At 50.0% G+C, this 230686-nt stretch carries 213 protein-coding genes and 4 tRNA genes (1 of these 217 only partly in view); 145 read left to right on the top strand and 72 right to left on the bottom strand.

Going from position 1 to position 230686, the window contains the following annotated elements; translation table 11 throughout:
- Positions 1-17 precede the first annotated feature (17 nt).
- Positions 18-143: a hypothetical protein gene (locus tag CRO03_RS18625; RefSeq protein WP_281256388.1), complete on the top strand. Its 126-nt coding sequence runs from the start codon at positions 18-20 to the stop codon at positions 141-143.
- Between the two features lie 178 nt (positions 144-321).
- Here CRO03_RS18625 and CRO03_RS09670 read toward each other — a convergent pair whose 3' ends face one another.
- The 10 genes from CRO03_RS09670 to CRO03_RS09715 form a co-directional block, all read right to left on the bottom strand.
- On the bottom strand, positions 322-906 hold the full coding sequence (locus CRO03_RS09670; RefSeq protein WP_097111430.1) for an Lcl C-terminal domain-containing protein: 585 nt from the start codon (positions 904-906) through the stop codon (positions 322-324).
- 32 nt (positions 907-938) lie between these two features.
- Positions 939-2375 carry an Lcl C-terminal domain-containing protein gene (locus CRO03_RS09675; RefSeq protein WP_097111431.1) on the bottom strand — a complete coding sequence of 479 codons (1437 nt, stop codon included), beginning with the start codon at positions 2373-2375 and terminating at the stop codon, positions 939-941.
- Positions 2376-2667: 292 nt separating this feature from the next.
- The gene (gene purH, locus CRO03_RS09680) at positions 2668-4254 is read right to left on the bottom strand and encodes a bifunctional phosphoribosylaminoimidazolecarboxamide formyltransferase/IMP cyclohydrolase (RefSeq protein WP_097111432.1); all 1587 of its coding nucleotides are present in this window, start codon (positions 4252-4254) and stop codon (positions 2668-2670) included.
- Positions 4255-4354: 100 nt separating this feature from the next.
- Positions 4355-4645, bottom strand: coding sequence for a DNA-binding transcriptional regulator Fis (fis, locus tag CRO03_RS09685; RefSeq protein WP_019676480.1), 291 nt, complete (start codon positions 4643-4645; stop codon positions 4355-4357).
- Between the two features lie 17 nt (positions 4646-4662).
- Positions 4663-5646: a tRNA dihydrouridine synthase DusB gene (gene dusB, locus CRO03_RS09690; protein ID WP_342745189.1), complete on the bottom strand. Its 984-nt coding sequence runs from the start codon at positions 5644-5646 to the stop codon at positions 4663-4665.
- A gap of 216 nt (positions 5647-5862) precedes the next feature.
- Entirely contained in the window at positions 5863-6747 is an 885-nt protein-coding gene (gene prmA, locus CRO03_RS09695; RefSeq protein WP_097111433.1) for a 50S ribosomal protein L11 methyltransferase, read from the bottom strand.
- A 101-nt stretch (positions 6748-6848) separates the two neighbouring features.
- A complete protein-coding gene (accC, locus tag CRO03_RS09700; RefSeq protein ID WP_097111434.1) occupies positions 6849-8192 on the bottom strand; it encodes an acetyl-CoA carboxylase biotin carboxylase subunit in 1344 nt (447 codons plus the stop codon).
- A gap of 16 nt (positions 8193-8208) precedes the next feature.
- Complete coding sequence (gene accB, locus CRO03_RS09705; RefSeq protein ID WP_097111435.1) at positions 8209-8670, bottom strand: acetyl-CoA carboxylase biotin carboxyl carrier protein; 462 nt, start codon at positions 8668-8670, stop codon at positions 8209-8211.
- A 36-nt stretch (positions 8671-8706) separates the two neighbouring features.
- Complete coding sequence (gene aroQ / locus CRO03_RS09710; protein ID WP_097111436.1) at positions 8707-9159, bottom strand: type II 3-dehydroquinate dehydratase; 453 nt, start codon at positions 9157-9159, stop codon at positions 8707-8709.
- Positions 9160-9432: 273 nt separating this feature from the next.
- On the bottom strand, positions 9433-11226 hold the full coding sequence (locus CRO03_RS09715) for a protein-disulfide reductase DsbD (RefSeq protein WP_097111437.1): 1794 nt from the start codon (positions 11224-11226) through the stop codon (positions 9433-9435).
- Between the two features lie 338 nt (positions 11227-11564).
- Between CRO03_RS09715 and CRO03_RS09720 the strand changes: the two genes are divergently transcribed.
- The 3 genes from CRO03_RS09720 to CRO03_RS09730 all read left to right on the top strand — a co-directional run bounded on the left by CRO03_RS09720 (position 11565) and on the right by CRO03_RS09730 (position 14361).
- Positions 11565-11855, top strand: a complete 291-nt coding sequence (locus tag CRO03_RS09720) for a co-chaperone GroES (RefSeq protein WP_046554672.1) — start codon at positions 11565-11567, stop codon at positions 11853-11855.
- A gap of 61 nt (positions 11856-11916) precedes the next feature.
- Positions 11917-13554 (top strand): chaperonin GroEL, encoded by a 1638-nt coding sequence (gene groL / locus CRO03_RS09725; RefSeq protein WP_097111438.1) that lies wholly within the window; start codon positions 11917-11919, stop codon positions 13552-13554.
- Between the two features lie 249 nt (positions 13555-13803).
- On the top strand, positions 13804-14361 hold the full coding sequence (locus tag CRO03_RS09730; protein ID WP_097111439.1) for a DUF3016 domain-containing protein: 558 nt from the start codon (positions 13804-13806) through the stop codon (positions 14359-14361).
- Positions 14362-14368: 7 nt separating this feature from the next.
- Here CRO03_RS09730 and CRO03_RS09735 read toward each other — a convergent pair whose 3' ends face one another.
- Together CRO03_RS09735 and CRO03_RS09740 are read right to left on the bottom strand one after the other, a co-directional pair.
- Positions 14369-14704, bottom strand: a complete 336-nt coding sequence (locus CRO03_RS09735) for a hypothetical protein (RefSeq protein ID WP_097111440.1) — start codon at positions 14702-14704, stop codon at positions 14369-14371.
- 96 nt (positions 14705-14800) lie between these two features.
- The gene (locus CRO03_RS09740; protein ID WP_097111441.1) at positions 14801-15106 is read right to left on the bottom strand and encodes a prephenate dehydrogenase; all 306 of its coding nucleotides are present in this window, start codon (positions 15104-15106) and stop codon (positions 14801-14803) included.
- Positions 15107-15300: 194 nt separating this feature from the next.
- On the opposite strand from CRO03_RS09740, the gene CRO03_RS09745 reads away from it, so the two are divergent.
- Positions 15301-15693 carry a MerC domain-containing protein gene (locus tag CRO03_RS09745; RefSeq protein WP_245861575.1) on the top strand — a complete coding sequence of 131 codons (393 nt, stop codon included), beginning with the start codon at positions 15301-15303 and terminating at the stop codon, positions 15691-15693.
- On the opposite strand, the gene CRO03_RS09750 is transcribed toward CRO03_RS09745, so the two are convergent.
- From CRO03_RS09750 to rsgA, 3 genes are all read right to left on the bottom strand, one after another.
- On the bottom strand, positions 15690-16394 hold the full coding sequence (locus tag CRO03_RS09750) for a glycerophosphodiester phosphodiesterase (protein ID WP_097111443.1): 705 nt from the start codon (positions 16392-16394) through the stop codon (positions 15690-15692). The genes CRO03_RS09745 and CRO03_RS09750 overlap by 4 nt on opposite strands.
- Positions 16395-16601: 207 nt before the next feature.
- Positions 16602-17459, bottom strand: a complete 858-nt coding sequence (gene asd / locus CRO03_RS09755; protein WP_097111444.1) for an archaetidylserine decarboxylase — start codon at positions 17457-17459, stop codon at positions 16602-16604.
- Between the two features lie 19 nt (positions 17460-17478).
- Complete coding sequence (rsgA, locus tag CRO03_RS09760) at positions 17479-18513, bottom strand: small ribosomal subunit biogenesis GTPase RsgA (RefSeq protein ID WP_097111445.1); 1035 nt, start codon at positions 18511-18513, stop codon at positions 17479-17481.
- A 111-nt stretch (positions 18514-18624) separates the two neighbouring features.
- Between rsgA and orn the strand changes: the two genes are divergently transcribed.
- The 3 genes from orn to CRO03_RS09775 all read left to right on the top strand — a co-directional run bounded on the left by orn (position 18625) and on the right by CRO03_RS09775 (position 19603).
- The gene (gene orn / locus CRO03_RS09765; protein ID WP_097111446.1) at positions 18625-19176 is read left to right on the top strand and encodes an oligoribonuclease; all 552 of its coding nucleotides are present in this window, start codon (positions 18625-18627) and stop codon (positions 19174-19176) included.
- Positions 19177-19242: 66 nt separating this feature from the next.
- Positions 19243-19318: transfer RNA gene (locus tag CRO03_RS09770), tRNA-Gly, on the top strand.
- An 84-nt stretch (positions 19319-19402) separates the two neighbouring features.
- Positions 19403-19603, top strand: a complete 201-nt coding sequence (locus tag CRO03_RS09775) for a DUF1289 domain-containing protein (protein ID WP_097111447.1) — start codon at positions 19403-19405, stop codon at positions 19601-19603.
- Here the strand turns inward: CRO03_RS09775 and queG are convergent.
- Entirely contained in the window at positions 19572-20705 is a 1134-nt protein-coding gene (gene queG / locus CRO03_RS09780; RefSeq protein ID WP_212682401.1) for a tRNA epoxyqueuosine(34) reductase QueG, read from the bottom strand. The two genes, CRO03_RS09775 and queG, sit on opposite strands and share 32 nt — an antisense overlap.
- A gap of 213 nt (positions 20706-20918) precedes the next feature.
- Between queG and tsaE the strand changes: the two genes are divergently transcribed.
- The 20 genes from tsaE (at position 20919) to alr (ending at position 41291) form a co-directional block, all read left to right on the top strand.
- Positions 20919-21428 (top strand): tRNA (adenosine(37)-N6)-threonylcarbamoyltransferase complex ATPase subunit type 1 TsaE, encoded by a 510-nt coding sequence (gene tsaE / locus CRO03_RS09785; RefSeq protein ID WP_245861577.1) that lies wholly within the window; start codon positions 20919-20921, stop codon positions 21426-21428.
- Positions 21415-22722 (top strand): N-acetylmuramoyl-L-alanine amidase, encoded by a 1308-nt coding sequence (locus CRO03_RS09790; RefSeq protein ID WP_245861579.1) that lies wholly within the window; start codon positions 21415-21417, stop codon positions 22720-22722. Before tsaE ends, CRO03_RS09790 begins: the two co-directional genes overlap by 14 nt.
- A gap of 2 nt (positions 22723-22724) precedes the next feature.
- On the top strand, positions 22725-24458 hold the full coding sequence (gene mutL / locus CRO03_RS09795; RefSeq protein WP_097111448.1) for a DNA mismatch repair endonuclease MutL: 1734 nt from the start codon (positions 22725-22727) through the stop codon (positions 24456-24458).
- A complete protein-coding gene (gene miaA, locus CRO03_RS09800) occupies positions 24455-25381 on the top strand; it encodes a tRNA (adenosine(37)-N6)-dimethylallyltransferase MiaA (protein WP_097111449.1) in 927 nt (308 codons plus the stop codon). The genes mutL and miaA overlap by 4 nt, the downstream gene beginning before the upstream one ends.
- Before the next feature lie 91 nt (positions 25382-25472).
- Positions 25473-25736: an RNA chaperone Hfq gene (gene hfq, locus CRO03_RS09805; protein WP_097111450.1), complete on the top strand. Its 264-nt coding sequence runs from the start codon at positions 25473-25475 to the stop codon at positions 25734-25736.
- Between the two features lie 18 nt (positions 25737-25754).
- A complete protein-coding gene (gene hflX, locus CRO03_RS09810) occupies positions 25755-27050 on the top strand; it encodes a ribosome rescue GTPase HflX (protein ID WP_097111451.1) in 1296 nt (431 codons plus the stop codon).
- Positions 27051-27090: 40 nt separating this feature from the next.
- Positions 27091-28233, top strand: coding sequence for an FtsH protease activity modulator HflK (gene hflK / locus CRO03_RS09815; RefSeq protein ID WP_097111452.1), 1143 nt, complete (start codon positions 27091-27093; stop codon positions 28231-28233).
- Between the two features lie 3 nt (positions 28234-28236).
- A complete protein-coding gene (gene hflC, locus CRO03_RS09820; protein WP_097111453.1) occupies positions 28237-29118 on the top strand; it encodes a protease modulator HflC in 882 nt (293 codons plus the stop codon).
- 85 nt (positions 29119-29203) lie between these two features.
- A complete protein-coding gene (locus CRO03_RS09825; protein WP_097111454.1) occupies positions 29204-30367 on the top strand; it encodes an aminotransferase class V-fold PLP-dependent enzyme in 1164 nt (387 codons plus the stop codon).
- A 116-nt stretch (positions 30368-30483) separates the two neighbouring features.
- Complete coding sequence (locus tag CRO03_RS09830) at positions 30484-31779, top strand: adenylosuccinate synthase (protein WP_097111455.1); 1296 nt, start codon at positions 30484-30486, stop codon at positions 31777-31779.
- Positions 31780-31855: 76 nt separating this feature from the next.
- Positions 31856-33175 (top strand): S41 family peptidase, encoded by a 1320-nt coding sequence (locus CRO03_RS09835; protein ID WP_097111456.1) that lies wholly within the window; start codon positions 31856-31858, stop codon positions 33173-33175.
- 80 nt (positions 33176-33255) lie between these two features.
- Positions 33256-33873: a tetratricopeptide repeat protein gene (locus tag CRO03_RS09840; protein ID WP_245861581.1), complete on the top strand. Its 618-nt coding sequence runs from the start codon at positions 33256-33258 to the stop codon at positions 33871-33873.
- A gap of 68 nt (positions 33874-33941) precedes the next feature.
- On the top strand, positions 33942-36317 hold the full coding sequence (rnr, locus tag CRO03_RS09845) for a ribonuclease R (RefSeq protein ID WP_097111458.1): 2376 nt from the start codon (positions 33942-33944) through the stop codon (positions 36315-36317).
- A gap of 43 nt (positions 36318-36360) precedes the next feature.
- Positions 36361-37092, top strand: coding sequence for a 23S rRNA (guanosine(2251)-2'-O)-methyltransferase RlmB (gene rlmB / locus CRO03_RS09850; RefSeq protein ID WP_097111459.1), 732 nt, complete (start codon positions 36361-36363; stop codon positions 37090-37092).
- A 131-nt stretch (positions 37093-37223) separates the two neighbouring features.
- The gene (gene rpsF, locus CRO03_RS09855; RefSeq protein ID WP_097111460.1) at positions 37224-37619 is read left to right on the top strand and encodes a 30S ribosomal protein S6; all 396 of its coding nucleotides are present in this window, start codon (positions 37224-37226) and stop codon (positions 37617-37619) included.
- 5 nt (positions 37620-37624) lie between these two features.
- The gene (gene priB / locus CRO03_RS09860) at positions 37625-37930 is read left to right on the top strand and encodes a primosomal replication protein N (RefSeq protein WP_097111461.1); all 306 of its coding nucleotides are present in this window, start codon (positions 37625-37627) and stop codon (positions 37928-37930) included.
- An 11-nt stretch (positions 37931-37941) separates the two neighbouring features.
- Positions 37942-38169 carry a 30S ribosomal protein S18 gene (gene rpsR / locus CRO03_RS09865; RefSeq protein WP_008218940.1) on the top strand — a complete coding sequence of 76 codons (228 nt, stop codon included), beginning with the start codon at positions 37942-37944 and terminating at the stop codon, positions 38167-38169.
- 18 nt (positions 38170-38187) lie between these two features.
- Positions 38188-38640 (top strand): 50S ribosomal protein L9, encoded by a 453-nt coding sequence (rplI, locus tag CRO03_RS09870; RefSeq protein ID WP_097111462.1) that lies wholly within the window; start codon positions 38188-38190, stop codon positions 38638-38640.
- A gap of 183 nt (positions 38641-38823) precedes the next feature.
- Positions 38824-40209, top strand: coding sequence for a replicative DNA helicase (gene dnaB, locus CRO03_RS09875; protein ID WP_019675939.1), 1386 nt, complete (start codon positions 38824-38826; stop codon positions 40207-40209).
- Complete coding sequence (gene alr, locus CRO03_RS09880; protein WP_097111463.1) at positions 40209-41291, top strand: alanine racemase; 1083 nt, start codon at positions 40209-40211, stop codon at positions 41289-41291. The genes dnaB and alr overlap by 1 nt, the downstream gene beginning before the upstream one ends.
- Before the next feature lie 15 nt (positions 41292-41306).
- Here the strand turns inward: alr and CRO03_RS09885 are convergent, their stop codons facing one another.
- Together CRO03_RS09885 and zur are read right to left on the bottom strand one after the other, a co-directional pair.
- Complete coding sequence (locus CRO03_RS09885) at positions 41307-41771, bottom strand: chemotaxis protein CheX (protein WP_097111464.1); 465 nt, start codon at positions 41769-41771, stop codon at positions 41307-41309.
- 102 nt (positions 41772-41873) lie between these two features.
- Positions 41874-42314 (bottom strand): zinc uptake transcriptional repressor Zur, encoded by a 441-nt coding sequence (gene zur, locus CRO03_RS09890; protein WP_097111465.1) that lies wholly within the window; start codon positions 42312-42314, stop codon positions 41874-41876.
- 179 nt (positions 42315-42493) lie between these two features.
- Between zur and dusA the strand changes: the two genes are divergently transcribed.
- The 6 genes from dusA to CRO03_RS09920 all read left to right on the top strand — a co-directional run bounded on the left by dusA (position 42494) and on the right by CRO03_RS09920 (position 48682).
- A complete protein-coding gene (gene dusA / locus CRO03_RS09895; RefSeq protein ID WP_097111466.1) occupies positions 42494-43465 on the top strand; it encodes a tRNA dihydrouridine(20/20a) synthase DusA in 972 nt (323 codons plus the stop codon).
- 226 nt (positions 43466-43691) lie between these two features.
- Entirely contained in the window at positions 43692-43952 is a 261-nt protein-coding gene (locus CRO03_RS09900; RefSeq protein WP_097111467.1) for a hypothetical protein, read from the top strand.
- Positions 43953-44182: 230 nt separating this feature from the next.
- Positions 44183-44620 carry a copper chaperone PCu(A)C gene (locus CRO03_RS09905; RefSeq protein WP_097111468.1) on the top strand — a complete coding sequence of 146 codons (438 nt, stop codon included), beginning with the start codon at positions 44183-44185 and terminating at the stop codon, positions 44618-44620.
- Positions 44621-44629: 9 nt separating this feature from the next.
- A complete protein-coding gene (locus CRO03_RS09910) occupies positions 44630-45607 on the top strand; it encodes a DUF2333 family protein (RefSeq protein ID WP_097111469.1) in 978 nt (325 codons plus the stop codon).
- Between the two features lie 5 nt (positions 45608-45612).
- Positions 45613-46386: a TIGR04219 family outer membrane beta-barrel protein gene (locus tag CRO03_RS09915; RefSeq protein WP_097111470.1), complete on the top strand. Its 774-nt coding sequence runs from the start codon at positions 45613-45615 to the stop codon at positions 46384-46386.
- A 127-nt stretch (positions 46387-46513) separates the two neighbouring features.
- Positions 46514-48682, top strand: coding sequence for a response regulator (locus CRO03_RS09920; protein ID WP_097111471.1), 2169 nt, complete (start codon positions 46514-46516; stop codon positions 48680-48682).
- Between the two features lie 25 nt (positions 48683-48707).
- On the opposite strand, the gene CRO03_RS09925 is transcribed toward CRO03_RS09920, so the two are convergent.
- Positions 48708-49610, bottom strand: a complete 903-nt coding sequence (locus CRO03_RS09925) for a TIGR03899 family protein (protein ID WP_097111472.1) — start codon at positions 49608-49610, stop codon at positions 48708-48710.
- A 186-nt stretch (positions 49611-49796) separates the two neighbouring features.
- Between CRO03_RS09925 and CRO03_RS09930 the strand changes: the two genes are divergently transcribed.
- A complete protein-coding gene (locus CRO03_RS09930; protein ID WP_097111473.1) occupies positions 49797-52031 on the top strand; it encodes an EAL domain-containing protein in 2235 nt (744 codons plus the stop codon).
- An 89-nt stretch (positions 52032-52120) separates the two neighbouring features.
- On the opposite strand, the gene ppa is transcribed toward CRO03_RS09930, so the two are convergent.
- Positions 52121-52648 (bottom strand): inorganic diphosphatase, encoded by a 528-nt coding sequence (gene ppa, locus CRO03_RS09935; protein WP_097111474.1) that lies wholly within the window; start codon positions 52646-52648, stop codon positions 52121-52123.
- A 72-nt stretch (positions 52649-52720) separates the two neighbouring features.
- Entirely contained in the window at positions 52721-53692 is a 972-nt protein-coding gene (locus CRO03_RS09940; RefSeq protein ID WP_097111475.1) for a class 1 fructose-bisphosphatase, read from the bottom strand.
- A 136-nt stretch (positions 53693-53828) separates the two neighbouring features.
- On the opposite strand from CRO03_RS09940, the gene mpl reads away from it, so the two are divergent.
- The 6 genes from mpl (at position 53829) to CRO03_RS09970 (ending at position 60327) form a co-directional block, all read left to right on the top strand.
- Positions 53829-55184 (top strand): UDP-N-acetylmuramate:L-alanyl-gamma-D-glutamyl-meso-diaminopimelate ligase, encoded by a 1356-nt coding sequence (mpl, locus tag CRO03_RS09945; protein WP_097111476.1) that lies wholly within the window; start codon positions 53829-53831, stop codon positions 55182-55184.
- Positions 55175-55843, top strand: coding sequence for a flavin prenyltransferase UbiX (locus CRO03_RS09950; RefSeq protein ID WP_245861583.1), 669 nt, complete (start codon positions 55175-55177; stop codon positions 55841-55843). Before mpl ends, CRO03_RS09950 begins: the two co-directional genes overlap by 10 nt.
- On the top strand, positions 55840-56766 hold the full coding sequence (locus CRO03_RS09955) for an ABC transporter ATP-binding protein (RefSeq protein WP_097111478.1): 927 nt from the start codon (positions 55840-55842) through the stop codon (positions 56764-56766). The genes CRO03_RS09950 and CRO03_RS09955 overlap by 4 nt, the downstream gene beginning before the upstream one ends.
- Positions 56766-57536: an ABC transporter permease gene (locus tag CRO03_RS09960; protein ID WP_097111479.1), complete on the top strand. Its 771-nt coding sequence runs from the start codon at positions 56766-56768 to the stop codon at positions 57534-57536. The genes CRO03_RS09955 and CRO03_RS09960 overlap by 1 nt, the downstream gene beginning before the upstream one ends.
- Positions 57537-57673: 137 nt before the next feature.
- Entirely contained in the window at positions 57674-59320 is a 1647-nt protein-coding gene (gene panP, locus CRO03_RS09965) for a pyridoxal-dependent aspartate 1-decarboxylase PanP (RefSeq protein ID WP_097111480.1), read from the top strand.
- A gap of 5 nt (positions 59321-59325) precedes the next feature.
- Positions 59326-60327, top strand: coding sequence for a hypothetical protein (locus CRO03_RS09970; RefSeq protein WP_097111481.1), 1002 nt, complete (start codon positions 59326-59328; stop codon positions 60325-60327).
- Here the strand turns inward: CRO03_RS09970 and frdD are convergent.
- From frdD to CRO03_RS09995, 5 genes are read right to left on the bottom strand one after another with little or no spacing between them, the layout of a single operon-like run.
- A complete protein-coding gene (gene frdD / locus CRO03_RS09975) occupies positions 60316-60687 on the bottom strand; it encodes a fumarate reductase subunit FrdD (protein WP_097111482.1) in 372 nt (123 codons plus the stop codon). The two genes, CRO03_RS09970 and frdD, sit on opposite strands and share 12 nt — an antisense overlap.
- Complete coding sequence (locus tag CRO03_RS09980; RefSeq protein WP_097111483.1) at positions 60687-61091, bottom strand: fumarate reductase subunit C; 405 nt, start codon at positions 61089-61091, stop codon at positions 60687-60689. Before CRO03_RS09980 ends, frdD begins: the two co-directional genes overlap by 1 nt.
- Positions 61092-61101: 10 nt before the next feature.
- Positions 61102-61812, bottom strand: a complete 711-nt coding sequence (locus CRO03_RS09985) for a succinate dehydrogenase/fumarate reductase iron-sulfur subunit (RefSeq protein WP_097111484.1) — start codon at positions 61810-61812, stop codon at positions 61102-61104.
- Entirely contained in the window at positions 61809-63590 is a 1782-nt protein-coding gene (gene frdA / locus CRO03_RS09990; protein ID WP_097111485.1) for a fumarate reductase (quinol) flavoprotein subunit, read from the bottom strand. Before frdA ends, CRO03_RS09985 begins: the two co-directional genes overlap by 4 nt.
- 14 nt (positions 63591-63604) lie before the next feature.
- Positions 63605-64501, bottom strand: a complete 897-nt coding sequence (locus CRO03_RS09995) for a prenyltransferase (protein WP_097111486.1) — start codon at positions 64499-64501, stop codon at positions 63605-63607.
- 163 nt (positions 64502-64664) lie between these two features.
- Here CRO03_RS09995 and CRO03_RS10000 point away from each other — a divergent pair, with 163 nt between their 5' ends.
- The 4 genes from CRO03_RS10000 (at position 64665) to CRO03_RS10015 (ending at position 70015) form a co-directional block, all read left to right on the top strand.
- Positions 64665-65300, top strand: a complete 636-nt coding sequence (locus CRO03_RS10000) for a DUF2959 domain-containing protein (protein ID WP_097111487.1) — start codon at positions 64665-64667, stop codon at positions 65298-65300.
- A 60-nt stretch (positions 65301-65360) separates the two neighbouring features.
- Entirely contained in the window at positions 65361-65585 is a 225-nt protein-coding gene (locus CRO03_RS10005) for a hypothetical protein (protein WP_097111488.1), read from the top strand.
- Positions 65586-65657: 72 nt separating this feature from the next.
- A complete protein-coding gene (locus tag CRO03_RS10010; protein WP_097111489.1) occupies positions 65658-67661 on the top strand; it encodes an SLC13 family permease in 2004 nt (667 codons plus the stop codon).
- Positions 67658-70015 (top strand): SLC13 family permease, encoded by a 2358-nt coding sequence (locus tag CRO03_RS10015; RefSeq protein ID WP_097111490.1) that lies wholly within the window; start codon positions 67658-67660, stop codon positions 70013-70015. Before CRO03_RS10010 ends, CRO03_RS10015 begins: the two co-directional genes overlap by 4 nt.
- A gap of 10 nt (positions 70016-70025) precedes the next feature.
- Here CRO03_RS10015 and CRO03_RS10020 read toward each other — a convergent pair whose 3' ends face one another.
- The 9 genes from CRO03_RS10020 to dksA all read right to left on the bottom strand — a co-directional run bounded on the left by CRO03_RS10020 (position 70026) and on the right by dksA (position 77758).
- Positions 70026-70550, bottom strand: coding sequence for a cytochrome b (locus CRO03_RS10020; RefSeq protein WP_097111491.1), 525 nt, complete (start codon positions 70548-70550; stop codon positions 70026-70028).
- Entirely contained in the window at positions 70543-71523 is a 981-nt protein-coding gene (locus tag CRO03_RS10025) for a catalase family peroxidase (RefSeq protein WP_097111492.1), read from the bottom strand. The genes CRO03_RS10020 and CRO03_RS10025 overlap by 8 nt, the downstream gene beginning before the upstream one ends.
- A 193-nt stretch (positions 71524-71716) precedes the next feature.
- Positions 71717-72538, bottom strand: coding sequence for a DUF72 domain-containing protein (locus tag CRO03_RS10030; protein ID WP_212682402.1), 822 nt, complete (start codon positions 72536-72538; stop codon positions 71717-71719).
- Positions 72539-72563: 25 nt separating this feature from the next.
- Entirely contained in the window at positions 72564-73406 is an 843-nt protein-coding gene (panC, locus tag CRO03_RS10035) for a pantoate--beta-alanine ligase (protein ID WP_097111494.1), read from the bottom strand.
- Positions 73407-74201 (bottom strand): 3-methyl-2-oxobutanoate hydroxymethyltransferase, encoded by a 795-nt coding sequence (gene panB, locus CRO03_RS10040; RefSeq protein ID WP_097111495.1) that lies wholly within the window; start codon positions 74199-74201, stop codon positions 73407-73409.
- 63 nt (positions 74202-74264) lie between these two features.
- Complete coding sequence (folK, locus tag CRO03_RS10045) at positions 74265-74792, bottom strand: 2-amino-4-hydroxy-6-hydroxymethyldihydropteridine diphosphokinase (RefSeq protein WP_097111496.1); 528 nt, start codon at positions 74790-74792, stop codon at positions 74265-74267.
- Positions 74785-76248 carry a polynucleotide adenylyltransferase PcnB gene (gene pcnB / locus CRO03_RS10050; RefSeq protein ID WP_245861585.1) on the bottom strand — a complete coding sequence of 488 codons (1464 nt, stop codon included), beginning with the start codon at positions 76246-76248 and terminating at the stop codon, positions 74785-74787. Before pcnB ends, folK begins: the two co-directional genes overlap by 8 nt.
- A 122-nt stretch (positions 76249-76370) precedes the next feature.
- On the bottom strand, positions 76371-77291 hold the full coding sequence (gene gluQRS, locus CRO03_RS10055) for a tRNA glutamyl-Q(34) synthetase GluQRS (RefSeq protein WP_097111497.1): 921 nt from the start codon (positions 77289-77291) through the stop codon (positions 76371-76373).
- 17 nt (positions 77292-77308) lie between these two features.
- Positions 77309-77758, bottom strand: a complete 450-nt coding sequence (dksA, locus tag CRO03_RS10060) for an RNA polymerase-binding protein DksA (protein WP_019675979.1) — start codon at positions 77756-77758, stop codon at positions 77309-77311.
- A 313-nt stretch (positions 77759-78071) separates the two neighbouring features.
- On the opposite strand from dksA, the gene pepB reads away from it, so the two are divergent.
- The 6 genes from pepB (at position 78072) to CRO03_RS10090 (ending at position 88861) form a co-directional block, all read left to right on the top strand.
- Entirely contained in the window at positions 78072-79412 is a 1341-nt protein-coding gene (pepB, locus tag CRO03_RS10065) for an aminopeptidase PepB (RefSeq protein WP_097111498.1), read from the top strand.
- The gene (hrpB, locus tag CRO03_RS10070; protein ID WP_097111499.1) at positions 79360-81903 is read left to right on the top strand and encodes an ATP-dependent helicase HrpB; all 2544 of its coding nucleotides are present in this window, start codon (positions 79360-79362) and stop codon (positions 81901-81903) included. Before pepB ends, hrpB begins: the two co-directional genes overlap by 53 nt.
- On the top strand, positions 81887-84136 hold the full coding sequence (gene mrcB / locus CRO03_RS10075; protein ID WP_097111500.1) for a penicillin-binding protein 1B: 2250 nt from the start codon (positions 81887-81889) through the stop codon (positions 84134-84136). Before hrpB ends, mrcB begins: the two co-directional genes overlap by 17 nt.
- Positions 84137-84178: 42 nt before the next feature.
- Positions 84179-86335, top strand: coding sequence for a winged helix-turn-helix domain-containing protein (locus CRO03_RS10080; protein ID WP_097111501.1), 2157 nt, complete (start codon positions 84179-84181; stop codon positions 86333-86335).
- Positions 86336-86447: 112 nt separating this feature from the next.
- Positions 86448-86696 (top strand): hypothetical protein, encoded by a 249-nt coding sequence (locus CRO03_RS10085; protein WP_097111502.1) that lies wholly within the window; start codon positions 86448-86450, stop codon positions 86694-86696.
- Positions 86697-86788: 92 nt separating this feature from the next.
- Positions 86789-88861, top strand: coding sequence for a winged helix-turn-helix domain-containing protein (locus tag CRO03_RS10090; protein WP_097111503.1), 2073 nt, complete (start codon positions 86789-86791; stop codon positions 88859-88861).
- Here CRO03_RS10090 and hemL read toward each other — a convergent pair.
- From hemL to CRO03_RS10110, 4 genes are all read right to left on the bottom strand, one after another.
- The gene (gene hemL, locus CRO03_RS10095; protein ID WP_097111504.1) at positions 88858-90138 is read right to left on the bottom strand and encodes a glutamate-1-semialdehyde 2,1-aminomutase; all 1281 of its coding nucleotides are present in this window, start codon (positions 90136-90138) and stop codon (positions 88858-88860) included. The two genes, CRO03_RS10090 and hemL, sit on opposite strands and share 4 nt — an antisense overlap.
- Before the next feature lie 76 nt (positions 90139-90214).
- The gene (locus CRO03_RS10100) at positions 90215-91219 is read right to left on the bottom strand and encodes an aspartate carbamoyltransferase (protein WP_097111505.1); all 1005 of its coding nucleotides are present in this window, start codon (positions 91217-91219) and stop codon (positions 90215-90217) included.
- A 90-nt stretch (positions 91220-91309) separates the two neighbouring features.
- Positions 91310-91747 carry a CopD family protein gene (locus tag CRO03_RS10105; RefSeq protein WP_097111506.1) on the bottom strand — a complete coding sequence of 146 codons (438 nt, stop codon included), beginning with the start codon at positions 91745-91747 and terminating at the stop codon, positions 91310-91312.
- The gene (locus tag CRO03_RS10110) at positions 91744-93447 is read right to left on the bottom strand and encodes a chloride channel protein (RefSeq protein ID WP_097111507.1); all 1704 of its coding nucleotides are present in this window, start codon (positions 93445-93447) and stop codon (positions 91744-91746) included. The genes CRO03_RS10105 and CRO03_RS10110 overlap by 4 nt, the downstream gene beginning before the upstream one ends.
- 177 nt (positions 93448-93624) lie before the next feature.
- On the opposite strand from CRO03_RS10110, the gene erpA reads away from it, so the two are divergent.
- On the top strand, positions 93625-93966 hold the full coding sequence (gene erpA / locus CRO03_RS10115) for an iron-sulfur cluster insertion protein ErpA (RefSeq protein WP_097111508.1): 342 nt from the start codon (positions 93625-93627) through the stop codon (positions 93964-93966).
- Between the two features lie 506 nt (positions 93967-94472).
- A complete protein-coding gene (locus CRO03_RS18630; protein ID WP_019675992.1) occupies positions 94473-94715 on the top strand; it encodes a helix-turn-helix domain-containing protein in 243 nt (80 codons plus the stop codon).
- Positions 94716-94770: 55 nt separating this feature from the next.
- Here CRO03_RS18630 and CRO03_RS10125 read toward each other — a convergent pair whose 3' ends face one another.
- From CRO03_RS10125 to CRO03_RS10145, 5 genes are all read right to left on the bottom strand, one after another.
- Positions 94771-96120: an AmpG family muropeptide MFS transporter gene (locus CRO03_RS10125; protein WP_097111509.1), complete on the bottom strand. Its 1350-nt coding sequence runs from the start codon at positions 96118-96120 to the stop codon at positions 94771-94773.
- Positions 96121-96219: 99 nt separating this feature from the next.
- Entirely contained in the window at positions 96220-96540 is a 321-nt protein-coding gene (locus tag CRO03_RS10130; protein WP_097111510.1) for a hypothetical protein, read from the bottom strand.
- A 54-nt stretch (positions 96541-96594) separates the two neighbouring features.
- Positions 96595-97176, bottom strand: coding sequence for a peptidylprolyl isomerase (locus tag CRO03_RS10135; protein ID WP_097111511.1), 582 nt, complete (start codon positions 97174-97176; stop codon positions 96595-96597).
- A gap of 4 nt (positions 97177-97180) precedes the next feature.
- Positions 97181-97732 (bottom strand): YajG family lipoprotein, encoded by a 552-nt coding sequence (locus CRO03_RS10140; protein ID WP_097111512.1) that lies wholly within the window; start codon positions 97730-97732, stop codon positions 97181-97183.
- A gap of 4 nt (positions 97733-97736) precedes the next feature.
- Positions 97737-98891: a methyltransferase gene (locus tag CRO03_RS10145; RefSeq protein ID WP_097111513.1), complete on the bottom strand. Its 1155-nt coding sequence runs from the start codon at positions 98889-98891 to the stop codon at positions 97737-97739.
- A gap of 32 nt (positions 98892-98923) precedes the next feature.
- Here CRO03_RS10145 and CRO03_RS10150 point away from each other — a divergent pair, with 32 nt between their 5' ends.
- From CRO03_RS10150 to CRO03_RS10205, 12 genes are all read left to right on the top strand, one after another.
- The gene (locus CRO03_RS10150; protein ID WP_097111514.1) at positions 98924-99547 is read left to right on the top strand and encodes an alpha-ketoglutarate-dependent dioxygenase AlkB family protein; all 624 of its coding nucleotides are present in this window, start codon (positions 98924-98926) and stop codon (positions 99545-99547) included.
- Positions 99548-99674: 127 nt separating this feature from the next.
- Positions 99675-100007 (top strand): BolA family protein, encoded by a 333-nt coding sequence (locus tag CRO03_RS10155; protein ID WP_097111515.1) that lies wholly within the window; start codon positions 99675-99677, stop codon positions 100005-100007.
- A 137-nt stretch (positions 100008-100144) separates the two neighbouring features.
- Positions 100145-101338 carry an enoyl-ACP reductase FabV gene (fabV, locus tag CRO03_RS10160; protein ID WP_097111516.1) on the top strand — a complete coding sequence of 398 codons (1194 nt, stop codon included), beginning with the start codon at positions 100145-100147 and terminating at the stop codon, positions 101336-101338.
- Positions 101339-101671: 333 nt separating this feature from the next.
- Positions 101672-103009, top strand: coding sequence for a Na(+)-translocating NADH-quinone reductase subunit A (locus CRO03_RS10165; protein WP_097111517.1), 1338 nt, complete (start codon positions 101672-101674; stop codon positions 103007-103009).
- A gap of 2 nt (positions 103010-103011) precedes the next feature.
- Positions 103012-104217: an NADH:ubiquinone reductase (Na(+)-transporting) subunit B gene (locus CRO03_RS10170; protein WP_097111518.1), complete on the top strand. Its 1206-nt coding sequence runs from the start codon at positions 103012-103014 to the stop codon at positions 104215-104217.
- Positions 104210-105013, top strand: coding sequence for a Na(+)-translocating NADH-quinone reductase subunit C (locus CRO03_RS10175; RefSeq protein ID WP_097111519.1), 804 nt, complete (start codon positions 104210-104212; stop codon positions 105011-105013). Before CRO03_RS10170 ends, CRO03_RS10175 begins: the two co-directional genes overlap by 8 nt.
- On the top strand, positions 105006-105635 hold the full coding sequence (locus CRO03_RS10180) for an NADH:ubiquinone reductase (Na(+)-transporting) subunit D (RefSeq protein ID WP_097111520.1): 630 nt from the start codon (positions 105006-105008) through the stop codon (positions 105633-105635). The genes CRO03_RS10175 and CRO03_RS10180 overlap by 8 nt, the downstream gene beginning before the upstream one ends.
- A gap of 10 nt (positions 105636-105645) precedes the next feature.
- A complete protein-coding gene (gene nqrE, locus CRO03_RS10185) occupies positions 105646-106254 on the top strand; it encodes an NADH:ubiquinone reductase (Na(+)-transporting) subunit E (RefSeq protein ID WP_097111521.1) in 609 nt (202 codons plus the stop codon).
- A gap of 20 nt (positions 106255-106274) precedes the next feature.
- A complete protein-coding gene (gene nqrF / locus CRO03_RS10190) occupies positions 106275-107501 on the top strand; it encodes an NADH:ubiquinone reductase (Na(+)-transporting) subunit F (protein WP_097111522.1) in 1227 nt (408 codons plus the stop codon).
- Positions 107502-107617: 116 nt separating this feature from the next.
- A complete protein-coding gene (locus CRO03_RS10195) occupies positions 107618-108652 on the top strand; it encodes an FAD:protein FMN transferase (protein ID WP_245861589.1) in 1035 nt (344 codons plus the stop codon).
- A gap of 3 nt (positions 108653-108655) precedes the next feature.
- On the top strand, positions 108656-108868 hold the full coding sequence (gene nqrM / locus CRO03_RS10200; protein ID WP_097111524.1) for a (Na+)-NQR maturation NqrM: 213 nt from the start codon (positions 108656-108658) through the stop codon (positions 108866-108868).
- A 103-nt stretch (positions 108869-108971) separates the two neighbouring features.
- Positions 108972-109835, top strand: a complete 864-nt coding sequence (locus CRO03_RS10205; protein ID WP_097111525.1) for an MBL fold metallo-hydrolase — start codon at positions 108972-108974, stop codon at positions 109833-109835.
- Between the two features lie 61 nt (positions 109836-109896).
- On the opposite strand, the gene dbpA is transcribed toward CRO03_RS10205, so the two are convergent.
- The 5 genes from dbpA to ygfZ all read right to left on the bottom strand — a co-directional run bounded on the left by dbpA (position 109897) and on the right by ygfZ (position 114271).
- Complete coding sequence (gene dbpA / locus CRO03_RS10210) at positions 109897-111276, bottom strand: ATP-dependent RNA helicase DbpA (RefSeq protein ID WP_097111526.1); 1380 nt, start codon at positions 111274-111276, stop codon at positions 109897-109899.
- An 88-nt stretch (positions 111277-111364) separates the two neighbouring features.
- Positions 111365-111691 (bottom strand): bactofilin family protein, encoded by a 327-nt coding sequence (locus CRO03_RS10215; protein WP_245861591.1) that lies wholly within the window; start codon positions 111689-111691, stop codon positions 111365-111367.
- An 8-nt stretch (positions 111692-111699) separates the two neighbouring features.
- On the bottom strand, positions 111700-112650 hold the full coding sequence (locus tag CRO03_RS10220) for a M23 family metallopeptidase (protein ID WP_097111528.1): 951 nt from the start codon (positions 112648-112650) through the stop codon (positions 111700-111702).
- Between the two features lie 153 nt (positions 112651-112803).
- Complete coding sequence (locus tag CRO03_RS10225) at positions 112804-113289, bottom strand: FKBP-type peptidyl-prolyl cis-trans isomerase (protein WP_097111529.1); 486 nt, start codon at positions 113287-113289, stop codon at positions 112804-112806.
- A 10-nt stretch (positions 113290-113299) separates the two neighbouring features.
- Positions 113300-114271 carry a tRNA-modifying protein YgfZ gene (gene ygfZ / locus CRO03_RS10230; protein WP_097111530.1) on the bottom strand — a complete coding sequence of 324 codons (972 nt, stop codon included), beginning with the start codon at positions 114269-114271 and terminating at the stop codon, positions 113300-113302.
- A gap of 137 nt (positions 114272-114408) precedes the next feature.
- Here ygfZ and CRO03_RS10235 point away from each other — a divergent pair, with 137 nt between their 5' ends.
- Entirely contained in the window at positions 114409-114660 is a 252-nt protein-coding gene (locus CRO03_RS10235) for an FAD assembly factor SdhE (RefSeq protein ID WP_097111531.1), read from the top strand.
- A complete protein-coding gene (locus CRO03_RS10240; RefSeq protein WP_097111532.1) occupies positions 114647-115084 on the top strand; it encodes a protein YgfX in 438 nt (145 codons plus the stop codon). Before CRO03_RS10235 ends, CRO03_RS10240 begins: the two co-directional genes overlap by 14 nt.
- Positions 115085-115100: 16 nt before the next feature.
- On the opposite strand, the gene nadB is transcribed toward CRO03_RS10240, so the two are convergent.
- Positions 115101-116699, bottom strand: coding sequence for an L-aspartate oxidase (gene nadB / locus CRO03_RS10245; RefSeq protein ID WP_097111533.1), 1599 nt, complete (start codon positions 116697-116699; stop codon positions 115101-115103).
- A 215-nt stretch (positions 116700-116914) separates the two neighbouring features.
- On the opposite strand from nadB, the gene rpoE reads away from it, so the two are divergent.
- The 11 genes from rpoE (at position 116915) to acpS (ending at position 126000) form a co-directional block, all read left to right on the top strand.
- The gene (rpoE, locus tag CRO03_RS10250; RefSeq protein ID WP_097111534.1) at positions 116915-117490 is read left to right on the top strand and encodes an RNA polymerase sigma factor RpoE; all 576 of its coding nucleotides are present in this window, start codon (positions 116915-116917) and stop codon (positions 117488-117490) included.
- A 36-nt stretch (positions 117491-117526) separates the two neighbouring features.
- On the top strand, positions 117527-118129 hold the full coding sequence (locus CRO03_RS10255) for a sigma-E factor negative regulatory protein (RefSeq protein WP_097111535.1): 603 nt from the start codon (positions 117527-117529) through the stop codon (positions 118127-118129).
- Between the two features lies 1 nt (position 118130).
- On the top strand, positions 118131-119060 hold the full coding sequence (locus tag CRO03_RS10260) for a MucB/RseB C-terminal domain-containing protein (RefSeq protein ID WP_097111536.1): 930 nt from the start codon (positions 118131-118133) through the stop codon (positions 119058-119060).
- An 82-nt stretch (positions 119061-119142) separates the two neighbouring features.
- Entirely contained in the window at positions 119143-119628 is a 486-nt protein-coding gene (locus tag CRO03_RS10265; RefSeq protein ID WP_097111537.1) for a SoxR reducing system RseC family protein, read from the top strand.
- A 134-nt stretch (positions 119629-119762) separates the two neighbouring features.
- Positions 119763-121562: a translation elongation factor 4 gene (gene lepA / locus CRO03_RS10270; protein WP_097111538.1), complete on the top strand. Its 1800-nt coding sequence runs from the start codon at positions 119763-119765 to the stop codon at positions 121560-121562.
- A 24-nt stretch (positions 121563-121586) separates the two neighbouring features.
- A complete protein-coding gene (gene lepB / locus CRO03_RS10275; RefSeq protein WP_097111539.1) occupies positions 121587-122510 on the top strand; it encodes a signal peptidase I in 924 nt (307 codons plus the stop codon).
- Between the two features lie 9 nt (positions 122511-122519).
- Positions 122520-123194 carry a ribonuclease III gene (gene rnc, locus CRO03_RS10280; protein ID WP_097111540.1) on the top strand — a complete coding sequence of 225 codons (675 nt, stop codon included), beginning with the start codon at positions 122520-122522 and terminating at the stop codon, positions 123192-123194.
- Positions 123184-124110, top strand: a complete 927-nt coding sequence (gene era, locus CRO03_RS10285) for a GTPase Era (protein WP_097111674.1) — start codon at positions 123184-123186, stop codon at positions 124108-124110. Before rnc ends, era begins: the two co-directional genes overlap by 11 nt.
- Positions 124111-124137: 27 nt before the next feature.
- On the top strand, positions 124138-124821 hold the full coding sequence (recO, locus tag CRO03_RS10290; RefSeq protein ID WP_097111541.1) for a DNA repair protein RecO: 684 nt from the start codon (positions 124138-124140) through the stop codon (positions 124819-124821).
- 64 nt (positions 124822-124885) lie between these two features.
- Positions 124886-125617, top strand: coding sequence for a pyridoxine 5'-phosphate synthase (gene pdxJ, locus CRO03_RS10295; protein WP_097111542.1), 732 nt, complete (start codon positions 124886-124888; stop codon positions 125615-125617).
- Positions 125617-126000, top strand: coding sequence for a holo-ACP synthase (gene acpS, locus CRO03_RS10300; RefSeq protein WP_097111543.1), 384 nt, complete (start codon positions 125617-125619; stop codon positions 125998-126000). The genes pdxJ and acpS overlap by 1 nt, the downstream gene beginning before the upstream one ends.
- On the opposite strand, the gene CRO03_RS10305 is transcribed toward acpS, so the two are convergent.
- Positions 125978-128728 (bottom strand): response regulator, encoded by a 2751-nt coding sequence (locus CRO03_RS10305; protein ID WP_097111544.1) that lies wholly within the window; start codon positions 128726-128728, stop codon positions 125978-125980. The two genes, acpS and CRO03_RS10305, sit on opposite strands and share 23 nt — an antisense overlap.
- 82 nt (positions 128729-128810) lie before the next feature.
- On the opposite strand from CRO03_RS10305, the gene rlmD reads away from it, so the two are divergent.
- Genes rlmD through mazG form a run of 3 tightly spaced genes read left to right on the top strand, consistent with a single transcriptional unit; the run spans position 128811 to position 133188 of the window.
- The gene (gene rlmD, locus CRO03_RS10310; RefSeq protein ID WP_097111545.1) at positions 128811-130148 is read left to right on the top strand and encodes a 23S rRNA (uracil(1939)-C(5))-methyltransferase RlmD; all 1338 of its coding nucleotides are present in this window, start codon (positions 128811-128813) and stop codon (positions 130146-130148) included.
- A 9-nt stretch (positions 130149-130157) separates the two neighbouring features.
- Positions 130158-132356, top strand: coding sequence for a GTP diphosphokinase (gene relA / locus CRO03_RS10315; RefSeq protein WP_097111546.1), 2199 nt, complete (start codon positions 130158-130160; stop codon positions 132354-132356).
- A 25-nt stretch (positions 132357-132381) separates the two neighbouring features.
- Positions 132382-133188 (top strand): nucleoside triphosphate pyrophosphohydrolase, encoded by an 807-nt coding sequence (gene mazG / locus CRO03_RS10320; protein ID WP_097111547.1) that lies wholly within the window; start codon positions 132382-132384, stop codon positions 133186-133188.
- A gap of 37 nt (positions 133189-133225) precedes the next feature.
- Here the strand turns inward: mazG and CRO03_RS10325 are convergent, their stop codons facing one another.
- From CRO03_RS10325 to CRO03_RS10335, 3 genes are read right to left on the bottom strand one after another with little or no spacing between them, the layout of a single operon-like run.
- Positions 133226-133480 (bottom strand): Txe/YoeB family addiction module toxin, encoded by a 255-nt coding sequence (locus CRO03_RS10325; RefSeq protein WP_097111548.1) that lies wholly within the window; start codon positions 133478-133480, stop codon positions 133226-133228.
- Positions 133477-133767 (bottom strand): type II toxin-antitoxin system Phd/YefM family antitoxin, encoded by a 291-nt coding sequence (locus CRO03_RS10330; RefSeq protein ID WP_245861593.1) that lies wholly within the window; start codon positions 133765-133767, stop codon positions 133477-133479. The genes CRO03_RS10325 and CRO03_RS10330 overlap by 4 nt, the downstream gene beginning before the upstream one ends.
- Before the next feature lie 55 nt (positions 133768-133822).
- A complete protein-coding gene (locus tag CRO03_RS10335; protein ID WP_097111550.1) occupies positions 133823-134794 on the bottom strand; it encodes an integron integrase in 972 nt (323 codons plus the stop codon).
- A 983-nt stretch (positions 134795-135777) separates the two neighbouring features.
- On the opposite strand from CRO03_RS10335, the gene CRO03_RS10350 reads away from it, so the two are divergent.
- From CRO03_RS10350 to eno, 11 genes are all read left to right on the top strand, one after another.
- Positions 135778-137340 (top strand): IS1182 family transposase, encoded by a 1563-nt coding sequence (locus tag CRO03_RS10350; protein ID WP_097111552.1) that lies wholly within the window; start codon positions 135778-135780, stop codon positions 137338-137340.
- A 264-nt stretch (positions 137341-137604) separates the two neighbouring features.
- Positions 137605-137859, top strand: a complete 255-nt coding sequence (locus CRO03_RS10355) for a type II toxin-antitoxin system Phd/YefM family antitoxin (protein ID WP_097111553.1) — start codon at positions 137605-137607, stop codon at positions 137857-137859.
- Complete coding sequence (locus CRO03_RS10360) at positions 137852-138115, top strand: Txe/YoeB family addiction module toxin (protein WP_097111554.1); 264 nt, start codon at positions 137852-137854, stop codon at positions 138113-138115. Before CRO03_RS10355 ends, CRO03_RS10360 begins: the two co-directional genes overlap by 8 nt.
- Before the next feature lie 116 nt (positions 138116-138231).
- The gene (locus CRO03_RS10365) at positions 138232-138954 is read left to right on the top strand and encodes a hypothetical protein (RefSeq protein WP_097111555.1); all 723 of its coding nucleotides are present in this window, start codon (positions 138232-138234) and stop codon (positions 138952-138954) included.
- 133 nt (positions 138955-139087) lie between these two features.
- Positions 139088-139351: a hypothetical protein gene (locus CRO03_RS10370; protein WP_097111556.1), complete on the top strand. Its 264-nt coding sequence runs from the start codon at positions 139088-139090 to the stop codon at positions 139349-139351.
- A gap of 121 nt (positions 139352-139472) precedes the next feature.
- Complete coding sequence (locus CRO03_RS10375) at positions 139473-139751, top strand: hypothetical protein (protein WP_097111557.1); 279 nt, start codon at positions 139473-139475, stop codon at positions 139749-139751.
- Between the two features lie 120 nt (positions 139752-139871).
- Positions 139872-140234, top strand: a complete 363-nt coding sequence (locus tag CRO03_RS10380; RefSeq protein ID WP_097111558.1) for a hypothetical protein — start codon at positions 139872-139874, stop codon at positions 140232-140234.
- Positions 140235-140711: 477 nt separating this feature from the next.
- Positions 140712-140864 carry a hypothetical protein gene (locus CRO03_RS18425; protein ID WP_170948991.1) on the top strand — a complete coding sequence of 51 codons (153 nt, stop codon included), beginning with the start codon at positions 140712-140714 and terminating at the stop codon, positions 140862-140864.
- Between the two features lie 178 nt (positions 140865-141042).
- Positions 141043-141981 carry a YihY/virulence factor BrkB family protein gene (locus tag CRO03_RS10395; protein WP_097111559.1) on the top strand — a complete coding sequence of 313 codons (939 nt, stop codon included), beginning with the start codon at positions 141043-141045 and terminating at the stop codon, positions 141979-141981.
- A gap of 221 nt (positions 141982-142202) precedes the next feature.
- On the top strand, positions 142203-143840 hold the full coding sequence (locus tag CRO03_RS10400) for a CTP synthase (RefSeq protein WP_097111560.1): 1638 nt from the start codon (positions 142203-142205) through the stop codon (positions 143838-143840).
- Between the two features lie 59 nt (positions 143841-143899).
- A complete protein-coding gene (eno, locus tag CRO03_RS10405) occupies positions 143900-145192 on the top strand; it encodes a phosphopyruvate hydratase (protein ID WP_097111561.1) in 1293 nt (430 codons plus the stop codon).
- Between the two features lie 72 nt (positions 145193-145264).
- On the opposite strand, the gene CRO03_RS10410 is transcribed toward eno, so the two are convergent.
- Positions 145265-145783, bottom strand: a complete 519-nt coding sequence (locus CRO03_RS10410) for a DUF1569 domain-containing protein (RefSeq protein WP_097111562.1) — start codon at positions 145781-145783, stop codon at positions 145265-145267.
- A 105-nt stretch (positions 145784-145888) separates the two neighbouring features.
- On the opposite strand from CRO03_RS10410, the gene CRO03_RS10415 reads away from it, so the two are divergent.
- From CRO03_RS10415 to CRO03_RS10465, 11 genes are all read left to right on the top strand, one after another.
- The gene (locus CRO03_RS10415; RefSeq protein ID WP_097111563.1) at positions 145889-146548 is read left to right on the top strand and encodes a hypothetical protein; all 660 of its coding nucleotides are present in this window, start codon (positions 145889-145891) and stop codon (positions 146546-146548) included.
- 101 nt (positions 146549-146649) lie between these two features.
- Positions 146650-146955, top strand: a complete 306-nt coding sequence (gene ftsB, locus CRO03_RS10420; protein WP_097111564.1) for a cell division protein FtsB — start codon at positions 146650-146652, stop codon at positions 146953-146955.
- Positions 146952-147737, top strand: coding sequence for a 2-C-methyl-D-erythritol 4-phosphate cytidylyltransferase (gene ispD, locus CRO03_RS10425; RefSeq protein ID WP_097111565.1), 786 nt, complete (start codon positions 146952-146954; stop codon positions 147735-147737). Before ftsB ends, ispD begins: the two co-directional genes overlap by 4 nt.
- Positions 147734-148213 (top strand): 2-C-methyl-D-erythritol 2,4-cyclodiphosphate synthase, encoded by a 480-nt coding sequence (gene ispF, locus CRO03_RS10430; protein WP_097111566.1) that lies wholly within the window; start codon positions 147734-147736, stop codon positions 148211-148213. The genes ispD and ispF overlap by 4 nt, the downstream gene beginning before the upstream one ends.
- Positions 148213-149271, top strand: coding sequence for a tRNA pseudouridine(13) synthase TruD (gene truD / locus CRO03_RS10435; RefSeq protein ID WP_097111567.1), 1059 nt, complete (start codon positions 148213-148215; stop codon positions 149269-149271). The genes ispF and truD overlap by 1 nt, the downstream gene beginning before the upstream one ends.
- Before the next feature lie 28 nt (positions 149272-149299).
- A complete protein-coding gene (gene surE / locus CRO03_RS10440; protein ID WP_097111568.1) occupies positions 149300-150052 on the top strand; it encodes a 5'/3'-nucleotidase SurE in 753 nt (250 codons plus the stop codon).
- A gap of 2 nt (positions 150053-150054) precedes the next feature.
- Positions 150055-150693 (top strand): protein-L-isoaspartate(D-aspartate) O-methyltransferase, encoded by a 639-nt coding sequence (locus tag CRO03_RS10445; protein ID WP_097111569.1) that lies wholly within the window; start codon positions 150055-150057, stop codon positions 150691-150693.
- A 32-nt stretch (positions 150694-150725) separates the two neighbouring features.
- Entirely contained in the window at positions 150726-151616 is an 891-nt protein-coding gene (locus CRO03_RS10450; protein ID WP_097111570.1) for a DUF368 domain-containing protein, read from the top strand.
- A 19-nt stretch (positions 151617-151635) separates the two neighbouring features.
- Positions 151636-152538: a peptidoglycan DD-metalloendopeptidase family protein gene (locus tag CRO03_RS10455; RefSeq protein ID WP_097111571.1), complete on the top strand. Its 903-nt coding sequence runs from the start codon at positions 151636-151638 to the stop codon at positions 152536-152538.
- A gap of 131 nt (positions 152539-152669) precedes the next feature.
- Positions 152670-153671: an RNA polymerase sigma factor RpoS gene (gene rpoS / locus CRO03_RS10460; protein ID WP_097111572.1), complete on the top strand. Its 1002-nt coding sequence runs from the start codon at positions 152670-152672 to the stop codon at positions 153669-153671.
- A 207-nt stretch (positions 153672-153878) separates the two neighbouring features.
- Positions 153879-156560 (top strand): M14 family metallopeptidase, encoded by a 2682-nt coding sequence (locus CRO03_RS10465; RefSeq protein WP_097111573.1) that lies wholly within the window; start codon positions 153879-153881, stop codon positions 156558-156560.
- Positions 156561-156586: 26 nt separating this feature from the next.
- Here the strand turns inward: CRO03_RS10465 and CRO03_RS10470 are convergent, their stop codons facing one another.
- Positions 156587-157756 carry a benzoate/H(+) symporter BenE family transporter gene (locus tag CRO03_RS10470; RefSeq protein WP_097111574.1) on the bottom strand — a complete coding sequence of 390 codons (1170 nt, stop codon included), beginning with the start codon at positions 157754-157756 and terminating at the stop codon, positions 156587-156589.
- Positions 157756-160365 carry a DNA mismatch repair protein MutS gene (gene mutS, locus CRO03_RS10475; RefSeq protein WP_097111575.1) on the bottom strand — a complete coding sequence of 870 codons (2610 nt, stop codon included), beginning with the start codon at positions 160363-160365 and terminating at the stop codon, positions 157756-157758. The genes CRO03_RS10470 and mutS overlap by 1 nt, the downstream gene beginning before the upstream one ends.
- Positions 160366-160397: 32 nt before the next feature.
- Here mutS and CRO03_RS10480 point away from each other — a divergent pair, with 32 nt between their 5' ends.
- From CRO03_RS10480 to CRO03_RS10570, 20 genes are all read left to right on the top strand, one after another.
- Complete coding sequence (locus CRO03_RS10480) at positions 160398-160898, top strand: nicotinamide-nucleotide amidohydrolase family protein (protein WP_097111576.1); 501 nt, start codon at positions 160398-160400, stop codon at positions 160896-160898.
- Between the two features lie 53 nt (positions 160899-160951).
- On the top strand, positions 160952-161995 hold the full coding sequence (gene recA / locus CRO03_RS10485) for a recombinase RecA (RefSeq protein ID WP_097111577.1): 1044 nt from the start codon (positions 160952-160954) through the stop codon (positions 161993-161995).
- 328 nt (positions 161996-162323) lie between these two features.
- A complete protein-coding gene (locus CRO03_RS10490) occupies positions 162324-164930 on the top strand; it encodes an HzsA-related protein (RefSeq protein WP_097111578.1) in 2607 nt (868 codons plus the stop codon).
- Positions 164931-165665: an SH3 domain-containing protein gene (locus CRO03_RS10495; protein WP_097111579.1), complete on the top strand. Its 735-nt coding sequence runs from the start codon at positions 164931-164933 to the stop codon at positions 165663-165665.
- A complete protein-coding gene (locus CRO03_RS10500; RefSeq protein WP_097111580.1) occupies positions 165635-166276 on the top strand; it encodes an outer membrane beta-barrel domain-containing protein in 642 nt (213 codons plus the stop codon). The genes CRO03_RS10495 and CRO03_RS10500 overlap by 31 nt, the downstream gene beginning before the upstream one ends.
- A gap of 16 nt (positions 166277-166292) precedes the next feature.
- Positions 166293-166802 (top strand): TlpA family protein disulfide reductase, encoded by a 510-nt coding sequence (locus CRO03_RS10505; protein WP_097111581.1) that lies wholly within the window; start codon positions 166293-166295, stop codon positions 166800-166802.
- Complete coding sequence (locus CRO03_RS10510) at positions 166768-167016, top strand: DUF4266 domain-containing protein (RefSeq protein WP_097111582.1); 249 nt, start codon at positions 166768-166770, stop codon at positions 167014-167016. The genes CRO03_RS10505 and CRO03_RS10510 overlap by 35 nt, the downstream gene beginning before the upstream one ends.
- The gene (locus CRO03_RS10515) at positions 167003-168142 is read left to right on the top strand and encodes a DUF3570 domain-containing protein (RefSeq protein WP_245861595.1); all 1140 of its coding nucleotides are present in this window, start codon (positions 167003-167005) and stop codon (positions 168140-168142) included. The genes CRO03_RS10510 and CRO03_RS10515 overlap by 14 nt, the downstream gene beginning before the upstream one ends.
- A 12-nt stretch (positions 168143-168154) precedes the next feature.
- A complete protein-coding gene (locus CRO03_RS10520; RefSeq protein WP_097111584.1) occupies positions 168155-168691 on the top strand; it encodes an AraC family transcriptional regulator in 537 nt (178 codons plus the stop codon).
- A complete protein-coding gene (locus CRO03_RS10525; RefSeq protein WP_097111585.1) occupies positions 168691-170589 on the top strand; it encodes a hypothetical protein in 1899 nt (632 codons plus the stop codon). The genes CRO03_RS10520 and CRO03_RS10525 overlap by 1 nt, the downstream gene beginning before the upstream one ends.
- Positions 170589-173465: a tetratricopeptide repeat protein gene (locus tag CRO03_RS18395; RefSeq protein ID WP_141397745.1), complete on the top strand. Its 2877-nt coding sequence runs from the start codon at positions 170589-170591 to the stop codon at positions 173463-173465. The genes CRO03_RS10525 and CRO03_RS18395 overlap by 1 nt, the downstream gene beginning before the upstream one ends.
- Positions 173452-174192: a tetratricopeptide repeat protein gene (locus CRO03_RS10530; RefSeq protein WP_170948992.1), complete on the top strand. Its 741-nt coding sequence runs from the start codon at positions 173452-173454 to the stop codon at positions 174190-174192. Before CRO03_RS18395 ends, CRO03_RS10530 begins: the two co-directional genes overlap by 14 nt.
- Positions 174193-174195: 3 nt before the next feature.
- Positions 174196-174591: a hypothetical protein gene (locus CRO03_RS10535; RefSeq protein WP_097111587.1), complete on the top strand. Its 396-nt coding sequence runs from the start codon at positions 174196-174198 to the stop codon at positions 174589-174591.
- Between the two features lie 12 nt (positions 174592-174603).
- Positions 174604-175263 (top strand): MotA/TolQ/ExbB proton channel family protein, encoded by a 660-nt coding sequence (locus tag CRO03_RS10540; protein ID WP_097111588.1) that lies wholly within the window; start codon positions 174604-174606, stop codon positions 175261-175263.
- Positions 175247-175771, top strand: a complete 525-nt coding sequence (locus CRO03_RS10545) for a biopolymer transporter ExbD (protein WP_097111589.1) — start codon at positions 175247-175249, stop codon at positions 175769-175771. Before CRO03_RS10540 ends, CRO03_RS10545 begins: the two co-directional genes overlap by 17 nt.
- Positions 175768-176292: an ExbD/TolR family protein gene (locus CRO03_RS10550; protein WP_097111590.1), complete on the top strand. Its 525-nt coding sequence runs from the start codon at positions 175768-175770 to the stop codon at positions 176290-176292. Before CRO03_RS10545 ends, CRO03_RS10550 begins: the two co-directional genes overlap by 4 nt.
- Positions 176289-177218: an AgmX/PglI C-terminal domain-containing protein gene (locus tag CRO03_RS10555; protein ID WP_097111591.1), complete on the top strand. Its 930-nt coding sequence runs from the start codon at positions 176289-176291 to the stop codon at positions 177216-177218. The genes CRO03_RS10550 and CRO03_RS10555 overlap by 4 nt, the downstream gene beginning before the upstream one ends.
- Positions 177219-177235: 17 nt before the next feature.
- On the top strand, positions 177236-178444 hold the full coding sequence (locus CRO03_RS10560; RefSeq protein ID WP_097111592.1) for a hypothetical protein: 1209 nt from the start codon (positions 177236-177238) through the stop codon (positions 178442-178444).
- Positions 178445-178446: 2 nt separating this feature from the next.
- Positions 178447-180867 (top strand): LamG domain-containing protein, encoded by a 2421-nt coding sequence (locus CRO03_RS10565; protein ID WP_097111593.1) that lies wholly within the window; start codon positions 178447-178449, stop codon positions 180865-180867.
- A gap of 40 nt (positions 180868-180907) precedes the next feature.
- Positions 180908-182485, top strand: a complete 1578-nt coding sequence (locus CRO03_RS10570) for a general secretion pathway protein GspF (RefSeq protein ID WP_097111594.1) — start codon at positions 180908-180910, stop codon at positions 182483-182485.
- A gap of 11 nt (positions 182486-182496) precedes the next feature.
- On the opposite strand, the gene CRO03_RS10575 is transcribed toward CRO03_RS10570, so the two are convergent.
- Together CRO03_RS10575 and CRO03_RS10580 are read right to left on the bottom strand one after the other, a co-directional pair.
- Entirely contained in the window at positions 182497-183309 is an 813-nt protein-coding gene (locus CRO03_RS10575; protein ID WP_097111595.1) for a substrate-binding periplasmic protein, read from the bottom strand.
- Positions 183310-183444: 135 nt separating this feature from the next.
- A complete protein-coding gene (locus tag CRO03_RS10580) occupies positions 183445-184425 on the bottom strand; it encodes an FAD:protein FMN transferase (RefSeq protein ID WP_245861597.1) in 981 nt (326 codons plus the stop codon).
- Between the two features lie 104 nt (positions 184426-184529).
- Between CRO03_RS10580 and CRO03_RS10585 the strand changes: the two genes are divergently transcribed.
- Positions 184530-186080 carry a phage tail sheath family protein gene (locus CRO03_RS10585; RefSeq protein ID WP_097111596.1) on the top strand — a complete coding sequence of 517 codons (1551 nt, stop codon included), beginning with the start codon at positions 184530-184532 and terminating at the stop codon, positions 186078-186080.
- A 241-nt stretch (positions 186081-186321) separates the two neighbouring features.
- Complete coding sequence (locus CRO03_RS10590; RefSeq protein ID WP_097111597.1) at positions 186322-189405, top strand: hypothetical protein; 3084 nt, start codon at positions 186322-186324, stop codon at positions 189403-189405.
- A gap of 456 nt (positions 189406-189861) precedes the next feature.
- On the opposite strand, the gene CRO03_RS10595 is transcribed toward CRO03_RS10590, so the two are convergent.
- The 3 genes from CRO03_RS10595 to CRO03_RS10605 form a co-directional block, all read right to left on the bottom strand.
- Positions 189862-191643 (bottom strand): diguanylate cyclase domain-containing protein, encoded by a 1782-nt coding sequence (locus tag CRO03_RS10595; protein ID WP_097111598.1) that lies wholly within the window; start codon positions 191641-191643, stop codon positions 189862-189864.
- 106 nt (positions 191644-191749) lie between these two features.
- Complete coding sequence (locus CRO03_RS10600; protein WP_097111599.1) at positions 191750-194158, bottom strand: EAL domain-containing protein; 2409 nt, start codon at positions 194156-194158, stop codon at positions 191750-191752.
- A 6-nt stretch (positions 194159-194164) separates the two neighbouring features.
- Positions 194165-195718: a methyl-accepting chemotaxis protein gene (locus tag CRO03_RS10605; protein ID WP_097111600.1), complete on the bottom strand. Its 1554-nt coding sequence runs from the start codon at positions 195716-195718 to the stop codon at positions 194165-194167.
- Positions 195719-195859: 141 nt separating this feature from the next.
- Between CRO03_RS10605 and CRO03_RS10610 the strand changes: the two genes are divergently transcribed.
- The 4 genes from CRO03_RS10610 (at position 195860) to metH (ending at position 201030) form a co-directional block, all read left to right on the top strand.
- Positions 195860-196285, top strand: a complete 426-nt coding sequence (locus CRO03_RS10610) for a helix-turn-helix domain-containing protein (RefSeq protein WP_141397746.1) — start codon at positions 195860-195862, stop codon at positions 196283-196285.
- 99 nt (positions 196286-196384) lie between these two features.
- On the top strand, positions 196385-197311 hold the full coding sequence (locus CRO03_RS10615; protein WP_097111602.1) for a homoserine O-succinyltransferase: 927 nt from the start codon (positions 196385-196387) through the stop codon (positions 197309-197311).
- Positions 197312-197344: 33 nt separating this feature from the next.
- A complete protein-coding gene (locus tag CRO03_RS10620; RefSeq protein ID WP_097111603.1) occupies positions 197345-198409 on the top strand; it encodes a homocysteine S-methyltransferase family protein in 1065 nt (354 codons plus the stop codon).
- A complete protein-coding gene (metH, locus tag CRO03_RS10625; protein WP_097111604.1) occupies positions 198409-201030 on the top strand; it encodes a methionine synthase in 2622 nt (873 codons plus the stop codon). The genes CRO03_RS10620 and metH overlap by 1 nt, the downstream gene beginning before the upstream one ends.
- On the opposite strand, the gene CRO03_RS10630 is transcribed toward metH, so the two are convergent.
- The gene (locus CRO03_RS10630; RefSeq protein ID WP_245861600.1) at positions 201027-204596 is read right to left on the bottom strand and encodes a hybrid sensor histidine kinase/response regulator; all 3570 of its coding nucleotides are present in this window, start codon (positions 204594-204596) and stop codon (positions 201027-201029) included. The two genes, metH and CRO03_RS10630, sit on opposite strands and share 4 nt — an antisense overlap.
- Before the next feature lie 214 nt (positions 204597-204810).
- On the opposite strand from CRO03_RS10630, the gene CRO03_RS10635 reads away from it, so the two are divergent.
- Positions 204811-205572, top strand: a complete 762-nt coding sequence (locus tag CRO03_RS10635; RefSeq protein ID WP_097111606.1) for a substrate-binding periplasmic protein — start codon at positions 204811-204813, stop codon at positions 205570-205572.
- Here the strand turns inward: CRO03_RS10635 and CRO03_RS10640 are convergent.
- Positions 205569-206075 (bottom strand): TIGR00645 family protein, encoded by a 507-nt coding sequence (locus CRO03_RS10640; protein ID WP_097111607.1) that lies wholly within the window; start codon positions 206073-206075, stop codon positions 205569-205571. The two genes, CRO03_RS10635 and CRO03_RS10640, sit on opposite strands and share 4 nt — an antisense overlap.
- Before the next feature lie 193 nt (positions 206076-206268).
- On the opposite strand from CRO03_RS10640, the gene CRO03_RS10645 reads away from it, so the two are divergent.
- The 13 genes from CRO03_RS10645 to CRO03_RS10710 all read left to right on the top strand — a co-directional run bounded on the left by CRO03_RS10645 (position 206269) and on the right by CRO03_RS10710 (position 218375).
- Positions 206269-207015 carry a DUF2189 domain-containing protein gene (locus CRO03_RS10645; protein WP_245861602.1) on the top strand — a complete coding sequence of 249 codons (747 nt, stop codon included), beginning with the start codon at positions 206269-206271 and terminating at the stop codon, positions 207013-207015.
- 2 nt (positions 207016-207017) lie between these two features.
- Complete coding sequence (locus CRO03_RS10650) at positions 207018-207485, top strand: regulatory protein RecX (protein WP_097111608.1); 468 nt, start codon at positions 207018-207020, stop codon at positions 207483-207485.
- A gap of 10 nt (positions 207486-207495) precedes the next feature.
- Positions 207496-210117, top strand: coding sequence for an alanine--tRNA ligase (gene alaS / locus CRO03_RS10655; protein ID WP_425427003.1), 2622 nt, complete (start codon positions 207496-207498; stop codon positions 210115-210117).
- Positions 210118-210361: 244 nt separating this feature from the next.
- Positions 210362-210562, top strand: coding sequence for a carbon storage regulator CsrA (gene csrA / locus CRO03_RS10660; protein ID WP_097111610.1), 201 nt, complete (start codon positions 210362-210364; stop codon positions 210560-210562).
- Positions 210563-210724: 162 nt separating this feature from the next.
- Positions 210725-210814, top strand: a tRNA-Ser gene (locus CRO03_RS10665).
- Positions 210815-210828: 14 nt separating this feature from the next.
- Positions 210829-210905 (top strand) — tRNA-Arg (locus CRO03_RS10670).
- Positions 210906-210956: 51 nt separating this feature from the next.
- A tRNA-Arg gene (locus CRO03_RS10675) sits at positions 210957-211033 on the top strand.
- Between the two features lie 403 nt (positions 211034-211436).
- Positions 211437-212717 carry a PqiA/YebS family transporter subunit gene (locus CRO03_RS10685; protein ID WP_097111612.1) on the top strand — a complete coding sequence of 427 codons (1281 nt, stop codon included), beginning with the start codon at positions 211437-211439 and terminating at the stop codon, positions 212715-212717.
- Complete coding sequence (gene pqiB, locus CRO03_RS10690; protein WP_097111613.1) at positions 212714-214387, top strand: intermembrane transport protein PqiB; 1674 nt, start codon at positions 212714-212716, stop codon at positions 214385-214387. The genes CRO03_RS10685 and pqiB overlap by 4 nt, the downstream gene beginning before the upstream one ends.
- Complete coding sequence (locus tag CRO03_RS10695; RefSeq protein WP_097111614.1) at positions 214384-214950, top strand: PqiC family protein; 567 nt, start codon at positions 214384-214386, stop codon at positions 214948-214950. The genes pqiB and CRO03_RS10695 overlap by 4 nt, the downstream gene beginning before the upstream one ends.
- Positions 214951-215184: 234 nt before the next feature.
- A complete protein-coding gene (locus CRO03_RS10700; protein ID WP_097111615.1) occupies positions 215185-215427 on the top strand; it encodes an oxaloacetate decarboxylase subunit gamma in 243 nt (80 codons plus the stop codon).
- 12 nt (positions 215428-215439) lie between these two features.
- A complete protein-coding gene (gene oadA / locus CRO03_RS10705; protein WP_097111616.1) occupies positions 215440-217221 on the top strand; it encodes a sodium-extruding oxaloacetate decarboxylase subunit alpha in 1782 nt (593 codons plus the stop codon).
- Between the two features lie 23 nt (positions 217222-217244).
- Positions 217245-218375 (top strand): sodium ion-translocating decarboxylase subunit beta, encoded by a 1131-nt coding sequence (locus CRO03_RS10710; protein WP_097111617.1) that lies wholly within the window; start codon positions 217245-217247, stop codon positions 218373-218375.
- A 43-nt stretch (positions 218376-218418) separates the two neighbouring features.
- Here CRO03_RS10710 and CRO03_RS10715 read toward each other — a convergent pair whose 3' ends face one another.
- Both CRO03_RS10715 and CRO03_RS10720 read right to left on the bottom strand, forming a co-directional pair.
- The gene (locus CRO03_RS10715; RefSeq protein ID WP_097111618.1) at positions 218419-219501 is read right to left on the bottom strand and encodes an anhydro-N-acetylmuramic acid kinase; all 1083 of its coding nucleotides are present in this window, start codon (positions 219499-219501) and stop codon (positions 218419-218421) included.
- 12 nt (positions 219502-219513) lie between these two features.
- Entirely contained in the window at positions 219514-220851 is a 1338-nt protein-coding gene (locus CRO03_RS10720; protein ID WP_097111619.1) for a peptidoglycan DD-metalloendopeptidase family protein, read from the bottom strand.
- 147 nt (positions 220852-220998) lie between these two features.
- On the opposite strand from CRO03_RS10720, the gene tyrS reads away from it, so the two are divergent.
- Both tyrS and acnA read left to right on the top strand, forming a co-directional pair.
- Positions 220999-222201 (top strand): tyrosine--tRNA ligase, encoded by a 1203-nt coding sequence (gene tyrS / locus CRO03_RS10725; RefSeq protein WP_097111620.1) that lies wholly within the window; start codon positions 220999-221001, stop codon positions 222199-222201.
- Positions 222202-222368: 167 nt separating this feature from the next.
- Positions 222369-225086 (top strand): aconitate hydratase AcnA, encoded by a 2718-nt coding sequence (acnA, locus tag CRO03_RS10730; protein WP_097111621.1) that lies wholly within the window; start codon positions 222369-222371, stop codon positions 225084-225086.
- A 39-nt stretch (positions 225087-225125) separates the two neighbouring features.
- On the opposite strand, the gene CRO03_RS10735 is transcribed toward acnA, so the two are convergent.
- The 6 genes from CRO03_RS10735 to CRO03_RS10760 all read right to left on the bottom strand — a co-directional run.
- The gene (locus CRO03_RS10735) at positions 225126-225884 is read right to left on the bottom strand and encodes a type 2 periplasmic-binding domain-containing protein (protein ID WP_097111622.1); all 759 of its coding nucleotides are present in this window, start codon (positions 225882-225884) and stop codon (positions 225126-225128) included.
- Positions 225885-226022: 138 nt separating this feature from the next.
- A complete protein-coding gene (locus CRO03_RS10740; protein ID WP_097111623.1) occupies positions 226023-227366 on the bottom strand; it encodes a DUF4397 domain-containing protein in 1344 nt (447 codons plus the stop codon).
- A 119-nt stretch (positions 227367-227485) separates the two neighbouring features.
- Positions 227486-228304 (bottom strand): NAD-dependent epimerase/dehydratase family protein, encoded by an 819-nt coding sequence (locus tag CRO03_RS10745; RefSeq protein WP_097111624.1) that lies wholly within the window; start codon positions 228302-228304, stop codon positions 227486-227488.
- The gene (locus tag CRO03_RS10750) at positions 228305-229615 is read right to left on the bottom strand and encodes a mechanosensitive ion channel family protein (RefSeq protein ID WP_097111625.1); all 1311 of its coding nucleotides are present in this window, start codon (positions 229613-229615) and stop codon (positions 228305-228307) included. It lies immediately after the preceding gene.
- Positions 229616-229647: 32 nt separating this feature from the next.
- The gene (locus CRO03_RS10755; protein WP_097111626.1) at positions 229648-230550 is read right to left on the bottom strand and encodes an AEC family transporter; all 903 of its coding nucleotides are present in this window, start codon (positions 230548-230550) and stop codon (positions 229648-229650) included.
- Positions 230550-230686 carry the 3' portion of a GIY-YIG nuclease family protein gene (locus CRO03_RS10760; RefSeq protein ID WP_170948993.1) on the bottom strand. Its footprint extends 124 nt past the window's final position, so only the last 137 of its 261 coding nucleotides appear in the window; the start codon falls outside the window, past its right edge — the gene reads right to left on this strand; its stop codon occupies positions 230550-230552. Before CRO03_RS10760 ends, CRO03_RS10755 begins: the two co-directional genes overlap by 1 nt.

Raw genomic sequence — 230686 nt, forward strand, 5'->3', positions numbered from 1 at the left:
ATAAGTGGGCTTACGTTATGAGTATGCTAAAACAACTGTTTCGCTGGCAAAAAGGCCGCCAGCAAAGTGGCTTCGACAAAATGTTATTGGCAGGCGCATACTGGCCGCTAAAATTCGACTGTTATCTGCTGTGCTTTCAGTAAAGCGGTGAAGTGCCGCTGTATGAAGATACTGTAAGCAGCAGCCGGGATTACCTGCGGGATATCGTATTAAATAAGCTACGAAGGGCGGCGACTTTATTTGCGCTACACCAATTTATCAGAATTCCCGCATTAAATTTTTCCCGCCAGACTAGTGCGAGCTTGCAACGTCCCATCTTTTTCATGGCTGTACACCACCACGCACCAAGCGCAATCGGTTATCTTCCCCCATTAGACTGACGCCGTCAGTTCCGTTACTAAAGCCGACAAAGCGTGGCTTTGGAGCGTACATCGCATTAAGCGAAACAGATGACGACCAAAACCAACTTGGAGGGTTATTTGGCGCAATAGTGAGATTACTGGCGGGTGTGTTTGGAAACACCGTAAGGTTAATTGCTGGACTAAAACAAGCCAATTCCAGAATGGAATTCAATTCCTTATAGTCAGGAACTCGCCAGTCAGAGTATCCTGCAAAATCATGATCTTTAGCAGTTTGTAACGCCTGGGGCCAGTCCATACCCATCGCATCGCCAATGCAGGTTTCGCCGTTCCAATCTTGTCCCACAGCACAGCGCATCCATATCAAACCGGTTGGCAGATGCGTTGTCGTGCCGTTTTCATGCAAAACAAAATCACTATCTGGTGTGGTTGTAGGGATATCACTACTGCATAACTGGTCTGGGTATGGCCACTCCTGACAGATCCCAACATTTGAGATAGACAGGCCAGTCAGCATGCTCACTCGCAAAAGTATCTTCATTAACATTCGTCCTATTCCTACTTAAGCAAAAAATGCTTTCACCTTATTTCAGAACCGCTGCGCACCAAAATAAGTTGATAGTCCCAACCCTTGTTTGATGTTACTGGTGTTGCAAAGGCGAAATCTACGAACCAGGCTTGTTCGCTTTGATGTCGACCATACAACCAGTTTGCGCTTGATGAAGACGACCAGTATTGGGTGCGGCTCCAATCAAACACCATATTTGGGAGGTAGTCCGTATCCACTGCTGCTTCTGGCAATATGGAGCCTGGATTAGTTTGGTCAGCCAAAATAACGTTATGATCTATGATTGATAACAACTCTTGCCGGGTCGGCAGGCGCCAATTTTGGGCACCGCACAAACCGTTTTCATTGATGGCCTGCACATAGGCCTGCGTATCGCACTCTATTTGCGACCAGAGACAAACTCCGTCATTTTGCACCCCAGCATCGCCACTGTTGGTTGTGCTGTCCGGGTTGTACCAGCTGTAGCTATGCTCCCAGTGTTGCAGGTGGTTGGTGTTGTTGACTTTAACTTCCCAAATCAGCCCGGTAACATTGTCGCGCACACAGCTCCAACGGGTACCGTCCGCTTCATTGCCCTGTTCGTTCCAGTTCTGGTGTTGAATAGGTAATACTTCGCCATTCGCATCCAGCTTGGTAAAATCGAATCCGGCCCGGCCGCCGCCTATCTTCTGCAGCTGCCCAGCACGAGCCAGTGCATCGCGGCCATGTTCGCCATCCTGGCCGGGAAAGCCTACAGCCGGACATTCGCTTACCAGCTCATTATCCGCCACGCACGAGTCCAGGCCGGTGTCATTTAAACCGCCAACCGGCGAAAAGGGAGCCTGGGGGCGTGCCACCACCTGTTGGGTCCACGGGCTTTCATGCTCGCCCAGAGTGGCACTAATGGTAGCGTAATAGCTGGTGTAGTTCTCTAATCCGGTCAGCACATAGGGCGAGCTGACCTCTGCCACCCAGGTACCGTTGGCCAGCGTTGTGAAATTGTCCGGAGTAATGCCAGCCTCGGTGGCATAATATAAGTGGTAGGCTTCGGCACCATTTACGCTGTCCCAGGAAAAAGTGATTTGGCCATCGCCCGCTTCTGCCTGAATGTTTCCGGGCGCGGCAATATAAGGTTCAAACCCAACGTTTACCGTGCAGTTTGCTGTAATGGGACCGGTCCGGTAGTTCTGGCCGCTGAGCACGGCATTGCAGCCGCTGACAGACTGAATGCGGAATCCCTTATCAGGTGTTACCTGAAATTCAGCGCTTTGTCCGCGTGTTACCTGCACCTGTGCGGGGGTTACAGCGCCTCCGTTGTATGCAAAAATGCTAACAGTAAAGCTTTGCGTTTCATCACTGCCACCTCCACCACCGCAAGCGGCAAGCCCTGCGATTAATACAACACACAGTAATCGTTTCAGGCACTGAAACATAGGTTGCTCCCAATCTATAAGCCATTTTTCAATCATCAGCCATCCTTTTTGTTGAATGCCGCCATGCTATCCCTCGATAGCACGTATTGCACTGTGCCAGGACGCGTCTTGGACCATCAGATAAATATTTAAAGGTATACTGACATTTTTTTAATTATTTGACGACTAATATTGTAGAGATAAATGAAACAGATTCATGTGGTAGATACAATGTGAGGGGGCAAAACAGAATTACGCAAAAAAATCATTTTGAGCAAATAGAGGCATTTCTGGAAATAGAAAAAGGCCGCAGTGCGGCCTTTTTTACAATTAAAGCTGACGACAGCTCTTAGTGTCTAAAGTGGCGCACGCCGGTAAACACCATAGCCATGCCGTGCTCATCGGCGGCGGCAATCACTTCGGCGTCGCGCATTGAACCACCTGGCTGGATCACGGCAGTAATGCCGGCGGCGGCAGCCGCGTCGATACCGTCACGGAACGGGAAGAAGGCGTCTGAGGCCATTACTGAACCTTTTACTTCCAGGTTTTCATCAGCTGCCTTAATGCCGGCGATTTTCGCGCTGTACACCCGGCTCATCTGGCCGGCGCCAACACCGATGGTCATGCTGTCTTTGACATAAACAATGGCGTTCGACTTCACAAACTTGGCCACTTTCCAGCAGAACAGTAAGTCTTTTAATTCCTGCTCGGTCGGCTGGCGTTTGGTCACGACTTTTAAATCGTCTGCGCTTACTTTGGCTTGATCGCGGTCTTGCAGCAGCATGCCGCCGTTAACCTGTTTCATATCGAGCGCGTTAGCGGCCTGGCTGAACTCACCACATACCAGCAAACGAACATTTGGCTTACTGCCAACTACCGCAACGGCAGCGACAGACGCTGACGGGGCAATAATCACTTCGACAAACTGGCGGCTGACAATCTCTTTGGCCGTGGTTTCATCCAGTTCGCGGTTAAAAGCAATAATGCCGCCAAACGCCGAGGTAGGGTCGGTCTGATAAGCGCGGTTATACGCGGCCAGAATAGAGTCACCAATAGCTACTCCGCATGGGTTAGCGTGTTTAACGATAACGCAGGCTGGTTCAGCGAACTCTTTAACACATTCCAGCGCCGCATCGGTATCAGCGATATTGTTGTAGGATAATGCCTTACCTTGTAGCTGCCTGGCAGTAGAGACTGACGCTTCCGTGGCGCCATCCTGCACATAAAACGCCGCGCTCTGATGGCTGTTCTCGCCATAGCGTAAGTCTTGTTTTTTAACGAACTGGCTGTTGAAAGTGCGTGGGAATTTGCTGACCGGCTCGGCAGGGGTGTCGTAGGCTGGCAACATGGCGCCAAAGTAATTAGCTATCATGCCATCGTACTGCGCGGTGTGTTCAAAAGCACTAATCGCCAGGCTAAAACGGGTGGCATGGGTCGTGGCGCCATTATTGGCGTTCATTTCTGCCAGCACCGTGCTGTAATCTTTGGCATTAACCACTATAGTGACATCTTTATGGTTCTTCGCCGCGGCACGAACCATGGTGGGGCCGCCGATATCGATGTTTTCCACTGCATCTTCCAGGGTGCAGCCAGGTTTGGCTACTGTGCTGGCAAACGGATACAGGTTTACTACCACCAGATCAATCGGGCCAATGCTGTTGTCAGCCATAACGTTTTCATCAACACCACGCCGGGCCAGAATACCGCCATGAATTTTCGGGTGCAGGGTTTTTACCCGGCCGTCCATAATTTCCGGGTGGCCGGTATAGTCAGACACTTCAGTAACCTTAATACCTTGTTCCGCTAACAGCTTAGCAGTGCCGCCGGTAGATAAAATATCTACTTGCCGGGCAGCCAGGGCACGGGCAAATTCGACGATACCGGTTTTGTCAGACACACTTAACAGTGCGCGGCGAATAGGGCGTAGTGTTGTCATGCTTAAATTCTCTTGTCGCTTGCAGAAATCAGATTTTAACCTATCCAATAAAAAAGCACCCGAAGGTGCTTAGTGGCGAGGCGGGCGCCTCGCGGTGGCATTAACTCATGCCGTATTGTTTCAGCTTCTTACGCAGCGTACCGCGGTTAATGCCCATCAGGTTGGCCGCCCGGGTCTGGTTACCGCGGGTGTATTTCATCACCTCTTCCAGTAACGGCCGCTCTAACTCTGACAGTACCAGTTCGTACAGGTCGTTAACGTCCTGGCCGTTTAACTGTTGCAGATAGTTAGCAACGGCTTTTTGTACCGCGTTGCTTAACGCTTGTGGTTTTTCCTGGGTTTGTACATGGGCATTAGTAATAAATGGCGAAGTAACGTTCGAATTAAACATTGCTTATCTCTTTTGCGTTAGGTTGCTGCTAGTTTATGAAAATAGTCATTTAATGCTTCGAACTGGCGCTCGGCCTGCTCAATAGCATTGAATTCGCTGCGAAACACACCCTGGGCATCATGCTCAGCTAAATACCAGCCAACGTGCTTACGGGCAATTCTAGGCCCTAAATGCACACCGTATAACTGGTGCAAGCCCTGCACATGCTCCAGCATGATTTGCTGCACTTCAGCAATAGCTGGTGCAGCCAGTTTTTTACCTGTTGCCAGGTAATGGGCCACTTCCCGGAATATCCAGGGGCGACCCTGTGCCGCACGGCCAATCATAATGGCGTCGGCACCGGTATAGTCGAGCACATATTGTGCTTTTTCCGGCGTGGTAATATCACCATTGGCAATAACCGGCAGGCTTACTGCTTGTTTTATCGCTTTGATGGTGTCGTACTCGGCTTCACCTTTATACATGCAGGCTTTTGTTCTGCCATGCACTGCCAGCGCCTGGATGCCATTGTCCTGGGCAATCCGGGCAATCTGTACACCGTTACGATGATCGGTGTCCCAGCCGGTACGAATTTTCAGCGTTACCGGTACTGTTACTGCCTTTACCACGGCCTGAATAATTTGTTCGACCAGTTCCGGGTATTGTAATAGCGCCGAACCAGCCAGTTTTTTATTCACTTTTTTTGCCGGGCAGCCCATGTTGATATCGATAATATCGGCACCGATTTCCACATTATACTGAGCTGCCGCAGCCATCTGAGCCGGGTCGCTGCCGGCAATTTGCACTGAGCGGATCCCGGATTCCTGACGATGGCCCATTCTGTTTTGCGACTTTTCGCTTTGCCAGACCTGAGGATTGCTCGACAGCATTTCAGAGACAGCTAAAGCAGCGCCAAACCGCCGGCAAAGCTCACGAAAAGTGTGATCTGTCACTCCGGCCATCGGCGCACAAATTACCTTGTTCGCTAACTGATAAGGACCTATGCGCACCGTGTAATCCAAGGCTCTACCCTCAAGGGGCGCTAAGTTTACGGATTTTTGCCAACAAAGCAAAGGTTATTATTTAAACAAAACTGCAATTAATTTGGGCTTTCAGGGATTGACATTCGCTAAAAGGCTGAAAAGGCGTGTTTTCCTGCTACTGTCCGCCCGTAAACAATGGCCTGGGCAAAAAGATAATTGTAAGGCTGTTTATTTTGACACCAGTTAGCAAGTTGCTTAATCATCGTTTTTTCGCGCGCTTAACCGCACCCATTCATCTTGCTCGGCAGTGGGGTCAAAGCTGAAATTGTCGCTGTAAGCGTCGATGACATGCTGAGCCTGGCTTTGCAAGATACCAGATAACGCCAGCAAACCGCCTGGTTTGACATAGCCACTGATTATCTGGCTAAGTTCAGCCAAGGGCCCGGCCAGGATATTGGCCACCACCACATCCGCCTGCAACTGCGGCTGGTCTTTGGGCAGGTACAGCTCGATCTGGCCGCTGACATCATTACGGGCAGCATTGGCAGTACTGGCTTCTATTGCTTGCGGGTCAATATCGATGCCAACCACCCGTTTTGCCCCCAGTTTTAATGCGGCAATGCCTAAAATACCTGAACCACAGCCAAAATCGACTACCGTTTGTTCTGGTTGAATATGCTGATCCAGCCATTGCATACAGAGGGCCGTAGTAGGGTGGGTGCCGGTGCCAAATGCCAGCCCCGGATCCAGCATGACATTAACTGCAGCCGGGTCCGGGATATCGCGCCAGCTGGGGCAAACCCACAACCGTTCGCCAAATTTTATAGGATGAAAGTTATCCATCCACTCCCGTTCCCAGTCTTTGTCTTCCAATTGTTCCAGCTTGTATTCTAAATTGTCTTTAAAGAAGGCCACTTGCTGCAGCTTTCTGACCACCTGCTCCATTGGATGTTCAGCATCAAATAAGCCGACCACCACGGTATTGGTCCAGTAAATCACTTCACCGGGCATGGGCTCATAAATGGGGGTGTCGTGGGCATCGACAAAGCTGACTGCCTGAGCACCCCAGCCCTGCAGCATATCGCTGACTTGCTCGGCTTTATCTTCGGTAGTGCTAACGCGTAGTTGGATCCAGGGCATCGATTGTCTCTTGCAGCAAATTTTGGCGCATTATAGCAAAAAGGCCGCAATTGCGGCCTTTATTCTCAGTTAAAAGCTGCGGTAGCAGCAATCAGCTGTGTTTACTTCATTCCCAGTTTTTTCTCCAGGTAATGAATATTAGTGCCACCTTTGCAGAACTCAGTATCGCGCATAATATCCTTGTGCAGCGCAATATTGGTTTTAATACCTTCCACCAGCAACTCGTCCAGCGCGTTACGCATCCGGGCGATAGCAATCTCGCGGCTCTCACCGTAAGTTATCAGCTTACCGACCATAGAGTCGTAGTTTGGCGGCACGGTGTAGTCAGCGTAGATATGCGAATCCCAGCGCACGCCATTACCACCGGCCGGGTGAAAGCGGGTGATCTTACCCGGAGAGGGCATAAAGGTGACCGGATCTTCAGCATTGATCCGACATTCCACAGCATGGCCGCGGATCACAATGTCTTCCTGCTTCAGCGTTAACGGCATACCAGAGGCAACCCGCAACTGCTCTTTAATCAGATCAACGCCACTGATCATTTCAGTAACCGGGTGCTCTACCTGAATACGGGTATTCATCTCGATAAAGAAGAACTCACCATTTTCAAACAGGAATTCGAAGGTACCAGCGCCGCGGTAATTCATGACCTTACAGGCATCAACACATCGGCCGCCAATAAAAGCCCGTAGCTCAGGGGTAATACCCGGCGCAGGTGCTTCCTCTACCACTTTCTGGTGGCGGCGCTGCATTGAGCAGTCGCGTTCACCTAAGTGAATAGCGTTGCCTTGACCATCAGCTAATACCTGAATTTCGATATGGCGTGGGTTTTCCAGGAATTTCTCCATGTACACCATGTCGTTGCCAAAAGCGGCTTTCGCTTCAGCTTTGGTCATTTCAATTGACCTGACCAGTTCTTCTTCGCTGCGCACCACGCGCATACCGCGACCACCACCGCCACCGGCGGCCTTAACGATAATCGGGTAACCAATGCGCTTGGCAATGGTTTTATTGGTCGCCGGGTCGTCGCCCACGGCGCCGTCTGAACCTGGCACACAGGGTACGCCGGCTTTCTTCATGGCTTCAATGGCAGATACTTTATCGCCCATCAAGCGGATTGAATCCGGATGCGGGCCAATAAATACCAGACCACTTTCTTCTACCTGCTGGGCAAAGTCGGCACGCTCAGCTAAAAAGCCATAGCCCGGGTGAATGGCCTGGGCATTAGTAACTTCTGCTGCGGCAATCAGCGCCGGAATGTTCAGGTAACTTTGTGGTGAAGGTGCCGGGCCAATACAAATGGTCTCGTCGGCCAGCAGCACGTGTTTAAGATTACGGTCAACAGTGGAGTGCACCGCTACCGTTTTAATACCGAGTTCTTTACAGGCGCGTAAGATGCGCAGTGCAATTTCTCCCCGGTTGGCAATTAGGACTTTTTCTAGCATCGGTCAGCCTTTTCGGTTATTCGAGAATAAATAACGGCTGATCAAATTCGACTGGGTCGCCGTTTTCAACCAGAATTTCTTTTACCACGCCCGCTTTGTCAGACTGGATTTGGTTCATCATTTTCATGGCTTCAACAATGCACAGGGTATCACCGACTTTAACGCTTTGCCCTACTTCAACAAAGGCTTTAGAGGTAGGCGATGCTGCCCGGTAAAAGGAGCCCACCATCGGAGATTTAACAACCTGGCCACTGGCTACCGGCTTGGCTGGCTCTGCGGCGACTGCTGCAGGTGCTGCCGCAGGAGCCGGCGCATGCATTTGTGGCTGGGCATACTGCATTGGTTGCATTGGCGCGTAGTGCTGGACCGGGCTGTGGCGGCTGATCCGCACTGACTCTTCGCCTTCGGTAATCTCCAGCTCAGAAATGCCAGATTCTTCCAGCAATTCGATTAATTTTTTAATTTTTCTAATATCCATGTCTGTCGCCTGATGTTAGTTAATTTGCTAGTTAATTTATTTGGTTGTTTGTAATGCTGTTACTGCTGCGTCAAGCGCATAGTGATAACCTTTGGCGCCGAAGCCGCAGATAACCCCACGGGCAATATCAGCTAAATAAGAATGTCGCCGGAACGCTTCCCGGGCGTGCACGTTGGATAAATGAATTTCGATAAAGGGTATTGCTACTGCAAGCAGGGCATCACGCAGTGCGATACTGGTATGGGTAAACGCCCCCGGATTTATTAGTATAAAATCCTGCTGGCCCAGACTTTGCTGAACGGCTGTAATCAGCTCATGCTCTGCGTTTGACTGAACGTGGCTCAGACTTACATTCATGCTGGCTGCCTGGCATTCCAGTTCGCTGACAATGTTACTCAGGCTGGCGTTGCCGTACACGCCGGGCTCTCGTACACCCAGCATGTTAAGGTTTGGACCATTTACTAATAAAATTCGGTATTTTGCCGCCATTTGTGCTGTATTTCCGCTAAATGTATTGAATAAGCTTTATCTTACGAGAGCAGATGCCAAAATGCACCTGTTAACTTAATTCAGCACACTACTGCGCCCCTTTATCACCAGATAAGCGCCTTATTATAGTGAAATCGTGACAAATGGCAGCAAAATACTGGTCTTATCAGCCAGAGTGGTTAAAAAGTGGTGCAATGGCAAGGGCTTGATGGCGGGTAAAAACACCAGGCCAGTCGCGTATTTGGTCTGTGCAAACTGGCCTGTATTTGGCTATTACTCAGTAGTCAATGCGGCTAAATGCTCAGCAAAAGGGCTGGCCGCCATAAAACCGGTAACCCGGGCATTGGTCAGCTCTTCGCCGGCAGGGTTGAAAAACAGTAAGGTGGGTAAGCCCAGCACCTGATAGTGGTTAAGCAACTTTTCATCCGAGCGGGTCATCTTAGTCACATCTATTTTAATTAAGCGCATTTTACTGGTATGGGCCTGCACCTGCGCTGCCGGAAAGGTAAATTGCTCAAATTCCTTGCAGGCAACACACCATTCGGCATAGAGATCGACCAATGTATATTCATTGGCTGCTTTTGCCTCTGCCAGTTGCTGCTCCAGGCCTGCTAAATCGTCCACATTAATAAACTGGCCTTTATTACTTGCAACACTGGCCGTTGCCGCAGTGGCCTGGCCCGGACCAAAGTACTGCCAGTTGAACAATACGGTAACCAGCAACAACAAAAGGCCAGTTAGCAACATGCCAGCTTTAGCTGTACTACTTTTTAATTCAAACAGTAGTTTAAATAAATAGCCACAGATCAACAGACTGAGTAAGGATGCCAGTATTACCACCTGCCAAAATGGCAGAATGCGTTCCAGCAGGATTATTGGCACCAGCAACAACACAAAACCAAAGGCGGTTTTAACAATATTCATCCAGGCACCGGCTTTTGGTAGTAATTTGCCGCCAGAAGTACCAAGTAGAATTAATGGTATGCCCATGCCCAGGCTGAGAACATACAACGTGAGTGCGCCCAGCATTAAGTCACCACTTTGTGCCACATACAATAACGCAGCCGACAACGGCGCTGTGGTGCAGGGCGAGGCAATAAGGCCAGACAGCGCGCCCATAACGAAGGCACCTTTGATACTGCCACCTTGCTGTTTATTGCTAACTGAACTGACCTTTGCCTGCCAGCTGGCAGGTAGCTGAAAATTAAAGCCGCCGAACATAGCCAGTGCCAGTAAAACGAAAATAACAGCAGCGCTAATTAATACCGCCGGGTGCTGCATCCAGGCCTGGAACTTAACACCTAAACTGGCTACCACCAGCCCCAGGGCCGAGTACATAATAGCCATGCCCTGCACATAACTGAATGACAAACTAAAGGCGCGTCGGGTACTGAGTTGTTTACCCTGACCAACGATAATACTACTTAAAATGGGATACATCGGAAATACACAGGGGGTAAATGCCAGCCCAAGACCTAACAGAAAAAACACCCCCATATTCAACCAGACAGAACCGCTGCTAAGCCGCTCTGCTAATCCATACTGGCTGGAAGTTGGTGTGCCACCCTGTGGTGTTGCACTGTCGTCTGATGCTGCCGCATTACCCGGCATGGATATCGGAATTTCTTTGTTAACTGGCGGATAGCATAAGCCTGCTTCAGCACAGCCCATATATTGGATCCGTAAAAAGGCATCTTCACTGATATCAGACAGCGGAATTTTCAGCGTCAGCTGATGGAAATAGACTTCGGTAACCCCGAAAAACTCATCTTCAATCTGCATGCTGGCCGGGTAGGTCGGGTGGGAAAAACTAACCGCTACCCCGCCGTATTTAAACTTATCGCGGTACATGTAATAGCCGTCGGCGATAGTCCAGTTAACAATAAGCTCGTCGTCCTGCTGCCGGAAATCCATGACAAAAGCCTGATCTACCGGTAAAAAATCGTCATCTGACTGTAACAGGCTTCCCAGTACTGAGTTTTGCTGGGCCAGGGCTGGCACGGTGCTGAGCGTTAACCCCAGCAGAGAAAACCACAGCAGTAAGGGCAGCAAAAATACTTTATACATCAATTGAACCTTCTTATTAAATGCAAAACTCAGGCTGTAACCACGCCATTATATGTTCGTTGTTGCAGGTTTATGTCGTCATCATACGTTGCTAACCGCCGGTTAGTCTTCAAGTTGCGATCAACCTCTGCAGGCAATAGACCTGCTGCGGCTGGCTATTATTTCAATAGTTACTTAATTAAGCCTTAAAAAATACCATTTCGGCTGTACTTAGTCGCGCCGGGCCACAACAAATTTTTTAGTTTGCCCCTTGGATTTTTTTGGCTATTGCCCCATATACCGAACACACATTTTAACACCCATGTTAAAACTCAAAAAACGCTTTAGGAGATTAGAGCATGAATATTCGTCCATTACATGATCGTGTCATCATCAAACGCTTAGAAGCAGAAAGCAAGTCAGCGGGTGGCATCGTCTTAACTGGCGCTTCTGCCGAGAAATCCAGCCGTGGCGAAGTCGTTGCGGTTGGCAATGGTCGCATTCTGGATAGCGGTGACGTGAAGCCATTAGATGTAAAAGTTGGCGACAAAGTATTATTTGGTGCTTATGTAGAGCGCACTGAAAAAGTAGACGGGCAAGAGTTTGTGATCACCAAAGAAGACAACATTTTAGGTGTGATCCTCGATTAAGTGCTGTTTAGCTGCACGTTAACGCATCGTTTAACTTGAAACTGAATTAAGGAATTTGAAAATGGCTGCAAAAGACGTACGTTTTGGCGACGAAGCTCGCAATAAAATGCTTAAGGGCGTAAACATTCTGGCAAACGCGGTTCGGGTAACCCTGGGCCCGAAAGGCCGCAATGTTATTCTGGATAAATCTTTCGGCTCACCTCTGATCACCAAAGATGGTGTATCGGTAGCCAAAGAAATTGAACTGGAAGACAAGTTCGAAAATATGGGCGCGCAAATGGTGAAAGAAGTTGCTTCTAAAGCCAATGACGAAGCCGGTGATGGTACGACTACCGCTACCGTATTAGCCCAGAATATTATCAATGAGGGCGTGAAAGCGGTTGCTGCCGGCATGAACCCGATGGATTTAAAGCGCGGTATCGATAAAGCTGTTATTGCCGCGGTAGAAGAGTTGAAAAACTTATCTCAGCCTTGTGCCGACACTAAGGCGATTGCTCAGGTTGGTACTATTTCTGCGAACTCTGACGAGGAAATCGGTAAAATCATTGCTGATGCCATGGATAAAGTGGGCAAAGAAGGCGTAATCACGGTTGAAGAAGGCCAGGGTTTAGCCAACGAGCTGGACGTGGTTGAAGGTATGCAGTTTGACCGTGGGTACCTGTCGCCGTACTTCATCAACAACCAGGAGGCCGGCCAGGTTGAACTGGACAGCCCGTTTATTCTGACCGTTGATAAGAAAATTTCTAACATCCGCGAATTGCTGCCGGTATTAGAAGGTGTTGCTAAAGCAGGCAAGCCACTGCTGATCATCGCTGAAGATTTAGAAGGCGAAGCCCTGGCAACGCTGGTTGTGAACAATATGCGCGGCATCGTTAAAGTGTCTGCGGTTAAGGCGCCAGGTTTTGGTGACCGTCGTAAGGCAATGCTGCAGGATATCGCGACCTTAACCGGTGGTACCGTGATTTCTGAAGAAATCGGTATGGAGCTGGAAAAAGCTACGCTGGAAGATTTAGGTACCGCCAAGCGTGTTGTGATCACCAAAGACAACACCACCATCATTGATGGTGCAGGTGAGCAAAGTGGTATCGATGGCCGGGTGAAGCAAATTCGCCAGCAAATTGAAGAAGCAACCTCAGATTACGATAAAGAGAAGCTGCAGGAACGTCTGGCCAAACTGGCTGGCGGTGTCGCTGTCATCAAAGTGGGCGCGACCACTGAGATGGAAATGAAAGAGAAAAAAGCCCGGGTTGAAGATGCATTGCATGCCACCCGCGCTGCAGTAGAAGAAGGCGTGGTGCCTGGTGGCGGTGTTGCTCTGGTTCGTGTTGCAGCCAAGCTGACCAGCTTAACCGGTGCTAACGAAGACCAGACGCACGGCATTAAAATTGCGCTGCGCGCCATGGAAGCACCACTGCGTCAAATCGTGGCTAATGCCGGTGAAGAGCCGTCAGTGGTAGTAAACAAGGTGAAAGAAGGTTCAGGTAACTACGGTTATAATGCTGCGACCGACGTTTACGGCGATATGCTGGAGATGGGTATTCTGGATCCAACTAAAGTAACCCGTTCAGCACTGCAGTTTGCTGCGTCTGTTGGTTCACTGATGATCACCACTGAAGCGATGATCACTGAACTGCCGAAAGATGATGCCCCGGCGATGCCTGATATGGGCGGTATGGGTGGCATGGGCGGCATGATGTAAACCAGCACCGCTGCTCCAGAAAAAGCTCCCGGGTAATAGCGGGAGCTTTTTTTTTGCTACAACTTTACCCATATTGCTCTGCCTATCTATACAAATTTACACAGCATGTGATGGCCGTTGTGCATTATAGTGTGAAAGTGTGATGCTGAACTAAACTTAACATCATGATCGTGGTCTGATATAGCATTGTAGAACGAGACTGGCTGTCAACACTGACAGGTGTTCGGGCTACTACAGTGGGAGGTAATAATGAAAACTTTTATGACAGCGATATTTGCTCTGATACTAGCGGTGCCTGCATACAGTAACCCAGAGGCAGAAACTGGGGCAGAGCTGGATCTCAGCTGGCAAGAGCCGGAAAAATTCACTGATATCCGAGCTGCCAATGACTCCCGCAGCCGTTTTCAGGATCGGGTGCAGCGCAATTTCGAAAAGTTCTTTCAGGAAATGGCCAATGAATTACCTGAAGGTTATAGCTGGCAGGTAACGATTACTGATATTGATCTGGCAGGTGAAGTTGACTATTTCGTTACCAATACCGGCCAGGCTATCCGGGTAATAAAAGAAATTAACTCACCAGCCATTCGTTTTAACCATTTGTTGCGTGATCAATATGGCGAAGAAGTAACAGGTGGTGAGGAACGCTTTCGCGATATGGGCTTTATGAGCAGAATGTCGCCACGAGGCAATTCTCCCGAATTTGAGTTTGAGAGGGTGATGCTGCAAGACTGGTTTAAAAAAGAATTACAGCCGAAAATTACCGAACACGCAGCTTTGCCTGCCAAGGTTAGTCATCCAGAGCGTTAAGTGATTACTACAGAAAGCGGGCAATATTACGGTAAATTTCCAGTGCCTGCTCTCTGGTAAGTTGGCCGGCGGAAGCTGCCCGGCCTATACTGCTGCTTACCCTGACACTTTCTGAGCTACGTTCTGTTGGTTGTTGTGGTTGAGTTGCCGGGCTTTCAACCACGGCATTAGTTGCAGCGGCGGCAATATTGGTTTGGCGCGAAGCTGTATCTGCCAGCAAAGGCGCTGCGGCCTCTGCGCGGCTAGTGTTTAAACTGCCATTGGCGGCACTACTTAAACTGTTAGTAGTAACGGTATTAACGACCATAATCTGCTCACTACCCTGAACGGCGTTAGTTGCCAATATTAAGCATAGTAATCTTTACTGATTTTGCCAGCCGTCCTTGCAACCCAGTCCTTGTTTGCAGCGGCTTACTAGTCCTTATTTACTCATTACTACTTATTTAACAACCATTCGAAACTCAGCCAGTGTCTTATGAAGCAGTTGTAGCTGCTTTACCACCCGGGCCAGGGTAGCGGTATTAAATTGCTGGCTTTGCCTTATCGCGGCAACCTGCTCAGCCGCTTCGCTTAAATAAGGCATAAAACGATTACTGTTTACGCTGAAATCGCTGCTTGTCGGAAAAATACTCTGGTGTTTCGCCTGACCCTGCTGTTGCAGTTGCTCCAGGACTGCATCGGCGTCTAATGCTTTGCGATACAGCTCTTTCAGGTTTTCATCAAGTTGAGATAATAAGGAGTCCATAACAGGCCTGATTAAATTAAAGTGGCGCCATTATGCCACAAGCGGCAAGGCCGATCAGCTCTGGCAGGCAGCTGTTAACGCTGCCGACTAAAACTAAATGTGGCCCGGCCGTTTATTTGTGTTTTGATTTGTTATATTATATCGTTTTACAGTATTCAACACAGCGGGTTTAAATCGTGCTAGCCAGAGCCAGAGTGTTATTTGACAAAGTAGGTATTACCGTGACGTCGCTATGTGCGATTCACTGTATTCTGCTGCCGGTTTTATTACCGTTGTTACCACTACTTGGCTTAACGGTTAATCATAACCATGCCTTTGAGCGCGTGATGTTGTTGTTTACCATGGTGCTGGGTTTTGTGGCATTGTTTATCGGTTTTCATCGTTATCACCGCAAGCTATACCCTTTTTACTCATTGTTTTTAGGTGGCTTTATCTACTGGCAACGGGATGTATGGGGCCATGAATATGAGCATGCTGTATTAATTGTCGGTGCCTCACTGGTGGTGCTGGCGCATATAATGAACATGCGCTTATGCAGCCAGTGTGAAAGCTGCGACACCGAACATCACGCCGACGAACCCGCTTAAGCAGCGGGTTTTTTGTTTGACAGCTTCCGGCTTCTGGCTGGGAAATTACTAAAAATGCCATCCACGCCATATGCTTTTAAGCGCTGGATATCATCTGGCTGATCTACCGTGTAGACAAATACTTTTAAGTCACGGGCTTTGGCGTCGTCAACAAAAGCCTGGTTAATAAAACTGACATCGCAATGCACGCTATAAGCTTGCAGCGTGCTGGCGAACGCGGCGTAATCGAGCGGGAGTGAGGCAGTCAGTGCCCCTAATCTCAGCTGTGGCTGTTGTTGTTTAATGGCCGACAGCAGGTGATGGTTAAAAGAAGAGATAACCAGGCTTTCCAGATCAAACCCCAGTTGCTGTTCTGCTTTATTAAGCAGCGCTAATAGCGGCGCTACCGTGTCATCGCCTTTTAACTCGATATTCAGCCAGCATTTGTTATGGGTAAGCTCAAGTACCTGCCATAAGGTAGGAATACGCTGGCCCTGACCAGCATCCAGTTGCATCAGCTTGGCTAAACTATATTGATAAATACTGCCAGTACCATTGGTGGTGCGGGCTAAATGATGGTCGTGAATGACAATCAGCTCACCCTGCACGGCAAATACGTCTATCTCAACAGCGTCCGCACCCTGAACGGTGGCTTGCTCAATAGCCAGCAGGGTGTTCTCCGGGTATTCGCCACTGGCGCCCCGATGGGCGATGATTTGCATAGCTACTCCTCTAAACTGTTCTGGATTAGTCTACTGCAGAAAAAGCGAGAGCAGAGTATTTTTTTCTGAGACCGTTGAAGCCCTGGACGGGCGGAAACGAGCCCCCATGGATGGGTTTACGGCGTGTCGCAGAAAAAATATACGGCGCTATCGCGAGTGCAGAGAAAGGAGCAGGACATTACAATGTCCTGCTCAGGAGAGGATAAATTAGTTAATTTCAGCAAAAGGGGCACCCATCCGGGTGACGGTGCCGGGCTGCTGGTCAGCCAGAAAATCAACTTTGCCGGCCGGGAACGCCAGTACCACGGTAGAGCCCAGTTTAAAGCGGCCCATTTCAGCTCCTTTCTCCAGTTTAACCGCAGTATTGCCGGTTGCCGGATAGCTCCAGCGGAAAATGGTTTTGCCGGTTGGTGGGGTAATGGTGCCTGCCCAGACTGTTTCAATGCTGGCCACTATGGTGGCGCCCACTAATACCAGTGCCATCGGGCCAAACTCGGTATCAAAAATGGTCACTACCCGCTCATTCAACGCAAATAAGTCCTTTACGCATTCTGCTGTTAACGGATTTACCGAGAACAGCTCGCCCGGGATATAAATCATTTCGCGCAGGGTGCCGCTTACCGGCATATGAATACGATGGTAATCTTTTGGTGCCAGGTAAATAGTGGCAAAAGTCCCGCCGGCAAAGGGCGTTGAGGTTTGCTCCAGACCGCCCAGCAGGTTTTGTAACGAGTAGTTGTGGTCTTTCGCCTGCACCAGTTTGCCGTCAACAATAGGGCCTAACTGACTGATAGCGCCATCTACCGGGTGAGCAATAATATCAGGCTCGCTGGCCAGTGGCCGGATACCGTCTTTTAATGGCCGGGTAAAAAACGCATTAAAGCTGGCGTAATCTTCTGCGCGCTCCCATTGTGCTTCGCTCATATCAATCTTATAGGCTTTGATAAACCGCTTGATCAGAAAGTGGCTGAACCAGCCCAGTTCAGCGGCCGCCACTTTGCCTGCCAGACGCGATATCAGATGTTTCGGCATCAGGTATTGCAGGGTGATTTTTACTTTATCCATAGGGTTACTAGCCTTTCACTTAAAAATAATTTGGTTTGTCCTGCGCCATACTGGCCAGGATTTTTAAATAGCTGTCATAGCGTTCGCTGCTGATTTCGCCTTGCTGCACCGCATGCTGAATGGCACAGCCCGGGTCATTTACATGTTTACAATCGCGGAATTTACAGCGGCCAAGCCAGGGCTGAAACTCGATAAAACCTTCGGTCACTTCCTGCTCGCTTAAGTGCCACAAGGCAAACTCGCGAATACCGGGAGAGTCTATTAAATCGCCACCCTCTGGCAGATGATACAGCCTTGATACGGTAGTAGTGTGCTGGCCCAGCCCCGAATTTTCTGATACTTCGCGGGTAGCCGCAGTCAGACCCGGCATCAGATTATTCATTAACGATGATTTGCCCACGCCCGACTGACCAACAAAAATACTGGTACCACTGTGAATGTGCTGCAGCAGCTCTGGCATGCCCTGGCCGCTTTTGGCGCTAACCAAAAGATAATCATAGCCAATTTTCCGGTACAGGCTAAGTTGCTCATTTAATTGCAGGTGCTGGTCATCCGTCAGCAAATCTACTTTATTGATCACCAGCAGCGGTTTAATGTGAGTCATTTCGGCGGCGACTAAGTAGCGGTCGATGATATTCAGTGACAGTGCCGGTAAAATGGCTGAGACAATAATCATTAAATCAATATTGGCCGCCACGGGTTTTAAACCATCGTAGAAGTCGGGGCGCAGCAGTACTGAGCTGCGATCCTCAACTGCGTCTATAACCCCGTCGATACTGCCGGTGCTTTGCCTGGCGCGGCGCCAGACCACTTTATCCCCGGTCACCACCGAGCTGATGGTACGACGCATGCTGCAGCGCACGACGTCACCATTGCTATCTTCAACGTCGGCATGCTGGCCAAAGCGGCTAAGTACCAGCCCGGGTTCTGCTGCCAGTAAAACATCGTCATCCCATTGATCGGCTTTAACTTTTTTATTACCGCGCAGCCGTTTTTGCTCGTTCTGGGCAATCCGGTCGGTCTGGCGTTTGGTCAGGTGCTTTTTTTTGGTCACGTGCTGGTTATACCGTTGTGCGCAACGAGGCGCTATCAGTGTTAAGCTTAAGGCGTGTATCATACCTGCAATCTGAATTTGAACAAAGCAGCGCGCACTTAAGGAATGGATATGGCAACAAATGACAGCAACTTAATCTGGCTTGATTTAGAAATGACCGGGCTGGAACCAAAAACTGACGTTATTTTAGAAATGGCAACCATTGTCACCGACAGCCAGCTTAATATTCTGGCTGAAGGGCCGGTATTTGCTATCAGTACCTCGGCCCAGATCCTGGATAATATGGACCCCTGGTGTGTTGAGCAGCACGGCAAAAGTGGCTTAACTGCCCGTTGTCTGGCCAGCAATGTCAGCCTGGCCGATGCAGAAAAACAGACCATTGAATTTATAAGCCAGTATGTGACTAAGGGTAAGTCGCCAATGTGCGGTAACAGCATTGGTCAGGACCGGCGGTTTTTAGCTGAATATGCCCCCTCTTTGGAAAGCTACTTTCATTACCGTAATCTGGACGTCAGTACTGTAAAAGAACTGGCCCGGCGCTGGCATCCGGATGTCCTTAATAGAGTACAGAAAACCGGTGCACATCTGGCGCTGGACGATATTCGCGATTCAATTGCTGAATTAGTAACCTATCGCCAATATTTTTTCAAATTACCGGCATAAAGTGCTTGCATAAGCCTGCTGATTTTGTAAAATGCGCGCCATCACAACGCAACAGCGTTGACCGATGCGAGTATAGCTCAGCTGGTAGAGCGCGACCTTGCCAAGGTCGAGGTCACGAGTTCGAACCTCGTTACTCGCTCCAAATTTGAACAAAAAGCCGCTTTTAAGCGGCTTTTTGTTTTTTATTCTTTGCTACAATCAACCTAAATTAACGAAATAAGCAGCTATGGTTGAATCGCCTTGTGTCCGTAATTGTTGTCTGGATCAGCAGGACTGCTGCTTGGGTTGTGGCCGGCTGCTGGCGGAAATTCTGGAATGGCATCAGGCTTCAGAGCAGCGAAAACAGCAAATTATTCAGTTGGCGCAACAGCGTTTGCTGCTAGAACAGGCCGGCTTTAAGCATCCCGCGGCAGACCCTTCTGAATAATTCTGATCAAACGCTCGGTCGAACGGGGCAGTAAGTTAGCCGCCTGCCAGCTTTTACGTTTTTGTTGCGCCAGCGCCCAGTCGATATGTTCCGCGACCAATACCGAACAATGCGCTTTCGCTTGCTGCAAAGCGTCGGTAATTTCGCTCTGATAGGGTGCATTACCCAGGGCCACGGCAATATTACGTTGCCAGCGCTCAAAACCAATGCGCCGGATTGCGCTGCCTTCGGTTAAGCGTAAAAAAGTCTCCTCGTCCCAGGCAAACAGTTGCAGTAAATCCTGATCCTGCCACTGGGTCCGGCGCTGAAAATCACTTTCAATACTCAGGGGCGCCTCACGGTTCTCCGGACAGACCAGCTGGCAATCGTCACAGCCATAAATCCGGTTGCCAATTAGTGGTCGTAATTCTTCCGGAATCGCCGTTTTCAGTTCGATGGTCAGATAGGAGATGCAGCGACGACCGTCAACCACATAGGGCGCGACGATGGCACCGGTGGGGCAACTGGTGATACAGGCGACACAACTGCCGCAATCACCCTGATGCGGTTCGTCGACCGGCAGTGGAATATCGACCAGCAGTTCGCCCAGAAAAAACCAGGAGCCAACGCCCCGTTCCAACAACAAACTATGTTTACCGACCCAGCCTAAACCTGCGCGCTGGGCCAGGGGGCGTTCCAGGACTGGAGCTGAATCGACAAATGGCCGGAACCCCAGTTCTGGTATTTCGTTGCTTATTTTCTGAGCCAGTTTTTTCAGACGACTGCGAACTAATTTATGATAATCCCGGCCCAGTGCATAGCGACTGATGTAAGCTTTAGTCGGATCAGCCAGGTTGGTGGCAAAGCCAGCTGCTGCTGGCAGGTAATCCATTCTGACACTGAGTACCCTTAGCGTGCCGGGCAGCAATTCAGCAGGACGAGCCCGCAGCATGCCATGCTCGGCCATAAACTGCATATCGCCATGATAGCCTTGCTCCAGCCAGGCCTTAAGTTTCGGCTCTTCCGTGCTTAAGTCTGTAGCGGTAATCCCCAGTTCCTGGAAACCCAACTGCCGCGCCCATTGTTTTATTTGCGCGGCCAGTTGCTGATAATCGATTGCCATTGCTATTGGTTCCAGACGAGGTATTTATCAAAAAAAACAGCGTTACTTTAACATAGCGGTTAAGTAACCGGGAACCGGATATTCATTTCCGGGTCAGAGTATTCAAGTAATACTGCTAGTCAGGCAGCAGTTTTGCTGGCCGGCCTTTGCCATAGTTTGTTAACATGACAATAAAATTGCTGCAGTGCGCTAAATATAGTTATCAGAGGTTACGTGGCTACAGAGCATTTAACAGAGCAACCCACCGGGTTGGAGCAAGATTTAACCGCAGTATTGGCAGATGAAGCTGCCACCCTGAAATTGGCAGCCCGCCTGGCACGCCACTTACACGGCGGCTTGGTGCTGTTTTTACATGGTAGTCTGGGTGCGGGTAAAACCACATTCAGCCGCGGTATTTTGCAGGCGCTGGGTCATCAGGGCAATGTTAAAAGCCCTACTTACACCCTGGTTGAACCTTATCAGCTGGCGATGATGACGGTGAATCATTTTGATCTGTACCGGCTGGCCGACCCTGAAGAACTGGAGTTTATGGGGATCCGGGATTATTTTAATGCCCAGAGCTTGTGCTTACTGGAATGGCCTGAGCAGGGGCAAGGTTATTTACCTGAGCCCGATCTCGACATACACTTAAGTTATCTTGAGACTCAGCGACAGGTCGTTATTCGTGCTGGTACCGCTGCCGGCCGGGCCATAATAGATGCAATAAGAGATGATGAAGAATAATAATAAATTTCTTTACTGCGCCGGCTTAACCATTTTATGGTTTTTTTCAGCGTTTAGTTATGCAAGTAATCAGGTACAAAGTATCCGGATCTGGCCATCGCCCGATAATACCCGGGTGGTACTTGATCTCTCAGCAGCGCCACAATACAAAAGTTTTAGTCTGGATAGCCCCGACCGCCTGGTAATTGACCTGAGTAATATTGCCGGTGGCGGCGCATTGCCTAAAATTGATGGTGAGTCACAGCTGATTAAAGCCATTCGCAGCAGTGGTGACAACAACAGTATGCGCATCGTGCTGGACTTGACCAGTAAGGTAAAACCGACAGTGTTTTCTCTTACACCTACCGCCCCCTATGGCCACAGACTGGTGATAGATTTACCGGACAAACAGCGGACAGAGAGCCGCCCGCCACCGAGTATCCGTGCTGCGCGGGATATTATTATTGCTATCGATGCCGGTCATGGTGGCGAAGACCCGGGCTCGATTGGCCCCAGTGGTATTTTCGAAAAAAACCTGACCTTACCGATCGCCAATCGATTAGCTGAACTAATTAACAAAGAACCGGGCATGCGGGCGGTGATGGTGCGCACCGGCGATTATTTTATTCATGTTAACCGCCGCACTGAAGTAGCCCGCGGGCAACAGGCAGATTTGCTGGTATCGATTCACGCTGATGCCTTTACCTCACCGCAACCAAAAGGCGCTTCGGTATGGGTATTGTCATTGCGCCGGGCGACCACCGAAGTGGGCCGGATGCTGGAGCAAACTGAACGCCACTCAGAGTTGCTGGGTGGTGTGGCAGAAATAATACGCGACTCTGCTAATGAGCGTTATCTGGCGCAAACCGTGCTGGATTTATCGATGAATCATTCTATGGTAACTGCTTATCAGGCTGCTAATCAGGTGCTTGCCGAGCTCGGTAAGATAACCTCACTGCATCAGGCAAAGCCACAGGCCGCCAGTTTGGGGGTGTTAAAATCGCCCGATATTCCGTCAATTCTGGTTGAGGTGGGTTTTATTTCAAACCCGAAAGAGGAAAAGCAGTTAAAGTCAGCCAGTCATCAGGCCCGTTTAGCCCAATCGTTGCATCGGGCATTGAAGCGGCATTTTGAGCTGGCACCTCCGGCAGATTCATTGTTTGCTCAGCAACGGGCCCGGGAGCACAAGGTGCAGGCGGGTGAATCCTTGTCATTGCTAGCTCAGCGCTATGATGTGTCAGTCGATGCGCTGCGCAGCCACAATCAGTTAGCCAATGACAGTATCCGGATTGGTCAGGTGTTACGGATACCCTGACCATGACCATTAAAATCCTGCCGCCACAACTGGCGAATCAGATTGCCGCTGGTGAAGTGGTAGAAAGACCTGCCTCGGTGGTAAAAGAACTGGTAGAGAACAGCCTGGACGCGGGTGCCAGCCAGATTGATATCGATATTGAAAAGGGCGGCAGCAAGCTTATCCGGATCCGTGATAATGGCTCAGGCATCGCAGAACAGGAGCTGGTACTGGCGTTAAGCCGGCATGCCACCAGTAAAATCGGTAATCTGGATGACTTAGCGCAAATAACCAGCCTTGGCTTTCGTGGGGAAGCGTTAGCCAGTATCAGCTCTGTATCACGTCTGACCCTGACTTCAAAACCTGCCGGGCAAGCTGCGGCATGGCAAGCGCAGGCGGAAGGGCGCGATATGGCGGTAACGGTTAAACCCGCTGCGCACCCCGATGGCACCAGTATTGAGGTGGTCGACTTATTTTTTAACACCCCGGCCCGGCGTAAATTTCTGCGCACTGACAAAACTGAATTTAGTCATATCGATGAGTTAATAAAACGATTGGCGCTTAGCCGGTTCGATGTCAGCTGGCAGTTAAATCACAATGGCCAGAGTGTGCGTCGGTTGCCGTTGGCAAACTCGGACAATGCCCGCCAGAAAAGAGTGGCTTTGCTGTGTGGCAAAGCATTTGCTGAGCAGGCTGCCTATATTGAAAACAGTTATGGTGTAATGAAGCTAAGCGGCTGGATCCTGGCGCCGCAAGCTTGTCAGAGCCAGCCGGGTTGCCAGTATTGCTACGTAAATGGCCGGATGATGCGTGATAAGTTGTTGAACCACGCTATTCGTCAGGCATATGGTGAACGGCTGACTGCTGAACAGCAACCCGGGTTTGTTTTGTATCTGCAGATAACCCCGGCAGAGGTTGACGTTAATGTTCATCCGGCGAAGCATGAAGTGCGTTTTCATCAGGCACGACTGGTGCATGATTTTGTGGTTAGTGCACTTTCAGATGCCCTGGCACAGTTAGCTAATGAACAGGCCAGGCCTCAGCAAAAGGTAGCAGACAATATGGCCGCGTATCAGGTAGAAGATGGTGCCAATAATCCTGAAAGCCGGCATTGGGGAGTTCAGCGTACAGGTCGGCCAGCGTTTAACTCAGCTGCGAGACCAGAAAAAACTGCCCCTCGCCAGACTGACCAACAGATGCAGTATTTGCAGGGCCAGTATGCTGCGGCCAATACAGAGGGTAAGGTCGCTACCGAATCAACCGCGGTTATATTGCCAGCGGGAATGGGCTTCGCCATTACAGAGGGGCCTGATGGTCTGGTACTGTTGGACTTAGCCGCCAGTGTTGCGCCACTTTGGCTGGCAGATGGCAATAAAGTGCCGTTGCTACTGCCGTTACGGTTGCAGGTTACCAACACTGAAAAACAGCTGTTGCTGGCATCGGCCAGTTTGTTGCAGCAATTAGGCTTCGATATTTTACTGCAGGACAATACCGCTATTGTCAGAGCGGTTGCACCCTGGCTGCGTTCAACCTCATTAAGCCAGTGGTTACTGCATTCATTACCTTTGTTGCAACCTGACAAAGCGGTTGCCAGCGGCCAGGCCATATTGTCTATGCTACTTTCATCGAATTGGCTCAGCAGTGCGGCACTGATAAACTATTTTGCGCCAATGTTAACTAACAGCAAAAATTGGCTGGCAGTGCCATTGGATCTAAGCACCAGTATTCAGGCGTTAAGCCAGCAAGGGCTGCCATGAGTAGCGCTATGCCTGTTATTTTTATTATGGGGCCTACGGCGTCAGGCAAAACTGCGCTGGCGATCGATCTGTTCAAGCGGTTGCCGGCAGAACTTATCAGTGTCGACAGCGCGTTAATTTACCGCGGAATGGATATTGGCACTGCTAAACCAACCCGCGAAGAGTTATTGCAGGCGCCACATCACCTGCTGGATATTCTGGAACCTGAACAGTGTTATTCGGCCGCTGATTTCCGGGATGATGCGCTGAGCTTAATAGCTGACATTCAGCAACGTGGTAAAATACCCATATTGGTTGGTGGCACTATGTTGTATTTTAAAGCGTTGCTGGAAGGTATATCGCCGTTACCGGCAGCGGATAGCGGTATCCGCGCTGAGTTGGAGGCTGAAGCAAACACGATTGGCTGGCCGGCCATGCACCAGCAATTGCAACACATTGACCCGGTTGCGGCTGAACGCATTCATCCAAATGACCCGCAGCGGATAAACCGCGCGCTGGAGGTTTACCGGCTTACCGGCAACACCATGACAGAATTAACTGCACAAAAAGGGGAACCTTTTCCGTATAAAGTACACCAATTTGCGATTGCGCCAACTGATCGTGCATTACTGCATCAGCGTATAGCAGACAGGTTTCAGCAGATGTTAGCGAACGGTTTTGAACAGGAAGTTATCCGCTTAAAAAGCCAGCCGCAGTTGCACGCAGATTTGCCGGCAATGCGTTGTGTTGGCTACCGTCAGGTCTGGCAATATCTGGATGGCGAGTTTAGTTACAACGAGATGATAGATAAAGGCATCGCAGCCACCCGGCAACTGGCGAAACGGCAGCTGACCTGGTTGAGAGGCTGGCAAGATGTTAAATGGTTAAAAAGTGAAGCAGAACCGGCAGAAAACTTGCAAGCGGTACTTTCTTCGCTAAGCTAAGTAAGACGGAAAAAAAAGTTAGCTTTAACAACTTGAAATAAAAAAAATAATACCTATATACAGCTCACTAATAAAAAAAGGAAAGCGGCACATGGCAAAGGGCCAATCTTTACAGGATCCATTTTTAAACACCTTAAGACGAGAGCGTATTCCGGTCTCTATTTATCTGGTGAATGGAATTAAACTTCAGGGGCAGATTGAGTCTTTTGATCAATTCGTCATCTTACTGAAAAATACGGTAAGCCAGATGGTTTACAAGCATGCGATTTCCACGGTTGTGCCAGCTCGCGCCGTCAATACTATGGTTAGCCATGGCGCTGGCCAAAGCGACAGCGAAGGTGAGGATGTGGAATAACGCCAGGAGCAATAGCGCTTGTTTGATTTAGCCGAGCTTGCAGAACAAGCCATTCTGGTTCATGTAAACTTTCCGCAAGAGCACAGCAATGAAGATTTGCAGGAGCTAACCATGCTGGTAGCTTCTGCAAACGTGACAGCAATGCATACTGTTACTGCTAATCGCCGCGCGCCGGATACCCGGCTGTTTGTCGGCTCTGGTAAAGTGCAGGAAATCAAAGATGTCGTAGAGCAGTTTACGGCAACAGTAGTTATTTTTAATCACATTTTAAGCCCCAGCCAGACCCGCAACCTTGAACACTTGCTGCAAGCGCGGGTTATTGACCGTACTACCCTTATTCTTGATATTTTTGCCCAGCGCGCCCGGACTTATGAAGGCAAGTTGCAGGTTGAGCTGGCTCAACTCCAGCATCTTGCCTCACGATTGGTTCGCGGCTGGGACAATGCGGAGCGGCAAAAAGGGGGGATTGGTTTAAGAGGACCGGGTGAAACCCGGCTTGAAACAGATCGGCGTTTATTGCGGGAACGGGTGAAAGCTCTATTGCAGCGTCTGGATAAAATTGGCCTGCAGCGGGAACAGGGCCGTAAGTCACGGCAACGAAGTGCGACTCCTGTTGTTTCAATTGTTGGTTATACTAACGCCGGTAAATCGACGCTATTTAATCGTTTAACCTCGGCCAGCGTATATGCGGCTGATCAGCTTTTTGCTACGCTTGACCCGACGTTACGCCAGGTAAAACTGGATAATTTCGGGCCGATTGTATTGGCAGATACCGTGGGCTTTATTCGTCATTTACCGCACAACCTGGTCGCGGCATTTAAATCGACGTTGCAGGAAACCCGTGATGCTGATTTACAACTGCATGTTATTGATGGCGCCGACCCGCGTAAAGACGAAAACATGGCCTCGGTACAACAAGTGTTAAAAGATATTGACGCTGACGAGGTGCTGCAACTTCAGGTTTTTAATAAAGTAGATCAGATGGGGCAGTCAGCCCGTATAGAATATGGTGATGACGGTCTGCCCCGGGCAGTTTACTTGTCAGCACTGACTGGCGAGGGTATGGCGTTACTGCAGCAAGCTATCGCTAACCTGTTATCAACTGAACATGTGCAGTTAAGATTGGCCCTGCCACCACATTGCGCAGCCCTTAGGGCAAAGTTTCATGAGTTACAGGTGATAAGCGCTGAAGATTTTGATGAGCAGGGCGTGTGTTTGCTGGATATCAGGCTTTCACTGGCACAATGGGCCCGGATGTTAAAGCAAAGCGATGGCGAGCTGGAAAACTATATCGTCATGGCGCCTGTTATTTGATACATTAACCGTTAATTTATAACTTGAGATGGAGTTAAACATGGCTTGGAATGAGCCGGGTAACAATGGTAAGAACAACGATCCCTGGAAACAGGGCGGTCGTGACCAGGGTCCACCCGATTTAGATGAAGTATTCCGCAATTTTGGTAAGAAATTTGGCGGTATTTTCGGTGGTGGCAATAAATCATCAGGTAATGGTGCTTCAGCTGCGTTTATCCTGATCCTGGTTATTGCTGCTGTCGTGTGGGGTATCAGTGGTTTCTACACCATTAAAGATGCCGAGCGCGGGGTAATACTGCGCTTTGGTCAGTATCACACCGAAGTCGGTGCCGGTATTCACTGGAAGCCCACTTTTATTGACACGGTAACGCCGGTAAACGTACAGGAAGTTAAATCATTGCGATCAGACGGCTTTATGCTGACACAGGATCAAAACCTGGTACGGGTCACTTTTGAAGTACAGTATCGTATTTACAATGCACGTGATTATCTGTTTTCCGTGGTGGATGCTGATCGCAGTTTAGGTGAGGCTACTGATGCCGCACTGCGTTTTGTTATCGGACACTCAATTATGGATGACGTATTAACCCGCGGTCGGGAAGTGGTTCGACAGAACACCCGCCAGGAGCTGGAAACTGTCATTGAACCTTACAATATGGGTCTTACTCTGGTTGATGTGAACTTCCGTGATGCGCGCCCGCCAGAAGAAGTGCGTGACGCTTTCGATGACGCCATTAAGGCGCAGGAAGATCAGGAACGTTTCGTGCAGGAAGCCCAGGCTTATGCCCGGGAAATTGAACCTCGGGCTCGTGGTCAGGTTAACCGGGTAATGCAGGAAGCCGAAGCATATAAACAACAAATTGTGTTAAAAGCCCAGGGTGAGGTTGCCCGCTTTGAACAGCTGTTACCCGAGTATCTGGCAGCACCAAAAGTGACCCGTGACCGCCTGTATCTGGAAACGATGGAGTCGGTATATAGCAACACGTCGAAAGTGGTTGTTGATGTTAAGAATGGCAATAATATCATGTATTTACCGTTGGATAAGCTCATGAATCAATCGGGAAGCAACAGCGGTAGCAGTAGTGCAAATCCGATGCCACTGCCAGCTCGAAGCACTGACAATACTACGCCGCGGCAACAGGATACGTTGCGCAGCAGTACCACGCGTAGCGGGAGGGGCTAAGTTATGAAGAATTTTATTATCGCTATTGTTGTAGTGGTCGCTATTATCGTCGTCTCCGCATTATTTGTGGTGCCGGAAGGACAACGCGCTATCGTGACCCAGTTTGGTAAAATCCAGCGCGATGATGCTGGTCAGGTAGTCGTTTATGAGCCTGGCCTGCATATTAAACTCCCGATGATTGAAATGGTACGCAAAATGGACTCCAGAATTCAAACCCTGGATGACCAGCCCGATCGGTTTGTAACTGCCGAGAAAAAAGATTTATTGGTCGACAGTTATGTAAAATGGCGGATTAAAGATTTTGGCGCTTATTTTCTGTCAACCGGTGGTATTACTTCGCAAGCTGAAGTGCTGTTAAAACAGTATATCAATAATGGTCTGCGTACTGAGTTTGGTGCCCGTACCATTCAGGAAATTGTTTCTGGTGAACGTACTCAGTTAATGGAGAGCGCGCTGGCACAAGCTGGTGTGGCGGCCAATGAGCTGGGCATTGAAGTGATTGATGTGCGGGTTAAACAAATTAATCTGCCGACAGAAGTCAGTAGTTCTATCTTTGCCCGTATGAGAGCAGAACGTGATGCGGTAGCACGGGAGCATCGCTCAAAAGGTATGGAAGAGTCGGATATTATTCGGGCTGACGTCGATGCCCGCGTTACCGTTATGCTGGCCGATGCTGAACGGAACTCGCGGACTGTCCGTGGTCAGGGGGATGCCGAGGCAGCAAAAATTTATGCAGATGTGTATAACCGCAATGCAGAATTTTACTCTTTCGTCCGCAGCCTGGAAGCCTATAAAAACAGCTTTAAAGACAAAGACGATATTATGGTGGTGCAGCCTGACAATGACTTCTTTAAATATATGAAGTCAGATAAAGTGCAGAACTAACCAGATAATCTACACCATAAAAAGGCCCGGAAGGGCCTTTTTTGTCAGAGCGAATTTTGCAGAAGCAAACTGTAGCGGAGACCCTATGTACCAGCAGTTTTATCAGCGTTTTTTACAGGCAAATCAAGACAAGCAGCATTTTGCCAGTCATTCGCATCATTACTGGCCAGATGTTACCCGGGAGGCAACCCTGGCTTACTGGGATGACAGCGCCCGGCTGGTAGATGATAAGTGGCAGCGTATTTTTGGCGAGATGATCCCGCAAACCCAGCAGCTTATTGCTGATGTGCTCAACTTGCCAGCGCCAGAGCAAATAGTGTTTGCAGCGAATACCCACGAACTGGTCATGCGGCTGTTTAGTTGTTTTGACATCGCCAAACCCTTAAAAGTACTCAGTACCGACAGTGAGTTTTACAGTTTTCAGCGCCAGGCAAAAAGACTGGCTGAGTTCGAAAATATAGAGCTGATTACCGTGCCAACGGAACCCTTTGCCACTTTCACTGAACGTTTTATCGCTGCAGCCGAGACGCAACAGCCGGACATGGTGTTCTGCAGCCAGGTGTTTTTTAATTCTGGTTATGCAATAACTGACTTAGTTGGTTTTATCGGTGCGGTGGCAGACGTGACCGACGCTATGTTAGTGATAGATGGCTATCATGGCTTTATGGCGCTACCCACTGATCTGGCTGCAGTGGCCGAGCGGGCGTTTTACCTTGCCGGCAGCTATAAGTATGCGCAGGGTGGCGAAGGCTGTTGTTTTATGGCCGTGCCGCCAGGGAGTAATCAGCGCCCATGGTATACAGGCTGGTTTGCTGAGTTTGGTACCCTGGCGGCCGAAAAATCAGCGTTAGTATTGTACAGTAATGACGGCAATCATTTTGCAGGCGCGACGATGGATTATACTGCTTTGTACCGCTTGCATGCTGTAATGCTGTTATTTAAGCAGCAAGGCATTACTGTTGGCAGAATTCATCAGTACGTTAAGCAGCTTCAGCAAGCGTTTATTGCAGAGTTGGCTCGTCAACATCACCCCCAGCTTAACCAGAAAAATCTCCTGTTGGATAATCCTGAGCGGCATGGCCATTTTTTCACCTACAAACTGACCAGTACCAGCCAGGTAGCTGAATTAGCAGCGTTTCTGAAGAACAACGGCATTATTACTGACTACCGGGGCGACCGCTTACGCTTTGGTTTTGGCTTATATCAGAACAGTGATGCATTTGATTTATCCTGCCTGCAGCATCCTTAAATGTGAGCATTCAGAATAAGCCGGATAAAAAACCGGCTTTTTTTCGGTAACACAGCTGTAAGTTGGTCCACGATTTGATAGAATCCTCGCCTAATTTTTTCCATGATGTAGGAACCATGGCCAAAAACGTCGTTGTGCTCGGCACTCAATGGGGTGACGAAGGAAAAGGTAAAATCGTTGACTTATTAACCGATAAAGCCAGCTATGTGGTGCGCTATCAGGGCGGTCATAATGCGGGTCATACATTGGTTATCGACGGTGAGAAAACCGTATTACATTTAATTCCATCTGGTATTTTGCGCGCTAATGTAAAATGTGTGATTGGTAATGGTGTAGTACTTTCTCCGGAAGCTTTTTTAAAGGAAATGACCATGCTGGAACAGCGTGGTGTGCCGGTAAAAGAGCGGTTGTTGCTTAGCGAAGCCTGTCCATTGATCCTGCCATTCCATGTGGCACTGGATGTGGCGCGGGAGAAAGCCCGTGGTGACAAAGCCATTGGCACGACTGGCCGTGGTATAGGCCCGGCTTATGAAGATAAGGTAGCACGCCGTGGTTTACGGGTCGGCGACTTATTTAATCCTGAATTATTTGCCGAAAAACTTAAAGTGGTAATGGAGTTGCATAACTTCACTCTTACTCAGTATTACAAAGTTGACGCAGTGGATTATCAAACCACCCTGGACAATGCGTTGGCGATGGCCGATTTGCTGAAGTCGATGGTGGTTGATGTTACCGATTTGCTGGATAGAGCCCGCAAAAATGGTGACAACATCATGTTTGAAGGCGCTCAGGGCACCTTGCTGGATATTGACCACGGTACCTATCCCTATGTTACGTCGTCTAACACTACAGCAGGTGGCGTTGCCACTGGTTGTGGCTTTGGTCCACGTTATCTGGATTATGTACTGGGTATAGTGAAAGCGTATACTACCCGCGTCGGTTCCGGCCCATTCCCCACGGAGCTGGATTGTGCGGTAGGTGAGCACCTGGGTGTAAAAGGCCACGAATTTGGTGCGACTACCGGTCGCAAGCGTCGTACCGGCTGGTTTGATGCTGTTGCTGTGCGTCGTGCTGTCCAACTAAACAGTATTTCTGGTTTTTGTTTAACCAAGCTGGATGTACTGGATGGACTGGAGAGCATCAGTATTTGTGTTGGTTATCAGCAGCCTGACGGCACCGTACTGGATACCCCACCCCTGGCAGCAGAAGGTTACGAGCTGGTAACCCCGGTTTATGAAACTATGCCAGGTTGGTCTGACAATACCTTTGGTATTCAGCAGCTGGGGCAATTACCTCAGGCCGCACGGGACTATATCAGCCGGTTGGAACAGCTTACCGGAGTGCCGATTGACATTGTCTCTACCGGACCAGATCGGGTGCAGACAATAGTGTTAACGCATCCGTTTGGTTAACTCGCTCGTATAAAAAAACGCTGCCATTTGGTGGCGTTTTTTTATACGCTGTAGCCATGAAGGTTGGAGGTGTCTGATGAATAAGCTTCTGGTGATTTTTCTAAGCGTGCTGTTGGTGGGTTGTGGCGGCTCTGATAGCTCTGATGACAGTGCTGCCAATGATGTTGCCGAGTGCAGTCGTAATGATATCAATAGTCAGTTGTACTGTAAGTTATATGCGGATTATCTGTGGTATGACGAACTGAAAACCGGTGTTGACCCGCTTGCATACAGTACGCCTGGCGCTTATTTAGATCAGGTGGTGGCCGACCGGGATCGCTACAGTTTTGTGATGACAGAACAGCAGTATCAGGACCGTTATATTAATGCTGTGTTCTTTGGTTACGGCTTTGCCACTCAACGTACTGACAATAATACCGCGTTGCAGGTGTTATATGTTTATGATGCAGGCTCAGCCGCGCAGCGTGGTTTGCGCCGGGCCGATAAAATAATTGAAATTGATGGGATTAGCGTCGCCGAATGGTTAGCCAGGCTGGACGCCGGTACCGCAACCAATGACGATATCTATGGCCCGAATGAAGAAGGGGTGGTGCGGCAATTTGTCTGGCGTAAGCCTGACAATAGCGAGCGTCAGGCCGACTTCGTAAAAGGCACTGTCAGCACCAATACGGTAATGCACCGCTCAGTAGCCCAGGTGGGCGATAAAACCGTCGGTTATCTGGTGTTCAATACCTTTATCGAATTATCAGAGACAGAGCTGGAGCAGGCCTTCAGCTATTTTTCCCAGCAAAATATTGACGAGTTGGTGTTGGATGTCCGCTACAACGGTGGTGGCTTAATCCGGGTGGCAAACCAGCTAAGCTCACATATTGCTTTTCCAAAGTTACAGGGCAATATTTTCGTTAAATATCGCTACAATGATAAAAACACCGGGAAAAACAGCACGGTTGGTTTTGCGCTGGGTGCTGGCCGCACTAACCTTAATTTGCCGCGGGTGTTTGTATTAACCACAGGTGGTAGTTGCTCATCCAGTGAACTGGTGATTAACGCGCTTAGCCCTTTTATCGACGTGGTGCAGATTGGTGAAACGACTTGTGGAAAGCCAGTTGGTCAGATACCGGATCGAGTAGGGGATTTCAGATTATTCGCCATTAATTTTCAAACGGTTAATGCGTTAGATTTTGGTGACTACTTTGATGGTTTAAACCCAAATTGTCCGGTAGCGGCATCGGTAACGGGGGACTGGGGGGTAAGCAATGACCCGCTGTATGCCGAAGCCCTGGCTTATATTAGTAGTGGCAGTTGCACCGGGGTGGCGGTAAGTGGTCAGAGTTTACAACAACAACGGCTACAGGAGCAGGTACAGCCACAATGGCTGCGCTATAACGAACAGTAATCACTGCTGGCGTGTTTTTTGCACGAAAAAACATTCGTCGGAATTAGTTAACGGTTATTTGACGCCATATGAAAACAGCAATGATATCGCCAGCAGCTCTGCTACTGGCTGGGTGGCTGGTAGCACCGGCAGCCAGTGCCCAGCAAGTGGATGCGGTACAACTCTACACTCAGGATGAACTGTTAGATTTAATTAAAACTAATAGCCATTTACAAAAAGTACGGGCGGACGACTGTCAGCTGGTGCAGGATATTGAAGCCCGCGCTGACATTATGCAGCTTCCTGCCTATCAGTTTCTGTTTGGGGATATGCTGGCCTATGCCGTTTGCGTACCACGTAATGTTGAACGTGGCTGGGATTTAATGCTGCAGGCCGCAGCGCAAGGCTTACCCGAAGCACTGGAGCAGGTGGGGCGTTACTACCATATTGGTCGCTTTGTGCAAGTGGATATTGATAGAGCACTGGTTTATCTGCATGAAGCTGCAGCAATGGGTAATTTAAATGCCAAACTGCGCTATGCCCAATTACTGGTGGATGGTCATGGCTCACCAGTTGATTATGAACAAAGCTATCGTTGGTTGCATCATGCTATTAGTGCTGATGCCAGCACTCATGCTAGAATACAACAACTGCTGCAACAGCTTGCCAAGAAGATGCCTGAACGGGTAGTGGCCGATGCCAGACGACCTGTCAAATGAAATTCATCCCATGTTTCTGCTTAGCTGTTACACTCACTATATGAAAACAGGAAATAAAAGTTTAATTAATGACGGTAAATGATCCGCATCTTGCGCGTGAGCAAGAAAAATACGACAACCCTATCCCCAGCCGGGAATTTATCCTGGAACACATCGAAAAGCGGCAACAACCTGCCTATTTTGAAGAACTGGTTACTGAACTGGCCCTTACCGATGACGATGCTATTTTCGCCCTGAAAAAACGCTTGCGGGCGATGGAGCGCGATGGCCAGCTTATTTTTACCAAGAGTAAGCGCTATGGTCTGGTAGACCATATGGATTTGGTAAAAGGCGTGGTGATGGGCCATCGGGAAGGTTTTGGTTTCTTAAAGCTGGAGCAGGGTGGCCCGGACTGGTACCTGCCTTACCATGAAATGCAGCGGGTACTGCCAGGTGATAAAGTACTGGCCACTGCAGCGGCGATGAAGAGTAAAGACAAAGTAGAAGCCCGGGTAGTGCGGGTGCTGGAACCCCGCACTGAGCCGGTAGTCGGCCGCTACTATAAAGATTCTGCAGTGTGTGTAGTAGTGCCGGATGACCCGCGGATCACTCAGGATATTATGATCCCGGAAGGCGAGCAGGGCGCAGCGCGCCATGGCCAGATAGTGCTGGTGGAAATTACCCAGCGGCCGTCAAAACGGGTAAGCGCGGTTGGTAAGGTGATTGAAGTACTGGGCGAACACATGGCGCCGGGCATGGAAATTGAAGTCGCTATCCGTAACCATCAGATCCCGCATGAATTTCCAGAGTCGGTATTACAGCAAGTTGCAAAATACGGTGAGCAGGTGCCTGAAGAGGCAAAACTGGGCCGGGTCGACCTCACTAAATTACCCTTGGTCACTATTGATGGCGAAGATGCCCGTGATTTCGACGATGCCGTGTATGCCGAAGCCAAAGAAAACGGCGGTTGGAAGCTGTGGGTCGCCATTGCTGATGTCAGTGCTTATGTAAAGCCTGACACGCCACTGGATCGAAGTGCGCTGGAACGTGGTAATTCGGTATACTTTCCCGACCATGTTGTGCCAATGTTGCCAGAGGCGTTGTCCAATGGTCTCTGTTCACTAAATCCGCATACCGACCGCTTATGTTTTGTTGCTGAAATGCATATTAGCGCCAGCGGCAAACTGGAAAGCTACCAGTTTTATGAAGCGGTAATGCACTCGGCTGCCCGCTTCACCTACAATAAAGTGCATGCCATTTTGCAGGGTGATCCGGAACTGCGTAAGCAATATCAGGCTAACCTGACCAACCTGGAAACGCTGTACAGCCTTTATAAAAAGCTGGCTAAGGTGCGCGGTCAACGCGGCGCTATTGAATTTGAAACGGTGGAAACCCGCTTTATCTTTAACAGTCATCGCAAGATAGAACAGATAGTGCCGGTACATCGTAATGAGGCTCATAAAATCATTGAAGAATGTATGATTATGGCCAACGTTGCCTCGGCCCGTTTTGTCGAAAAACATGAAGCACATGCCTTGTTCCGGGTGCATGAACGGCCTGATGGCGATCGTTTTGCTAATTTCCGGCGTTTTTTAGCCGAGTTAGGGATTGAAGCAAACCTGTCCAGCGAACCTACCCCGTTGGAGCTGACGCAAGTACTGGCTAATCTGGCTGACCGACCGGATCGGGAACTGATAGAAACCACCATGCTGCGCTCGATGAAGCAGGCCGTATATCAGGGCGATAATCAGGGCCACTTTGGCCTGGCACTGGAAGCTTACGCCCACTTTACCTCACCTATTCGTCGTTATCCGGATCTGGTGTTACACCGGGCTATTAAAGCGATTCTGGTTAAGCAAAACCAGAAAGTAAATGGTGAGCGGGCCTACAGCGAGAAAGAGATCACCCATTTTGGCGAGCAGTGTTCGATGACAGAACGCCGGGCTGATGATGCCACCCGTGAAGTGTCTGACTGGCTGAAATGCGAATACATGCAGGACCATCTGGGTGCTGAGTTTGACGGTGTAGTGGCAACGGTGACCAACTTTGGCTTGTTTGTCCGGTTAAGTGATTTGTATATCGAAGGCCTGGTGCATGTTACCTCGTTGCAAAATGATTACTATCGCTTTGATGCCGAACGTCAGGTACTGAACGGTGAGCACAGTGGCGTCAGTTACCGGATGGGCGATCAGGTTAAAGTAAAAGTGCTGGCGGTCAGTTTGGAATCGCGCAAAATTGATTTAGCTGTAGTGGGCGAGCCAAAGCATAATGTGTCGGGGCGGGCAGTAAAAGCCAGCCGCAACGCAGCTTTTGCTGAAAAAGAAGCAAAAGCGGCTGGTGCCGGCCGGCGCAGTGGCAAAGGTGGTGGCAAAGTCGCTGCTAAACCCGCAGCCAAGGCAGCTGATAAACCGAAAACGGCGAAAGGCGGCTCGAAAAAGCCGCGGCGTCGGGCGAAAAAATCCTGATTAACCAGGCTGACTAGACAAAAAATTTGAGAATAAGTTAACCATGAGCGCAGATTTTGTATTTGGTATCCATGCGGTAAATGCCTTATTAGAGCGGGCGCCGCAGGACATTTTAGAATTGTTTATTATGAAGGACCGCGAAGATAAGCGGATGCAACCGCTTATTCAGCAAGCGCGCCAAAATGGTATTTCCATCCAGTTTTGTAACCGCAGAACTCTGGATGACATGGTCAATGGCCAGCATCAGGGTATTGTTGCTAAGGCGCGCTTAGCCAGCAGTGGCAATGAAAGTGACCTGGCCACCTTACTTGAGCAAAAAGAAAAGCCGTTTTTATTAGTGCTGGACGGCGTAACCGACCCACACAACCTCGGCGCTATTTTACGCAGTGCCGATGCGGCCGGTGTGCATGCAGTTATTTCGCCAAAAGACCGCTCGGCTAAACTTACTTCAGTGGTGCGCAAAGTAGCCTGTGGTGCAGCGGAAGCAGTCCCTTTTATTACTGTGACTAATTTAGCCCGTACCCTGCGCGAATTGCAGGATGCCGGCGTTTGGGTGGTAGGTACGGCCGGTGAAACCGATACCACTATTTATCAGGCCGATTTTAAAGGCCCGTTAGCCTTAGTATTAGGTGCTGAGGGTGAAGGTTTACGCCGTTTAACCCGCGAAACCTGTGACAGCCTGGTGAAAATACCAATGTTTGGCTCTGTGTCCAGCCTGAATGTGTCAGTAGCCGCTGGTATTTGTCTATTCGAAGCCGTTCGTCAGCGCAGTTAAAAGTATATTCTGCTTGTTATTTACCCGCTAACTCCGTAAAATACGCGACCTTCGGCCATACACTAACGTTCCTTGCCTCTATGCGAGTCCGGCCGAGCTCACCCGAGGCTTACTAACCGTAAGGAGCTACAATGCGTCATTACGAAATCGTTTTTATGGTTCACCCTGATCAGAGTGAACAAGTGCCTGGCATGATTGAGCGTTACACTGGCTCTATCAAAGAAGCGGGCGGTACTATCCACCGTTTAGAAGACTGGGGCCGCCGTCAACTGGCTTACCCAATCCAAAAACTGCACAAAGCACACTATGTGTTGCTTAACGTGGAAGCACCACAAACAGTGATTGATGAGCTGGAAACTAACTTCCGTTACAACGATGCGGTTTTACGCAACCTGATTATGCGCACTAACGGTGCCGTAGTTGAGCCATCTCCAATGGCTAAGGTACGTGAAGAGCGTTCACGTGACGAGCGTCCTCGTGACCGTGCTCCTCGTGAAACAGAAGAGCAGGTTGAAAACGAAGAGTAAGTTTGATGGACAATATCATCGTGCTTAGTGGCGCCGTATGCCGGCACCCTGAACGCAGTGAGAGTCCGGCGGGTATCCCGCACACTGTTATCACCATAGAGCATCGCAGCAATCAGCAGGAAGCCGGCCTTAACCGTCAGGCTTATGTCAGGATGCAAGTAGTGCTAAGTGGCACAGTGTTACATCAGCAAGCTCAAACTTTGACGTTGGGTAGCATGGTAAAGGTTAGCGGGTTTTTAAACCGGCACCAGAACCGCAGTGGTCAGGCAAAACTGGTACTGCACGCCCAGCAGATTGAACAAATAAGTTAGGAGACAGACAAATGTCACGTTTTTTCCGTCGCCGTAAATTCTGCCGTTTTTCTGCAGAAGGCACTGTAGAGATTGATTACAAAGATACCGCTGTTCTGAAAAACTATGTTACAGAAAGCGGCAAAATCGTACCTAGCCGTATTACTGGTACCAGCGCTAAGTATCAGCGTCAGCTGGCTCGTGCTATCAAGCGCGCTCGCTACCTGGCCTTGTTGCCGTACAGCGACTCACACAGCTAATACAGAAGGGGTATAAGTATGCAAGTAATTCTGTTAGACAAAGTCTCAAACCTTGGTGGTTTAGGTGACAATGTTACTGTTAAGTCTGGTTATGCTCGTAACTTCTTATTCCCACAGGGTAAAGCAGTTCCGGCTAACAAAGCTAACACCGAAAAGTTCGAACAGCGTCGCGCTGAGTTAGAAGCCAAACTGGCTGCTGATTTAGCTGCTGCTAACGACCGTGCTGCTAAGCTGGCAGAACTGGCTGAAGTGACTATCGCTTCTAAAGCCGGTGATGAAGGCAAGCTGTTTGGTTCAGTAGGTACCCGCGATATCGCTGATGCCATTACTGAAGCCGGCGTAAAAGTTACTAAAGCTGAAGTGAAGTTACCTAACGGTACTTTACGTGAAACTGGCGAGTTCGATATCGACCTGCAGTTACACGCTGAAGTAATAGCAACTGTTAAAGTTGTTATTATCGCAGAAGCCTAAGGCTATTGGCGCACTGCACCGCAGTGCGCCACTCTTTTCCTTCCCCTGATCTTGTTTACATCGTCTTTGCCACCCGTCTTTTCAGCTGCACCGCCTCTTAATTAAAAAAAACCACAACGTTGCTTTTTATTCTGCCGCTTGCAGGGTAGCATTGCACAGTTATTTCCAATTTTGTCAGGTGTTATGAGCAGTAATAAAGACAAGCAAGTCGCCGGCCTGAAAATGCCACCGCACTCTATCGAAGCTGAGCAATCTGTGCTGGGCGGTTTAATGCTGGATAATCAGGCTTGGGACCGGGTGTCAGAAAAGGTCGTTGAGCAGGATTTTTACCTGCGTTCGCACCGTTTTATCTTCAGCGCCATGGCGCGGATTGCCGAAGCGAATCAGCCCATCGATTTAATTACCGTATCCGAAGCACTGGAAGCGAACCAGCAACTGGACGATATCGGCGGCTTTGCTTATTTGGGTGAGATTGCCAAAAATACTCCCAGCGCCGCCAACATTATGGCCTACGCCGATATTGTGCGGGAGCGGGCTGTGGTGCGCGATATGATTGCGGTAGCGCATGATATCGCCGATGCCGGCTACGATACTCAGGGTCGCACCAGTGCCGAATTGCTGGACTTCGCGGAAAGTAAGGTGTTTAAAATTGCTGAACAGCGGGCTAATGCCAATGAGGGGCCGGAGCCGATTAACAATATTCTGGCCAAAACCATCGACAAAATTGATGCGCTGTTCCGCTCACCGCAAACCGGTATTACCGGTTTATCTTCAGGTTATATGGACCTGGATAAAATGACTAATGGCTTTCAGCCATCTGATTTAATTATCGTCGCAGCCCGGCCATCGATGGGTAAAACCACCTTTGCCATGAACCTGTGTGAGCATGCGGCGATTACCAGTGACAAGCCAGTACTGATATTCAGTCTGGAGATGCCCTCAGATCAGATTATGATGCGGATGCTGGCATCTTTAGGCCGGATAAACCAGACTAAAGTACGGACCGGCCAGCTGGAAGACGAGGACTGGGCGCGGTTATCGTCGGCTATTGAACTTCTGAACAGCAAAGGCAAGATGTATATTGATGACGCCTCTGGCCTGACGCCGACTGAGGTGCGCTCGCGTGCCCGGCGGGTGGCGCGGGAGCATGGTGGTCTGAGTATGATTATGGTCGATTATTTACAGCTGATGACAGTGCCGGGCTTAAGTGAAAACCGCACCCTGGAAATTGCTGAAATTTCCCGCTCGTTAAAATCGTTAGCCAAAGAGCTGAAAGTGCCGGTTATAGCGTTGTCGCAGCTAAACCGTGGCCTGGAGCAACGTGCCGACAAACGTCCGGTTAACTCTGACTTGCGGGAGTCGGGTTCAATCGAGCAGGATGCTGACTTAATTATGTTTATTTACCGGGACGAGGTGTACCACGAGGACAGCGCTGAAAAAGGCCTGGCTGAGATTATCATTGGTAAGCAGCGGAACGGCCCCATCGGTAAAGTGCGTTTAACCTTCCACGGTCACTTCTCGCGCTTTGACAATTATGCCGGCAGCGCCCGTTTTGAGGACGAGTATTAATGTCACGCCGGCCGGTAGCCCAAATTAATCTGGCTGCTCTGCGCCATAATTTACAACGGGTACAGCACCTGGCACCGGCCAGTAAGATATTGGCAGTATTAAAAGCCAATGCCTATGGCCATGGACTGGTACAGGTGGCTCAGGCATTAACCGGTGCTGATGCGTTTGCCGTGGCACGGATAGACGAAGCACTGGCGCTGCGCACTGCCGGTATTGTTAAGCCAATAGTGTTACTGGAAGGGTTTTACGAAGCAGCTGAATTGCCAATACTGTTGGCGAACAACCTGCAAACCATCGTACATAATGAGCTGCAACTGCAGGCGCTGGAACAAACCGAGCTGGAAGGCCAGCTTAAAGTCTGGTTGAAAATAGACACCGGCATGCACCGGTTGGGCATCGCCCCGCAACAGTTTAATGAATTTTATCGTCGGCTGTGGCAATGCCCGACGGTACAGCCGGGCATCCGGCTTATGAGTCATTTCTGCTGCGCCGATATGCCGGGCTCTGCTAAAACCGGCCAGCAACTGGCACAATTTCAGCAGCTTTGCGCCGATAAAGCCGAGCAACGCAGTCTGGCCAACAGTGCCGCTATCATTTGCCTGCCACAAAGCCATGGTGACTGGGTGCGTCCCGGCTTAATGCTGCATGGTATTTCACCGTTACCAGATCAACAAGGGCAGCATCATCAATTGCAGCCAGTGATGCGCTTAAGTAGCAGGCTGATAGCGATGCGAAAAATACAGCCGGGGGATACAGTAGGTTATGGCGCAAACTGGCAAACTGAAAAAGCAACCTGGGTTGGAGTCATCGCCATTGGTTATGGCGATGGTTATCCGCGGCATGCTGTGAATGGTACACCTGTCTGGCTGGCCGGGCGGGAAGTACAGCTGATAGGTCGGGTGTCGATGGATATGATTACTGTCAATTTAGGCCCTGAGCCAATGGAGTCCATCGGCGCAGAAGCGGTACTCTGGGGCCCGGAGTTAGCCATTGAGCGGGTGGCGCACTGCGCCGATACCATTCCATACGAGTTGTTATGTAATATTACCCCTCGGGTCGATTATCAGTATCTGACCGTTTAACTGCTACCCTGGCGATTACTTATCAAAACTGACTTCAATATGTACTTTGCCAAACTCTGAATCGAACGGCATTAAAATAGTCGGTCCTTCGCATTTATGGGTAATTGTATGCGCTTTACCCGAGACGACTATTGGTGTCGCCATTGAAAACTCGTAGCCTTTATCACCTAAAATGCGTTTGGCGCCACCAGTAACCATATTGGTAATTTCACCTACCATGTCGGTAACGTCAGCATTAATCGTTTTAGGTTTTTCACCGAGCATCCGGTACATGACTTCCAGCGCCAGTCCTTCTTCAAAACTTACTGAGAACGAACCTTTTATATCAGTACCGACCATGCCAATCAGGCCGGACACGTCACCCCGTGCTACTTCATCTTTTTTAATCCGGGGCTGGCCCGGGATAATAGTAGTGTTAGCCATGGTTGCTAAAACATTAACCAGAGAAGAGAGAAATGGATTTATATACTCAACATTCATGGAGCGCGCCTGTAAGTTATAAGATGGAATATACCAGCATGACTTTATAAGACTAGGAGCATTTTGCCCATCCTACAAGCCAGCTTATGGCTTTGCCGCTATTTATGCAACTTGCTGGCATTTATGGCAAAAACCATGAGCTTCGATGGTTTGGTGCTTAATTTTAAAACCTTGTCCGGATGCCAGCGCACTGAATTCCTGGTGCAGCAGGGCAGAGTGTAATTCACTTACGCTGCCACAACTGTCGCAGATCAGGAGTTGCGCCGGGTGATGGTGGCCAAAGTGATGGCACAACAGAAAGGCGTTACTCGACTCAATTTTATGGATAAAGCCCTGCTCGGTCAGAAACTCCAGTGCCCGGTATATGGTAGCGGGTTTGGCTGCTGGCTCAGTTTGTTTTAATTGCTCCAACAGGTCATATGCACCCATACCGCCATCGGTTTGTGCCATTAACCGAAATACTTTTTCCCGAATGGCTGTAAAGCGTGCGCCGTTTTTTTCACAAATGGCTTTGGCCCGGGTTACTAATGATTCTGTTGACATACTTAATCTTATCTCCTGACAGCAGTCGTTGGCAGTGTAGCATATTGCTATTTAAGTTCCACGCACAGAGACGGCTGATAATTAGCTGCAGGCAGTCAATTTTAGTGCTCTTTGCTGTACAATATCCGGCTTTACATTTATTACTCACAGCAGGTACGTGACTTTTGGCTACTAAACCTATGGACCACAAATTTTCTGTTGCTCCGATGCTGGACTGGACCGACAAACATTGTCGTTACTTCCACCGGTTAATGACTAAGCATGCGGTACTGTATACCGAAATGGTAACTACCGGCGCGCTAATCCATGGCAAAGGCGATTATCTGGCGTTTAACCAGCAGGAACATCCGCTGGTATTGCAGTTGGGTGGCTCTAATCCTGCTGAGATGGCGCAGTGCGCAAAAATGGCGGAGCAGCGTGGCTATGACGCGGTAAATATCAATGTCGGTTGCCCGTCAGACCGGGTCCAAAACGGCATGTTTGGCGCCTGCTTAATGGCGAAGCCTGAACTGGTAGCCAGTTGTGTTGGGGCAATGCTGGACACAGTGTCGATACCGGTTACGGTAAAAAGCCGGATCGGTATTGATGAGCTCGACAGCTATCAGTTTTTAACTGACTTCGTTGGCACTATTGCCGATGCTGGCTGCGAGCAGTTTATTGTCCATGCCCGCAAAGCGTGGTTAAAAGGCCTAAGCCCGAAAGAAAACCGGGAAATACCAGAGCTGGATTATCCGAGGGTGCACCAGTTGAAACAGGATTTCCCCCAACTTGATATCAGCATCAACGGCGGTATCAAGACCCTGGATGATGTGCGGTACCAGCTACAACTCGTCGATGGTGTGATGGTAGGGCGTGAAGCCTACACTAATCCTTATCTGCTGAGCAAGGTTGACCATTTTATTTATGGCGAGGAGCAGCCGGTACTTAGTCAGCACGAATTAGTGCGGGCGATGCTGCCTTATATTGAGCTGCAAATGGAGCAGGGGGCGCGTTTCTGGCATATTGCCCGCCATATGTTGGGTTTGTTTCAGGGGTTGCCAGGTGCCCGGCTATGGCGACGTCATCTTAGTGAAAACGGCCATCTGGCAGGCGCGAGCTCAGAGGTATTGACCCAGGCGCTGGCGTTAGTTCCGGAACATCTTGCAGAATAAAACGATTAAGTAGTCGCTAGCTGAACCTGACATGAAGATTTTGACTAACATGGTGGTTAATTTAACTAATTTTTAGTTTTGCGTGTTTGATTAAAAAGTCGCCATTAATTGGCTTGAAAATAAAGCTTTTTAAATCAGAATCTTAAGTTAATTAAAAAGTTGGCATAAGCTTTGTAATAGCTAAGTTGTAGTACCAACTAACTTAACTATTATGAAGGAATATAACATGAAAACTTTAGCTGCCCTTTCGTTAACTGCCGCTGTAATGCTGACTGCTACTCCAGTACAGGCTAACCCTGCTACTGAGGCGTTACAACAATTTGCTGCGAGTCAGTTAGCTGAACTTAAGGTTACCGTCGCCCAACAGGCACAACAGGCTCTGGAAAAAACTGCGGTAGAAGTCCGCCAGTTGTTTCAGGCAGAGACTCAGGTCGCCCAGCAAAAAGATGACGTTGCCAAAGCTGATTCCAAGCCTGCGGTAGAATAATCGATGCTGACCGCAAGCAGTTTATTGCTGCTGTATTTACTGCCCGTTGTCACTATCTTTTCGGCGTTTGTGTTGTGGAGTGTTCTTACGCCAGTTTTGATTTTATGGCAAAAAGCCCGGGGGTAGTTGTTCCGGGTTTTGCCAATTACCAGCGTATAACTTTGTGCTAAGTCGCTGTTCGCTGCCATGATTTGGTGTAAGATAAACCAAATTTGTTAAGGGAGCGTGACATGATTCGACGAGCTGCTTTATTATTGACTGCTGTTTTCTGTCTGATTAGCGTGCCAGCTATGGCGACAGAGTTAACGGTGACAGACGGTCAGGTCAGAGTGCCTATGCCAGGGCGAACCGTCACAGCAGGCTACTTCACCATCAATAACAATACTGCAAATGCAGTCAGCCTGATGTCAGCAGCAAGCACTGCGTTTGAACGTGCTGAGTTGCATCAGCATAGCCATCAGGATGGCGTAATGCGCATGGAGCAAGTTGCCGACATCGAAATTGCAGCTAATGCCAGTGTCAGCCTGCAGCCGGGTGGTTTACATCTGATGCTGTTTAACCCGGTACAGCCCTTACTTGCAGGTGAAAGCGTTACTGTTACTTTAAATTTCAGTAATGGTCAGCAAATTGAACTAAGTATGCCGCTCACCGAAATGCCACGTCGCTAAGGATTAACTATGAACAAGCGCAATATTACCTTCCTGATTACAGGCCTGGTGCTATTTATTTTTGTCGTGGTCAGCTGGTGGGTAAGCCGTGAACCTTCGGTTATTGCAGAGGAAATCAAGCAGGCACGGCAAGCTAATAATGTCGCGCCAACAGTGGGTTACACCACGACAACAGCATTAATAAAAGTAACTGAAACCTTGTTGGATAAACCTGGTGGTTATCTGGCTAATGATATTTTGCCACCTTACAGCATGCTTGATAATATGCCGGCGTGGGAGTTTGGCGTACTTGAGATGTCCCGTGATCTGGCGTTGGCGTTTCGTAAAGACTTCAGCCGCTCACAATCTCAGTCAGCTGAAAATGAATTTTTAAAAGTTGCCCAACCTCAATTTAATATTGACCATCGCAGCTGGGCTATTCCCAGCGCTGAATCTGAATATCGTAAAGCTGTCGAGCAGCTCTACTTATACCGCGATGCTTTGTCTGATAGCAGCACTGCCGGTAGCCAATTTTATGCCCGGGCCGATAACCTGCGAGATTGGCTGAAGAACGTTGAAAAACGATTAGGCAGTTACTCTCAGAGGCTAAGTGCCAGTGTCGGTCAGGATCGTCTGAATACTGATCTTGCCGGCGACGCCAGTGCCCGTCAGTCTACTATTGGCCCCCGTCATCAGGTGGTTAAAACCAGCTGGTGGAAAATTGATGATGAATTTTACGAAGCCCGGGGCGCAGCCTGGGCATTATTGCATTACCTGAAAGCGGTCGAGGTTGATTTTGCTGAAGTGCTGCACCGGCGCAATGCTATGGTCAGTTTGCAGCAAATTATCCGGGAGCTGGAAGCGACTCAGCAGCCAATCTGGAGTCCGATGGTTTTAAATGGCAGCGGCTTTGGTTTGCTGGCTAACCATAGCCTGGTAATGGCAAACTACATTTCCCGGGCAAACGCCGCATTAATAGATTTATCAGAACTATTGACCCAAGGATAAGCAGAATGAATAAAAATAGCATCATTAAAGCCACGTTATCGTTAGTGCTCGGTTCAGCCGTGATAATGGGCCAGGCGTCTGCTGACACCTTGCTGGGGGTTTACGTTGGTGGTGATGGCTGGCGCACAGATGTAACCGGAAGTTTTGGCAACAGCGAACCAGCGCCAGACTTTAATTTTAACAGTAAAACGCAGGGTTCATATTTCATAGCCCTTGAGCATCCAATACCGGTACTTCCCAATATCCGACTGGCTCACAATCAACTTGAAGCTGAAGGTATGTCACGAATCGACGGACAGTTTAGCTTTGCTGGTGAAGAATTTACAGTGAATACCAGCGTCGCCAATCGGGTCGACCTGACTAATACCGATATTGTGCTGTACTACGAAATACTCGATAACAGTATTGTTGCACTCGATATCGGGGTAAATGGTAAGCATATCAAAGGGTCGGCTTCAGTTGAGGAGCAGACCCAGAACGGTTTACAGGGCGAGGAGTCGGTGTCGCAATGGTTGCCCCTGTTGTATATCAACAGCAAAGTTGGTTTGCCGCTAACTGGTTTAGACGTGTTTGCTCAGGGCAGCTATATCGGTTGGAGTGACAGTCGTATGTACGATGTTCAAGCTGGCGTTGCGTATGAGATTATCGATTCTTTAGCCGTTGATGTCAGGCTGAAACTGGGATATCGGGCAGTTAATCTGCGTCTGGATGACCTCGACAATTTATACAGTAACCTTGATTTTAAAGGTCCATTTGCTGGTATTGAGCTGCACTTTTAATTGGGTAATTAATCCTGCACAACACTATTAAAATAATGCCGCCGGTCTGGCGTGCTGTGGTACAACCCTTGTTGCTACTGCAAAATCACTTTATAGTAACTTTATTCTGAGTGACGGCTGCATCATTTTGACCAATATATTCAAACAGGTAATCGTACCCTGGCTGCTAGCCCTGCTGTTGGCCTGGGTGCTTGTGATTGTCTGGCTTCATAATGAAACCCGTAACCAGCAAATGCAGCAAATTCAGCAGTTGGCTGTTACCGTAAACTATGCTGTCCAGGCGAACCTACCGGTAAATGATGACCAACAGTTGGCTAATCAGCTACGGCAAATTCATTACAGCTCCACATTAGCTGTGCAGCATATCGCCGCCTATAATTCGCAATTACAATTAATTGCCAGCAGTACTTCGCCTGCGCCCGTGGCTGTGCTGAATTCAGCGCCTACGGCTTATCAGGTCAGAACACTGCCCGATGGCAATCAGCTGGCTGTTTTGCCGGTTAGTGTCGGCATGACTGTTGAGCAATCAACTGTCGCCAGCCAGATACCGGATAATGGTTATGTCGCAGTTGTTTTCAGCACTGAACAGACATGGATGTTACGATTAATTCCACTGGCGTTGCTGACAGTTGCTATGGCTGTTGGTCTGATGTTAAGTCTTGGATTGATAAAGCGGGGACAGTCAAGGCTGGCAACCGATGCAGAACTATTAGTGCATAATTTAAGACGTTTACAAAATGCCAGGCAACAATGCCAGATAACGGAGCCGTTGGTGCCTGCACTAAAACCGGTGCAGCAGGCGTTCAACGATCTGGCAAGCAGCCTCGACCAGAATCAACAGGCAACCGAACAGTTGGTACAGCAGTTAAATCAGCGTTTGCAGCAGGTGAATGCACAGTTAACTGAGCTTGAGCAACAGCGGCAACGCCTGACAACTTTCCAGCAATTACAGCAACGCCAAATCCGGCATTGGTTTGAACAAAGCATGCTCCTTTGGCAACGACGGGAACAGTTGCAGCCGGCACAACTGCAACGGCTGATCCAAATGCATATGTTGACCGGGCATTATCAGTTCAGCGATAAAGACTTTAAGGGACCACCTGTAAGACTGGTTAGCTGGCTGGGTAAGCACCTGAATGAGTTTAATGAGTTGATACCCTCTGCTACCGTTGTTCTGGACTGGCAGGAACATCCTGACAATCTGGCGTACTCAGCGCATATTTGTGAAAAAACGTTAAAATCACTTATCCAAGCGTTGATCATGCTATGCCTGAGGGGGGATGATGTCAGCAAAGTCAACGTTGAGATTAAGCTGGAAAAGGGAGAACACCAGTCACTGCTACGCTTGACAGTAAGTTGTAATGGTAATGGCATCCCTGGTCATTGCCAGGAGCTGCTTAAAAACACCGATTTGCTGGATATGCAGTGGAGTGATGCAGATGTTGCCCTGCTCAATGCGATACAAGCTACCGACGCTGATTTTAGCTCGCAATCACTCGACGGTCTGGGCTGCATTTTACAGCTGACAATACCGGTACTGACCGAACAGCTAAGCGCAGTAAAAGCGATGCAGCACCTGTTAATATTTGATGCTGATGAAGAACGTATTCAACAACGTTGTTCGGCCCTGAGTGGTGTTGCATCTCAGATCAGCAAATGCAGTAAGCTGAGTGAGCTGGAGCAGTTAACTGATCGCAAGGTAGTTGACCTGGTTATATTGTTTTTGCCAGCAACAGCTGATAGCGCGGACTGGCAGAAAATAATAGACAACGCCCGACAACAATCTACGCTACTTTGTTATACATCGCCGGAACTGATGTCAGCCTGGCAGCAGAAACTACCTGAGGTGTTAGTTAGTCATCAGTTTTGTCTGGCTGCCGTTCAGGCCGCCACTGAACAGCTACCCAAGCCAGTTAATTTGCAGCATATCCTGGTGGTAGACGACAATGAAACAAATCTGGCATTTGTGCAGGTGCTGCTAAAAAATAAACCCCTGGTGTTGCATACTGCTACCTCAGCGATACAGGTTTTTTCGCTTTGTCAGCAACAGCGGTTTGATATGATTTTGCTGGATATTCAACTGCCGGATATGTCTGGTGTTGATATCGCTAAAAAGTTGCGCCAAATACCGCAATATCGTCAGGTTCCTATTGTTGCCTTCACTGCGCATGCAATGCCTGCTGAAATAGAGACTTATCGTGAGGCAGGTATGGATGATATCGTGTTTAAGCCGCTGGAACCGGCCCGGTTAGACAGCCTGCTGGCCCGATTTTCGCTAACGACAAACCAGAATTAGCCTGGATTTCGGTATTATTGTAACTTTACTTAAACGCTAATACCGAGCCAAGCTGCTGCTGCAAGGCCGTTAAATAGCCATTGTGGGTCGGACTGTTCAACAGTGGCAACAATTCGGTGCCAACCGCAGTATATTTATAATATTGCAGCACCACGCCGCGCTGCAGCGCAGTGCACTCCAGAGTCTGGCTTTGAAACTGCCAGCTAAACTGCTGTCCGGGTTGTAGTTCTCCGCTTTCGATTTCGACATTATGCAGAATACCAATATCAACCAGGTTAAGTATTTGCGGATAATTTAAGCCAAACTGGCTTAAGTTGAGCAATGCCATGCTGCGACCTGTAAGGAGTTGCCAAAGCGATGGCTTGCGAATATAGCCAAAATAAATCCGACCGCTTTGCTCTTGCCTGCTGCGACAGCTTAAGCTGGCAGCCAGTTGCAGGCTTTGGGCTTCTTTGTGGCTCATTTGCTTGAGCGTTTGCAGGGTTTTCAACGAAAATCGACCTGGTGTGGCAATTTCACCTGCCAGTATCTTCGCCCAAAGTTGTTGCATGCTGTTGTTAGAAATATCCAGCACCAATTCACAATACTGAGAAAACCAGTCAGGGTCTACTTCCTGAGCTGACACCCGTTCCGGGCAATATTCCAGCGCCAGTGCCATGATTTTTTCCAGGTTCTGCTGCTGGCGTTCGCGTTGCATTTGCAGGCGGCGGTTTACCCGTTGGCCCAGGCTTAGCTCGCCACCGGGATCCGGTGCACCAGAGCGGGCAGCCAGTTGCTGATGCTTTGCACTGCCCGGTGTATTGTCCGAAATGTCAGGATCAGCGTCACTACTGGTTTCAGCCGCCTTGCTTACAACGGGAGCTCCGAGGTGATAACGCGCCAATTTAATCAGCCGCTGCTGACCCGAGGCTGAAGTTATTTTGCTCAAAATAAATCCGGTAAATATTGATAAAGAAATGTTATCTTGGCACTAAGCAGGTTTAGCAGCAAGTAGCGGTAATAATTTTGTCAGGCAACTAAAAAATCAAATAACATAAAAATAAACGACAATTCGTTTTTTGTTTTTTAACGTATGCATGTATATTTAAGGCAAGAGACAAATAAAGGCGTAATCATGAAATCGAATGAAACAGATGAAGATTTTCTGTTTTTCGCAGAAGACGAGCAAGCCTCGTCGGAACCGGAGCTTGCTGTTGGTGTCTGGAATATTCTGATTGTTGACGATGACGAAGAAATCCATACCGTTACCAAACTGGCTCTGAACGACCTTATTGTCCTCGGCCGCAAACTTCAGTTTCATCATGCTTACTCTGGTGACGAAGCCATTCGCTTCTTACACAACAATACCAATATCGCCATGGTGTTACTTGATGTCGTGATGGAATCTGATGATGCGGGTCTGAAGGTTGTCCAGCGGATCCGCGATGAGTTGCATCTGGAAGAGTTACGCATTGTTCTCAGAACAGGTCAACCGGGTTACGCGCCGGAAGAAAGCGTCATTAAAGAATACGATATAAACGACTACAAAACTAAAACAGAATTAACCCGCGGTAAATTAGTTATCGCTATTATTGCTTCTATCCGATCTTATCAGCAAATCCGCACTATTAATCAAAACCGGATTGGCCTGCAAAAAATTATTAATGCCGGTGCCAATTTGCTTGAGCAACATTCGCTGCACGAGTTTTCGGAGGGTGTTGTAACCCAAATAGCATCGTTAATTGGCTTACATGCTGAGGGTGTACTTTGTGCGCAGATAGAAGACGACGGTAGCACCAGTGATAAAATTTATGTACTGGGTGCGGCAGGCCATTACGCGCCCTTTATCAAATGTCAGCTGGATAAGTTAGATAATCCGCGGATCGTGCAGCAAATTAACCTCTGTTTAAGCCAGCGCCAGAATATATTCGGCCAGCAGGATACGGTGTTGTATCTGGGCAGTGATAGCCATTGCGCCGCGGTTTATATAGAGACAAACCGGCCAATCGAAGCATTTGACCGGCAACTGATAGAAGTGTTTCTCAGCAATATTTCAATAGGCTATGAGAATGTAACGCTTTTTCAACAACTTAAACATGCTGCTTATATCGACCCGCTGACTAAAACACCTAACCGTAACGAGTTTATTCAGATTTTGCAGGATACCCGTCGGTTTGATGCCGAGGGTATGGTTGCGGTATTGATCGATATTGATCATTTTTCTGATGTGAATGATGGCCTGGGCCAGGATGTAGGTAACGAATTGCTGATTGCCCTGACATTACGGCTGATTGCTTTTTTTGGTACCAGCTGCCAGCTTGGCAGGATTGGCGCCGATGTTTTTGGTTTAGTCGGGCCTTCGCATGAGTTAACACCCGAGCGGTTAGAAGAGGTGTTCAATGAACCGTTTCAGGCCTCAGAGCATGCGTTACAGGTTAATGCTACCTTCGGGCTATGTCGCCTGACAGACTCTGCGGAGCAAGGGCTGACCATCTTAAAGCATGTGTATATTGCGCTGAATAAAGCTAAAAAAAGTATCAGTCAGAATTTCCAGTTTTATCAGCCGGAAATGGAAGATGAAATGGCTGAACGTTTGTCGTTACTGCGCAAGCTACGCAGTGATTTCAGTCGGGATAAGCTCGAGTTATGGTACCAACCGCAGGTCTCATTGAGCAGCAAACAAGTGGTGGGCATGGAAGCATTGTTACGCTGGCCGGTTGCCGATGGTCAGTATATTTCACCCGCCGTGTTTATTCCGCTGGCGGAGTATTCAGGGCTGATTGTTGAAATTGGCAGCTGGGTACTGGAGCAGGCCTGTCAGCAAATAAAACATCTGGCCACGCAGGGCTATGATGACTTACGAATTGCCGTAAATGTATCAATGCCGCAATTTCGAAACCATCACTTTGTCCAGACAGTTATTGATTGCGTAAATCGCTACAATATCGATCCGGCGCTGCTGGAGCTTGAGATTACCGAGTCAGTAGTGATGGACGAGCCAAAAATTGTTATTGATGCCCTGCAAAAGCTGAAAAATGCGGGTATTAAGGTCGCAATTGATGACTTTGGAATTGGTTTCTCTTCGCTGAGCTATCTGCAACAGTTGCCTCTGGATCGGATTAAAGTTGACCGTGCTTTTGTGCGGGAAGTCACCGAGCCAGCAGGTGAAGTGATTGCTCAAACCATTATTAACCTGGGGAAACGGCTGGGGCTTTCGACCATCGCCGAAGGTGTGGAAACTATTGAGCAGCAGCAGGCAGTTGCAGCCATGGGCTGTGATGAGGTTCAGGGTTTTCTGTTTGCCAAACCCATGCCTAACAATGAGTTACTGGCATTTTTAGCTGACAACAACCCGAAAAAAGTCGATTAAATCCTTCCATGACGTAAAAAGCAAAGCCGCATTGTGCGGCTTTGCTTTTTAGCGGTATGACAAATTAACGTTATAACAAAAACGACTTTTTACTTTTTTGCCCGCTCAAAAGAGGTCATAATTTCAGCTTTGGCCGCTGCCGCGTCGCCCCAGCCAAGCACTTTAACCCATTTACCAGGCTCCAGCTCTTTGTAGCGCTCGAAGAAATGCTGAATTTGTTGTTTTAACAACTCTGGCACATCATTAATATCCTGAATATGATCATACAGTTTGGTCAGTTTGCTAACCGGTACCGCAATAACTTTGGCATCTTCACCCGCTTCGTCTGACATATTTAATACGCCAACCGGCCGGCATTTAATCACCGCGCCCGGCACCAGTGGATAAGGGGTTGGTACTAATACGTCTACCGGATCACCATCCAGTGACAAGGTGTGGTTTACGAAGCCGTAGTTGCATGGATAAAACATCGGCGTTGACATAAAGCGGTCAACCCAGACTGTACCTGTGTCTTTATCCACTTCATATTTAATCGGGTCGGCATTAGCCGGAATTTCAATAATTACATTAATTTCGTCTGGCAGATTCTTACCTGCTGCAACATCGCTTAAGCTCATGTCCTGATCCTTCGGTTCTTAAAAAAGATTCGTTAAAAGTGGCGCTTATTATAGCGCCGGCAATAAAAATGGCTATGCTTTGTGATACCCAATACAGGTTTCCACTTCATGTTTTGAGCCCAGAATAACCGCTACCCGCTGATGAATATCAGTCGGGACGATGTCCATAATTCTCTGGTAGCCGGTTGAACTCAGGCCACCAGCCTGTTCTACCAGAAAGCTCATTGGATTGGCTTCATACATTAGTCGCAATTTATCCGGTTTCTGCGGATCTTTGCTATCCCGCGGGTAAGCGAAGATCCCACCGCGGCACAATACCCGGTGCACATCACCGACCATGGCGGCTATCCAGCGCATATTAAAGTTTTTGCCGCGGGGGCCGGTTTTACCCAGCAACAAATCGGCGACATAGCGCTGCATCGGCTCCTGCCAGAAGCGCTGGTTTGACATATTGAGCGCAAACTCAGTGGTGTACTTGGGTATGGCCGCCTGATCTTCGGTCAGCAAAAAACCGCCATAAGTATTGTCCAGCGTATACAGGCGGGTACCATGGCCAGTCGTCAGGGCCAGCATAGTGGATGGCCCGTACAGCACATAACCCGCTGCAACCTGGGCCGTGCCTGGCTGTAAAAATAAACTGCTGTCGTCCGGCGCTTTGTCGGGGTCGGCTGGCAAAATAGAAAAAATGGTACCAATTAAGCTGTTAATATCAGTATTTGACGAGCCATCCAGCGGATCGAAGGTGACCAGGTATTTACCCTGTGGATTACCAGCGACAATGGTGTCTTCTTCTTCTGAGCTGATTGCTTTAACTACGCCGGTTTCCAGAATGACTTCTTTCAGTAATTCATTGGCTATTACATCAAGTTTTTTTTGGGTTTCCCCTTGAATATTTTCGCCAAGGGTAGAACCTAATACACCAGCCAGTTCACCCTGACTGACCCGAAAAGAAATTTCTCGGCAGGCGGCTAGAATGGTTTTAAGCAGGGCAATTAACTCAGGTTCGACTCCGTCCTGCTGCAGTACCGGGGAAATACGGCGCATTTTGTTATTCCTTTTATTGCTGTAGTAAATGTGTAGGGCAGCGCTATTTTAAAGAATTTATTGTTAAATTGCAGTTTTGATCGTAGTTTTATCTGTTTTTCTGATACCAACGGGCCTGCATAGCAGGAAATGACTGATGCATATTCATATTTTAGGTATTTGCGGCACCTTTATGGGCGGTATTGCCGCGATTGCCAAAGCGCTGGGCCATCGGGTTACCGGCTCTGATCAAAATGTTTACCCACCAATGAGCGAGCAGCTGACTGAACTGGGCATTGGTCTGGTGCAGGGTTATGACTGCAGCCAGTTCACTCCCGAGCCTGATTTGGTGATTATTGGTAACGCCTTATCCCGTGGCAACGAGGCGGTGGAGTATGTGTTAAGTCGCGGCTTACGTTATACCTCAGGCCCGCAGTGGCTGGCCGAACAGGTATTGCAGGACCGCTGGGTCCTGGCGGTTGCCGGCACTCATGGCAAAACCACTACCAGCAGCATGCTGGCCTGGATTTTAGAAGCCGCTGGCCTGAAGCCGGGTTTTCTGATCGGTGGCGTGCCGCAAAATTTTGATACCTCGGCTCGGCTGGGCGAGTCGCCGTTTTTTGTGATTGAAGCTGACGAGTATGACACCGCTTTTTTCGACAAACGTTCAAAGTTTGTCCATTACCGGCCACGCACTCTGGTAATTAATAATCTGGAATTTGACCACGCCGATATTTTTCCTGATTTAGCGGCTATTCAGCGCCAGTTTCATCATTTACTGCGAATGGTGCCGGCAAATGGTCTGGTATTATCACCGGAAGATACTAAGGCCGTCAGTCAGACTCTGGCGATGGGCTGCTGGAGTGAACGCCAGAGCTATGGCCAGGACTGGCGGGCAGAACTGATTAACAATGATGGTAGCGCCTTTAAATTGTTTTACCGCCAGCAGTTGCAAGGTGAACTGCACTGGCAGCTTGGCGGCCAGCATAATGTCGACAATGCAGTGATGGCGATTGCCGCTGCCCGCCATGCCGGTGTGCCGGTAGACGTGGCACTGCAAGCAATGAGCCAGTTTGTGGCACCGAAGCGGCGGATGGAACTGAAGGCCGATATTGCCGGCATTAAGGTATATGATGATTTCGCCCACCACCCAACGGCCATTGCCACTACGTTACAGGGGGTGCGGAATAAAGTGGGCCAGGGACGCCTACTTGCCGTACTGGAACCACGTTCTAATACCATGCGGATAGGCGTGCACGAAGCGGCGTTGCCTGTGTCGTTAGCCATTGCCGATAAAGTGTATTTATATGAGCCGGCCAATGCTAACTGGTCGCTGGAAGCGCTTACCCGCAGTTTAAGCCCGAAAGCCCATTTATCGCATGATATTGAGGCGCTGGTCGGTTTACTGGTCGGGCAAGCGGCAAAGGGTGATAACATCGTAATTATGAGTAACGGCGGTTTTGGTGGTATTCACGACAAGCTGATCCGCGCGCTGGCGCTTAAATGGGAGTAAACATGCAGGATATTACCTTAGCCTTTACCGGTGCCTCAGGTGCGCCTTATGGCTGGCGTTTACTGGAGCTGTTATTGCAGCAGGGCATCAGGGTGCATTTGCTTATTTCCAGTGCCGCCCGGGTAGTATTTGCTACCGAGCATGACATTAAACTGGCCGGCGCGCCGGATAAGTGCACGACGCAATTGCAGAACCATTTCAACAGTGCCGACGGCCAGTTAACGGTATATGGTAAAGACGACTGGTTTTCACCGGTAGCGTCAGGCTCTGCGGCGCCAAAGCAGATGGTAATTTGTCCCTGTTCGACCGGCACCGTGGCAGCGATTGCCTGTGGCGCCAGCGATAATCTGATCGAGCGCGCTGCCGATGTGGTGATAAAAGAGGGCGGTAAACTGATATTAGTGCCACGGGAAAGCCCGCTTAGTGCTATTCACCTGGAAAACCTGCTGAAACTGGCCCGGCTTGGGGTGACTATTATGCCGGCGGCGCCTGGTTTTTATCATCAGCCCAAGCAAATCAGTGATTTAGTCGATTTCATGGTGGCGCGTATTTTGGACCAGCTGGGGGTGAAGCAGCAGCTTACCGCCCGTTGGGGCTATGGTGGCGAGCGGGCGGCTGCCAATAACGAAAACAGCACAGAGACAGGAGAGGCCGAGTGAGTCTGGCGTTAGATATTTCAGCGTTACACAAAGTGTATAAAAGTGGCACTGTGGCGCTAAGTGGTATTGATTTACAGGTAACAGAGGGCGATTTTTTCGCCTTACTTGGTCCCAATGGTGCCGGCAAAAGCACCACTATCGGGGTGATAACGTCGCTGGTAAATAAAAGCGGCGGTTCTGTCAAAGTATTTGGTTTTGATATCGACAGCCAGCTGGAGCAGGCAAAAAGCCAATTGGGTTTAGTGCCACAGGAGTTTAACTTCAATCAGTTTGAAACCGTATTACAAATAGTGGTGCATCAGGCCGGTTACTATGGTGTGCCGAAAAAGCTGGCGCTGGAGCGGGCTGAAAAATACCTGAGTCAGCTCGGTTTATGGGACAAACGGCATGCCCGGGCCCGTGAGTTATCGGGTGGTATGAAGCGTCGGCTGATGATCGCCCGGGCACTGATGCATGAGCCCAAATTGCTTATCCTGGATGAGCCTACTGCCGGGGTCGATATTGAACTGCGCCGCTCGATGTGGGAGTTTTTACGCAAAATTAATAAAGCCGGGGTAACCATTATTCTGACCACCCATTATCTGGAAGAGGCAGAAATGCTCTGTCGTAACATTGCTATTATCGATAAAGGCCGGATTATTGAAAACACCAGCATGAAGGCGCTGTTAAATAAGCTGACGATTGAAACCTTTATTCTCGATTTGGACCAGAACCCGACCAATATAACGCTGGACGATATCAGCTGGCGGACCCTGGATGAGCACAGCATTGAAATTGATGTGCCGAAAAGCCAGGGCTTAAACCCGATTTTCAGCCAGCTTAGTACGCAACAGGTTAATGTGTTGTCGATGCGCAATAAAGCAAACCGCTTAGAGGAATTATTTGTGGCACTGGTCGAAACCGGTCGTGGGGAGGCAAACTGATGCGAGCCAGTTATCTGATTGCCCTGCAAAGTATTTTAAGCAAAGAAATTACCCGCTTTATGCGAATTTGGGTGCAAACTCTGGTACCACCCGCCATTACCATGAGCCTGTATTTTGTTATTTTTGGCAGTTTAATTGGCTCGCGCATCGGCGATATGGGCGGCTTCAGTTATATGGAGTTTATTGTACCCGGGCTGATTATGATGGCGGTGATCACTAACTCCTATGCCAATGTCGCCTCGTCGTTTTTCAGTGCCAAATTTCAACGTAACGTAGAAGAGCTGCTGGTCGCGCCGGTACCCAACTACCTTATTGTGCTGGGCTACGTTGGCGGAGGCATGGCCCGTGGCATCCTGGTAGGGCTGATAGTAACCATTTTGTCGCTGTTTTTTGTCGATATTCAGATCCATAATCTGGCGATCATCGTTGTTACTGTTATCCTGACATCTATGCTGTTTGCGCTGGGTGGGCTAATTAATGCGGTTTATGCCAAAACCTTTGATGACATCAGTATTATTCCGACCTTTGTGTTGACCCCGTTAACCTATCTTGGCGGGGTATTTTATTCATTAACTATGCTGCCGGGGTTCTGGCAGAATGTAGCGGCGTTAAATCCGATAGTGTATATGGTTAATGCCTTCCGGTATGGCTTTCTCGGGGTCAGTGATGTCAGCCTGGTGCTGGCGCTGGCGGTGGTGATCAGTTTTATTGTGGTCATGTTCAGCTTTGCCTTATATTTAATTAGTCGGGGCGTTGGCCTGCGCAGCTAGCCTGTTTGCACGGTTAAATTTTTGCAGACATTTTCGGGCAGTTGCAGTAGAGTTAGGCCCTTTCTTCGCCCCTGTCTGAGCTGTGAGAGCAGATAACTGAAGTGGGGCCTGTTTCGGCTCAGTGAGTAGCATAACGCATGACAGAACCGACAAAACGGCTGGCTGCCGCCTCTGAAGATGCGCTTTGGCGCATTTTTACGGTACCCGAGGCGCCGGATTCCACCCTAAGTATTATTGAACAGAATCTGTCGCAGAATCTGGCCGGCTTCCTGCGTGAGAGTATTGTCGCGCTGGAAAAACCGTTATGGCAAATTGAGCGGGATTTTCAGGCGCATCAGATCCCACTGTCGCCGCAGTTTGTCTCTGACTATGCTGAGAGCATGATGCAGAAGCTGGTAGCGCACTCAGTGCATACCGCCTCGCCCAGCTTCATCGGTCATATGACCTCAGCTTTGCCGTACTTTGTGCTGCCGTTGTCGAAAATGATGGTAGGGCTGAACCAGAACTTGGTAAAAATCGAGACTTCCAAAGCCTTTACTCCGTTGGAGCGTCAGGTATTGGGGATGATGCACCATCTGGTTTATGGTGAAAAAGATAACTTTTACAAGAAGTGGATGCACAGCGCCAATCACTCATTAGGCGCGTTTTGCTCTGGCGGTACCGTCGCGAATATTACCGCACTGTGGATTGCCCGTAACCGTCTGCTAAAGGCTGATGGTGACTTTAAAGGCATTGCCAGAGAGGGCTTATTCCGGGCCTTAAAGCACTATGGTTACGATGGCCTGGCGATAGTGGTGTCTGAGCGGGGCCATTATTCCTTGGGCAAAGCTGCCGACGTACTGGGTATTGGTCGTGACTATGTGGTGAGTGTAAAAACCGATGCTGACAATAAAGTCGATGTCGCCCAGATGCAGCAAGTGTTAACTGAGCTTGCTGCTAAAAATATTAAAGTGTTAGCGATTGTCGGCGTTGCCGGCACCACTGAAACCGGCAATATAGACCCGTTAGCTCAGCTGGCCGATTTAGCAGAGCAGTTTCAGTGTCACTTTCATGTCGATGCTGCCTGGGGTGGTGCCACCTTGCTATCTGATCAGTACCGCCATTTAATGGCCGGTATTGAACGGGCCGATTCAGTTACCATCGACGCTCACAAACAGATGTATGTGCCGATGGGCGCAGGGATGGTGGTGTTTAAGCATCCGTCATCAGCGCATGCTATTGAACATCATGCAGAATACATTCTGCGGAAAGGTTCAAAAGATTTAGGCAGTCAAACCCTGGAAGGCTCACGTCCCGGAATGGCGATGCTGGTCCATGCCTGCCTGCAGGTGATTGGCCGTGATGGCTATGAAATTCTGATTAACCGCTCGCTGGAAAAAGCCCGCTATTTTGCCACCTTAATTGAGCATAATATTGATTTTGAGCTGATTACAGCGCCCGAGCTGTGTTTACTGACCTACCGCTATGTACCGGCGCAGGTGCAAAAAGCCATGGCGGTTGCAACCAGCGAACAGCGTCAGCAGTTTAATGAACTGCTAAATGGCCTGACTAAATTTATTCAGAAGCGGCAACGGGAAGAGGGTAAGTCGTTTGTATCGCGGACCCGTTTAACCCCGGCAGCTTACGACCGGCAGGAAACTATCGTATTCCGGGTGGTACTGGCAAACCCGCTGACCACAGAACAAATTCTGCATGATGTTTTGGTTGAGCAGGATCAGATAGCCCAGCAAAATAAAGAATTTTATCCAAAGTTATTGCAGCTGGCTAAAACGCTGACCGGCTGATCGTTATGCCTGCGACATCCCGACGCCACATTGCTATAGCGCTGATTATTTCGGCGTTGACTGCTGTCGCAATTGCTATCGCCATTGTTGCGTTATGGCTGCTACATCCACGTGATAAAGCACTAACTGCCACTGAATCGTTGCCGCTATCAACTGAACAGAGAGTACCAGCCCGGGATACTGCTCCCGTTATTGCGGGTCACACCGGCAAACCGTTAGCAGAAAGCCCGACGGAGCAAGATGATAACGCTACTTTACTTGCTGATGTTTCGCCTGAGTTAACTGAGACAGCGGCAAGTCAAAAATGTCAGGCACTAGAGCAAGCATTGGCAAACCATCCAGCCAGCGAGCAGGTTAAGGGCTGGTATCATAAAGAACTGTCTGCTGATCTGCATGACAGCTACTATCAGCGGCTTAGTATGGATGAGCTGCTGCAGCAAGCACAAGCTGCGGATATCAGCGCAATGCGCATGTTAGCAGAGAAATATCTTCGTTATGCCCGGTTTCAGCGCTATGACAGGCCTGTTGAACCACCCCAAAATGCGGTGCTGGACCGTTCTGCGCTGGCGCAGGCCCGCTACTGGGCAGAACAAGCTGCGTTGCATGGATACGGCGGAGCATTCATGCTGTTAGCCGAAATGTATTTTTTAGAATTGGAAGACTTGAATCGGCAATTAACATCAGCACAGCAACAACACACGCTGGCCGATCAAATTATCGATACTGAGCTGCTAATGAGGGCGTATTTATCGTTGTCTGTTGAGGTAATGCCGCAGTTACATGATTTTCTGTATCCTGTGCGTGTTCAATTGCAGCAATCGCCTGTACCCGCCGAAAGTCGCGAGCTGTTCGATGACATTTTTCAGAACTTACTTCAGGAATGGCAACACAAGCGCGCCCTGATGGGGTTGGCGCCAGAGCTGGAGTTTTTTATACCAGCTGAAGTGGAGTCGTACATCCAGCTGGAAAATCAGCTGCACAATTGCAATAACCAGTTAACTGACTAAGTATATTGCCAGTAAGCTGAGTGCAGCCGCACTGCCATAACACAGCACTTTACTAAGCAAACCGCCGCCCAGCTTAAGATCGTGCAGGCCATGGTGAATACGGTGCGCGGCATGAAACAGCGGTAAGCAAATCACACTGCCAATAAAAGCCAGCCCGGCCAGTCCCCATAGTGCATCATGCAATAAGGCTGAAATTCGCGGATAGCTCAGATTGTCAGCACTAATGCCACCGAACGCCGGAAGCAGCGCCAACGCCAGAATGGCACCCGGTACAACCACGGCAAAACAGACGCCACCGGCGCTGAATAAGGCCCACCAGACCGGCTCGTCAGAACGTTTAGGTTGGGTAGTATTGTTCATTATAGCCAGCCCCCTAACAGTAAAACTAAACCCGTTGCCACCAGCAAGGTGGCCAGCCATTGCCCGGCAATCATTAAGCCGGGCGGTGCCAATGGCATCACTCTTGGGAACAACTCAAAAAAGGTTTTCGCATGAAACAAACTGGCGCTAAAGGCCAGCAGGTTAAGCAGCACCACCCAGGGCTGCGCCATAAAAGCCAGCCAGTGTTGCCACTGTGTTTCACCCAGACTGAGGCAATACAGGCCGTACAGCAGGCAACCAATAAAGAACAGGAGCGGCAGTACCGTGGCCTCTCGCAGCATATATATTTGGAAATAGCGATGCTGCAGCCACCAGTTGCGTGGCATAACCGGCTGATAAGAGCCGGGCTCTGGCTTGCTGCTGCCGGGCTTTTTTAAATTCATCACTATATCCTCAGGGTTTAAACATGCTGATAATAAAATCGCCGGCCGAGGCCACTTTGCCCTGATTAACTGCGGCGGCCGGATCGACTTTTTTCGGGCAGACTTCTGAGCAAAAACCGACAAAAGTGCAACCCCATACGCCATTTTTGCTATTAAGTTCAGGCATTCTGGCTGTCTTGCCGGCGTCCCGGCTGTCCAGGTTATAGCGTTGCGCCAGAGTAATAGCCGCTGGCCCCAGAAATTCTGGGTTTAAACCAAATTGTGGGCAGGCCGAGTAACATAATCCGCAGTTTATGCAGTTGGCGAACTGCTGGTATTTAGCCAGTTGTGCCGGGGTTTGCCGGTGTGGCTGGCTGCTTTGGTCATCATTAATCAGGTAAGGTTTAACCGCCGCTAAGTGTGTTAAAAACGGCTGCATATCGACGATAAGATCTTTCTCTACGTTAAAATGGGCCAGGGCGCTCACGGTCAGTTCATCAGGATAATCCCGTAAAAAGGTTTTGCAGCCCAGTTTGGGGATGCCGTTAACCATTACACCGCATGAACCACATATCGCCATCCGGCACGACCAGCGAAAGCCGAGGCTGGGGTCCTGTTGTTGCACCTGCAGCAGCGCATCGAGTACGGAGGTGCTGTTATCGCTTTCTACCTGAAACGCCTGTAATTGCGGCCGGCTATCGGTTTGTGGATTGTAGCGGGCAATATTGATGGTTTTGCTCATACGCTGCTCCCTGCTGAACCACTCCCTTTAGCACCATAGTGACGCTCAGCCGGTGGCAGGCTGGTAATGGTCACAGACTGCCAGCTAATTGCCGCTGTGCCATCAGGCTGACAGATTGCCAGGCTGTGCTTTAAAAAATCACTGTCGTTGCGTTGTGTCATGCCCTCATCCAGTCGCTGATGGGCGCCGCGTGACTCAGTGCGGGCCAGCGCACTGCGGCAAATGGTGTCGGCAACATCCAAGCCAAAGCCAAGCTCCAGATGTTGCAACAAGGCGCTGTTATAGGCTTTGCTGTTATCGGTAACTTTTAACTGCTGATAGCGGATTTTTAGTGCCTGTAGCGTGCTAAGACACGTCTGCAGGCCGGCGTTGTCACGATAAATGCCGCAGCCTTGTTCCATCGCCAGGGTGAGTTCAGTGCGAATGGCATGGACAGTGTCATCACAGCTGTCAGCAAATAAACTGCTGATATAGGTTTGCTGGTGCTGACATTGCGCTGCCACAGCACTAACTGGCGCCAGACTCATCTTCTGTACCCGCGCAGCCGCCTGCTCACCAGCCACCTTGCCGAACACCAGCAGTTCAGATAGCGAATTAGAGCCCAGCCGGTTGGCACCATGTAAGCCCACTGAGGCACATTCGCCGACGGCAAACAGACCGGAAATGCTGGTCTGGCAGTTAATGTCGGTTAAAATGCCGCCCATGGTGTAATGCACCGCCGGGCGGATTGGAATAGGGGCAGTAGCCGGGTCAATATTGACATAGGACTTTGCCAGCTCGCAGATAAAGGGTAGCCGGCTGGCTAAGTGGGCTTCGCCTAAATGACGTAAATCCAGGTAAACCACAGCATGGCCGTGATAATCGGCCGTTAAGCCACGCTGTTGTTGCTGCCAGAACGCCTGCGAGAGTTTATCGCGTGGTCCCAGCTCCATATATTTATTCTTTGGCTGGCCGGCGGGTGTTTCCGGACCCAGGCCATAGTCCTGCAAGTACCGGTAGCCGTCTTTATTCAGTAAAATACCACCTTCACCACGACAGGCCTCGGTAATTAAAATGCCACTGCCAGGCAAGCCCGTTGGGTGATATTGGACAAACTCCATATCCCGCAGTGCCACACCATGCCGATAGGCCAGCGCCATACCATCGCCGGTAACAATGCCACCATTGGTATTGTAATGAAATACCCGGCCGGCGCCACCGGTCGCCAGAATGACCGCTTTGCCCAGAATTTGTACCAGTTCGCCGGTACTGAAGCAGATAGCCAGTACGCCAGCAATTTGCTGTTCAACCACCAATAAATCAATAACAAAATATTCATCAAAACGAGTGATAGTGGGGTACTTAAGTGAAGTTTGAAACAGGGTGTGCAGGATATGAAAACCGGTTTTATCGGCGGCAAACCAGGTGCGTTCAGTCTTCATACCACCAAAACGGCGCACCTGAATACTGCCATCGGCTTTGCGACTCCACGGGCAGCCCCAGCGCTCCAGTTGCACCAGCTCCTGATAAGCGTGTTTGACAAAATATTCCACCACATCCTGTTCAGCCAGCCAGTCACTGCCGCTTACCGTATCCTGAAAATGAGCGGCCAGACTGTCTTGCTCTAAGGTTACCGCCGCTGCGCCGCCCTCGGCAGCAACGGTATGCGAGCGCATCGGGTATACTTTGGACAGCAATGCCACCTGTAAGGTCGGGCTGGTTTCCGCGGCAGCGATAGCAGCTCGTAAGCCGGCACCGCCGCCACCCACTACAATAATATCCTGTTGTAACTGTTGCATAGCTTGTCCTTGTATCAGGCAGGGCCAGCCCACAACAAGCCGGCTAGCAGCAGCAGTGGGTAGAGATGACATAGCAACACATTCATGCCCAGATAAGGCTGCAGTTGCTGCGGCTTATCGGCATTGTGAAATAGCCCGGGCAACAACTTTGCTACCAGCCCCAGGGTAAGCAGTGCCAGCAAGCACTGCCAGGGTAAAATGCCGCTGCTAACTCCTGTAAGCAGTAGCAGATAACTCAGCAATAACAGTAGGGTATAAACACTGGCACTGTGACGCCGGCCAATAACGATAGGCAAGTGGCGCCTGCCAACCTGACGGTCGGCATCGACATCAGGAAACTGATTTAATAACAATAAATTGCTGACCAGCAGGGTGATGATAAAAGCCAGCAACCAGGCGCCGGCGCTGATGCTGCCAGCGAGCACCCAGTAGCTGCCCAGGGTCATAAAAATACCAAAACCAATACCAGGTGCCAGTAAGCAAAGCAATGGCCAGCGGTTAATGTGCCTTGTATAGCCGTAAATCAGCAGCACGCCGGGAATCCCGATGAATAGTGGTTGCCAGCTAAGCTGATAGCTCAGATATAAGCCGCCGGCTATCACCAGTAGCAGGCTGACCACCGCCAACAGCAATGCAAGGTTGGCAGCTGCCGGATGCTGGATCAGGGTGCCACTGCCACCACTGAACGGCGTGCGGTTGGTCAGAAAATCCAGGCCGGATTTAAAATCGAAATATTCGTTCAGCGCATTGACACTTATATGAGCGCATAATCCGATTGCTGTAATCAGAGTGAGTAAGCCCGGCGATAGCGGATGCCCTGCCTGCCAGCTAGCGGCAGCCGCCAGGGCAATACAGACCAGGGTCAGGCTTAAAAAGTTGACACGGGCAACACCACAAAGTTGTTTTAGCAACCAGCACTCCTGTTAAACATATTTGCTACAGAGTATAGCTACCTGCCAGCTTATGGCTTGATCTGCGACATTTTTTCCGCATTTATGTTGTAAACTAATGATGAATTGCTATTGTCGGAGCAGTGCAGCCATAGTCTGGCTTAACCAAATTTAAGGAAAACTTATGCGTGTCATTTTATTAATAGTATCGATGCTGCTGCTGACAGGCTGCCAGAGCGCCTACTACTCGACAATGGAGAAGGTGGGGGTGCACAAAAGGGACATTCTGGCAGACCGGGTAGATAAAGCCCAGGATGCCCAGCAAGATGCCCAGAAGCAATTTAAGTCAGCATTGGAACAATTCAGTACTCTGATAAAATTTGATGGCGGCGATTTGCAAAAACAGTACGAGCAAACCGATGAACAATACCAGGATTGCAGCGAGGCCGCCGCATTAGTGTCAGAGCGGATAAACAGCATTGAAGATGTAGCAGAAGCATTATTTGATGAGTGGCAGGACGAGTTGGACATGTACACCAACGCCAAACTGAAACAGGAAAGCACGGCCAAACTGAGATCAACCCAACGCCAGTATAAGCAACTGCTTAATACTATGCGCCAGGCAGAAAGCTCTATGGCACCCGTGCTGGATAGTCTGCGGGACAATAGCTTGTATTTAAAGCATAATTTGAATGCTCAGGCGATTGGTGCCTTGCGTGATGAATTCGCGGGTATTGAGCGCGATATTACCCTGCTTATTCGCAATATGAATAAAGCCATTAGTGAATCGCAGCAATTTATTGCTACCCTTAAACAATAAAGTGGTGGGCGCTCAGGCGCTGCTAAGACGTTTAACGTTTAATTAAAACAGGAGAGTGCTATGTCGGGTCAGGGATCGGGTGGCAACGTAATCGCCGCACTTTGTAATATTTTTGTGCCGGGTTTAGGTCAGCTGGTGCAGGGGCGTATTCTGGCAGCGCTGGTGTTTTTTGTTATTTGTGTAGTGGGTTATGCCCTTTGGTGGCTTATTATTCCGGCTATTATTGCGGCTATAGCGCATTTGTGGGCCATTATTGATGCGGCCAAATTCCGCGCCAGGTTGTAGCAACCGGCGTCTCAATATTGTAAAGCGGGTAAACCCTCCAGCCGCGAGTCCAGCCAACCAGAAGAGCGCAATATGACCACGCCGCAAAGCATAATTATTTTAATATTACTGGTGACTATTGGCATGTTCCTCTGGGGCCGCTGGCGCCATGACATGGTGGCGCTGGGTGCGATGCTGGCCTGTGTTTTTACCGGCTTAATTGAAGCGGAAACCGCATTTAATGGTTTTGGTCATCCCGCCGTCATTACCGTGGCCTGCGTGCTGGTGTTAAGCCGGGCTTTACAAAGCTCCGGCGCGGTAGATGTGTTAACCCGCTTAGTACTGCCGGCCAAAGCCGGGCCTACACTCAGTATTGCGGCATTAACAGTGTTAGCGGCGTTATTATCTGGTTTTATGAATAATGTCGGTGCGCTGGCGTTATTAATGCCTGTGGCAATACAACTGGCGCACAGGCTAAAACTGGCGCCTGGCCAGGTGTTAATGCCGTTGGCCTTTGCTTCTATTCTTGGCGGTACCATGACCCTAATTGGGACGCCACCTAACCTGATTATTTCCGGGATCCGCCGCTCGGAGGGGCTGGAAAGCTTTAAGATGTTTGACTTCACCGCAGTAGGTGCTGCTATTACCGCAGTGGGCCTGATATTTATTATTTTGCTGGGCTGGCGACTTGTTCCTAAAAGAAAGCAAGCGGGAACTGAAGGCTTTGAAACCGGTGCATACATTACCGAAGTGCGGATCCCGGATGGTAGCAAGGCTGATGGTATGAAGCTGCGGGAGGTTGAAGCGGTGCTGGATAACGCCGACGCTCAGGTGGTCGGGTTGGTCCGGAATGATGTGCGGGTAACGGCACCCAGCTCTGGCCGGTATTTACGGGCGCTGGATGTGCTGATTATCGAAGCTGAAGCCGATGCGCTGACCAAGGTATTGTCTGATCTGGGATTAGAGCTGGCGCATGCCAAAAAGAAAAGTGACGCCAAAGAAGAAAGTGATAGCACAGCAGAAAATAACGCTAAGGCAGAGGAAGAAGCCGCTAAAGATAGTAGGCAAACAGCAAAAATCGATGAGAATGCTGCCAGAAGTCTCAGCCGGGATGCCGCGGTAGCTGATTCGAAAGCAGAGCTGGTTAGTGCAAATGCAACCGGGGACAGCAAAGAGGCAGACAGCGATGACGAGTCGGGCAAGCCAGCTGAAAAGCCAGCTGAAAAAGAGCGTAAATCAGATGAAATAGTGCTGGCTGAACTGGCCGTGTTGCCGTCATCCAGCCTGGTTAACCGGTCTGCCGCCGATATGTTACTTCGCACCCGTTACAGCATTAATTTACTGGCTGTGTCACGTCATGGCCGGCGGTCGATGGCAAGGCTGCGCTCAATGCGGTTAAGGGCAGGCGATCTGCTGCTGATGCAGGGGGCGCCTGACGTACTGCAGGATTTTGCCAATAACACCGGTTGTGTGCCGCTGGCAGAGCGCGAGCTGCGGATCCCGAATAAACGTAATGCCATTATGTCTACAGTGATTATGCTGCTGGCAGTCGCGCTGGCTGCCCTGGGAATTTTACCGGCGGCCGTGTCGTTTGCTGCTGGGGTACTGGCGACTATGGCTTTCCGTACCCTGCCGTGGCGTCTGGTGTATGAATCCGTTGACTGGCCAGTCGTGGTGTTGCTCGCCTCCTTGTTGCCGGTGGCAGGAGCGATGCAAAGCACTGGCGCTGCCAGTCTGATTGCCAGCGTGTTACTCGATACTCTGGCCCAGGGCAATGCCGTAATTGGCCTGGCAGTGATCCTGATCACTACCCTGATCCTGACTGATTTAATGAATAATGCTGCCACAGCTGCAGTAATGGCGCCTATTGCCCTTGGCGCGGCGAATCAGCTGGGCGTCAACCCTGATACCTTTTTAATGGCCGTCGCCGTCGGTGCATCTTGTGCTTTTCTGACGCCTATTGGTCATCAGAATAATACCCTTATCCTGGGACCTGGCGGTTTCAGGTTTGGCGACTACTGGCGGATGGGCTTGCCACTGGATGTACTGGTGGTACTGGTAGGCTTGCCGATGCTGTTACTGGTGTGGCCGCTATGACGTTGGAAATCGCTCTGGTGTTACTGCTGTTAATGGCAGCCCTGGTGTTGTTTATTACCGAATGGCTGCGGATGGACGTAGTAGCCCTGCTGGTATTGTGTACCCTGGCATTATTTGGGCTGGTGTCTCCTGCTGAGGCAGTAAGTGGCTTCAGTAACCCGGCGGTAATTACGGTTTGGGCCATGTTTATTATGAGTGAGGGTTTAACCCGGGCCGGTATTGCCGATAGCATAGGCCGGCGGGTTATCCGCTTGTCGGGCAACAGTGAAACCCAGATGATCATCGTTATTATGCTGGTTGCCGGTTTGTTGTCGGCCTTTATGAGTAATATTGGCGTTGTGGCCTTATTGCTGCCTGTTACCGTCGAAGCGGCCAGACGCTGTGGTATTCCACCGGCCAAAGTACTGATGCCAATGGCTTTTGGTGCCATGCTGGGTGGCTTGCTTACCTTAATTGGTACGCCACCGAATTTGCTGGTCAGTATTGCGCTGGAGAAGAATAATCAGCAAGGCTTTCATTTATTCGATTTTGCGCTGATTGGCTTACCGGTATTGTTGGCGGGCACCTTATTTGTTGCTTTTATTGGCCGGCATTTTTTGCCCAATACTGATCCCGGCCGCGCCGGGTTAGCTGGTAGCCGCAATTTGAGTGATCAATATGGCTTACAGGAGCGGATATTTGCTCTGCGTTTACCTAAGCCCTCATTACTGGCCGGTCGTACTCTGGAAGAGTCAGGGCTGATTAACACCGTCGGCCTGATGGTGATAGCACTGACCCGGGGCAAGGAAACCTTTACCTTGCCATCGCGCCATACAGTATTGAAAGCCGGTGATATTGTGCTGGCTCAGGGTAAGTTTAACCGCTTTGAACGGCTACGTAGCTGGAACTCACTCACTATCGAGCGCGAAGCGCCAATGCTGCACGAAAAGTTGCTGGCAGCCAGTGGCCTGGCAGAGCTGGAAGTTGCCGCCGATGGCCCGTTGGCGGACGAAATATTAGAGCATCACCGCTTCCGGGAAAATTATCAGCTAAATGTGCTGGCAGTGAAACGGCCGGGCCAGACCTTGCGCACCCGGCTGGCCGATTTATCGCTGGCGGGGGGCGATAAAATTCTGGTGCAGGGCAGCCGGGCTGCGCTGGAGGCGATGCAAAAGCAGGAAGCATTCAGTGCCGTACAGCTACTCAGCGCAGATGACGTTAAACGGCAATATAAACTGGAAGAGCGGCTGTTTGTATTAGGTTTGCCGGCAGACAGTCCGCTGGTAGACAGCACCTTTGCTGACAACCGGCTGGGGGATGCCTTTGATTTTCGCTTACTGGGTTTATTCCGTCACGGCGAAATTATTCAGCAGTTTCACTCTGACGACAAACTGGAAGCCGGCGACTTACTGTTAATTCAGGGCCGGGAAGAAGATCTGGATATCCTGCGTGGTTTTAAAGAGCTGGAGCGGCTGGACGATATGTCGCCTTACCTCGACTTGCTGGCTAAAGGTAAGCTGGAACTGGTAGAAGCGACGTTACACCCCCGCAGTAAATACATCGGCCAGAGTGTCAACGCTCTGCAACTGGATAAGCGCTACAAGGTGGAAGTAGCAGCCATCTGGCGCGAAGGCCGTTCATATCGCACAGCACTTGGCAGCATGCTGCTGCAGCCGGGCGACGCTTTGCTGATTGTCGGCCCGCGTTCCCGCCTGGCCCAGCTGACCAATAGTGAACACTTAATTGTAATGAATCCGGTGCAGGTGAAACCGGTCAATGCCAGTAAAGCGCCGCTGGCCGCTGGTTTAATGGGCCTGATGGTGCTGTTAACTGTGACCGGCGTACTGCCGATTTACCTGGCGGCAATTCTGGCTGCTACCTTAATGGTAGCGAGTCGCTGCCTGAGTATGGAGCAGGCCTACGCCGCCATCGACTGGCGTTCTATCTTTCTGATTGCTGGCATGTTGCCGCTGGGGCTGGCCATGCAACATTCCGGTGCTGCGGCCTGGCTGGCAAATGGCGTGCAAGCCGGGTTGGGTCAATACGGCCCCCTTGCCGTTATGGCGGGGTTATTTCTGGTTACTGCGCTTGGTACCCTGGTAATACCAACAGTAGCGCTGGTGCTGATAATGGCACCTATTGGTTTAATGTTAAGTAGTGCGCTTGGGGTCAGTGGCCAAAGCGCGATGATGGTGGTCGCTGTTGCCGCCACCAGCCTGGCCAGCCCGGTATCCCATGCTGCCAATACGCTGGTCATGGGCCCGGGCGGCTATCGCTTTGTCGATTACTTAAAAGTCGGCGGACCGCTAAGCTTATTATTATTTGTGATTACCATGCTGCTGCTGCCAGTATTCTGGCCGCTTACCGGGGGTTAGTGCCAGCACCTTACAACATGCTTTTTAGCACATCGTCTTTTCGAATAAAATGATGGTACAGGGCGGCGCCAATATGCAGTGCTATCAGGCTAATCAGCGCAACGGCCATCCAGCCATGTAATTCTCGAAACAGTGCGTAATAATGAATATCAACCTGCAGCGCAGCCGGTAAGCGGAACCAGCCAAAAATATCGATCGGCCGGCCAGCATAATACTGCATCAGGTAGCCGGACAGTGGCATCGCAAATAATAGGAAGTACAGCATCCAGTGTGACGCTCTGGCCACTGTTTTTTGCCAGTGGGGCAATTCATGCGGTAACGCGGGCAGCTTATGCCGCAGACGGTTTATCAGCCTTGCCATTACCAGTAAAATAGCCACAACCCCAAATGCTTTATGGATGTTTAACAGAGTTAACTGCCAGGGCTGCAGTGAAGTTACCATCAGTAGGCCTGCGGCCACCATAGATAACACTAACGCTGCCATCCCCCAGTGAAACAAACGCATAGACAGTGAAAAGCGATCTGAGTTACTCATTATTGCTGCCCTCTAACGCACCTTGTAATTGTTCTTTTGCCCGGCGCCGGTATGACTCTGCATAGGCTGCAGAGCGGGCTCGTAAAATCGGATCCCGGGTTGCGGCAATGCCGCTGGGTAACACCAGTGGGTCGAAGTTAATGGCATGGCAGTCACCTTCCAGCTGAGGGGTTGTGCCGGTAACAACCAGCTGGCCTGCCGTTATTTGCTGGCGGCTATCAGGCCATGCTTTGGTTGGATTCGTTTCATCATCGGCGGCATCTGCCAGGGTAAACACCCAGTCAAACACCACCTTTCCGGCTGCTACTCTGGCGGCTATTTCCTGCTGTAGCGCATCGGCTTCATCTGACGCATTGGCCGCAACAGCAACCGTGGGCTGCATCGCCCAGCGCACCGCTTGTTGCTTGCCGTCAGCGTTGATTAAATAAAACGCATTAATGCTGTGATAGGTTTCAGCAGCAAAACTGCCGGATGGCTGATACTGAGCTGCCCAGGCCCGGAACTCATCACTTTCAGGATGGTCAGCAAAAAATTGTTTTATTGCTGCCGGGCCAGCCTGAATAGCCTGTATTTGCTGGTAAAAAGTGTGTGGATCGGCCACTGCCATTACCGGTGGCGTATTCATGGCTAAGCGCCATTGCTCGGTGCGGCTGCTGGCAAAACTCAGCGCCATACTGCGAACCGGCGCTTTCAGATCGGGTGCAGTCGGGTTATTACCGGCAATAGATAACCGGCCAATAAAAGCTGTGCTGCCGGCTTTAAAAAGGCTGGCTTGCGAATAGTCTGCCAACTGACCGTTGGCCTGAAACTCACCGCTGATGCAGATACCCTTAGCATGGGCGCGCCGAAAGCCTGGAAAAGCGCTGTCGCCCTGTTGCAAATTGACAAACTGCTGCGCTGAGACCTTGGGTGGGGCGTCGGCACCAAAGCTAACTGCGGGGGCCAGCAATAGCGCCAGATATAATGCTCTCATATTAAAATACTCATTGCCTGATTTATCCTTTACTAAAATTATATGCGTTTTAGCTGCATACGGTTCAAAGACCGGGAAATTGATTAATATCTTTCAGTATTGTCGACAAACATGCTGCTAGAAACATCGTAACGATGGGCAAGCTTACTTCAGACTAAGTGGTTATTAAGATTTTTAGTATTCTTAAACGCGGCTACCATAAACCCAGCTGTGCCTGCTGCTCGCCTGGCCATGGCGCCAACACCGAGTGCGGCTGCTGTAAATCGGCTGCAAACTGGCGGCACAGCTGGGGGGCCAGGGTGTTATCCGGTGTGTGGAAGAAACAGTAAGGGCTTTTCCCCTCACGCAGCCAGCTATTAATTTTCGCCAGCCAGGGGGTATAGAATTGCCGGTTGAGCTCCATATCATCGGTGCCGATAAAGCGCAGCATCGGCCGGTCACTCAGACAAATAGCATGCACCGGTAAGCGCGGCTTCTTCGCCTGCGCATCCAATAGCGCCGGGCTGCTGGCTGCCACTGAAAACAACGCTCTGCTGTCCAGCACCACCCGTTCGGCGCCGTATTGCTGCAACAGACGGTTTAAGGTCAGCTCGTGCTCTGCTTTATCAAAAAACGCCGGATGGCGTACCTCTACTGCCAATGGTATTTTGCTACTTAATAGCTCAAGCACAGAGGTTAATTGCCCCAGCAACGCCGGGCCCGCTGTTGCTGGCAACTGCAAGTGGATTAAACCAATAAAAGGGTGGGCCGGGGCAAAGTGCTGCCACCATGCTAACAGGGCGTTGTGGTCGAGCTCCGTTAACTGATGGCTAAAGCGACGGGGTACTTTAAATACAAAGCGGAAATGCTCTGGTAACTGGGTGGTCCAGCGGACTAACTGGCTTTCTGACGGGTCAGCATAAAAGCTGGTATTGCCTTCCACGCTATTAAAGTACTGGCTGTAGCCCGCCAGAAACTCATTGTTGCTCAGATTGTCGGCGAATAAGCTGCCTTTCCAGCGGCCGTTAGCCCACATCGGACAACCAACATACAGCAAAGGGTTACAGTTCCAGGTTATCAATCAGCCGGGTGGTGCCCAGTTTGGCTGCGGCCAGAACGACTTTTTGCTCGGTGGCATCAATTGCCAGCGCCAGACTGTGCTGATTGCTGATATTAACGTAATCCGGCACAAAACCTGCTGCACTGAGCTCTGCTTTCGCCTGCTGCTCCAGCGCCCGGTAATCATGCTTACCTGCAGCGATGGCTGCTTTAACCTGTTGCAATATCTGATACAGCGCCGGGGCTTTGGCCCGCTCTGCCGGCGTTAAATAGCCGTTGCGGGAGCTCAGTGCCAGGCCATCGCTTGCGCGCTCAGTAGCCACGCCAATAACTTCAATCGGCAAGGATAAATCGATCACCATCTGGCGGATAATCGCCAGTTGCTGAAAATCTTTTTTACCGAAACAGGCAATATCGGGCTGCACCAGATTAAACAGCTTGCAAACGATAGTCGACACACCACGAAAATGGCCAGGGCGGTTAGCGCCGCAGTGCAAGTCGCCCAGTTGCGGCACTTCAACAAAAGTTTGGACCTCGAGCCCGCGCGGGTACATCAGTTGCGGGGTTGGGGTAAAAATCGCATCAGCAGCGTGTTGGGTTAAACCGGCAACATCAGCATCCAGGGTACGCGGATAATTAGCCAAATCTTCATTCTGGCCAAACTGCATTGGGTTGACGAAGATGCTGACAATTACTCTGTCAGCATGGCTTTTCGCGACTTCCACTAACTGCAAATGACCCTGATGGAGGTTACCCATGGTAGGTACAAAGGCGATTTTATCACCGGCGCGACGCCAGCTGGCAATCTGCGCCCGCAGCTCTTCAATAGTGCTAAGAATAATCATTTAGTTAAAACTATGCTCTTCGCCCGGGAATACCTGGCTTTTTACTTCATTGACATAGGCGGCAATGGCACTTCTGATCTCGCCGGTTTGTGCCAGATAGTTTTTCGAGAATTTTGGAATGTAGCCGCTGCTGATGCCCAGTAAATCGTGCATAACCAGGACCTGGCCGTCGGTAACGTTGCCCGCACCAATACCAATAACCGGAATGCTCAGTGCGTCGGTAATTCTTTTAGCCAGTGGCGTTGGAATACATTCCAGCACCAGCAACTGGGCGCCGGCATCCTGCAGTGCTTTAGCCTGAGCCAGCATAGCATCAGCCGCAGCATCGGTTTTACCCTGTACTTTGTAGCCACCAAAAATATGCACCGATTGCGGTGTTAGCCCGAGATGACCGCAAACCGGTACGCCGCGTTCGGTCAGCGCTTTAATAGTAGGCAGTAAAAAATCACCACCTTCCAGTTTCACCATGTTGGCGCCGGCCTGCATTAATGGCGTCACGCTCTGCATCGCCTGCTCGGGCGTGGCGTAGCTCATAAAGGGCAAGTCGGCAATCACGAAGGCGTCAGGCGCACCGGCCCGCACGCTTTTAGTATGGTAAGCAATATCGGCGATGGTAACCGGCAGCGTGTCGCTATGGCCCTGCAGCACCATGCCCAGCGAGTCGCCAATTAACAACACATCGACGCCTTGCTCGGCAAACAATTTGGCGAAGCTGGCGTCATACGCTGTCAGCATGCTGATTTTATCAGCCTGCTGCTTCATTTTTTGCAGTACCGCTGTGGTGATCTTAGCCATAGGTTCTCATCCGACCATTAATTCCGGGTGCGCAAGATCGCACAAAGTTCCGCCAGCTGCAAGTTACCAGCTGCACGTTTCGCCAAGTTTCTGCAGGCCATTTAACGGCACTTTGCTCAGCAATGCCTGTAGCGGTGTGCCACAAGGCAGAGTTAACTGTGGCGCAATTTCGGCCAGCGGATACAGCACAAACTCGCGCTGAGCCAAACCGTAATGTGGCACCGTTAAACGCTCTGAGGCAATAGTGTGGCTGGCATACAGCAAAATATCCAGATCTAACGACCGTGGCCCCCAGCGCTCGGCTTTACGCTGCCGACCTTGTTGCTGCTCAATTTGCTGCAAGGCATCCAGCAGTGCCAGTGGAGTAAGCCCAGTGCTGATTTTGGCCACAGCATTCACGTAGTCGGGCTGGTCCTGCGGGCCCATTGGTTTGGAACCATACAGGCTTGATACTGCTACCAGCTTGCTTTGCGGCAGCTGGCGTAGCGCCGCTACCGCGTTTTGTATCTGCGCGACCGGGTTGGCTAAATTAGCACCTAAACCCAGAAAAACATCCTGCTCAGCAGGCTGTTTGAGTTGCTGCTCAGGCATCGGGTGTGCTGCTGCGCTTACGCTTGTAGTTGTTACGACGACGCTTTGGTCTGTCATGCGCTTCGCGGCCCAGGCTGTTTATCAGTTCCAGTTTTTCTGCATCATCCGCAAACTGAAATTGCTGCCACCAGCTGGCCAGTTCAGTCAGGCTGCCGCCTTCGGCTTCGGCGCGTAATTGCAGAAAGTCAAAGGCGCCGCGGAATTTGGTTTGCTCAAGCATTTTAAACGCCCGGCGTCCGCCGCGTTTGGTTAGCCGGTACTGCAGCGCCCAGATATCGCGCATGGTTAAGCTAAAGCGTTTGGGAATAGCGATAGTGCGCTGAATATCATCCAGCACTTCGGTCATCGCAATGTTCAGCGCGTCTATTTCATTTAAGCCGCTTTCAATCAACAGGGTCTGGCTGCGCAGCTCTACCGGGTACCACAGCATAGCGGCAAAAATAAAGGCCGGGGTGACCGGTTTATCAACCGCAACCCGTTGATCGGTATCCTGCAGGGCTCGGGTCACCAGAGTAAAGGCTTTACCTTCCGGTTCCTGTTTTATTATTTTCTCCAGCTGCGGCATTAACTGTTTTAATATTCGGGTATCGCGCAGCAACATAAAATTGTCGAACGCCTTACCGGCCAGCAGCATTTTTACCAGCTCATCAAATAAGCGTGGTGCCGGAATGTTTTTTAACAGCACGGCTAATTGACTGATAGGCGTTAAGGCGTCAGGTGCAATCTCCATATTGAGCTTGGTAGCAAAGCGGATTGCTCTTAGCATCCGTACCGGATCTTCCCGGTAACGCACTTCGGGGTCGCCAATCAGCTCAATCCGCCGCGCCGCAATGTCGCGCATCCCGTTGGCAAAATCGTAGATAGCGAAGTCTTTTACCGAGTAGTACAGCGCATTTATAGTGAAATCGCGCCGTTCGGCGTCTTCTTCAATACTGCCATAGACGTTGTCACGCAAAATCTGGCCATGGTCGCTTAAACTGGCGGTTTTTAGCTTGGGGGCGGTGTTTTCTTCATCATCAGCGCCGCTGTGATGACCACGAAAGGTAGCGACTTCAATTATTTCCCGGCCAAACACCACATGGGCCAGCCGAAAACGGCGGCCAATCAGGCGACAGTTACGAAATACCTGTTTAACCTGTTCCGGGTGGGCATTGGTTACGACATCAAAGTCTTTTGGTTTTAAGCCCAGTAATAAATCGCGAATACAGCCACCTACCAGATAGGCTTCAAAGCCGGCGTCTTTTAACCGATACAGTACTTTTAAGGCACTGGGGCTGATATCGCGCCGCGATACACTGTGCTCACCCCGGGTAATAACCTGCATGGGAGGTAATATTGAGCTTGCTGACGCCTGGGCAATAGGGGCTGCGGCTGCAAGCGATTTGGCAGCAACAGGCTGTTGTTGGTTGTCGCCCTGAGGCTTACCGCTTAACGTTCTGCGGCAGAAATCTAACACGCGCGAAATTATGATATCTCTCCTGAGCACTTGCCTGTTTGACTAGTGGCATTGGCATCTGACTTAAAAAAACGGCTAATAATACCGCAGCACACAACAAAAAAGAATTAATCTGGCTAAAATCAGCCAAAATCGGGGGTTATTACTTCCCGTGCCGCCGGAATATTAGCAGGACGCCAGTTGGCAAGGGCGTAAATTAGCTGTTCCGGGGCCGGGGCTTGTTGTAACTCATCCGGCAATACCAACCCCAATATTGCCAGCGCCCTGGCCAGGGTATAACTGACAGGCCAGTTACTTAAAGCGCTGGCATGGTTTTGTTTACTCAGTTTTTGGCCGGGTGCAGTAACCGCTAACGGCAAATGGCCATAAAGCGGTGGTTCGGCCCCAAGTAACTGAAACAAGTGCTGTTGCCGTGGGGTCATACTGAGTAAGTCGGCACCGCGGATCACTTCCGTAACACCCTGATCCCAATCGTCCACTACCACTGCCAACTGATATGAGAACAAGCCATCCCGGCGCAGCAAAATGTAATCTTCCTGCGCCAGCGCCGGCTCGATCTGCTGCGGGCCGAGCAAAGTATCGATAAAATGACAGGCGACGCCAGCTGCATGCAAGCGCCAGCTCAACGGTGTCGGATTATTTTTTTGCTGATGCAGGTTCAGGGTTGCACAGGTGCCCTGATACAGCCCGCCACCGCCATTAACTTGCTTGCGGCTGCACTGACAGCCATACACCAGGCCTTGTTGCTGCAGCTGGTTAAATATTTCGCGGTAGCGCTCAGTACGCTGGCTTTGATAGATAACCTGCTCATCCCACAGCAGGCCATACTGCTCCAGCGCAAACATAATGCTGCTGTCTGCACCCGGGCTGACTCTTGGCGTGTCGATATCTTCTATGCGCAGCAGCCATTTGCCGCCTTGCTGTTTGTTGTACAGATAACTGCCGACAGCAGCCAGCAATGAGCCAAAATGCAGTGGTCCGGAGGGAGAGGGGGCAAATCTGCCAACAGCGATGGCTGTTGGCTTACTTTTGCTATCTAACATTGCCACAGTGGCTGCAATTAGCCGCCTAACTGCTTTTCTTTTATTTCTGCCAGCGTTTTACAGTCGATACACTGGTCAGCTGTTGGTCGCGCTTCCAGGCGCTTTATACCAATTTCAATCCCACAGGTATCACAAAAACCGAAATCGTCGTTTTCGATTTTTTGTAAGGTTTTTTCAATTTTCTTTAATAGCTTCCGCTCACGATCCCGGGCGCGCAATTCCAGGCTGAACTCTTCTTCCTGAGCGGCACGGTCTACCGGATCAGGGAAATTGGCTGCTTCATCGGCCATATGGGTCTTGGTGCGGTCAACTTCTTCGCGCAGTTGTTGGCGCCAGGCGTCAAGAATTTTGCGAAAATGCTCGAGCTGCTTCGGGTTCATATACTCTTCCCCGACCGCTTCCTGATAAGGTGTAACCCCGGCCAGTGCCAGTAACCCTAATGTCTTAACATTCTTGCCTTCTGGCATGATCATCTCCTGTACAATACTGCCAAGCAAAAAAAAGTGGCGGCTATAGATAGCAGAATATTGCCACTACCGCAATCACTAATAAAAAAGCCGGCGAAGTATACAGATTGTGGCTGTAGCCGTCACCTGTTTTAACCCCGTCAGCCTTAATGGCTAAAATGTGGCATAGTTTTGCCGCTGATAACCACGCCAATAGTGCATTGCAACGCCATTTTAACGCTTTGCGCTCGTTGTCTGCTGCGCGGCTATGTTACACTTTGGCCCATAAAAGTTAGCCATTACTGCTGATAAGCTCGATTAAATGGGGATTACTATGTCTGATTCAAGCTCTAATTCAAGTTCTAATTCAACACCAGAAATATTACAAATCAGTATTGCTACAGCTAAAGCTGCGCAAAAATGGGGTAATAATGCGTTATTAAGTCCTGCTTCAGACGGTTATCAAATTCATTTGCCTGAAAATGACATACTACGTGGCATGCAAAAAGCCGGTCGTAGTCTGGATAATCTCGGTATTTCACAACTGCAGTTAAGCGGTGCAGGTTGGAGTAAAGACCTGCAATGGGCGTTTTATCAGGGCTTTTGTAATGCCAGAAAGCATGACGGGGTAGGTTTTAACAACGAGCATGGCGAAGCAGAACAACTGCAACAACTAGCGCAGTGTTTTAGCTTTGCCAAAAAAATGATCAATGATACCCCTGAAATGTTATCGCCGGTCGCATTGGCAGAGCAGGCTGAAGCCTTTATCCGCACTATTGCCCCGGCAGGTAGCGTAAGCAGCGAACTGATTACCGGCGCAGACCTGGCCGAAGCCGGCTGGCATGGTATTTACCAGGTAGGTCGGGGCAGTACCCGGCCACCCGCATTGCTGGTGCTGGATTTTAACCCGGCTAAAGCAGCTGACGCCCCGGTTAGCGCCGCACTGGTTGGCAAAGGCATTACCTTTGACAGCGGCGGTTACTCTATAAAGCCTACAGAAGGCATGGCCACCATGAAATGTGATATGGGCGGAGCCGCTACCGTAACCGCAGCGCTGGCCTTGGCGATCACGCAAGGCCTGAAGCAACGGGTAAAACTGATTTTATGCTGTGCTGAAAACCTGATCAGTGGCCACGCCTATAAACTGGGCGATATCATTACCTACAAAAACGGCACTACTGTTGAAATTGTTAATACCGATGCTGAGGGCCGCTTAGTGCTGGCCGACGGCTTGATGTGTGCCGCTGAAAGTAAAGCACCGCTAATTATTGACGCCGCTACCCTGACCGGCGCGGCTATGGTAGCTGTTGGCGGTGAATACAATGCATTATTTGCATTGGACCAGCCTCTGGCTGCGCGTGCACTGCAATATGCCGCCAATGAGCAGGAAGCCACCTGGCAGCTGCCATTAGAGAAATGGCATCAGCAACAATGTCCGTCGCCTTATGCCGATACTGCCAACAGCCGGCCGGTCAAAGGCGGTGGTGCAGGTGGCGCCAGTAATGCAGCCGGGTTTTTAAGCCGGTTTGTGCCGGATGATGGCAAGGGCTGGCTGCACTTCGATTTAGCAGCAGCCTTCAATAACTCTGCCAATAGTTATTGGGCAGCAGGTGCTACCGGGCATGGCATCCGTACTATTGCCGCTGCCTTACTCACTGAAACGACGGCTAAGTAATACTGCAGTGACCAAAAAAGAGCTTAAGGTGGGCTTACCGGTAGCCGAGGTACTGCCGGAGCTTTGCCGATTGCTGAAAAGCGGCAACCGGCTGATTTTGTCGGCGCCGCCCGGTGCCGGTAAATCGACCTGGTTACCATTGCAATTGCTGCAGCAGCCCGATTTTGCAAGTGGCCAGATAATTATGCTGGAACCGCGCCGGCTGGCGGCGAAAACCATTGCCAGTTACCTGGCACAGCAGCTGAATGAGCCGGTGGGCCAGACCGTGGGTTATCAGATCCGCCATGACAGCTGCCAGTCAGCAGCCACCCGGCTGCTAATCGTTACTGAAGGTATTCTTACCCGAAAACTGCAGCAGGACCCCGAGCTTGCCGGGGTTAGTCTGCTGATTTTTGATGAGTTTCATGAGCGTTCGCTGCATGCTGATTTAGCGTTGGCGTTGAGTTTAGAGGTGCAGCAATTAAGGGAAGACCTGAAAATACTGGTGATGTCAGCCACCCTCGATGTTGCCGGGCTTGAACATTATTTGCAGGCACCGTTGGTGAGCAGCAGTGGGCGCAGTTATCCGGTCGATATTCAATATATAAAGCCGGGTTCAGAGCCGCTGGCAGTTCAGGGGGCACGGCAGGCGTTAAGCGCATTTAACGATGAACCGGGGAATATACTGGTTTTTCTGCCGGGTCAGGCAGAAATAAATAAAGCGCGGGAGTTTTTAGCAACTCAGTCGTTGCCGGCAAATCTGCAAGTCTATTCATTGCTTGGTGTGCTGAGCCTGGCTGAACAACAGGCTGCGATAGCGGCACCGCCAACAGGCTACTATAAAATTGTGCTGGCAACTAATCTGGCTGAAACCAGTTTAACCATTGACGGCGTTAATCTGGTAGTAGATACCGGCTTGTGCCGGCGTGCCAGTTTTAACCCGCGCCACGGCATCAGCAAGCTGGAAACGGTGGCCGTTAGTCAGGCTGCGGCCATTCAGCGTGCGGGACGGGCTGGCCGGCAGGCACCGGGGCGTTGTTACCGGATAGACACACTGGAATTATGGCAAAGGCGGGCGGCGTTTGAGCCGGCAGAAATAGAATTGGCAGAGCTTACCCAACTGCGGCTGGAAATTGCGGTATGGGGTTGTCTGCCCGATGATATTAACTGGTTAACCCCGCCGCCGCCCGCGCATCTGGCCGTTGCCAGCCGGTTGTTGCAACAGTTTGCGGCATTGGACGAGGCCGGGGGTATTACCTCCTATGGCCGACGCTTGTATCAGACCGGCAGTTCAGTGCGACTGGCTAATATGTTGTTGTATGCTGCCGAACATGAAACGCAAACTCCCGGGCTGGCGTGGCTGGCTGCATTAGTGGCAGCGCTGTTGGAAGATAGCCGTAATTTGCAGGCAAATCTGGACCAGCAATTACAAACGCTGGCGCATAGCAAGCATGTGCCACAGTACCAGCAAGCGCAATCTTTCGCCCGGCGTTTAGGTGTTAACAGCCGTGCCAGCTTGCCGTTGCAGTGGCTGCCAATGTTACTGCTCAGAGCCTTTCCGGATCAACTGGCGCAGCGCCGTGGTCAGGGTTATTTGCTGGCGAATGGCGTGGGGGCCAGCCTGGCGCCGGATCATCCGTTGCAAGACACCGAACTACTGGTGGTGCTGGATATTCAGCAGTGGCAACAACAAAACCGCATTCGCCATGCGATCGCTATTAAACTGGACGACATCCTGGCCGACTGGCAACAACACCTGAACTGGCAGCTGAAAACCGGCTGGAATGATAAGACCGCCAGTTTCAGCAGCGAGCGTCAACGCTGTTTTGGCCAGCTGGTATTGCAACGGCAGCCGGTGCAAAATGCCATCACAGCTGCTGAACGCCAGCAGGCCTGGCTTGATTACCTGAGCCGGCGTGGTCTGGCGGAATTAAACTGGTCAGATGCAGCACAAAGCTTATGTGCCCGGGTGCAGTTGATCCGACAGCATCAGGGCGCTGATATTCTTCCTGATTTCAGCCCGGCAGCGTTACTGGCAGAGCTGGCCAGTTGGCTTGGGCCACATCTTGGTAATATCAGAAAAAAAATACAGTTAACCCAATTGGAGCTGGAACCCATATTGCTGGCCAGACTAAGTTATCAGCAACAGCAGCGGTTACAGCAGCTATTGCCTGTCTATTGGCAAACGCCGACCGGCAGTCGGCTGAAAATTGATTACCTTCATCCGGGCGGGCCACAACTTTCAGTCAAAGTTCAGGAAATGTATGGTCAACTCACCACGCCCGTGGTGTTAAATGGTGCTATCGCCCTGACCATAGCGTTGCTGGCGCCAGGGCGGCAGCCACTGCAGGTCACCCGCGACTTAGCCAGCTTCTGGCAAAACAGCTGGCAGGATGTTAAAAAAGAAATGAAAGGGCGTTACCCGAAACACTACTGGCCTGATAACCCGGCCGATGCGCAGCCAACAACGAAAACCAAAAAGGCGATGTTACGCGATGTCAACCCGAAGTAAAGGCGCCCGCGCGCCCAAAGTAAAAGTCAGGCCATGGTGGCAGAAGCTATTGTTTACCTTGGGTAAACTGGCATTAGTAATGTCGTTTTTACTGGTTACCTACCTGATTTATCTTGACGGTAAAGTCACCCGGGCTTTTGCCGGCCAGAAATGGCAGGTGCCGGCCCAGATATACGCCCGTAGCCTGGAGCTCTTTCCGGGTAAGGCGTTAACGTCCAGCCAATTACAAGCCGAGCTGGAACAGTTGCAGTATCAGCGTAATCCGGCGATGACGGCTGCCGGCCAATACAGTGTCTCGCGCAATCATATTACGATTTACCGCCGGGCCTTTACCTATATTGATGGCGTTGAGCCCGAAGCTTTATTCAGTGTGGAATTTAATAGCAGTGGCATTAACCGGATCCGTTACCGGCAGCAGCAGGAAGTAAACTTTGCCCGGCTGGAACCGCAGTTAATTGAGCATATGCTGTCACCGCATCAGGAAGACCGTGAGCTGGTGCGGTTAGAACAGGTACCCAGCCTGGTCAAAGAGGGGCTGTTACTGGTGGAAGACCGCGATTTTTATCATCATCGCGGTGTGTCACCACTGTCGGTTTTACGGGCGCTATGGGCGAATATTGTGGCCGGGAGAACGGTGCAGGGCGGCTCTACTTTAACCCAACAGCTGGCAAAAAATATGTATTTATCCAGCGACCGGACCCTGCTACGTAAAATTAATGAAGCGATGATAGCGCTTATTCTGGATTACCGCTTTAGCAAAGATCATTTGCTGGAAGCGTACCTGAACGAAATTTTTCTGGGGCAGAATCATGCCACAGCCGTGCATGGTTTTGGCCTGGGCAGCCGTTTCTATTTCGCCAAACCCATAACAGAACTGCGGCCAGATGAAATCGCATTGTTAATTGGCCTGCTGAAAGGGCCATCATACTATGACCCGAGGCGCTACCCTGAGCGCGCGATTACCCGGCGGGATCTGGTGCTGAGGCTGATGTTTGAACACCATTTGCTGGATGGTGAACAGTATCAGCAAGCACTGGCTGAACCATTACAACTGGTGCCGCGTGGTCAGTATCTGAATGCGCGTTTCCCGGCTTATCTGGATGCGGTCAAGAAAGAACTGCGGCAAATAAATTTTGACCAGCAGCTGTTAAGTAGTGGCATAAAAGTCTTTACGTTTTTAGATCCGAAAGCGCAACAGCAGGCAGAGCTGACTGTGCGCCGGCAACTCCAAAGTCAGGACGAGCAACTGCAGGCAGCGATGCTGGTTGTCAATTACCAGCAGGCAGAGATTCAGGCGCTGGTGGGCGGTAAAGAAAGTGGTTTTGCCGGCTTTAACCGGGCGCTGGATGCCAGGCGGCAAATTGGCAGCATTATCAAACCGGTAATTTATCTGGAGGCACTGAATCAGCCCGGCAGGTTTTCGCTGGCATCGATACTGGACGACCAGCCTTTAAGTTTGCGTTCAAATAATGAAGACTGGCAGCCGCAGAATTTTGATAAAACATTCCGTGGGCCGGTTAATTTGTTTACAGCGTTAACGGACTCATTGAATGTGCCGACAGTGCGGCTGGGGTTGCAGTTGGGTATGCCAGCAATAAGTGATGGCTTGCGCAAGCTGGGATTAAACCGCCGGGTCAATTTGCATCCGGCGGCGTTGCTGGGGGCAATTGAACTAAGCCCGCTGGAAGTCAGTCAGTTGTATCAGACCATGGCAAACGACGGGGTTTATCAAACACTGGCGACTGTGCAAGCAGTAACAGATCAGGATGGCCACCGTCTTTATCACCGGTCTGGTCAGCGCTACAGCCGCTATTCACCGCAAAGTATTTATCTGCTGCACCATGCATTAATAGCAGCGACGCAAACCGGCACGGCAAAGGCGTTGCAACACGCCTTACCGATGACTACATTTGCCGGAAAAACCGGAACTTCAAGTGATTATCGCGACAGTTGGTTCAGTGGTTTTGACCAGCAGACTCTGGTGACCGTCTGGTTGGGGCGGGATGATAATAAACCAATAGGCCTGACCGGCAGTAGTGGTGCCTTACCATTGTTTATTGACTACTTTCGGGGCCAGGGGGCGCAATCGTTGATCCGGTATTTGCCCGATCAGGTACGAATTCAGGCCTTTTCAGCTATCAGTGGTACACCAGTGGCTGAAACTTGCGCTAACATATTGTTATTACCTGCAATGTCAGTTGAAATGCAGCAACAATTAACCTGTGATGATTAACGTTAACTTTTTAAGTAAATAGGGTGCAGCAAACTCATTATTATGGAAATTAAACCCGAACGTTCGCTCTTGGTTGGTGAATGGCACTATCTGGCAAAAGAAGACAAGCTGGTGAAGCTGGATCAGCAGGGCCAGATTGTTGCCACGGCTGATTTAGATAACCTGGGCCAGAAAGTTGTTAACTACTTTATTGTCCATGCCGGTAACCTGGTGACGAAAGATCAACTGCTGGCTGATGTCTGGGGGATCCGGGATGTGTCTGACGGCCGGGTGATGCGGGTGATCCGGGCTATCCGGATTGCGCTGAACGACGACACCCGACAGCCAACCTATATTGAAACGATACCCAAGCGGGGTTACCGCTTTATCGCCAATGTGGCTGAAATCCCCGATAAACCTCTGCCTGAAAACGACACCGTAACCTTAGCGCCTGTACCTGCTGCTGTCAGTCCGCGCCGCCAGGCATCGATTTGGGCAGGGATAGTATTGGCACCCGTGCTGGTATTGTTAGTCTGGCTACTATGGTTAAAGCCAGTGACTGAAGACCAGCCAGCAGAAGTTAACACTATTCCGCTCTGGCGATATACACCTATTACCTCACTGGATGGTCTGGAGTTTTATCATAACGTTTCGCCTGATGAGCGCTTTCTGGTGTTTAGTTATGCCAGAGTAGATTCTGAGCAAATCGCTGTATTAAATTTACAGAATTTAGATAGCCACAGAAGAGTACAGATAACGGACGATAGTGCAAATAGCCTGGGCGCTGCCTTTAGTCCGGATGGCAAGCAAATCGCTTACCACAGGATGCTACCAGACCGAAGTTGTGAAATCAGACTGCTTGAACTTGAGCCAGGCCAGATGGTGGTCAAAAGCGACAAGTTGTTAACACTCTGTACGCCAGAATCGGTATCTGCAAGAATTAGCTGGTCGCCTGATGGCCGTTACATTGTTTATCCCAGCCTCGACCCAGAACAACGGCAGATGGTTATGATGATGTATCCGGTGGCGGGTGGAACCGCTGAGCAGCTGACCGTGCCCCCGGCCAGCAGCTTTGGCGATTATGCCGGCCGTTATTCCCGTGCCGGCGATAAAATTGCCTTTATCCGCGATGCGGCTGGCGCTGCGCAAATCTGGCTGCTCGATTTAACCAATAGAGCAACCCGGTTGTTGGTGCAGATTGATGATGCCTATCCGGGCAATATCGACTGGACGCTGGATGACCGCAGTATTATTTACCCCTCCGGGCCAACTGCATTGGGAATTGTTGACGTGGCTACTGGTGAGAGTCGTGAACTGGCCTATACCGATAATCATGCCAGCGAAATTCAGCTGGGGGCAATTAGTGGTAAAATTTATGCGTCGGTCGGTTTTTTCTCGCATACCAATATCAAAAAGGTTAACAATAAGCTGGCTACTGCCACGCCCACAGAAAACCTGGTTTTCAGTTCCAACCGCAATGAATCATTGGTTGAAATAAACCCGCAAACAGATGGACCTACTGCTGTGGTATCCCGTCGGTCTGGCTTACCTCAGGTCTGGTTATTTTATCTGGATGGACAGCAACAGCAAATTACTCACTTTGAAACCCGGGAGCGATTCAGAAACATGATGTTCTCACCTGATGGAAGTCAATTGTTGTTGCATTTAAATAGTGGGATCTGGCTGTTGGCGTTGGATGGTCAGCTTAGGCAAATAGTAGGACAGAAAGAAGAGATTGTTGCTAATCCTGCCTGGAGCCGGGATGGTACTGAAGTGTTTTACGCGCAATCGCGGCAGGGACGTTGGGATATCATGGCCGCTTCTACTGATGTAGAGATTGAAAAGCGCTTGCTTGCGACCGATCGTGAATTATATATAGAGTCATTCATCGCTCCATACAATATTTGGAGGGATGCTAACTCAAAAACATTTTACATAGAGTATCCGAATGAGGCTCCTAGGGAACTAAAATTAGATACGACCGCTGATCAAATGTTTTTCAAGTTCGATTTGCGACAGCACGGCTTTTATTACACTTACTTGCTTGAAGATAGTTATTATCAACTTCGTTATTTTAATCTGGGAACGAAAGATATCAATCTACAGGTGATTGACGATTACTTGTATCATAGCCGCTTTAGTATGTCTGCCGATGAGACTGAAGTCTATTTTTTAGAGGCTAAGAGGGCTGATTTCGACATTGCTGAAATAAGTTTCTAGATCGAGATTTTATAAGAATTTTATTGAAAAACCATCGAGTTTCTGGACGAGTACCGGAGTAAGGTCAATAGGGTAAAGCACAATTGTGTGGCTACCATCCGGAGACTCGAAAATGAGAAATGTGATAAAAGTATCAATTGTTACTGCAGTTTTTACCTCAGCTTTAACTATCAACTATTTTAACAGTGCCCAGAATGATAACGAGCAATTGTTCCTCGATGATTTATACACTTGTCACTGGTGGCCAACATGTCGCGACCCTGATCAACAGAAGCCTATGCCAACAGATAGCTCAGCCCCCAAGCCAAGCGGTGATAAAGACACTACCAAAGATAACAAAGATGAAACTCAGTTGGCCTGAGGCAGATTAACGCTGTTTCAAAAGCAGATACACTCTACTTTTCAGTTAATTAAGGTATAATCCGCCCTGACACTTTAGTCAGGCGGACCTTAATGTCAAATTTAGAACCACTGGTAAAAATCGGCGACTGGTACTATCAGGCGGCTTACGGCCAGTTATTGCCAGCCGAGCCCGACGTCAGCAATGCCGTGCCGGTCGTATTAGAACCCCGACTCCACAGTCTGCTGAATTACTTTTTGTTACATCCGAATCAAATTCTGGATAAAGATACCCTTATTAATGACGTCTGGCCGCCTGCAGAGGGCACAGATGCCGCGGTAATGCGGGCCGTAGGTGCACTGCGTAAAGTGCTGGGCGATAATGTTAAGTCGCCAACCTATATTGCGACTATCGCCAAGAAAGGCTATCAGTGGCTTTGTCAGATTGAGCCACTAACCAGCCAGCAGCGTAAGCCGTTGCCAGGAACCAGAACCCTAACCGCTACTGAACTAACACATACCGCCTCTGATACAGAAAAAGGGTTGCCCTGGCGATTTATCAGCGCAGTATGCAACATATTGTTGCTGGGCGGCGCCGCCCTGGCATACGTGCTGGCCAGCGTGACTGTCACCCCGTTAACTCAGTTACCTGATACAGTAAAACCGCTAAGCGCCTTAACCGGACAAGAGTTCTGGGCCACCCTGGAGCCCGGGCAGCAGTATGCATTCTATTGGCACCGAAAATCTGAAGCGGCGCCACAACAACTGGCCCGCCAGGACTTAACCAGCTTAAAAGTTAATTACAACGAGCAGCGATATCCTGTTGTCAGCCAACCATTGTGGCTGGACAACAATCAGCTTGTGTTCCGGGCGCAGGATAGCGAGCAACACTGTTACTTTTATCAGCAACAGGTGATGCCTGACTTTATGCCTGCCAGCAAAGTAATGCCGTGTCAGCAGGTTCTGACCCAGGGGCTGGCGATTTTAGCGCGTGACTGGTACTGGCTGGATTATGACGCAGACTTGCGCCGTTATGAGCTATGGCGCCGGGCTGAAGATGGCAACACAACACGGCTTATGGCGTTTGAGGAAAAGTGGCACAAAGTTGACCAGCTACTGGTAGTGGGTTCAGCACTGTATCTGGTTGCCCGGCAGGATTTTTATCGTAGCCGGTTGTACCAGGTGAACCTGGAGCAAAAACAGCTGGAAAAAATTGCTGATTTCGACCAGCAAATTATCACCAGTAGTAGCTGGGATAAGCAGCACGCATTGCTGACCCTGAAAAACAGTGAGTTGCAGCTTTATAATCTAAAAAGTAAAAAACAGCTAAGTCTGGGGCCAATGACCTGGGATTTGACCCAGCCACAGCGGTATCAGGAGCGCATTCTGTCTACTCAGTACCTTGATTACACTACTGATATTGTGCTGTTAACACTGGCGAACCAGCAGCTGACCAGTGAACGGAGCTGGCAAACCAGTAATCGCAACGAGCGGTTGTTCGCCGCCAATGGCGAGCAGATTGCGTTTGTTTCTGAGCGGGCCGGGGACAATCAGGTATGGTTGTCACAGGGAAGGGATAGTCGTCAGCTGTCACGGTTAAGCAGTGGCCAGTACATTCAGCAGGTATTCTGGCACCAGGATACCCTGTTGTCAGTTATTGATAACCAGCTTTATCAGATAGCGCTGGAGGATGGCAGCCTTTCGTTAATAAACAGCAGGCCGGTATCAGGCCATTACCAAAGTTGCGATGATATCCTGTACTGGACAGAGCAAACCAGTGATGGCTGGCAGTTAATGGCGGGGCTGCAACAACCCGAAGTGCTGTTGTCAGGGGTGGTAAACCTGAAATGTGCCCCCGCTGGCTTAGTGGTACAGTTTTATAACGACAGCACGCTGGCATTTTGGTCAGCCAGTCAGCCACAACAGTTAAGTCCGTTGCCGGTAAGCCTGAACTGGCACCATATTCTGCCAGAACAGTGGACCAGTACTGAGCGGCAACTGTTATGGCTTGACCGTCAGCAGTGGCGGCTCAAGGTGTATGATTGGCAAAGTGGTGAGATCAGTAGTTACCCCTGGCCGGCTACGGCATTGCCGCTGGAAATTCATAGCGACAATACCGGTAACCTGTTCAGTGTGCAGCCCCGCCACTACGATACCGACATCGTCTGGCTGCAGAATCGCAGTTAAAGCGCAGCAAAACTCTTAGCCGCGGCATCGACTGTGGCGGCCAGATCATCATCACTGTGTGCCAGTGACAAAAAGCCTGCCTCAAAGGCGGAGGGAGCCAGATAGATCCCTTGCTGCAGCATTGAATGGAAGAACTGTTTAAAAGCCGCGGCATCACACTGGGTTGCCTGCTGGTAATTGCTGACTCTTGCTTCATTACTGAAGAAAAAACCAAACATGCCGCCAACCTGATTAAAAGTCATTGGCACCCCGTGCTGTTGTGCCGCAGCACTCAGGCCGGTAACCAGCTGACTGGTTTTAGAAGCCAGCTTTTCGAACACATCTGGCTTGCTGATTTCATTCAGTGCGGCCAGGCCTGCTGCCATAGCGATAGGATTACCAGACAGAGTACCTGCCTGGTAGACCGGACCTAATGGCGCAATATGCTCCATAATAGCCCGCCTGCCACCAAAGGCTCCGACCGGCATACCGCCGCCGATGATTTTGCCAAGCGTGGTCAGGTCTGGTGTTACGTTGTACACCGCCTGCGCGCCGCCCAGCGCAACCCGGAAGCCGGTCATCACTTCATCAAAAATCAGCACGCTCTGATACTGATCGCAGATCCGGCGTAGCCCCTCCAGAAAACCCGGCTCTGGCGGGATGCAGTTCATATTGCCCGCGACGGGTTCGACAATAATGCAGGCGATATCGGCGCCTTTTTCTGCGAAGATTTGTTCTACCTGCGCCAGATTGTTAAATTCACAGGTCAGGGTATATTTGGCAAAGTCTGCCGGTACGCCTGGCGAGTTGGGTACGCCAAGCGTCAGCGCGCCAGAGCCTGCTTTAACCAGCAAAGAGTCGGCATGGCCATGATAACAACCTTCGAACTTTAAAATGGTATCGCGTCTGGTGTAGCCCCGGGCCAAACGAATAGCACTCATGGTGGCTTCGGTGCCGGAGCTTACCATCCGTACCATTTCCATGGACGGTACCAGTTGGGCGATTTTTTCCGCCATATCAATTTCTGCCGGGCAGGGGGCACCGAAGCTCAGGCCATTTGCGGCTGCCTGAATGACCGCATTGCGGATAGCTGCATGGTTGTGACCCAGTAACATCGGACCCCAGGAGCCGATATAGTCAATATAGCGTTTGCCATCAACATCAAATAAGTAGGCGCCATCAGCACGCTCCATAAATACCGGGGTACCGCCGACACTTTTAAAGGCACGCACCGGCGAGTTAACCCCACCGGGGATAGTTAGCTGGGCCCGTTGAAACAGGGTTTCAGATAAAGACATAATAAGTTCCGTTCGCAGTTGTTGGATGTTGTGCTTGTTGGCAGTAGTTCTTGTTGCTGTACTACTTATTGCTATGCTATTTATTGCTATACCACGGCACCGCACATTCGTAATCTTTGACGATATTTTCCACGCCAAGGGTCAGGGCAAACAGTGCCATTCTCACCAGCACACCGTTATCGGCCTGACGAAAAATAGCAAGGTTAGGGTTCAGGTTTAAATCATTGTCTAATTCGTTGGCTTCAATACGCGAATCACGTGGCAACGGATGCATAATAACGGTGTTAGATTTACAGTATCGGGTATAAATTTCCTGATTTAACCGAAACTTACCACGATATTGTTCTGCATCGGCTTTCGATGGGAATCGCTCTTCCTGGATCCGGGTCTGATAAACAATATCGGCATTTAAATGACCTTCCAGTTTATCACTGATCACTAACTGATGGCCGGCATTGGTCAGGTTGCTGATAATGTCATCGGGCATCGCCAACTCGGCAGGTGACACCAAGGTCAGTTTAATATTGCGATATAAACACAGTAGCTTTGACAGTGAATGAACGGTCCGGCCAAATTTTAAATCGCCGACCATCGCAATATGCATACCATCAATTTGCAGGCCAGAGGCGGCCAGCTCACGTTCTATGGTAAACAGATCCAGTAACGCCTGAGTCGGGTGCTCATTGGCGCCGTCACCGCCGTTAAGTACCGGTACCCGGCTGCCTTCAGCGAATTCAGCAACAGAGCCGGCCTGAGGATGGCGCATGGCAATCACATCGCTGTAACTGCTAATTACCCGGGCAGTATCGAACAAAGACTCCCCCTTTGACAGTGCTGAAGACTCCATGCCTGTGGTTTCGCGTACTTCGCCGCCCAGCAGGTTAAACGCACAACCAAAGCTGACCCGGGTACGGGTGCTGGGTTCGAAAAACAGATTGCCAAGAATAGCGCCATCGAGTACCCGGGTCCGTTTTTTGCGGCTGGCATAAGGTGCCATCTGCCGGGCAATATCAAAAATCCGGGTGATGCTGTCACGGTCGAACTGCTTAACAGAGAGGATGTGCTGGCCTTTGAAGCTCATTGTCAGTACTCACTTAACACTTGCCATTGGGCGCCGCTGCTGGCGCAAAGTGGCGCCTATTATACGCAAAACCGATGGTTAAAAGCGAGTTTAGTGCAGTAGCGGCTTCAGCGTTGCCAGTAAAATAATTGCCAGTAATAGCAGCACTGGCATCTCGTTAAATATCCGGTAAAAACGCGGGCTGTGCCGGTTACGATTGTGCTTAAAATCTGCCAGTAATTTAAAACACCAGCCGTGGTAAGCGTACAGCAATATCACCAGCAGTAGTTTAATATGCAACCAGCCACTGGCAACAAACCAGGCTTTGCCATAGGCAACAATAAGCAACGCTCCAAATATCAGGGTCAGCACGGCAAAAGGTGTTACAAAAAAAAGCAGGCGCCGTTCCATGATTTTAAAAGTTTCAGCACAATCGGTACTGCGGGTTTCGGCATGGTAGACAAACAACCGTGGCAGATAAAAAATGCCGGCAAACCAGGCAACCATAAAAAAAAGGTGTAATGCTTTGTATAGCAAAATCAGGGTCATAGTAAATTATTCTGCTTTATTAATAGGCTGCGAACCTGGTCCCAGCGGATAATGCCAATAGGCTCTGTCGGCGAGTCCTGATAGATGTAGACCAGACCATCTCGTTCGTCTTCAAGCAAGGCAAACACTTCCGCCAGGGTAGCCTGATGAGACAATCCGGTAACGTCCTGATAGTTGATGGCACTGTCACCACTCAACGATAAGCTGACATCATAACTTGCCGCCACAAACGCTGTTTCGTCGCCGTCAGTACGTTTTAGCAGCAATTGCACCGGCGGCTGCAGCTGTGCCAGTTGCTGACGCACTGCAGTGTCATCAGGGTTGTGCAGTAATACATACTCTTTACTGAGCAGCGCCAGCACCCCTACTTTTTGCAAGATGTCGTCGGCAGGGGCCAACTTGTAAGGCATTTGCATAAAATCAAGCTGCATCATAAAGATGGATTTATTATTAAAAAACTGCACAGTGGTAACGTACGCCGTAATAATCACCACCATTGCCGGCAGAATAATCTGCTGATTTGACGCCAGTTCAATTACCGCCAGTAGCGCTGCTAATGGTGCGTGCAAGGTCGCGGCCATTAAACCGGCCATGCCGAGTACTGCATAAGTGCCGGCGGTGCTGCTGTCACCAATAAAAATCGCGGGTACGATTGCCAGCAGGGTGCCCAGTACAATACCCATACCAAATACCGGCCCTATTACCCCACCCGGCACACCAAGCCCCAGGGCAAAAATGGTTAGGATCAGTTTACCAATAAATATCACCAGCAATAGCTGAACATCTGTTGGATTGTTTACCGCATTAAAGATTGCGCCGGTTTCAGCGCCCATGGCATGCGGTATCAGATAGCCGACGGCTGCAGTTACCGTACCAGCCAGGGCCAGGCGAACCAATAGTGGCCAGTTTTTAACCAGCCTGATCAGCCGCATCAGGTTCTGGTTAAAAAGAAACGCTACAGCACCGAACACGATGCCGCAAAGAATAAGGTAGGGGAAATGCCAGATGTTTATTGCCACTATATTAAGTGACGCCAGTTCCCTGTCGTGACCAAACACCAGTTGGGTGGCCAGCGCACCGACCACAGATGCCAGCATTATAGGAATGAAGACATGAATACGATATTCACGCAGTACCACTTCCATCACGAAAATCACCGCAGCCAGCGGCGTATTAAATGACGCAGAAATACCTGCTGCTATGCCACAGCCGGCCAGAATACGCACGCTATTATACGGTAGTTGCAGATAACGGCCCACTGTACTGGCACCATAAGCGCCCAGATGCACTGATGGCCCTTCCCGGCCAACTGAAAAACCGCTGACCAGGGCAATGATGCCGCCAAAAAATTGATTCATGGTATTACGAAAGGGCATGATACCGTAACGGGTTTTTATCCGGTGGATAACAAAAGGGATACCCATCCGGTAGTGGCGATAGCCGGTCGCCAGGGCGATAAGCCCTATCAGCAGTGCCCCGCCAAGAGGCAGTAACCAGACAATTTCCGGGTCGGCGCTGGAAAAGTCATCCGATTCCGTCAGAAACAACTGCTGAAGCGCAACAATAGCCAGCCGGAAAATGATAATAAGCAGAGCTGCTATTAAGCCACCAAGCATACCAAGCAAACACAGCTGTAACGATGTTTGCGGTAACGCTAATCGGCGCTGCAACCCGGGCAGCCAGTCTCGCCATCGTCGCATAATAAATAAGATGAGTTAAACGATGGTTTAAGTCTAACATAAGCATATGAGAACGCAGATATTAATTGCTGACATTAGTTGAAACCAAACATAAGTTTGCTTGAAGCCGGGTTAATACTTGAATAAATTAGTCAGGTATTAGATAATCCGCGCTGTTGTAACCCTGTTGGAGCTCCCATGTCTGATATGCAAATACCATTAGAGTTTACTGATGCGGCGGCGCGCAAGGTCGCTATGTTGGTCAGTGAAGAAGATAATCCTAACCTTAAACTGCGGGTTTATATAACTGGCGGTGGCTGTTCTGGTTTTCAGTATGGTTTTACATTTGATGAAAAAGTAAACGATGGTGATTTAACCGTTGAAAAGCAAGGGGTCTCTATGGTTGTAGATCCGATGAGTCTGCAGTATCTGATGGGCGGAGTGGTTGATTATACTGATGGCTTGCAGGGTAGCCGTTTTATCGTGCAGAATCCCAATGCCACCACAACCTGTGGTTGTGGCTCCTCATTTTCTGTTTAGTAAAAGTAGACATTTTGTAAATTTTTAAAGACAATTTTGCTGGGTTATCCAGCAAAGTCGCTTTAAAATCACTGTTTTACTTTATTGACGGGTAGCAAACACCAAAGCGGTCAGAACCAGCGCAATAACTAGGTTGAAGCTGATAATATACAAAAAGCCTTTTTTGCCCTGGGCCAGGGTCCAGTTATTTTGCCGAAGATACAGATACCAAATTATGCACATTAATAACGGTATTATAAACAATAGTTTAACCATTTTTATAACCTCAAAATTCCCACAGTTACCTTCAAAACCTGACAGTTTAACAGTTTATCTTCGTCACTAATTTCCGCCAGTGTAAAGTTGTTGTACATTTTTTAACGCATGTAGCTATACGCTCGTCGCATCCTATGGTTTAATTAATTGCTTTAAATTGCTTATTGCACTGGCAATAAGGTTTGGATTTTATTTCGCAGGAAGGCTGGTTGATCATAATAAAAGCGTAACACGCTGGGAGAAGAAAAAATATGAAAGGTACTAAAAGTGTAATTTCAGACGAGAATAAGCGTCTTTGTGTCTGGCTGAAGCGACAACGTCAGGACAAGGGACATACGATGCGCAGTTTGTCTGAAATTTTAGGGACACCTCATTCATTTATCGGTAAAGTTGAAAATCAGGAGCGCCGCCTGGACGTTATAGAGTATGTCCGTTATTGTCAGGCGCTGGAAGTCGATCCTACTGAAGGGTTAAAACAGGTGCTTAGCGCCTGACATAGAGCACCCTTAAATTACGATAAATTTACAATTTAGATAATAAAGGAAGCCGCTACTCAGCGGCTTTTTTATTCTGGACCAGATTGTTGGCCCGGGCCAATAGCATAATTAACACCAGTACCGGTAAGCCCATTGCAGCAGTCATGATAAAAAAATTGCTATAGCCGAACTGATCGACCCATTGACCAGAAAAACCGCCGGTAAATTTAGGCAGTAACAGCATCAGAGAACTGAACATGGCATATTGGGTAGCGGTAAAAGCCAGATTAACTAACGAGGATAAATAAGCGATAAATGCGCTGGTCGCTATACCGGCACTTAAATTGTCGGCGGAAATAACCAGGGTAAGCCACATCAGATCGTAGCCAATCTGGCTCAGGGCCGAAAACAGCAGATTAGTCGCCGCGCTTAAAATTGCCCCGGCAAACAACACTTTCATCACACCAAATTGATTAATCAATATACCGCCAAGTGCCGCTCCGACCAATGTCATTATCACGCCGAATACTTTTGAAACACTGGCTACTTCTTCTTTGCTATAGCCCATGTCGACGTAAAAAGCATTTGCCATGACGCCCATTACCACATCGGTAAGGCGGTAGCAGGCAATTAACGCCAGAATAAGCAGTGCATGCCATTTGTAACGGTTAAAAAAGTCGGTAAAGGGGGCTATCACAGCTTGTTTTAGCCAGGCGATGAAACGTTGCGCCAGAGTACCCTCAGTAGCGACTTGTTGTTGCAAACCGCTTGCCGGCTCGTTACTTAGTAAGGTGGTCAGTATGCCGGGCAGCATACAAAGCCCCATAACCAGATAGGCTTGCTGCCAGCCAGATAAATCATAGTCACTGCCATCAGAAAACAAGGCTGCCAGCCACAACGTACCGGCTGATGCCAGAATCATCGCCAGGCGATAGCCTGTAAGATAAGCAGCGGCCAGCGCCGCCTGCATTTCAACTGCAGCACTCTCAATCCTGAATGCATCAACATTAATATCCTGAGTGGCAGAGGAAAACGCCAGTAATACGGCTAAGCCAGCCATTAACGCTAAATTTTGTTGCGGATCGGTCAAGGCCATACAGCAGATTGCAATAGCGACCAAAACCTGTGACGTCAATAACCAGCTGCGGCGTCGCCCCAGCCAGTTGTGCAGTAGCGGGATTTTCAGGTTGTCAGCCAACGGAGACCACAACCATTTGATGGCATAGGCCATTGCGACCCAGCTGAAATAGCCAATGTCCGCCCGGGACACGTCTGCTTCCCGCAACCAGAATGACAATACGCCAAACACCAGCATTAAGGGCAAGCCACTGGAAAAGCCCATTACAAAAATAATGAGAACCTGGCGTTGGAAGTAGATTCGCAGGCCTGAGAGCCAGGAAAAATAAGAGGTCAAAGCAAACATCCGTACAAAAAACCGTGTGATTAGCTTACGCTGCTGATAATTCTGGTCAAGTGATTAGGGCGTGTTGACGTTTGGTGGTTGTTTTTGCAGCAACACGCCCTAGGGCCTGACGCCAATGCAATCTAACGGGCAATGGCCTTTACCGCGCAGAAAGCTCAGACAATCCTGAATACTTCTGCGCAGCTGCCTGTTATGTTGCAGGCTATCAGCCGGCCAATATTCCAGCTGATGCATCAGGTGCCAGAACACCCACTCCCGCAAACTGGCGGGGGTGTCGGCCAGCAAATGAAATTGCGACCACTCTTCCAGGGTATCCCAAATAAATATATGCAGCTCGCTATGGGCCAACCGACCACGCAAAAAGCGGGATACATAGTACACCAACTGCTGAGATTTAAGTTCAATAAACCACTCTGACATCGCTTGCCTCAACTGTTGCATAGAGGACAACAATTAAGGCAAGTATAGCGGGTTTTACTCGGTTGGCAGTAAGCGAACCGTTTTTAACAGTAAAGGTTCGCGGGGCACATCAGGCCAGCCCAGATTTTTGCTGGTTTCGGTTTCCAGTACATTAATTTTATCCAGCACCTCAAAGCCACTAACTACCCGGCCAAATACCGCGTAACCCCATCGTGAACCCGGGTCGAGACTAGCGTTGTCGGCGAGATTAATATAAAACTGGCTGCTGGCACTGTGCGGATTAGATAAGCGTGCCATAGCGACGCTACCAAACTGGTTTTTTAAGCCATTACCGGATTCATTAAAGATAGTTTTGCCTTGTTTAATTTCACTGAACTGCATATCGTAGCCGCCGCCCTGCACCACGAAATCAGCGATAAGCCGGTGAAAAACCGTGTTGTTGTAAGCATTGGCTTTGACATAACTTAAAAAATTATTAACGGTAACTGGCGCACGACTGCGATCAAGCTCTAACACAATATTACCTTGCGACGTTTCCAGCTGTACGCGGGGATACAGGTTATCCGGTTGCATAAACTTACCAGCCTGCACTGACATGGCACAACACAGTGTTACTAATATCAACCATAGTCGCATTATTTTATCCTCTGATATGGGTTTGCCAGCTTTCATCGCGCAGCAAGTCGGTAAGCACCTGCTCGGTAAGCACTCTGAGTTCACGTTCAATTACTGCTACGTCAGCCCGAAATGGCGCAATTTGGCGGCTGTCACCGCTGTAAGCTTTAGAAAAGCTATTGCCGTTATGTTGCACCAATACCGTCATGGTTACCCGGTTAACCACTTCATGATCAAGTGGCCGTTGGTTTACTCTGGCCTGTAGCTGGTTAATCTGGATGGTGAGCGAGCGCTCACTCTGATTCGTTAAGCTGGCACCCCGTGCGGTTAATGCATCGGCGACGGTTTGTTCCAGCTCTGCTCTCAGATCATTGGCTGTAGCATAGCCCTGACTGGTATCACCGCGCTGAATTACCAGAGTGTTGAGGCTGGAACGCTGATCCAGCAGGTAAAAGCTGAACGCACTTTGCTTCAGTGTGGGGGCTTGAGGCCAGAACACCTGTGGACTGACAATTAACTGCGGTGGTTTGCTGGCACAGCCGGCAAGCAACAATAAACACAGCAACAGGGTACGCATCTGGTTAGCTCCTTTTTATCGCTTCGAGTATCACAAATTTTGGGTTCGCTGCTAATTGCTGACAATGGCCGAATAGCCGCTGCAACTGCTGCTGATAATTGAGATGGCGGTTAGCTACAATACGCAACCGGCCTCCCTGTTTCAATACCCGCTTAGCTTCGGTAAACATTTGGGTAGCAATATGCGAGGTAACCGTGTGCTGCTGATGAAAGGGCGGATTACAAATAATCTGATCCGCGCTTTGGTCTTGTTGGCTGGCCAGACAATCATCGACTACAAACTCGCTGTTGCCATAGCATTGCGGCATATTCAATTCGATATTGGCCTTTGCTGACGCGACGGCCATATAGGATTCATCAGTAAATACAAGGTTGCTGCCGGGCTGATCAGCCAGCAACGTCAGGCCAAGCACACCATTACCACAACCTAAATCAATAATCCGCTGGCCAGTTGTGTCCTGGGGTAAGTGTTGTAGTAAAAACCGGGCGCCTAAATCAAGTTTTTCCCGGGCGAAAACATTGGCGTGGTTTATCAAAGTAAAATCAGTATCCTCCAGTGGCCATTGTAGCGGGAAGTGCGGTTGTGGTTTGCCGGGTTCAGGCTGACAGCGTATTAGCCGGCACTTTTTGACGGCCAGTGACGCCTCGGCCTGCCCCAGTTGTGTTGCAAAGATATCCAGCACATTGCGGTTGATCTCTTTCGCCTTCGCCGCAGCAAGAATGATAGTATCGGGGCGCACCACAGCCGCCAGCTGACTCAGAATAAAACGCAGATAACTATGGTTATTTGGCAGCTTCAATAACACAATATCAGTGTTGTCCGGCAGCGGTTGCAGGCTGTTGATGCTGCTAAAAGCCTGGTTATCTATGCCATTTGCTGTCCGGTTATGCAGTACTGCCTGCTGTGCCAGAAAAGAGTCGCTGCTGCTGGTTTGCCGGCAATGGGCCAGAGCGCAGGACAGGGCGCCAAAACTATCGTTAACCAGTAATACGTTGGGCGTCGCTGAGTGCGTCGCGGTAAAGTCAGCAATAGCAGTGTTTGCTGCGTCTATCAGCAGTTCGTCAGCCGCATCCCAGGCTTGTAAGCTGTGATTGGGCTGGTTTAGTGGCCAGCGATGGAGCGTCAGGTTGATCTGACCAAACTGAAATTGGGTATTCATAACGACAACATTTAAGCAGAGAGAGCCGCATTTTGACACGCAAGGCGCAGAGCGACAACCGCAAAGCTGAAGCACAACAGTTTTTATTACCTGACGCTGCTATTACACTCTGGCCTGCCTGGCTATCAGCCTCTGGTGCGTCACTGCTGCAAGCACAGTTAACTGCTGATTTACCGTGGCGCCAGGAGCAAATCCGCATCTATGGCAAAACGGTCAAGATACCCCGGCGCCAGGTCTGGATGGGCGACCCGCATTGCAGTTATCAGTATTCCGGTGCGCGCTTTATGCCTGCGCCCTGGCATCCGGCATTACAGCAGTTAGCCGCTGAGCTAAGCGATACTATCGGCCGGCCATTTAATTGCGTGTTACTTAATCTGTATGCTAGTGGTCAGGACCACATGGGCTGGCATGCTGATAACGAGCCTGAACTGGGTGATACGCCCGCTATTGCATCACTGAGTCTGGGGGCGACACGTCGATTCGACTTACAGCACCGTACGCTAGGGCATCAACTGCAGTTACAACTCGAAAATGGCAGTTTGTTGCTGATGGCCGGGGACTGTCAGCAGCACTGGCAGCATAGGCTACCAAAGCAGAGCCGGGTAGACGCGCCAAGGTTAAACCTTACTTTTCGATATATTGCACCGCCTCGATAGATAAAATTATTTTTAGTAAGCTGGCCAGTTCGTTAGCTTCCCCTGTAAGTTGAAATGCGAAATAGCAGGCGACAATCCTGGCCTGCTTAACTATCATCAGATGAAAAGCTGAGCTGAGATTTTAAAGATGATGATCCAAACGGTAATTGAACAAAAACTTCTGAGTGCATTCGATCCGGTGCATCTTGAGGTGATTAACGAAAGTAGTAACCATAATGTACCTGCAGGTTCCGAATCACATTTTAAAGTTGTGATAGTAACTCCGGCGTTTGATGGTATGCGTCTGCTTCCCCGGCACCGGGCCGTTAATGCGGTGGTGGCCGAAGAACTGGCTGAGAAAATTCACGCGCTGGCACTGCACACTTATACGCCCAGCGAGTGGTATGAGTACTACGCTGAAAAACCGCCTGCATCGCCAAAATGTTTAGGTGGCAGTAAAGTTGATAAAGCAACAATATAAGCCTGGCATACGCCAAATCGTCCAGTTTATTCGCTAAATTCAGCCTGAAATAAAATAAACAGGCTGATCAGACCTGTTTTCTGGGTTAAAGTTTTACACTAGCGTAATTTTTTAGCGAGCTAACAGCAGGACTTCTTATGGTTATTCAACCGAAAATTCGTGGTTTTATTTGTACTAACGCTCATCCGATGGGCTGTGCTGAGAATGTAAGACAACAAATTAGTTATGTAAAACAGCAGGGGCCTGTAGCTAATGGCCCGAAAAACGTATTGGTTATAGGTGCATCTACTGGTTATGGCCTGGCATCAAGAATTACCGCTGCGTTTGGTTCCGGTGCTAACACCCTGGGTATCTTTTTTGAAAAAGCGCCTACCGAAAGTAAAACCGGTTCCGCGGGCTGGTATAACACCGCTGCCTTTGAACAAGCCGCAGGGGCAGAAGGCTTGTGGAACAAACATCTGAATGGTGATGCCTTTACTGATGAGTTAAAAGCCGAGGCCATTAATCTTATCCGCAGTGAAATGGGTAAAATTGATTTAGTGGTGTATAGCCTTGCCGCTCCACGTCGTAAAGATCCGGTAAGTGGTGAAGTTTACAGCTCAGTACTCAAACCTATTGGCCAGGCATATACCGCGAAAAACCTTAATACCACCAAGCGGGAAATTGAAGAAGTCTCGGTTGAACCGGCTAACGACGATGAGATATTTAACACCGTTAAAGTGATGGGCGGTGAAGACTGGGAGCGCTGGTTAGATCAGCTGCATGCAGCGGGTGTTTTGGCAGAGAACTGTCAGACTGTGGCATACACTTACATTGGTAAAAAACTTACCTGGCCAATTTATGGTAAAGCCACTATTGGCCGCGCCAAAGAAGATTTAGATCGGGCAGCAGGGGCAATTCGCAGCAAGCTTAGCGATGTTAAAGCCAAAGCTTATGTCGCTTCTTTAAAAGCGTTGGTTACGCAGGCCAGTTCAGCCATTCCAATTATGCCGTTGTATATTTCGCTGCTATATCGGGTGATGAAAGAGCAGGGCAGTCATGAGGGCTGTATTGAACAGATTAACGGTTTATTCCGCCAGGGTTTATATAGCAACACGCCAACCCTGGATGATGCCGGCAGGTTGCGGATGGATGGCAAAGAGCTGGCCGATCAGGTGCAGGATAAAGTTGCGGCACTGTGGGGGCAGGTAACTACTGATACCATTGACAGTCTGACCGATTATCATGGCTACCATACTGAATTTTTACATTTATTCGGCTTTGGCTTTGATGGTGTCGATTACGATGCCGATGTCACGCCAGCCGTGCCATTAGCCAACCTGGCTAATTAGTCTTATTGACAAGCCGCCCCCGGGCGGCTTTATTTTGCCATTAAATTAAGTGGAACTAGCTAACAAAGCCAGTCATTAAGCTGTGTCGGCGCAAAAACCTGTTAACTGGAACCGGCAATTTTACCCGGGGCAGGCTACAATGATTTTGCTGATAATTTTACGCTGTACCATGGATAGCCGCTGGCTTTAATGTTAGAATTCGCGACTTTAATACGTGTATCTGGTTAAAAATTAATCGCCCTAGTGGCTGGATTAGTAGAATCAGGTGTGCTGCGCTCGCTGCAGCTGAAAAACTAGACCCGGTTTCTTCCCAAAATAGTAGTGCAAGTACGTATGATAAAACTCAAAAAAGGCTTGGACATTCCCCTCGCAGGCAGTCCTAAACAAGAGATAAGTACGGGTAACGCCATTACTACCGTCGCCGTTTTGGGCGAAGAGTATGTGGGCATGCGTCCGACAATGGCAGTCGAAGTAGGTGATACCGTAAAAAAAGGCCAGGTGCTTTTCGAAGATAAGAAAAACCCTGGTGTTAAATTTACAGCACCACTTGCCGGCACTGTTAAAGAGATTAACCGTGGTGCCAAGCGGGTATTGCAATCGGTCGTCATTGCTGTAAACGGCGATGATGCAGAGCAATTCAAACGCTATAGCAGCGACCAGCTTGCCGGTTTAAGCCGTGAGCAAGTCACTGAAAATTTGGTTGAGTCAGGCCTGTGGGCTGCATTGCGCACCCGGCCATTCAGCCAGATCCCGGCGATTGACAGCACACCACGTGCCATTTTCGTTAATGCCATGGATACCAATCCATTGGCAGCTGATCCTGCCGTCATTATTAACGCAGAATCTGAAGCCTTTACTCAGGGGCTGACCCTGCTGAGCAAGCTGACCGACGGTAAAGTTTTCCTGACCAAAAAAGCCGGTAGCGAGCTACCAGCCAGTTCTGCGGTTGAAGTCGCAGAATTTGACGGTCCGCATCCTGCCGGTTTAGTAGGAACCCATATTCACTTTTTAGAGCCGGTAAGCATGAAAAAAGTGGTATGGCATATTGGTTATCAAGACGTTATTGCCATGGCAAAGCTGTTTCTAAGCGGCGAGCTGGATGCCAACAGGGTAGTGGCATTGTGCGGTCCTGTAGTGAAATCACCACGTTTGATTAAAACAGTACTAGGTGCATCATTAGCAGAACTGACGGCGAATGAACTCAATGACGGTAAAAACCGTATTATTTCAGGCTCAGTGCTGGCAGGTAGCAGCGCGCATGGTGTGCATGGCTATTTAGGCCGTTACCATAATCAGGTATCAGTGCTGGCCGAAGGATATGAAAAAGAATTCCTTGGCTGGATTGCCCCCGGCGCTACTAAGTTCTCGGTAACGCGTGCTTATCTGTCGCACTTGAGCCCAAAACGCCTGTTCAATATGACAACGACCACCAATGGCTCATCACGCGCCATGGTGCCAATTGGTAATTACGAGCGGGTAATGCCGCTGGATGTATTACCAACATTGTTGTTAAGGGACCTGGTTTCCGGTGATACCGACAGCGCCCAAACCCTGGGTTGCCTGGAGTTAGACGAAGAAGATTTGTCACTGTGTACTTTTGTATGCCCTGGCAAATACGACTACGGCACTATTCTGCGCAGCTGCTTGACGACCATCCAGAAGGAAGGCTAATCATGAGTTTAAAGCATTTTTTAGAGCGCATCGAACCGCAATTTGAGAAAGGCGGTAAGTATGAGAAGTGGTACGCGCTGTATGAAGCTGCCGCGACTATCTTTTATACACCTGGTTTAGTTACCAAAAATGGCACCCATGTTCGCGACAGTATTGATTTGAAGCGAATCATGATTTTTGTCTGGCTGGCACTGTTTCCGGCATTATTTTTCGGTATGTTCAATATCGGCCATCAGGCGGTAGAAGCGCTGGCAGCCGGTTATGGCACACCTGATACCTGGCAGGTGGCGATCTTCCAGCTGCTGGGCGGTAATCTGACTGAAGCCTCAGGCTGGGCCGGCAAGATGTTTTATGGTGCGGTCTGGTTTCTGCCAATATACGCCGTAACGTTCATCGTTGGTGGTTTCTGGGAGGTCTTGTTTGCTTCAGTGCGTAAGCATGAAGTCAACGAGGGGTTCTTTGTCAGTTCAATTCTTTTTGCACTGATTCTGCCGGCAACCATTCCGCTATGGCAGGTCGCGTTAGGTATTACTTTCGGTGTCGTTGTGGCTAAAGAGGTATTCGGTGGTACTGGCCGTAATTTCTTAAACCCTGCGCTTGCTGGTCGTGCTTTCCTGTTCTTTGCGTACCCGGCACAAATATCCGGTGACGCGGTCTGGACTGTAGCCGATGGTTACTCAGGTGCTACCTGGTTAAGTAAAGCACAAATGGGTGATCTGGATTATGCCGCTAATACTCAGTTGTGGTGGGATGCATTCTTAGGTTTTATTCCTGGTTCAGTAGGTGAAACTTCAGTATTGGCCTTATTAGTCGGTGGTTTAGCACTTATTTACTTCCGGATTGCCTCCTGGCGTATCGTGCTGGGTGTGATGATCGGCATGATCTTAACCAGCTACCTGTTCAACGCTATCGGTTCAAACACCAACCCACTGTTTGCTATGCCCTGGCACTGGCATCTGGTTCTGGGCGGGTTTGCCATCGGGATGTTCTTTATGGCAACCGATCCGGTTTCAGCATCCTTTACCAATCAGGGCAAGTGGGCCTATGGTATCTTAATCGGCTTTATGGTGATTATGATCCGCGTTGCTAACCCGGCTTACCCGGAAGGCATGATGCTGGCTATCCTGTTTGCTAACCTGTTTGCACCTTTATTCGATTTCTTCGTGGCTCAGGCCAATATTAAGCGGAGGCTGGCACGCAATGTCTAGTAATAATGACACCATCAGCAAAACGCTGATTGTAGTAGTTTCCTTATGTTTAGTGTGCGCTATCGTGGTATCTACCGCTGCAGTGCAACTGCGTCCTAAGCAGAACCAGAATAAACTACTGGATTCTCAGGTAAACATATTGCGCAGCGTCGGCCTGATTGAAGGTAAAGCTTCGCCACAGGAAATTGCTGAAAAGTTTGAAAAGCACGTGGAGTCGCGGCTGGTTAACCTGGAAACAGGTGAAATTGTTGCCGACTGCGATAAAGCCTGTGCCAAAGCATATGATTATCGTCGGGCAATGAAAGATCCGGAGCAAAGTACTGCATTAGATGGCGCAACGGATGTTGCGTCAATTCGCCGGATTGCTGAGCTTGCCCCGGTTTACCTTACTTATGATGAAGATCGTAATCTGCAATCGGTAGTACTGCCGGTGCATGGCTATGGTTTATGGTCAACTATGCATGCTTTTCTGGCATTACAGCCAGATGGTAATACCATCATTGGCCTTAATTATTATGAGCAAGGTGAAACGCCGGGCTTAGGTGCAGAAATTGAGAATGAGCGCTGGAAGGCGCAATTTAAAGGTAAAAAGCTGACGAAAGACGGCGGCGTTGTTGGCCTGGAAGTTAAAAAGCCAGGTAACGCAAACCCAGACTCCGACTACGAAGTTGACGGTTTGTCAGGCGCAACTCTGACCGCAAATGGGGTGCAAAATACCTTTACTTTCTGGATTGGCGAGAACGGTTTCGGACCTTTCTTAGCCAAAGTGCGTCAAGGAGCCTTAAACAATGGCTAATGCAAAAGAAATTAAAACGGTCCTGTTCGGGCCGGTTTTCGCCAACAACCCGATAGCATTACAGGTATTGGGTATTTGTTCGGCGCTTGCTGTTACTACTAAAATGGATACGGCGTTGGTAATGTGTTTTGCATTGACCTTCGTAGTAGCATTTTCAAACCTTTTTATCTCGATGATACGCAATCATATTCCATCAAGCGTGCGGATTATCGTGCAAATGACCATTATTGCCTCGCTGGTAATCGTGGTTGACCAGTTCCTGAAGGCCTTTGCTTACGATCTGGCCAAGCAGTTATCGGTATTCGTTGGTCTGATAATTACTAACTGTATCGTAATGGGCCGCGCTGAAGCCTACGCTATGAAGAGCTCGCCTGGTATGAGCTTCCTGGACGGCATTGGTAATGGTTTGGGCTACAGCGTGGTGCTGCTGGTCGTCGCTTTTATCCGCGAGTTAGGTGGTTCAGGTTCACTGTTCGGTGTGCAAATTATGCCATTGCTGAGCGAAGGTGGCTGGTACCAGCCAATGGGTTTCCTGCTGATTGCACCCAGTGCTTTTATTATTATCGGACTATTTATCTGGGTGTTGCGGGCATATCGTCCGGAACAAGTAGAGAAGGCATAAGGAGCAGCGAATGGAACATTACTTAAGCTTATTTGTGCGTGCCGTCTTTATTGAGAACCTGGCGTTGTCGTTCTTTCTGGGGATGTGTACCTTCATAGCGGTATCACAGAAAATTAAAACAGCTTTTGGTTTAGGGGTTGCGGTAATTGTGGTACTGGGTATTTCGGTACCGGTTAATAATCTGGTGTTTAACCTGTTACTGGCGCCTGGGGCCCTGGACTGGGCAGGCTTTCCGGAAGCTGATTTAAGCTTTCTGGGCTTTTTAACCTATATCGGGGTTATTGCCGCGCTGGTGCAAATTCTGGAAATGACCTTAGATAAATTCTTCCCTGCACTTTATAACGCGCTGGGTATCTTCCTGCCATTGATTACCGTTAACTGCGCTATTTTTGGTGCGGTCGCCTTTATGGTTGAGCGGGATTATAACTTTGGTGAAAGTGTGGTATTCGGCCTGGGCAGCGGTGTTGGCTGGGCACTGGCTATTACTTTACTGGCAGGCATTCGTGAAAAGTTAAAGTATGCTGATATACCCGCTGGTTTACGCGGCTTAGGGTCTACCTTTCTGGTAGTGGGTTTAATGGGATTAGGCTTTATGTCTTTCTCTGGCGTTTCACTGTAAAGCAGTAGAGGGAATATATAATGCAAGAGATATATCTTGGCGTTGGCATGTTCACCATAGTGGTTTTGATGCTGGTGTTTATTATCCTGGCAGCAAAATCCAAGTTGGTGGAAAGCGGCGACATTACGATTAGTATCAACCATGATCCTGACAAAGCCATTAAAACCAAAGCAGGTGGTAAACTACTGGGTGCATTGGCAGATAATGGTATTTTCCTGTCCTCTGCCTGTGGTGGCGGTGGTTCCTGTGGTCAGTGCCGGGTGCACGTTAAGTCAGGTGGTGGCGAGATCCTGCCAACTGAAATGGGCCATATCACTAAAGGTGAAGCACGCGAAGGTTGCCGGTTGTCCTGTCAGGTTGCGGTTAAATCTGATATGGAAATTGAAGTTGAAGAAGAAATATTCGGTATCAAAAAATGGGATTGCGAAGTTATCTCTAATGATAGCAAGGCAACCTTTATTAAAGAGCTGAAAATGGCGATTCCGGATGGTGAGTCAGTACCGTTCCGGGCCGGTGGTTATATCCAGATCGAAGCGCCGCCGCACCATGTTAAGTACAAAGACTTTGATATTCCGGAAAAATTCCGTGGCGACTGGGAACGCTTCAACTTCTTCAGCTTAGAGTCGAAAGTTGATGAGGAAACCATTCGTGCATACTCAATGGCCAACTATCCGGATGAAGAAGGCATTATTATGCTGAACGTGCGGATTGCCACGCCACCGCCAAATAATCTGAGCCTGCCTTGCGGTAAGATGTCATCGTACATCTGGGGTCTGAAAGAAGGCGATAAAGTGACTATTTCCGGGCCATTTGGTGAGTTTTTTGCCAAAGACACTGACGCTGAAATGGTATTTATCGGTGGTGGTGCTGGTATGGCGCCGATGCGTTCGCACCTTTTCGACCAGCTGCGCCGCTTAAAATCAAAGCGTAAAATCAGCTTCTGGTATGGTGCCCGTTCTAAGCGTGAAATGTTCTATGTGGAAGATTTCGATATGCTTGCAGCTGAGAACGATAACTTCGAGTGGCATGTTGCGTTGTCAGACCCGCAGCCGGAAGATAACTGGGATGGTTATACCGGGTTTATTCATAACGTCATTTATGAAAACTACCTGAAAAACCACAAAGCGCCGGAAGATTGCGAGTTCTACATGTGTGGACCGCCAATGATGAACAAAGCGGTTATCAACATGCTGAAAGACTTAGGTGTAGAAGACGACAATATACTGCTTGATGATTTCGGCGGTTAACTCACTGCAACCTAATTAAATCAAAAGGGGGTAACGTTCTGCGTTGCCCCTTTTATGTTATTAGCAATGCTGTTAGCTAAAAAGCAGGAAAGTTGTCAGGACAGTTATCAGGAAATATGATGAAAAATATTCACCCTTTGTCGTTAATCTGGTTAGTTTTTATAAGCTTGTGGCTAAGCGGTTGTGCACCTGCGGCTAAGTTGCCACAGGAGCAGGAGCTGCAGGGCCGCACCATGGGCACGACCTACAGCGTCAAGTTTTTCAGCTTGCAGCCAGTTGATAGCGAGGCTTTACAGCAACAGCTGGAACAGGAGCTGGAGCTGATAAATGAACTCATGTCGACGTACCGGCCGCAGTCGGAGTTAATGCAGTTCAATCAGCAACAGACCACTGAGCCTTACATTATTAGTGAACAAACGGCCAAAGTTATTGCCGAAGCAATAAGAATTGGGCAGCAGACTGGTGGAGTACTGGATATTACTGTCGGACCTCTGGTTGAGCTATGGGGATTTGGTGCCAGCGGCAGGATCACTGAACGTCCTGATCCTGACAAGCTGACTGTTATCACTGACTACGTAGGCCTGGATAAAATCAGCCTTGATAATAACCAGCTGGTAAAAACAGATCCGCGGCTGGCGCTTGACCTGTCAACCATTGCCAAAGGTTATGGGGTAGATCGTTTAGCCGATATACTTGAAAAATCAGGCATAACAGATTATATGGTAGATATCGGCGGGGAAATGCGGGTAAAAGGTAGTAAGCCCGACCGTGCCTGGCGGGTTGCTATTGAAAAGCCTGTAGCCGGTAACCGGGCCGTACAACGAATTATTACTCCGGGTGATATGGCGATTGCCACCTCAGGAGATTACCGCAATTATTTTGAGCAGGATGGTATTCGCTATTCGCATCTGATCGATCCGCGCACGGCTGCGCCCGTACAGCATCGGACGGTGTCGAGTACCGTTATTCATCCCAGTAGTATGACTGCCGACGGTTATGCGACAGCACTACATATTATGAATGCAGAAGAAGCGCTGCAATTTGCTAACCAGCACCAGCTTGCTGCGCTGCTGATTGTTAAAACTGACGACGGCTTTGTTGAGCTGGTCAGTGACGCGTTTCAACCCTTTTTAGCTGACGAAGTGAGGTAAGCAATGGCCGTATTTATTTTTACCTTTGGTTTATTCCTGGTGGTGGTTTTAGCTATGGCAGTAGGCGTTATTGTCCAGCGTAAAACGCTGGCTGGCAGTTGTGGTGGCCTGGGCGAGCTTAATATTGATAAGGCCTGTGATTGCGACAAACCCTGCGAGAAAAGACAGAAACGGCTGCAAAAAGAGAAGTACTGGCAAGATAATAAAATCATCTGAATGGTATATCGCTGCGTATAGGTTAAGCTATTGAGTGAACAGGCGCTTGTGACAGCAAGCCGCCTGCATTCTGTTGATTTAACCTGTACTAAGGATAATAACGATGCCAAGGTTACAACCCTATACCCTGATCCTGTTACTTATTATAAGCCTGCCTGCATTAGCTAACCGCTTTGCCAACGTTGAAATTAACGCCACGCCACTGGCAGAGGACCTGTATATGCTGACGGGTTCCGGTGGCAATATGGCTGCGTTGGTAAGTGATGACGAAGTGATATTAATTGACGCTCAGTTTGCGGAGCTGGCCGATAAAATTAATGCCAAACTTGTCGAGCTCAGCGACGGCAAGGCGCTTGGTACTCTGATTAACACCCATTTGCATGCTGATCATGTCAATGGTAACAGTGCGTTAAAACCCAAACGGATTGTTGCGCATGCCAATGTACTTAAACGTCTGAGCGCAGATGAATCGTTTCCACGAGCCGGCTTGCCCACTGAAACCTTTAAAACTCAATTAAGCCTGAACCTGAGCGGTCAGACAATCCGCCTTGAATATCTGCCACCCAGCCACACCGATGGCGATATCATCGTCTGGTTTGAAGATAAAAATGTGCTGCATATGGGCGATATGATGTTTGAGGGACGTTTTCCCTTTATTGACTTAAATAACGGGGGCTCGGTTCGCGGTTATATTGCTAACGTGGCCTATGTATTGGCCAACATCGATAATGATACTAAGGTTATCCCCGGTCATGGCGAGCTGACTGATAAAGCCGGGCTGCAGCGCTTTCATCAGATGATGGTTAAAACTCTGGCAATAGTAGAGCAGCAGCAGGCAAAAGGCTTAACTAACGAGCAAATTGTCGAGGCCGGCCTGGGTGAAGAATGGCAAAACTGGCACTGGAATTTCATTACTGAACAGCGCTGGATCAATACCTTATTGCAAGCCGAGCCGTTAACACAGTAGTTTTGTGGTTTATCGCCAGCGAAAAAACGCTGGCGAAGTAAATAGCAAACCGGGTTTGCTGTTACAGCCGCCAGACCCGGTATTTTTTGCCTTTCATCCTGCCGTCGTTTAAAAGTGCTAACGCTTGTTTAGCCACCTTACGGTTAACCGCAACAAAGGCTACAGTATCCAGCATCTGAATTTTACCAATGTCGGCAAACACAATCTGGCCGCCGCTGGTCAGGGCGCCGACAATATCACCCGGACGTAATTTGTGTTTTTTGCCGCCATCAATTTGCAGCGTTTGCATTGTCGGTTCTGCTAATTTCTGGCTCAGTACCGAGTTGTCAGGTAACGGCTGGGCTGTGATCTCAAGTTCCAGTTGTGTGGCCAAGGCCGCCAGTTTCTGGCCGTCATCCGCGCTTAGCAGTGAACAAGCCAGCCCACTGTTACCGGCACGCCCCGTGCGGCCAATCCGGTGGGTGTGGGTAGCAACATCATGGGCCAGCTGATAGTTAATAACTAAATCCAGCTTATCGATATCAAGGCCTCTGGCCGCAACATCGGTGGCAACTAATACGCTGACACTGTTATTACTGAATTTAAGCAGGGCATGTTCCCGGTCGCGCTGCTCTAAATCGCCATGCAGGGCGATAACACTGAGACCAGCCTGCTTTAAGGTATCAGCCAGCTCCTGAGTTTCCCGTTTGGTATTACAAAATACCACGGTGCTGGCTGGCTGAAACCGGTGTAGTAGTAACTTAACGGCGTCGGCCCGGCTTACTCCGTCCAGCTGATAAAACTGTTGTTCAATGCTATTTTGGGTATGAGGGCTTGCCACCGTTACTGTAACCGGCGACTGCATAATGGAGTCGGCAATCTGGCGTACGGCTTTATCGAAAGTGGCGCTAAACAGCAGAGTTTGCCGTACTGCCGGTACGTCAGCGAGAATGGCATTCAGTGCATCAGCAAAACCCATTTCCAGCATCCGGTCTGCTTCATCCAGTACCAGAGTAGTTAAATTGCTCAGGTCCAGCCGTTGCTGCTGCAAGTGATCGAGGATCCGGCCAGGGGTGCCGACAATGATATGGGCACCATGCTCCAGCGAGACAATCTGGCTGCGGGTCGGCACGCCGCCACACAGGGTCAGCACTTTTATATTGTGAATATTGCGGGCCAGCTTACGAATTTCAGCGGCTACCTGTTCAGCCAGTTCGCGGGTGGGGCACAGCACCAGGCTCTGGATCCGATAGCGCTTAACATCCAGCCTGGCCAGTAGCCCCAGCGCGAAAGCTGCTGTTTTACCTGAACCGGTTTTAGCCTGCGCGATAACGTCTTTACCGTCTAAAATGGCGGGCAGACTCTGCGCCTGCACCGACGTCATCTGGTGGTATTCGAGGCTGGTTAAACATTCCAGTAAAGGCGTTGGCAACGCCAATTGGCTAAAAGAGTGGTCAGACACGTTGGGATCCTGTAACAAAAAACAGGACGCTGCCTGCAAAGGGGCAGCATTATAGCAGAAGTTAGCTTTACATGCTGACGTTTTGTGGTCAGGCTTTGTTCTCTATTCTGTTATCAGTATCAGCATCGTCCTGTTGTTCAGGCTTGGTCAGGCTAATGACCTGATCTTGCGAGGTACGGTGGGTTTCACCGATAAAACTGCCGCCGCGTTCAATACATAAATCGTCACTATGAACAATGCCCATTGCTTTACCCTGAGGCAAAATTTCTACGGTATTAGCAAAAAGCTCGCCATCAAATAAGCCATTGATAATTACTTTATCAGCGGTTACCTGGGCTTTGACTCTGCCGGCTGCACTGATAATCAGGGTTTTTTCACTGGTGATAACCCCTTCGACATAGCCGTCAACCTGCATATCACAGCTTAGTCGGAGGCTTCCGATAATTGAGCATCCCGCAGCGATGACAGTTGTAGTTGTGTGCTTGCTTTGGTTTGCAGCATCGTTACTAAAGAATCCCATTTAATGCTCCGTTCTTTTTCGAATACCAGGTCAAAGTTATTAGCATCCCAATCCATAAAGTTTTGCGGGTTAAGTGACCGGTCTAAAAAGTGTATCTCGTAATGCAAATGTGGTGCCGTCGAATTACCGGTGTTGCCTGAGGTGGCAATTAGCTGGCCTTTATGCACAAACAGACCATTGGCAACTTTAAACTCATCTAAGTGAGCGTAAAGCGTTGAAAAACCAAAGGCATGACGAATTTTAAGTAAGTTGCCATAGCCATTTTTGCTGGGGCGGACGACTTCAACCACGCCATCGGCCGGGGCGTATATAGGTGTACCGCGATTGGCAGATAAATCTATACCATTATGGTGTTGCTGTTTGCCCATAATAGGATGAGTTCGCACACCGAAGCGGGACGAGCGGCGACGAAACTCCAGTGGAGAGCCGTTGGGAACCAGCTGTAGCATCGCCATTTTTGCACTGGAATTAACCGTTGCTGTATCCAGCCTGGCCTCAATATCCTGTGGGAATTGCTGCTCCAGGCCAAGAGTCAGTTCAATTTCCCCCAGCCGGTTGCTGACCTGCAGCATTTCATCCTGCTTAATAGCCAGCTCCTGCTGCAATTTCTCCCGGGTCTGGCTGAGTTCGGTGATTTCCGTCGCCAATTGTTCCGCCTGCACTGCCAGCACTTGCTGTTGATTCTTCGTGTGGTCGACGGTTTTCAGCAGATAATCAATGACTGCAGCTGTAATAATCACGGTAAACAGGATCAACCACAAGCTAATTACTGCATTGCGTTTAAATAGTTTGCTGACACTAAAATGGCGGGTACCATTGATGCTTGATACCGAGATAATAATTCGATCTTTCATCTGATATAACAGCTTTTACAATGGTTAAAAACAGAACAGGCGGTCAAAATAGGGTGCTTTGTCGCTGCTGTCAAGGTTTTCATTGCTTGCAGAAACGACAAAACCGCAACAAAAAGCTGCGGTTTTAACATTAATTACATTAATGTCAATGCATTAATGACTTTCGTCGCCTTCAATGCCATGGACATGACCGTGAGCTAATTCTTCTTCAGTTGCGTCACGTACTTTCAGTACTTCAACGTCGAAGCTCAGTTGAATACCCGATAATGGATGGTTGCCATCGACGACTACTTCTTCTTCAGTAACATCCAGAATGATGACGGATTGCTCACGACCATCAGGGCCTGCCGCGCGAAAACGCATGCCCGGAGCAACTTCCATGCCTTCAAACATGTTTTTAGGCACAGATTGCACTAATTGATCATGGCGCTCGCCGTAGGCGTCTTCTGGCGCAATGGTTGCGGTGAAGGTGTCACCAACCGCTTTGCCGGCTAAGGCTTTTTCCAGGCCGGGAATTAATGCGCCATGGCCAAACAAAAATACCAAAGGCTCGCCATCAACAGATGAATCCAGTTTATTACCGTCCGGATCGGTAACGGTGTAATGCATGGCGACGACTTTGTCTTGTGAAATGGTCATGAAAACCTCTTTAACTTAAAGGATAAGGTAACGGCAGTAACTGCAGTGCCGGTGCACTGTCGGACTTTAACCGTAACGAGTCTGCCGGCGTTATATCATTAGGCAGCACCGCAATTAACCAAAGCTGGTTATTGATATTCACTGCGTTAATAACCTGGCCCACCCGGCGCCAGTTTTCGTTAAACTGTTGTTCGATATCACAGCCTGCGGCCGGAGCTTCATCTGTATCTGCCTGCAGGATCCAGGCTGCACGCTTATTGCGGCCCAGGTACTTCATCCGGGCTACCGTTTCCTGGCCAAGGTAACAGCCTTTGCTAAAACTGATGGCATCTACAGCCTGTAAGTTAAGCATTTGTGGTACAAATTCGCCAATCAGCGGCTGTTCCAGATAACACAACCCATGCAGAATATGCTGCTTTAACCATAGCGTTGGTGCTGCCAGCGGATAGTCGCTATCCAGCAGGGCTATCGCATCAGCTTTGGGCAGGATCAACATAAAATGCTCATCAGCCAGCTGCAATACCGCCCCTTGATTATGGCGGCTTAGCCTACCATTGCCGCCTGGCAATTTAAAGCCAAGCCGGCTGACTAATGTCTCAGCTCCGGCGCCGCCAATACCGAGCGTGGCAAATTTATCCTGGCCGGAGGCAAAGCTTACTTTGGAAAAGACCCCAAATTTCTGCCATTGGGCAACGGATGCGCTCAGCTCGTCCCGAAAAGCGACAACAAGCAGCTCGTCGTGGTGTTGCAACAAATGAAAAACTGACCAGGTTTTGCCCTTTGCATCACAATGGGCGCCGCGTAAAAAGGTGTCATCGTTTAACTGATCAAGGTCACAGGTGGTCTGACTCTGTAAATACTTGTGCTTGTCTGTGCCACTGACGCTGATAATGTCGAACGCGGGCAGCGGGGCAATAAAGGGGCCCTGAACCTGATTGGATAATTGGCCGTAACTCTTTGCGGTTAACCAGGAAGTATGCATTGTTTATATCACCAGAAGTATCACCAAAGCGTAGATAGATGTAACATTGGGGCTGCAGTGAAAAGCTCAACCCCAAGGCGGCAGAATTGTTTCATCGCCGTTTTCTTTATTAATGTAGCTGGCAGTAAGGAATTTGAATGACCGAGTTAATGATTAAACCCCGTCTGCGCTGGGCGTGTCGTCGAGGCATGCTGGAGCTTGATGTATTATTGGCGCCTTTTGTCGAAGAAGGCTACGATGCGTTATCGCTGCAACAGAAACAAGACTTTGAACGGTTACTGGCATGTGACGATCCCGATTTGTTTGCCTGGTTTATGGGACATGCTAAATCATCAGACCCTTCTTTACAGGCGCTGATAACGATAATTCTTGACCGTGTCCGGGTGTAATGTCGCCATTATCCGCTCGCGCTGGCGCCAATATGGTTTGCTGGCATTGGCGCTAATACTGTTTATGTTATTTGCTTTCCAGCCTTTGCCGCCGGTGAGCCTCTGGCTGGCTGCGCCGTTACTTTTTCTGTTGTATTGGTATGGGGTAAGCTTATACCGGCAAGGGCCGGTAGCGGCGGGCTTGAGCCTGCAGGCCAATGGCCAGCTGCGCTGGTGGCAGAGCGACTATCCTGCCGGCCAGCTGATAGCTGGCTGCCTGGTCAGCGAGTTTGCTCTGCTGCTGCGTTGGCAAAGTGATAATAACCAGCCGCATTTGCAGTGGTTGCTTGCCGACCAACTGACTGTTGCCGACTACCGCGCATTGGCGCGCCAGCTTAATCAGTTTAACTGGCAAGCCGGCGCTGGTAACTACCCGGACAACTAAGCGGGTAGTGCAAGATTTAAGGTGTTAGTACCGTAGGCTTACTGCTGCTGAGCAAGTTGGGGTAATCAAGATTATAATGTAAGCCCCGGCTTTCTTTACGCGCCATGGCGCAGCGGATAATCAGTTCAGCAACCTGAGCCAGATTACGCAGCTCCAGCAAGTTATGGCTTAACCGGAAATGGCTGTAGTAATCATGAATTTCTGATTGTAACAACTCAACCCGGTGCAAGGCTCGCTCTAACCGTTTGTTAGTGCGAACAATACCAACATAGTCCCACATAAACAGTCTGAGTTCATGCCAGTTGTGGGTGATGACAATTTCTTCATCAGAATCACTTACTCTGCTCTCATCCCAGGGCGCGATGTCGGCATAACTGTCGCTGGCCGGTAACTGACTGACAATATGTTTGGCCGCAGCCTGCGCAAACACCACGCATTCCAGCAACGAATTACTGGCCATCCGGTTGGCACCGTGTAAACCGGTGTAAGCGACTTCGCCAATAGCATACAGGTTATGCAGGTCGGTCTGGCCGTTAAGATTAGTCAGTACGCCACCGCAGGTATAATGTGCTGCCGGGACCACCGGAATTGGCTGGCGGCTGATATCAATACCGACGCTTAAACATTTGGCGTAAATGGTAGGGAAGTGCTCAATAATAAAATCTTTCGGCTGATGGCTGATATCCAGGTACAGGCAATTGGCACCCAGGCGTTTCATTTCATAGTCGATTGCCCGGGCTACAATGTCCCGTGGCGCCAGCTCAGCGCGCTGATCAAATTCTGGCATAAAGCGGCTACCGTCCGGCCGGCACAAATAGGCGCCTTCCCCCCGCATTGCTTCTGAAATCAGAAAATTCGGGGCATCGGGGTGATACAAACTGGTTGGATGAAACTGGTTAAATTCCATATTGGCGACCCGGCAACCGGCCCGCCATGCCATGGCGATACCGTCACCACTGGCAACATCAGGGTTACTGGTATATAAGTAGACTTTACTGGCGCCGCCGGTGGCAAGTGCCACAAAATGGGCTTTGATGGTTTCTACTTTGGCGCGGGTTTTGTTCCAGACATAAGCACCGTAGCAGCGTTTAGCATCCAGGCCCAGTTTACTCCCGTTGATTAAATCGATAGCGTTGTAATTTTCCAGCAACTGAATATTCGGATGTTGTTTTACCTGATCAACCAGGGTTATCTGCACCGCCTGGCCGGTGGCATCGGCTGCATGCAGAATACGACGATGGCTGTGGCCGCCTTCCCGGGTAAGATGATACTTCAGGCTGCCGTCGGTATCATGGTACTGGTCAAAAGGTACGCCTTGTTCAATAAGCCACTGCATAGCCTCTTTTGCATGTTCGGCGGTATATTGCACAGCGGCCTCTTCACATAAACCGGCACCGGCAATTAAGGTATCGTTAACGTGGGATGCGATACTGTCATTTTCATCGAATACGGCAGCTATGCCACCCTGGGCATAAAGGGTGGAGCCTTCCCGCAAGGGCCCTTTACTTAACACTAACACTTTTGCATGATCAGCTAACTGTAACGCTAATGATAAGCCTGCAGCGCCGCTGCCAATAATTAATACGTCACAATGATATTCATTTTGTAGTGTCATGCGATACACTTATCCCAGTTGAGCCTTAATGTTTGGGTAACCTTGGGGTTACCGCTGCAATTACCCGACAGTCGGGCTGTTGGATCAGCTTATTGTAGCGGTTTTGTCATAATATACAGAACTATTTATTGTGGCCATGGTCAGAGCTTCAACGCCAGACCGGGGCCATTTAAAATCGACGACCTAATAAGTATTACAGGGGACAGGCTCACAGAATGAGCGAGCAAGAATTAGATTGGCAAATTGTCCAGCGGGTCCAGCAAGGCGATAAAGCTGCTTTTAATCTGTTGGTGAAAAAATATCAGCATCGGATTGCGAACTTAATCTCCCGTTATGTCTCTAATCACGGAGATGTGGCAGACGTCGCGCAGGAAGCGTTTATTAAAGCGTATCGTGCTATGCCGGGGTTCCGGGGGGAAAGTGCTTTTTACACCTGGCTATACCGGATAGCAGTTAATAGTGCAAAAAATTATCTGGTCGCAAATGGCCGCAAGCCACCAGCCACCGATGTTGATGCTGAGGACGCCGAATATTTTGAGGGTAGCGATGCCTTAAAAGAGCAGGACTCGCCAGAGCGATTGTTACTGTCGGAAGAGATTCGGGCTGTGGTATTTAATACTATAGATAAGTTACCAGATGAACTTCGTACTGCAATAACACTCAGAGAGCTTGAAGGGTTAAGTTACGAAGAAATTGCAGAAGTAATGGCGTGTCCAATCGGCACCGTGCGCAGCAGGATATTCCGGGCACGTGAAGCGATAGACATTCAGCTTAAACCATTGATAGGCTAAACCGGATTAATGAACAGCAAGCAGACAGGAAAAATTATGTCGTCAGAAAAGCAGGATTGGCTCTCAGCCGCCACTGACAACAGGCAAATCAGCGATGCTGAGCTTGACCTGTTGTTACAGCAGCCTGAGTTACAGCAGAAGCTTGAACGCTATCAACTCGCTGCGGCTGTTTTCCGGCAGGAAAAGTCGGTGCCGCTACCCGCTGATTTCAGTACAGATATTGCTGCTTTATTGCAAGATGAGCCAGCATATCGGCTGACACAAAGTCGTAATTTATTGCAAAAAATTGGTTCTGGTATTCGTTATGCTGCAAATGGTAGCTGGCTGAAACCTGCAGCACAGGGTGCTGTGGCGGCCGGTGTTGCACTGTTTGCGGTATTGGGTGTGCAGCAATATCAACAGCCCAACGGCCAGGATTTAATGTTACCAAGCCCGGTATTACAGACTAACCCTATTGGTGGCTTTGCCACGCCGGTCAGTTTAAGTTCTACCACTGCTGATACCCGCTTTGCTGAGCAGGAACAGCAGGCGATGCAGGAGCAGCAGCGCAGATTACAGGCGTTATTGCAAGCTCATCGGCAGCAAGTTCGGGTAATGGAACAGCAACAGCCAAAAACTGAGCAAGAAAACGAGCAGTAATATGAACAAAGTAGTAAGTCTGTGTTGCACCCTGTTGTTAATGTGCAGCAGCTTGCTGCGGGCCGATGAGGCCGGTTGGGCCTTATTTGACCGGGTTCAGTTAAGCGTTAAACAGTATAATTTTGAAAGCTCTTTTGTGGTGTTTAAAGGTAGCCAGGTTGAAACCTTTCGCTGGCAACATGGCCGCAAAGGAGACAACGAAATTGAACATCTTGTGCCGCTTGATGCCGGCGGTATTGATATATTGCGCCGTGATGGCACAGTGTATTATTTCTTAACCGACCGGCCCGCTCTGGTCACCACCAGTGACAGTATCAAAGAATTACCCGCTATCCTTTTTCGGGACAGTGAGCAGATCCGCAAGCTGTATACTGCGGTCTTAGGCAGCAGCTCTGTTATGTCCGGCCATACCGCCCAACTGCTAAGGCTCAGCGCTAATGACGCCGGCCGGCATAGTTATTGGCTGTGGGTTGAAGTTGAATCAGGTTTCCCACTGCGGATTGATATCATGTCGGAGCAACAGGCCCCGCTGGAGCGCTGGCTGGTTACTCATATGCAAATTAGTCCGGAACTGCCTGAAAACCTGCAACGGCTGCTGGACAGCGAACTACCTGAGCCGGCCGACCGCCAGACTGGCGCTGTCCTGCCTGAAAACCAATTACAGCTTGGCTGGTTACCCGAAGGCTATCAACTGGTAAGCGACCCGCATATTGTACCGCAGTTGCAGCAAAGCCTGCTAAGTTACTGGCTGTTGACAGATGGCCTGCATCAGGTATCGGTATTTGTTCAACCCAGTCAACAGATGCCGACCCAGGCGTACCGAGATGGCGCAACCACCATCTATATGTTAAGTGCACCGCAGCATGATATAACGGTTATAGGTCCGGTCAGTATTAATGTGGCCGAGCGGCTGGCCGCTGCGGTACGCTAGCAAATGCTGGATGCTGGCAAATACTGTTTGTTAGTAAATACTGTAGGTTAGTAAATAATTGAGACGCGCAGGTAACAGTGTAATGATTGAGCAAATAGCTACGGTACTTGCCGTCGAATCAGACGGTGTCTGGCTGGGCACCACGCCGGTGACAACATGCAATTCCTGCCATGCCAGTGATGACTGCGGTACCGGTATCGTCGCCAAAACCATGACTCCGCGTCAGAATCGGTTCTTTGTGACGACTGAATTGCCACTGCTGCCGGGTGAGCAGGTAAAGGTCGCTACCGCCGGTCAGCAACTGGTAACGGCGGCGTTGCTGGTTTATCTGCTGCCGCTGGTGCTGATGATGAGCAGTGCGTTACTGGTTCATCTTGGCTGGCAGGCAGCAGAAGGCTGGGTAATGTTGGCCGCTGCTGTGGGAGCGGGTACGGGCTTGCTGATTGCCCGCTATTATGGGGCAACAATGGCCAATCAGCAGCAACTGAGTATTCTGGCTGTGCTACCGGATATCTCCGTGCAACAACAGTACAGTGCCTCTGGCGAGCCATCGACGAAGAACACATAGCAAGCTGCCTGCGGATAGAGTACAATTCCCCCTAATTTTTTTACAGCATCGGTCTCACAATAGCCGTACCGTTAACCGGTGCGTCTGAGCTTATTGTCAGTACCCCCAGTATATTTCGGACATTTGCGGATAACATGGCAAAACTTAATAACATCAGAAACTTCTCCGTCATCGCCCATATTGACCATGGTAAATCGACCCTGTCTGACCGGCTAATTCAGTATTGCGGCGGTCTGGCCGATCGTGAAATGCAGCAGCAGGTGCTGGATTCAATGGACCTGGAGCGTGAGCGTGGTATTACCATCAAAGCGCAAAGTGTCACCCTGAATTATACCGCTGACGATGGCAATACCTATCAGCTTAACTTCATTGATACCCCGGGGCACGTTGACTTTACCTATGAAGTCAGCCGCTCGCTGGCCGCCTGTGAAGGCGCTTTGCTGGTGGTTGATGCAGGGCAGGGGGTTGAAGCACAGACTGTTGCCAACTGCTATACCGCGCTGGATATGAATCTGGAAGTTATTCCGGTATTAAATAAAATTGACTTACCGCAGGCTGAGCCAGAGCGGGTTGCTGAAGAAATTGAAGATATCATCGGTATTGAAGCGCTTGGTGCCGTGCAGTGCTCGGCCAAAACCGGTTTTGGTATCAAAGATGTGCTGGAAACCATTGTTAAAAAGATTCCGCCACCAGAGGGTGAAGCTGACCAACCCACTCAGGCACTGATTATCGACTCCTGGTTCGATGCATACCAGGGCGTGGTGTCACTGGTGCGGGTTAAGCATGGTGCCATTAAAACCAAAGATAAAATCAAAGTGATGTCTACCGGTCAGGTATACGAAGTTGATAAGGTCGGGATCTTCAGCCCGAAAGCCACTAACACCGGCGAGCTGAAAACCGGTGAGGTAGGCTTTGTTATCGCGGGTATCAAGGAAATTAAGGGCGCACCGGTTGGCGATACCCTGACCCTGTCAAAAAACAGCGCTGAAAAACCCTTGCCCGGCTTTAAGCGAATTAAGCCGCAGGTTTACGCCGGTGTATTCCCGGTATCGTCGGATGATTACGAAGACTTTCGTGATGCGCTGGCCAAGCTCAGCCTGAACGACTCGTCATTGTTTTATGAGCCAGAAAATTCTGGTGCCCTGGGTTTTGGTTTCCGGATTGGTTTCCTCGGTATGCTGCACATGGAAATCATCCAGGAGCGGCTGGAGCGCGAGTACGATTTAGATTTAATCACCACGGCACCGACCGTAGTGTATGAAGTCATTAAAAAAGATGGCGAAAAAGTGCTGGTCGATAACCCCAGCGATTTGCCGGCAGTAAATGATATTGACGAAATTCGTGAGCCTATTGTTGAAGCACATATTCTGGTACCGCAGGAATATCTCGGCAACGTTATTACCCTGTGTATCGAGAAACGTGGTGTTCAGACTAATATGCTGTACCACGGTCGGCAGGTGGCGGTAACGTACGAGCTGCCAATGGCAGAAGTTGTGATGGACTTTTTCGACCGCTTAAAATCAACCAGCCGGGGCTATGCGTCGCTGGACTATGCCTTTAAGCGGTTCCAGACTTCGAACATGCAGCGGGTCGATATCCTGATTAACGGCGAGCGGGTTGATGCCCTGGCCATTATCAGCCATATCGATTTTGCCCAGGGCCGTGGCCGGCAGCTGGCAGAAAAACTGAAAGAACTGATCCCACGGCAAATGTTTGATATTGCTATTCAGGCGGCAATTGGTAATCACGTTATTGCCCGGACCACCATTAAGCAAATGCGTAAAAACGTCTTAGCAAAATGTTACGGTGGTGACGTCAGTCGCAAGAAAAAACTGCTGCAAAAGCAGAAAGAAGGTAAGAAGCGGATGAAACAGGTAGGTAATGTTGAAGTACCGCAAGAGGCCTTCCTGGCCATTCTGAAAGTTGGCAAGTAAAGCAGGTAAACAGAAGGGAAACGCATGGCCGGTTATTTTGCAATTTTATTAGTGATACTGACCTTAACCAGTGGCCTGATCTGGCTGCTGGATGCGCTGGTGCTGGCGCCTAAGCGCCGTGAGCGTCTGGTTTTAGCGCAAAGTGGTGCCGGCACTCAGCTACCGGCAGAAACCAGCGATACTTTGTTAAAAGAACCGGCCGTGGTAGAAACGGCAAAATCAATTTTCCCGGTGATTGCCGCTATTACCTTGTTTCGCTCGTTTTTATATGAACCGTTTCAAATTCCTTCTGGCTCAATGATGCCTACCTTGCTGGTCGGTGATTTTATTCTGGTAGAAAAGTTTTCTTACGATGTAAAAGACCCGGTGTGGCGCACGACTTTGTACCATAACAAGCTGCCGGAACATGGTGATGTGGCGGTATTTAAGTACCCTGAGCAGCCGACGGTCGACTTTATCAAGCGTATTGTCGGTCTGCCGGGTGACCGGATTATTTACCGCGACAAACAGCTGTATATCGAAAAAGCCTGTACAGAGGGCCAGACCAGCGGTTGCGGCACGCTGGAGCGGGTTGCGCTGACCCATATTCCTGATAATCAGTTTTTTCAGGGCCGGTTTCAGCAGCGGCGTTATCACGAAGCGCTGGGCGAAAATGGCCATCATATTCTGGTGACCCCGGCTGCGCCGGAGCGGCCAGGTCAGTACCATCAGCAGCCCGGAACGGCGATAGATGAATTTGTAGTGCCGGCAGGCCACTATTTTGCCATAGGTGATAACCGCGATAACAGCCGGGACAGCCGGTTCTGGGGTTTTGTGCCGGCCGACAATCTGGTAGGCAAGGCAGTATTTATCTGGATGAGCTTTGAGTTCAGTGAAGACCCGGACAGCTGGTTACCCGGCTGGGTGCCGGTGGGCGTGCGGTTCGAGCGCCTGGGTAAAATTGAGTAAGGTAGGCTGATGTTACAACCGGTTAAACCGTTAATGAATAAACTGGGGTATCAGTTTACCCGGCCTGAGTTGCTGGAGCAGGCGCTTACCCATCGCAGCTGTAAAGGCAAGCATAATGAACGGCTGGAGTTTTTAGGTGATGCGGTATTAGGGCTGATCATTGCCCAGATGCTGTTTGAACTGTTTCCGCAAACTCGCGAGGGCGATTTAACCCGGATGCGCTCGGCACTGGTAAAAGGGGTAACTCTGGCGGAAATAGCGCAGGAGCTGGCCATTGCCCAATACTTGCGGCTGGGCCCGGGCGAGCTGAAAAGTGGTGGCCACCGGCGCGAGTCTATTCTGGCTGATGCGCTGGAAGCGATTTTAGGTGCTATCTTTTTAGACAGTGGCATGGAAGCCTGCCGCGAGCGTATTCTGGTCTGGTTCGGCGAGCGCTTAAAACACATTGCGCCGGGCGAGCAAAAAGATTCGAAAACCCGCTTGCAGGAATATTTACAGGGTCTGCGCTTACCGCTGCCAGTGTATGACGTGATCGCCACAGAGGGTGAAGCGCATCAGCAAACGTTCACGGTACGTTGCACCGTGCCGGGTATTAAGCCTATTACTGCCTCAGGCAGTTCGCGGCGTAAAGCCGAACAAGATGCCGCTAATGCGGCTTTGGAACAAATTAAAAATGAACGATAACCCTGTGCCAACCTCTCACGCGGCGCCAACCACTTATGCAGGTTTGGTGGCGATAGTTGGCCGCCCCAATGTGGGTAAATCTACGCTGCTGAATAAACTGGTTGGCCAGAAAGTCAGTATTACCTCAAAAAAGCCACAAACCACCCGCCATCGGATCCTCGGCATTGATACCGTTGATAATTACCAGACGGTGTATGTTGACACGCCGGGTTTGCATATTGAAGAGAAGCGGGCGATCAACCGGCTGATGAATAAGGCGGCAACCAGTTCAATAAACGATGTAGAGCTGGTGCTGTTTGTGGTGGAAGGGACCCGCTGGAATGACGACGATCAGATGGTGTTAAATAAGCTGATTGCTTCCGAAAAGCCGGTCGTGCTGGTGGTAAACAAAGTCGATTTATACAAAGACAAGTCAGAATTATTGCCGCATTTGCAGCGGCTGGGTAGCCAGCTGAATTTCGTTGATGTTGTGCCGTTGTCGGCAGAAAGTGGTGACAATGTGGCTGCGCTGCGCAAGGTAGTGCAACGGCACTTGCCCTTGTGCGAGTTCTTTTTTCCGGAAGATTACATTACTGACCGCTCGCAACGTTTTATGGCGGCTGAAATTGTCCGCGAAAAACTGATGCGATTTTTGGGTGATGAGCTGCCGTATTCTGTTACGGTCGAAATTGAACGCTTTAAATGGGAAGAGAAGCATTTCCATATTGCTGCTTTAGTACTGGTAGAGCGGGAAAGTCAGAAACGAATGGTTATTGGCAATAAAGGCGAGCGGATTAAAACCATCGCCACTGAAGCCAGGCTGGACATGGCAGCGATGCTGGAGCAGCCGGTTTTTTTACAGGTGTGGGTTAAAGTGAAATCGGGCTGGGCCGACGATGAACGCGCTCTTCGCAGCCTTGGCTATGGCGAAGATTAACTGTCATGACGATTAAGGTGTAACCAGATGCAGCCGCTATGTCCAGCTTATATTTTGCATAGCCGGCCGTTTCAGGACGAAAAACTGCTGTTGCAGCTGTTAATGCCTGAGCAGGGCAGAGTATCGGCAGTGATCCGCAAACGTCAGGGCAAACAGCGCTTTGCCTTGCAGCCGTTTCAGTTATTTACCGTGGCCCTTAGTGGCCGCAGCAGTTTAAAAACTATCCGAACCCTGGATGAGCTGGCCCCTGCCGTGCGATTTAATGGTAAATTTTTATTCAGCGCGCTTTATCTGAATGAGCTGATATGCCGGCTGTGGCCGGATGATATGGCCGCAGAGCAATTATTCAACTATTACCAGCAAAGTCTGACAGCGTTAAATCTGGCGCAACACACCCCGGAGCAGCTGGAACCTTGCCTGCGGCAATTCGAATTTTCACTACTCAGTGAGCTGGGGCTGCAGGTCGACTGGCAACACGATGCCGCTGGCACACCACTTAACGCTGATTTGCAGTACTTGTGGCAGCCGGAGCAGGGTTTTATCGTGGTGGCCAATGGCTGGCCGGGTGCAGCCCTGCTGGCTATAGGCCGGCAAGACTGGCAGCAAAGTGGCACCCTGCAGGTTGCTAAGCAGCTTAGCCGCCAGCTGTTAAAGCCTTTACTTGGCGATAAACCACTGAATAGCCGTGCCTTGTTTACTGTCACGGCGTAATGTAGTCGTTTAATTCGCTTTTTTGTTTGGTAATTTGCATTCACAACATTATACCGGAGCCGTTATGAGCCCTATTTACCTTGGTGTTAATATTGACCACGTCGCCACCCTGCGTCAGGCCCGCGGTACCAGTTACCCTGAACCCCTGCATGCGGCAATGGTGGCAGAGCAGGCCGGTGCCGATGGTATTACCGTACATTTACGTGAGGACCGCCGCCATATTATCGACCGCGATGTTTTTTTATTGCGTCAGAGCCTGAGCACCCGGCTGAATTTTGAGATGGCCGTAACCGATGAAATGCTGGGCATTGCCGCTAAGCTAAAACCACAGTTTTGCTGTCTGGTACCAGAAAAGCGCCAGGAGCTGACCACCGAGGGCGGCCTTGACGTCGCCGGGCAACTGAGCCGGATGACCGAAGCCGTAAGTGCACTGGCGGCGGATAATATTCTGGTGTCGTTATTTATTGACGCCGACAAAGCACAAATTGACGCTGCCGCTGCGGCAGGCGCGCCTTTTATTGAAATTCATACCGGTCGTTATGCTGAAGCTACCGACAGCAAAGTGCAACAGGCAGAGCTGAGCAGAATAACTGAGGCAGCCGCGTATGCCGCATCGCTGGGTATTACCGTCAATGCCGGGCATGGCCTGCATTATCACAATGTGCAGCCTATAGCGGCTATCCCGCAGATGTACGAACTTAACATTGGTCATGCCATTGTTGCCCGGGCCATTTTCAGCGGCCTGGCCGGTGCAGTAACCGAGATGAAACGGCTGATGGTGGAGGCCAGGCGGTAATGGCCATTATTGGCCTGGGCACGGATATCGTCGAGATAGGGCGGATAGAGCAAAGCCTGGTACGCTCGCCGGGCCTGGTGAAGCGGGTACTGACTGCCACTGAGCAACAGCATTTTGCCTCGCATGCGCTGGCCAGCCGCTATTTTGCCAAACGCTTTGCTGCTAAAGAAGCGGCTGCCAAAGCCCTTGGTACCGGCATTGGCCGTGGGGTGTCGTTCCAGCATATTGAAATCAGTAATGATCAGCACGGCCGGCCTGAACTTAAATTCAGTGGCTACGCCGCCGAACTGGCCGCAAGCTTAGGGGTGAATCATTGCTGGCTATCGTTGAGTGACGAGCAGGCTTACGCCATGGCAACCGTTATTCTGGAAGCTCAACCTTAGCCAGCCAGTCGTCATCCAGCTGACATAGGGCAGTTAGAATATCATCCAGTTCAAACAGTTCGGGCTCCAGCTGTTGCAGGCTGGTGCCGGTTTTCAGCTGGGTTTCCAGGGTTTCTGCCAGGCTTTTTAAACCCGGTACCCCGGTATAACAACAGGCACCGTGCAGTTTATGCACCAGCTGCAATAGCTGACCGCTGTCATTGGCAGCAATCGCCTCGTTAAGTAATTGCTGGGTTTCCGGCAGGCTTTTCAACAGCATTTTCAGCATATCTTTGGCCAGCTCAGGTTTGCCGCCAGCCCGTTGTAAGCCGATTTGCCAGTCTATCAGGCCGTTACTGCTATTACTCAGATAAGTCGAAGCCTGTTCAGCGTCTGCCGGTTGGTTGCCTTGGGCTACCAGCGGGCAAAACTCCTGCAGGGTGTAATGCAGCATTTTGTCATCCAATGGTTTACTCAAAAACTCATTAAAGCCAAGCGACAGCAGTCGGGCGCGCTCGCCGGCAACGGCATGTGCCGTTACCGCAATTATCGGGGTGTGTTCGTTTAGCGAGCTTTGCCGGATCCGCTGGCAGGCACTGATACCATCCATTACCGGCATGTTAATATCCATAAAAATAATGTCATACACATGCTGAGTAGTTTTTTGCCAGGCATCAGCACCGTTGGTAGCGGACTCCAGATGATCTACCAGCTCAGTCAGCAAGGTATTAATCAGTTTCAGGTTGGCTTCGTTGTCATCAACCGTCAGTACTTTTAAGGCGGCTTTAGGTTGGGCGACCGGCAGTGGCAGATTTTTAGCCTGATCCAGATATGGTTTAGCCAGGGCAATGGCGAGTTTGCGTTGGTGAGTCGGTTTGGGCAAACAGGCATTGGCGCCGGAAGCTAACATGGCTTCCCGTAAATTAGGCGACAGCGTATTAATCAGTAAATAGGTGTAGTGACAGCTGGGCTGAATTTGCTGCACCAGACTTATCACCAGGTTTACCTGATTAATGGCAATCGCCCGGCCTATCAGGCCAATGTCATAATGCTGACCATGGTTCAGTGCCTGCTGCAGCTGACCTTTGGTAGCACAGGCTGTTACCTGTAAGCCCCAGCTGTGCAATAGATTCAGGGTAGCTTCGCGCGAATATTGCTGCGGCTCAAAATACAGCAGGGTTTTGCTATCAAGCACATCAATTGGCAACGGCTCGGCTACCGACAAGTGGTGTCGCTGGCATTTAATGGTAAACCAGAACGTCGATCCTTCGGCAGCTTTACTCTCAAAACCAATATTGCCGCCCATGGCCTGCACCAGGCGTTGCGAAATCATCAGACCCAGGCCAGAGCCGCTATTGTGATCAGTTGGCTGACTGCTGGTAAAACCCTGAAACAACTGGTTCTGCTTATCTTCACTGATGCCACGGCCGGTGTCCTGTACTGAGCAGTGCAGAATAAGCTGGTCTTCATTCAGCAAGGTGGCACTGACCCGGATTATGATACTGCCATGTTCGGTAAACTTGATTGCATTGCCGGCAATGTTCATCAGGACCTGAATTAACCGGCCCGGATCGGCAACTAAGTCGTCCGGGCAGCCGTTATCAATCATCATCACCAGTTCAAGATGCTTATCAAAGGCATTGGCAGCCAGTAACTCGGTCGCATCATTCAGCAAGTCACGCAGTGAAAAGGGCTCAGGATTAATCGACATCCGGCCTTCTTCCAGCTTGGAGAAGTCCAGTACATCGTTTACCAGGTGCAATAAACTGTTGGCCGATTTCTGTATGGTACTGAGGTAATCATGCTGGTTGGCGCTGAGCTGGGTTTTCAGCAGCTGGCGGGTAAAACCGATAACCCCGTTTAGTGGCGTGCGTAGCTCATGGCTCATTTTCGCCAGAAACTCAGATTTTTGCCGGTTTTCCTCCACGGCTTTACGCCTTGAGAAATCCAGCTGAATGTTCTGTACTTCCAGCTGCTCCATACTCAGCTGCAAGTCACTGGTCACCTGCTCAATATTCTGCTGCATTTCCTGCTCCAGCGAGGTGAGCTGTTCGCTGAGCTGGTTAATGCCGGTCTGGATCTGGTCCAACTCTTTAATGCCCGAAACGTTTTGTTGCTGCTGATAACTGCCCGCTTGCAGCTGTTGCAACTGCAACTGCAGCCGGCTAAGCACCGGTTGAATTTTATGGCGGACAAACTGGCTTAAAATAACACATAGCATAATGACCGCCGCCACCAGCATGGCAACGTGTAATTTATACCGTTGCTGCTGCAGCAAAATGTGTTCATTTTGCAAATGCAGCAGAATATAAGGGCCCTGCGCCGGTTTATTACTGTTAAATAACAACGACTGGTAAGTCAGCAGGCTTTGCTCAAAGGGCACCAACTGGCCGGACGCGCTGCCGTTGTCAGGGTTAAATGCAGGATAAGCGGCGGGTTTATGTTGGGGGTTGCTACTGGCTATAACCTGTCCGTCGTTGGCAAACAGCAGTATATTACTGACCACCGGTGAATTAAGGCGGTGACTGGTATTTAATAATTCCTGAATGGCAGCAATATTATCGGCCGCCAGAAATTTTTCGCTGCTAATTGCCAGTGGCACTGCTATATTTCTGGCCTGAGTGGCCAGGTTACCGTGTAATTCCTCTGCCTTGCTAAAAGCAAAGTAACTACCCAGGCTGACGCTGGCCAGCACCGCGGGCAGCAGAGCGCAAAGTAGTATCCAGTAACGTAAAGCAATTTTCGTCATTAGGGTCAGAGCTTGTTACAATAGTTGCGGGCCCGCCCATAATGACATAACAATTTCTACTTGCCTATAACACAGAGCTCAGATGGTCACACTATACAAAGCAAAGGCGAAAGCCAGCCTGGCCGGGGTAACCCTTACCCTGGATATCGACAGTACGGACTACGAAGTAAATGGTCTTAGCCGCTACCAGCAAAAAATTGCCTTCGTCAGCGGCGCCTTGCAGGGTGAAAAAGTGCAGGCGCTGGTGCTGGAAGATAAGCCCGGCTTTCTGAAAGCCCGCACCACAAAAGTACTGCAACCGGCACCAGAACGGCAAACGCCCTTTTGCCCGCATTTCAACCAGTGTGGAGGCTGTCAGTTGCAGTATCTGGACAACGACCGGCAACGCCAGCAAAAGCAGCACGGCGTAAATCAGCTGATCCGCCACCAGACCGGGCTTGATAGTTTGCCCTGGCAGCCGATGCTTAGTGGCCCGGATAGCCATTACCGGCGTAAAGTCAGGTTGGGTGTCTGGTACGATAAAAAAACACGCCGGCTCAGTGTAGGCTTTCGCGCGGAGGGCAGTAAAACCATAACCGCCATTGGCGAGTGCAACATGTTAAGCCCGCTGTTGACACCCGCGCTGACGCTATTGCCACCGGTGATTAAAGCCTTGCCCGAGCCTGCAGCAATTACCCATCTGGAGCTGTTTGTTGCCGCAGAGCGACCCTATGTGGTGGTGCGGCATGTCAAACCGTTAACTCAGGCGCAGCAGCAACTGTTCAGCCAAAGTTGGCCACAAGCGTATTTTCTGGGCGATGACGGTACAGAGACATTGCAGCCCTGGCAGGCTGACACCCCTGTTCCGGCGTATACCCTGGCAGCGCAGGAGATTAAGCTGCAATTTCAGCCGGGTGATTTTATCCAGATAAATGAGGCCATTAACCAGCAAATGGTTAGTCAGGCGCTGGCCTGGCTTAAGGTAAACGCCGACGATACTATTCTGGATTTATATGCCGGTATTGGTAACTTCAGTCTGGCGCTGGCCAGGCATGCCAAAACAGTGCAGGGCATTGAAGGGGTGGCCAAAATGGTGCAGCAGGCGGCAACCAATGCCGAACTTAATGGTCTTAGCAATGCCAGTTTTGCCCGGGCCGACTTACACTTGCCCTGGCCTGATGCACCCTGGGTTACCCAGCGCTACACTAAAGTTGTGCTGGACCCGGCCCGGGCCGGCGCGCAGGGCGCAATAGAGCAGGTGGCTGCACTTAAAGCGGCACAGATATTGTACGTGTCGTGCAACGCTGCCACCTTTGCCCGCGATGCCAAGGTATTGCTTGGCCAGGGCTATAAGTTAGACAAACTGGCTGGCGTTGATATGTTTCCGCATACCAGCCACCTGGAGCTGATGGCATTATTCAGCTTGCCAGTTAAAAAATAAGGAGTTTTCATGGTCAGGGTTCGTCAATCGCACAGTAGTGGCTATCATGGCGGCGATACACTGGAGTGGCTGTGTTCGCTGGGATTGACTGAAAAGAAAATCAGCGCCTTGCTCAATTGTGGCTTATGGCTGAAGCAGCAGGGATTAGATGACAACATCGCCCAGGTGCGGACCGGCTGGGAAATGGTAGAAATTCTGGCTGACTTGAAAATGGACCATGACTCGCTGCTGGCCGCCTTGTTATTTCCGGCATTTGATGGCCATCTGCTCAGCGAAGACAAGCTGGCTGCTGAGTTTACCCCAACCGTGATTGGTCTGCTGCACTCCGTGCAGCAAATGGATGCGATTCGCACTATTCCTACCGGCGCCAACCAGAGTGTTAACCCGCAGCAAGCGGATAATTTGCGCAAAATGCTACTGGCGATGGTGGAAGATGTGCGCGCTGTGGTGTTGAAACTGGCGGCGCAAATTTGTTATCTGCGTGAGGTAAAAGACGCTGACGAAGAAACCCGGGTACTGGCGGCGAAAGAAACCAATGCGATTTTCGCCCCGCTGGCCAACCGGCTGGGTATTGGTCAGCTGAAATGGGAACTGGAAGACTTAGCCTTTCGCTATTTGCACCCCGGTGTATACAAGCAGGTGGCCAGTTTACTGGAAGAAAAGCGGTTAGATCGCGAGCAGTATATGCAGGATTTTGTTGCTGCGGTGCGCCAGAAAATGCAGGACGCCAAACTTGACGTTGAGGTATATGGCCGGCCGAAACACATCTTTAGTATCTGGAAAAAAATGCAGAAAAAGCAGCTGAGTTTTGACCAGCTGTTTGATATCCGGGCGGTGCGCATTGTTACCGACCGGGTGCAGGATTGCTACGGTGCCCTGGGTATCGTCCACACCGGCTGGCGCCATTTACCGAAAGAGTTTGATGATTATATCGCCACCCCGAAGCAAAACGGTTATCAGTCTATTCATACCGTGGTTTTGGGGCCGCAGGGCCGCGCCGTGGAAATTCAAATCCGTACCCGGCAAATGCATGAAGATGCAGAACTTGGGGTTGCCGCGCACTGGCGCTATAAAGAAGGCGCCGTCGGCGGCAATAAAGTGGTCGCCAATGATGAAAAAATTGGCTGGCTGCGTAAGTTACTGCAATGGCAGGAAGATGTGGTCGACGGCACCGATTTGGCCGAAGAGCTGCGCACCCAGGTCATTGAAGACCGGGTATATGTGTTTACCCCGAAAGGCGATATTGTCGATTTACCGATAGGATCGACACCACTCGATTTTGCCTATTATGTGCATTCAAACGTTGGCCATCGCTGTATTGGCGCCAAAATTTCCGGCCGCATTGTGCCCTTTACTTATCAGCTGAAAACCGGCGATCAGGTAGAAATTTTAACCGGGCGCGAACCCAACCCCAGCCGTGACTGGCTCAACCCGAACCTCGGCTATTTAAAATCAAGCAGGGCCCGCTCCAAAGTGCAATACTGGTTCCGGTTGCAGGACAGGGATAAAAACCTGGCAGCCGGTAAAGAGCTGCTGGACACCGAATTAACCCGCTTAAATCTGGTGATGGAATACCCGGCCAAGGTGCTCAGCCGTTTTAATGTTAACGCAATGGACGAGCTGCTGGTGGGTATTGGTGGCGGTGAAATTAAAGTCACCCAGGTGGTGCACTTTATTCAAAGCCAGAGTGGTAAGCTGGAACAGCCGGAAATTGACCCGCGTCTTAAGACTAAACCGCTGCCTGGCAGCAAAAGCAAAAGCGACGTGGTGGTGCAGGGGGTCGGTAATTTACTGACCCATATGGCAGGCTGTTGTCAGCCGCTGCCGGGCGATGCCATTATTGGTTACATTACCCAGGGGCGGGGCATTGCGATTCACCGCGACGACTGCGACCAGTTTAAAACCTTGCAGGACAGTCATCCGGAGCGGGTAGTCGATGCCACCTGGGGCGATAAGTATGCCTCGGGTTATGAAGTGGATATCCGGATTGTTGCCCATGACCGTAACGGCTTGCTGCGTGATATCACCAGTATTCTGGCTAATGAAAAAGCCAACGTCACGAAAATGAGCAGCAGCTCCGATATTAAAGAGCAAACCGCGGTCATTAATATGACGCTGGAACTGTATAACCTCGACTCGCTGAATAAGTTGCTAAGTAAAGTCAGCCAGATAGATGACGTAGTCGAAGCCAAACGGTTTCATCATTAAGCCTTAACCAAAAAAAGAGAGCAGTGTGGCAGATAATATTCAGCGCCTTTTAACCATTATGAGCCGGTTACGCGACCCACAAACCGGCTGCCCGTGGGACCTTAAACAAAGTTACGCGACGATAGTGCCCTACACTCTGGAAGAGGCCTACGAAGTAGCCGACGCTATTGCCCGCGAAAGCTTTGATGAGCTGAAAGACGAGCTGGGTGATTTGCTGTTTCAGGTGGTGTTCTATGCCCAGCTGGCTAAAGAAGACGGCCGTTTTGCCTTTGATGATTGCGTGGCAGCCATTTGCGATAAACTGGAGCGGCGCCACCCGCATGTGTTTGGTCATGCGTTTGGCGACTTGCAGGCAGAAGCTACAGCAAACGCCGCTGATGCAGAAGTGGTGCTGCAAAACTGGGAAGCCCTGAAAAGTGACGAGCGCAAACAAAGTGGCCAGCACAGTGTGCTGGACAATATTCCGCAGGCCATGCCGGCCCTTAGCCGGGCTAATAAGTTGCAAAAACGCTGTGCCACTGTCGGCTTCGACTGGCCGACAGTCGACGGTTGCTGGGATAAAGTAAAAGAAGAAATACTGGAAGTGGAACAAACTGCTGCCGGCAGCCCACAGCTGGCAGAAGAGCTGGGCGACTTAATGTTTGCCCTGGTAAACGTGGTGCGCAAGCATAAACTCGATCCGGAAGCGGTACTGCGGGCAGCCAATAACAAATTCGAACGGCGCTTTCGTGGCGTTGAGCAGGCGCTTAGCGAGCAGGGAAAAAGCCCGCAGCAAAGTAACCTGGATGAAATGGAAGCGCTGTGGCAGCAGGTAAAGAATGGCAACAAGTAAAGAATGGCAGCAGGTAAAGCATTGAAACAGGTAAAGGCTAATAGTGATACCGACACTGCACTATAACAATCTGATTGTCTGTCACTTTGTAAACCAGCCGATGCTCCCGGTCTATCCGTCGTGACCAATAGCCTGACCAGTTGTGCTTTAACGGCTCGGGGTCGCCGATGCCTGCGAATGGCTGCCTGGCTATTTCTTTAACTAACGTATTGATTCGTTTCAGCGTTTTTTTATCTGTTTGCTGCCAATACAGATAATCTTCCCATGCAGTTTGTGCAAAGGTTAACATCATTCTTCAATTAACTCTTTTACCAGCAGCTTACCGGATTCAACTTCGGCAATTGCCTGGTTTAAACGTGCCGCATTCTTCGGACTGGCCATCAGGTAGGCCGTTTCTTCGTAAGCCTGAAAATCTTCAAGGCTGATCAGTACTGCTGGTTTACCGTTTTGACGGGTGATAAGTACCGGCTTATGGTCGTCGTTAACCTTGTCTAAGGTTGTGGCAAGTTGGGCGCGAAACGCTGAATAACTCATGGTGTCCATTAGTGATATCTCTGTGCTGGCAAATACAGGACACATTGTAGTTGTACTTATACTTGTACGCAATGCAGCGATGGTGAAAGTGGTAACATCATTACACCAACATCGACAGCGGGCTTTTTACTCCACTGGCCCCTTGCTTTAGTACATGGGTGTATATTTGGGTAGTTTTAACATCGGTATGACCAAGCTGCTCTTGTACTGTTCGAATATCCATTCCCGCTTCCAGTAGATGCGTAGCGAAACTATGACGTAATGTATGGCAGGTAACATTTTTGGCAATGCCAGCTTTTTTTGCCGCAGCGCGCACCGCTTTTTGTAACCCAGATTCGTCAATATGGTGGCGACGTAACACATTAAACTGCGGATCAATACTTAAACGGGCAGAGGGAAACAGATACTGCCACCCCAGTTCTTTGGGTGCAGCAGGATACTTACGTGCCAGGGCAAAAGGCAACCAAACGCCTGCAAATTCAGACGTCTGTATATCTTGTTGGTAAAAAGCGTCTACCAGCCTAATTTGTCGGTGCAATGGCTCAATCAATTCCGGGGCTAACGTTACCCTGCGATGTTTACCGCCCTTACCATGCCACACCATCAAAGATAAATAATCAAAATCAATGGCATTAACCCTCAGTCGCACAGCCTCCATCAGCCGCAGGCCGCTGCCGTACAGCAACTGCGCCAAGAGTAAATACGGTGGGTCAATACAGGTAAAAAGCTGCTTAATCTCAGACTTGGTCAGAACAACGGGTAACTTTCGTGGTTTAATCGCCTGATTAAAGTTAAGGTTTAACGCCAGCGGCCGCTTAAGAATCTCTTTATACAAAAAACTTAATGCATTAAGCGCAAGTGCCTGAGTTTGCACAGCAACATTTCGGGTTACGGCCAAATGCGTTAAAAACTGCTCTACATGCTGCTCAAGCAGATCTTTGGGATGTTGTTTTTTGTGAAAAATAATAAAAAACTTAATCCAATGCAGATAAGTTTCTACAGTTCGCTTGGCATAGCGTCGGGTATACATTTCATCAGCGATGTATTGCAAAAATGGTGATGATTGCGGCATTGAGTACCTCCCAAAAAAAGCACTGTTTAAGTATACAGTTATTTCTGAGAAGTCAAGTTGTCTTTGTTAGGCGGATGTATCCGTATTTGTCTCGTCGTGTTAAAAATTAATTTCTATACGATATTGTCTGAAGGCGAGTTTCTGGTTAATGTACAAGGAATTAGTATTTACAAATATGGAAAAATCCGTCTTTAAATATGGATCTTTCCGTCGAATAAGCGTTAGCAGGCTTTCGGGTTTTAACGGTTTTAGTCAGTAGTTTTGTTCCGGCCTTGCTCGCGTTCGGCTTTCCTGGCGGCACTGGCAAATAGTCAAAGCTAGCCAAGTTGTCGGTTAGGTGCAATCTCTGGTGGTGCGGTAGCGTTGTTCTTTTTGGCTTCGCTTAACAGTTTTACAGGTTCCGGTTGGCTCGCTGTGTCGCAGTTAACGGGTTTAGTTTTTAATTAAAAGCAGCCGTGCCGTTGTTTGGGTTTGCCAGTGCGGCAAGCCGCGAAAGTTCGGTTCAGGCTGCTAACAAGCAAAGGCAGCCGACGCGTACCGCGCAGCTGCTTTGAGCGTTATGTGTCCGCAGTAAAGAGTGAAGTGTTTTGAGCGAGTCAGATTTGCCATGTTTCCCAATCTCAGTCATTTTCCACGAAGACGGTGATAAATGGGTTCTAAATGATCACGCTGAAGTTGCATCAAACTTGGAATGGTTCGATAGCAGAGATGGGAACGAAAATGCCACGGTCACTGATAGTAAAGGTCGTCCGGTAGTAATAGTCGTCGAAAAGTTAGAGCTAAAAATATGCAAACTTGCTTAAACACACATAACAAGTTGCTTAATTTCGTTCCGGCCACAAACGGCGTGGCCTCCACTGGACTGCCTACGCTGCGCTGCGGCAGCCAATTAGCAAAGCGTTGAGGCTGTAGAAAAACCTCTTTTCACGCGATCAAGTTTGTGATCAAATAGCGTTGTCTGATTAAAAAATGGACAACGCCTAATGCCTAAATACATCCCTTACGATTACAACCAAAGTGCCATGGTGGTGATTAACTATCTCGACCAACTGCAACCCGGCACCTTTGAACACGCCATCCATTACCTGATTGATAACAAGCTGGACCTGTCGATATTTAACAGCAAATACCAAAATGAGGATAACGGCCGCCCGGCGTATGACCCCGCTGTGCTGTTAAAGATTATTTTGTTTGCCTACTCCAAGGGCATCACCTCCAGCCGGGAAATACAGTGGTGCTGCGAAACCAATATCATCTTTAAAGCGCTGTCATGCGATACCGTGCCACACTTTACGACGATAGCAGCCTTTGTCAGTAGCTCGTCGGTGCAAATTGCGCAGCTGTTTGAGCAAGTATTGCTGGTATGCCATCAACAGGGGTTATTAGGCAATGAGTTGTTCGCGATAGACGGTTGCAAAATGTCCTCGAATGCTGCCAAAGAGTGGTCTGGCACCTTTAAAGAGTTGGCAGCGAAGCGGGATAAACTGAAGCGGCAAATTCGCTACCACTTGGAGCAGCATAAGAAGCTGGATGAACTGGCATCGGCCGATGAAGCGCGTAAAGCCCGGCACCAGCAAAGTATCGACACGCTGAATAAGGCACATGACAAGATAACTAACTTTTTAAAGACAGCCAGTCCACGGATGGGCCAGGGCAAAAAGCGCACGGAAGTGAAAAGTAACATCACCGACAACGAATCAGCCAAAATGACCACCAGCAAAGGCACACTTCAGGGCTATAACGGCGTGGCGGCGGTGGATAAGAAGCATCAGATAATCGTGGATGCGCAAGCGTTTGGCGAAGGGCAAGAGCACCACACCTTAGTGCCGGTGCTGGAAAAGATAAAACAGCGCTATAAAAACCTGGGGATTAGCGAGAATATTTTTGCCGGTAAAACGGTGGTAACAGCCGATACCGGCTTTGCTAATGAGGCTAACAACCATTACCTGTATCAGCAGCAGATAAACGGCTATGTACCGGATAACCAGTTTAGAAAACGCGACCCGAAATTCAGCGAGCAAAAGCAAAAATACGGCAAGCGCCATCAGGACAAGGCAAAGGGGCAAAAACCCATCTTCCCCTCCAGTGTTTTTGAGTTTGACCCAATAGCGATGACCTGTATTTGCCCGGCGGGTAATACATTAACAAACTGGGGAATAAGAACTGAGCCAAATGGCCGAGAACGCGTGTTGTTTAGCGGCAGACTATTACAATGCCGAAATTGTGATTTAAAAGAACAGTGCATGCAAACGCCAGAGTCTGCCAATCATAGAAAAGGCAGCGGTAGGCAGGTGTCGTTTATCCTTAAAGCCAATGCGCCACCGAATTACACCGACTGGATGAAACAGCGGGTAGACAGCGAAGCCGGTAAACAAATTTACAGCCATAGAATGTCGGTAGTAGAGCCGGTGTTTGGCAATATTGGCACCAATAAGGGGCTTAACAGGTTTAGTTTACGAGGCAAAACCAAGGTGCAGGGCCAATGGCAGTTGTATTGTATGGTACATAATCTGGAGAAGGTAAGCCGATACGGTAAGTTAGGATAAACAGACTGGCGATAGCGCCCAACAAGGCCAACTAAAGCAGTTGTTTAAGTGAAATGGCATCCAATAAATCTTGTCTTGAAATTCCCACCAAAAGCATGCAAAGTCGCTAACAAATAATAAACAGAATAGCCGGGATAGAAATGCTGTGCTCTTAACAGGTTTTTCTACAGGCTCGTTAGCTGTTACAATCAACATGTTCATCATGTTGTACATGTTAAGGTTTGAGGCTATACTTGTCCTGTGAAACGTACATGTGGAGGTTGTATGAGAATCGTTTCTTTTACAGAAGCTAGAAATAATTTAAAAGCCGTCTTGGATGCCGTAGTTAATGACGCGGATACAACCGTAATCACTCGGCGTGATTCGGAAGATGCTGTTGTTATGTCGCTAGACTACTACAATAGTCTGATGGAAACAGTGCACTTACTGCGCTCACCCGCCAATGCTGAGCATTTGAATCGCTCGATTGAACAATTCAAGGCAGGTAAGGTAACCTGCAGAGACTTGATTGATGAGTAGTCGTTTACTGTCATGGACTGACGAATCCTGGAGAGATTACTTTTATTGGCAAACTCAGGACAAAAAAACACTCAAACGAATAAACAAGCTTATAAACGACGTTAGACGCTCACCGTTTGAAGGCATTGGTAAGCCAGAGCCGTTAAAGGAAAACTTAGCAGGTTTTTGGTCCCGACGTATAGATGATACGAACAGGTTGGTGTACGCAGTTGATGATAATGCGATTACGATAATCTCGTGCCGTTATCACTATTAGATTCGACCCTTGGACAAGGCAGCTAACAAGTTACTACACCGGAAAAATAACTCGCTGGCGCTCGTCATTTTCCGGTGAGTAAAGCGTTATATTGAAACGAGAAATAAGGAGATTTCGTGAAATTATCAAATTTACTAATTAGTATTCTTACCGCAACTACATTAGCCGCTGGATTTGCTGCATTTAAATTTCATAGTGCTAATGAAAGGCATGTAAAGGACTATGTGGCTCTAAGCGAGCTGAACCTCCAGTTGACTGAAGATTTAAAAAAATTACAAAGTGATATGTCAGCTTATCAATTAGAGTTACAAACTAGTAAAACATCAGTTGCGTCACTGAATGAAGAGCTATTAGAGCTGAAAAGAGCTCCTGTTTTACAAGAAAGAACAGCTGTTCCTGATACTCACCCGAGAAAAGTAGAAACTTTTGCATCTGATAATATAGAAATGAAAAAGGATACAGATATTCTATTGGCCTTTGCTAATAGAATCAGAAGCGGAGAGAGTATTTCAAGTATTGAAGATAAAGCGCTTAAACAATTTAGGGAAGAAGAAGTTGATGGAAACTGGGCGTATGAATACGAGGCAAATATCCGTGATCTAGTTTTAGCAGACGAAGAAAATAAATTCGATATTCAAGAGTTAACTTGTAAGGCGTCTATCTGTGAGTTAAAAATTACGGCGAATGAAAATAATGCAATGAACCTGGGCACTTTATTTTCTAAAGCACTCGGCGAGCAAGATTGGAGAGATAAAAGTGCTAGCGTAATGTTTAACCATGAAGTTAAAGATGGGGTTATGAGAATTTTGATAGGTAGGGACAAGCATAGTCTCAACTAAGTTTCTTAGTAACAAGCGCAGTCACAATCGGCAACTGCGTGGCCTGGACCTCAACGGCTGCGCGAGTTTCGGCTTGTGCTGCGGATCTTATGTGATTGCATCATCAAGCAGATCTTTAAGAAAGGGTAGTTAAATGGATTTCTATTTTAATAATCTCAATTCTGATCAGGTAATGGCTTTTGGCTTAATGTGGAATGTTCTGCCAATGATAGGTGCGCTTTTAGTACATCTTGCGTTTAGTGCGGCAGTATTTAACGATGCCAAAAAGATGCAAACAGAGCATGGTTCTTTGGCATTTGTTAACTGCTGGCTCTGGTCTTTAGCCGTTTTAGTTGGTGGTGTATTTGTTGCTTTAGCTTATTGGGTTATGCACCATTCAACAATTGCTAAACATTAAATGCCCCATAACAAGCTACTGAATTTCGTTCCGGCCACAAACAGCGTGGTCTCCACTGGATTGCCTATGCCGCGCTGCGGCAGCCAATTAGCAATGCGTTATACATTCAGGAGAGTTTAGTTTGAGCTCTGTAAAGCCAGCCAAAAGCATTTTCTTCGCTGCATTATGGATGTCGCTGTCAGTTTTGGTAGCTTTAGCAGGCTATGTGGCACTTTTTGATAAAGCTCCGTTTGCCATGTTTGGGCTATTGGCGCTGTCAATTCTGCTTTTTGTAGTGGGGCTGCAGCGCACTGAGCGCTTTTCCGTAGACCAGGATATTTTTAATAATCGGATTCGTATTCTAGGTTTTGCATCAGCTTTGTGTGGCATCGGTACTATTTTTTATGCAGCAACCGTATAAATGTATAACAATCGCTATCAAAAACGTGCCCTTTGGGCGCTAGACTCGCAACAAGTTGCTCGCCTTTGTGGCGGCTGTTTTACTTAACCCAACCCAATTGCTTTATAGGGAAATAATTTAATGAAAAAAGTACTCTCTGTTTTATCACTTGTCGCTGCTTTCTCCGTTTTTGCTAATGAGCCTTTAGAGTTAAATGTGAGTGTTTACGTGAATAACGAGCTTGTTGCAGCGGACGTAATGCAGACTAAAAGTGGGCAATTACAGTCCATTACTGCAAAAGATGTGCTGATGTTTGATGTTACGCCAACCCTTAATGATGACGTCGTTACTTTGACGTCATCGTTACACAAATTTGAAAATGGTTCATTTAGTAAGTTTGCTGAACCAGTGTTGCGTGTAGCGCTTGATAAGCAAGCGGTAATCGAGATTGGCACTGAGGGTAAAAATATTTATAAGGTCGAAGTAACGGCCAAAAAAATATAATAATAAATTTTATCGCCGGCAGATAGCGCTTGCTGCGACGTCAACCCGCTGCGCGGTTTTCCGCGCTAAATTTAGGCGTCAGCAGTTTAGGGGATAGCAAGATGCAAGTAGCCGATATCATTGAGAGAATCGCAAGTGATTTTGAAGGTGTAGTGCCAAAATCGAGTTGGGGCGAAACGTCTATGTTCTATAACCCTGGGAAATTGTTACCACAAGCCTGTTGCCACAACTCATCTGGACCAGGAAGTTTTCGATAAGACCGAACGTTTGGAAAATTCCCTCAATCCGGGCGGATTCCTCCAGAGCTTCCTGATTCGGTATACAGGGAGGTAGTGAATCCACCGTGTCGCATTTTTTATCGTGAGGATGGGCAGCGGAAGGTCCAACGTTTGAGCGCCTGCCAGGTTGAGCTACTATTATAATAATGATTTGAATACCGCAATTAGCGGCCTGGATATGCAAAGAGGAGTGATTAACATGGAAAATAGCGGTTTTATATTTGGAATTATGGGTATGTCGATGGGAACGATGGGCCTGGTTTTTGGCATTATTTCATTGTCCCGGCTAGATAAACTTGAGAAAAAACTAAAAGAACTTGATGTGCTGAACAAGGATTTTAAGTCAAGCTGATGTCTGTCTGCAGACGTCTTTTTTATATTGTTGCGCGGCAAAGATTTGACCGAAACTACAGCTTCACTTAGCCAGACAGCGTTGGTTATAGCTGCAACCCTGTTGTTATTTCTGTTAGCCTCATTTATCTATCTTTACTTCCGGTATGGCTGGATTACAGACAAAGGCATTTTTGACTATGGTTTTCAAGATCTACAACAAACTGCCTGCGGGCATCCGGCACTGGTTAAGTATTCTGGGGGCTACCAGCCGCTACTGGCTGGGCAGTCAGGCCTTTATTTATGCCGCGGCACTGGCATTTTTCACCGTTTTTTCTATCGCGCCGATTTTAGTGGTAGTGGTGGCGCTGGTCGGGCTGATAATAGGCGAGAGTGCAGTGCAGCAGCAATTGTTTACTCAGCTTGAGGGGACATTGGGCTCGCAAGCCGCTGGTGTGGTGCAGACAGCGGTAGTTAATTCGCAAATTGACCAGAGTGGCATCTGGCCGGCGTTGATCGGGATCGTCGCTACCATAGTGGGTGCCACCACGGTTTTTGCCCAGATGCAGCAGTCGTTGAATCAAATATGGGACGTTGCGCCGCGCCCTTCTAAAAGCAACCTGTGGATCTTTATCAAAAGCCGCTTACTGTCGCTGACCATAATCCTGGCTATTGGCTTTATTTTGCTGGTTTCGCTGCTGTTGTCAGTGGCTTTACGCAGCGTGATGGCCTATGCCGAAAGCTGGCTGCCAATTCCCGGCTGGGCGATGGTAGGGATGGAGTTAGTGCTGTCACTGCTGGTTATTACGCTGTTGTTCGCGGCGATGTTTAAGATCCTGCCCGATGTGCTGCTGTCGTGGCGCGACGTGTTGCTCGGTGCCGTTATTACCGCAATTTTATTCACCGTGGGGCGGTCGTTGATTTCCATTTACCTGGCCTATACGGCGACGGCATCGGCCTACGGCGCCGCGGGCTCTCTGGCACTGCTGCTGCTCTGGGTAAACTACTCTTCAATGATTTTGCTGTTTGGGGCGGCCTTTACCCGGGCGCACCTCGAAGGCCGGGGCAAGAGCATACGCCCTAAAAGCACTGCGGTGCGGGTGCATCGGGAGTTAATTGATGACGTGCCGCAAAGCTGAAGCTGACACTACACCGGTTAATTTCGGATATTGGCCGCTACCGGAATAAATCATCTCCAGCCGCAGCTTTACATTGAGTGGCTGCGAAGCCTTTGCTATACTTTCCTCCCGTCCTGATACCAATTCTTGCACACCCGTAGTAGCCCAGTGTTCAGTCACCGGCGACCTGGTGTTTTGCATTGTTGGTATTTTCTATTGATTAACATTGTCTCAGGGGTCTCATGACTACAAGATATATCTTTGTGACGGGTGGTGTGGTTTCCTCCTTAGGTAAAGGCATTGCTGCTGCGTCGCTGGCAGCGATTCTGGAAGCGCGTGGCTTAAAGGTTACCATCCTCAAACTTGACCCCTACATTAACGTCGACCCGGGCACCATGAGCCCCATTCAGCACGGTGAAGTATTTGTTACTGAAGATGGCGCTGAAACTGACCTGGATCTTGGCCATTACGAGCGGTTTATCCGCACCAAAATGACCAAACTGAATAACTTTACCCAGGGACGGGTTTACGCTGAAGTGCTGCGTAAAGAACGCCGTGGTGATTACCTGGGGGCCACTATTCAGGTTATTCCGCATATTACCAATGAAATTAAAAACCGGGTGGTGCGCGGCGCTGAAGGTTACGATATTGCTATCGTGGAAATTGGTGGCACCGTCGGCGATATTGAATCGCTGCCGTTTTTAGAAGCCATTCGCCAGCTGGGTACCGAAGTGGGCCGTGAGCGCACCTTATTTATGCACCTGACGCTGGTGCCGTACTTAGGCACCGCCGGTGAAATTAAAACTAAACCTACCCAGCATTCAGTAAAAGAGCTGCGCTCTATCGGTATTCAGCCGGATATTCTGGTGTGTCGCTCCGACCGCGCCATCCCGGCCAATGAACGCGCCAAAATTGCGTTATTTACCAATGTTGAAGAAAAAGCCGTTATTTCATTAAAAGACGTTTCAAGCATTTATCAGATCCCGGCCTTGCTGAAATCGCAAAGCCTGGACGATTTAGTCTGCCGGCGTTTTCATATTGAAGCACCGGAAGCCGATTTGGTGGAATGGGAACAGGTGCTGTATCAGGAATCGAACCCGATGGGTGAGATCACCATCGGTATGGTGGGTAAATATGTCGAACTGCCAGATGCGTATAAATCGGTAAACGAAGCGCTGGGCCACGCCGGCCTGAAAAACCGGGTTACCGTGAATATTAAATATGTTGACTCCCAGGATGTGGAAAGCAAAGGCGTTGGTATTCTGGCGGGCCTGGATGGCATTCTGGTGCCTGGCGGTTTTGGCGAGCGCGGTGTCGAAGGCAAAATAATGGCTGCGCAACATGCCCGTGAACAAGGTGTGCCTTATTTAGGTATTTGTTTAGGCATGCAGGTGGCGCTGATTGACTACGCCCGTAATGTGGCCGGCATGGCAGGAGCGCACTCTACTGAATTTAACAAAGACACACCTTACCCGGTTGTTGGTTTAATTACCGAATGGCTGGATGCTGCCGGCTCAGTGGAAACCCGCTCAGATGAATCTGATTTAGGGGGCACCATGCGTCTGGGTAGCCAGAACTGTAACCTTATTGATAATACCAAAGCCCGCGAGATTTATGGCAAGGCGGTTATTCAGGAGCGGCATCGTCACCGCTACGAAGTGAATAACAACTTACGGCCAAAACTAGAAGAGGCAGGGTTAGTGGTATCGGGGTTATCGGCCGATAACCAACTGGTTGAGATGATTGAAATTCCGTCTCACCCGTTTTTTGTTGCCGGCCAGTTCCACCCGGAATTTAACTCGACCCCACGTGATGGTCACCCGCTGTTTCAGGCCTTTGTCGCTGCGGCGTACAAATTTCAGAAAAAGCAACGCGTATAACTTTTGCTAAGCCGGGTGGATATCCCGGCTTTTTCGTTTTAGAACAGGGGATTTATAGCATGTCTGAGATTGTAAAAATTATTGCCCGTGAAATTATGGACTCGCGCGGTAACCCAACGGTTGAAGCCGATGTGTATTTAGCCAGTGGTGCTATGGGCCGTGGCTGTGCGCCATCAGGTGCCTCTACCGGTTCGCGTGAAGCGTTAGAGCTGCGTGACGGTGATAAAAGCCGCTACCTGGGTAAGGGCGTTACTAAAGCTGTTGCCAATATCGACGGTGCTATTCAGTCGGCACTAAAAGGCAAAAACGCCTACAATCAGGCCGAAATTGACCAGATTATGATCGATCTAGATGGCACGGAAACCAAAAGCAAGCTGGGCGCCAATGCCATTCTGGCGGTGTCATTAGCTGTGGCCCGCGCCGCAGCTGCCGATAAAAAAATCCCGCTGTATCAGCATATTGCTGAATTAAATGGTACTCCGGGCCAGTATTCTATGCCGGTACCGATGATGAATATCATCAACGGCGGCGAGCACGCGGATAACAACGTTGATATTCAGGAATTTATGGTGCAGCCGGTTGGCGCCAAAACCTTTGCTGAAGCGCTTAGAATGGGTGCGGAAATTTTCCACAGCCTGAAAAAAGAGCTGCAAAAGCGTGGCCTGAATACGGCGGTAGGTGATGAAGGTGGTTTTGCGCCGGATCTGAAGTCAAACGAAGAAGCGCTGACGGTTATCGTCGAAGCAGTAAAAACCGCCGGCTATGAAATGAATAAAGACATTACCCTGGCGCTCGACTGTGCGGCGACTGAGTTCTATAAAGACGGCAAGTACGTGTTAGGCGGCGAGAATAAAAGCTTTGATTCATTTGGCTTTAACGACTATTTAGCCGGCTTAACCGAGCGTTATCCGATAGTTTCAATTGAAGATGGCCTGGACGAAAGTGACTGGGACGGCTGGAAAGACTTAACCAATAAAATTGGCAGCAAAGTACAGCTGGTCGGCGACGATTTATTTGTCACCAATACCAAAATTTTAACCCGCGGTATTGAGCAGGGCATTGCTAACTCTATTTTAATTAAGTTTAACCAGATTGGTTCGTTAACCGAAACCCTGGCCGCGATTAAAATGGCCAAAGATGCCGGCTTTACCGCCGTTATCTCGCACCGCAGTGGCGAAACCGAAGATGCCTTTATAGCTGATTTAGCCGTAGGCACCGCCGCCGGCCAGATTAAAACCGGTTCACTGTGCCGCTCTGATCGGGTTGCCAAATACAACCAGTTACTGCGTATCGAGCAGGAATTAGGTAGCAAGGCCCCATACAAAGGCCGCAGCGAAATTAAAGGCCAGTAAGCTCTTAATTCGTTTTAATGCAATATAAAAAGCCACCGCAAGGTGGCTTTGTTGTTTTTGGTGCTACCAGCTTTAGCTGATGCTGATTTGCTCTAAATGGCTTTGCAAGTGCAGATTATGGACACTGTAATACTGTGCTTTGGTCAGGTTGCCAAAGGCAAAATGAGGCTGCAGCTGGCCTCGCCAGTCCATAAATTGCTCAACATGGTAAATTAATTCCCGCAGGGCAACGTCATTGGGTAAGCCAGGCTCAAGGGCGGGCGCGCCGGGTATCGGTTCATCCAGCGGATGATGCAACTTGCCTGTTGCGGCAAAGGCATTAACTGCCAGTTTACCAATACTGTATTGAAACAACGGTGAGCGGGCTTGTGGATAGCCATAAATTGAATAACTGATACTTTGGGTACAGTGTTGCAATATCTGGCTGACATTCCAGACGCCACTGCTGGTTAAGCGCTCAGGCGGCAGTGCTTTAAGTTGCACCAGGATGTCTGATAACGGGTACTGGCGCAGGGTGGCAACCAACTTGGAAGCCAGTACCAGGGCTACCGGGGTCAGTACACTGGCTTTAATAAATTGACGACGGTTCATAGGCTATCGCTACAACGCTTCTCTGTTGGCCTAAACTAGCATTTTTTATCAGGTGGCTGCCACTTTTGCTTTTACAAGGGCATGCCGATTGGCTAACATCAGCGGATGATTGAGCCCCTGAGCAACCAGCCACATTTCTGGCAGGTATCGAGCGATAACCAGACTTATACCGAGCTATGCAATGCTTTGTATGAGCGCGAGTTGCTGCGCCTGGCAAACATTAGCCCGGAGCAGCTGCCGTTGTTGCAAAAACGGCTGGCAGCGCTGCCTTTTTATATCCGGCGGGCTGCGGCCAATATCGTTACCTACCGCACTGAATTGCAGCTCGACAGCCAGAATGCTTCCTGGTTTCATAAGCAGCTTGGCCGCTGCCCGGCGCGCAAGCAGCAGGCCGACCCGATTGCCAATTTCTACCAGAAGGCCGCTAAACCCGGGCTGATTGTACCGGTGTATATAGAACAGCTGACCCTGGAGCAGATTGTGCTGGACAGTGTGGATGAAGTTGACAGCGCTGGTGAGCGCTTACATTGCAACGAACATGGCTGGTTTAGTTTTAATGGCACGCCGTTGCAAAACGACAATGCCAGTAAGTTTTTATTAAAACCGAATAAAGCCATCGTCACAGCTGCCAGCTGTGGTCATCAGTGGTTAAATAACGATAAAAAAGCCCCCAGAGTACTGAGTTTGCGGGAGTTATTGTTAACCAGTCGCTTAAACTGGCAAAACTTTGCCAAACCTTATCAGGCGGCCCGCGAGCTTAAATAAGCCAAAAAGGCTTAACTTTTCGTGCTACAGCGGCAATTAGGGCTTTGCAGCACGGTAACAAGCCAGCATAATAACGCTATGTCTTTAACAGATACTGGCTTATGCGACTGCTAACCGGAATATTGCTGATCCTATTTTGCCTGCTGCAATATCGCTTGTGGTTTGGCCAGTATAGTGTGACCGACTACTTACAACGGCTGGACGAAATTGCCACCCAGCGAGCCAGTAATCAGGAATTGCAGAAACGTAACCGGATGCTGATGGCCGATGTTACCGATTTACAACAGGGGCTGGAAGCCATTGAAGAGCGGGCCCGCAATGAGCTGGGGTTAATCGGCGAAGACGAAGTATTTTTCCGGATAGTGCAAACTGAAGCTCAGCAGGTTCCGGCGAAGGACAAGCCATGACCCAGCCGCTTGACCTGACAATTGCCGCCGTGATCCCCTCTGCCGGCGTGGGTAAACGAATGCAGGCAGCGGTGCCAAAACAATATTTAACCCTTAATGACAAAACGATTCTTGAACACAGTGTCAGCCGGATCTGCTGTCAGCCACAGGTTGCTGCGCTCTGGCTGGCGCTGGATAAAGCCGACCCCTATTTTGCCACGACACCCTTAGCTGCCGCGGCCATCGAGCGGGTTGACGGCGGAACGGAGCGGGTTCACTCAGTATTACAAGCGCTGCAGCAAATTGACGCAGACCGCTATCCCTGGGTATTAGTGCATGATGCGGCCCGGCCGCTTATCCGCGAGGCGGATATCACCCTGTTAATTGAGCGTTGCCTGCAAGCAGGTCATGGCGGCATTCTGGCCTGCCCGGTGCGCGACACCATGAAACGCGGTAAAGCAACCAGTGCCGGTACTTTGGTAGCCGATACTGTCGACCGTGAGCAGCTGTGGCATGCGCTGACCCCGCAGTTTTTCCCGACCAGGCAACTGCGTCAGGCGATAGAGCAAGCGCTGGCAGCGGGCGTGACCATTACCGATGAAGCGTCGGCGATGGAGTGGGCCGGCCAGCCGGTGTTATTAGTAGAGGGGCAGGCTGACAATATTAAAATTACCCGCCCGGCCGACCTGACGCTGGCGACCTATTTTCTTGAACAACAGCACCTTGAACAACAGCATCTTGAACAACAGCATCTTGAGCAACAACAGCTGAAACAACAACAGCCGGAGCAGCCAACAACATGAATTTTCGGATAGGCCATGGTTTTGATGTCCATGCTTTTGGCGGGCCTGGCCCGGTAACCCTGGCGGGTGTTAAAATTGATTATAGTCAGGGGTTAGTGGCGCACTCGGATGGCGATGTGGTGTTGCATGCGGTGGCGGATGCCTTGTTGGGGGCGTTGGCACTGGGCGATATTGGCCATCACTTTCCTGACAACGACCCTACGTTCAAAGGTATTGATAGCCGGATTTTATTGCGCAACGTATTTGCTGAGGTCAGCAAAGCGGGTTATCAGTTGAATAATCTGGATGTGACCATTATGGCGCAGGCACCAAAAATGGCACCGCATATCAGCGCCATGCGCCAGTGTCTGGCCGCCGATTTAGCCGCTGATATCAGCCAGATCAATGTTAAAGCGACCACCACTGAGCAACTGGGATTTGTCGGGCGTAAAGAAGGCATCGCGGCTGAAGCCGTCGTATTGTTGGTGAAGCCTTAATGACTGCAGAATTTAGCGCCGATTTAGCCAGCTGGCACTATTTGTATGGAAAACCTGACGTCACCGCCACTATACGCAGCACCCCTGCAGATTTTATGGTCGATGAGCAGCTTAATTTTCAGCCCAGTGGTAGTGGTGAGCATCTGCTACTGCAAATTGAAAAGCGTGGCCAGAATACCCAGTACATTGCCAGACAGCTGGCCCGGCTTACCGGGCTTAGAATGCGCGATATCAGTTACGCCGGTTTAAAAGATCGCCATGCGCTGACCCGGCAGTGGTTTTGTTTTAAATGGCCGATTAAACAGGCACTTGACTGGCAGGATTGGCAGATTGAAGACAGCCGCATTTTGCAGGTAGTGCGTCATTATCGCAAGTTACGGCTGGGCGCGTTAAAAGCCAACCATTTTCAGCTGACTCTGACCGATGTCAGCGAGCCTGAGGCGATACTTGAACGGCTGCAACTGATTAAAAACGGCGTGCCGAACTATTATGGTGAGCAGCGTTTTGGTCGTGCTGGCGGCAATTTAGCATTGGCCGACAGTTTGTTTGCCGGCGAGCGGATAACCGATCGTCAAGTCCGTGGCCTGGCATTGTCGGCCAGTCGCTCTTATCTGTTCAATACCGTGTTATCACAACGGATTGCCCGGGGTTTGTTTAACCAGGTGCTGGACGGTGATATTCTGCAACTGGATGGCAGTGGCTCGATTTTTCAGATAGAAACAGCTGACAGTACCTTGCAGCAGCGGCTGCTCGATGGTGATGTGCATCCAACGGCACCGCTGGTCGGGCTGGATGGTGCACAGGTAAGTCAGCAGGCCGAAGCATTGGAGCAAGAGGCACTGGCCGGGCATCAGCAATGGTGCCAGGGCCTGGTTGAGTACCGGCTGCAGGGCGCGCGGCGCAGCATCAGGCTGGTACCGCAACACCTTAACGCAGCAATAAAGGGTAACAGCATTACCTTGAATTTTGCTCTGCCAGCGGGTTGTTTTGCCACCAGCGTGCTGCGAGAATTAGCAAGCTACCGGGATGGTAGCCGGCCACTGGCCGAATTAGAGTAACTATGTCGCGCAACTAATTGGAGCCGCTATGCGAATTTTACTAAGCAATGATGACGGAGTTTACGCCAAGGGTATTCAGGTATTGCAGCAGGCGCTATGTCAGATTGCCGACGTTACTACCGTTGGCCCGGATCGCAATTGCAGTGGCGCCAGCAACTCGTTAACCTTACTTAATCCGCTGCGTACCCAAACCCTGGATAATGGGTTCGTTGCAGTAAATGGCACGCCCACTGACTGTGTCCATCTGGCTATCAGCCAGTTGCTGGATTTTACGCCTGATTTAGTCGTCGCCGGTATTAACCACGGCGCTAACCTCGGCGATGACGTGCTGTATTCCGGCACTGTTGCCGCGGCCACCGAAGGCCGTCATCTGGGCTTACCCGCTATTGCAGTATCATTGGCTGGCCGGGAGGAAGCACATTTTGCTACTGCAGCCCATGTTACGGTGGAAGTGATAAAAAAACTGAAGTCGCATCCGCTGCCTGCAGACCAGATTTTAAATATTAATGTGCCAGCCATTGCCCTTAGCGAGTTAAAAGGCATTATGGTTACCCGGCTGGGCCGGCGGCATAAAGCAGAAACCATGAGCAGTGATACCGACCCCTGGGGCCGGAAAATATACTGGTATGGCTCGTTAGGGCCCGAGCTGGATGCCGGTGAGGGTACCGATTTTTATGCGATAGCGAATGGTTATGCCTCTATCACGCCGCTGCATGTCGATATGTCGGCGTATAAAAGTATGGATACGCTGGAGCAATGGTTAGCGGGGATCAGGTTGTAATTATGGCAGTAGCAACAGCCCGCAGTGCAGCGGTATTAGCACAAAAATTACGCAGCGAAGGCATCAGCGATAATGCGGTATTACAGGCGGTGTCACAGGTGCCCCGTCACTTATTTGTGGAAGCCGTACTGGCCCACAAAGCATATGAAAATACCGCCCTGCCAATTGGTCAGGGCCAGACCATTTCCCAGCCTTACATAGTGGCGAGAATGACCCAGTTACTGCTGCAGGGCAAAGCACCGGGCAAGGTGTTGGAAATTGGCACCGGTTCGGGCTATCAGACGGCCATCCTGGCCCATTTGTTCAGCCATGTCTGCTCAGTCGAGCGGATTAAAGCGCTGCAGTTTCAGGCCAAGCGCCGGCTGCAACAGCTCGATTTACATAATGTCTCAATGAAACATGGCGATGGCTGGCTGGGCTGGCCCAGCAAAGCGCCTTTTGACAGTATTATTGTTACTGCTGCACCGGTGGAAGTGCCGGCTGCGTTGTTGCAGCAGTTAACTGACGGTGGCCGGCTGGTGATTCCGGTTGGCGCGAAAGAGCAGATACTGCGGGTGTATCAGCGCAATGCTGATTCGTTCAGCAGTCAGGACATTGAAGCGGTGCGTTTTGTGCCGCTGGTCCCGGGTGAGTTAGGTTAATAAGTGTGCAGTAAAAGCCGCAATAAGGGATTATGAAAAACTATTTGCAGTGGATAATTAAAGGGCTGGCGATGGGGGCCGCTGATGTGGTACCCGGCGTATCGGGTGGCACGCTGGCGTTTATTCTGGGCATTTACGAGCGGCTGTTAGCTGCTATCAGCTCGGTAGATACTGCGGCGGTTAAACTGCTATTGCAAGGTCGTTTTAAAGCATTGTGGCAGCATATCGATGGCACTTTTTTACTGTGTTTATTCAGTGGTATTTTGCTCAGTATCTTTTCTCTGGCGAATGTCATCAGCTACCTGTTAGAACACCGGCCCGTGCCGTTATGGGCATTTTTCAACGGTCTTATTCTGGCGTCCTTACCGGTATTGCTGCGCAGTGTCAGCTGGTCAGCACTCAGAGTGGTGTTGTTGTTACTGGGGGTGGCGTTTGCAGTCGTCGTTGGTATGCTGGCACCGGTGCAACTGCAGCCCGCGCCTTACATGTTTTTCGTGGCCGGTGCCATCGCGATTTGTGCCATGATTTTACCTGGCATCTCCGGTAGTTTTATTCTGCTGATTTTCGGCATGTATGGGCCGGTAATGATTGCAGTTACCCAATTCCAGCTGGGGATATTGGCGCTGTTTGCCAGCGGATGTATTTTCGGTTTACTCAGCTTTTCAAAACTGCTTAACTGGTTACTAAAGCACTTTCATGACGCCACCCTGGCGTTGCTGACCGGCGTGGTTATTGGCGCGCTATATCGGATCTGGCCATGGCAGCATAATCAGCAAGTCCTGAGTCCGTGGCAATATCAGCAGCAGTTTGCCAGTCACGATTTACTGCTGGCAAGTGTCGCTGTTGTCGCCGGGATTCTGGTTATCACATTATTACTGAATTTAGAGCGACTGTTTAATACTGCCGGTAACGGCGCCAGATAAGGAATGGCCTATTAACAGGATGACTGAGCTGAAGTTTAAGGGGGTACTGTCTGCTTTGCTGTTACTGGCGCTGAGCGGCTGCACCTCCAACTCTGGCCCGGCACCGGTTACTACGCTTGAGCTCAGAGAAAACCCTTACCGGGAACGGAACCGGGGCAGTCTTGCCGCCACGAAGTATGTGGTGCAACGCGGTGATACCCTCTATTCCATTGCCTTTCGGGCCGGGCTGGATGTGCGAACCCTGGCCAGTCGCAATAATATAAACAGCCCCTATATCATTTATCCCGGTCAGGTATTGCAACTCAGCGCTGCCAGCGCAACAAAGGTCGCCGCCAAAAAAACAAGTCGACCAGTAACGAAGACCCGCAGCCCTGTCCCGGCAAAACCTGCTACACCAGCTAAGACTGGTCGGGCAACTGAGAAATCAAACCAAGCAAAATCAAATAGTTCAGCAAAAGCCGCTAAACCTGTTGCGTCGTCAAATCAAACACGTTATGTTCAGACACGACCTGCAAAAAATAGCAAAAAAACCGCGGATAATACCTCACTTGGAAACAAGGTGCAATGGCACTGGCCTGTGAAAGGTAAAATAGTTTCGCGTTTTTCAACCCGGGAGCATGGCAATAAAGGGGTCGATATTGCAGGGCAGGACGGTAACAGAATTAATGCTGCAGCTGATGGCCAGGTAGTCTATGCCGGCAGTGCACTACGCGGTTATGGTAATTTGATAATTATAAAACATAACGACGATTACTTAAGCGCCTATGCGCACAACAAACGGATCTTGGTGGCAGAACGACAGCAGGTTAAAGCAGGGCAGCAAATTGCGGAAATGGGCAGTACCGATGCGACCGATAGCCGGCTACATTTTGAAATTCGTTTCAGAGGCAAGTCGGTTGATCCATTACGCTATTTACCGTAACAAACATATACCGTGGCAAACAAATACCGTGACAACGAGACTAACCATAAAGGTTAGCATTTGAACACAAGCACGAAGGCAGGAAGGTAGCTGAGTCAGGCCCGATACCCGGCAGACGTGGGAGAAAGGATATGGGACTTAAAAGTGATGACGTAGTAGAGTCAGATGTAGAGTTAAAAGATGACGAGCTGGCTGATGACGTAGCCACGCTGGACGAAGAGATGGAGCCGGATGTTGCAGAGTTAGCCGGTGAAGAAGCGATACCAGATGAAGTATTCGCCAAGGATGATAGTCAGAAATCGATGGATGCCACCCAGATTTACCTGGGTGAGATTGGTTTTTCTCCCCTGCTGAGTGCCGAAGAAGAAGTCTATTTTTCACGGTTATCGCTCAAAGGCGATGCCGCTGCCCGCAAAAGGATGATCGAAAGTAACCTGCGGTTAGTTGTTAAAATAGCCCGCCGTTACATTAATCGTGGTTTAGCCTTACTGGATTTGATAGAAGAAGGGAATCTTGGCCTGATCCGGGCGGTTGAGAAGTTTGACCCTGAGCGCGGCTTTCGTTTTTCCACCTACGCTACCTGGTGGATCCGCCAGACTATTGAACGGGCCATCATGAACCAGACCCGGACCATCCGGCTGCCAATTCATGTCGTTAAAGAATTAAATATCTACTTACGGGCGGCCCGGGAATTATCGCAAAAACTCGATCATGAGCCCACGCCGGAAGAAATCGCTGCCGCGCTGGATCGGCCGGTAGCTGAAGTTCGTAAAATGTTAAAATTAAACGAAAAGATAACCTCAGTAGATATGCCTGTCGCCGGTGCTTCTGAAAAGCAATTGCTTGATGTGATTGCCGATGAGAAAGAACAAGGGCCGGAAGGTGAGCTGCAGGACGAAGATATCCGTCAACATCTGGTGTTATGGCTGGATGAGCTGAACCCGAAGCAACGGGAAGTACTGGCGCGCCGCTTTGGTTTGCTTGGCTATGAGCCTTCTACCCTGGAAGATGTAGGTCATGAAATTGGTTTAACCCGGGAGCGGGTACGGCAAATTCAGGTAGAAGCCCTGCGTCGCTTAAAAGAAATTGTTACCCACCAGGGCTTAAATATAGAAACCCTGTTCCAGGACTAACACTCTATATCAGTTAATACACGGGCGCTCAGGCGCCCGTTTCTATTGGTACAAACATTAAGTGGTACAAACATTAAGGGCTATCGTTACGCCCGGCTTGGCATTGACACAGTTTGTCGCAATGACAGCGTCTGCTAGTTGCATCTTTTAACTAAGCCGCTTAGCGTAGAGCTATTAGTAGTTGGTAATATTAAAATAGGGTTTTTCATGACGTTAATAAAAATTTCAGCGCTGGTTGCAGCATTAGGGCTATGCTCAGTTGCCAGTCAGGCGGTACCGGTGTTTCCGGACAGTGACTACAACCAGGCTGTCGTGTCTGTTGAGCAAGTACTGGGATATCCACTGGGCAGCCGAATCTCTGAACCTGCAGCAATACAACAGTATTTTGAGCAACTGGCACAAGCCCACCCAACCCGGATTAAACTGGTACCGTATGCTACGAGCTGGCAGGGCCGGCCACTGTTCTACGTGGTAATAGGCAATGAGCAACACATTAACCAGCTGGCTGATATTCAGCAGCAAATGCAGCAACTGGCAAACCCGCAACGTATCGACGATCGACAGGCGAAGCAGCTTATCGAGCAGCTGCCAGCCAGTGTCTGGATTGCTAATACCTTACATGGTAACGAAATAAGCCCGGCCGAATCGTCGATGGCGCTGGCCTATCATTTGCTGGCCGACCAGAGCCCGCAAACTGCTAAGTTGCTGGAAAACACCCTGGTGTATATTGACCCGTTGCAAAACCCGGATGGCCATAGCCGCTTTGTCAGCCGCTATTACGCCACTGTGGGATTAGCCCATTCGGCTGACAGATTGTCTGCTGAGCATAACGAGCCCTGGCCTAATGGCCGCACCAATCACTATTTATTCGATATGAACCGAGACTGGATTTCGTTAACCCAGCCGGAAACCCGGGGCCGGGTGAAAGCCCTGCAGCAGATGTATCCGTTGGTGTTTGTTGACTCGCATGAAATGGGCGGCGATATGGGCTATTACTTCAGCCCGGAAGCTGAGCCGTATAATCCACATATTCAGGCGAATCAGCGCCAGAGCCTGCAATGGCTGGGGGAGAACAATGCCCGCTGGTTCGATAAATTTGGCTACGACTATTTTACCCGGGAAATTTTTGACGCTTTTTACCCGGGGTACGGTGCCAGCTGGCCGCTGTATCAGGGCAGTATCGCCATGACGTACGAGATGGCTTCAGCCCGTGGCCATCAGTATCGCAAAGCCGATGGTGACATTCTGACCTTCGCCGATGGCGTGCAGCGCAATTTTGTCGCCTTTATGGCGACGATAGAAACCGCCAGTCAGCGGGCCCCGCAGTTACTCAACAGTTTTTATCAATACCGTAAGGACGCCATTAAACAGGGCAGTTCAGGTCAGATTCGCAGTTATATTTTTCCGGCAGGGCGTGACAGTGCCGGCCTTAGCAAACTGGGGGCTATTCTGACCGAGCACGGTATAACGGTCGGTAAAGCGACTGAGGATTTTAAAGCCTGTGGTGACAGTTACCAGGCTGGCAGCTATCTGATAAATACCAGCCAGCCCACTTATCATCTGATCCGTACTCTGCTGGATGATACCGTGCCGATGGACAAGGATTTTATTGCCAAACAAGAGCAGCGCCGGGCCAATAACCTGCCGGATCAGATCTACGATGTCACTGCCTGGTCGCTACCGCTGATGTATAACCTGCCGGTGGTAAGTTGCAACCGGGCCGTTAATGTTGCCACTACGGCGGTAACTACCGAGCGAATTCTGCCGGGTACCGTCACCAATCCTGAGCCCGGCTATGGTTATATTGTACCCTGGGGCGATATGGCAGCGGCCCGCTTTGCCAGTGCGGCATTGCAGCATGGTTTGAAACTGAAAAGCAGCGATCTACCCTTTACCCATCAGAATGGCCAGCAATATCCGGCGGGCTCCCTAATCGTCAGTAACGCCGATAATGCTGATCATGCGCCGCAGTTAGCTGCGTTAATCAGCCAGTTTGCCACTGACACCGGCGCTGAAGTGACCGGGGTAGACAGCAGTTGGGTAACGGATGGCCCTAATTTTGGCTCGTTCAATGTCAAAACCCTGCATAAGCCCAATATTGCCATGTTGTGGGATGAGCCGACTAACCCGCTTAGTGCTGGCAGTGCCCGCTTTATTGTCGAGCGCAATTTAAATTATCCGGTTACCGCAATCCGGCCGGCACAGTTGCGTGGTGCGGACTTAAGCCATTATCAGGTGTTAGTGGTGCCGGCCAGCAGCCGTGGCAGCTATCAGCAGGCGCTGGGCAGTACTGGCCTGGCCAACCTGCGCAGCTTTGTTGAACGCGGCGGAGTACTTATAGCTCTTGGCAATGCCACTGATTTATTGCTGGCGGGCGAGGAGCCACTGCTTAGCAGCAAGCGTGAGTACAAAGTACGCGAGGGTGAAGTGAAAAAAGCGGAGAGTGAAAGCAAAGTTGCCGGCAGCCTGATTAAAACCCCGGAAGAATATCAGCAGTGGCTGGTACCGGAAAAGGCTTATCCGGACTGGGTGCCAGGCTTTATTGCCCGGGCCGATGTTGATCAACAGCACTGGTTGACTGCCGGGGTGCCAGAAACCGTTAACAGCTTGTATGTCGGTAATCAGGTGTATCAACCGCTTACCATTGCTGATGGTCGCAATGTGGTCAGCTTCGCCCCGGCTGAGCAACTGCTGGCAGGCGGCTTCGTCTGGGATGAAAATCGTCTGCAAATTGCCCATAAGCCATTGGTAATGGTGCAGGCAGTGGGCCGCGGCCAGGTGATCAGCTTTACCCAGGAGCCGAACTTCCGTGCCTATGTCGATGGCATGCATTTGCTGTATATTAACGCGATATTCCGCGGTGCGGCGCACGCCAGCCCGCTGCGCTAGTTAAGCGGTAACCAACAGCGCCAGCTTTAACTGCCGGCGCTGTCTCGTTTTTGAATTAATACCGTAAGCCCGCCGGCAATTAAACCCCAGAATGCAGACGCCAGCCCGAAAAAGCTGGCACCGGAGGCGGTGACCAGTAAGGTAATCACTGCCGCGTCACGGTATTTGGGTTCGCTGGTAGTCGTGGCCAGGTTAGCGGCAATGGTGCTGATAAGCGCCAGGCCTGCCAGCGCGGCCACCATTTCTTTCGGAAAAGCAGCAAAAAGGGCAACAACTGTGGCGCCCGCCAAGCCGGCCAGCAGATAAAACACTCCGGCAGCGATACCGGCAATATAACGCTTTTGCGGCTGAGGGTGCGCTTCAGTGCCGGTACAGATTGCTGCAGTAATGGCTGCCAGGTTTATTGAAAATGCGCCCCAGGGCGCCAGCAGCAAGGTGCTAAGTGCGGTGCTGCTGATAAGCGGTGAGACCGGAGTCTGATAGCCACTGGCCCGCAGCACTGCGACCCCCGGAATATTCTGTGAGGCCATGGTGACCAGCAACAAGGGTAGCCCGACGCCGATTAACGCACTTAACGAGAATTCCGGCGTTACCCACACCGGCTGCGCCAGACTTAAGGTTACCGCTGATAAATCCAGGTTGCCGCTGCTAATGACGATCAGAATGCCGCTTAGCATCACCAGCAAAATGGCATAGCGTGGCCAGAATGCTTTAGCGAATAAATATACCAGACACATGCAGCCGACCAGTAACCACTGGCTTTGCATGGAGCTGAAAATAGCAAAACCGAACTGCAGTAAAATACCGGCCAGCATGGCACTGGCCAGTGGCAGCGGAATTAATTTGGTCAGCTTTTCAAACCAGCCGCTAATACCGATAATAAGCCCGAGCGCGGCGGTGAAAATAAATACGCCGGTGGCCTGTTCAATGCTCAGCCCCTGTAAACTGGTGGCCAGTAGCGCCGCGCCCGGGGTTGACCAGGCGGTGATCACCGGCGCTTTGTAATACCACGACAGGCCAATACAGGTCGCCGCCATGCCAATACCCAGTGCCAGTAACCAGGAGGCCATAACCTCATTGCTGGCACCAGCCGCACTGGCGGCCTGAAACACAATAGCCACTGAGCTGGCAAAGCCGACCAACACGGCGACAAAGCCCGCTACGACTGCCGATAAGCTTAAATCTTTAATTAGCATCAGACTTCCTTCGCATCCCGGCTAAGTTGGTACAATAAGTCGAGCGCCTGGCGGGCACTGAGTTCATCCGGGTTAATGGCTGCCAGCTGCTGCAGTAGTGGGTGCGCAGCAGGCATTAGCGGTAGCTGTTGCTGCAATTCTGCTTCTGGCTGGTTTTGCTTGCTGCCAGGCGTAGTAGCTGTGTTTAACTGGGCCCGGCCTTGTTGCTCTAACTGGCTGAGTTTCTGTTTGGCCTGGTTAATCACTGCCTTTGGCACCCCGGCCAGCTGAGCAACCTGCAGCCCAAAGCTTTTGCTGGCTGCACCGTCCTGCACATGGTGCATAAACACGATGTCATCGCCGTGTTCAACTGCATCTAAATGGACATTCACTACGCCTTCCAGCGTGCTGGCCAGTTCAGTCAGCTCAAAATAATGGGTGGCAAATAAGGTCAGCGCTTTAATCCGGGTGGCCAGGTAGTCGGCGCAGGCCCAGGCCAGGCTTAAGCCATCATAGGTGCTGGTGCCGCGGCCAATTTCATCCATCAGCACCAGGCTGTGCGAAGTAGCATGGTGCAATATAGTTGCGGTTTCGCTCATTTCCACCATAAAGGTTGAGCGGCCTGAGGCTAAATCGTCTGAGGCGCCAATCCGGGTGAAGATACGGTCAATGGGCCCCAGTGTTGCGCTGGCGGCTGGCACAAAACAGCCAATATACGCCATCAGAGTAATTAACGCAGTCTGGCGCATATAGGTTGATTTACCGCCCATATTCGGCCCGGTGACCATTAACATCCGCCGGCTGGCGCTAAGGCTCAGCGGGTTGGCAATAAAGGGTTCGCTCAGTACCTGCTCGACTACCGGATGACGGGCCAGCTCCAGTTCAATGCCCGGCTTGCTGCGCAGCTGCGGCCGGCAATAATTCAGGCTCACCGCCCGCTCGGCAAAGGTGCAAAGCACATCCAGTTCAGCCAGCGCCTGGGCCAGTTGCTGTAACTGGCTTAAATAAGGGCTTACCAGCTCAAATAATTGCTCGTACAACTGTTTTTCCAGCGCCAGCGCCTGGCTTTGGCTGCCCAGAACCTTGTCTTCGTATTCCTTTAATTCCGGAATAATATAGCGTTCGTTATTTTTTAAGGTCTGGCGCCGGACATATTCCGGCGGTACTTTGGTGTCCGCGCTGCGGCCGGTTTCAATGTAGTAGCCATGCACCCGGTTAAAGCCGACTTTTAATGAGGCGATACCGGTGCGCTCGCGCTCGCGCAGCTCAAGCTGCAGTAAATAATCGGTGGCGCCGGTGGCCAGCGCCCGCCAGTGATCGAGCTCGCTGTTATAACCGTCGGCAATTACTCCGCCATCGCGGATTAACACCGGGGGGGCGTCAACAATCGCCTCAGTTAACAGTTGTTGCAGCTCGGGTAGCGGCTGGCTGTCGCGGGCAAGTTGTTGCAACAGACTGGTGGTGGCAAAGCTTAAATCCTGTTGCAACGCCGGCAGCTGGGCCAGCGCCTGGCGTAACCTGGCGAAATCACGCGGCCGGGCACTGCGCAGCGCCAGCCGGGCGATAACCCGTTCTATATCACCTATTTGTTTTAATGCCGGCTGTAAACTTTCGACGTCGTCAGTCAGCTCATTAACGGTATCCAGTCTGGCGTTAACGTCACTCTGGTTACGCAGCGGCGCGTGGATCCAGCGCTTTAATAAGCGCGAGCCCATCGCCGTCTGGTTGCGGTCAAGCACCGAGGCCAGGGTGTTTTCATAGCCACCACTGAGGTTTTGAGTCAGCTCTAAATTACGCCGGGTGGCGGCATCCAGCACGATATAATCTTCGGCCCGCTCCAGCGCGATGGCGCGGATATGCGGCAGACTGGCACGCTGAGTATCTTTGACATATTGCATCAGACAGCCGGCGGCCATTAAGGCTACCGGGGCCTCGTCGACGCCAAAACTGATTAAATCCTTGGTGCCGAACTGCTGGCAGAGCAAGCGCTTCGCGGTGGCCAGTTCAAATTCCCACTCTGGCCGGCGCCGGGCCCCTTTGCGCTGCTGACATAAATCCGGCTGGCTGAACAGCTCCGGATAGAGTATTTCGGCCGGGTTAAGCCGTTGCAACAACGCCGCCAGATCACTGCTATTAGCGACCTGATTAATTAAAAAACGGCCGGCACTTAAATCCAGTTGGGCCAGACCAAACTGGCCGCGTTGCTCATAGATGGCACAGAGTAAATTGTCCTGCCGCTCGTTTAGCAGCGCTTCATCGGTTACCGTACCCGGGGTAACAATTCGCACCACTTTGCGCTCAACCGGCCCTTTGCTGGTAGCCGGGTCGCCAATCTGCTCGCAAATGGCTGCCGACTCGCCCAGTTGGACTAAACGGGCCAGGTAACCTTCAACCGCATGATAGGGCACGCCAGCCATCGGGATCGGCTGGCCGGCGCTCTGGCCACGTTTAGTCAGCGAAATATCCAGCAGGGCCGCCGCTTTTTTGGCGTCATCAAAAAATAACTCGTAAAAATCACCCATCCGGTAAAACAGTAAAATAGCCGGATGTTCACTTTTCAGTGCCAGATATTGCTGCATCATCGGGGTGTGGCTGCTTAGGACTTGCTCTGGTTTCTGGTCTGACGGCATAATGTAACTCTGAATTCCCTGTTGGATTGGCTATGGTACCTGCAACCGATACTCAGCAGCTGGCTGCAGAGCTGGGTGCGTTATTATCACGGAAAAAATGGTTCGTCACCACTGCTGAATCCTGCACTGGTGGTGGCATTGCCTACTATTTAACCGCCATAGCCGGTAGTTCCGCTTATCTGGATCGCAGTTTTGTTACCTATAGCAACAAAGCAAAACAGCAGTTGCTTGGCGTGCGCAGTGCCACTTTATTACAATTTGGCGCGGTAAGCGATGAAACGGTTAAAGAAATGGCTGTCGGAGCGGCAAATGCAGCCAATGCCCAGCTGGCCATCGCGGTATCAGGTATCGCCGGGCCGGGTGGCGGTTCTGCGGCTAAGCCGGTAGGTACCGTCTGGTTTAGTTTCTGGCTGAATGGCCAGCTTAGCAGCCAGCTGCAACAGTTTACTGGTGACCGCGAGCAGGTGCGCCAGCAGGCGATAGATTTTGCCCTTCAGCACAGCATCTTATTATTGACAGCCTTGCCAAACTAGACTACTGTACGAGCATACAGTGTTTATGCAAGCCGAATTTTCTGGAGTGAACAATGGACGACAATAAGCAAAAAGCCCTGGGTGCTGCCCTTACTCAAATCGAACGTCAGTTTGGTAAAGGCTCTATTATGCGCCTCGGTGACAGCACAGCCCTGGATATTGCCTCAGTATCCACCGGCTCTCTGGGCCTGGATATTGCGCTTGGTATAGGCGGCTTGCCGTATGGCCGGATTGTCGAAATTTACGGTCCTGAATCATCAGGTAAAACGACCTTAACCCTGCAGGTGATTGCCGAAGCGCAAAAAGCCGGTAAAACCTGTGCCTTTATTGATGCCGAGCACGCGCTGGATCCGGTATATGCCAAAAAGCTAGGCGTTAAAGTGGAAGACTTATTGGTGTCGCAACCCGATACCGGTGAGCAGGCGCTGGAAATTTGTGACATGCTGGTACGTTCTGCAGCGGTAGATGTAGTAGTAGTCGACTCCGTAGCGGCATTAACGCCAAAAGCAGAAATTGAAGGTGACATGGGCGACAGCCATATGGGTTTACAAGCCCGTTTAATGTCACAGGCATTGCGTAAACTTACCGGTAATATTAAGCGCTCTAACACACTCTGTATTTTCATTAACCAAATCCGGATGAAAATTGGTGTGATGTTCGGTAACCCGGAAACCACTACGGGTGGTAATGCCCTGAAATTTTACGCGTCAGTGCGGCTGGATATCCGCCGGATTGGCTCGGTTAAGGAAGGCGATGAAATTACCGGTAACGAAACCCGGGTAAAAGTCGTGAAAAATAAAGTGGCACCGCCGTTTAAGCAAGCCGAGTTTATTATTCAGTATGGCGCGGGTATTAACAAAAATGGCGAATTGATTGACCTGGGCGTAGCGCAGGGCCTGGTTGATAAATCCGGGGCATGGTATGCCTATCAGGGTAATAAAATTGGCCAGGGCAAAGCCAACGCCATGAAGTTTCTTACCGAGAACCCGGCGATAGCCGATGAAATTGAAAAGGAACTGCGCACCCGTTTGTTACTGAAACCGGGTGAAAAAGTGATTGAAGAAGCGATTCCGGCAGAATTCGAAGCCGATTTATAATACTTTCATACTAGAAAAAAGCCGGCATTTTTGCTGGCTTTTTTGCTTTTGAATAACCAGCAAGACCTCTGTATTTCGCTGGTCAGGATGGTGAGTCCTTAATTTAAATCGTTGAGGCAGCAGGTAAACTTAAAAACAACCAGTCAGCTATTGTTTATATAATCGCTACGCGGTTAGCAGCATCATGATTAGCGGGGAAATTTTGTCTTGCCCTGTCGGATAGCCAGAGTTAATCTGGTACGTCTGTTTTTTACTAAAAAACCTATTTTTTTAACATTTACGTTGTTAATAATGTTGTCATCGCTGTAGGTGGCCGGTACCGCTAATAATGATTAAACACACTTTACTGTTGCTGGCCTGTATATACTGTCTGGTTGGTTGTGATACCGATATCAGTGTCCAAGATGAACCAAAGGACCCGGTTGCCCAGGAATATCCACTGGCATTCGTTGCCAGACCCTTATTGGATGAAGACGGTAATCCCTACCAGAATAATCTGGCTGCACCGGAGGAATTCAATCCGGGCGCGCAGCTTATTCTTAAGCAAAACGCCTTCGCCGAGTCGGCAGAGCGTGAGTTGCTGGCCGGGGTATTTGCCAGTGAAGCATACGACGTAAAAGACTTAGTGGTATCACCTGATGGTGACACCTTGCTATTTGCGTTGCGACCACCTGAGCTGGCCGATGTTGCTGAAGAATTGCAACCCCGTTGGAGTATCTGGCGCTACAGTCGCAGCAGCGAGACTATTGAGCCAGTGATCGCTGACCCATTGCTGGCCGAGCAGGGCCATGATGTAACCCCGGGCTTTTTGGCCGACGGTCGTATTATTTTCAGCTCCAGCCGGCAGCAAAAAGCCCGGCAGATTTTACTTGATGAATTTAAACCGCAATACAGTGGTTTACATGAAGACTTACAAGGGCCGGCTTTTAATCTGCACGTCATGAATGCCGATGGTACCGGCATTGAGCAAATCAGCTTTAACCTGAGCCATGATTTGTATCCGGTAGTGCTGGCCGATGGTCATATCTTATACAGTCGCTGGGACAACCAAAGCGATCGTAATATGTTTAACTGGTATCAGATGCGGCCGGACGGCTCAGCAAATCAGCTGGTATATGGCTGGCATTCCCATCAGACCGGCCCAGACAACAGCCCGGTCGAATTTACAAAACCTCTGGTACTGGCCAATGACGAGGTGGCGACGTTATTGCGAAGCCGCCAGCAAGATGGCTTAAATGCCATGCCAGTGCAAATTGCCCTGGCGCTGGCCAGCGACAACGAGCAGCCGCTGTATCAGGAGGTACTGAATTTACCTGCGCAAACCCCACTGCTACCATGGAATTTTGATAATTCAGCCCGGCCGGAACCGGCTGGTTCGGTGCAGAGCGTGTTTGCGTTACAGGATGGTTCTGAACGCTTTCTTGTCAGCTGGTCGCCCTGCCAGGTGTTGGTGGATGAGCAGGTAACCAGCTGTGAATTGGTTGATGAGCCCGCTGAATATCTGCCGGCGAGTCCCCGTTTTGGCTTGTGGCTGTTTGATTTAACGAAGCAAACTCAGGTGCCGGTTAAGCTTGGAAGTGAGCAACAATTATTGACTGAGCCTGTGGTGATGCAGCAGTACCCACGACCCGTATTTTTGCCAGCTAACCCAGACGCCGATCCTGAGCTAGCCCAAACTGGCGAAGCAATTTTAGATATTCGCAGCGTCTATGATATCGGTGGCGAAGCGGTGTTACCGATTGACCAGTTGGCAGACCCGATGCAAACCAGTGCGGCCGAGCGACCGGTGCGGTATTTAAGTCTGGTGCGCGGCGTGCCAATTCCACCGGAAGAGGTACGTGAAGTACCCAATTTTGCATTTGGGGTCAACCGCCGGCAATTAATGCGGGAGTTAGTAGGCATTACACCAGTGCAACCTGATGGTTCGGTGCGGGTGAAAGTGCCTGCCAATGTGCCATTAGCCCTGAGTTTACTGAATAGTGATGGCCAGGCGGTATCACCACAACATCAGCAATGGATCACCCTGGCCGCCGGCGAAACCCTCAGTTGTAATGGCTGTCATGCTGCCAACAATACCCGCCCCCATGGCCGGCTGAGTGGTGAATGGCCAACGATTAATCCGGGCCCGGCCACTGCCTCGGTCTCTTTTACCAACACTAACCCGTTGCTGCCGCCAAACGCTGGTGAAACCATGGCGCAGACCATGGCGCGGTTGCTGGGCGAACAAACCTTAAGTGCGGCACTGGATTTTGAGGATTTGTGGACAGATCCGGCACTAAGAGAACCCGACCCGGCAGAGCTGAATCAGTTTGCTGATCTGCTGACATCGCCACCGGTGGGTCTTGATTGCTTTGACAGCTGGCAGGCTGCCTGCCGGTTGCGGATTGACTACCCGAGCCATATCCAGCCGTTGTGGCAACTGGATCGTCGCCAGTTTGATCCGGTGACCAATGAGCTGCTGCGGGACAACAGTTGTGTCAGTTGTCATAGCCGTACCGATGCTGCAGGCAATGCTATAGTCCCCGCTGCCCAGCTGGAACTGACTGAGCAGGCGTCAGATTTACAGGCAGAACAGATGACCAGTTACCGGGAATTACTGAGCAATGACAATGAACAGGAGTTAATTGGTGGGGTGCTGGTTGACCGGTTAGTGCAGGCCGTGGATGGCGCTGGCAATTTGTTATTTCTGACAGATGCCGATGGCGAGTTAATTCTGGATGAAAATGGCGACCCGATACCGGTGATGGTGACGGTTAATATTGGTGCCAGCATGCGTGCTGGCAGCGCCCTGGCCAGTCAGCGGTTTTTTCAGCAATTCATTCAGGGCGCTAGCCACCAGGGTTATTTATCTGCAGCAGAATTAAGGCTGATCAGTCACTGGCTGGACATGGGTGGCCAATACTACAACTCGCCCTTTGCTGTGGAGCCTGATTAGATGCGCGCTGGCTGGTTAGTGTTGTTTGCGCTGTTAGCTGCCCCTGCTCTGGCCCAACAGGTTGCTGACGCTGGCAAGCGGGTTATTGTCCAGAAAGAGTATATCGACTTGCGCACCGGGCCGGGCCGTGGCTACCCGGTAGTGCAAGTTGCGCTGAACAATGACAGTTTACAGCTATTAAAACAACGTACCGGCTGGGTAAAGGTGCAGTACCGTCAGCAGCAATTATGGTTGGCAGCGTCAGAGCTGGACTATTTATATCCGGATGGCGCAGAACAAAGCATCACTGCATTGTGGCAGACAGAGCAGAGACCGCGTCACTGGCAACTTGGCCTGGCAGCGGGTGATTTCGCCGGCACCAGTTATTACCAGTTAAGTGGCAGCTATCTGTTTTCAGATGTGGTGGCACTGGAGCTGAGCGCGGGACAGGGCAGTGGCCAGCAAGCCAGTAGCCAGCAGTATTTGCTGCAACTAAGTGTAAGCCCGTGGCCACATTGGCAGCTGTCTCCCTATATTGCCCTTGGTGGTGGTGTGCTGCTAACCCGGCCCCGAACCGTCCTGGTACAAACAGCTGAGCGCAATAGTCCGCTGGCAACAATGGAACTGGGGTTAAATTACCCGCTGACTGAGCGGGTGCAAGCTAACCTGCGTTATCGCAGAGCGCTGGTCAGTACCGATCGCGATATTAACGAAGAGACGAATACATGGTTAATTGGATTACGCCTGGCATTTTAGCTGGAGCTTTACTCGTGCTCAGCCCGCTGGCTGTTGCTCAGCAAAGTAATGACAATGATGCCCGGATAGCGCCACAGATAGATCAGTCTGAAGTGATACCGGCAAAGCTTGACACTGAAAACTTTGTGGTGGCATTACGTGGTGGCGCATTGGCAATCGAGGATTTCGGCACCAGCGGCCTGGCCGCATTGCAGCTTAGTTATCATATTAATGAAGATTTTTATGTTAGTGCTGAATACGCGCTGGCTAAAGCCGGCCTGACCTCTTATGAGCGGTTAAGTGGCGCCGCGCCACTGTTAACCGATGATGAGCGGCAGTGGCACTACTATGGTGCTGAGCTTGGCTATGTGCTGCTTCCCGGCCAGGTATATTTGGGTAGCGATTATGCGCTCAACACCGGCTGGTCATTATTTGCCGGTGCCGGCAATGTTGATTTTGCCGGCGATAAAGTCTTTGCGGTTAAATTCGGTAGCCAGTTCAGGTTGTATCTGAGCGATTGGCTGGCAGTAGATCTGGTAGTGGCCGACTATGTGTTTGAAACCACTATTTTAGCTGAAAGTAAAACGACCCATAACCTGAGTATGGCACTGGGTTTTGCTGTCTATTTTTAAATAATGGGAATGTTGTATGAAAACACTGTTATTGAGTTTGTTGTTAACTGTGCTGCCATTAAGTGCCCAGAGTGCCAGTGTCATTGACACTGGTAGTGGCGGACAGCGTGCATTAGCACCTGATTTTACGCTGAAAGCATTAAGCGGCGTAAATCTGCGGCTGGCTGAGCAACGGGGAGACATTATTGTGCTGAATTTCTGGGCCAGCTGGTGCGGTCCCTGTCTTCAGGAAATGCCTGCGCTGGATAAACTGGCCAGCAAATATCAGCCATTAGGTGTTCAGGTGTGGGGCGTTAATGTTGAAGCCGACAGCAGTGCCGCTCAGAAATATCTGAGCAAGACCCGGGTCGAATTCCCCATATTGTTTGATACCGAAAACAGCGTATCAGAAAGTTACCAGGTGCAGGCGATGCCGACCACAGTAATCATCAATCAGGATGGTGACGTGCACAGTGTGCATCGGGGTTATAAACCGGGCTTTGAGCAAAAGTATGAAAATGATATTAAAACCCTGCTGCGCAATTAAGCTGCTGAGCGCCATGCTGGTGTTATTCAGCCTGGCTGGCTGCGCCAGTATAGAGCCGTGGGTTAAGCCGTATGAACGGGCAGAACTTGCTGACCCGATTATGGCCTTTGGCCGTCATCCGGTTGCGTTGCAGCACAGTGCCCATGTGCGGGATTCGCGGGAAGCAGCAAAGGGTGCTGATGGCAGTGGTGGAGGCGGTTGTGGCTGTAACTAAGCGCCAGTTACTGGCGCTATCGGTGCTGTTGTTCAGTACGTCGCTGAGTGCCGCGGTGCTGCCAGATAACCGGATTGACCTGATGCAGCATAGTTATCAGGGGGGCGGGGTATCGATTGATGGTCCGGCACTGATGCTACGTAGCAAAATTGGCGAGCAGGTCTCGGTGTCAGGTTTTTATTATGTCGATACAGTGTCCGGTGCCTCAATTGACGTGATTGCAACGGCGTCAGCCTACAGCGAAACCCGGATAGAAAGCCGGGTTGGCCTGGATTACCTGACCGGAAACAGTATTTTGTCGCTTAATTACGCGCAGAGTGATGAGGATGATTATAACGCCAGGTCGGTATCCTTTGGCGTTGCCCACGATACGTTTGGCGGCATGACGACCTTAAGTCTGAATGCTGCGGTGGGTGATGACGAAATTGGCCGTAACGGCGATGAAAGTTTCAGCGAAGAATTGCGTCGCTACAGCTACAGCCTGGGCATTACCCAGGTGCTGACCACCCGCTGGATCAGTGCGCTGAATGCCGAAGTGGATATGGAGCAGGGGTTTCTGAATAACCCTTATCGCAGTGTGCGCTTTCGTGACCCCTTGTCTGAGCTGGGTTATGGTTATCAGTTTGAGATATATCCCAATACCCGCAACAGTTTTGCACTGGGGTTAGTTAACAAGTTTTATTTACCCTACCGGGCGGCACTGACGGCCTCGCTGCGTCACTACCAGGACAGCTGGGATATTCAGGCGTTTGATGCTGAACTGGAGTATGTGCACCCGCTGGGTGAGCGTTGGGTGCTGGATAGTCACGTACGCTGGTATCAGCAGGGACAGGCCTCGTTTTATGCTGACTTATTTGAGTTTGCTGACCAACAGAATTTTATGGCCAGGGATAAAGAGCTGAGCGATTTCAACAATCTGAGTATTGGAGTGGGGGCAAGCTACCGCTTTGCCAGCTGGTCGTGGTGGCCGGCCGCTAAACCAGAGTTAAATCTGGAGTGGGATCATATCCGGTTCAACTATAACAATTTTCGTAACGTCACAGTCCCCGGCACAGAGGCTGGTGCCGAGCCTTTGTACCGGTTAACTGCCAATGTTTACCGGGCCTTTTTCAGTGTTTACTTTTAGTGGGGTTGCAGCATGAGATTTCAGTTTGTTATATCCGTAGTGCTTAGCATGATGTTGCTGGCAGTGCCATCGCAATCAACTGCAGCGACAACAGAGCAATCAGCCCAGCAGCAACTGGAACAGTTAAAGCAGCAGGCTATTGCCCTGAACCGGGAACTTTTTATTCTGGAAGAGGAATTATTGTTCCCGCCACAAACGCAACTTGCGGTATTTGTTTCGGTTGATGCAGGGCATTTTTTCCGGCTGGACAGTATTCAACTGAAGTTAAATGATGACGCTATTGGCGCCCACCTTTACACCGAAAATGAGCTGGCCGGTCTGGCACGCGGTGCTGTGCAGCCGTTATACAAAGGCAACATCCGCGCCGGAGAACACACACTAACCGTAGTATTTGTTGGTAAAGGCCCGGCAGACAAAGATTACCGCCGGGCAATCAGCCACCGTTTTACCAAAGCTGACGAGGCAATGCTGCTTGAGTTGAAAATTACCGACAGCAGCGCCAATTACCAACCTGATTTCAGTGTAGAAGTATGGTCAGGCAACGAATAATGCCGTTTCAAGGCAGCAAACTGGCAACGTCGGTATTGGCGTTGTGGTTACTGCTATTTGTTACTACAGCGCCGGTAACGGCAGAGCCTGCAGCGTTGGAATCGACAGCTGCCGGGTCGTTAGCACAAAGTGAAAAGCAATACCGGTTGGCGGCCTGGCATTTTTATCAGGAAGATTACTACCAGGCGCTGTTGCAGTTATCTCTGGCAGCAGATGAACCGGCAAAAGCCAGCCTGTTTCAGGCAGGGTTGCTGTTGCAACTGGATATGCCGGCCGCAACTGCCAATTTGTTAAAACGCTTATTAAATGATCAGACGCTCAGTGGCAAACTGCCGCGGCAGCTGCGCAATATTGCTTTGCTGCAGTTCAGCCGTTATCAGTATGAACAACAGCATACTGAGCAGGCCCGTTACTATCTTAACCAGCTTAGCCCGCCGCTGGCAGAACTGGCCGGCCAGGCAGAGCTGCTGCAGCAACTGCTTAACTGGCCGGCAACTGCGGCCAGTGAGGGTGAGGTATTCAGTCGGTTGGCGGGGCAGAGTGAACTGCCTTACGTAGTTATTAATCAAATTCTGGCATTACGCCAGCAACAGCAACCAGCTCAGGCGCTGGCGTTACTGAGCCAACTGAGTCAGCAGTTGCAGGTGGAACCGCAAGCGGGTTTCTGGCAGCGGCTTTTCAGTTGGGGGGCCGCAGAACCGTTACTTAGTGATGCCACCGAGCGCGAGGCGCTGGCTGATTATTTACATTTGCTAAAAGCCGGGCTGTTGGTTGACCAATTACAATGGGCCGATGCCCAGCAGGTGCTAAGCGAGTTTGCCAGTAGCAGTGTGTTGACATTGTCAGCAATGATCTTATACCGGGATGTGCTGACGGAAAACCGGCAAATCCCAACCCTGCTATCGTTACTGCAACAGCTGATTGAGCGCTTTCCCTATGCTCCGGCCAGCTGGCTGGCAGCGCATCAGTTGGGCAACCAGTTTGAACGTGCCCTGGCCCAGCAAGATGCGCTGGCTGCTTATCGCTGGGCCGATCAGTATTATCAGCAACAACTGGCTGCCAATAGCGATCATGCCAGTCCTGTGCAGCTTGGGCAATTGGCTGACCCTGCCGGGTTAAGTGGTTGGCAGCGTTATCAATTGCGTCAGCAAGCATCACTATTCCGCTTAAATAAACAGCTCGCGTCGTTACAACAATTACAACAGCTGCATCAGCAGCGGCTGAGTCAGATTGAACGCCTTAATGACGTGGTGCAGATTAAGCTGGTGCAGCAACAACAATTACTGACCAGCACCTTGCCGGGATTAACGGCTAAGCAGCAACAATTGCAACAGCAGGCCGCGCAACTGAACTCGTTAATTGCCGCTGCAGCACAACAGCCGATGGCCGGTCAGTTGTGGCTGGATGACACAGAACAACACTTTGCTCAGTTGCAACGCATGCTTGGCAGGGCAGAAGAGCGGGTGGCGGCACTGACTGCCGCTGGCCGTGATGTCAGCCAGGCAGCAGAACGTCTGAGCCGGTTACGCGGCATTTTGCAATGGCATTATCAATATAACAGTGCCGAGCGTCGCTGGCAGCTGACTAAACAGCAGCAGCAACTGACTGCAGAGCTTACCCGGATTAACGACGCACTGGTGCGGCTTACCCGGCTTGATGGCAAAACCGAGCGTTTATTGAGCCAACAACAGCAACTGGCGACGCTGACAAACCGGGAAAACCAGTTTACTGCCGGATTAGCGACGCAGCAGCAACAGCTGTTGGCGCAGCTGAATCAGGGGCTGCAGCAACTGCGTCAGGCCGAACATGCCCAACTGCAGGAAATGCGCCGCTTAAATACGCAGGCTATTGCCCGGGTAATGGAGCAGGTATTGCTGACCACTCAGGAGGGGCAGTAATGCGCAATCAGATTCCTTATGCCGTTATCTCATTGCTGACGCTCAGCCTGCTGGCAGCCTGTAGCACTGCCCCGGATAAAACAGTGCGCCGGCAGACTCTGGCTGAGTTAGCTTCCTTTGATCCGGCGGCATTACCTGAGCCAGAACTGGTGACAGCCGCACAGTTGCAGCAGGTATATCAGGAGTTGCTGGCACTTGCCCCGGCCTTAGACGTGCGCCAAAAAGTACTTTATCGCTTGTCGCAACTGAATACCCGGCAACTTGAGTTAAGCGAGCTTGGGCCGGAACAGGAACAGCAGGCCTTAGCGCAGTTGATTGCACAATACCGGGACTTGTTACAGCAGTTTCCGGACGATCCTAACAACGAACTTATCCATTATCAGCTAGCACGGGCGCTTGACCTGACTGGCGACAGCCAGGCTGCACAACACCAGATGCAGCAGCTGCTGCAGCACTATCCACAAAGCGATTTTGCGGCCGAACTCTGGTTCAGGGTGGGTGATATTTATTACAGTCGGGCCAGTTATCCTGAAGCGCTCAGTGCTTTTGAACAGGTGTTAAGTCTGGCAGGGCCAGAGCTGAGTCAGCATGCGTTGTATATGGCAGGCTGGAGTCATTTTCAGCTGCAGCAATACCCGTCTGCTGATGATGCCTTTTTAAAGGCGCTCGATTTAACCTATCATCAGCGGCTGAGTGAAGATCAGCAACAAAGTCTGCGGCAGGAGTTGCAGCGAATACTAAGTATTTCACTCAGTTATCAGCAGCAGGCAGCGAGTTTACTGGCGCTGCTGAAACGGGCAGATTATCGTGACGGACCGCCAGAGCAGCGACCGCTACCCTACCAGGCGGCATTGTTTCAGGCTCTGGCCGACTTTTTATTTGAAAAAGAGTTAAATCAGGCGGCGCTGCAGAGTTACCGGCTGTTTATTGCTTATCAGCCACTGGCTATTGAAGCCGCCCGCATGCAACTGCAATTGGTGCAATACCACCTGGATTATGCAGAAGCTGACAACGCCGAGCTGGCCCAGCAGGAGTTTATCCAGCTGTTTGGCCCGGCAACGGCGTTCTGGCAACAAGCCCGACCAACAGAACAGGCTGAACTGGCACCGCAATTAGCCCAGTATCTCGATTATTTCGGTCGCAAGGGTTATCAGCAGGCGCAGCAAGCCAGCGGGGAAGACAAGCCAGCGCAGTTTGCCAGACTGGTGCAATACTGGCAGCAACTGCTACTGGTGCAGCCGCTGTTAGCGCCGGAGCAGAGCGACGATAGTTTGCTGTTGGCAGATGATGTGCGCTATTTGCTGGCAGAGGCACTGGCAGGCAGTGGTGAACAAGAGGCCGCACTGGACGCGTATCAGCAACTGGGTTATCCCACAACAGAACTAAACGCCCGCAGCTTTACTGCGGAGCAAGCAGCCTACCGGGCGCTGCTGCTAAGTGAAGCGTTAGCCACTGCAACCGGTGCCAGTGGGGCAGCAGCGGATATATGGTGGCAGCAGCAACAGCAGTTTGTCCGCTGGCACAGTCGCCACCCGGCAGCACAACAGGTGGCGTTAAATCAGCTGACCGAGCTTTATCAGCAACAGGCGTATTCAGAGATTGTAAGCTATGCCAGCCGGGTCACAGACTGGCCGCATCCACAGGACAGTAAACCACAGCTGGTGAACGAAGCTTTATTTATTGTCAGCCAGACTGAACTGGCTGTAGGCGATTATGCGCAGGCAGAACAAAGCATCCAGCATCTGCTGAGTATTTATCAGGCCGATGACAGCACTGTTGCGACAGAAAGGCGGCAGTTACTCAGCCAGCAACTGGCCTCTGCGGTTTATCAGCAGGCGCAGCAAACGGGCTTAACTGTTAGTGCGCAGCTGGCTCATTTGCAGCGCTTATTAAATCTGCCGGAATCGGAATACCATCAAAGTGCGGCTTATCAGCAAATCAGTCTGCAGCTTGAACAGCAGGACCTGCCCGAAGCAATCAGGCTGATGCAAACCTACCAGCAGCGCTATCCGGACAGCGCTGAACAGCCGGCAATTACCACGGCTATGTTAAATAGCTACGAGCAGTTAGAGGACTGGCAACGTGCTGCCGATTTAATCAGCCAGCAAGTAGCGCAGTTGCCCACAGGCGCTGAGCAGCAAGCATTATTGTACAAAGCGGCAGGATATTACTGGCAAGCCGGCAATAGTGAAGCGGCCCGGCTGGCTTATCGCAGCTATGCCAATCAATATACTGAGCCACATTTACCGGCACAGGAAGCCCGGGCCAGGTTGGTACAACTGTATCAGGCGCAGAACGATGTCAGCCGGCGTAATTTCTGGTATCAACGCATTGTCACTGCTGAACAGCAACGTGCTGATCAACAAAATGCAGACCAGCCAGATAGCGGCAGCGAACGCACCCGCTATCTCGCCGCTGATGCGGCATTACAACTGGGGCTGCATAACAGCGGACTCTTTAATGGCGTTTCACTGCGCCAGCCACTGCGAGATAATTTAAAGAAAAAGCAAACCCATATGGCGGCTGCTATTACGCTGTTGCAAACCAGTATGAGCTGGCAGGTCGCTGATTTTTATAGTCAGGCGCAGTATCAGGTCGCCAGTTTATATCAACAGATGGCCAGTGCGCTGCTAAATTCGGAGCGGCCAAAAGGCCTGGATCCATTGGCTCTGGAACAATATGAGTTGCTGTTAGAAGAGCAGGCGTATCCGTTTGAAGAGCTGGCAATAGAGATATATCAGCAAAATGCTGCGCTGGTGGTGCAGCCGCTGTATGACCAGTGGGTTGCAGCAAGCTTTAATAAATTGGCGGAGTTATTTCCGGCCCGTTACCGCAAACCTGAAGTTTATCTGGAGCTGGCTGATGAAGCTTACTAACCGCCACATACGAAGGTTGCCTGAGATGCCTGCCAAAATAACAGGGCGTTTTAATTTTTTGCGGTGTATTAGTGCCTTGCTGCTGGCATTGTCGTTAAGTCATTGTGCTCAGTTGTCCACCGAGGACAGCTCACAAGTGGCGGACACGCCACCTGTCACCAAGCAACAACAGCCAGAAAAAAACCAGGCTGAGCAAGCAGCAACCGCAGAGCAGGCCGCTGTAACAGCCAGCAGCGCGGCGCCGGTTCTGGCTAAACCGGTACTGCAGCCTGAGCAGCAGGCGCAGTTTCAGCAGGCGGCAGAGTTGATGCGCAGCGAAGACTATCAGCAGGCATTAACTTTGCTGGAGCCGTTAGCGCAGCGCCTGCAAGATGCCGCGGGTATTCATTACAATCTGGCTATGTGTTACTGGCAATTGCAACAAACTGCACTGGCCCAGCAGCAGTTAACTGCGCTGCTTGAGCGGCAGCCAGATTATATTGAAGCGGCAAACTTACTGGCAATAATGGCCCGTCAGGCCGGTAACTTTAATCAGGCCCGGCGCTACTGGCTGGACGCGCTGGCCCAAAACAACGATTTTGCCAGTGGCCATAAAAATCTGGGTTTTCTATACGAGCTCTACCTGGCGCAGCCCGAGCAAGCCCGATACCACTATCAGCAATATCAGCAACTGACGGCCGATCCAATGGCTGAAGCCTGGTTGAGTTTACTTGAGCAACAGGAGTAACAGATGGATCAGTTCACTATTAAAGGATTGAGCCTGAGCCTGTTGTTGCTGGCCGGGGTTTGTCAGACGCAGCAGGCTCAGGCGCAGCAGGCTGAGCCGGATGCGCCAGCCAGGCAAGCTGGGCCGGCAATGCCAGAAAATATGGCTGCTATGCGCCAACCTGCTGCCACGGTGCAGGTTGATATCAGTACCACTATCAGTGGTAATCAGGAGCAGCCACGAACCTTATATGTTTTACCGTGGCAGGACAGTATTGCTCAAATTCGTATTCCGGCGCCGGAGATTAATCCGGCGCCGGAGCCATTAAAGCCGCTGGACCGCCAGCAATTTTTACGTTTTATTGAGGCACAGTCGCTAAACCAGCAACCTGTCGCTACAGCATCATCAAAAAATAATTAAGAGGTTTACAGTATGGATTTCGTTAACAGCATAGTGCGGTTTTTGCAGGAAGGCGGCTACTTTATATTTCCTATCGCTTTTATTCTGATCCTGGGTATTGCCATTACCATAGAGCGCTGGTGGTTTTTACGCTCGGTTTATGCCAGTAATCAGCGCGCCTATCGTGAGCTGCAGCCTGCGATAGCGGCGGCTGATACCAAAGCCATTTTACAACAGGCTGACAGTAACCAGACCCCGCTGAGTTTAATGCTGGCCAGTGGGGTAAACCGCTTAACCTCGTCGCACCGGCGCGAAGATATGGAATATGCGATGGAAGAGGTGGTACTGGAATACAGCCTGCGCCTGCAAAAGCGCACGCCGTTTTTAGCAACGCTGGCGAATGTAGCGACGTTGCTGGGCTTACTTGGCACCATCGTTGGTTTAATCGCGGCCTTCTCTGCCGTAGCCAATGCTGATCCGTCAGAAAAGGCCAGTTTGCTGTCATCCAGTATTTCTGTGGCCATGAACACCACCGCTTTTGGCTTAATGACCGCAATACCGCTGGTGTTTGTGCACGCTTTATTGCAAAGCAAGACGGCCAGTATTGTTGATACCATGGAAATGGCCGGCATTAAGCTAATGAACAGTATCGGACAACGTTTTGCGGGTGGCCGGGATGATCAGAAAGCATAAAATCAGTCAGAACGAGGCCGAGCTCGACATTACCTCCTTTATGAATCTGATGATTGTATTGGTACCGGTTTTGTTGCTCAGTCTGGTGTTTACCCAGATAAGGGTGCTGAATATTCAGCTGCCGGCGCAAACTGAGCAGTTAATGCAGCAAGAGCAGGACAATCCGCAAACTCTGGAGTTGGAAATGCGGGACGATCGGCTGCGGCTGAATTACCCGGCAGGTCAGTTACTGCGTGAGTTCAGCCACAACGAGCAGGGCCAACCTGACTTTGCCGCGTTATCAGCATTTTTACAGGATTTAAAGCTGACCTGGCAACAGCAGCAAATAGAAAAGCGGGATATCAGCATTCTGGCGCCGGAAACCCTGGATTATCAGACGCTGGTTAGCGCGATGGACACCGTGCGCGCTTTTAAAACGGTAGTAGCTGCCTCAGTGGTGGATGCAGAATTGTTTCCGTTAATTTCACTGGGCCAGTTACCCGCCGACGACAGTGAGGGCCCTGAATGAAGCAGTCATTCCGAGCGAAACGAATGTTGAAGCAGAATCAGCGGCTGGCCCAAAGCTCTAAGTTAAATCTGGTAGCGCTGATGGATATTTTTACCATTCTGGTCTTTTTCCTGATGGTGAATCAATCTGATGTGGTGGTGTTGCCCAGCAATAAAGACATGAGTCTGCCGCAATCCGTTTCAGAACAATTGCCCCGGGAGCAGGTGCTGCTCACGGTGACAGGCAACGGCGTATTAGTGCAAGGCAAACCGGTCTGGCGTGGCGATTGGCAACAAGCACCGGAGCTGTGGCAGGAAGCATTGACTACAGCGGTACAGCAGGAATTGCAGTATCTGGCCAGTCGGGCAGCGCCACTGCCGGCAGAGCAACAAGCTGTGGGCCGGCCGCTGACTATTCTGGCCGATGCTGCGACATCATATGCGGTATTACGTCGGTTAATGGCAATCTGTGCCGCCACTGAGTACCGGGATGTATCGCTGGCAGTAGAGCAGCGCAGCAGTGCCCTGGAGGCGAAGCCATGACAACGCTGAGCTTAGACGCCAGCGCAAACTGGCAACAGGAAGATCAGTTTTTCAGCAAGGTCGTTATTGGCGGTTTGTTATTGTTGGTCGTATTGTCGATAGTGGTGCCACTTTATCAGGTACCTGAGCGCAGCCGGGCGCAACTTGAACAATTGCCGCCGCAACTGGCGCGGGTAATGCTTGAAGAGCGGGAAATTACCCCGCCAGAACCGATAGTGCTGCCGGAACCTGAACCCGAGCCAGAACCAGAACCTGAGCCTGAGCAACAGGTCGTGGAAGCCAGCCCGGTAACGACGGAGCAGGCTCGTGCCCAGGCGCAAGAGGCCGGGTTACTGGCTATGCAGGATGAACTTGCGGCGCTGCGCCAGACTTTTACCGTTAATCAACAGGCGCCACAGTTGCAACGTGACGGCCAGCAAAGCGCCGCCGCGCCTGAACCGGAAGTTATCGCTAACCCTGAGCTGGCAAAAACGGCGGCGAAAGCGGCTGCCGCCGTCAGCGCTGACGTTGCCAGAGCCGATTTAAACCGGGCAGAAAGCACCACTCTGGCAGATGCCAGCCTGCGTGGGCTGGCGTCGTCGGCACCTGTCTCAGCTAACACAGGCCGCGGCTCAGATAATGACCCGGCAAGCCAGGGCGGACGTTCAGAAGCCAGTATCCGGCAAACACTGGAAGCCAATAAAAGTAGTTTATATACCCTCTACAACCGGGCGTTACGTGCCAACCCGTTGCTGAAAGGCAAGGTTGTATTTGAGCTGATCATTAACCCGGATGGCAGCTTGCAGCAGGTGAATATCGTTGAAAGTGAATTAAATGACGAGCGACTGGAGCGGCAGTTACAACTGCGCTTACAGGCCGTTAATTTCGGCGCGGCAGATGTTTTGCCGACCCGTTCGAAGTGGACAATCGCGTTTTTACCCGGCTAGCCGGGCAGGAGAGAAATATGCATAACTATATAAAGTCGCTGTTACCAGGCCTGCTGGTTGCCGCCTTTGCCGTCTTGTATAGTGGCGCCCTGTCTGCCGGGCCACTGGAACAGGCTAAACGGCTGCACGATCGCCTGGCTGGGGTGCCAGCCGATGCAGTGACGTTGCAACAGATGGCTGATCTGATAGCCCAGGGGAATGAACACGGTGCAGCGGATCTCGCGATGCAACATCCGGACTTTTACCGCACTACGTTAAAATTATTTGCGGCCCCGGCCACTAACCGTGATTTGGATATTTTTGAGCCGCTGAATGATTATAGCGCGACCATTATTGGCCTGGTGCGGGACGATGCCGATTTTCGGCAGATTTTGCAAACCGATGTGCTGTATGTCGGGGCTGACAGTTTAGGCCTGCCGCCGTACGCAGCCAATAATAATGCGCACTATCTGGCATTGGATCAACAAGGTATAGATTTGCAACAATACCTGGAACCCCGGGCACAAAGTAGCTTGCTGGGGATCCCGGCAGAAGCCAGTGCCGGTGTGATGACCAGCCGGGCAGGTGCCAAGGCGTTTTTCTATCTTGGCACAAACAGGGCGATGTTGCGCTTCACTCTGATGAGCCAGTTGTGCACCGATTTAGAGCCCTTAAAAGACAGCACTACCACGGCAGATCGGATCCGGCAGGATGTCAGCCGCAGTCCCGGTGGTGACAGCCGGATTTTTCATAATCGCTGTATCGGCTGTCATGCCGGTATGGACCCGTTAGCGCAGGCTTTTGCTTATTACGACTATCAGTTCACTGACGAGAATGGTGACAATGGCCAGCTGTTCTACCAGGAAACGGGCAGTACCAACAGCCAGACCGGCAGCCGGGTTCAGCCGAAATATCATATCAACGCCGGTAATTTCCCGTTCGGCTATAAAACAGAGGATGATCACTGGCAAAACTACTGGCGTGAAGGCCGCAATCAGGCATTGGGCTGGGATAACAGCTTGCCGGGTGAGGGCCAGGGCGCAAAAAGCTTAGGCCAGGAGTTAGCCCACTCGGTCGCATTTGCCCAGTGTCAGGTGAAAAAAGCGTTTAAAACAACCTGCCTGCGCCCGGCTGAGACCCTGGCGGATGTCAATCTTATTCAGCAAACCACCGAGCGGTTCAGCCAGAGCGGTTATAACTTAAAACAGGTGTTCGCCGACACCGCCACTTACTGTATGGGAGAGTAACCATGAGATCTTTGCTACTGGTTGTGCTTAGTATCTTGCTGATAGGTTGCGGTGGCGCTGAGGTGGAACAGAACCCACCACCGCCGGTGCAGGATAACTCGACTAACTATAATGGCCCTGCGCCACAAACTGATGATATACAACAATTTAAATTAAACCTGTGGGACAATCTGGTGGCTGATAACCGTTGCGGTAGTTGCCACCAGCAAGGGAACACAGCACCGTTTTTTGTCAGACGCGATGACATTAATCAGGCGTATGCCGCAGTATTACCACTGGTTAATTTAGCTGATCCGGCGCAATCAGTCATGGTGCAGAAAGTTGCCGGTGGCCATAACTGCTGGCTCAGCAGCAACACGGCCTGCGCCGACACGATTAGCCAGTGGTTACGCAACTGGGGTAATACCACTGATGCAGAGCAGGCCGCAGTTGCACTGGTCGCGCCGGTGATCCGCGACCCCGGTGCCAGTAAAGCGTTGCCGGAAAGTCCGGGCCTATTTGCGGCAGAAGTTTATCCATTGCTGCGCCAATATTGTGCTAATTGTCATGCCCCGGATGTCGCTGTGGCCCAGGCTCCGTTTTTCGCTGCCGGCGATGTCGATACAGCGTACCAGGCCAGCCGTAATTTAATCAATCTGGACCGGCCGGAGTTATCCAGACTGGTGGCCCGCCTGGGTGGCGAGTTTCATAACTGCTGGTCAGATTGCAGTAACGATGCGGCGGCAATGCTGGCCGCCGTTGTGGCAATAAGTGAGGCAGTTCCGGTGACTGAGCTGGACCCGCAGTTAGTGCCCTCCAAAGCGTTACGCTTAGAAGATGGTGTTGTTGCATCCAGTGGCGGCCGTTTTGAGAGCAACCAGATTGCTTTTTACCAGTTTAAAGAGGGCCAGGGTAATCAGGCATTTGATACCTCCGGGGTTGAGCCTGCTGCTAACCTGACGTTGCAGGGCGACTTTGCCTGGTTGACCGGTTGGGGCTTGCAGATTAACAGTGGCCGGGCGCAAGCCAGCACGCTGAGCAGCGCCAAGCTTGCCTCGCTGATTGGTGCCACCGGTGAGATGAGCATTGAAGCCTGGGTAATCCCGGCAAATGTGGTGCAGGAAGGGCCGGCAGCGATAGTCAGTTATGCCGGTAGTGCCATCAGCCGTAATTTTACCCTGGGCCAGAGCCAGTATAACTACGACTTTTTACTGCGTAGCGCCAACAGTGATTTTGCCGGGATGCCTGCGCTGAGCACTGCCGATGCCGATGAATTACTGCAAGCCAGTTTGCAGCACGTGGTGCTGACCCAGGACCCGGTAAATGGCCAGCGTATTTACGTTAACGGCGAAGACAGCGGTGTGCAGAGCGAGCCTGCAGCAATTAGCAGCTGGGATGACAGTTTTGCGCTGATGCTGGGTAATGAAGCGGATGGTAGCCGGCAATGGCAGGGTAGCATCCGGTTACTGGCTATCCACAACCGGGCGCTAAGCCCGGCGCAAATTGCCCAGAATTTCAGTATCGGGGTTGGCCAGAAGTTTTATCTGCCCTTTGCAATTGGTCATTTAATTGACCTGCCGCAGAGTTATATTGTGTTTGAAGTGGCGCAATTTGACAATTATTCGTACCTGTTTAGTCAGCCTTACCTGATTAATCTGGATGACGCTGCACTGCCGGCCAACCTGGAGATCAGTGACATGGCGTTGGCAATTAATGGCCGGGAAGTGAATTCAGGTCAGGCCTGGATCCGTCAGGATTTCAACTTTGCCAGCGGCACTAACCTGAGCGAAGCCGTACCTATGTCAGAACTGGGTACCATTATTGCTGCTGAGGCAGGCGCTGCCAGCGATGAATTCTTCTTGTCTTTTGGGCAGATAGGCCAGTACAGCAATGTACGAAGCCAGCCGGCTTTTCCGGCTCAGCAGGTTAGTCAGGCTAACACTAATAGCAGTGACATTGGCATCCGGCCTTTTGCTGCTATCCATGCCAGTATGAGCGAATTAACCGGCGTATCGCAGGCCTCTCCTGCCATAGCCAATACCTATCAGACAATCACCCGTCAGCTGCCGGCACTGAGTGATATTGAAACCTTTATTTCAGCGCAACAAATGGCAATTACCCAGCTGGGTATTGCCTATTGTAACGCGGCAATAAATGACCCGATGCTGCGCAGCCAATGGTTTCCAACCGTTAATTTTAATGCCAGCCCGGCGGAGGCGTTAAGCCCGGCCAACCGTGATGCCTTGATTAGTCCGTTGCTGGCGCGGTTTGCTCCGTTACAACCGCTGACAGCGCTGCCAGACCCCGATGCCAGGGCTGAGCTGAATAATCTGATCGACCGGCTAAGCCAGTGCGACGGTGCTTGCGATAGCCAGCGTACTGAAACCATTGCCAAAGCAGCCTGCACTGCCGTATTGGCCAGCGCCCAGATGCTGGTGTACTGATGCAGGCTTACTCTTGCGAGTATAAAGGAGCTAACCCATTATGAAATTGAAAAAAGCACTACATCCGGATGCGCCCTTACTACACGCCTGCCATAGCCGGCCGGTAAGCCGGCGCGACTTTATTGCCTGCGGCCTGAGTGTTGGAGCAGGTATTCTGACGACCGGCTCGGTATTCAGCTTATTTGCCAACCCAACGAAGGCTTTTGCCGATTTATCGCCGGATCTGGAGTTATTAAAAAACCAGTGTGGCATTAACGTGGAAGGCGCCGGGAAAATTCCGTTTATCTGCTTTGATTTAGCCGGTGGCGCTAACATTGCCGGTTCTAACATTCTGGTTGGAGGGGCCGGTGGCCAGCTCGATTTTCTGTCTACCCAGGGTTACAGCAAACTGGGGCTGCCGGCCGATATGGTGCCAACCGCGGTAAATGCGGCGGACCCGGCAACGGGCTTTGTCAACGATCAGCTGGGGCTGGCTTTTCACAGCGATTCGCAAATGCTGGCCGGTATTCTTGAACGCACCAGTATGGCAACTCAGGCTATGATCAATGGTGCTGTTATACCTTCACGCTCAGAAAATGATACCGGTAATAACCCGCATAACCCGATGTTTGCGATTGCTAAGGCCGGCGCTAATGGCTCGCTGATGCCATTAATTGGCTCACGTAACTCCGACTCTGGTGCTAATTCAATGGCGCCAGCCGAGTTTTATAACCCGGAGTGGCGGCCGACTAAAATTGACCGGCCCAGTGATGTTACCGGTTTAGTCGACGTAGGTGATTTGTTCGGACTGCTCGATCAAAATGACGCGGTGGCGGTAATGGAATCTATTCAGCGCTTAAGTGACAAAAAGCTGGCCAGAGTAAACAGTGGTGTTACCCGCGACGATGTCATTAAAGATCTGGTGCGTTGTGGCTACGTGAAAAGTGCTGATCTGGCAGATCGTTTTGGTAACCCGGCAACGCTGGACCCGGCGGCTGACACCGATATCGTTGGCGAAGGCGCTATTTTCAGCAGTGCGGAATTTAACAGCGATGCCGAGTTTCGTAAAACGGCATCGGTCATGAAATTAGTGGTAAATGGTTTTGCCGGTGCCGGCACCGTGACGATTGGCGGTTATGACTACCACACCGGCGAGCGGGGCACTGGTGAGCTTCGCGATTTGCGGGCCGGTCGCTGCATTGGTGCTTGTCTGGAATATGCTGCCAGACGTAACCAGCCACTGATGATTTATTTATACTCTGATGGTTCGGTTGCCAGTAACGGCCGGATTGACGACAGTGAGAATGGCCGGGGTAAAGGGGAGTGGACCGGGGATAACTCATCAACTGCCGCATCAGCTATTCTGGTATATAACCCGAACGGCCGGCCTGCGCTACTGGGAGGCAGCACGGTTGAGCAGGCCCGCCACCAGCAAATTGGCTTTATGCGGCCGGACGCCTCAGTGGAAACCGGCTCTTCCATGGCCGCCAATAACGTTAACCTGCTGGTGCAAACCGTTATGCTGAATTATCTGGCATTACATGGTGAGCAAGGCCGGCTGGCTGAGGTCGCACCATTTCATGGCCTGGGCAACGCTGCCAGTCAGGACAGGTTAACGGCATTTGCGCCCATAGTATAAAGGTTAATGGTTTACAAATGAGGTTGGGGTGGCGGTACGCCAAGTTCGCTATCAGCTTGCTGGTAACGGCTGACAATGGCCGCTAATTCGCCACTTGAGTGAAGTTTTTGCCAGGCACTTTCAAGTTGCTGCAGCTGTGCTGCCGAAAGCGTCTTTTTATTAAAACCAAAATACACCGGCCCCTTGTGAATTGCCAGCAATGGCCGGTAGCGCATAGAAACATTGTTATGAGTGCTTTGCCAATAGCGCAGCACAGATATATCTTCCAGTACCGCATTGACCCTGCCGGCGTTCAGCAACGCCATTTTATCCAGATTATTGTTGATATAAACCAGTTGTCTCTTAAGGCCGGGCTGCGCTTGCAGTCTGGCGAAGTCTTCGCCGTAATAGGCGCCATCCAGCATAGCAATGGCCGTCAGGTCAACGTCGTTGGCCAGTTGCTCTACTGAACTTAATGCGGGAATGGCGGTAGGATCGGCCACCAGATAAATTTGTTCCAGATGGTGTGGGCCAATAAAAGCAAAACGTTGTTGACGCTCCGGACTAAATGTCAGATGACTGACAATATCCAGTTCGCCTTTATCGATTTGGCGCATCGCCCGCAGCCAGGGGCTTTCAATCAGGATAACGTCGCAATCTACTTCTCTTGCCAGGCGCTGCGCCAGCTCGACACTAAGCCCGCTCCAGCCCTTTTCAGTTTTAATAATATGGGGTGGGAAGTGTGTTTCTACTCCCAGACGTAGTGTACATGCCATGGCCTGTGACAGCCAAATGGCTGGCAACACAACGGCAATAACAAAAGCGTTTAACACTGTTCTGAGCATCGGGTTTCCATTGTCGTTATTATCCCAATAAGACTGCTGCTTTAGTTGTTTAAATTTTCAGCAATCATGTCAGTATAAAGGGCTTTTTGTCGTCAGGATACCGCTAATTTAGGCTGTGCTTTATTGTGCCAAGTGCTATTGCGCTAAACCCGATGAAAAATATAGCTGATGCTCGCTGCTGATAAAAATGGCTTCAAACTGAGTTTGTTGCTCAATAAATGCCATCCCACGCTCCAGCCCCATTACAAATAAGGTGGTAGACAGCGCATCAGTGCGGGTAGTGTCCGGTCCCAGCACTGTGACGCTCATTAAGCCTGATGGGCTTTGGCCGCTTTTTGGATCCAGTATGTGATGATAGCGCACGCCGTCTTCAATAAAGAACCGCTCATAATCACCTGAAGTGCTGATGGCACTGTTGGTCAGTGGCAGCTGCGCGACGATATCGTCGCTTTTACGTGGGTGTTTTATGGCCACCAGCCAGGGACGACCGCGTTTATCGCCCAATAGGCGGGTATCACCGCCGGCGGTCACCAGCGCATGTTTAACCCCCGCTTCCGCCAGCAGGTCAATGGCTTGCTCGACCGCATAGCCTTTAGCAATGCCGCCTAAATCAATTTTTACGCCGGCTTTGGCAAACTGTACCTGATTATCTGCCAGTAGTTTGATATGCCGGTAATTAATAAGCGGGCGCTGGGTATCCAGTAGTTCCGTGCTGGGTTTAATATGTTGCCGGTAGTCATAACTAAAGCCCACTGACGCAAAGCTGATATCAAAAGCACCGTCACTTAAGGTTGCCAACTGCTCGGCCTGCTGTAACAGCTGGTAAAGCTCAGCGCTGACCGTAACCGGGCCATCCGCCGCTTCACGGTTTAGCAGGCTCAGTTCACTACTGTCGATATACGGGCTCATCAGTTGGTTAATCCGCTCAAATTCATTTTGCACGGCAACAAGCAAGTCTTTACCCCGCTTGTCATCTTCAGCCCAAAGCTCGACATAGGCCTGAGTGCCCATGGTCTGAAAGGGCATGCGCTGCCATTGACCCAGGGCATTGCTGCATAAAACAGCACTGATAAGCAAAAAAAATGAGAATGTGACGGTAAATCGGATGATATGCATGGAAATAAGCCACTGCGTATAGCGAATGCAGCTATTGTTACAGAGCTGCTTAACTTACTCAATGTTTAGGGCCGAAACAGGCTTGACGTTTATGAGGCTGAAGGATGAAAACCCCTGGGGTTTATATTGTAGAAAAAAATGCCTTTCCCAATTCGGTGATAGAAGTGGCAACGGCAGTGCCGGCTTTTATCGGCTATACCGAAAAGGCAATGCATGGCGCTAAATCACTGATTAATCGCCCGATGCGTATCAGCGCAATGGCAGAGTTTCAACATTACTTTGGTTTAGCACCAACACCACTATTTGGTTTGACTGAAGCGGCCGCAGCAGATGACAACACCGTTAGTGTTGCTGCTAAGTCTTATCAGCTCAGTCACGATAGCGGCAAGAACCTGCTGTATTACGCCATGATGCTGTTTTACCAGAACGGCGGAGGCCCTTGCTATATCGTATCGGTCGGCAGTTACACCGATGAGGTGACAGGCGAAAAATTAATGGCCGGTATTGATCTGCTGATTAAAGAGCAAGAGCCGACCATACTGGTGATCCCTGAAGCGGTGTTGCTGACCGAAGACGACTGCATTGCCGTACAGCAGGCAGCACTGGCGCACTGCGGCGGCAAGATGCGCAACCGGGTGGCCATTTTGGATATCTGGCAGGGCTATAAACCGCGCCAGCATCCGGCAGGCGATTGCATTGATAATTTCCGCGATAAGCTGGGCATTAACTACCTTGATTTTGCGACGGCCTATTATCCGTGGTTGAACACCAGCATAGTGCAGCAGCACGAGCTGAGCTATCAGAATCTGGCACCGGCTGAACTGCTGCAGCAACTGCTAAAACAAGAGCGTAACCTGCCTGATGAACTACCTAAGCTGGATGACAACGCTTCTGCTGCTGATCAAGCCGCTCAGCTGAAATTGCAGCAGCAACTGGAGGCCATCGGCGAAATCAGTGCCGATTGGAGCAAACTGGACAGTGCTGAGCGGGTCGCTAAGCAAATGCTGCTGCACAAAAGCTTAAAAGCTATCAGCCCATTGTATGGACAGTTACTTGGCCAGATGAGGGCCATGATAAATTTATTGCCGCCGGCAGCGGCAATGGCCGGGATTTATACCATGGTAGATAACACCAGGGGCGTATGGAAAGCACCAGCCAATGTCAGTTTAAGTGCTGTGGTATCCCCTGCAGTAACTATCAGCCATGAAGAACAGGAAGATCTAAATGTCAGTACCCAGGGTAAATCGGTAAACGCTATTCGTAGCTTTGCCGGCGAAGGCACCCTGGTCTGGGGGGCTCGGACGCTGGATGGCAACAGCCCGGACTGGCGCTACATCAATGTACGGCGCACCATGATAATGCTGGAACAGTCCATCCGGCTGGGCACTAAAGCCTATGTGTTTGAAAACAACAATGCCAGTACCTGGGCCACCGTTAAAAACGTGATCGGTAATTTCCTTAGCGGGATCTGGCAGCGCGGCGGTTTAGCCGGCGCCTCGCCGGAAGATGCCTTCAGCGTCAGCGTGGGGCTGGGTGAAACCATGACCTCAAACGATATTCTCGAAGGCATTTTGCGGGTTAGGGTAATGGTGGCGCTGATCCGGCCGGCCGAGTTTATCGAAATTAGCTTCCAGCAGCAGATGCAGAAATCCTGATAAACCGCCTGATTTACCCAGATCCATTGCAGTCAGAATTGCCAACATCGCCATGATTTGTTTATTGCTTTCCATGCGACATTAATAGGATTAGCTTCGATCCCTTATTCTCCGACCTCCTATTCCCAACGTTCAGTACCTTGGAAAGTAAATAAAAAACCAAAAATCGACGTTTTCTGTCATCTTACTGTCATCAACTATTCACAAGATATCTGCTTTGAAATTATAGGGATATTTTAGAATGGTGTTATTGCGGTCGCTGGCAGTTGCCTTAAGTTTGTTACTTATTGGTTGTGGTGGTTCAAGTACCGAAAACAACAGTTCTACGTCTCCTCCTGAACCAGTCAGTTATACGCTTGCCGGCGAAGTGGTAAAAGGACCATGGCTGAATGCCAATATCCGGTTATACGAGTTGAGCAGGACAGCCCCGGAATTTAAAGGCTCCCAGGTCGCAAGCACCCGCACGGGTAATGATGGCCGATTCAAAAATCTGAAAGTTGTGGCACCAAAAGCTGAGTATTATTTGCTTGTCGCCAGCGTCGATACCGCGACGACGGAACTGGTGACTGAGCAGGTGCCCTATGCCAAATCAATGATGGCTATTGTTAGTCGTGCTCAGGTTGAGTCTAACAGCAAAGTTAATGTCACTCCGTTTTCGACTTTACTTACCCATATGGTAATAATTGATTTAGTGGATGACAGCGATGCCATTGTCTCTTCGATAATGGCTGACGCTTTAGAAAATATTCTGGCCACAGTTGGGTTTAATCTGAACGAAACAGCTGACTTGCTTTCAGCGTCTCCGCTGATTACCGACAGTGCAACACTACAAAGTGATTTCCGCTTTCGCCAGGCAAGCGAGGCACTTGCGGTAATACTTTTCCATTTAACGGTTAATACTGAAATCAATTTTGACGAGGCTCTTGCTGCGCTGGCTGAGGATATATCTGATGGCATTGTTGATAGCCAGAGAAATGGTGAACCCGTTGCCACGTTTGCTCAATTACCTGATTTAGTCGCAAGATGGCAGGCTTTGGCTGTACGGCATTTATCTGTTCCCGGGACGTCATTACTAACAGACGATGGCAAAGATATTACGTTGGATCAACTGCCTCTCTTGCTGCACGCCGAAGCATCGGCGTCAGGCGGTTCTGTTATGCTGAGCGATATCAATACGGTTGCCTTTGAAAATCGGATAAAATCTTTTGGTCCTGACCTGGATAGTGATGGCTATCCGGATGTTGTCGATGATGATATTGATGGCGACGGCTATCTCAATGCAAATGATGCTTTCCCCAGAGATGCAACGGAGTGGCTGGATACCGATGGTGATGGTCTTGGCAATAATGCGGATGCAGATGATGATAACGATGGCTACCCAGACAACGAGGATGCATTTCCACTGGACCCGACTGAATGGCTGGATACTGACGGCGATGGCATTGGTAATAATGCTGATCCGGATGACGATAACGACGGCTATACAGATGCGCAAGACGCGTTTCCATTAGACGCAACCGAGTGGCTGGATACCGACGGAGATGGTATCGGTAATAATGCCGATGCTGATGATGACAACGATGGCTACCCAGACAACGAGGATGCATTTCCACTGGACCCGACTGAATGGCTGGATACTGACGGCGATGGCATTGGTAATAATGCTGATCCGGATGACGATAACGACGGCTATACAGATGCGCAAGACGCGTTTCCATTAGACGCAACCGAGTGGCTGGATACCGACGGAGATGGTATTGGGAATAATGCCGATCCGGATGATGATAATGATGGCTACCCAGACAACGAGGATGCGTTTCCTCTGGATGCCAGCGAATGGCTGGATACTGATGGTGATGGCATTGGTAACAATGCTGATCCGGATGATGATAGTGATGGCGTTGCTGATGTAGACGATCTTTTTCCGTTAGATCCCAGTGAATCTGCGGATTATGACAGTGATGGTATTGGTGATAACAGTGATCCCGACCGTGATAATGATGGGATTCAGGATATTGAGGATGATGATTTAAATTCGCTGATTTATCGCGATCAGGTAATCAGTATCGATGTAGCGTTTCTGCAAAGTATTGCAGCCGTTGGCATGTCAGTTAGCGAAGATGATGATCGTATAATCATCACCGGTGGAGAAGTACACCTACCACCAACAGCCGAGAATGCCTGGTATTTATTGCAAAAAACGCTGCAAGTTGGTTTAGATAATGAGGCCCATGCAACTTTACGGCTAAGCCCCGGTACACTTTTAGCGGTTCAAAATGCCAAAAGCTCTTTGGTCGTTAGCCGGGGGTCAAAAATTATCGCCTTTGGTTACCGTCAAAGCCCTATTACCCTGACATCTGTTGAAGATGTTGAAGGCCTTGAAGCAATGCCGGGTCAATGGGGTGGCTTAACAGTTCTTGGTAAAGCTAAAAACAATCGCTGTAGTCCGGACGATTTGTGCACGATTGTCGCGCCTGGTCTGCAAATCGATAATTATCATGGCGGCAATCAAGCTGACGACAACTCAGGCATCCTTGAATATCTTCGGATTAAAAATGCAGGTTCCTCCAATAATTTCACCAGCGATACCCATGCCGGATTGGGACTATACAGTGTTGGTGCCAGTACTGTATTGAGCCATATTCATATTGATAGTGTTGCAGGTGATGGTTTGGCACTTGACGGTGGTAATGCGAAGTTAAAGCGGCTAATTGTGACTGGAGCAGCAGACGACAGCTTAGATTGGAGTTCTGGTTATACCGGGGACATGCAATTTGTATTGCTTCAGCACGCTGCAGACCACTCTAAAGCCAACAGAGCCATTGAAGCCGATAATGCATCATACGATGTTAATGCCATACCTGTGTCTAACCCGACGATTGCCAATCTAACGATAATTGGTAACAATTTTGACGGGGATGATGACTCTGAGGGGATTTTTCTTCGCCATGGAAGCCGCGGTTATATCAGCAATGCTATTGTTACCGGGCCTTCAGGAATGGGGGAGTGTCTTGAAATAGACGGCAACACTGTTGAATCGGCCAATTCTGGATTCTTAACCATAACTCACACAGTGATGGCATGCGAAAATGGCGAAAACTTCAAATCGCCGGCAAACTTTGACATTGAGTCATGGTTTTTGGCTCAAGCCGGCAATGCTGTCGAGTCTGAGCGCGATACGGTGCTAAACGGCTACTTTAGTTCCGTTAATGCCACGGCGATTGATTTATCAGTCGTTAATACGTTTTTTGAACAAACAGACTATATAGGGGCGGTAATTTCAGACGCAGACTGGACTGCCGACTGGTCACTGCTGGAAAAGTAAGTTTTGAAACTCTTGAAAAAGGCAACGCTTAATGTGTTGCTTTTTCATTTATTGAGCATGATCTCTTTCCTCCGATTGAGTCTTTCCAGTAATATCTGCGACCTTCGTTGATTGTGAATCCGGCTTGAGTTATACGGTAATTGTTACAACATACGCTATCAGACACGGCATACCCCAATTACACCTATTGATTATCAGCCTGATGGGGAAAGCCGCAGCTTTAGCCGCACCAAAGTTGGCGCGCAGGTGTCGCTGGTTTTTTAATTCAGGTTCAGGTAGGTCTTTATTTAGCCATCACAGACTTGTGAGGGGGGGCATTGCTTCTGGTTTTTCCCAGAAATTTCCGGTCGTGTCGATGGCTTAGAAATGACTATTTATGAGTAGCGTCAGGTAAATGAACCTCAGACAAGCGGAGATAAACTTTGCTCAGGCAGGCACTATAAATGGTTTTTTTCGCTATTCTCCAAAGACTTTGTAGCAATTTTTACCAACCGATTTTGCCTGATACATTGCATGATCTGCTTGCTTGATCAGCTGCTCGGCTGTGTATTGCTGACCTTTAAACACGCTAACGCCAATACTTGGTGTGCAAAAATGATAGTCGTTACCAAATTGATATGGGGTACCGAGTTCAGTAATAATTTTAGAAAGCACAGTGTTCAGCCATTCGTTATTCGGGTTGCTTTGTACCTTTGGCCCTTGTAATACCACGACAAACTCATCGCCACCAAAACGTGCTGCGGTATCTGACTCCCTGATGCAACTTACTAAACGTTCCGCTGTTTGCTTTAACAGCACATCGCCAGCTTGGTGGCCTTTACTATCATTCAGTGATTTGAAATTGTCCAGATCCAAAAAAATGACCGCAAACATCAGCTTGTCCCGCACTGCTGTTGCATACAGTTGATTTAGTCTGTCGAGCAATAATCTTCTGTTGGCTAACCCGGTCAAGCTGTCAAAGAAGGCTAAACGCCTGATTTCCGCCTCGGCTGTTTTAGCTTTGGTAATATCTCTGGCAATCTTGGAGGCACCAATAACTTTCCCGTGTTGGTTGCTAATCGGTGAAATGGTAACTGAGATGTCAATCAAAGTACCATTTTTGTGCAGTCGCTGAGTTTCAAAATGATCAACTTTCTCACCGTTGGCTATCCGTTTCAGTATCGCAGGTTCTTCGTGCAGACGGTTCGGTGGAATGATTATAGTCATGGATTGACCAATCATTTCTTCTGCGGTGTAACCAAAAATTTTTTCCGCGCCCAGATTCCAACTAGCGACGATACTCTGCATGTTTTTACTGATGATCGCATCATCTGAAGACTCAATTATCGACTTGAAATGCTCCATGTTAAGCTCAGCCAGCTTGCGTTGTGTCTTGGCCAGCCAGCCAAGCACACTTTCAGAATTTGTATCTGTGACGTGAATAGGCGTGAGAAAATTACCTTTCCCCAATTCGTGTATCCTGTTTTGTAGTTCCCGCACCGAGCAACCTATGATCCGTTTAAGTTGCTGGCCTATTTTAATGATTAGCAGTAGCAGTAATCCACCTAGTACAAACAGACAAACAGTAACAAAAATAAGTCTCTGATTGGCCAAATTTACGGCTCGTTGAGTTCGTTCAATGATCATTTGTTCGGTTGCAATTATAGGTCGCATTATTTCGCTTTTCATCGACGTGAAGTAATTATCTGCCAGCATAGCGAGTGCTTGTTCACGTTTTAGCGGATTTGTTGGTGTATCCTCTTCTACCAGCGAAATGGCCTTGTTTTCAACGGTAACCAACATATCTGATTTTTGTTTGGACAGTTGCAGATTGGCCAGCTCAGCGTCGGTAATGCCTGCCTGGTGCATCAAGTCAAGTAGTGAAATGGCTTCGCCAGTTTCGGTAGTGGACGAACCAAATTGGTCAGTATCTAATGCTTTTAAGTCCCAATAAGCTAAGCTGTAATTTTTTGGCCGGGGCCTGATACCGTCTCTTATTTCAACAACTGCTCTGAATTGCTCCTTGTATAACGGGTTTCCGGTAATAATATAAGTGCGGACAAGTCTGGCTAAATCGTTTGACGACTGACGAAGCTCTGCTGCCAGCCGAATAGATTGCTCGCGGTTTTCGATTGCAGCTTCATATCTGAGTTGCTCATATACCAACACAATAAAACTGAGCCCTAGTAAAAAGACAATTACCAGCATTGAATATAGATACAACTTGAACGTTGAAGGTTGGTCTCGCCAGTTTTTCATCCGATTACTTTCCCAGTATCTTATTGCCTGGTGATATGCAGAGATTTAAAAAATACCGCAACAAAGTTGGCCGCCATAAGAAGCAACTGCTAATTAGCGAATTTTTTTAAAAGAGCACATCATCAATAAATTTGGGCCTGGCAAAGTAATAGCCTTGTCCCTTTTTGCAGCCGAGCTTACTTAGAATGTCCAGTTGCTGCTTTGTTTCCACCCCTTCAGCAATAACATCCAGATTAACAGCCTGGGCGATTGCTATTACGGCGGCAACTAACTTTTGACCTGTCTCATCGGTAATTTCATCAATAAAACTTTTATCAATTTTTAATGTATCAACGGCCAGTTTGCGGATATAACTTAATGACGAGTATCCGGTACCGAAATCATCAATTGAGATTTTAATGCCGCTTTGCCGCAGCCATTGCAGGTTTTTCTCAACTTGCGGACTCATTTCCAGCAGGACACTTTCGGTTACCTCTAAATCAAGTAATTCCAGCGGCACATCTAGCTTGTTTGATAATGTAAAAATGTAATCTATCAGCGCGGCATCGCCAAAGTGGCAAGAGGTGATATTGACAGCGATGGGTAAGAGACGGATATCTTGGTCTATCGAACGCCGAATAGTTTGAAAAACAGTTTTTAAGACGTAGCGGTCAACTTGTATTGCTAATGACATTTCTTCAGCAATTTTAATAAATTCAATGGGTGATACGCTGCCAAGAATGGGGTCTTGCCAGCGCAGTAGTGCTTCATAACCAATGGTTTGATTACTGAGTAAATCCACTTTAGGCTGTAAAAAAACTTGTAGTAAATTTTCGTCCAGTGCAACGCCCAAACGTTGCTCCACGTCAAGCCGCCGCTGTAAAGACGAATGAAAATCCAGATCGTAAAAGGCCACGTTGTTTTGGCTTTGCTTAGCTTTGGGTAGCGCTGACTCAGCCTGGCGGATAACCGTACCGATATCAACAGCGTCGTCCGGGAACAAAGCGATGCCAATTTTAGCGTTGACTTTTATTTTGTGCTCACCAATAAAATAAGGCTGCTTAAGGCTGTCCAGTATGCTCTGCGCTAATTGTTTTGCTGCAGTTGACGTTGCAATTTCAACGGCCACAATGAATTCATCTGCACCAGGGCGACATAACAAAGCAGGCTGCGGCAGCGCTATTTTTAAGCGCTTTGCGGTTTCAACCAAGATCTTATCGCCAATGTTAAAGCCGAAGCGGTTGTTGATAAGATTGAGATGATTGTAATCGAGATAAAAAATGGCGTAGTGCTCTGCTGTCGTCCAATTATCAAATGATTGGGTAAATGCATCGATATTTAGCAGGCCGGTTAGGGCATCATGGTTCTTTAAAAATGTCGCCTGACGGATAGCTTCTTCTTTTTCAGAAATATCAATGCCAAATCCCTGAATTTCAGTTGAACCTGTATTGTCTTGAACCCGGGTAAACCACCACTCAATGTTAAACTTGCTACCTTTGCGAAGCATGACGCTCTTGAAATGGGTCTGCTGCATGGCTTCACTGTTGGCGACCTCGAGCAATACTTGTTGCATCTCAATTTTGTCATCCGGTATAAAATTAATTAATTTCAGACCGAGCATTTCGTCTTCATTGCAGTTAAAAACGGTTTGAAAAGTTTGATTGGCGAAGGTGATGTTATAGTTGCTGTCCAACCTGCAGATAATCTGACCTTGGCACTCGACAATGCTTTTATAGCGCTGCTCGGCTGTGGCTAGCTGCAGCAGTGCATCCTGATAGCTGGTTAAGTCGTGACACACGCCGATATAAAAGTCGCCGTCTTCGGTAAGTGCTTTGCCAACAGACAACCGCATTGGAAAGATATCACCATTTTTTTTCAAGCCGGACACGTCACGGCCAATGCCGATTATTTGCGCGGTACCACCCATGGCGTAGTTATGCAGGTAACCATCATGCGCCTCGCGGTAGGGCGACGGCATTAAAACCTTAATATTCTGGCCGATAACCTCTTCTTTCATGTAGCCAAACAGCCGTTCCGCCGCTTTATTAAAGCTGTCTATAATGCCGGTTTTATTAATCGTGATAATGCCGTCAACTGCGGCATCGAACAGCGCATTGTGCAAAGACTCTATTTGCAGTTTTTCTGACAGTTTTTTGCTGTAATCGGATAAATCGTGATAAATGCCAATGTAATACAGCGATTGTTTAATACGGGCCGGACAGGCAGACAAGTGCATTGGAAACTCAGTGCCATCGCTTTTTAAGCCGATAACATCCCGGCCACGACCAATAATCGATGCATTGCCAGTTTTTTGGTGATTATTCAGGTATGAGACGTATTCTGTGCGGAATGGCTCCGGCATCAGCATATTGACACTTTTGCCAATACATTCATTGGCCTTGCAGTTAAACAATACTTCGGCAGAACTGGAAAAATGTAGGATAATCCCGTTGTGGTCAATCACGACGATCGCATCCGTGGCGGATGTCATCATTGCGCGATACAGCAGGCCTAAGTCTTCTGGCATTTCTTGCATAATTAATTATCTCTTAAAGCGTACCACCAGCTCATGCAGTTCATCGGCTATTTTGTTCAGGTAAGTTATGGTGTCTGACAACTTTACTGAGCTTTCAGTACTGGCGTCGGCAAGTGTTGAGATGCTAACAATTTGTTTGTTAATATCTTCTGCGACATGAGCCTGCTCCTCTACAGCCGAAGCCATATGTGTGGACATCTGGGCTATCTGATTAACGGCCTCTGAAATGCCGGATAACATGGTGCCACTTTCAACCACGTGCAACAGACCATCCTCTGCGTCTTTCGCTCCTGCATCAGCTATGTCAACTGCTTCGCTGGCGCGGCCGGTCAATTCGGTGACGATGGTGTAAATTTCTTTGGTGGATTGCTGAGTGCGGCGAGCCAGATTTCTGACCTCCTCCGCCACCACCGCGAAACCCCTTCCTTGCTCGCCCGCTCTGGCGGCTTCGATAGCGGCATTTAACGCCAGCAGATTGGTCTGATCGGCAATTTGCTCGATCATCTGTGCTGCCTCAGCAATTTTTGTTGTTTGTTCGGATACGCCCCGTACAGAACTACCAATCTTCAGTACGGTATTTTTTAATTGTTGAATAGACCCATGGGTCACGTTGGCAACATTGGTACCCCGCCTTGCAAGTTCATTCGCGGTATCTGCATTAGTTGCAGTGTCGCTGACATGGCGGGCCACTTCAGCAATAGTGGTGGTCATTTCATTCATGGCTGTCGCAACCTGCATAGTTTCAGCCTGCTGGCTCTCAATATCTTTGCGGGTTTGGACTGTCAGAGCAGCACCTGCTTCTGACTGCTTGGCAACAGTCAGCGCTGCACTTTCAATGCGGGTGATAACAGTACCCAAATGGGCTAACTGACTGAGTATTGCGACTTGCAGCTTGCCTAAAGCTCCGGATTCGTCGGTATAACTTCTGACGGCAAGCTCATCTGAAAATGCATGGCTGAGCATCTTGTTTAACGTCGCCAGCGTTTTCTGCCTGTTAAGTGACACCCAAATGGCAAAAATCACTACCGTCGCTAACAGCACCCCTTCCGATAGTTGTTTAAAGCCCAGCATGAAAATAACAAAGCAAACAGCAATGGAGACAATCAGGAAAATGTTTTCAGCTGACACCGCCAGAGAGGTCGTCTGCCCCTTACCAGCATTGATGCTTTGGTACAGGCTGGTAGCGCGCTCAACGTCTTGTCTGGCAGGGCAGGAGCGAACTGATTCATATCCGACAATTTCGCCATGCACGGTAACCGGCGTAACATACGCATCGACCCAGTAATAATCGCCATTTTTGCAACGATTTTTAACCAGCCCCATCCAGGGCTTACCCGCTTTAAGATGCGCCCACATCACTTTAAATGCTTCAGTTGGCATATCCGGATGTCGGACAATGTTGTGTGGTTGGCCGATTAATTCAGTTTTTTTAAAGCCGCTTATTTCGACAAAAGCGTCATTACACTGCTCAATGGTGCCGTCTTTATTTGTTACTGAGATCAGTTTAGTGGCCTGACCAAATGTTCTTTCTACAGCAGTAACAGGAGCATTGTTGCGCATGGTAGTCCTTAGGGTCCACTACGGACTTGGCAGCAGAGAGGCTATGGCTTGAGAATTTTATGCAACTTAACGCTAATTTTTTGACTTTGCAATGAGCTGAGTCAAAAAAAATGACGTAATAAATCAATTTAAAGTGATTTATTGCGTCATTCTACTGATTGGGCTTTTCAACGAAAATGGCAAAGTTTGTGTCAACAGAATATTGCGGTGCTGATGAATAGTATAGAGAAACCCTCACTGTCAATACGTGTTGGTCGGCTGATAGCTGAACATCGTAAGAGTGAAGGCCTCACGCAGGCGAAGCTATCGGAAATGATGCAGGTTGAAAAAGAGACCCTAAGCCGGATTGAAACCGGAAAAATCTCACCGTCTTTGGACAGAATTGAACAAATAGCATCGTTACTACATCGCCCGGTGTACGACTTTTTTCTTGAGCCGACAGAAAACGATTTGGAGCACTCTATTTTAGAGATGTTTCAAAATATGAATGTTGAGCAAAAGAAATATGTGTATATCATCATCCGTGAACTGACTAAGCTAACCAGTTACTCTTCAGTGAAAAGTTAGAATTCCACACCTCTTATTTAGCCATCTAAACGTATAGAAGTTGACTTTGCCGGCTGTTTTGCGCACCATAGCGGTTATGTCAGTTAACCAGGTGTGGCTATGCCTATTAAAGTGATCGATCAGTTGCCGGCGGTGGAAGCGCTGTCGGCAGAAAATGTGTTTGTGATGACCGAGAGCCGGGCGCAGTCGCAGGATATCCGGCCGCTGAAAATTGCCATTTTAAACCTGATGCCCAATAAAATTGCCACTGAGGTGCAATTGCTGCGCTTGCTGGCGAACAGCCCGCTGCAGGTGGATGTCGATTTACTGCGGATTGATGATCATGTCAGTAAGAATACCCCACCGAGTCATTTAAACTGCTTTTATCGCTATTTCTCTGAAGTACAACAGCAAAAGTATGATGGCCTGATTATTACCGGCGCGCCGCTGGGGCTGGTCGATTACGAAGATGTTACCTACTGGAACCAGTTTGGCGACATTTTGCGCTGGGCTGATAACAACGTTACTTCCACCTTATTTTTATGTTGGGCCGCCCATGCCGCGCTTTATCAATACTACGGCTTGCAGCGGGAAATTCGCGGTCAGAAGCTGTCCGGTGTCTACTGGCAGCAGGTAACCCAGCCACTGTGCCCATTAGTGCGTGGTTTTGATGATGAGTTTTTAGTACCGCACTCGCGTTATGCCCAGGTGCCGAAACAAAAGTACCAGCAGCATGATGACTTACATATTCTGGCCGAAGCAGATGTTACCGGTGCTTATTTGCTGCAGAACAGCAGCGGCAGCCGGGTGTTTGTTACCGGCCATCCGGAGTATGACTTAACCACCCTGGATGAAGAATACCAGCGTGATATTGCTACCGGCGCTACGCCTAAACTGCCGGAAAATTATTATCGTAATAACGACCCGTTACAGGGGCCGCAAAAGCTGTGGCAAAGCCATGCTTTTCTATTGTTCAGCAACTGGCTGAATTATTATGTATATCAGGCTACGCCATTTGAACTGCAGCAGATTGGCCGTTCGGCGTAAGCCAACCAGACAGATTACAGAAAAGAGTATTTTATGACCGCAAGATTGACGCCTGAACATTTTCGTAAGCTGCTTGCCGAACGCATTCTGGTGCTGGATGGCGCCATGGGTACCATGATCCAGCAGCACCGGCTGGAAGAAGCCGACTACCGCGGCGAAGAGTTTGCACAATGGCCGAGCGACGTTAAAGGTAACAACGATTTACTGGTGTTAAGTCAGCCGGATTTAATTGCCGATATTCACCGCCAGTATCTGCTTGCCGGGGCCGATATTGTTGAAACCAACAGCTTTAATGCTACCACCATCGCGATGGCGGATTATCAGATGGAAGGCTTGTCGGCCCGGATTAACCGCGAAGCGGCAGCAATAGCAAGGAAAGTCTGTGATGAAGTCACCGCGCTGGAGCCACACAAACCGCGCTTTGTCGCCGGCGTATTGGGGCCCACTAACCGCACGGCGTCGATATCGCCCGATGTTAATGACCCAGGTTTTCGTAATGTCAGCTTTGATGAGTTAGTCGAGGCCTATACCGAGTCGACCCATGCTCTGATAGAGGGCGGCGCCGATATTATTATGCTGGAAACCATTTTCGATACCTTAAACGCCAAGGCGGCGGCATTTGCGGTGCTGAAAGTGTTTGATGAAGTGGGCTTTAAACTGCCGGTGATGATCTCTGGCACTATTACCGATGCCTCCGGCCGGACTTTATCGGGCCAGACCACCGAAGCCTTTTACCATAGCCTGGCTCATGTTGAGCCGGTGTGTTTTGGCCTGAATTGCGCGCTGGGCCCGGATTTATTGCGCCCTTACGTCGAAACCTTGTCCGGCGTATCAGAAGCTTATGTATCGGTACACCCGAATGCCGGCTTGCCAAATGAGTTTGGCGAATATGATTTGGGTGCTGTAGAGATGGCGGCCGAAATTGCCGATTGGGCAGCGCAGGGCTTTCTCAATATTGTCGGCGGCTGCTGTGGCACCACGCCAGAGCATATTAAAGCCATAGCGGATGCGGTAAAAGCTGCGCCGCCGCGCCAGCCCAAAGCACCGAGCCATAGTTTTAACTTAGCCGGCCTTGAAGCCTTTTCTGTGGAGTGGTAATGCGACAACAGGCCCGATTTATCAATGTAGGCGAGCGGACTAATGTAACTGGCTCAGCCAGATTTAAAAAACTGATTTTAAACGGCGATTATGAAGCGGCGCTTGATGTCGCGCGCCAGCAAGTGGAAAACGGTGCCCAGATCATCGATATCAACATGGATGAGGCTATGCTCGACAGCAAGGCTGCCATGGTGCGCTATTTAAGTTTGCTGGCATCAGAGCCGGACATTTCGCGGGTGCCGATTATGGTCGACTCGTCGAAATGGGAAGTGATTGAAGCGGCGCTGAAATGTATTCAGGGTAAGGCAGTGGTGAACTCTATTTCCCTGAAAGAAGGTGAAGCTCCGTTCTTACAACAGGCCCGTTTGTTGCGCCGTTATGGTGCGGCAGTGGTGGTAATGGCCTTTGATGAGCAGGGCCAGGCTGATACCAAAATACGGAAGGTCGAGATATGCCAGCGTGCTTATAAAATTCTGACCGAACAAATTGGTTTCCCGCCGCAGGACATTATTTTTGACCCGAATATTTTTGCGGTCGCTACCGGCATTGAAGAGCATAACAATTACGCGGTCGACTTTATTGAAGCCACCCGCGAGATAAAGCGTTTATGCCCGCATGCCAAAATCTCTGGTGGCGTGTCGAATGTGTCGTTCTCGTTCCGTGGTAATGATGCGGTGCGTGAAGCCATTCATTCAGTATTTTTATATCACGCTGTCGCTGCTGGTATGGATATGGGTATTGTTAATGCCGGCCAGCTAACGGTGTATGACGATATTCCGCCGCTGTTAAAAGAACGGGTCGAAGACGTTATTCTGAACCGGCGCGATGACGCCACCGAGCGGCTGCTGGAGATTGCTGCCCAGTTTAAAGGCGATGGCAGCGTCGCCGAAAAAATCGATGACGCCTGGCGCAGCCTGCCGGTAAATAAGCGGCTTGAACATGCATTGGTTAAAGGCATTACCGACTTTATTGATGTTGATACCGAAGAAGCACGCCAGCAGGCGGCAAAGCCACTGCATGTGATTGAAGGGCCGTTAATGGACGGCATGAACGTGGTAGGGGATTTATTCGGTGAAGGCAAAATGTTTCTGCCGCAAGTGGTTAAATCGGCCCGGGTGATGAAAAAAGCCGTGGCCTATTTGCAACCTTTTATCGAGCTGGAAAAAGAAGGTGGCCGGGCTCAGGGCAAGGTTCTGTTGGCCACAGTAAAAGGCGATGTGCACGATATCGGTAAAAACATCGTCGGTGTAGTGCTGCAATGTAATAACTTTGAAGTAATAGATTTAGGCGTGATGGTGCCCTGCGCTGAGCTATTAAGGGTAGCGAAAGAGCGTGACGTTGATGTCATTGGTTTATCCGGCCTGATTACCCCGTCGCTGGATGAAATGGTCCATGTCGCCAAAGAGATGACCCGCTTAGGCTTTACCCAGCCGCTGTTAATTGGTGGTGCCACTACCTCTAAGGCGCACACCGCAGTAAAAATTGAGCCTAATTACGCCAATGGCGTAGTATATGTCCCCAATGCCTCGCGCAGTGTCTCGGTGGTGCAATCTCTTATTACTCCGGAGAGTAAAACCGATTATTTAGCCCGAATTAAAGGCGAATATGTGGTGGCGCGCGAGCAACATGCCCGTTCGCGCCCCGGTGAAAAGCTGCTCAGTTTAGCTGAGGCTAAAGCGAATAAATTTCAGCTTGATTTAAGCAAAGTGGCGCCGGCACCTAAGCAGCCCGGCGTGCACTTATGGCCGGATGTTGATCTCAATATTTTGCGCGACTATATTGACTGGACGCCGTTCTTTTTAACCTGGCAGTTGTCGGGCAAATACCCGGCCATTTTAAACCATGCCGAAGTGGGCATTGAGGCGCGCAAATTATTTAAGGACGCCAACGCCATGCTCGATAGCATGATTAACGATGGCCATGTTAAAGGCAAAGCGGTATTTGGGTTATTTCCGGCCAATAGTGATGGTGACGATATCGTGGTTTATACCGACGAGAGCCGCAGTGTCGAAAAAGTCCGGTTATATAACCTGCGCCAGCAGTTACAGCTTAGAAATAATGCACCTAACTGCAGTCTGGCTGACTTTATTGCCCCGATTGACAGTGGGGTAAAAGATTATATCGGCGGCTTTGCTGTCAGCACCGGCTTTGGCGCGGACGAGTTTGCCGCTAAATTTGCTGCCGAGCACGATGATTACAACAGCATTATGGTAAAGGCGCTGGCAGACCGTCTGGCTGAAGCCTTAGCGGAATACCTGCATTTAAAAGTACGGCGTGAGTACTGGGGCTATGCTGCGGATGAAGAGCTGAGCAACGAGCAGCTTATTCGTGAACTGTACAAGGGCATCCGGCCGGCACCGGGTTATCCGGCCTGTCCGGAGCACACCGAAAAAGGGTCCTTGTGGCAGTTGCTGGATGTCGAAGCACAAACCGGTATAGTACTGACTGAAAGTTATGCTATGTGGCCGGGCGCCGCAGTCAGCGGCTGGTACTTTGGTCACCCGGACAGCAAGTACTTTGCGGTCAGTAAAATTGGTGAAGATCAACTAACCGATTATGCCAGCAAAAAAGGCTGGAGCCGCCAGCAGGCAGAAAGCTGGCTGGCACCCAATATTCGCTAATGGCCGAGTACCTGTTGCAGTTTGGCGGCCAACCCGGCCAGCTCAACAGGTTTGGTAATAATATCGGTAAAGCCACTTTGCCTAATCCGGCTCATCAGCTCAGCAGAGTGATGGGCGGTCAGGGCGATAACAGGAATCCCATTCAGCGTTGGCTGCTGGCGTAACGCCTGCAGGGTGGCGAAGCCATCCATCTCAGGCATTTCAATATCCAGCAAAATAAGCGCGGGTTCATGCTGTTGCAGCCAGTCTAACGCAAGCTGACCACCGCTGACCACATGTGCCTGATAATCCAGTTTTTCCAGCATCAGTTGCAACAGATTCTGATTAAAATAGTTATCATCAATCACCAGGATCTGAGAATTTACGGCGGCGGGTTCTGCTGGCTCTTCCGATGGCTGGGCTGGCTCGCTACTGCTGGCAAGTGGCAGGGATAGACTAAAACTAAAGGTACTGCCTGCGCCAGGCTGGCTGGTTAGCTTAAGTTCAGAGTCCATTATTTGTAACAGTCGCTGACAAATCGTCAGGCCCAGGCCGGTACCACCATATTTGCGACTGACCGAATTATCTGCTTGCTGAAATGGCTGAAATAACTGGGCTTGCGCCGCCGCACTGATGCCAATACCGGTGTCGCTAATCGCAAAATGCAGCTGGTCGGTGCCTGGCGCCGCGATCTGCAAGCGGATACTGCCTTGATCAGTAAACTTAATCGCATTGCTCAGCAGGTTCATTAGTACCTGACTTAAACGCAGCGGATCGCCACAGCGCCAGTCGGGTATGTCGTCCGGCAGCAGGCGTTGATAACTCAGGCCCTTAGCCGTTATCTGGTTACTGAATAAATCTTCTACCTGACTAAGGGTTTCGCGTAGCGAAAAGTCCGTTTGTTCCAGCTGCAGTTTACCGGCCTCAATTTTCGAGAAGTCGAGGATGTCATTAATAATACTCAGCAGAATTTTTCCGGCAGAGCGGATTTTCTGCAGATAATGCTGTTTTTGGCTTACCGCAGGTGTGGCCTCGGCCAGCTCGGCGAAGCCCAGCACGGCATTCAGTGGCGTGCGTAATTCGTGGCTCATATTCGCCAGAAATTGTGCTTTGGCCATGTTGGCGTTTTCTGCTGTTTCCCGGGCCTGTTGAAGTTGTTGCATCGCCTGCTCGAGATGTTCAGTGCGGATATTGACCTGCTGAGTCAGGCGCTGCTGTTCAACAATAGCGCTGTGCATCCGCCAGCGGTGCAATAAATACAGCAGGGTTATGGCCAGTAACAGGTAAGCTAGCAGCATGCTCCAGTGCCAGTACCAGGGGCTGGCTATCTGAAAGTGCAGGCTGTCTGCAACACTGACCTGGCCTGTGACATTTCTTGCTCTGAGCTGGAACTGGTAGCGGCCACTTTTTAAATTGGTGTAGTCCCGATAATGTTCATGCCGCCAGCTGGACCAGTCATCATCGTGGCCCAGCAGACGCACTTGCAACTGGTCGGGCTGGAGCGGGTTGTAATTAGGGCTACTGAACTGAAACCGCAGGTTTCGCTGCTCGCTGCTAAGTTGGATTAACTCGGGTAGTTCACCGCCAGCGTAGATCGCCTGCTGTTGGTCAACCAATATTTTGCGCAGTAATGGCGGCTTTGGCTGGTGTTGCTGGTACTGATCATCGGCAAAGCGGAAAATGCCCTCAGCCCCACCAAACCAGACTAGTGGCAGTTCAACCAGCATCGTGTCCAGCGGAATATCGGCTAAAGGTTGCAGGGCACTGCCTTGCCATTGGTATTGGCCGTTAGCATCGGGGGTGGCAACGCCCGCTGAGCGTTTACCATTGACGTTATCCCATAACAACATCCAGACCCGGCCTTGCTGGTCGATGGTTGGGTTGCGAACCCAGGGTTGCTCGCCACTAAACAGGCCGTTAAAAGCACTGGCCTGTTCAAATTGCTGTAACGCGGCGTTATAGCTAAGGATACCGCGAACAGAAGCGATAACCAGTTTTTCATTAAACAGATGGACGGTATTTCTGTTAAGGCTGGGCAGCCCCTGCTCTTTGGTAAACCGCTTTATTGCCAGTGGTACTGACGCGCCGCCTTGCCAGGAAGCCGGCAGTTGCAGCCGGTATACCCCATGGGCCAGGGTGCCCAGCCAGAGCTGGCCATTGGCCAGTTCGACAATACTGTTTAAGTTACCTTCAACCCCAGGCACCCGGCCTTCGTCCTGCCACTGGCCGTCAACATAGCGCATGGTTGCCAGGCCATCCTGCAAGCCAACATACACCCGGTTCGGGTCGAGGCTGGATACCTGCAGAATCTTGCTGGCCTGGTTAGACGGTCGGACAAGGGTAACCTGCTCATCAGCCAGCTGGTACACGCCGTCATTATTTGCGATCAGGAGATGCTGGCCGAACTCGGCAAAGCCCCAGGTTTGTTTTTGCAGCGGAGCTATTCGGATAAAATGGCCACTACCATCTTCCCGGGCCTCTAGCCTGAACAATCCCAGGCTGGTGCCGGCGTAGAGTTGTTGTTGATAGCGGGTCAGCGCAAGCACATTACCGGCCAGACCACTGGCACCGTGATGGGCGGTAATAGCCGAGTTCAGGTCGATCCGGGAGAGGCCATGGTCCAGACCCAGCCAGAGTCCGCCCTGATGATCCTGATATAAGGCCCGGACATTCTGGTCGAGTAAACCGGAATTGCGGTTGTAGTGACCCACCAGTTTGCCTTGCTTGTTCAGAATAAACACGCCGTTTTGCACGGTTCCCAGCGCAATATCGCCATTATTCAGGGTCAGGCCGCTGTAAAGTACAGCTTCTTTTATTTGCTGATCATATGCCGTAGTAAAACGCGTAACGCCGTCGGAACTAAGCAGGTACAAACCGGTTTCCCGGCTACCTGCCAGCAGTGTGGTGTCGTCGAATGCCTCGAGCACAAAAAGGCTTTCCTTTGCAAAATGCTCGCCGCCAGGCACTAACTGAAAATTATCCTGCTGCAGTACCAGCAGGCCGGTGCCTTCTTCCCGGATGTAAAGCTGCTGATTGACCCAAAATGCTTTTAAAAAACTGCTGTTGCTGCGCCAGACATCTATTTTTTCGTTGCGTAACCGGAATACATAGTCGCGACTGGCAAAGTAAACACTGTCGTCACTGACAAAGGTTTGCCTGACATCGCGAAAATCCCGGAAGCTCTCAGGGACCAGGTGCAGCAGCGACTGAAAACGGGATTGGCCCTCGCTGTGATCGATATAGCCAATATCCCCTTTTGCACCGACATAAACCCGGCCATCAGCTGATAACGCAAGAGAGCGGGCAACCGATTTATTACTGGTTTGCAAGGTGCGCCAGCTTTGGCCATCGTATTCAATTACACCAACATTATTGCCAACATACAGCACACCACGTTGGTCCTGCAGCAATGCCCAGTTTTGGGTGCCGGCATGATAATCTTTTGGCTTCAGGTTATGCAGCATCGGCATACCATGTTCAAAAGTTGCCGCCCGGGCACAGAGCTGCAGCGCTATAGCAGTAATAACTAGCAACGTAATGCACAGCAGCCCATGCCTGTGGTAGCGGGACAGATTAACGTCGGACACAGTGAACTCCATTTCTTTGCCGTCGCCGGCAGGCTGACTAACAGACTATCTTACCTGCTGTAGCCAGCCTCGCCAAGTACCCGGGCTAACGTGGTCAGGGTAAAAAGCTATAACGGAGGGGACAGGGTGCTACGGCCTGAAAAGGTTAACAAATTTTCTGTCAGTTTGTCGAAAAGCCGTTATGCTGAATAAAAACAGGTTGAGGATTAGACCTATGCGGCAAAGTTGGCTGGTCAGTTTGTTGTTGCTGATAACCAGTGCTGTGGTGACGGCAGCACCATTAACCGTGCTGGTAGGCCAGCATAAACCGCCTTATATAAATACTGCGAATATTTCAGGCTATGAAGTAGAGCTGCTGGCGGAAGTGATCAGCCGGATGGGCTACGAGCCGGTATTTGTGTTTGTGCCAAATGCCCGGATTAAGTCTTTGCTGGAACAGGGCGAGGGCGATATCGCCAGTCTGCAGCCTGTTTTAAGTAACGAAACGGGATTGTTTTATTCCAACCCTTATATCCGGTATCAGAATATTGCCATTAGCCGGTCTGATGACGAACTGGTAATTAGCCATAGCAGTGATCTGGGCCGGTATTCAGTGCTGGCGTTTCAAAATGCCCGCACCGTGCTGGGGCCGGATTATACCGATATGGCCAGAATTTCTGCCGATTATCGGGAAACGGTTGATCAGCAGGCACAGCTGAAAATGTTGCTGTCGCGCCGGGTGCAGGTGCTGGTGATGGACCGTAATATTTTTAACCATTACCGGCTCCAACATGACAGTAACGAGCACCTGACTATCCACCCTTTATTTAGTACCACACTTTACCGGGCGGCGTTTCGGGATGCGGAAATGCAACGTGCTTTTGACCGGGCGTTACTCAGTGTTATGCTGGATAGCTGGTATCAGCGGCTACAACGCAAATATTTTGGTGAAGAAAACCAGACTTTGCGGCATAACTTGTTGTGTGATGAACCTTAGAGAGACTTCACTTTGTCGTCGCGCAGTATTTTGTCCAGATAGCCCATAGCAAAAGCTGACAGCACAAAGGTAATGTGGATTAGCAGGTACCACTTAATTTTATCATTGGCGATAACTTCGGTGTTCATAAATACTTTCAGCAAATGAATAGAAGAAATGGCCACAATGGAGGCTGCGACTTTATTTTTTAACGAACCCGCGTCAAGTTTCCCTAACCAGCTTAGTTTATCGTCATTACCTTCCAGATCGAGCCTGGAAACAAAATTCTCGTAGCCGGAAAACATCACCATTACCAGCAAACCACCAACCAGCGCAATATCAATTAACGATAACACCACTAAAATCAGCTCGACTTCTTTCATGCTGAAAATAATCGGAATAATATGGATAATTTCCTGAAAAAACTTAATTGCCAAGGCGATTAACGCCAGACTGAGCCCCAGATAAATGGGTGCCATAATCCAACGGGCAGAATAAATAAGATTTTCAACAAACTTTTCCATGCGACAGCCTCACTTCTATGATGCTGCTATTATGCGGTCACATTGCAGCAAAGCAAGCCTGAAACCCGCCATTCGGACTTTTTTTCCATCAGTTGCTGAAGTTTTGTCTCAGCTCTCTTATTTTCAGTGGTTTTGCAGTATGATAGCGTGCCTTAACGGCAGCAAAAGCTGCAGGTGTAAGCAAGAGGTAACTGTGGAAAAGCCGTTTCAACTGAAACTGATTATCAGGCGGGTCAGGCCAACTGCCTCACTGCAATGGCTGACTGCTGCCTGGCAGCTGTTCAAGCAGGCACCGTTGGTATTTATTGCGATGTTTTTACTGACAGCTGGTATCAGCTTCTTGTTACAGTTTAACCAACTGACGGCTATCGCCTGGATTTTTCTGAATCCGTTTTTAACCGCTGGCTTTTATAAGGCTGTTGTTGGTGCTCAGCAACAGCAGAAAATTGCTGTCGATTGGTTGTTTCAGCCATTGGCGGAGCCATCGTGCCGGCTGATTCTGTTAGCTATTGGTGCCATTAAGTTTTTATTGTTGGCGCCGCTGCTAAGTTTTCATCAACATTTGTTCCAGACCATGTCAGTTGCCGTTGCAGCAGAGAGCGGAATTGATACCGCTGTTATATTACAACTGATAGTAATGGTCGCGCTGTTTACCCTGGTGTTTATGCTGTTTGCCTATGCAGTGGCTATTGCTTACTTTTTAAAAGAGCAGCGTTTCCTGGTGGTACTGCAAACCAGTTTTATTGCCAGCTGGCGCAATGTTACCGCACTAATGCTGTTCGGGTTACTGAGTACCGTACTGGTCCTGCTAACGCTGCCCACTTTTTTTATTGGCTTAGTGGTGGTGTTACCGCTGCTTAATATTGCGTTCTTTTTGTCATTTAATGATGTGTTTGCGCTGCAGGTTAAGCCGTCTGATGACGGTGTGTTAGAGGTGTAGCGATGGCTGAACTCGCTGAGCTGAAAAAAAACGCGTTAAACTGGCTTAGTCGGCGCGATTACAGTGAAGCCCAGTTGAGCCAGAAATTGCGGCAGAAAGGGGCTTTACCCGAGCAGCTGGCGCAGGTTATCAGCTGGTGTAAAGCACAGCAGTATCTTGATGAAAGCCGATTTTTAAGTATGCTGGTACGCAGCAGAATACGCCAGGGGTATGGCTATAACTATTTGCTGCAGGAATGCCGGGCGCAGAAAATCAGTGCAGAGCAGTTAAACAATTGTATTAATGCGTTGGCGATTGATTGGTGGGCGTTGGCAAGTGCCTCATATCAGAAGAAATATGGCGACAGCCCGATAGCTGACTATAAAGAAAAAACGAAACGGATGGCCTTTTTGCAGCGGCGTGGTTTTAGCAGCGAGCAGATTAAGGCGGTCTTTACTGAATTAACGAACCAACCCAACCGGACAGGATAGTTTCATGACGATGACTTCGGCCAAGATCAGGCAGGCTTTTTTTGATTATTTCGCCAGTAAACAACATCAGGTAGTCGCCAGCAGTTCGCTCATTCCCGGTAACGATGCCACTTTATTGTTCACTAACGCCGGGATGGTGCAGTTTAAAGATGTGTTTCTGGGGCAGGATAAGCGCAGTTACAGCCGGGCGGTCTCCGCTCAGCGCTGTGTGCGGGCCGGCGGTAAACACAATGATCTGGAAAATGTAGGCTACACAGCACGGCATCACACCTTTTTTGAAATGCTCGGTAACTTTAGTTTTGGCGATTATTTTAAACGTGAAGCGATTAACTATGCCTGGCAGTTTTTAACTGAAGTCGTGAAGCTGCCGAAAGAAAAACTGCTGGTTACCGTGTATGCCACAGATGATGAAGCTTACGATATCTGGTTAACTGAAATTGGTGTACCGGCGGAGCGGATTGTCCGGATTGGTGATAATAAAGGCGCGCCTTATGCTTCAGACAACTTCTGGGCGATGGGCGATACCGGCCCCTGTGGACCATGCACCGAGATTTTTTATGACCATGGTGAACATATCTGGGGTGGGCCACCAGGCTCACCGGAAGAAGATGGCGATCGCTTTATTGAGATTTGGAACATTGTCTTTATGCAGTTTAATCGCCAGGCAAATGGCGAAATGCAGCCGCTGGCCAAGCCAAGTATTGATACCGGCATGGGATTGGAGCGGATTGCCGCTATTTTACAGGGCGTGCACAGCAACTATGAAATAGATACCTTTGTTGCGCTGATCAAAGCGGCAGCAGAGATTACCGGTGCAACCGACTTAGCTGATAAATCACTGCGGGTGGTGAGCGATCATATCCGTAGCTGCGCCTTTTTAATTGTCGATGGCGTATTGCCAGCCAATGAGGGGCGTGGTTATGTGCTGCGCCGGATAATCCGCCGCGCGGTGCGTCATGGTAATAAACTGGGCGCAAAGGGCGCGTTTTTCTATAAATTAGTCGGTGCTTTAGTGGCGCAAATGGGTGAGGCTTACCCTGAACTGGCAGAAAAACAAGCCGTGATTGAAAAGGCCCTGCGGCTGGAAGAAGAGCAGTTCGGCAAAACGCTGGAGCGCGGCCTGAGCATTCTGGATGAAGAGCTGGCGGGCTTGTCGGGCAGCGTGATACCAGGCGATTTAGTATTCAAATTGTACGACACCTATGGCTTTCCGGTCGATTTAACTAACGATGTCGCGCGTGAGCGTAATCTGACCATTGACCAGCAGGGTTTCGATGCGGCCATGGCGGCACAACGTAAGCGCGCGCAGCAGGCTTCAAACTTTGGTGCAGATTATAACGCGACGTTAAGCTCACACCAGCAGACCGCGTTTACCGGCTACGAGCATGAATTTGGTGATGCCACAGTTGTTGAAATTTTTAGCGAAGGTGAAGCGGCAGAGACTCTGGCGGCCGGCGCCAGTGGTTTAGTGGTGCTGGATAAAACACCGTTTTATGCCGAGTCGGGTGGCCAGATAGGGGATAGCGGTAAGCTGTTGCTGGCAACGGGTGGCGAGTTCGTGGTGGCAGACACTATTAAGTTAGGTAAAGCCTTTGCTCATCAGGGGCAGGCAACGGCTGATTTCAGGGTTGGTGATAAAGTTGCTGCCAGAATTGACAGCGAGCGACGTGCAGCAATAAAACAGAATCACTCTGCCACTCACTTATTACATGCTGCGCTGCGTCAGGTTTTGGGTGAACATGTTACCCAGAAAGGTTCGCTGGTGGGGCCAGAGCGCTTACGGTTCGATTTCAGTCATTTTGAAGCGGTTAAAGCCAGTGAGCTGCGGCAAATAGAGCTGCTGGTAAACCAGCAAATTCAGTTGAATAACCCACTGCAAACTCGTCTGATGCCAATAGAGCAAGCGAAAGCTGCTGGCGCTATGGCGCTGTTTGGCGAGAAATATGACGAAGAGGTGCGGGTACTGTCGATGGGCGAGTTTTCAATTGAGCTTTGCGGTGGTACCCATGTCAGCCGTACCGGTGATATTGGCATGTTCAAAATAGTTGCAGAAGCTGGTATCGCCTCTGGCGTGCGCCGGATTGAAGCAGTAAGTGGTAATGGCGCCCTGCAGTATATGCAGCAGCTTGAACAACAGGCCTCGCAGGCGGCAGCCTTATTAAAAGGCGATATGTTAAGCCTGGCTGACAAAGTACAGCAGACACTGGATAAAAGCCGGGCTCTGGAAAAAGATGTAGAACAGTTAAAGGCAAAGTTAGCCAGTCAGGCCGGTTCGTCGCTGGAAAGCCAGGTTCAGCAAATTGTCGGGGTTAATGTGTTAATCAGTGCTGTTGAGCAGGCAGATCCGAAAAGTTTAAGAACGATGCTCGATGAGCTGAAAAATAAACTTAACCCCGCGGTTATCCTGCTGGCGACCGTGAATGATGCTAAAGTTAGTTTAATTGCCGGCGTTAGCGCTGAAATAACCGGTAAAGTGCATGCCGGACAGTTAGTCGCATGGGCCGCGCAACAACTTGGTGGTAAAGGCGGCGGCCGGCCTGATATGGCGCAGGCTGGCGGCACTGATGCCAGTGCGCTACCAGCGGTACTGGAAAGTGCGCAACAATATATCCGCGATAAGCTAAACAGCTGATCGCAGCGAACGATTGCGGCGTATTGCATTAAATATGACGCTTCGCCGTTTTAAATCTGTTTTATGTCGCGAAACCCCGCGCGCAACCGGCGAACTTGCTACAATTTGTCGGATAGTGCCGTGGGGTGTTTTATAAATATCAGGTGTTGGCTTTTCAAGCAGGGGCCAGCTGAGTTACTATACGGCGTTTTATCGAAAACAACGGTGAAAGGTCACTGTAATTGCAAGGAAAAGGAGCAAGCGAATGCTAATTCTTACCCGTCGTGTTGGTGAGACTCTGATGATCGGAGACGAAGTCACCGTCACCGTGTTAGGTGTAAAAGGAAATCAGGTTCGGATTGGTGTTAATGCACCAAAAGAAGTGTCTGTTCATCGTGAAGAAATTTACATGCGGATCCAGGCTGAAAAAGATACCTCTGGTGGCGGCTTCAACGAGGCCGATTAGAAAAACTACCGGCAGGATGCTGGTAACCAAATTGCCTGTTTTAACCAATAGCTGGTAAATAGTGAGCTAATTGTTTAAAAGGTCGGCAAACAGTCTTTACTGTCCTAAAAATTGTTTGACTTATTTTCCTGAGACATTAATATACACGCCGCAACATAGCGCGGAGAAATGGCCGAGTGGCTGAAGGCGCACCCCTGCTAAGGGTGTATAGGGGAAACTCTATCGAGGGTTCGAATCCCTCTTTCTCCGCCATTTTTTTATAGAGCGGACGCATAGCTCAGCTGGATAGAGTACTCGGCTACGAACCGAGCGGTCGGAGGTTCGAATCCTCCTGCGTCCACCATCTATAAAATTCTGGATGAGTCGTACAAATAGTCACACAAGCAGTACCCATGGACGCATAGCTCAGCTGGATAGAGTACTCGGCTACGAACCGAGCGGTCGGAGGTTCGAATCCTCCTGCGTCCACCATATACGAAGAACCCGCTACGGCTAACGCCATAGCGGGTTTTTGCTTATGGAGTTGACACCACACTGACGCTGGAGGTGAGAAGCTCCGTAAGGTTCGACCGGTTTGCCGGGAGCAAACCGGAACGCACTTTAGTGCGGCCCGCAGGGCAGGCGGCAGGAAAGCCGCCTGTAATCCTCCTGCGTCCACCATATACGAAGAACCCGCTACGGCTAACGCCATAGCGGGTTTTTGCTTTTGGGCAAAAATTTTTCTTTGTTGTTCAGCCCCGGCTTATCTTTAAAGTGATATATACTGCTGATTATATAAGGTAACTTGTTAAAACTTTTACCTATACAAAGCAGCTTAGGGTATCCCGTGAATACGACTGCCGACACTTCAGCCCAGCAAACTAAGGTTTCAGCTATGAATAGCAATACAGCTGCTGACGAGCTGGTATTGTGCCCGCACTGTGATTTGCTGCAGTACCTGCCGCCGTTGGCGCCGGGCGAGGAAGCACATTGTCTGCGCTGTCAGCATCAGTTGGATGCAAGGCAGCATAACCCGGTAATGCGGCCCGCGTTATATGCTGCGTCTGCGTTATTGATGTTAGTACTGGCGAATTTGTTTCCCTTTGTCAGTATGGCAATTGCTGGTAATCGCAGCGAAATTCATTTTTTTGATACGTCTGCTGTGCTGTTCACGGAATATCAGCAGGTGTTAGCCATCCTAATCTGGCTATTTATTCAGGCAGTGCCGGCCTTTTGTATGTTGGCTGTTATTTATTTAAAAGTGGGCATGCGCTATCGCTTACCTGCCCGGATTTGGGTGGCCAGGGTGCTGTATATGCTTAAACCCTGGAGTATGGTCGATATCTTTCTGATGGGGTTACTGATCAGCTTTGTAAAACTGGTGGCAACCGCAGAAATTTCACTGGGCATGAGTTTCTGGGCGTTTTGTCTGTTTTGTTTATTGCATTTGCGCACCTTTCAGGTGCTGGACCGTCATGCATTGTGGGCCAGTATCGCGCCAGCTCCGCAACCTGATAAAAAAATCAGCGCCGGTAGCACCGGTTTGGACCAACAGTTAAAATTATGCCATTGTTGTACCGCTGTGCTGCCACTGCAGCAACGTCACTGCAGTCGTTGTCATACCAGGGTGACCAGCCGCTTACCAGCCAGTATTCAGAAAACACTGGCCTTGCTGGTTACCGCCTGTGTGCTTTACATACCGGCCAATATTCTGCCGATTATGCGTACAGTATCTTTTGGCGAAGTTATTGATTCGACTATCATCAGTGGCTTTATTTTAATGTGGCAGGATGGCGAGTATCCGGTGGCGATAATTATCTTTCTGGCCAGCGTGGTTATTCCGATTGTTAAGATTGTTGTCATGTTCTGGTTATGTTATCTGGCCACTACATCTAAACAAGCTGGTGGCAAACGCAGCGGCAATGTTTACCGGCTGGTTGACTGGGTTGGACGCTGGTCGATGGTGGATGTGCTGGTGGTTGCTTTTATGGCTGCGCTGGTGCGTTTTGGCCTGCTCGCCAGCGTTTATCCTGGGATAGCTGCAGTGCTGTTTGCAGCCGTTGTTATCACCACGATGCTGGCAGCAGTCAGTTTCGATCCGCGGTTGCTGTGGGATAAACAAGAGCAGACTACAGATCAACCGTTTCAATACCGAGCAGAAGGAAGTACAACGTGACAGAGTCGGCACAGGTTAAAGCTAACGTCCGGGTAATTAAGCAGTGGTCACCTATCTGGGTGGTGCCAATAGCGGCGGTACTGATTGGCCTGTGGATGCTGTTCAGTCATTTTCAGAATCAGGGGGTTATGCTGCTGTTGGTTGCAGAGGATGCAGAGGGCATTATCGCTGGCAAAACCCAGATTAAAAATCGCAGCGTCGATGTCGGTCAGGTGGTATCGGTTGAACTAAGTGATGACTTAACCCAGGTGCTGATTCAGGCCCGGATGAAACCCAATATGACACCACTGCTAAACGCCGGCTCACAGTTCTGGGTGGTAAAGCCTCAGGTCGGACGCGGCGGTGTCACCGGGCTGAATACCCTGTTGTCCGGTGTATATATTGAGCTGCAACCTGGGGACAACGGTGAAACGCAGCTTAGCTATCCGTTATTAAATTCGCCCCCTGTTGCCCCGGCAGACGCACCGGGCGTCCGCGTTAATCTGAATTCTGCCGACACGACCGGCCTGGCTGTTGGCGATCCGGTGCTATACCGTGGGTATGAAGTGGGGACTGTGGAATTAAGCGATTTTAATGTTTCAGAGCGGCGCACGCATTTTCAGTTGTTTATCCGTGAACCCTATGATGAGCTGGTTACTGACAATGTCCGCTTCTGGTTAAGCAGCGGGCTGGCTTTTGATCTTTCTGCTGAAGGCTTAAGCGTAGATATTGGCTCGGCCACTACGTTGTTAACCGGTGGTGTCAGTTTTGATTTGATGGACGGCTGGCCGGCGGGCGAGCGTGCTGCGGATGGCACCGAATTTCAGTTGTTTCCAGACAAACAGAGTATTCAGGAGGGGTTGTACAGTCAGTACATCGAATACCTGGTATTTTTTGATGAGTCGGTCCGGGGCCTGAAAGCCGGCGCGCCGGTCGAGTATCGTGGAGTGCGGGTCGGTACCGTTGCCACAGTGCCATTTTTCTTTGCCATTGATAAGCCTTTTGAAGTGTCGTTGCAACAGGGAGTTCCGGTATTAATCAGGATCGAGTCTGCTCGGCTGTATGAAAAGTTAAACTTATCGCAGCTGGATATTGAGTTAAAGCAAGCTATCGAGGACGGCTTGCATGCGGTGTTAAAAACCGGCAATTTGATAACCGGCGCGTTATACATTGATCTTGATATCAACAGTAGCTGGCGGGAAGACACTGCCTTGCAGCAGTTATTCAGTGAGCAGCAACAGCTGAGTACGTCGGTGGGTTACCCGGCGCTGCCGTCAGCACGCAGTGGCTTTAGCAATATGGAGCAAAAGCTGCTGATGGCGTTAGACAAAATTAACAACTTACCGGTTGAATCGATGCTGGCACAAGGTGAGCAAACCCTTGCCGCCACTAACGACGTGATGCAGAACGCCGAGCAACTGATGCTGAGCATGCAGGCGTTAATCGATCAGCCACAACTACAACAATTGCCCTCAGACATCCAGCTGAGTCTGCAGCAGCTGCGCAGCACTTTACAAGGGTTTAGTCCGGAAGCAGAAGCTTATAGCAGTGTCAGCGCCAACTTGCAGGCGCTGGAGCAGGTGTTAAGAGAACTGCAACCGGTAATTAAAACCCTGAACCAGCAAAGTAATTCGTTAATATTTAATGCCAGCGACGAACCTGAACCTGAACCAAGGAAAGCCAGATTATGAAGTTATTATCGTTGATTGTCTTTTTCATTGGCTTATCTGCCTGCAGCAGCGCGCCGCCGGTAACCTATTATCAGCTGACGATGCCAGTGCCGGAGCAAACAAATTCCGTTGCGCAGTCAGTGGCTAAAACCCAATTACAGTTGCAGCCAGTTAAGGTTGCTAACTACTTGAATGGTGCTGGCCTGGTAATGGAACGTTCGGATGTGGAGCTGGTTATCGCCAGCCGTAATTTGTGGGCCGATGCGCTGGATCAGCAATTATATCGTTTGCTGGCTGAACAATTGCAGGCGCGGTTGCCGGCATTTCAGCTGGCGCCAGCCAGTGGCGCCGGCGATCTGCAGCTGCAACTGACAGTCGATCGTTTTCATGCTCAGGCAAATGGCGTGGCCATTATCAGTGGTCATTACACCTTAGGTTCAGGTGGCAAGCACGCTACTCAGGCGTTCAGCTATCAGCAACCTCTGACTGCCGACGGTTATCCGGCGCTGGTCAATGCACTCAGCCTGGGCTGGCAACAAGTAATAACCGGTCTGATAACTGATATTAACCAGCAGGACTTGTAATTAATAACGCTTCACGATATCTTTCCAGACGGCTAGACGTTGATAAGTCTTTGGTGATTCGCAGTCGAAATGGCTGCTATCACGCAGTTTTATTATTCAGCTGGCTCGCGACCCTCCATAATGCCTGTATTTAGGGCGGCAGCGCCGCGATTGCTGAACTATGCTGTTTGCATTGGTTTTATTGTCATGAAACACTGGTCGTGAAAACACGGGCGAGTAAAGGAGAACACGCAGATGGTAACTGATTTATTGCTTGAGTCGGCGACATTAATGCTGATTGGCATGGCAAGTGTGTTTACGTTTTTACTACTGCTGGTGTTGCTAATGACAGTAATGAGTAACTTATTACGTCGTTATGCGCCAGTGAAGGTGGCGGACAAAGCCAACAAAATTGATGCTGCCACTAACGGTGTATCACCTGCCGTGGTAGCGGCCATCAGCGCTGCAGTACACCAGTATCGCCAACAACATAAATAAGAGGAAGCTGGCATGACGAAGCCTTTGTTATTAACTGAGTTAGTTTTGCGCGATGCGCACCAGTCATTACTGGCTACCCGCCTGCGTCTGGAAGATATGTTACCCATTGCCAGCAAGCTTGATCAGGTTGGCTACTGGTCGATGGAATCCTGGGGTGGTGCGACTTTTGACTCCTGTATTCGTTATCTGGGCGAGGACCCCTGGCACCGCATTCGCGAGTTAAAAAAGGCCATGCCAAATACCAAACAGCAAATGCTGCTGCGTGGTCAGAATCTGCTGGGCTATCGCCATTATGCTGACGATGTGGTGAAAGCCTTTGTCGAGCGGGCCCATGCTAATGGTGTAGATGTTTTCCGCATTTTTGATGCGATGAATGATATTCGCAATCTGCAAACGGCAGTGCAGGCTGCAATCAGTGTCGGTGCGCACGCCCAGGGTACTATTTCTTATACCGTCAGCCCGGTTCATACCATTGATATGTGGGTTGATATGGCCCGGCAACTGGAAGACATGGGCTGTGACTCAATTTTCATCAAAGATATGGCTGGCTTGCTCAAACCTTATGTGGCAGAAGAGCTGGTTACCCGGATTAAAGAAGCGACTAATATTCCACTGGCAATGCAATGTCATGCTACCACGGGCCTGAGTACCGCGACCTATCAGAAATCGATCGATGCCGGCATTGATATGCTTGATACCGCGATTTCGTCAATGAGTATGACCTATGGTCACAGTGCGACCGAGACGATAGTGGCGATAACAGAGGGCACTGAACGGGATACCGGTCTTAACCTGGAACTGTTGGCAGAGATAGCGGCCTACTTCAGGGATGTCCGGAAAAAATATGCCCGGTTTGAAGGCTCACTGAAAGGTGTCGATGCCCGCATTCTGCTAGCCCAGGTGCCAGGAGGTATGTTAACCAATATGGAGAGCCAGCTAAAAGAGCAGGGGGCGCTGGACAAGCTGGATGAAGTACTTAAAGAAATACCACGGGTGCGGGAAGATTTAGGCTTTTTACCGCTGGTTACCCCAACGTCGCAAATAGTGGGCACTCAGGCGGTGCTCAATATATTAACCGGGGAGCGCTATAAAAGTATTACCAAAGAGACTGCTGGTGTCTTAAAAGGTGAATACGGCGCGACACCTGCCCCGGTAAATGCTGAGCTACAGCAAAAAGTGCTGAACGGAGCTGAACCTATAACCTGCCGGCCGGCCGATTTACTGGAACCTGAGCTGGATAAGTTAAACAGTGAATTGCTGGATATAGCGAAAGCTGAATCAATAGATTTAGCAAAAGATACCATCGATGATGTGCTGACCTATGCCTTATTCCCACAGGTTGGGCTTAAGTTTCTGAAAAACCGCAATAACCCGGCAGCATTTGAGCCGGCGCCTGAAGAAGAGGCAGAGCAGAGCAGTGGCGGGGGCAGTAAACCTGCAGCCGTGGCGTCTGGGCCAGCCGCTTACAGTGTGCGGGTCGACGGTAAGGTATACGAGGTTGAAGTGGCCCCAACGGGTGAACTTAAAAGCGTCCGGCCTGTGGTTTCGGAAAACATTCCCGGCAGTGCCTCGGTAACGGGGGGTGCTACCTTAAACGCGCCGCTGGCAGGCAATATCTGGAAAATTACTACCAAAGTCGGCGACACGGTCAAACGGGGTGACGTGGTCATTATTATGGAAGCCATGAAAATGGAAACCGAGGTGCGGGCCGTTGCTGATGGCACCATTGCCAGGATTCATATTGCGGCGGGTGATGCGGTCAGTACCGGTGACGTACTGATTAGTTTTGAGTAGTACGACCGGCTTAAGGAATTTACATGGACGCGCTTAATACCCTGATTGCTTCGACCGGCATAGTGCATTTTACTGTGGGTCAGGTGGTGATGATGCTGGTGGGCTTTTTGCTATTGTATCTGGCGATTGCCCGTGGCTTTGAGCCACTGTTACTGCTACCAATTGGCTTTGGCGCCATTTTAACCAATATACCGCTGGCGGGAATGGGGGATCCGGGTGGCCTGCTGTATATGATTTATGAAGTGGGAATTGGTACCGGTATTTTCCCGTTGCTTATTTTTATGGGGGTCGGTGCCATGACCGATTTCAGCGCATTAATTGCTAATCCCAGAATGTTATTGCTGGGCGCCGCAGCACAATTTGGTATTTTTGCTACTTTATTTGGTGCCATTGCCCTGAATTGGGTGCCGGGTTTAAGTTTTACCCTGAAAGAAGCCTCCGCTATTGCCATTATTGGCGGTGCCGATGGCCCGACGGCTATTTTCCTGGCATCTAAGCTGGCACCTGATTTGCTAGGTGCTATTGCCGTAGCTGCATACTCTTATATGGCGCTGGTGCCGATTATTCAGCCGCCGATAATGCGGGCCCTGACTAACAAAGCCGAGCGGGAAATTCAGATGACTCAGCTGCGCTCTGTCGGTAAACGGGAGAAAATTTTCTTTCCGTTGATGCTGGTGTTGCTTACCATTTTGTTACTGCCGACTGCTGCGCCGTTAATCGGCATGTTCTGTCTGGGCAACCTGATGCGTGAATGTGGCGTGGTAGAGCGGTTAAGCAAAACGGCACAAAATGAGCTTATCAATATTGTCACTATTTTCCTTGGCCTGGCAGTGGGGTCAAGACTCAGCGCTGACAAGTTTTTGACCACTCAGACTCTGGGGATCCTGATCCTGGGAATGGTCGCTTTCGCTATTGGTACTGCTGCGGGTGTGTTGATGGCAAAACTGATGGCTAAGCTGTCGAAACAACCGATTAATCCGCTAATTGGTGCTGCTGGTGTATCGGCTGTGCCGATGGCGGCGCGGGTGGTGAATAAAGTCGGGTTGCAGGCTAATCCACACAACTTCCTGTTAATGCATGCGATGGGACCGAATGTGGCAGGGGTTATCGGCTCGGCAGTAGCGGCCGGCATTTTACTGGCACTGGTTGGTTAACACAGCAGGCCAAAGCAGTAAGGTGGTAGTGCGTTGATAGCGGTTAAGGCAGGTAAGCCACCCCTAACACACAAGCTTTACTGGCACCGGTAACTTCTGGCAGGTTGCCGGTAATCTGATGCTGAAACGCCCAGGCCAGCCAGGCGAAAGCGATGGCTTCCACCCAATCTGCATCTACGCCCAGTACATTGGTGCTGCTAACAGTACTTTCAGCTAGCAGTGAGGCTAAATCAGCCATTAAAACCGGGTTATGTACGCCACCACCACAAACATATACCTGCTGTATTTTGCTGCCACGCAAGCTGTCAGCAATGCTTTGCGCTGTCAAATGGCAGAGGGTACGTTGCACATCGGCTGCCTTGTAGTGCTCAGGATGGAATTGTTGCAGCCACTGCAGGTTAAAATACTCCCGGCCGGTGCTTTTCGGCGCAGACTTTAAAAAATAAGGATCGGCCAGCATGGCGCTCAGCATTTCCGGTATTAGCTGTCCCTGGCTACAGAATTCGCCGTTTTCATCATAAGGCTTTGCCTGGCAATGCATCACCCAGTTATCCATTAGCGCATTGCCGGGGCCGGTATCAAAACCCATTACCGGCAGCTCAGCTGCCAGCAGGGTAACATTGGCGATGCCGCCTATGTTGACAATAGCGCGGTGGCTGGCGGCTTGCTGAAAAACGGCCTGGTGAAAGGCTGGCACCAACGGTGCGCCCTGGCCGCCATAGGCGATGTCTTTACGCCGAAAATCGGCAATCACCGGGATCTGGCAAAGCATCGCTAACTTGTGCATATCGCCAATCTGCATACTGAACGGATAAGGGCCATCGGGCCGGTGGCGGATGGTCTGGCCATGGCAGCCAATAGCAGCAACCGAGCTTGCAGTAAAGTTTGCGCGCGCTAATAACGCTGCGACGCCAGCTGCATAACATTGGGCCAGTTGTTGCTCGGTCGGACCCAGTAATTCGATTTCGTTGTTGCCAGGCTGGCTCAGTTGTTGGAGCTGTTGTTTCAATTCGGTAGGGAAAGGGTGAAGCAGGCTGCTAATTAGCTTTGGTTGCGGAGTGAAGCTGACAAGCACCAGATCAATACCATCAAGACTGGTGCCGGACATTATACCAATATAAAACATAAGGTTGCGGCCTCAGGGCGCAATTTTCGCTAACAACACCCGTTCTTTGGTTTGCAGCTCAGCTAACACGGGGGTAGCACTGGCAATAAATAAATCGCGTTCCTCGCCCTGCAATGGCGTCGCTTGCGGCAGCTTTACAGTTCGGGGGTTGCGATGTACGCCATTTAACAAAAACTCATAATGCAGGTGGGCGCCGGTTACCCGACCCGTCGCACCGAGCCGGCCGATGGTTTCGCCCTGTTTTACTTTATCGCCGTTTTTCACATTGCGCCGTGATAAGTGCAGATATTTGGTGACGATATTATTAGCGTGTTTAATAAAAACATAGTTGCCATTCAGGTTGTTATAGCCAGAGTGGGTAACCCTACCGTCACCTGCCGCCATAATGGGTGTGCCTACCGGCGCAACATAGTCTACGCCATTATGTGCCCGTACTTTGCCCAGTACCGGATGCAAGCGGCGTGGGTTAAAATTGGAGCTGACATACTGAAAACTAACCGGCGCCCGCAAAAATGCCTGACGCATACTGGCGCCATCTGGTTTGTAGTAATTGCCGTCGGTGTGACGCACTGCCTGAATGACCTGGCCCTGGTTCTGAAATTGCGCTGCGATAATGGTGCCATAGCCAACAAAATCACCATCAACATAATTAGCCTGGTAAAGTACGCTGAAGCTGTCGCCAGCACGTAAATCCAGGCCAAAGTCGATGTCCCAGCCAAAAATTCCAGCCAGATTCATTATCTGGGCTTCCGACAAACCGGCTTCAATACCGGCGCTCCAGAAGCTGGATTTAATTTCGGCACTGGCAAATTGCTGGCGGTGCTCTACGGTTTTTTCCAGCTCTTCAGCGACAAACTTGCCTGCCAGGTCGCGGCTCACTTTTAATGTTTTCAGCTTATTAATGGCATATCGTAATTCAGCCAGCTCACCCTGTTCGTTCACACCAAACTCGAGCGTTTCACCCGGAAATAATCTGGTCAGGGTTTTGGTACTGTCGCCCAACGCCAGAATAGCCAGCATGGTTTGTTGACTGACATTAGCTTTTTTAAACAGATTGGACAGCACGTCTCCACGTTGCACCTGCAGGCTTGACCATTGCAGATTGTCTTCAGCAGGCAGATCAGTAACATCAGATTCAAAGGTGTAATCTGACACACCTTCAGTAACTGGCTGTTCATTATGAGGAATATCGAGGCTGTAGCGTTTACCTACTTCCAGTGCACTGCTGTTACTGCTTTTTGACGCCGCAGCCTGCTCGGACGGTAGTAACAAAATAATGGCTAAACATACCGACACTGCAAGGATTAATGCCCGGTGTTGAGAAGGAATTTTTGCTACCAGTTGCCGCATAAGCCCCGTCATCTGTTGAAAATGCACAAAAACCGAGCATAAACGTTTTTTTTCGAAGATACCAGAGTTTTGTGCGTTTCCCCTGGCTGGAACATGCTATAGAATGGCGTTTGTTTAGACAATACAGCATTAAGTCAGGAGTTTAAAATGGCCGATTGGGCACAGGCATTAGCTGAACTAAAACGCGGCTGCGAGGAAATCTTGCTGGAAGACGAGCTAATTGCCAAGTTGAAAACGGGTAAGCCGCTTAAAGTAAAGGCTGGCTTCGACCCGACAGCGCCCGATCTGCATTTAGGCCATACGGTATTGATCAATAAATTGCGGACCTTTCAGCAGTTGGGGCATGAGGTTATTTTTCTGATCGGTGATTTTACCGGCATGATTGGCGACCCCAGTGGCAAAAATGTCACCCGTAAACCATTAAGCCGGGAAGATGTGTTGGCTAACGCTGAAACCTATAAAGAGCAGGTGTTCAAAATACTGGACCCGGCGAAAACCAGAGTGGCATTTAACTCTGAGTGGATGGGTGAGCTTGGTGCCGCCGGTATGATTAAACTCGCTTCCCGCCAGACGGTGGCCCGGATGCTGGAGCGGGACGATTTTAAAAAGCGTTTTGCTAATAATCAGTCAATTGCGATTCATGAGTTTTTATACCCGTTAGTCCAGGGCTGGGATTCTGTAGCGCTTGAAGCCGACATTGAAATGGGGGGCACCGATCAGCGTTTTAATTTGCTGATGGGCCGTGAGTTGCAGAAAGACGAAGGCCAGCGTCCCCAAACGGTAATGATGGTGCCGCTGCTCGAAGGGCTGGACGGTGTGCAGAAAATGTCGAAGTCGTTGGGTAATTATGTCGGTATTACCGATGCCCCGAGCGAAATGTTTGGCAAAATCATGTCAATTTCAGACGACTTGATGTGGCGCTATTACGACTTGCTCAGCTTCAGGCCACTGGCTGAAATAGCCGAATTAAAACAGCAGATGGCCCAGGGCGCTAACCCGCGGGATATTAAAATAAGCCTGGCAAAAGAAATTATTGCCCGCTTTCATAACGAGGCAGCCGCAGAAGCCGCGCATCAGGACTTTGTACAGCGTTTTAGCAAAAATGCGCTGCCGGATGATATTCCTGAGCTGACCCTGAGTTGTACCGGCAACACTATGCCCATTGCCAACCTGCTAAAAGAAGCGGGTCTGGTAGTAAGTACCTCTGAGGCGCTGCGAATGATTAAGCAAGGGGCGGTTAAATTAAACGGTGACATCAAAATTGATGACCCTAAACTGGACGTTGACAAAGGCAGTAGTGGCATTTATCAGGTTGGCAAACGCAAGTTCGCCAGAATAACCCTGAATTAATCAAAAATTCAACGGTTTAACTTGTCCTGTTAAAAGGCCGCCATTGCGCGGCCTTTCTCGTTATTGTGCCATTGCCGGACGAAATTTGCGAAAAGCTTTGGCTTGCATTTTCGCATCTGCGCCCCGATGCACTACACTTGGAGAATACGTAATCAACGAGGAATGTTATGAGCCAGACCAACCCCTATGCCGATAAACTGACTGTTGCCGATAAGGACTACCATATCTTCAGTTTAGCGAAGGCTGCAACCAAGCATGGCACCGTTGACCGTTTACCTTTCAGTTTAAAAGTGTTGCTGGAAAACCTGCTGCGTAATCTTGATGCTGATACGGTAACCGAACAAGATATTCAGGCACTGATTGACTGGCAGAAGCATGGTCATGCCGACCGGGAAATTGCCTTCAGACCAGCGCGGGTACTAATGCAGGACTTTACCGGCGTACCTGCCGTTGTTGATTTAGCGGCAATGCGTGCCGCGGTCGCTGAGCTCGGAGAAGACCCGCAGAAAATTAACCCACTGTCACCGGTTGATCTGGTGATTGACCACTCGGTTATGGTTGACCATTTCGCCAGCGATGAGGCGTTTAAACAGAATGTAGCCATTGAAATGGAGCGCAACTTTGAGCGCTATACTTTTTTACGTTGGGGCCAGCAGGCCTTCGCCAACTTTAAAGTGGTGCCGCCGGGTACCGGTATCTGCCATCAGGTGAACCTGGAGTACCTGGGGCAAAGTGTCTGGGCTAAGGACACAGATAGTGGCACAGAGGCCTACCCTGATACGTTGGTTGGTACTGATTCTCACACCACGATGATTAATGCGCTGGGTGTTTTGGGTTGGGGTGTAGGTGGTATTGAAGCCGAAGCCGCCATGCTGGGCCAGCCAGTATCGATGTTAATTCCGGAAGTGGTCGGGTTGGAGTTTACCGGTAAACTAGCTGCCGGAATTACCGCGACCGATTTAGTGTTAACCGTCACCGAGTTGCTGCGCAAGCACGGTGTTGTGGGTAAATTTGTTGAATTTTTTGGTGACGGCCTGGACCATCTGAGTCTGGCTGACCGCGCCACTATCGCTAATATGGCACCGGAGTATGGTGCAACCTGTGGCTTTTTCCCGGTCGACCAGATTACCCTGGACTATATGGCATTAACCGGCCGTGATGAGCAGGTAATTGCCCGGGTTAAAGCCTATTGTCAGGCGCAGGGCCTGTGGCGCAAGCCCGGCCATAAAGCCACATATACTGATGTTTTACACCTGGATTTATCGAAAGTTGTGCCATCACTGGCCGGTCCGAAAAGGCCGCAGGACAAAGTCAGCCTGCCAGCGTTGAAGCAGCACTGTGATGATATTCTGGCGCTGGAATTAAAAGCCGCCGCAGAACGCGAAGCAAAAATGGTTGATGAAGGGGGAGGGCAACCTCAGCCGGAAGATCATGACGATCATCTGGAGCTGGATGGTCAGAGAATTAAACTTGATCACCATGCTGTCGTTATTGCTGCTATTACATCCTGTACTAATACCTCTAACCCAAGTGTCTTAATGGCGGCCGGTTTACTGGCTAAAAATGCTTTGGCAAAGGGGCTGACCCGCAAGCCCTGGGTGAAGAGTTCTCTGGCGCCTGGCTCTAAGGTAGTCAGTCGCTATCTTGAGAAAGCCGGTCTGATGCAACCGTTAGAACAACTGGGCTTCCATCTGGTTGGTTATGGTTGTACCACTTGTATTGGTAACTCCGGGCCGTTAGCGAAGCAATTGGAACAGGCGATCAGTGCTAATAATCTGAATGTCTCTGCGGTGTTGTCAGGCAATCGGAATTTCGAAGGGCGTATTCATCCGCTGGTGCAATCTAACTGGCTGGCTTCACCGCCACTGGTCGTGGCGTTTGCATTGGCGGGCACTGTTAATATTGATTTGAGCGAAGAGCCGGTTGGTAAAGATAAAGCGGGTAATCCGGTATATCTTAAAGATATCTGGCCCAGTAATCAGGAAATTGCCAACGAAGTAGCTAAAGTACAGAGCAGCATGTTTAAAAGTGAATATGCCGATGTGTTCAGTGGCGATGATACCTGGCAAGCGATTGACGTGCCAAAGGACAAAACTTATACCTGGCCCGAGTCGAGCTATATTCGGCAACCCAGTTTTTTCCAGGGCATGGGGCGCGAGCCTGAGCCGGTACAGGATATTAATCAAGCCAGGGTGCTTGCACTACTGGGGGATTCGGTTACCACAGATCATATTTCACCGGCAGGCAGCATAAAAGCCAGTAGTCCGGCGGGACGTTATCTGAAAGAGCTGGGCATAAGTCAGGCTGACTTTAACTCTTATGGCTCACGCCGGGGTAACCATGAGGTTATGGTGCGGGGCACCTTTGCCAATGTGCGTATTCGCAATGAAATGGTGCCTGGCACTGAGGGGGGAGTAACGCTGCACCAGCCGTCTGCTGAACAAATGGATATTTATGATGCGGCAGAGCGCTACCGTCAGCAGAAAACGCCGTTGGTGGTTGTGGCTGGCAAGGAATACGGTACAGGCTCATCCCGCGACTGGGCTGCCAAAGGAACGTTATTGCTCGGGGTAAGAGCCGTGCTGGCTGAGTCGTATGAGCGGATCCACCGTTCTAACTTAATTGGTATGGGCGTGTTGCCGCTGCAATTTCTGGCTGGCGTTGATCGTAAGCATTTGCAACTTACCGGAGCTGAAACCTTTACTATCACTGGCCTGAATAACTTAAAGCCAAAGCAGAAAGTGCAGGTAATGATTACTTACCCGGACGGTGATCAGCAAAAAATTGATATGCTGTGTCGTATTGATACCGGAAACGAACTGGCATACTACCAGCACGGCGGTATTTTACATTATGTGTTGCGGCGGATGATCGGCAGTGCCTGAGCATTAAAGCCGCTTAAATGCCAAAAAGCTGACACATTGTCAGCTTTTTTGTTTAATGGCAGTGGTTGTTTTAGTATGCTGACGACATTGAATCACGGCTTTGTTCGTTTTGTCTAACGTAGTCCGGGCGAAATCTGGTGACAGATAAAAACCCGCATCACGGGTATAGTAATTATAAAGCTGCAAATTACCGGTCATCGGATCGGCTTTCATTTCAGCCTGCAGTTGCTCAGCCAGTGGTTGTGGAACGGCCAGCATGTCAACCCGGTCCATGTTAAGTAAAGGCAACAACTGCTGATATTCGTACACCTGATGCACATGTTGAAAACCATTGCTTTGCAGATAGTGCAGTTGCGGTGAGCCACGCTTTACTCCAACAGGCCGGCTTTTAAGCTGCTCATCCTGCAGGGTCGCTTGCTGTATCGTTGTAGTCTTGAATACAAAGTAATCGTCATCTTTAGTCAGCCAGACACTGGCCTGCAGGTAACTGTTACGCTCTGAGGTAAAGCCCATCGGATAGATTAAATCTAACTGATTTTCGTGGGTGAGTTTTAACAAGCGGTCTGTCGGCAGGCTTTGCCACTCAATCCGGGCATTCAATTCATCCTCAATGCATGCAATGATTTCGGCATGGCCATAGGCTGGCTCTGGCTGCACCTTGCCGTTGACAACACTGATCCCCGGAAATGACTGGACGACGCCTCCCTGTAGTTTTTGCGGTTTGGCAACCGTTGTCGCTGAGATCGTTGTAACACTGGCTATTAGTAAAACCTGGACTACTGCTTTTAGTGAAGCCATAAATGCTGAGTAAACCTTACTATAAAAATGAGTTCGGTAAACTGCTAAGTATTTACTAAAAAAAGCAGATTGTCAGCTTTTTGGTGACACCCCCGGATTATTTCCGGGGGCAGGCTGGAAAATAAGAAAATTATAAAATCAGAATGTCAGATTAACACGGTAACCCGAAGGGGCTGAGTCGTCCTGTTCTGCAGTAAGCAGGTAACGGGCATCGGCTTGCAGCATCAGACTATCGGTTTTATCCAGCAGGGTAGTGCTACCGTTTTCAGCGACATGCACCAGAGCGATGGCATAGTAGTCTTTTGGCAGATTCAGGCTGTGCTGTTTTTTAAACTCCAGGTTTTTAATATTGTGCCTGGCAGTAGCAATGGTTTCATCCTCGCGGATAAAATAAATATTCAGCCTGCTGAAGTCAGCGACTAAGTTGCTGACAATAACATCGTTTGCCTGAATTTGCGGTTTGTCGCTTTCTTTGATGGCCAGCGCTTCCAGCTGATTATTCTCGTTCTGGTATAGCAGCACCAACTGGCTTTCGCCGGCAGCCGCGGTTAGTAAGGCGCTATTGAGTAATAACTGGTCATTTGTATCGCGCACTGACAAACTGTAATCGCCTTTTGCCAGTTGATAGTAAGTACCCAGCTCAGCTGTGGCCAGACTGGCAATGTTACTGTTATCAAGCGCAACCTGAACCGGTTGTGTCAGGCTGTTATACAGCCGGAACTGAGCCTGAGCGTCCTGATGCGCATAATGGGCAACACTGCTTGAGTTTAAGATCACATCTACCGCTAATTGCTCTGCAATAGGGCCGTGTTGGTCGCGCACCACCAGTACATAGGTATTTTCAAAGCTAAAATCGAGGTTTTTGCCAACAAACAGTGGTGCATCGGCGCCCGCCTCGGCCAGGTAGACATTGTATTTACCAGTGGCATTGCGACTGGCGTCGTTGCTGATTTCGTGCAGCGTTACGCTGTCTAGCAGGGTGGCGTCTGCAAAGCTTTCAGTCGCCTCGCTCAGGTAAATGTCCAACTGCGGCTGGCTGGCGGCTAAATTGGTCAGATACAGGTCAAACTGGTCTTCCAGTTCTTTCTCCCGCGCAAAACTCAGGCTCAGATAATCGAATTGCTCGTCGGCACTGGTCATAATAAACAGATGCTTCTGATCCTGACTCAGGCTGATTTCGTCACTGAGCAGCGGGCTGTTGCTGCCCGTTTCGGTGACGTCCAGGGTATAGTCGGCGGTATCGACACTGATAACATTGCTGGCCTCAGCAAAGCTTGCACTGCTGATACTGGTATCATCTAATTTAAAAGTAGGGTTGGCAGTAGCTGTCGCGCCATTGTAAAACTGAACATAACTTTTACTTTGTTCCGGCTCGTCGCTGCTGCTGCCACATGCGGCAAGGGTTAACGCTGCACCGAGAGTCAGGCTGCGGGCAACTACCGGGGTAAATGACGACAACAATATCGATAAAGATGTTTTCATATCAGGTTCCATGCTGGTGAGTTAAACCGGCACAGCCTAAGGAATTAGTAGCGGGATAGCTATGGTGCTTTACTATTGCAAACAGTTGGTTACGCTTAATTACACAATGCAGTAAGCCGTTACAACATTGCCAGATAGCCCGTCTTATAATCAGGGTATTGCCAGCTGAAACCAGTTTGCTGCAAGCGCCGGACACTGACTCTTTTACTTCCGCGCTGAACAACGTGTGGCTGATCGGCAGCAATTTGCAGTTGTTGTTGCAGGAACTGAATAACGTCACTGTACCGGGCCGGGTTCAGATCGGTAAGATTGTAGGCATTTTCTGTACCGAGACCCTGCTGTCGGCGCATTATTAAATGGACGATAGCGCGGGCACAGTCTGATATTTCAATCCGATTGGTATAAACCGGTTGCTTTTCGACAATGTGCTGAGCGTTTTTAGCGATACGCAACATCATGTCCCTACCAGGACCATACAAGCCTGCCGGACGCAGCATAGTGCAGGGCAGGCCACTTTGCAGCCAGCGATCTTCTGCGGCGACCAGAATTTTCGCTGTGCTGCGTTCGGGTAAACGCGGGCTGTCTTCATCAACCCATTCGCCGTGCTGCTGGCCGTAAACACTGGTGGAAGACACCAACCAGACATGAGGTAGCACAGGCTGTTTGCTAAGCCAGCATAACGCTTGCTCGCCAATAACCAGATAGGCCTGCCGGTAGGCTTCATCAGTGCGGCTGTCCGGCGCAACGCACAGGACAACATCTGTTATGTTATCTGATATAACGGGCCAGGGGCTCGTTGCATCGTGCCGGATCAGCTTAACCCCTGGCAAACCTTTGGCTTGACGGCGCATTGCTTGCACCGTCATCCCTTGTTGCAGAGCCTCTGACGCAATTATTGACCCGAGATCACCAAGGCCGACCAATAAGATATTTGTCATTTAATCCGCATCTTTAGTCAGCTGTTCAGGCGCAGTCGGCCAACCTGATTTAATATGTAAATCACGCTGTGGATAGGGGATAGTGATCTTGTTTTGCTTAAAAGCCCGCCAGATAGCCAGGTTAATGGCCGAGCGGATTTCTGCTGTACCTTTTTCCATATCAGTTATCCAAACCCGTAATTCCAGCGCGATGCCACTGTCGGCAAATTCCATCAGACGCACTGTTGGCATTGGCTCGTCCAGCACTCTTGGCGAGACTTTGGCGCATTCCAGCATTAATGCTAACGCCTGTTCCGGGTCATCATCATAACTAATTTGCACTTTGATAATCATCCGGACATTAGTATCGGCGTAGCTCCAGTTGATGACTTCAGAGGTAATCAGATTCTCATTAGGGATTAACGTATCAACTCCCTCGCGGTTACGCACGACCACATAGCGGGCATTTAATTGCTCAACCCAGCCAAAGTTTTCGCCGACGGTAATAATATCGCCCGGTTTAATAGAGCGGTCGAATACCAGAATAAAACCGCTGATAAAGTTAGAGGCAATGCGTTGCAAGCCAAAGCCAAGACCCACGCCAAGTGCCCCGCCAAATACTGCCAGCGAACTTAAATTAATGCCTACTGCATTTAGTGCCACCAGAAAAGCGATAGTAATTAAAATAAACTTACTGAACTTGGCAAAACCGACCTGCATACTCGGGCTGATATGAGCTGAGCGCTGCACCCGCTGGCTGATAAGGTCTGCCAGCCAGATCGCCAGGGTAAACGCCAGGGCGACCATAAACACCAGTTTGAACACAGCCAGCACTGAAATTCGAGTTTCACCTACTGTCATGGCCCGGCTATCCAATACGGCCAGTAAACCGGGTAACCAGCCGGCAAGATGCAGCAGCACGCCGATCCAGATAATACCTGCCAGCAGGTTTTCAGATGATTTTAACAGCGGGCTGACATTAAAAGCTTTACGCAGGATATACACCGCCAGTCGGATCACTGCCAGCGCCACCAGCACCGGGACCGCTACAGCCAGAATTTGCACAGGCAGACCATTTAACTCAAATAGTATTTTCGCCGGTATCAATACGGCCAGTGCGGTCAACGGCCAAAGCAAGCGCTGAATACTGCGCACCGCCAGATGGCGCAAGCCGGTATCCTGGGTATTCTGTCGCTCCATTAAGCGCTGTAAACGGCGGTTAGTTAACGAAGCCAGTATTAGTGCTGCTGCCAGTGCCAGTAATTGCCACCAGAAATCAAATTGTTGTACCTGAACTAACATGGCAGCACTGATTTCATTAAACTTTTCCATAACTATCCTTAAGGCAGTGACTAGAGCAAAAACTAGTGCAATAACAAAAATACTACCGGCAAGCTTACCAGCCCGATCAGTATTCCAAAACCGATAATACCACTTACCAGTCTGGGGGCCAGGCCAGCCATAATAGCGATAGCGCCGGCAGAGATCATTGGCGGCATTGCTGCCTGAAAAATACTGATATCAACCGCCAGACCACTTTGACCAAGGCCGCGCCAGATAGCCCAGGCCAGTAGAGGCATCATCAGCAATTTAATAGTCAGTGCTGATACCAAGGGTGATATTTCACTTCTACTAAACCGAAAGCTTAGCTGAAAACCAACCGCAATCATCACCACCGGCACCAAAGTAGCGGCAAGGTTGTTAATCAGGGCATCGGCCAAAGGCGGGAAACTAACGTTTCTTAGTAGCAGTCCTGCTGCAAGCGCAATAAAAGATGGAAAGCTGACAATTTTAATGATGATGCTTTTCGCTGTCGGTTTGCTGATTTGCGGACTGTAAATGGCTGCCACTATCGTGACGTAGGTAGCCAGGGCAATAAAAGAACCAACCTGGTCATACACTACGGCGTAAGGCATGGCATCGCTGCCAAACAAGGCCTGAGTCATCGGAAAGCCCAAAAATGAGGTATTACCAAGCGGCAACACAATCAGCAGGGCGCCGGTGACTTCCCGCGACCAGCCAAATAATTTACTTAACAATAGCACTGCGGCGACTACCGCAAGCAGCAGTAACCAGGGAGTGAGTGCCGGGATCAGTAACTCGCTGGAAAACTGCAGTAGCGGTACGTTTTTTAAAATCAGTGCTGGCAATGCCACATAAAGCACATAGATATTCAGCACGATACCGCTATTTTCCGGCATCGCCGGCAGCCGGCGCAAGCCAAAGCCGATAACCAGATACGCCAGTACCAGGTAAAAATTATCCATTACTGCTCGCTTATCCGCTGCTCTTTTGCAGCTTTTGAAAGTTGTTTAAGCTGATATTCTGCTTTACTGGCTGTTGCCCGGTCTGCCATCGCTTGCTGGTAAACCAGTTTTAAGGGGCCCTTGCCGCGCAACGCCT

This window comes from Arsukibacterium tuosuense (genome assembly GCF_900215315.1).
Taxonomy (GTDB): domain Bacteria; phylum Pseudomonadota; class Gammaproteobacteria; order Enterobacterales; family Alteromonadaceae; genus Alishewanella; species Alishewanella tuosuense.

Coding starts and splice junctions, on each gene's coding strand:
- CRO03_RS18395 (WP_141397745.1), top strand. CDS start 170,589: ATGCGCAATCAGATTCCTTATGCCGTTATCTCATTGCTGACGCTCAGC.
- miaA (WP_097111449.1), top strand. CDS start 24,455: ATGAGTAGCGCTATGCCTGTTATTTTTATTATGGGGCCTACGGCGTCA.
- rpsR (WP_008218940.1), top strand. CDS start 37,942: ATGTCACGTTTTTTCCGTCGCCGTAAATTCTGCCGTTTTTCTGCAGAA.
- CRO03_RS10025 (WP_097111492.1), bottom strand. CDS start 71,523: ATGAGAGCATTATATCTGGCGCTATTGCTGGCCCCCGCAGTTAGCTTT.
- CRO03_RS10000 (WP_097111487.1), top strand. CDS start 64,665: ATGCGTGTCATTTTATTAATAGTATCGATGCTGCTGCTGACAGGCTGC.
- CRO03_RS10565 (WP_097111593.1), top strand. CDS start 178,447: ATGAGATCTTTGCTACTGGTTGTGCTTAGTATCTTGCTGATAGGTTGC.
- priB (WP_097111461.1), top strand. CDS start 37,625: ATGGACAATATCATCGTGCTTAGTGGCGCCGTATGCCGGCACCCTGAA.
- CRO03_RS09830 (WP_097111455.1), top strand. CDS start 30,484: ATGGCCAAAAACGTCGTTGTGCTCGGCACTCAATGGGGTGACGAAGGA.
- mutS (WP_097111575.1), bottom strand. CDS start 160,365: ATGCCGTCAGACCAGAAACCAGAGCAAGTCCTAAGCAGCCACACCCCG.
- CRO03_RS10450 (WP_097111570.1), top strand. CDS start 150,726: ATGAAAAACTATTTGCAGTGGATAATTAAAGGGCTGGCGATGGGGGCC.
- asd (WP_097111444.1), bottom strand. CDS start 17,459: ATGGATAAAGTAAAAATCACCCTGCAATACCTGATGCCGAAACATCTG.
- tyrS (WP_097111620.1), top strand. CDS start 220,999: ATGGCCGATTGGGCACAGGCATTAGCTGAACTAAAACGCGGCTGCGAG.
- purH (WP_097111432.1), bottom strand. CDS start 4,254: ATGACAACACTACGCCCTATTCGCCGCGCACTGTTAAGTGTGTCTGAC.
- CRO03_RS10330 (WP_245861593.1), bottom strand. CDS start 133,767: ATGTGTCCTGTATTTGCCAGCACAGAGATATCACTAATGGACACCATG.
- mpl (WP_097111476.1), top strand. CDS start 53,829: ATGCATATTCATATTTTAGGTATTTGCGGCACCTTTATGGGCGGTATT.
- CRO03_RS09930 (WP_097111473.1), top strand. CDS start 49,797: ATGAAATCGAATGAAACAGATGAAGATTTTCTGTTTTTCGCAGAAGAC.
- CRO03_RS09775 (WP_097111447.1), top strand. CDS start 19,403: ATGGTTGAATCGCCTTGTGTCCGTAATTGTTGTCTGGATCAGCAGGAC.
- CRO03_RS09885 (WP_097111464.1), bottom strand. CDS start 41,771: ATGAATGTTGAGTATATAAATCCATTTCTCTCTTCTCTGGTTAATGTT.
- CRO03_RS10360 (WP_097111554.1), top strand. CDS start 137,852: ATGAGTAGTCGTTTACTGTCATGGACTGACGAATCCTGGAGAGATTAC.
- rlmB (WP_097111459.1), top strand. CDS start 36,361: ATGAGCGCAGATTTTGTATTTGGTATCCATGCGGTAAATGCCTTATTA.
- CRO03_RS10545 (WP_097111589.1), top strand. CDS start 175,247: ATGATCAGAAAGCATAAAATCAGTCAGAACGAGGCCGAGCTCGACATT.
- panC (WP_097111494.1), bottom strand. CDS start 73,406: ATGATTATTCTTAGCACTATTGAAGAGCTGCGGGCGCAGATTGCCAGC.
- CRO03_RS09670 (WP_097111430.1), bottom strand. CDS start 906: ATGTTAATGAAGATACTTTTGCGAGTGAGCATGCTGACTGGCCTGTCT.
- oadA (WP_097111616.1), top strand. CDS start 215,440: ATGACGAAGCCTTTGTTATTAACTGAGTTAGTTTTGCGCGATGCGCAC.
- CRO03_RS10510 (WP_097111582.1), top strand. CDS start 166,768: ATGAAAATGATATTAAAACCCTGCTGCGCAATTAAGCTGCTGAGCGCC.
- CRO03_RS10495 (WP_097111579.1), top strand. CDS start 164,931: ATGCGCGCTGGCTGGTTAGTGTTGTTTGCGCTGTTAGCTGCCCCTGCT.
- panP (WP_097111480.1), top strand. CDS start 57,674: ATGACAGAACCGACAAAACGGCTGGCTGCCGCCTCTGAAGATGCGCTT.
- CRO03_RS10720 (WP_097111619.1), bottom strand. CDS start 220,851: ATGCGGCAACTGGTAGCAAAAATTCCTTCTCAACACCGGGCATTAATC.
- frdD (WP_097111482.1), bottom strand. CDS start 60,687: ATGAACAATACTACCCAACCTAAACGTTCTGACGAGCCGGTCTGGTGG.
- CRO03_RS10260 (WP_097111536.1), top strand. CDS start 118,131: ATGAACAAAGTAGTAAGTCTGTGTTGCACCCTGTTGTTAATGTGCAGC.
- ppa (WP_097111474.1), bottom strand. CDS start 52,648: ATGAGCTTAAGCGATGTTGCAGCAGGTAAGAATCTGCCAGACGAAATT.
- CRO03_RS10395 (WP_097111559.1), top strand. CDS start 141,043: ATGGTTTTCAAGATCTACAACAAACTGCCTGCGGGCATCCGGCACTGG.
- CRO03_RS10700 (WP_097111615.1), top strand. CDS start 215,185: ATGGTAACTGATTTATTGCTTGAGTCGGCGACATTAATGCTGATTGGC.
- CRO03_RS10125 (WP_097111509.1), bottom strand. CDS start 96,120: ATGTTTGCTTTGACCTCTTATTTTTCCTGGCTCTCAGGCCTGCGAATC.
- groL (WP_097111438.1), top strand. CDS start 11,917: ATGGCTGCAAAAGACGTACGTTTTGGCGACGAAGCTCGCAATAAAATG.
- CRO03_RS10145 (WP_097111513.1), bottom strand. CDS start 98,891: ATGAATACCCAATTTCAGTTTGGTCAGATCAACCTGACGCTCCATCGC.
- CRO03_RS10415 (WP_097111563.1), top strand. CDS start 145,889: ATGATTGAGCCCCTGAGCAACCAGCCACATTTCTGGCAGGTATCGAGC.
- CRO03_RS18630 (WP_019675992.1), top strand. CDS start 94,473: ATGAAAGGTACTAAAAGTGTAATTTCAGACGAGAATAAGCGTCTTTGT.
- nqrF (WP_097111522.1), top strand. CDS start 106,275: ATGCAAGAGATATATCTTGGCGTTGGCATGTTCACCATAGTGGTTTTG.
- csrA (WP_097111610.1), top strand. CDS start 210,362: ATGCTAATTCTTACCCGTCGTGTTGGTGAGACTCTGATGATCGGAGAC.
- CRO03_RS09915 (WP_097111470.1), top strand. CDS start 45,613: ATGAATAAAAATAGCATCATTAAAGCCACGTTATCGTTAGTGCTCGGT.
- CRO03_RS10595 (WP_097111598.1), bottom strand. CDS start 191,643: ATGAAAAACTGGCGAGACCAACCTTCAACGTTCAAGTTGTATCTATAT.
- CRO03_RS10650 (WP_097111608.1), top strand. CDS start 207,018: ATGGCTGAACTCGCTGAGCTGAAAAAAAACGCGTTAAACTGGCTTAGT.
- CRO03_RS10225 (WP_097111529.1), bottom strand. CDS start 113,289: ATGACCATTTCACAAGACAAAGTCGTCGCCATGCATTACACCGTTACC.
- hemL (WP_097111504.1), bottom strand. CDS start 90,138: ATGTCTTTATCTGAAACCCTGTTTCAACGGGCCCAGCTAACTATCCCC.
- CRO03_RS10465 (WP_097111573.1), top strand. CDS start 153,879: ATGACGTTAATAAAAATTTCAGCGCTGGTTGCAGCATTAGGGCTATGC.
- orn (WP_097111446.1), top strand. CDS start 18,625: ATGGCAACAAATGACAGCAACTTAATCTGGCTTGATTTAGAAATGACC.
- hflK (WP_097111452.1), top strand. CDS start 27,091: ATGGCTTGGAATGAGCCGGGTAACAATGGTAAGAACAACGATCCCTGG.
- CRO03_RS09740 (WP_097111441.1), bottom strand. CDS start 15,106: ATGGACTCCTTATTATCTCAACTTGATGAAAACCTGAAAGAGCTGTAT.
- CRO03_RS10355 (WP_097111553.1), top strand. CDS start 137,605: ATGAGAATCGTTTCTTTTACAGAAGCTAGAAATAATTTAAAAGCCGTC.
- folK (WP_097111496.1), bottom strand. CDS start 74,792: ATGCCTGAGCAGCAACTCAAACAGCCTGCTGAGCAGGATGTTTTTCTG.
- frdA (WP_097111485.1), bottom strand. CDS start 63,590: ATGCAACAGTTACAACAGGATATTATTGTAGTGGGTGGCGGCGGTGCC.
- ygfZ (WP_097111530.1), bottom strand. CDS start 114,271: ATGCATACTTCCTGGTTAACCGCAAAGAGTTACGGCCAATTATCCAAT.
- lepB (WP_097111539.1), top strand. CDS start 121,587: ATGGCCGGTTATTTTGCAATTTTATTAGTGATACTGACCTTAACCAGT.
- CRO03_RS10715 (WP_097111618.1), bottom strand. CDS start 219,501: ATGTTTTATATTGGTATAATGTCCGGCACCAGTCTTGATGGTATTGAT.
- CRO03_RS10005 (WP_097111488.1), top strand. CDS start 65,361: ATGTCGGGTCAGGGATCGGGTGGCAACGTAATCGCCGCACTTTGTAAT.
- CRO03_RS10010 (WP_097111489.1), top strand. CDS start 65,658: ATGACCACGCCGCAAAGCATAATTATTTTAATATTACTGGTGACTATT.
- queG (WP_212682401.1), bottom strand. CDS start 20,705: ATGGCAATCGATTATCAGCAACTGGCCGCGCAAATAAAACAATGGGCG.
- aroQ (WP_097111436.1), bottom strand. CDS start 9,159: ATGGCGGCAAAATACCGAATTTTATTAGTAAATGGTCCAAACCTTAAC.
- recA (WP_097111577.1), top strand. CDS start 160,952: ATGGACGACAATAAGCAAAAAGCCCTGGGTGCTGCCCTTACTCAAATC.
- CRO03_RS10255 (WP_097111535.1), top strand. CDS start 117,527: ATGTCGTCAGAAAAGCAGGATTGGCTCTCAGCCGCCACTGACAACAGG.
- alr (WP_097111463.1), top strand. CDS start 40,209: ATGTCACGCCGGCCGGTAGCCCAAATTAATCTGGCTGCTCTGCGCCAT.
- CRO03_RS10370 (WP_097111556.1), top strand. CDS start 139,088: ATGGATTTCTATTTTAATAATCTCAATTCTGATCAGGTAATGGCTTTT.
- CRO03_RS10130 (WP_097111510.1), bottom strand. CDS start 96,540: ATGTCAGAGTGGTTTATTGAACTTAAATCTCAGCAGTTGGTGTACTAT.
- CRO03_RS10135 (WP_097111511.1), bottom strand. CDS start 97,176: ATGCGACTATGGTTGATATTAGTAACACTGTGTTGTGCCATGTCAGTG.
- mrcB (WP_097111500.1), top strand. CDS start 81,887: ATGTCAACCCGAAGTAAAGGCGCCCGCGCGCCCAAAGTAAAAGTCAGG.
- CRO03_RS10480 (WP_097111576.1), top strand. CDS start 160,398: ATGGTACCTGCAACCGATACTCAGCAGCTGGCTGCAGAGCTGGGTGCG.
- CRO03_RS10455 (WP_097111571.1), top strand. CDS start 151,636: ATGACTGAGCTGAAGTTTAAGGGGGTACTGTCTGCTTTGCTGTTACTG.
- recO (WP_097111541.1), top strand. CDS start 124,138: ATGCAGCCGCTATGTCCAGCTTATATTTTGCATAGCCGGCCGTTTCAG.
- CRO03_RS10305 (WP_097111544.1), bottom strand. CDS start 128,728: ATGACGAAAATTGCTTTACGTTACTGGATACTACTTTGCGCTCTGCTG.
- CRO03_RS10140 (WP_097111512.1), bottom strand. CDS start 97,732: ATGCGTACCCTGTTGCTGTGTTTATTGTTGCTTGCCGGCTGTGCCAGC.
- gluQRS (WP_097111497.1), bottom strand. CDS start 77,291: ATGTTAGATAGCAAAAGTAAGCCAACAGCCATCGCTGTTGGCAGATTT.
- nqrM (WP_097111524.1), top strand. CDS start 108,656: ATGGCCGTATTTATTTTTACCTTTGGTTTATTCCTGGTGGTGGTTTTA.
- CRO03_RS10570 (WP_097111594.1), top strand. CDS start 180,908: ATGAAATTGAAAAAAGCACTACATCCGGATGCGCCCTTACTACACGCC.
- rpoS (WP_097111572.1), top strand. CDS start 152,670: ATGGGACTTAAAAGTGATGACGTAGTAGAGTCAGATGTAGAGTTAAAA.
- CRO03_RS10740 (WP_097111623.1), bottom strand. CDS start 227,366: ATGAAAACATCTTTATCGATATTGTTGTCGTCATTTACCCCGGTAGTT.
- hrpB (WP_097111499.1), top strand. CDS start 79,360: ATGGCATCCGTACTATTGCCGCTGCCTTACTCACTGAAACGACGGCTA.
- rplI (WP_097111462.1), top strand. CDS start 38,188: ATGCAAGTAATTCTGTTAGACAAAGTCTCAAACCTTGGTGGTTTAGGT.
- CRO03_RS10560 (WP_097111592.1), top strand. CDS start 177,236: ATGCATAACTATATAAAGTCGCTGTTACCAGGCCTGCTGGTTGCCGCC.
- CRO03_RS10525 (WP_097111585.1), top strand. CDS start 168,691: ATGCCGTTTCAAGGCAGCAAACTGGCAACGTCGGTATTGGCGTTGTGG.
- CRO03_RS10195 (WP_245861589.1), top strand. CDS start 107,618: ATGATGAAAAATATTCACCCTTTGTCGTTAATCTGGTTAGTTTTTATA.
- CRO03_RS10555 (WP_097111591.1), top strand. CDS start 176,289: ATGACAACGCTGAGCTTAGACGCCAGCGCAAACTGGCAACAGGAAGAT.
- mutL (WP_097111448.1), top strand. CDS start 22,725: ATGACCATTAAAATCCTGCCGCCACAACTGGCGAATCAGATTGCCGCT.
- CRO03_RS10165 (WP_097111517.1), top strand. CDS start 101,672: ATGATAAAACTCAAAAAAGGCTTGGACATTCCCCTCGCAGGCAGTCCT.
- pepB (WP_097111498.1), top strand. CDS start 78,072: ATGTCTGATTCAAGCTCTAATTCAAGTTCTAATTCAACACCAGAAATA.
- dnaB (WP_019675939.1), top strand. CDS start 38,824: ATGAGCAGTAATAAAGACAAGCAAGTCGCCGGCCTGAAAATGCCACCG.
- dksA (WP_019675979.1), bottom strand. CDS start 77,758: ATGCCAGAAGGCAAGAATGTTAAGACATTAGGGTTACTGGCACTGGCC.
- ftsB (WP_097111564.1), top strand. CDS start 146,650: ATGCGACTGCTAACCGGAATATTGCTGATCCTATTTTGCCTGCTGCAA.
- CRO03_RS10620 (WP_097111603.1), top strand. CDS start 197,345: ATGACCGCAAGATTGACGCCTGAACATTTTCGTAAGCTGCTTGCCGAA.
- CRO03_RS10470 (WP_097111574.1), bottom strand. CDS start 157,756: ATGCTAATTAAAGATTTAAGCTTATCGGCAGTCGTAGCGGGCTTTGTC.
- accB (WP_097111435.1), bottom strand. CDS start 8,670: ATGGATATTAGAAAAATTAAAAAATTAATCGAATTGCTGGAAGAATCT.
- CRO03_RS10600 (WP_097111599.1), bottom strand. CDS start 194,158: ATGCAAGAAATGCCAGAAGACTTAGGCCTGCTGTATCGCGCAATGATG.
- rnc (WP_097111540.1), top strand. CDS start 122,520: ATGTTACAACCGGTTAAACCGTTAATGAATAAACTGGGGTATCAGTTT.
- CRO03_RS10020 (WP_097111491.1), bottom strand. CDS start 70,550: ATGAGTAACTCAGATCGCTTTTCACTGTCTATGCGTTTGTTTCACTGG.
- CRO03_RS10540 (WP_097111588.1), top strand. CDS start 174,604: ATGGATTTCGTTAACAGCATAGTGCGGTTTTTGCAGGAAGGCGGCTAC.
- relA (WP_097111546.1), top strand. CDS start 130,158: ATGGTCAGGGTTCGTCAATCGCACAGTAGTGGCTATCATGGCGGCGAT.
- fis (WP_019676480.1), bottom strand. CDS start 4,645: ATGTTTAATTCGAACGTTACTTCGCCATTTATTACTAATGCCCATGTA.
- surE (WP_097111568.1), top strand. CDS start 149,300: ATGCGAATTTTACTAAGCAATGATGACGGAGTTTACGCCAAGGGTATT.
- CRO03_RS10580 (WP_245861597.1), bottom strand. CDS start 184,425: ATGCATATCATCCGATTTACCGTCACATTCTCATTTTTTTTGCTTATC.
- CRO03_RS10695 (WP_097111614.1), top strand. CDS start 214,384: ATGAAGTTATTATCGTTGATTGTCTTTTTCATTGGCTTATCTGCCTGC.
- CRO03_RS09715 (WP_097111437.1), bottom strand. CDS start 11,226: ATGTATAAAGTATTTTTGCTGCCCTTACTGCTGTGGTTTTCTCTGCTG.
- acpS (WP_097111543.1), top strand. CDS start 125,617: ATGGCCATTATTGGCCTGGGCACGGATATCGTCGAGATAGGGCGGATA.
- CRO03_RS10205 (WP_097111525.1), top strand. CDS start 108,972: ATGCCAAGGTTACAACCCTATACCCTGATCCTGTTACTTATTATAAGC.
- CRO03_RS10105 (WP_097111506.1), bottom strand. CDS start 91,747: ATGACCCTGATTTTGCTATACAAAGCATTACACCTTTTTTTTATGGTT.
- truD (WP_097111567.1), top strand. CDS start 148,213: ATGACTGCAGAATTTAGCGCCGATTTAGCCAGCTGGCACTATTTGTAT.
- CRO03_RS10490 (WP_097111578.1), top strand. CDS start 162,324: ATGATTAAACACACTTTACTGTTGCTGGCCTGTATATACTGTCTGGTT.
- lepA (WP_097111538.1), top strand. CDS start 119,763: ATGGCAAAACTTAATAACATCAGAAACTTCTCCGTCATCGCCCATATT.
- CRO03_RS10505 (WP_097111581.1), top strand. CDS start 166,293: ATGAAAACACTGTTATTGAGTTTGTTGTTAACTGTGCTGCCATTAAGT.
- CRO03_RS10215 (WP_245861591.1), bottom strand. CDS start 111,691: ATGCAGGTTGACGGCTATGTCGAAGGGGTTATCACCAGTGAAAAAACC.
- CRO03_RS09905 (WP_097111468.1), top strand. CDS start 44,183: ATGATTCGACGAGCTGCTTTATTATTGACTGCTGTTTTCTGTCTGATT.
- CRO03_RS09675 (WP_097111431.1), bottom strand. CDS start 2,375: ATGATTGAAAAATGGCTTATAGATTGGGAGCAACCTATGTTTCAGTGC.
- panB (WP_097111495.1), bottom strand. CDS start 74,201: ATGGCTAAGATCACCACAGCGGTACTGCAAAAAATGAAGCAGCAGGCT.
- CRO03_RS10325 (WP_097111548.1), bottom strand. CDS start 133,480: ATGATGTTAACCTTTGCACAAACTGCATGGGAAGATTATCTGTATTGG.
- CRO03_RS10265 (WP_097111537.1), top strand. CDS start 119,143: ATGATTGAGCAAATAGCTACGGTACTTGCCGTCGAATCAGACGGTGTC.
- CRO03_RS10090 (WP_097111503.1), top strand. CDS start 86,789: ATGTCAAATTTAGAACCACTGGTAAAAATCGGCGACTGGTACTATCAG.
- hflC (WP_097111453.1), top strand. CDS start 28,237: ATGAAGAATTTTATTATCGCTATTGTTGTAGTGGTCGCTATTATCGTC.
- CRO03_RS10175 (WP_097111519.1), top strand. CDS start 104,210: ATGTCTAGTAATAATGACACCATCAGCAAAACGCTGATTGTAGTAGTT.
- CRO03_RS10615 (WP_097111602.1), top strand. CDS start 196,385: ATGCCTATTAAAGTGATCGATCAGTTGCCGGCGGTGGAAGCGCTGTCG.
- CRO03_RS10155 (WP_097111515.1), top strand. CDS start 99,675: ATGATGATCCAAACGGTAATTGAACAAAAACTTCTGAGTGCATTCGAT.
- CRO03_RS10585 (WP_097111596.1), top strand. CDS start 184,530: ATGAAAACCCCTGGGGTTTATATTGTAGAAAAAAATGCCTTTCCCAAT.
- hfq (WP_097111450.1), top strand. CDS start 25,473: ATGGCAAAGGGCCAATCTTTACAGGATCCATTTTTAAACACCTTAAGA.
- CRO03_RS10755 (WP_097111626.1), bottom strand. CDS start 230,550: ATGGATAATTTTTACCTGGTACTGGCGTATCTGGTTATCGGCTTTGGC.
- CRO03_RS10530 (WP_170948992.1), top strand. CDS start 173,452: ATGAAGCTTACTAACCGCCACATACGAAGGTTGCCTGAGATGCCTGCC.
- CRO03_RS09980 (WP_097111483.1), bottom strand. CDS start 61,091: ATGAATTTAAAAAAGCCCGGCAGCAGCAAGCCAGAGCCCGGCTCTTAT.
- CRO03_RS10220 (WP_097111528.1), bottom strand. CDS start 112,650: ATGAAAGATCGAATTATTATCTCGGTATCAAGCATCAATGGTACCCGC.
- CRO03_RS10170 (WP_097111518.1), top strand. CDS start 103,012: ATGAGTTTAAAGCATTTTTTAGAGCGCATCGAACCGCAATTTGAGAAA.
- CRO03_RS09750 (WP_097111443.1), bottom strand. CDS start 16,394: ATGCAAATCATCGCCCATCGGGGCGCCAGTGGCGAATACCCGGAGAAC.
- CRO03_RS10605 (WP_097111600.1), bottom strand. CDS start 195,718: ATGCGCAACAATGCTCCTGTTACTGCTGTAGAAAGAACATTTGGTCAG.
- ispD (WP_097111565.1), top strand. CDS start 146,952: ATGACCCAGCCGCTTGACCTGACAATTGCCGCCGTGATCCCCTCTGCC.
- CRO03_RS09970 (WP_097111481.1), top strand. CDS start 59,326: ATGCCTGCGACATCCCGACGCCACATTGCTATAGCGCTGATTATTTCG.
- CRO03_RS10100 (WP_097111505.1), bottom strand. CDS start 91,219: ATGAGCTTCAAAGGCCAGCACATCCTCTCTGTTAAGCAGTTCGACCGT.
- CRO03_RS10015 (WP_097111490.1), top strand. CDS start 67,658: ATGACGTTGGAAATCGCTCTGGTGTTACTGCTGTTAATGGCAGCCCTG.
- CRO03_RS10745 (WP_097111624.1), bottom strand. CDS start 228,304: ATGACAAATATCTTATTGGTCGGCCTTGGTGATCTCGGGTCAATAATT.
- nadB (WP_097111533.1), bottom strand. CDS start 116,699: ATGACACTACAAAATGAATATCATTGTGACGTATTAATTATTGGCAGC.
- CRO03_RS09940 (WP_097111475.1), bottom strand. CDS start 53,692: ATGCGCCGTATTTCCCCGGTACTGCAGCAGGACGGAGTCGAACCTGAG.
- CRO03_RS09950 (WP_245861583.1), top strand. CDS start 55,175: ATGGGAGTAAACATGCAGGATATTACCTTAGCCTTTACCGGTGCCTCA.
- accC (WP_097111434.1), bottom strand. CDS start 8,192: ATGCTAGAAAAAGTCCTAATTGCCAACCGGGGAGAAATTGCACTGCGC.
- CRO03_RS09840 (WP_245861581.1), top strand. CDS start 33,256: ATGATATCGCCAGCAGCTCTGCTACTGGCTGGGTGGCTGGTAGCACCG.
- metH (WP_097111604.1), top strand. CDS start 198,409: ATGCGACAACAGGCCCGATTTATCAATGTAGGCGAGCGGACTAATGTA.
- CRO03_RS10080 (WP_097111501.1), top strand. CDS start 84,179: ATGGAAATTAAACCCGAACGTTCGCTCTTGGTTGGTGAATGGCACTAT.
- CRO03_RS10410 (WP_097111562.1), bottom strand. CDS start 145,783: ATGAACCGTCGTCAATTTATTAAAGCCAGTGTACTGACCCCGGTAGCC.
- CRO03_RS10640 (WP_097111607.1), bottom strand. CDS start 206,075: ATGGAAAAGTTTGTTGAAAATCTTATTTATTCTGCCCGTTGGATTATG.
- CRO03_RS10500 (WP_097111580.1), top strand. CDS start 165,635: ATGGTTAATTGGATTACGCCTGGCATTTTAGCTGGAGCTTTACTCGTG.
- CRO03_RS09960 (WP_097111479.1), top strand. CDS start 56,766: ATGCGAGCCAGTTATCTGATTGCCCTGCAAAGTATTTTAAGCAAAGAA.
- CRO03_RS10400 (WP_097111560.1), top strand. CDS start 142,203: ATGACTACAAGATATATCTTTGTGACGGGTGGTGTGGTTTCCTCCTTA.
- CRO03_RS18425 (WP_170948991.1), top strand. CDS start 140,712: ATGGAAAATAGCGGTTTTATATTTGGAATTATGGGTATGTCGATGGGA.
- rlmD (WP_097111545.1), top strand. CDS start 128,811: ATGGTCACACTATACAAAGCAAAGGCGAAAGCCAGCCTGGCCGGGGTA.
- CRO03_RS10685 (WP_097111612.1), top strand. CDS start 211,437: ATGAATAGCAATACAGCTGCTGACGAGCTGGTATTGTGCCCGCACTGT.
- CRO03_RS10110 (WP_097111507.1), bottom strand. CDS start 93,447: ATGCGACGATGGCGAGACTGGCTGCCCGGGTTGCAGCGCCGATTAGCG.
- nqrE (WP_097111521.1), top strand. CDS start 105,646: ATGGAACATTACTTAAGCTTATTTGTGCGTGCCGTCTTTATTGAGAAC.
- alaS (WP_425427003.1), top strand. CDS start 207,496: ATGACTTCGGCCAAGATCAGGCAGGCTTTTTTTGATTATTTCGCCAGT.
- eno (WP_097111561.1), top strand. CDS start 143,900: ATGTCTGAGATTGTAAAAATTATTGCCCGTGAAATTATGGACTCGCGC.
- rpoE (WP_097111534.1), top strand. CDS start 116,915: ATGAGCGAGCAAGAATTAGATTGGCAAATTGTCCAGCGGGTCCAGCAA.
- CRO03_RS10735 (WP_097111622.1), bottom strand. CDS start 225,884: ATGGCTTCACTAAAAGCAGTAGTCCAGGTTTTACTAATAGCCAGTGTT.
- rnr (WP_097111458.1), top strand. CDS start 33,942: ATGACGGTAAATGATCCGCATCTTGCGCGTGAGCAAGAAAAATACGAC.
- CRO03_RS10550 (WP_097111590.1), top strand. CDS start 175,768: ATGAAGCAGTCATTCCGAGCGAAACGAATGTTGAAGCAGAATCAGCGG.
- CRO03_RS18625 (WP_281256388.1), top strand. CDS start 18: ATGAGTATGCTAAAACAACTGTTTCGCTGGCAAAAAGGCCGCCAGCAA.
- CRO03_RS09985 (WP_097111484.1), bottom strand. CDS start 61,812: ATGAGCAAAACCATCAATATTGCCCGCTACAATCCACAAACCGATAGC.
- CRO03_RS09910 (WP_097111469.1), top strand. CDS start 44,630: ATGAACAAGCGCAATATTACCTTCCTGATTACAGGCCTGGTGCTATTT.
- prmA (WP_097111433.1), bottom strand. CDS start 6,747: ATGCCCTGGATCCAACTACGCGTTAGCACTACCGAAGATAAAGCCGAG.
- CRO03_RS10380 (WP_097111558.1), top strand. CDS start 139,872: ATGAAAAAAGTACTCTCTGTTTTATCACTTGTCGCTGCTTTCTCCGTT.
- erpA (WP_097111508.1), top strand. CDS start 93,625: ATGTCTGATATGCAAATACCATTAGAGTTTACTGATGCGGCGGCGCGC.
- acnA (WP_097111621.1), top strand. CDS start 222,369: ATGAGCCAGACCAACCCCTATGCCGATAAACTGACTGTTGCCGATAAG.
- CRO03_RS10445 (WP_097111569.1), top strand. CDS start 150,055: ATGGCAGTAGCAACAGCCCGCAGTGCAGCGGTATTAGCACAAAAATTA.
- CRO03_RS10535 (WP_097111587.1), top strand. CDS start 174,196: ATGGATCAGTTCACTATTAAAGGATTGAGCCTGAGCCTGTTGTTGCTG.
- CRO03_RS10590 (WP_097111597.1), top strand. CDS start 186,322: ATGGTGTTATTGCGGTCGCTGGCAGTTGCCTTAAGTTTGTTACTTATT.
- zur (WP_097111465.1), bottom strand. CDS start 42,314: ATGTCAACAGAATCATTAGTAACCCGGGCCAAAGCCATTTGTGAAAAA.
- era (WP_097111674.1), top strand. CDS start 123,184: ATGAACGATAACCCTGTGCCAACCTCTCACGCGGCGCCAACCACTTAT.
- CRO03_RS10335 (WP_097111550.1), bottom strand. CDS start 134,794: ATGCCGCAATCATCACCATTTTTGCAATACATCGCTGATGAAATGTAT.
- CRO03_RS10085 (WP_097111502.1), top strand. CDS start 86,448: ATGAGAAATGTGATAAAAGTATCAATTGTTACTGCAGTTTTTACCTCA.
- CRO03_RS10350 (WP_097111552.1), top strand. CDS start 135,778: ATGCCTAAATACATCCCTTACGATTACAACCAAAGTGCCATGGTGGTG.
- CRO03_RS10750 (WP_097111625.1), bottom strand. CDS start 229,615: ATGGAAAAGTTTAATGAAATCAGTGCTGCCATGTTAGTTCAGGTACAA.
- CRO03_RS09835 (WP_097111456.1), top strand. CDS start 31,856: ATGAATAAGCTTCTGGTGATTTTTCTAAGCGTGCTGTTGGTGGGTTGT.
- ispF (WP_097111566.1), top strand. CDS start 147,734: ATGAATTTTCGGATAGGCCATGGTTTTGATGTCCATGCTTTTGGCGGG.
- rpsF (WP_097111460.1), top strand. CDS start 37,224: ATGCGTCATTACGAAATCGTTTTTATGGTTCACCCTGATCAGAGTGAA.
- CRO03_RS10575 (WP_097111595.1), bottom strand. CDS start 183,309: ATGCTCAGAACAGTGTTAAACGCTTTTGTTATTGCCGTTGTGTTGCCA.
- CRO03_RS09825 (WP_097111454.1), top strand. CDS start 29,204: ATGTACCAGCAGTTTTATCAGCGTTTTTTACAGGCAAATCAAGACAAG.
- CRO03_RS10180 (WP_097111520.1), top strand. CDS start 105,006: ATGGCTAATGCAAAAGAAATTAAAACGGTCCTGTTCGGGCCGGTTTTC.
- CRO03_RS09730 (WP_097111439.1), top strand. CDS start 13,804: ATGAAAACTTTTATGACAGCGATATTTGCTCTGATACTAGCGGTGCCT.
- pdxJ (WP_097111542.1), top strand. CDS start 124,886: ATGAGCCCTATTTACCTTGGTGTTAATATTGACCACGTCGCCACCCTG.
- CRO03_RS10030 (WP_212682402.1), bottom strand. CDS start 72,538: ATGTGGGCTAACGGCCGCTGGAAAGGCAGCTTATTCGCCGACAATCTG.
- CRO03_RS10520 (WP_097111584.1), top strand. CDS start 168,155: ATGAGATTTCAGTTTGTTATATCCGTAGTGCTTAGCATGATGTTGCTG.
- CRO03_RS10635 (WP_097111606.1), top strand. CDS start 204,811: ATGCGGCAAAGTTGGCTGGTCAGTTTGTTGTTGCTGATAACCAGTGCT.
- fabV (WP_097111516.1), top strand. CDS start 100,145: ATGGTTATTCAACCGAAAATTCGTGGTTTTATTTGTACTAACGCTCAT.
- CRO03_RS09790 (WP_245861579.1), top strand. CDS start 21,415: ATGATGAAGAATAATAATAAATTTCTTTACTGCGCCGGCTTAACCATT.
- CRO03_RS10710 (WP_097111617.1), top strand. CDS start 217,245: ATGGACGCGCTTAATACCCTGATTGCTTCGACCGGCATAGTGCATTTT.
- CRO03_RS10235 (WP_097111531.1), top strand. CDS start 114,409: ATGACCGAGTTAATGATTAAACCCCGTCTGCGCTGGGCGTGTCGTCGA.
- CRO03_RS09720 (WP_046554672.1), top strand. CDS start 11,565: ATGAATATTCGTCCATTACATGATCGTGTCATCATCAAACGCTTAGAA.
- CRO03_RS09900 (WP_097111467.1), top strand. CDS start 43,692: ATGAAAACTTTAGCTGCCCTTTCGTTAACTGCCGCTGTAATGCTGACT.
- dusA (WP_097111466.1), top strand. CDS start 42,494: ATGGACCACAAATTTTCTGTTGCTCCGATGCTGGACTGGACCGACAAA.